Source organism: Pseudomonas sp. D1-36 (assembly GCF_051132205.1).
Classification (GTDB): domain Bacteria; phylum Pseudomonadota; class Gammaproteobacteria; order Pseudomonadales; family Pseudomonadaceae; genus Aquipseudomonas.
The window spans coordinates 2229169-2459854 of sequence record NZ_CP071674.1; the positions used below are offsets into that span (position 1 = coordinate 2229169).

Annotated in this window: 197 protein-coding genes and 10 pseudogenes (2 of these 207 running past the window's edge); 95 read left to right on the plus strand and 112 right to left on the minus strand. The window is 57.1% G+C overall.

Annotated features, from left to right (window positions below; genetic code table 11):
• The 6 genes from J3P76_RS10115 to J3P76_RS10140 all read left to right on the plus strand — a co-directional run.
• A protein-coding gene (locus J3P76_RS10115; protein WP_434701808.1) for a hypothetical protein crosses the window boundary here: on the plus strand, positions 1-1094 show its 3' portion. It extends 79 nt beyond the left edge of the window; the window shows 1094 of its 1173 coding nt (coding positions 80-1173); its start codon lies off the left edge, out of view; it ends in the stop codon at positions 1092-1094.
• A complete protein-coding gene (locus J3P76_RS10120) occupies positions 1091-1777 on the plus strand; it encodes a hypothetical protein (RefSeq protein ID WP_434701809.1) in 687 nt (228 codons plus the stop codon). The genes J3P76_RS10115 and J3P76_RS10120 overlap by 4 nt, the downstream gene beginning before the upstream one ends.
• Positions 1778-2602: 825 nt before the next feature.
• Positions 2603-3229 carry a hypothetical protein gene (locus J3P76_RS10125; RefSeq protein ID WP_434701810.1) on the plus strand — a complete coding sequence of 209 codons (627 nt, stop codon included), beginning with the start codon at positions 2603-2605 and terminating at the stop codon, positions 3227-3229.
• A gap of 124 nt (positions 3230-3353) precedes the next feature.
• Positions 3354-4325 (plus strand): hypothetical protein, encoded by a 972-nt coding sequence (locus J3P76_RS10130; RefSeq protein WP_434701811.1) that lies wholly within the window; start codon positions 3354-3356, stop codon positions 4323-4325.
• A 343-nt stretch (positions 4326-4668) separates the two neighbouring features.
• Positions 4669-8676 (plus strand): AAA family ATPase, encoded by a 4008-nt coding sequence (locus J3P76_RS10135; RefSeq protein WP_434701812.1) that lies wholly within the window; start codon positions 4669-4671, stop codon positions 8674-8676.
• Positions 8677-9007: 331 nt separating this feature from the next.
• Positions 9008-9331 carry a hypothetical protein gene (locus J3P76_RS10140; RefSeq protein ID WP_434701813.1) on the plus strand — a complete coding sequence of 108 codons (324 nt, stop codon included), beginning with the start codon at positions 9008-9010 and terminating at the stop codon, positions 9329-9331.
• 229 nt (positions 9332-9560) lie between these two features.
• Here the strand turns inward: J3P76_RS10140 and mobH are convergent, their stop codons facing one another.
• Positions 9561-11285, minus strand: coding sequence for a MobH family relaxase (gene mobH, locus J3P76_RS10145; RefSeq protein ID WP_434701814.1), 1725 nt, complete (start codon positions 11283-11285; stop codon positions 9561-9563).
• A 231-nt stretch (positions 11286-11516) separates the two neighbouring features.
• Between mobH and J3P76_RS10150 the strand changes: the two genes are divergently transcribed.
• Positions 11517-11711 carry a DUF7740 domain-containing protein gene (locus J3P76_RS10150; protein WP_027912535.1) on the plus strand — a complete coding sequence of 65 codons (195 nt, stop codon included), beginning with the start codon at positions 11517-11519 and terminating at the stop codon, positions 11709-11711.
• A 134-nt stretch (positions 11712-11845) separates the two neighbouring features.
• Here J3P76_RS10150 and J3P76_RS10155 read toward each other — a convergent pair whose 3' ends face one another.
• Together J3P76_RS10155 and J3P76_RS10160 are read right to left on the minus strand one after the other, a co-directional pair.
• Entirely contained in the window at positions 11846-12808 is a 963-nt protein-coding gene (locus tag J3P76_RS10155) for an ArdC family protein (protein ID WP_434701815.1), read from the minus strand.
• 133 nt (positions 12809-12941) lie between these two features.
• Entirely contained in the window at positions 12942-13271 is a 330-nt protein-coding gene (locus tag J3P76_RS10160) for a hypothetical protein (protein WP_434701816.1), read from the minus strand.
• A gap of 452 nt (positions 13272-13723) precedes the next feature.
• Between J3P76_RS10160 and J3P76_RS10165 the strand changes: the two genes are divergently transcribed.
• The gene (locus tag J3P76_RS10165) at positions 13724-14107 is read left to right on the plus strand and encodes a DUF3742 family protein (RefSeq protein WP_054070013.1); all 384 of its coding nucleotides are present in this window, start codon (positions 13724-13726) and stop codon (positions 14105-14107) included.
• A 16-nt stretch (positions 14108-14123) separates the two neighbouring features.
• Here the strand turns inward: J3P76_RS10165 and J3P76_RS10170 are convergent, their stop codons facing one another.
• The 5 genes from J3P76_RS10170 to J3P76_RS10190 form a co-directional block, all read right to left on the minus strand.
• On the minus strand, positions 14124-15662 hold the full coding sequence (locus tag J3P76_RS10170) for a conjugal transfer protein TraG N-terminal domain-containing protein (RefSeq protein WP_434701817.1): 1539 nt from the start codon (positions 15660-15662) through the stop codon (positions 14124-14126).
• 10 nt (positions 15663-15672) lie between these two features.
• Positions 15673-15981, minus strand: a complete 309-nt coding sequence (locus tag J3P76_RS10175; RefSeq protein ID WP_434701818.1) for a hypothetical protein — start codon at positions 15979-15981, stop codon at positions 15673-15675.
• Positions 15982-15984: 3 nt separating this feature from the next.
• Complete coding sequence (locus J3P76_RS10180) at positions 15985-17367, minus strand: integrating conjugative element protein (protein ID WP_434701819.1); 1383 nt, start codon at positions 17365-17367, stop codon at positions 15985-15987.
• Positions 17364-18320, minus strand: a complete 957-nt coding sequence (locus tag J3P76_RS10185) for a TIGR03756 family integrating conjugative element protein (protein WP_434701820.1) — start codon at positions 18318-18320, stop codon at positions 17364-17366. Before J3P76_RS10185 ends, J3P76_RS10180 begins: the two co-directional genes overlap by 4 nt.
• Positions 18321-18435: 115 nt before the next feature.
• Positions 18436-18690: a helix-turn-helix domain-containing protein gene (locus J3P76_RS10190; protein ID WP_047703579.1), complete on the minus strand. Its 255-nt coding sequence runs from the start codon at positions 18688-18690 to the stop codon at positions 18436-18438.
• Between the two features lie 160 nt (positions 18691-18850).
• Between J3P76_RS10190 and J3P76_RS10195 the strand changes: the two genes are divergently transcribed.
• From J3P76_RS10195 to J3P76_RS10205, 3 genes are all read left to right on the plus strand, one after another.
• Positions 18851-19108, plus strand: a complete 258-nt coding sequence (locus J3P76_RS10195) for a LasR-specific antiactivator QslA (RefSeq protein ID WP_434701821.1) — start codon at positions 18851-18853, stop codon at positions 19106-19108.
• Positions 19109-19294: 186 nt separating this feature from the next.
• Positions 19295-19543 carry a hypothetical protein gene (locus tag J3P76_RS10200; RefSeq protein WP_434701822.1) on the plus strand — a complete coding sequence of 83 codons (249 nt, stop codon included), beginning with the start codon at positions 19295-19297 and terminating at the stop codon, positions 19541-19543.
• The gene (locus J3P76_RS10205; RefSeq protein ID WP_434701823.1) at positions 19540-20286 is read left to right on the plus strand and encodes a zeta toxin family protein; all 747 of its coding nucleotides are present in this window, start codon (positions 19540-19542) and stop codon (positions 20284-20286) included. Before J3P76_RS10200 ends, J3P76_RS10205 begins: the two co-directional genes overlap by 4 nt.
• A 24-nt stretch (positions 20287-20310) precedes the next feature.
• On the opposite strand, the gene J3P76_RS10210 is transcribed toward J3P76_RS10205, so the two are convergent.
• From J3P76_RS10210 to J3P76_RS10250, 9 genes are read right to left on the minus strand one after another with little or no spacing between them, the layout of a single operon-like run.
• Entirely contained in the window at positions 20311-23058 is a 2748-nt protein-coding gene (locus J3P76_RS10210) for a conjugative transfer ATPase (RefSeq protein WP_434701824.1), read from the minus strand.
• A complete protein-coding gene (locus J3P76_RS10215; protein WP_434701825.1) occupies positions 23058-23474 on the minus strand; it encodes a TIGR03751 family conjugal transfer lipoprotein in 417 nt (138 codons plus the stop codon). Before J3P76_RS10215 ends, J3P76_RS10210 begins: the two co-directional genes overlap by 1 nt.
• The gene (locus J3P76_RS10220; RefSeq protein ID WP_434701826.1) at positions 23437-24951 is read right to left on the minus strand and encodes a TIGR03752 family integrating conjugative element protein; all 1515 of its coding nucleotides are present in this window, start codon (positions 24949-24951) and stop codon (positions 23437-23439) included. The genes J3P76_RS10215 and J3P76_RS10220 overlap by 38 nt, the downstream gene beginning before the upstream one ends.
• On the minus strand, positions 24941-25753 hold the full coding sequence (locus J3P76_RS10225; RefSeq protein WP_434701827.1) for a TIGR03749 family integrating conjugative element protein: 813 nt from the start codon (positions 25751-25753) through the stop codon (positions 24941-24943). The genes J3P76_RS10220 and J3P76_RS10225 overlap by 11 nt, the downstream gene beginning before the upstream one ends.
• On the minus strand, positions 25750-26391 hold the full coding sequence (locus J3P76_RS10230; protein ID WP_434701828.1) for a PFL_4703 family integrating conjugative element protein: 642 nt from the start codon (positions 26389-26391) through the stop codon (positions 25750-25752). Before J3P76_RS10230 ends, J3P76_RS10225 begins: the two co-directional genes overlap by 4 nt.
• The gene (locus tag J3P76_RS10235; protein ID WP_434701829.1) at positions 26388-26801 is read right to left on the minus strand and encodes a TIGR03750 family conjugal transfer protein; all 414 of its coding nucleotides are present in this window, start codon (positions 26799-26801) and stop codon (positions 26388-26390) included. Before J3P76_RS10235 ends, J3P76_RS10230 begins: the two co-directional genes overlap by 4 nt.
• A gap of 7 nt (positions 26802-26808) precedes the next feature.
• Positions 26809-27180: a TIGR03745 family integrating conjugative element membrane protein gene (locus J3P76_RS10240; protein ID WP_039011261.1), complete on the minus strand. Its 372-nt coding sequence runs from the start codon at positions 27178-27180 to the stop codon at positions 26809-26811.
• Positions 27181-27197: 17 nt separating this feature from the next.
• Positions 27198-27437, minus strand: coding sequence for a TIGR03758 family integrating conjugative element protein (locus J3P76_RS10245; RefSeq protein WP_434701830.1), 240 nt, complete (start codon positions 27435-27437; stop codon positions 27198-27200).
• Positions 27434-27802, minus strand: coding sequence for an RAQPRD family integrative conjugative element protein (locus J3P76_RS10250; RefSeq protein ID WP_434701831.1), 369 nt, complete (start codon positions 27800-27802; stop codon positions 27434-27436). The genes J3P76_RS10245 and J3P76_RS10250 overlap by 4 nt, the downstream gene beginning before the upstream one ends.
• A gap of 236 nt (positions 27803-28038) precedes the next feature.
• Between J3P76_RS10250 and J3P76_RS10255 the strand changes: the two genes are divergently transcribed.
• Positions 28039-28905 (plus strand): restriction endonuclease, encoded by an 867-nt coding sequence (locus J3P76_RS10255; protein ID WP_434701832.1) that lies wholly within the window; start codon positions 28039-28041, stop codon positions 28903-28905.
• Positions 28906-29066: 161 nt separating this feature from the next.
• Complete coding sequence (locus J3P76_RS10260) at positions 29067-29897, plus strand: hypothetical protein (RefSeq protein WP_434701833.1); 831 nt, start codon at positions 29067-29069, stop codon at positions 29895-29897.
• A 143-nt stretch (positions 29898-30040) separates the two neighbouring features.
• On the opposite strand, the gene J3P76_RS10265 is transcribed toward J3P76_RS10260, so the two are convergent.
• From J3P76_RS10265 to J3P76_RS10320, 12 genes are all read right to left on the minus strand, one after another.
• A complete protein-coding gene (locus J3P76_RS10265; RefSeq protein ID WP_434701834.1) occupies positions 30041-30772 on the minus strand; it encodes a TIGR03747 family integrating conjugative element membrane protein in 732 nt (243 codons plus the stop codon).
• An 89-nt stretch (positions 30773-30861) separates the two neighbouring features.
• Entirely contained in the window at positions 30862-32967 is a 2106-nt protein-coding gene (gene traD, locus J3P76_RS10270; protein WP_434701835.1) for a type IV conjugative transfer system coupling protein TraD, read from the minus strand.
• Between the two features lie 9 nt (positions 32968-32976).
• Entirely contained in the window at positions 32977-33492 is a 516-nt protein-coding gene (locus J3P76_RS10275; RefSeq protein ID WP_434701836.1) for an integrating conjugative element protein, read from the minus strand.
• Positions 33489-34031: a lytic transglycosylase gene (locus tag J3P76_RS10280; RefSeq protein WP_434701837.1), complete on the minus strand. Its 543-nt coding sequence runs from the start codon at positions 34029-34031 to the stop codon at positions 33489-33491. The genes J3P76_RS10275 and J3P76_RS10280 overlap by 4 nt, the downstream gene beginning before the upstream one ends.
• Positions 34013-34732: a TIGR03759 family integrating conjugative element protein gene (locus J3P76_RS10285; RefSeq protein WP_434701838.1), complete on the minus strand. Its 720-nt coding sequence runs from the start codon at positions 34730-34732 to the stop codon at positions 34013-34015. Before J3P76_RS10285 ends, J3P76_RS10280 begins: the two co-directional genes overlap by 19 nt.
• 9 nt (positions 34733-34741) lie before the next feature.
• Positions 34742-35413, minus strand: a complete 672-nt coding sequence (locus tag J3P76_RS10290; protein WP_434701839.1) for a chemotaxis protein — start codon at positions 35411-35413, stop codon at positions 34742-34744.
• The gene (locus tag J3P76_RS10295; protein WP_434701840.1) at positions 35410-35952 is read right to left on the minus strand and encodes a PilL N-terminal domain-containing protein; all 543 of its coding nucleotides are present in this window, start codon (positions 35950-35952) and stop codon (positions 35410-35412) included. Before J3P76_RS10295 ends, J3P76_RS10290 begins: the two co-directional genes overlap by 4 nt.
• Positions 35953-36058: 106 nt before the next feature.
• Positions 36059-36805 (minus strand): ABC transporter substrate-binding protein, encoded by a 747-nt coding sequence (locus J3P76_RS10300; RefSeq protein WP_434701841.1) that lies wholly within the window; start codon positions 36803-36805, stop codon positions 36059-36061.
• A gap of 53 nt (positions 36806-36858) precedes the next feature.
• Positions 36859-37353, minus strand: coding sequence for a RadC family protein (gene radC, locus J3P76_RS10305; RefSeq protein ID WP_434701842.1), 495 nt, complete (start codon positions 37351-37353; stop codon positions 36859-36861).
• Positions 37354-37454: 101 nt separating this feature from the next.
• Entirely contained in the window at positions 37455-37712 is a 258-nt protein-coding gene (locus tag J3P76_RS10310) for a hypothetical protein (protein ID WP_434701843.1), read from the minus strand.
• 71 nt (positions 37713-37783) lie between these two features.
• Positions 37784-38365 (minus strand): STY4534 family ICE replication protein, encoded by a 582-nt coding sequence (locus J3P76_RS10315; protein ID WP_434701844.1) that lies wholly within the window; start codon positions 38363-38365, stop codon positions 37784-37786.
• Positions 38366-39234: 869 nt separating this feature from the next.
• On the minus strand, positions 39235-39576 hold the full coding sequence (locus tag J3P76_RS10320) for a helix-turn-helix domain-containing protein (RefSeq protein ID WP_163854356.1): 342 nt from the start codon (positions 39574-39576) through the stop codon (positions 39235-39237).
• Between the two features lie 209 nt (positions 39577-39785).
• Here J3P76_RS10320 and J3P76_RS10325 point away from each other — a divergent pair, with 209 nt between their 5' ends.
• Positions 39786-40043, plus strand: coding sequence for a hypothetical protein (locus tag J3P76_RS10325; protein ID WP_434562896.1), 258 nt, complete (start codon positions 39786-39788; stop codon positions 40041-40043).
• Between the two features lie 37 nt (positions 40044-40080).
• Here J3P76_RS10325 and J3P76_RS10330 read toward each other — a convergent pair whose 3' ends face one another.
• The 12 genes from J3P76_RS10330 to J3P76_RS10385 form a co-directional block, all read right to left on the minus strand.
• Positions 40081-42048, minus strand: coding sequence for a DNA topoisomerase III (locus J3P76_RS10330; protein WP_434701845.1), 1968 nt, complete (start codon positions 42046-42048; stop codon positions 40081-40083).
• A 224-nt stretch (positions 42049-42272) separates the two neighbouring features.
• The gene (locus J3P76_RS10335; protein WP_434701846.1) at positions 42273-42743 is read right to left on the minus strand and encodes a single-stranded DNA-binding protein; all 471 of its coding nucleotides are present in this window, start codon (positions 42741-42743) and stop codon (positions 42273-42275) included.
• Entirely contained in the window at positions 42740-43258 is a 519-nt protein-coding gene (locus tag J3P76_RS10340; RefSeq protein WP_434701847.1) for a DUF3158 family protein, read from the minus strand. Before J3P76_RS10340 ends, J3P76_RS10335 begins: the two co-directional genes overlap by 4 nt.
• The gene (locus J3P76_RS10345; RefSeq protein ID WP_434701848.1) at positions 43255-44010 is read right to left on the minus strand and encodes a PFL_4669 family integrating conjugative element protein; all 756 of its coding nucleotides are present in this window, start codon (positions 44008-44010) and stop codon (positions 43255-43257) included. Before J3P76_RS10345 ends, J3P76_RS10340 begins: the two co-directional genes overlap by 4 nt.
• 144 nt (positions 44011-44154) lie before the next feature.
• The gene (locus tag J3P76_RS10350) at positions 44155-45342 is read right to left on the minus strand and encodes an STY4528 family pathogenicity island replication protein (protein WP_434701849.1); all 1188 of its coding nucleotides are present in this window, start codon (positions 45340-45342) and stop codon (positions 44155-44157) included.
• Entirely contained in the window at positions 45339-45887 is a 549-nt protein-coding gene (locus J3P76_RS10355; RefSeq protein WP_434701850.1) for a DUF2857 domain-containing protein, read from the minus strand. The genes J3P76_RS10350 and J3P76_RS10355 overlap by 4 nt, the downstream gene beginning before the upstream one ends.
• Positions 45884-47467, minus strand: coding sequence for a ParB family protein (locus tag J3P76_RS10360; RefSeq protein ID WP_434701851.1), 1584 nt, complete (start codon positions 47465-47467; stop codon positions 45884-45886). The genes J3P76_RS10355 and J3P76_RS10360 overlap by 4 nt, the downstream gene beginning before the upstream one ends.
• 307 nt (positions 47468-47774) lie before the next feature.
• A complete protein-coding gene (locus J3P76_RS10365) occupies positions 47775-48617 on the minus strand; it encodes a ParA family protein (RefSeq protein ID WP_434701852.1) in 843 nt (280 codons plus the stop codon).
• Positions 48618-48621: 4 nt separating this feature from the next.
• Positions 48622-48852, minus strand: a complete 231-nt coding sequence (locus tag J3P76_RS10370) for an AlpA family transcriptional regulator (RefSeq protein WP_434701853.1) — start codon at positions 48850-48852, stop codon at positions 48622-48624.
• Positions 48853-48960: 108 nt separating this feature from the next.
• Entirely contained in the window at positions 48961-49632 is a 672-nt protein-coding gene (locus tag J3P76_RS10375) for a hypothetical protein (RefSeq protein WP_434701854.1), read from the minus strand.
• A gap of 1284 nt (positions 49633-50916) precedes the next feature.
• Positions 50917-52116 (minus strand): formaldehyde dehydrogenase, glutathione-independent, encoded by a 1200-nt coding sequence (fdhA, locus tag J3P76_RS10380; RefSeq protein ID WP_434701855.1) that lies wholly within the window; start codon positions 52114-52116, stop codon positions 50917-50919.
• Between the two features lie 74 nt (positions 52117-52190).
• A complete protein-coding gene (locus tag J3P76_RS10385) occupies positions 52191-53258 on the minus strand; it encodes a Rieske 2Fe-2S domain-containing protein (protein WP_434701856.1) in 1068 nt (355 codons plus the stop codon).
• 112 nt (positions 53259-53370) lie between these two features.
• On the opposite strand from J3P76_RS10385, the gene J3P76_RS10390 reads away from it, so the two are divergent.
• Positions 53371-54318, plus strand: coding sequence for a cupin domain-containing protein (locus tag J3P76_RS10390; RefSeq protein WP_434701857.1), 948 nt, complete (start codon positions 53371-53373; stop codon positions 54316-54318).
• Positions 54319-54448: 130 nt separating this feature from the next.
• Here the strand turns inward: J3P76_RS10390 and J3P76_RS10395 are convergent, their stop codons facing one another.
• Positions 54449-55330, minus strand: a complete 882-nt coding sequence (locus tag J3P76_RS10395) for an SDR family NAD(P)-dependent oxidoreductase (protein ID WP_434701858.1) — start codon at positions 55328-55330, stop codon at positions 54449-54451.
• A gap of 386 nt (positions 55331-55716) precedes the next feature.
• Here J3P76_RS10395 and J3P76_RS10400 point away from each other — a divergent pair, with 386 nt between their 5' ends.
• From J3P76_RS10400 to J3P76_RS10415, 4 genes are all read left to right on the plus strand, one after another.
• Positions 55717-57330 carry a DUF1302 domain-containing protein gene (locus tag J3P76_RS10400; RefSeq protein ID WP_434701859.1) on the plus strand — a complete coding sequence of 538 codons (1614 nt, stop codon included), beginning with the start codon at positions 55717-55719 and terminating at the stop codon, positions 57328-57330.
• Between the two features lie 21 nt (positions 57331-57351).
• On the plus strand, positions 57352-58701 hold the full coding sequence (locus J3P76_RS10405; protein ID WP_434701860.1) for a DUF1329 domain-containing protein: 1350 nt from the start codon (positions 57352-57354) through the stop codon (positions 58699-58701).
• Between the two features lie 71 nt (positions 58702-58772).
• Positions 58773-59843 (plus strand): YCF48-related protein, encoded by a 1071-nt coding sequence (locus J3P76_RS10410; protein ID WP_434701861.1) that lies wholly within the window; start codon positions 58773-58775, stop codon positions 59841-59843.
• Positions 59844-59853: 10 nt separating this feature from the next.
• On the plus strand, positions 59854-62331 hold the full coding sequence (locus J3P76_RS10415) for an efflux RND transporter permease subunit (RefSeq protein ID WP_434701862.1): 2478 nt from the start codon (positions 59854-59856) through the stop codon (positions 62329-62331).
• Between the two features lie 160 nt (positions 62332-62491).
• Here J3P76_RS10415 and J3P76_RS10420 read toward each other — a convergent pair whose 3' ends face one another.
• A complete protein-coding gene (locus J3P76_RS10420; protein ID WP_434701863.1) occupies positions 62492-63301 on the minus strand; it encodes an alpha/beta fold hydrolase in 810 nt (269 codons plus the stop codon).
• 596 nt (positions 63302-63897) lie between these two features.
• Between J3P76_RS10420 and J3P76_RS10425 the strand changes: the two genes are divergently transcribed.
• The gene (locus tag J3P76_RS10425) at positions 63898-64986 is read left to right on the plus strand and encodes a methyl-accepting chemotaxis protein (protein WP_434702026.1); all 1089 of its coding nucleotides are present in this window, start codon (positions 63898-63900) and stop codon (positions 64984-64986) included.
• Positions 64987-65151: 165 nt separating this feature from the next.
• On the opposite strand, the gene J3P76_RS10430 is transcribed toward J3P76_RS10425, so the two are convergent.
• From J3P76_RS10430 to J3P76_RS10440, 3 genes are read right to left on the minus strand one after another with little or no spacing between them, the layout of a single operon-like run.
• Positions 65152-65502, minus strand: a complete 351-nt coding sequence (locus J3P76_RS10430) for a c-type cytochrome (RefSeq protein WP_434701864.1) — start codon at positions 65500-65502, stop codon at positions 65152-65154.
• Positions 65499-67157, minus strand: coding sequence for an FAD-binding oxidoreductase (locus J3P76_RS10435; protein ID WP_434701865.1), 1659 nt, complete (start codon positions 67155-67157; stop codon positions 65499-65501). Before J3P76_RS10435 ends, J3P76_RS10430 begins: the two co-directional genes overlap by 4 nt.
• Positions 67158-67188: 31 nt before the next feature.
• Complete coding sequence (locus J3P76_RS10440) at positions 67189-67782, minus strand: hypothetical protein (RefSeq protein ID WP_434562942.1); 594 nt, start codon at positions 67780-67782, stop codon at positions 67189-67191.
• A 417-nt stretch (positions 67783-68199) separates the two neighbouring features.
• On the opposite strand from J3P76_RS10440, the gene J3P76_RS10445 reads away from it, so the two are divergent.
• Positions 68200-69480: an FAD-dependent oxidoreductase gene (locus tag J3P76_RS10445; protein ID WP_434701866.1), complete on the plus strand. Its 1281-nt coding sequence runs from the start codon at positions 68200-68202 to the stop codon at positions 69478-69480.
• Between the two features lie 111 nt (positions 69481-69591).
• Here the strand turns inward: J3P76_RS10445 and J3P76_RS10450 are convergent, their stop codons facing one another.
• The 7 genes from J3P76_RS10450 to J3P76_RS10480 all read right to left on the minus strand — a co-directional run bounded on the left by J3P76_RS10450 (position 69592) and on the right by J3P76_RS10480 (position 77670).
• A complete protein-coding gene (locus tag J3P76_RS10450; RefSeq protein ID WP_434701867.1) occupies positions 69592-72228 on the minus strand; it encodes a LuxR C-terminal-related transcriptional regulator in 2637 nt (878 codons plus the stop codon).
• Between the two features lie 252 nt (positions 72229-72480).
• A complete protein-coding gene (locus tag J3P76_RS10455; RefSeq protein WP_434701868.1) occupies positions 72481-73290 on the minus strand; it encodes an N-acyl homoserine lactonase family protein in 810 nt (269 codons plus the stop codon).
• Between the two features lie 198 nt (positions 73291-73488).
• Positions 73489-73875 (minus strand): carboxymuconolactone decarboxylase family protein, encoded by a 387-nt coding sequence (locus J3P76_RS10460; RefSeq protein WP_105755704.1) that lies wholly within the window; start codon positions 73873-73875, stop codon positions 73489-73491.
• 18 nt (positions 73876-73893) lie between these two features.
• Complete coding sequence (locus J3P76_RS10465) at positions 73894-74790, minus strand: NAD(P)-dependent oxidoreductase (protein ID WP_434701869.1); 897 nt, start codon at positions 74788-74790, stop codon at positions 73894-73896.
• Between the two features lie 106 nt (positions 74791-74896).
• A complete protein-coding gene (locus J3P76_RS10470; RefSeq protein ID WP_434562954.1) occupies positions 74897-75592 on the minus strand; it encodes an alpha/beta hydrolase in 696 nt (231 codons plus the stop codon).
• A 14-nt stretch (positions 75593-75606) separates the two neighbouring features.
• On the minus strand, positions 75607-76563 hold the full coding sequence (locus J3P76_RS10475; RefSeq protein ID WP_434701870.1) for a VOC family protein: 957 nt from the start codon (positions 76561-76563) through the stop codon (positions 75607-75609).
• Positions 76564-76614: 51 nt separating this feature from the next.
• Positions 76615-77670, minus strand: coding sequence for a maleylacetate reductase (locus tag J3P76_RS10480; protein ID WP_434701871.1), 1056 nt, complete (start codon positions 77668-77670; stop codon positions 76615-76617).
• 427 nt (positions 77671-78097) lie between these two features.
• Between J3P76_RS10480 and J3P76_RS10485 the strand changes: the two genes are divergently transcribed.
• From J3P76_RS10485 to J3P76_RS10515, 7 genes are all read left to right on the plus strand, one after another.
• Positions 78098-78715: a TetR/AcrR family transcriptional regulator gene (locus J3P76_RS10485; RefSeq protein WP_434701872.1), complete on the plus strand. Its 618-nt coding sequence runs from the start codon at positions 78098-78100 to the stop codon at positions 78713-78715.
• Between the two features lie 157 nt (positions 78716-78872).
• Positions 78873-79901, plus strand: a complete 1029-nt coding sequence (locus J3P76_RS10490) for a Rieske 2Fe-2S domain-containing protein (RefSeq protein WP_434701873.1) — start codon at positions 78873-78875, stop codon at positions 79899-79901.
• Positions 79902-79991: 90 nt separating this feature from the next.
• Entirely contained in the window at positions 79992-80939 is a 948-nt protein-coding gene (locus J3P76_RS10495; RefSeq protein ID WP_434701874.1) for a PDR/VanB family oxidoreductase, read from the plus strand.
• A 141-nt stretch (positions 80940-81080) separates the two neighbouring features.
• The gene (locus J3P76_RS10500; RefSeq protein ID WP_434701875.1) at positions 81081-81887 is read left to right on the plus strand and encodes an SDR family NAD(P)-dependent oxidoreductase; all 807 of its coding nucleotides are present in this window, start codon (positions 81081-81083) and stop codon (positions 81885-81887) included.
• 26 nt (positions 81888-81913) lie between these two features.
• A complete protein-coding gene (locus J3P76_RS10505) occupies positions 81914-83080 on the plus strand; it encodes a serine hydrolase domain-containing protein (RefSeq protein ID WP_434701876.1) in 1167 nt (388 codons plus the stop codon).
• A gap of 38 nt (positions 83081-83118) precedes the next feature.
• Entirely contained in the window at positions 83119-84378 is a 1260-nt protein-coding gene (locus tag J3P76_RS10510) for a cytochrome P450 (protein ID WP_434701877.1), read from the plus strand.
• A gap of 117 nt (positions 84379-84495) precedes the next feature.
• Positions 84496-85455 (plus strand): SphA family protein, encoded by a 960-nt coding sequence (locus J3P76_RS10515; protein WP_434701878.1) that lies wholly within the window; start codon positions 84496-84498, stop codon positions 85453-85455.
• A 190-nt stretch (positions 85456-85645) separates the two neighbouring features.
• Here J3P76_RS10515 and J3P76_RS10520 read toward each other — a convergent pair.
• A pseudogene (locus J3P76_RS10520) lies at positions 85646-85843 on the minus strand (TolC family protein); the annotation flags it as partial.
• 39 nt (positions 85844-85882) lie between these two features.
• Here J3P76_RS10520 and J3P76_RS10525 point away from each other — a divergent pair.
• The 3 genes and pseudogenes from J3P76_RS10525 to J3P76_RS10535 form a co-directional block, all read left to right on the plus strand.
• Positions 85883-86050, plus strand: a complete 168-nt coding sequence (locus J3P76_RS10525) for a hypothetical protein (RefSeq protein ID WP_434702027.1) — start codon at positions 85883-85885, stop codon at positions 86048-86050.
• Positions 86051-86107: 57 nt separating this feature from the next.
• Positions 86108-86530, plus strand: coding sequence for a calcium-binding protein (locus J3P76_RS10530; protein ID WP_434701879.1), 423 nt, complete (start codon positions 86108-86110; stop codon positions 86528-86530).
• Between the two features lie 659 nt (positions 86531-87189).
• Positions 87190-87514: pseudogene (locus tag J3P76_RS10535) on the plus strand (2,4-dienoyl-CoA reductase); the annotation flags it as partial.
• A 144-nt stretch (positions 87515-87658) separates the two neighbouring features.
• Here the strand turns inward: J3P76_RS10535 and J3P76_RS10540 are convergent.
• The 5 genes and pseudogenes from J3P76_RS10540 to J3P76_RS10560 all read right to left on the minus strand — a co-directional run.
• Entirely contained in the window at positions 87659-88555 is an 897-nt protein-coding gene (locus tag J3P76_RS10540) for a LysR family transcriptional regulator (protein WP_434701880.1), read from the minus strand.
• Positions 88556-88713: 158 nt separating this feature from the next.
• Entirely contained in the window at positions 88714-89706 is a 993-nt protein-coding gene (locus J3P76_RS10545; RefSeq protein ID WP_434701881.1) for a zinc-dependent alcohol dehydrogenase family protein, read from the minus strand.
• A gap of 176 nt (positions 89707-89882) precedes the next feature.
• Positions 89883-90869, minus strand: a complete 987-nt coding sequence (locus tag J3P76_RS10550; protein ID WP_434701882.1) for an MBL fold metallo-hydrolase — start codon at positions 90867-90869, stop codon at positions 89883-89885.
• Between the two features lie 1267 nt (positions 90870-92136).
• Complete coding sequence (locus tag J3P76_RS10555; RefSeq protein ID WP_434702028.1) at positions 92137-92751, minus strand: endonuclease/exonuclease/phosphatase family protein; 615 nt, start codon at positions 92749-92751, stop codon at positions 92137-92139.
• Positions 92752-93409: 658 nt separating this feature from the next.
• A pseudogene (locus J3P76_RS10560) lies at positions 93410-93559 on the minus strand (zincin-like metallopeptidase domain-containing protein); the annotation flags it as partial.
• A 135-nt stretch (positions 93560-93694) separates the two neighbouring features.
• On the opposite strand from J3P76_RS10560, the gene J3P76_RS10565 reads away from it, so the two are divergent.
• The 12 genes and pseudogenes from J3P76_RS10565 to J3P76_RS10620 all read left to right on the plus strand — a co-directional run bounded on the left by J3P76_RS10565 (position 93695) and on the right by J3P76_RS10620 (position 113103).
• The gene (locus tag J3P76_RS10565) at positions 93695-95398 is read left to right on the plus strand and encodes a ShlB/FhaC/HecB family hemolysin secretion/activation protein (protein WP_434702029.1); all 1704 of its coding nucleotides are present in this window, start codon (positions 93695-93697) and stop codon (positions 95396-95398) included.
• Positions 95399-95422: 24 nt separating this feature from the next.
• Complete coding sequence (locus tag J3P76_RS10570) at positions 95423-107350, plus strand: filamentous hemagglutinin N-terminal domain-containing protein (RefSeq protein WP_434701883.1); 11928 nt, start codon at positions 95423-95425, stop codon at positions 107348-107350.
• Positions 107347-107700 (plus strand): DUF596 domain-containing protein, encoded by a 354-nt coding sequence (locus tag J3P76_RS10575; RefSeq protein WP_434701884.1) that lies wholly within the window; start codon positions 107347-107349, stop codon positions 107698-107700. The genes J3P76_RS10570 and J3P76_RS10575 overlap by 4 nt, the downstream gene beginning before the upstream one ends.
• Positions 107701-107886: 186 nt before the next feature.
• Entirely contained in the window at positions 107887-108069 is a 183-nt protein-coding gene (locus J3P76_RS10580; RefSeq protein ID WP_434702030.1) for a deaminase domain-containing protein, read from the plus strand.
• A 2-nt stretch (positions 108070-108071) separates the two neighbouring features.
• Positions 108072-108446: a hypothetical protein gene (locus J3P76_RS10585; RefSeq protein ID WP_434701885.1), complete on the plus strand. Its 375-nt coding sequence runs from the start codon at positions 108072-108074 to the stop codon at positions 108444-108446.
• Between the two features lie 149 nt (positions 108447-108595).
• Positions 108596-108892 carry a hypothetical protein gene (locus J3P76_RS10590; RefSeq protein ID WP_434701886.1) on the plus strand — a complete coding sequence of 99 codons (297 nt, stop codon included), beginning with the start codon at positions 108596-108598 and terminating at the stop codon, positions 108890-108892.
• A gap of 166 nt (positions 108893-109058) precedes the next feature.
• Positions 109059-109517 (plus strand): hypothetical protein, encoded by a 459-nt coding sequence (locus J3P76_RS10595; RefSeq protein WP_434701887.1) that lies wholly within the window; start codon positions 109059-109061, stop codon positions 109515-109517.
• 88 nt (positions 109518-109605) lie between these two features.
• Positions 109606-110166 carry a hypothetical protein gene (locus J3P76_RS10600; RefSeq protein WP_434701888.1) on the plus strand — a complete coding sequence of 187 codons (561 nt, stop codon included), beginning with the start codon at positions 109606-109608 and terminating at the stop codon, positions 110164-110166.
• 460 nt (positions 110167-110626) lie between these two features.
• Positions 110627-110914 (plus strand): annotated as a pseudogene (locus J3P76_RS10605) (Arm DNA-binding domain-containing protein); the annotation flags it as partial.
• 313 nt (positions 110915-111227) lie between these two features.
• A complete protein-coding gene (locus J3P76_RS10610; RefSeq protein WP_434701889.1) occupies positions 111228-111899 on the plus strand; it encodes a hypothetical protein in 672 nt (223 codons plus the stop codon).
• Entirely contained in the window at positions 111892-112599 is a 708-nt protein-coding gene (locus J3P76_RS10615) for an RES family NAD+ phosphorylase (RefSeq protein ID WP_434701890.1), read from the plus strand. Before J3P76_RS10610 ends, J3P76_RS10615 begins: the two co-directional genes overlap by 8 nt.
• A 255-nt stretch (positions 112600-112854) precedes the next feature.
• Entirely contained in the window at positions 112855-113103 is a 249-nt protein-coding gene (locus J3P76_RS10620) for a hypothetical protein (protein WP_434701891.1), read from the plus strand.
• A 130-nt stretch (positions 113104-113233) separates the two neighbouring features.
• Here the strand turns inward: J3P76_RS10620 and J3P76_RS10625 are convergent, their stop codons facing one another.
• The 4 genes from J3P76_RS10625 to J3P76_RS10640 all read right to left on the minus strand — a co-directional run bounded on the left by J3P76_RS10625 (position 113234) and on the right by J3P76_RS10640 (position 116233).
• The gene (locus J3P76_RS10625) at positions 113234-113446 is read right to left on the minus strand and encodes a hypothetical protein (protein ID WP_434701892.1); all 213 of its coding nucleotides are present in this window, start codon (positions 113444-113446) and stop codon (positions 113234-113236) included.
• A 169-nt stretch (positions 113447-113615) separates the two neighbouring features.
• Positions 113616-114479, minus strand: a complete 864-nt coding sequence (locus J3P76_RS10630; protein ID WP_434701893.1) for an alpha/beta fold hydrolase — start codon at positions 114477-114479, stop codon at positions 113616-113618.
• A gap of 395 nt (positions 114480-114874) precedes the next feature.
• Positions 114875-115888 carry a chemotaxis protein CheB gene (locus tag J3P76_RS10635; protein ID WP_434701894.1) on the minus strand — a complete coding sequence of 338 codons (1014 nt, stop codon included), beginning with the start codon at positions 115886-115888 and terminating at the stop codon, positions 114875-114877.
• 111 nt (positions 115889-115999) lie between these two features.
• Complete coding sequence (locus tag J3P76_RS10640; protein ID WP_434575618.1) at positions 116000-116233, minus strand: hypothetical protein; 234 nt, start codon at positions 116231-116233, stop codon at positions 116000-116002.
• A 113-nt stretch (positions 116234-116346) separates the two neighbouring features.
• Between J3P76_RS10640 and J3P76_RS10645 the strand changes: the two genes are divergently transcribed.
• Complete coding sequence (locus J3P76_RS10645; protein ID WP_434701895.1) at positions 116347-116628, plus strand: hypothetical protein; 282 nt, start codon at positions 116347-116349, stop codon at positions 116626-116628.
• Positions 116629-117087: 459 nt separating this feature from the next.
• Here the strand turns inward: J3P76_RS10645 and J3P76_RS10650 are convergent.
• Positions 117088-117861, minus strand: a pseudogene (locus tag J3P76_RS10650) (MFS transporter); the annotation flags it as partial.
• A gap of 20 nt (positions 117862-117881) precedes the next feature.
• On the opposite strand from J3P76_RS10650, the pseudogene J3P76_RS10655 reads away from it, so the two are divergent.
• The 3 genes and pseudogenes from J3P76_RS10655 to J3P76_RS10665 all read left to right on the plus strand — a co-directional run bounded on the left by J3P76_RS10655 (position 117882) and on the right by J3P76_RS10665 (position 123252).
• A pseudogene (locus J3P76_RS10655) lies at positions 117882-118817 on the plus strand (LysR substrate-binding domain-containing protein).
• A 494-nt stretch (positions 118818-119311) separates the two neighbouring features.
• Positions 119312-121018 carry a sensor domain-containing diguanylate cyclase gene (locus J3P76_RS10660; RefSeq protein WP_434701896.1) on the plus strand — a complete coding sequence of 569 codons (1707 nt, stop codon included), beginning with the start codon at positions 119312-119314 and terminating at the stop codon, positions 121016-121018.
• Positions 121019-121930: 912 nt separating this feature from the next.
• Positions 121931-123252, plus strand: a pseudogene (locus J3P76_RS10665) (APC family permease).
• A 445-nt stretch (positions 123253-123697) separates the two neighbouring features.
• Here J3P76_RS10665 and J3P76_RS10670 read toward each other — a convergent pair.
• Positions 123698-123967, minus strand: coding sequence for a DUF6555 family protein (locus J3P76_RS10670; protein ID WP_434559407.1), 270 nt, complete (start codon positions 123965-123967; stop codon positions 123698-123700).
• A gap of 376 nt (positions 123968-124343) precedes the next feature.
• Between J3P76_RS10670 and J3P76_RS10675 the strand changes: the two genes are divergently transcribed.
• From J3P76_RS10675 to J3P76_RS10685, 3 genes are all read left to right on the plus strand, one after another.
• The gene (locus J3P76_RS10675) at positions 124344-125021 is read left to right on the plus strand and encodes a ferritin-like domain-containing protein (protein ID WP_434701897.1); all 678 of its coding nucleotides are present in this window, start codon (positions 124344-124346) and stop codon (positions 125019-125021) included.
• 70 nt (positions 125022-125091) lie between these two features.
• Positions 125092-125421 (plus strand): hypothetical protein, encoded by a 330-nt coding sequence (locus J3P76_RS10680; RefSeq protein ID WP_434701898.1) that lies wholly within the window; start codon positions 125092-125094, stop codon positions 125419-125421.
• A gap of 573 nt (positions 125422-125994) precedes the next feature.
• The gene (locus tag J3P76_RS10685) at positions 125995-126294 is read left to right on the plus strand and encodes an Arm DNA-binding domain-containing protein (RefSeq protein ID WP_434627645.1); all 300 of its coding nucleotides are present in this window, start codon (positions 125995-125997) and stop codon (positions 126292-126294) included.
• Positions 126295-126502: 208 nt separating this feature from the next.
• Here the strand turns inward: J3P76_RS10685 and J3P76_RS10690 are convergent, their stop codons facing one another.
• From J3P76_RS10690 to J3P76_RS10775, 18 genes are all read right to left on the minus strand, one after another.
• The gene (locus J3P76_RS10690) at positions 126503-126859 is read right to left on the minus strand and encodes a type II toxin-antitoxin system RelE/ParE family toxin (protein WP_434627642.1); all 357 of its coding nucleotides are present in this window, start codon (positions 126857-126859) and stop codon (positions 126503-126505) included.
• 2 nt (positions 126860-126861) lie between these two features.
• A complete protein-coding gene (locus tag J3P76_RS10695) occupies positions 126862-127152 on the minus strand; it encodes a type II toxin-antitoxin system ParD family antitoxin (RefSeq protein ID WP_434627639.1) in 291 nt (96 codons plus the stop codon).
• A 398-nt stretch (positions 127153-127550) separates the two neighbouring features.
• On the minus strand, positions 127551-128420 hold the full coding sequence (locus J3P76_RS10700) for a DUF6282 family protein (RefSeq protein WP_434627636.1): 870 nt from the start codon (positions 128418-128420) through the stop codon (positions 127551-127553).
• Entirely contained in the window at positions 128417-129193 is a 777-nt protein-coding gene (locus tag J3P76_RS10705; RefSeq protein WP_434627633.1) for an alpha/beta fold hydrolase, read from the minus strand. The genes J3P76_RS10700 and J3P76_RS10705 overlap by 4 nt, the downstream gene beginning before the upstream one ends.
• Before the next feature lie 20 nt (positions 129194-129213).
• Entirely contained in the window at positions 129214-130203 is a 990-nt protein-coding gene (locus tag J3P76_RS10710) for an NAD(P)H-dependent flavin oxidoreductase (protein WP_434627630.1), read from the minus strand.
• A gap of 62 nt (positions 130204-130265) precedes the next feature.
• Positions 130266-130634, minus strand: coding sequence for an antibiotic biosynthesis monooxygenase family protein (locus J3P76_RS10715; RefSeq protein ID WP_434627627.1), 369 nt, complete (start codon positions 130632-130634; stop codon positions 130266-130268).
• A 29-nt stretch (positions 130635-130663) separates the two neighbouring features.
• Positions 130664-131224, minus strand: coding sequence for a flavin reductase family protein (locus J3P76_RS10720; protein ID WP_434627625.1), 561 nt, complete (start codon positions 131222-131224; stop codon positions 130664-130666).
• Entirely contained in the window at positions 131221-132390 is a 1170-nt protein-coding gene (locus tag J3P76_RS10725; protein ID WP_434627622.1) for an LLM class flavin-dependent oxidoreductase, read from the minus strand. Before J3P76_RS10725 ends, J3P76_RS10720 begins: the two co-directional genes overlap by 4 nt.
• 40 nt (positions 132391-132430) lie before the next feature.
• Positions 132431-133138 carry an RraA family protein gene (locus J3P76_RS10730; RefSeq protein WP_434627618.1) on the minus strand — a complete coding sequence of 236 codons (708 nt, stop codon included), beginning with the start codon at positions 133136-133138 and terminating at the stop codon, positions 132431-132433.
• A complete protein-coding gene (locus J3P76_RS10735) occupies positions 133135-134325 on the minus strand; it encodes an isocitrate/isopropylmalate dehydrogenase family protein (protein WP_434701899.1) in 1191 nt (396 codons plus the stop codon). The genes J3P76_RS10730 and J3P76_RS10735 overlap by 4 nt, the downstream gene beginning before the upstream one ends.
• Positions 134325-135347, minus strand: coding sequence for an aldolase catalytic domain-containing protein (locus J3P76_RS10740; RefSeq protein ID WP_434701900.1), 1023 nt, complete (start codon positions 135345-135347; stop codon positions 134325-134327). Before J3P76_RS10740 ends, J3P76_RS10735 begins: the two co-directional genes overlap by 1 nt.
• Before the next feature lie 322 nt (positions 135348-135669).
• Positions 135670-136590 carry a LysR family transcriptional regulator gene (locus J3P76_RS10745; RefSeq protein ID WP_434606399.1) on the minus strand — a complete coding sequence of 307 codons (921 nt, stop codon included), beginning with the start codon at positions 136588-136590 and terminating at the stop codon, positions 135670-135672.
• Between the two features lie 90 nt (positions 136591-136680).
• Positions 136681-137871 (minus strand): MFS transporter, encoded by a 1191-nt coding sequence (locus J3P76_RS10750; RefSeq protein WP_434701901.1) that lies wholly within the window; start codon positions 137869-137871, stop codon positions 136681-136683.
• Positions 137868-138869: a zinc-dependent alcohol dehydrogenase family protein gene (locus J3P76_RS10755; RefSeq protein WP_434701902.1), complete on the minus strand. Its 1002-nt coding sequence runs from the start codon at positions 138867-138869 to the stop codon at positions 137868-137870. Before J3P76_RS10755 ends, J3P76_RS10750 begins: the two co-directional genes overlap by 4 nt.
• Positions 138870-138947: 78 nt before the next feature.
• Entirely contained in the window at positions 138948-142121 is a 3174-nt protein-coding gene (locus J3P76_RS10760) for an efflux RND transporter permease subunit (RefSeq protein ID WP_434702031.1), read from the minus strand.
• Positions 142121-143287, minus strand: coding sequence for an efflux RND transporter periplasmic adaptor subunit (locus J3P76_RS10765; RefSeq protein ID WP_434701903.1), 1167 nt, complete (start codon positions 143285-143287; stop codon positions 142121-142123). The genes J3P76_RS10760 and J3P76_RS10765 overlap by 1 nt, the downstream gene beginning before the upstream one ends.
• Before the next feature lie 26 nt (positions 143288-143313).
• Positions 143314-144462 carry an acyltransferase family protein gene (locus J3P76_RS10770; RefSeq protein ID WP_434701904.1) on the minus strand — a complete coding sequence of 383 codons (1149 nt, stop codon included), beginning with the start codon at positions 144460-144462 and terminating at the stop codon, positions 143314-143316.
• 179 nt (positions 144463-144641) lie between these two features.
• Positions 144642-145772: a serine hydrolase domain-containing protein gene (locus tag J3P76_RS10775; protein ID WP_434702032.1), complete on the minus strand. Its 1131-nt coding sequence runs from the start codon at positions 145770-145772 to the stop codon at positions 144642-144644.
• 184 nt (positions 145773-145956) lie between these two features.
• Here J3P76_RS10775 and J3P76_RS10780 point away from each other — a divergent pair, with 184 nt between their 5' ends.
• The 3 genes from J3P76_RS10780 (at position 145957) to J3P76_RS10790 (ending at position 148304) form a co-directional block, all read left to right on the plus strand.
• Entirely contained in the window at positions 145957-146835 is an 879-nt protein-coding gene (locus tag J3P76_RS10780) for a LysR family transcriptional regulator (protein ID WP_420763604.1), read from the plus strand.
• A gap of 20 nt (positions 146836-146855) precedes the next feature.
• Positions 146856-147128 carry a hypothetical protein gene (locus tag J3P76_RS10785; RefSeq protein ID WP_434627603.1) on the plus strand — a complete coding sequence of 91 codons (273 nt, stop codon included), beginning with the start codon at positions 146856-146858 and terminating at the stop codon, positions 147126-147128.
• A 513-nt stretch (positions 147129-147641) separates the two neighbouring features.
• Positions 147642-148304, plus strand: coding sequence for a hypothetical protein (locus J3P76_RS10790; protein WP_411387294.1), 663 nt, complete (start codon positions 147642-147644; stop codon positions 148302-148304).
• A 161-nt stretch (positions 148305-148465) separates the two neighbouring features.
• Here the strand turns inward: J3P76_RS10790 and J3P76_RS10795 are convergent, their stop codons facing one another.
• Complete coding sequence (locus J3P76_RS10795; protein WP_411387293.1) at positions 148466-148852, minus strand: hypothetical protein; 387 nt, start codon at positions 148850-148852, stop codon at positions 148466-148468.
• 427 nt (positions 148853-149279) lie between these two features.
• Here J3P76_RS10795 and J3P76_RS10800 point away from each other — a divergent pair, with 427 nt between their 5' ends.
• Entirely contained in the window at positions 149280-150185 is a 906-nt protein-coding gene (locus tag J3P76_RS10800) for a LysR family transcriptional regulator (protein WP_434701905.1), read from the plus strand.
• A gap of 151 nt (positions 150186-150336) precedes the next feature.
• On the opposite strand, the gene J3P76_RS10805 is transcribed toward J3P76_RS10800, so the two are convergent.
• Complete coding sequence (locus tag J3P76_RS10805) at positions 150337-151005, minus strand: glutathione S-transferase family protein (RefSeq protein WP_434701906.1); 669 nt, start codon at positions 151003-151005, stop codon at positions 150337-150339.
• A 682-nt stretch (positions 151006-151687) separates the two neighbouring features.
• Between J3P76_RS10805 and J3P76_RS10810 the strand changes: the two genes are divergently transcribed.
• Both J3P76_RS10810 and J3P76_RS10815 read left to right on the plus strand, forming a co-directional pair.
• Positions 151688-152170 (plus strand): HIT family protein, encoded by a 483-nt coding sequence (locus J3P76_RS10810; RefSeq protein WP_434606231.1) that lies wholly within the window; start codon positions 151688-151690, stop codon positions 152168-152170.
• Between the two features lie 401 nt (positions 152171-152571).
• Positions 152572-153192 carry a hypothetical protein gene (locus J3P76_RS10815; protein WP_434606229.1) on the plus strand — a complete coding sequence of 207 codons (621 nt, stop codon included), beginning with the start codon at positions 152572-152574 and terminating at the stop codon, positions 153190-153192.
• Positions 153193-153623: 431 nt separating this feature from the next.
• On the opposite strand, the gene J3P76_RS10820 is transcribed toward J3P76_RS10815, so the two are convergent.
• The 4 genes and pseudogenes from J3P76_RS10820 to J3P76_RS10835 form a co-directional block, all read right to left on the minus strand.
• A complete protein-coding gene (locus J3P76_RS10820) occupies positions 153624-154619 on the minus strand; it encodes a hypothetical protein (RefSeq protein ID WP_434606227.1) in 996 nt (331 codons plus the stop codon).
• A 213-nt stretch (positions 154620-154832) separates the two neighbouring features.
• Positions 154833-155076, minus strand: a pseudogene (locus J3P76_RS10825) (LysE family translocator); the annotation flags it as partial.
• Between the two features lie 189 nt (positions 155077-155265).
• Positions 155266-156546 carry a translesion error-prone DNA polymerase V subunit UmuC gene (gene umuC / locus J3P76_RS10830; RefSeq protein ID WP_434606225.1) on the minus strand — a complete coding sequence of 427 codons (1281 nt, stop codon included), beginning with the start codon at positions 156544-156546 and terminating at the stop codon, positions 155266-155268.
• Entirely contained in the window at positions 156533-156964 is a 432-nt protein-coding gene (locus J3P76_RS10835; RefSeq protein ID WP_420763597.1) for a LexA family protein, read from the minus strand. The genes umuC and J3P76_RS10835 overlap by 14 nt, the downstream gene beginning before the upstream one ends.
• Positions 156965-157484: 520 nt before the next feature.
• On the opposite strand from J3P76_RS10835, the gene J3P76_RS10840 reads away from it, so the two are divergent.
• On the plus strand, positions 157485-157730 hold the full coding sequence (locus tag J3P76_RS10840; RefSeq protein WP_434559351.1) for an EAL domain-containing protein: 246 nt from the start codon (positions 157485-157487) through the stop codon (positions 157728-157730).
• Here J3P76_RS10840 and J3P76_RS10845 read toward each other — a convergent pair.
• Positions 157702-159807 carry a TonB-dependent siderophore receptor gene (locus J3P76_RS10845; protein ID WP_434701907.1) on the minus strand — a complete coding sequence of 702 codons (2106 nt, stop codon included), beginning with the start codon at positions 159805-159807 and terminating at the stop codon, positions 157702-157704. The two genes, J3P76_RS10840 and J3P76_RS10845, sit on opposite strands and share 29 nt — an antisense overlap.
• Before the next feature lie 235 nt (positions 159808-160042).
• Here J3P76_RS10845 and J3P76_RS10850 point away from each other — a divergent pair, with 235 nt between their 5' ends.
• From J3P76_RS10850 to J3P76_RS10860, 3 genes are all read left to right on the plus strand, one after another.
• Positions 160043-160558 carry a sigma-70 family RNA polymerase sigma factor gene (locus J3P76_RS10850; RefSeq protein ID WP_434564115.1) on the plus strand — a complete coding sequence of 172 codons (516 nt, stop codon included), beginning with the start codon at positions 160043-160045 and terminating at the stop codon, positions 160556-160558.
• Positions 160545-161525, plus strand: a complete 981-nt coding sequence (locus J3P76_RS10855; protein ID WP_434606218.1) for a FecR domain-containing protein — start codon at positions 160545-160547, stop codon at positions 161523-161525. Before J3P76_RS10850 ends, J3P76_RS10855 begins: the two co-directional genes overlap by 14 nt.
• A 119-nt stretch (positions 161526-161644) precedes the next feature.
• On the plus strand, positions 161645-164035 hold the full coding sequence (locus J3P76_RS10860) for a TonB-dependent siderophore receptor (RefSeq protein ID WP_434701908.1): 2391 nt from the start codon (positions 161645-161647) through the stop codon (positions 164033-164035).
• A gap of 288 nt (positions 164036-164323) precedes the next feature.
• On the opposite strand, the gene J3P76_RS10865 is transcribed toward J3P76_RS10860, so the two are convergent.
• The gene (locus J3P76_RS10865; protein ID WP_434701909.1) at positions 164324-164797 is read right to left on the minus strand and encodes a LysR substrate-binding domain-containing protein; all 474 of its coding nucleotides are present in this window, start codon (positions 164795-164797) and stop codon (positions 164324-164326) included.
• Positions 164784-165284, minus strand: a complete 501-nt coding sequence (locus tag J3P76_RS10870) for a MaoC/PaaZ C-terminal domain-containing protein (RefSeq protein WP_434559341.1) — start codon at positions 165282-165284, stop codon at positions 164784-164786. The genes J3P76_RS10865 and J3P76_RS10870 overlap by 14 nt, the downstream gene beginning before the upstream one ends.
• Positions 165285-165605: 321 nt before the next feature.
• Between J3P76_RS10870 and J3P76_RS10875 the strand changes: the two genes are divergently transcribed.
• The 6 genes from J3P76_RS10875 to J3P76_RS10900 all read left to right on the plus strand — a co-directional run bounded on the left by J3P76_RS10875 (position 165606) and on the right by J3P76_RS10900 (position 172716).
• Entirely contained in the window at positions 165606-166631 is a 1026-nt protein-coding gene (locus J3P76_RS10875) for an AraC family transcriptional regulator (protein WP_434701910.1), read from the plus strand.
• A 284-nt stretch (positions 166632-166915) separates the two neighbouring features.
• On the plus strand, positions 166916-168259 hold the full coding sequence (locus tag J3P76_RS10880) for an MFS transporter (RefSeq protein ID WP_420763607.1): 1344 nt from the start codon (positions 166916-166918) through the stop codon (positions 168257-168259).
• A gap of 41 nt (positions 168260-168300) precedes the next feature.
• The gene (locus J3P76_RS10885; protein ID WP_434647958.1) at positions 168301-169047 is read left to right on the plus strand and encodes a nitroreductase; all 747 of its coding nucleotides are present in this window, start codon (positions 168301-168303) and stop codon (positions 169045-169047) included.
• The gene (locus tag J3P76_RS10890; protein WP_434701911.1) at positions 169044-170696 is read left to right on the plus strand and encodes an AMP-binding protein; all 1653 of its coding nucleotides are present in this window, start codon (positions 169044-169046) and stop codon (positions 170694-170696) included. The genes J3P76_RS10885 and J3P76_RS10890 overlap by 4 nt, the downstream gene beginning before the upstream one ends.
• A gap of 50 nt (positions 170697-170746) precedes the next feature.
• Positions 170747-172054, plus strand: a complete 1308-nt coding sequence (locus J3P76_RS10895; RefSeq protein WP_434701912.1) for an OprD family porin — start codon at positions 170747-170749, stop codon at positions 172052-172054.
• A 161-nt stretch (positions 172055-172215) separates the two neighbouring features.
• Positions 172216-172716 (plus strand): hypothetical protein, encoded by a 501-nt coding sequence (locus J3P76_RS10900; protein WP_434606203.1) that lies wholly within the window; start codon positions 172216-172218, stop codon positions 172714-172716.
• A 3-nt stretch (positions 172717-172719) separates the two neighbouring features.
• Here J3P76_RS10900 and J3P76_RS10905 read toward each other — a convergent pair whose 3' ends face one another.
• Complete coding sequence (locus J3P76_RS10905; RefSeq protein ID WP_434701913.1) at positions 172720-173637, minus strand: polyprenyl synthetase family protein; 918 nt, start codon at positions 173635-173637, stop codon at positions 172720-172722.
• A 217-nt stretch (positions 173638-173854) separates the two neighbouring features.
• Here J3P76_RS10905 and fni point away from each other — a divergent pair, with 217 nt between their 5' ends.
• Genes fni through J3P76_RS10930 form a run of 5 tightly spaced genes read left to right on the plus strand, consistent with a single transcriptional unit; the run spans position 173855 to position 179865 of the window.
• On the plus strand, positions 173855-174910 hold the full coding sequence (gene fni, locus J3P76_RS10910) for a type 2 isopentenyl-diphosphate Delta-isomerase (RefSeq protein WP_434701914.1): 1056 nt from the start codon (positions 173855-173857) through the stop codon (positions 174908-174910).
• Entirely contained in the window at positions 174907-176205 is a 1299-nt protein-coding gene (locus J3P76_RS10915) for a glycosyltransferase (RefSeq protein ID WP_434701915.1), read from the plus strand. Before fni ends, J3P76_RS10915 begins: the two co-directional genes overlap by 4 nt.
• On the plus strand, positions 176202-177380 hold the full coding sequence (gene crtY, locus J3P76_RS10920; RefSeq protein ID WP_434701916.1) for a lycopene beta-cyclase CrtY: 1179 nt from the start codon (positions 176202-176204) through the stop codon (positions 177378-177380). Before J3P76_RS10915 ends, crtY begins: the two co-directional genes overlap by 4 nt.
• Positions 177377-178867 carry a phytoene desaturase gene (locus tag J3P76_RS10925; RefSeq protein WP_434606193.1) on the plus strand — a complete coding sequence of 497 codons (1491 nt, stop codon included), beginning with the start codon at positions 177377-177379 and terminating at the stop codon, positions 178865-178867. Before crtY ends, J3P76_RS10925 begins: the two co-directional genes overlap by 4 nt.
• Positions 178864-179865, plus strand: a complete 1002-nt coding sequence (locus tag J3P76_RS10930) for a phytoene/squalene synthase family protein (RefSeq protein WP_434701917.1) — start codon at positions 178864-178866, stop codon at positions 179863-179865. Before J3P76_RS10925 ends, J3P76_RS10930 begins: the two co-directional genes overlap by 4 nt.
• Here the strand turns inward: J3P76_RS10930 and J3P76_RS10935 are convergent.
• Complete coding sequence (locus J3P76_RS10935) at positions 179747-180280, minus strand: sterol desaturase family protein (protein WP_434676373.1); 534 nt, start codon at positions 180278-180280, stop codon at positions 179747-179749. The genes J3P76_RS10930 and J3P76_RS10935 overlap by 119 nt on opposite strands.
• A 280-nt stretch (positions 180281-180560) precedes the next feature.
• Here J3P76_RS10935 and J3P76_RS10940 point away from each other — a divergent pair, with 280 nt between their 5' ends.
• Positions 180561-181811 (plus strand): serine hydrolase domain-containing protein, encoded by a 1251-nt coding sequence (locus tag J3P76_RS10940; RefSeq protein ID WP_434701918.1) that lies wholly within the window; start codon positions 180561-180563, stop codon positions 181809-181811.
• A gap of 105 nt (positions 181812-181916) precedes the next feature.
• On the opposite strand, the gene J3P76_RS10945 is transcribed toward J3P76_RS10940, so the two are convergent.
• Positions 181917-182912, minus strand: coding sequence for an MBL fold metallo-hydrolase (locus tag J3P76_RS10945; RefSeq protein WP_434701919.1), 996 nt, complete (start codon positions 182910-182912; stop codon positions 181917-181919).
• Between the two features lie 235 nt (positions 182913-183147).
• Between J3P76_RS10945 and J3P76_RS10950 the strand changes: the two genes are divergently transcribed.
• On the plus strand, positions 183148-183651 hold the full coding sequence (locus J3P76_RS10950) for a YkgB family protein (protein WP_434701920.1): 504 nt from the start codon (positions 183148-183150) through the stop codon (positions 183649-183651).
• Positions 183652-183811: 160 nt separating this feature from the next.
• Here J3P76_RS10950 and J3P76_RS10955 read toward each other — a convergent pair whose 3' ends face one another.
• A complete protein-coding gene (locus J3P76_RS10955) occupies positions 183812-184324 on the minus strand; it encodes a MarR family winged helix-turn-helix transcriptional regulator (RefSeq protein WP_434606185.1) in 513 nt (170 codons plus the stop codon).
• A gap of 188 nt (positions 184325-184512) precedes the next feature.
• Here J3P76_RS10955 and J3P76_RS10960 point away from each other — a divergent pair, with 188 nt between their 5' ends.
• Together J3P76_RS10960 and J3P76_RS10965 are read left to right on the plus strand one after the other, a co-directional pair.
• Positions 184513-185325 (plus strand): DUF1206 domain-containing protein, encoded by an 813-nt coding sequence (locus tag J3P76_RS10960; RefSeq protein ID WP_434701921.1) that lies wholly within the window; start codon positions 184513-184515, stop codon positions 185323-185325.
• Between the two features lie 28 nt (positions 185326-185353).
• Positions 185354-186598, plus strand: a complete 1245-nt coding sequence (locus J3P76_RS10965) for a cation:proton antiporter (RefSeq protein ID WP_434606181.1) — start codon at positions 185354-185356, stop codon at positions 186596-186598.
• A gap of 143 nt (positions 186599-186741) precedes the next feature.
• Here the strand turns inward: J3P76_RS10965 and J3P76_RS10970 are convergent, their stop codons facing one another.
• Positions 186742-187737, minus strand: a complete 996-nt coding sequence (locus J3P76_RS10970) for a lipase family protein (RefSeq protein WP_434647926.1) — start codon at positions 187735-187737, stop codon at positions 186742-186744.
• A gap of 367 nt (positions 187738-188104) precedes the next feature.
• On the opposite strand from J3P76_RS10970, the gene J3P76_RS10975 reads away from it, so the two are divergent.
• The 4 genes and pseudogenes from J3P76_RS10975 to qhpG all read left to right on the plus strand — a co-directional run bounded on the left by J3P76_RS10975 (position 188105) and on the right by qhpG (position 193685).
• On the plus strand, positions 188105-190009 hold the full coding sequence (locus J3P76_RS10975; protein ID WP_434611597.1) for a sigma-54-dependent Fis family transcriptional regulator: 1905 nt from the start codon (positions 188105-188107) through the stop codon (positions 190007-190009).
• Positions 190009-191727 carry an ABC transporter ATP-binding protein gene (locus J3P76_RS10980; protein WP_434606178.1) on the plus strand — a complete coding sequence of 573 codons (1719 nt, stop codon included), beginning with the start codon at positions 190009-190011 and terminating at the stop codon, positions 191725-191727. Before J3P76_RS10975 ends, J3P76_RS10980 begins: the two co-directional genes overlap by 1 nt.
• Positions 191717-192394: a subtilisin-like serine protease QhpE gene (gene qhpE, locus J3P76_RS10985; RefSeq protein WP_420763624.1), complete on the plus strand. Its 678-nt coding sequence runs from the start codon at positions 191717-191719 to the stop codon at positions 192392-192394. Before J3P76_RS10980 ends, qhpE begins: the two co-directional genes overlap by 11 nt.
• Positions 192391-193685 (plus strand): annotated as a pseudogene (gene qhpG, locus J3P76_RS10990) (flavin-dependent monooxygenase QhpG). The gene qhpE and the pseudogene qhpG overlap by 4 nt, the downstream one beginning before the upstream one ends.
• A 121-nt stretch (positions 193686-193806) precedes the next feature.
• On the opposite strand, the gene J3P76_RS10995 reads toward qhpG, so the two are convergent.
• Positions 193807-195297, minus strand: coding sequence for an aldehyde dehydrogenase family protein (locus J3P76_RS10995; protein WP_420763626.1), 1491 nt, complete (start codon positions 195295-195297; stop codon positions 193807-193809).
• Positions 195298-195773: 476 nt separating this feature from the next.
• Between J3P76_RS10995 and peaA the strand changes: the two genes are divergently transcribed.
• The 9 genes from peaA to J3P76_RS11040 all read left to right on the plus strand — a co-directional run bounded on the left by peaA (position 195774) and on the right by J3P76_RS11040 (position 206746).
• Entirely contained in the window at positions 195774-197354 is a 1581-nt protein-coding gene (peaA, locus tag J3P76_RS11000) for a quinohemoprotein amine dehydrogenase subunit alpha (protein WP_434606172.1), read from the plus strand.
• An 81-nt stretch (positions 197355-197435) separates the two neighbouring features.
• Positions 197436-198866, plus strand: coding sequence for a quinohemoprotein amine dehydrogenase maturation protein (peaB, locus tag J3P76_RS11005; RefSeq protein WP_434606170.1), 1431 nt, complete (start codon positions 197436-197438; stop codon positions 198864-198866).
• Position 198867: 1 nt separating this feature from the next.
• Complete coding sequence (qhpC, locus tag J3P76_RS11010; protein ID WP_007933151.1) at positions 198868-199191, plus strand: quinohemoprotein amine dehydrogenase subunit gamma; 324 nt, start codon at positions 198868-198870, stop codon at positions 199189-199191.
• 24 nt (positions 199192-199215) lie between these two features.
• Complete coding sequence (gene peaD / locus J3P76_RS11015; protein ID WP_434701922.1) at positions 199216-200334, plus strand: quinohemoprotein amine dehydrogenase subunit beta; 1119 nt, start codon at positions 199216-199218, stop codon at positions 200332-200334.
• 80 nt (positions 200335-200414) lie between these two features.
• Positions 200415-202115, plus strand: coding sequence for an AMP-binding protein (locus J3P76_RS11020; protein WP_434701923.1), 1701 nt, complete (start codon positions 200415-200417; stop codon positions 202113-202115).
• A gap of 73 nt (positions 202116-202188) precedes the next feature.
• A complete protein-coding gene (locus tag J3P76_RS11025) occupies positions 202189-204174 on the plus strand; it encodes a M10 family metallopeptidase C-terminal domain-containing protein (protein WP_434701924.1) in 1986 nt (661 codons plus the stop codon).
• Between the two features lie 164 nt (positions 204175-204338).
• Positions 204339-204707 carry a RidA family protein gene (locus J3P76_RS11030; RefSeq protein ID WP_420764028.1) on the plus strand — a complete coding sequence of 123 codons (369 nt, stop codon included), beginning with the start codon at positions 204339-204341 and terminating at the stop codon, positions 204705-204707.
• A gap of 45 nt (positions 204708-204752) precedes the next feature.
• Positions 204753-205631, plus strand: coding sequence for a LysR substrate-binding domain-containing protein (locus tag J3P76_RS11035; RefSeq protein ID WP_434647901.1), 879 nt, complete (start codon positions 204753-204755; stop codon positions 205629-205631).
• Positions 205632-205819: 188 nt separating this feature from the next.
• Positions 205820-206746 carry an AEC family transporter gene (locus J3P76_RS11040; protein ID WP_434701925.1) on the plus strand — a complete coding sequence of 309 codons (927 nt, stop codon included), beginning with the start codon at positions 205820-205822 and terminating at the stop codon, positions 206744-206746.
• Between the two features lie 111 nt (positions 206747-206857).
• Here the strand turns inward: J3P76_RS11040 and J3P76_RS11045 are convergent, their stop codons facing one another.
• From J3P76_RS11045 to J3P76_RS11055, 3 genes are all read right to left on the minus strand, one after another.
• Complete coding sequence (locus J3P76_RS11045) at positions 206858-209008, minus strand: TonB-dependent receptor (RefSeq protein ID WP_434701926.1); 2151 nt, start codon at positions 209006-209008, stop codon at positions 206858-206860.
• 71 nt (positions 209009-209079) lie between these two features.
• Positions 209080-209469, minus strand: coding sequence for a DUF2946 family protein (locus J3P76_RS11050; RefSeq protein WP_434701927.1), 390 nt, complete (start codon positions 209467-209469; stop codon positions 209080-209082).
• A 73-nt stretch (positions 209470-209542) separates the two neighbouring features.
• The gene (locus tag J3P76_RS11055) at positions 209543-210250 is read right to left on the minus strand and encodes a TetR/AcrR family transcriptional regulator (RefSeq protein WP_420763636.1); all 708 of its coding nucleotides are present in this window, start codon (positions 210248-210250) and stop codon (positions 209543-209545) included.
• Between the two features lie 198 nt (positions 210251-210448).
• On the opposite strand from J3P76_RS11055, the gene J3P76_RS11060 reads away from it, so the two are divergent.
• The 3 genes from J3P76_RS11060 to J3P76_RS11070 all read left to right on the plus strand — a co-directional run bounded on the left by J3P76_RS11060 (position 210449) and on the right by J3P76_RS11070 (position 213419).
• Positions 210449-211267 carry a DMT family transporter gene (locus tag J3P76_RS11060; protein ID WP_434701928.1) on the plus strand — a complete coding sequence of 273 codons (819 nt, stop codon included), beginning with the start codon at positions 210449-210451 and terminating at the stop codon, positions 211265-211267.
• Between the two features lie 153 nt (positions 211268-211420).
• Complete coding sequence (locus tag J3P76_RS11065; protein ID WP_434559279.1) at positions 211421-212743, plus strand: APC family permease; 1323 nt, start codon at positions 211421-211423, stop codon at positions 212741-212743.
• 130 nt (positions 212744-212873) lie between these two features.
• On the plus strand, positions 212874-213419 hold the full coding sequence (locus J3P76_RS11070) for a cytochrome b (protein ID WP_420763639.1): 546 nt from the start codon (positions 212874-212876) through the stop codon (positions 213417-213419).
• 25 nt (positions 213420-213444) lie between these two features.
• On the opposite strand, the gene J3P76_RS11075 is transcribed toward J3P76_RS11070, so the two are convergent.
• The gene (locus tag J3P76_RS11075) at positions 213445-214338 is read right to left on the minus strand and encodes a LysR family transcriptional regulator (RefSeq protein ID WP_420763640.1); all 894 of its coding nucleotides are present in this window, start codon (positions 214336-214338) and stop codon (positions 213445-213447) included.
• 94 nt (positions 214339-214432) lie between these two features.
• On the opposite strand from J3P76_RS11075, the gene J3P76_RS11080 reads away from it, so the two are divergent.
• Positions 214433-215599: an MFS transporter gene (locus J3P76_RS11080; RefSeq protein WP_434676385.1), complete on the plus strand. Its 1167-nt coding sequence runs from the start codon at positions 214433-214435 to the stop codon at positions 215597-215599.
• Positions 215600-215651: 52 nt separating this feature from the next.
• Here the strand turns inward: J3P76_RS11080 and glcF are convergent, their stop codons facing one another.
• The 3 genes from glcF to glcD are packed head-to-tail and all read right to left on the minus strand — an operon-like array spanning position 215652 to position 219436.
• Positions 215652-216869 carry a glycolate oxidase subunit GlcF gene (gene glcF, locus J3P76_RS11085; RefSeq protein WP_434701929.1) on the minus strand — a complete coding sequence of 406 codons (1218 nt, stop codon included), beginning with the start codon at positions 216867-216869 and terminating at the stop codon, positions 215652-215654.
• A gap of 3 nt (positions 216870-216872) precedes the next feature.
• A complete protein-coding gene (gene glcE / locus J3P76_RS11090; RefSeq protein WP_434559271.1) occupies positions 216873-217937 on the minus strand; it encodes a glycolate oxidase subunit GlcE in 1065 nt (354 codons plus the stop codon).
• Positions 217937-219436, minus strand: coding sequence for a glycolate oxidase subunit GlcD (glcD, locus tag J3P76_RS11095; RefSeq protein ID WP_434701930.1), 1500 nt, complete (start codon positions 219434-219436; stop codon positions 217937-217939). The genes glcE and glcD overlap by 1 nt, the downstream gene beginning before the upstream one ends.
• A gap of 232 nt (positions 219437-219668) precedes the next feature.
• Between glcD and glcC the strand changes: the two genes are divergently transcribed.
• A complete protein-coding gene (gene glcC, locus J3P76_RS11100) occupies positions 219669-220436 on the plus strand; it encodes a transcriptional regulator GlcC (RefSeq protein WP_434676387.1) in 768 nt (255 codons plus the stop codon).
• Between the two features lie 57 nt (positions 220437-220493).
• Here the strand turns inward: glcC and J3P76_RS11105 are convergent.
• Together J3P76_RS11105 and J3P76_RS11110 are read right to left on the minus strand one after the other, a co-directional pair.
• A pseudogene (locus J3P76_RS11105) lies at positions 220494-220610 on the minus strand (ACT domain-containing protein); the annotation flags it as partial.
• 67 nt (positions 220611-220677) lie between these two features.
• The gene (locus J3P76_RS11110) at positions 220678-221574 is read right to left on the minus strand and encodes an alpha/beta fold hydrolase (RefSeq protein ID WP_434676388.1); all 897 of its coding nucleotides are present in this window, start codon (positions 221572-221574) and stop codon (positions 220678-220680) included.
• A 290-nt stretch (positions 221575-221864) separates the two neighbouring features.
• On the opposite strand from J3P76_RS11110, the gene J3P76_RS11115 reads away from it, so the two are divergent.
• Positions 221865-224042: a PQQ-dependent dehydrogenase, methanol/ethanol family gene (locus J3P76_RS11115; protein ID WP_434701931.1), complete on the plus strand. Its 2178-nt coding sequence runs from the start codon at positions 221865-221867 to the stop codon at positions 224040-224042.
• Positions 224043-224084: 42 nt separating this feature from the next.
• Positions 224085-225521, plus strand: coding sequence for an aldehyde dehydrogenase (gene aldA / locus J3P76_RS11120; RefSeq protein ID WP_434559261.1), 1437 nt, complete (start codon positions 224085-224087; stop codon positions 225519-225521).
• A 55-nt stretch (positions 225522-225576) separates the two neighbouring features.
• On the opposite strand, the gene J3P76_RS11125 is transcribed toward aldA, so the two are convergent.
• From J3P76_RS11125 to J3P76_RS11145, 5 genes are all read right to left on the minus strand, one after another.
• Positions 225577-227520: a sigma-54-dependent Fis family transcriptional regulator gene (locus tag J3P76_RS11125; RefSeq protein WP_434701932.1), complete on the minus strand. Its 1944-nt coding sequence runs from the start codon at positions 227518-227520 to the stop codon at positions 225577-225579.
• A gap of 138 nt (positions 227521-227658) precedes the next feature.
• Positions 227659-228600, minus strand: coding sequence for an alpha/beta hydrolase (locus J3P76_RS11130; protein WP_434701933.1), 942 nt, complete (start codon positions 228598-228600; stop codon positions 227659-227661).
• A 64-nt stretch (positions 228601-228664) separates the two neighbouring features.
• Positions 228665-229687: a transketolase family protein gene (locus J3P76_RS11135; RefSeq protein WP_434647864.1), complete on the minus strand. Its 1023-nt coding sequence runs from the start codon at positions 229685-229687 to the stop codon at positions 228665-228667.
• Positions 229684-230532, minus strand: a complete 849-nt coding sequence (locus J3P76_RS11140) for a transketolase (RefSeq protein ID WP_434701934.1) — start codon at positions 230530-230532, stop codon at positions 229684-229686. The genes J3P76_RS11135 and J3P76_RS11140 overlap by 4 nt, the downstream gene beginning before the upstream one ends.
• A gap of 17 nt (positions 230533-230549) precedes the next feature.
• Positions 230550-230686, minus strand: the final stretch of a protein-coding gene (locus tag J3P76_RS11145) for an MFS transporter (RefSeq protein ID WP_434701935.1). 1162 nt of this gene lie beyond the right edge of the window; only the last 137 of its 1299 coding nucleotides appear in the window; its start codon lies beyond the right edge, outside the window; its stop codon occupies positions 230550-230552.

The window sequence follows — 230686 nt, forward strand, 5'->3', positions numbered from 1 at the left end:
GAAAAGTCTTCCTCTCCAGAGGGATCGTGATCTCCAACGAGTCGGACAAAAAATTCCTAGCCAATCGATTCAGTGCCCTATTCCATGACTACTACGATTATCGGAATCTGTCGCTCTTGGTGGGTGGCCGTGACAGTCGTGAGAAAACCACCAACGTGGTCGTCACGACAGCGGTTACTAAAGACCAACTGACCGACGCTCTCACCTCCGTCAAGGAATGGCTGGTGGATGACCAGCACGAGCAGGCTGAGGTGGCCGTCCACGGTGATCAGCTCAAGCTCACCGTCAAATACCAGAAGCTCGATCTGAGTCAGGCAGAGTTCCGTCAGGTGGTTGAGAAGACGGCGGAGGTGATCCTCGAGAAGCAGGGCAGTGGCTGGAAGATCACTGGCCCCATGAACGACAAGTTCAAGGACATCACAGATCAGTTGTATTCCCAAATCGAGATCGTCACTGATCAGGACGTGGCGACCCGAACCATTTCCTTGGAGGCGGTCCCTGATGCGGGCATCAGGACGAACTTTCTTCGCAGCTTGATCCGCAATCTCAAGGACATGGAGGTGGTCGATGTGGTCGACGTCTCCACGTTCAACCCTAAAGACCAAGAAGATGATGATCTGGATCTCAGTGACGATGCGCTGGTGATCGAGGATTCGATTGAGGTTGAGTCAGAAGATGAGGGGGAGGAAGTGGGGGATGGCGACCCTGAAGCTGAACTGGCCAGGCCGCAGCCAGAAGCCAGGATTCACAAGATCATCCGCATCGACAAGGCGTCCCTGAAGGGTAAGGGTGTCCTGGAGTCGAAGCAGTTGCTTGAGCTTGAAGGCCACGGGTTCTATATGTGGAAGATTCGATGGAAAGCTCGTGAGAAGCTCGTTGGATCTGAGCTAGTCCTGTTTGAGGCTCAGTTTGGTAACCAGACCAAGTACTGCGATTTCTCCTACATCGTCAAAGGTGTCTATAACTACCACAACGGGAAATACGCTAAAAACCTGGTACGTGCCGAGCCGGTGTTCGAGCAGAAGCTTAAGATCCGCCTGGAGGAGGCGGCGCAGAACACCCTGAATGACATCGAAAGGAGTCTGACGACATGAAGTCAAAGCGGCTGAAACTCTGGGTTCTGACCGCTCGCATTGACTTTCAGACCCTTGTGCATGGACTTCGACAACAGCCGTTCAACGACCAGAATCGCGTTGGTGTCGAGGCTATCGAGATCCTGGATGGCAAGGCAACCTTTCGGTACCACGAGCAGCGGGAGATCACCCAGTCGTTCACGAACCCTCTGGGCGAAACCGTCGAATCGAGTTACTCGACGCTCATCAGCTTCGACATGGTTTTCGAAATGCTTGGGCCGGATCGGTATTCGATCTGCATGGGTTCGCCACCGAAGGATTTGAAGCCGTTCGTGGAGCTCATGCGAGCGGCAGCCGGGACGAACTTCGCACTGGAGATCGTGAAGCCGGACATCTCTTCGATTTATCAGCAGCTCAAGGATGACAAGCGCTTCGCAAGAGTTATGGCCAAGCGGATCGTTTCTGGAGCGGTGCCGTTCGACATCGAAAGCAGCTACCGGGTCGATATTGCATCGACGGGGAACGCGATGTCGAAGCTGTTGGAGATCACGGGCGGCCGCGCGGCACCGATCGACAAGATCAAAATCGTCTATACGTACGACTCAAGGCCTGTTCAGATTGAACTCTCGCGCTCAGGTTCGATTGCAGTGTCGTGGGATGATGAGGAGCACCTGCACCTGCTGACAGGCCTCTTGATCCGGTAAATGAGCAGAGACTACGAGAGGTCGAGCGGGATGTGCCAAGCCTGTCTCGGCTGTCTCGGCGCTTGGGGCGTTCAAAAAACTCAGCTCCACCCATCAGACCTTTGACTGCCAGTAACCGGAAAGGGGACGACTTTATATTCTCTAATGTCCCCTTTTGGCCGCTCTCTGCCAATCATGGTGACAAAGCGTGTTGGTCAAATCCGATGCAATCGTTGGTCAGAACGAATGCAAATGACCGGTCAGGTTGAATGCAAGCGGGTGGTCAAGTGGCGTAATTTCGTAGCTATGGGGGCGAACCTATGCACGGTGCATAGGTCACCAATAGTACCTCGCATGACGACTCTCCTCGTTTGATTGAACTTCGCCGCCGGGAGTCTCCACACCACGGACTCAAGGCACTCGTTTGCCTATAGTTCTGGCCGAGAAAACCATCCTCGCGTGACGCACCTTTATGTACGGCAAATCACGCATTTGTGATCTTCCGTGAACGTGATGGCAGCACCAAAGCAAGCGTTGGCGTTTTCGAGGGCTACCTGAATTCGACGGTGGAAAGTGCCCAGAATCATGTGACCGAGCCACTTGGCACAGAAAGGATAAACGCCCAAGCGTGTGACGGCGGGGACGGTAACCGTTCAAGAAGTTCAAAAGGCAGTCCTTAGCGAACAAGGTCGTGGAGCCATACTCCGCAGGACGGCAGTCCGAGGGTTCTCGCACTATCCAGTCCACTGTTGCAGGGGGCTAGGATTCTCCAGTCACATGATGGCATAGTGCCTTATCTGTAGAGACACATAGCACGCACGGGCTGAATTTGAATAGGGCAATTGGATGCGCAACGCGATCAAAGCAAACCTCGAAGCATGGGTCGAGAAACTGGAATCACAACAAAGCGTCGACGGGGATTATCTAGATCACGACTTTTTCCTGGACTACAAATTGCTGGGCGTAGCGACCTTTCTTAAGCAGATCGCCTTTGAAGGGGACGACATGGAGCTGCTGGCCATTGCATCAAAAGCAGAAATGCTGGTCACGAGGAAGATTCAAGCGGACGAGGAGGCAGAGGAGGAAGAGGATCTGCTACTGCAGCAGCGCTACGAGGCGGACGAACGAATTAAGGCAGCTTGTTATCGCTACTTCTACACTGAACCTGCTTTCGCCGTGGACATGTCTAAATACGAGGCGCTGATCGAAGCATCTGCTAAAAACTTCTCTGACCTCTATAAGCTGTCGAGCCTGCGCCGCTATGTTGAGCAGAGCCAAGTGCTAGCAAAGCTGTACGACAAAGTGAAAGCTCGCCTGCGTCGCGGTTGCGACGGGCAAGCGACGCCGACATTTGAAGACGTTGCGCGAGCATTCGACGCGGAGCTCCCGGTAATCTATCGCCGCGCCGATGCTCATGTCGAGAGAACGATTGCTCGGTACGCGGCGGCACCTGCGCCAGCAAGCCTGGCCTGACGTCTTCTCACCTGGGCTAATTGCATCGCTTCATGTCAACTCAGATCCGTTGCCGGGCTTGCATGAACCCATGCGGAAAATACGTTTCACGTCCAACGTTTACTTTAGCGATAGTCTTTAGAATATGAGCGAAAAAATCGAAAAACACCTCGAAAGCATTCATCGTGAGCTGCGAGGGACTGAGCAGGACCTGTCTCGGGAACGTCAGAAGTCTTTGAAGTATTACGTTCGCGACATCCACCACCGCTTAGGGGAATGGCTGAGCGCCCAAGGGCATGAGAAAGCCAGGCAGCGATATGAGCTCAGTTGGGCCCTTGGCTTGATTGGCATTGTGGGTGTCTTGTTGGCAATCATTCGATCAGCTAGCAGCGATATGGACTGGGTGCGCGAGCATACCTTGGCATTTCGCTTATGGGCTGTGGTCCTGTGCACGATCTTCATTGGGGTGTCTTTGGAGCGCTCGGCGGTGGTGAGATCGCTATGGAGCTTCGCCATTACCAAGTTTCTGGTTTCAATCCTCCTCTCGGTTGTAGTTCTCTGCGCCCGTGGTAAAGCTGCGAGTTACCTCAATGGGGTTTTCCACATTGATGCTTCCGCCTTACCCATTACCTTGGTCCTCACCACTGGTCTGTTGGTGCTCAAGTGGCTGGTGCCGTTCATACTCACCGTGGCAGTGACGCTGTCATTGGTTCACGGCCTAATTGGCGCCGGCTGGATCAAAGGTAAGCTTGATGGCTCATCCGTTGATGAGCCACCCCTGTACTCGTTACTGTCCTTCTTGGTGTCCGGTGTGATTCTCTATTTCGGATGGGGCTGGTCCAGTGATCAGATAGCTGATTCCCGCGTGCCGGAGAAAGTCTATCTGATGGCACATGCATTGGACTTTAACTACTCCCACGAGTGCGCCAACGTCGCGGCGAACCAACCGGTGGTTTTCCTAGGAAACTCCCAAGAATCCGTGCTTGTCGCCCCATATAGGCTGGCCGATTTTGACTTCGAGGAGTTCTTTGAGGCGTTCGTAACAGTACCGACTGACTTCGTGCGGCAACGGTGCGAATACAAACCATCGCCGGCGGTGGAGGATGGGTGGGGTTGATTTGATTTGCTCAAGACGGCCCCAGTTTCCTGCCTTATTAAGCTACCGAATGGTTAGAACATCCTACATGACGATTGTTTGTGACTATTGGGCTGGGTGAGTCAGTCATGCGAAATTGCACACCACCTGACCACCTGACCACCTGACCACCTGACCACCTGATTGAACCGGTAACCGGGGCATGATTTTGGGCGGTTTCCATTGGAAAGACTATGTTGTCACAAATCTAGCGATAACCGGAAACCCGGCCCAGACGCGACAAATATGTTGTCAGGTCCCAGAACCGGGTGACAGAGGCGGGCGCCGTTCAGTAGCATCCCAACTCTCTCAAGGAGGAAAAAACATGGCAGTGGAGCAGTCGCCCCTGGAACTGGAATCCAGCACTCTCGAAGAAGTTGTCGAGGCGCTGTCGTTGGGTCGATCCATTACGCTGCCTGAGGACGCTGGGAGCTTTCTTTTCGGCACCGAAGACGCCCGAATAGCATTTCGCTTCTACGCGTCTAGACGAGAACTTTGGGCCCAACAAAAGCAACTCTCCAGTACCGAGATAGACCAGTTGCTCCAAGCGCTGGAAACGCCTAAGGCAGCCGTGCCTAAAGTACAGGTTGCAGCCTCCGCGTTGAAGCGTCCTCGGTGGCGCATCACGCAGATCAGAGCCCATAGGTTTGCGGGCTTACACCGACATTGCGGTGCAGATGGTCAGGCACCGGACCCTGTTTCGCTGGAACTCGACCGTGATGTCACCTGCGTATGGGGATTCAATGGCGCCGGAAAGACGGCCTTTCAAAGCGCGATCATGTGGTGTCTGACTGGTCAGGCACATCGCTCCCAGCACAAACCGTCGTTTGTGCATCAGCCGATAACCCTTGAACTGATGCAGGCGTCGGACGAGGAGAATCCTGCACCGGATGAGGTCGCGAACTCCATCGCTCTGCCCCCCATAGTCCCACTTCCTTCTGCCGAAGATTTAACTGCGCTGCAGGATAAGCCTGCAGTTGATACCTGGGTTGAGCTGACCCTAAGGGAGCACTCCGGGCAAGAGGTCGTGGTGCGACGAGAGCTCAAGCTAGGTGCCAGAGGAACTGTCACCACCCCAGTGAGCGGCATCGAACAGCTCGGCCTCCCTCAATGGGCAATTGAAGCGGGTACCTTGATGCCCGCGATCGCGACCACCATGCGCTTTGACGAGAAAACCACGTTTGCGGATGCGATTGCTCAGTTGACTGGACTGAGGCCATTGCAAGATCTTGGAAAGCGCTCCGAACGACTGGCCAAGCGCTTAACGGGTGAAGAAAGCGACAAGGCCAAAGAGGATGAGAGTGCCGCGCTTCTGCGATTTTTGACCAGCAAACGCACATTGGGTGAAGCATGGACAATGCAGGCGGAGGCGCTTGGTGATGTGCCCGACCTCATATCCCCCGATCAGGAAAGTGAAGAAAAAAGCTGTAAAGCCTCAATCGAATCGTCGATAAACCACCTAGAGGAACTTCGCCAGCAAGGACAGAATGACATAGATGAGATTCTCGCGAGCGCGGTCCGGTTGGAAACGAAGGAGCAAGTGGAGGCTTTCGTAAACACCCTCGCGACGGCGAAGGAGCGTCTCGCGACTGTGGCACTTGGATCTCTGCCATCTATCGAAACACTCAAACGGCTAGGCGAAATCCAAGACGCCGATAAAGCCGTTGTGATCGCGAAGCTCGAAGAAATTAGGGGAAGAGCACTTGAGCAGGTTGCACGACAGAAGAAAAAGGAGGAAACCGCACGGTGGCAGCTGTACGCCATAGTTTCCCAGTGGCATCGCCGTCATCACCCTGAAGAGCCGCTCAGCGATTGCCCGGTATGCGGTTCAGATCTTACCCAAGTACCTCCCGATGCATTGCTGGACAAGGCGGTGCTCGATGCGCTGGAAGCGAGCGCGCTCGCGCATACGGACGCCACGAAGACACTTCAGGACTGGCAGCAAGCCGCTGCAAGCGAGCTGCTGGAGGCGCTTCCTAACTCGCTTCGCCCGTTCGTTGACGTTAGATCCCGTGCAACGTTGTTGGAGATCTATCGGGATGCGTACCTAAGTGAGCTGTTGAAGGATCCGGCCTTTAGCACCCAGTTGCGCTCGCTGAAACGAAATGCCGAGAAGGTTTGGAACCATTCAGTGCAGGCGCATCCTCTACCCGCGTTGCCCGAGTCCCAGACAATAGAGTTACCGCAAGAACTTCGATCGACCTCTCTTGCTACCAGGTTTGCCAATCTGCAGGCCGCGCTATTGCTCGCGCTTCATCGACAGCTCAGTGAGGATCAGATCAAGCTGGTCACGCAGCGCTATTTTGGTAGCGGCTCGTTCAGCCGAGCCAAGGCCTCTGACGATCAGCTCGAAATGGCCATGTGCCCATTAAGGCACCAGGTGATTGCACTGCAGCAAGCCGTTACATCCGCCGACCCCATCATTGCGCTTCTGCGCCAGATGAATGAGATCGAAGTGATTCGGCAAAGCTGGGTGAAAGCTCGCAAGCGACATCGATTGGTACGTCGAGCCGCCGCCGCGATCAAGGAGTTCGCACGACTGCCTGGACTCGTTCATCACCAGGTAGAGGGCCTGATAACGGTACTAGATGAAAGGACGACGGCGTGGTTGAAGGTCATTTACAGACCGCACTACGTCGGAGGGCCAGCCTATATCGGTCTGGATCCCGCTAGGGCCCAAGGTGTTGGGCTGTACGCTGGCCTCGGATCTGTTCGAGTGCACGCTCATGATGTGATGAATTCCTCGCATCTTCGCGCTTGCGTCTGGGCGTTTGTCTTCAGTCTGTGGGAGCGTATTCGTGATCGTGCCGGGGTACTTGAGGTGCTTCAGTTGGACGATCCGCAGACCTATTTCGATCCAATCAATACCGAGAACCTGGCTGCCGCTATACCGAAACTCGTCGAGGCTGGCATGGCTCCGATCATCACCTCGAATGACAGCCGGTTTATCGCGGCCGTAAAGAGCCGATTGCCAAAAACTTCTTTGGCTTCTCCATCCTGGACGATGCTGCAAATCAGCCCCATCTCTTCCTCTCGGTATACGGCTGCGTTCACCCCAGCCGTCGAGGAGGTGTTGGAGCGGCGCGCCGTATGGCTTGAAGACGAATCGGACGTTGCCAAGGCGCAGGAGTTCGTCGAGCGAGTACGCCTTCATATTGAGAACCGGTTGTGGGATTTGCTGGCTTCAGATCCGATCCTCATCTACAAGCCTACTCTTGCGGACCTGATCGCCCACATCAGTAGTGCTCGCAACGGCGGTGAGCAGCCCTTCAATGAAGTACCGTTCGAACGTCTGCTGAACTGCAAATCACTGCGCCCAGGTTCAACGTTCTATTCAATCATCAATAACGCGCATCACCACCTGCGCGACGTCACCCCTTTTGATGCCGGAGAAGTGAGCGGCGCTTTTGATGAAGTCGACCGATTTATCCGCAGTTGCAGTGCGTCATATGCCCGGTTCATGGGGCGACTCACCCGTGAGGACGAAGACTTCTTTTTTGCGGCTTCGCCCCCTGCGCCTGCACCGATCCCTCTCAACGAGAGTCCGATTCGAGTTCTCGGCGACTTTAGCGCTCGCACACATTCGGATGCGGTTGCCGTAGAGGGTGAGCTCACCACGGTCTCACTCTCCGACTTGGGTGAGATTGCCCTTTATGTCATCCGAAGTTCCAGCCTTGGAGCACTTGCATTGCCGGGCCAGACGGTAGCTGTTTCGCTGAGCGAAGAAGCCAAAAACGGTGACCCTGTTATTGCTCTCTATGGGAGCACCGTCTTGGCCCGTCGATATCACTCCGACCAGAGAGATCCTTCTAAACTGACTTTGGCGTGCGACCAGTCCGGCACAGAGCGCGTGGCGCCTGCCATGACGTTGTCAAAAAATAAGGTTCGTATACTTCCTATAGTCGGCATTTTCTACGGCAGCACATCGCGAGAGGGAGATCAGGAAGCTCGCTGCGTCGATGCCTGTTCGATACTGGACAAGCCGCTCCTCGCCGCACGCATCATCGAGGACAGCGGCTACCCGGTCGTCAGAAACGGCGATCTCGTGTTGCTGGAGTCTGTTGAGTTATCGAGTGAGTCACTTCTGGATCCGATGAAGGGTGACGTCGTAGCACTCGTGGCCGAGAAACACGGCGAGCAATTCGCCTATCTGAAAAGGGTCGGGTTTTCCATCCAGGGCACTGGCCTACGCATTTTCGAGAACGTGGGTACCTTCGGCGACTCACTGGCGGTGTCCTGTTCTGAGGGGAACCACAGCGCTATTGACTGTTTACAGCTGCAGAGCATGTGGCGCGTTCACGGGGTTATCAGAGCAAGGCTGCCAGAGCACTAGATCTATTGCCGCCGCGCAATGACTGTCCGCTTTTGGCCGAGAGTGGCCGTTGAGGTTTTATAAAATCATGATCGATTCGATAGCTTCATAAAAACTGAGGTAGACACGATGCCGGTAGCCAGATCTAAAAATCACCTGCGGCGGTTGGCTGGCCACAGTCACAGTCCGGAAACCTTGCTACTGAGCTGAGACCTTATTAAGTCAGCCAAAAGCCGTTCAACCGATCACTAGGGGTGAAAAAAGGATAAGAATGATAGTAGCACTTTGATAAAAGGCATAGTAGCCTTATGTCATCACGACTTGTGATAACCGAGTAAGGTATAAGCTCCCTATGCCACAAACAGACCCAATAAAAAAATTCTATAAAAATGCACCATCTGGCCAGAAATTATTTATTCACGCCGGGTTAGCAGTACTGATATCGATTGCTTTAGGTTTCATATATGCAATTTACTTTATGGCTGTTCCAGCAGACTTGGCAAAAGAAAATGAGGCTGCTTTCAGGCAAGGTATTGGCCTAGGTTTTGGCATTGTGTACTTATCTCCCATTCCTGTGGGTATATTAATAGTAAAATTTGTCTTTCAGTTATTCAAGGCAAAAAAACTAGCGATGGAAGAGTACACAAAAGAACTGAACGACAAATATAAAAAGTAGAACTAAAGCGCGTTCCTATCTAAAAATGGAATACGATCTTGTGTCTTGCTCTTCCGAAATGACTGCTATTGGCCGATTGTAGCCTGTTGCGAAGGGCTGCGTTCGTCTCAGGGGGGCTGTTGACGAAAAGACGGCGAGCGTCTCGGGATGAATAACAGAGGGGTAAAGCAGCGAGTGTGCATTTCAGAATAAACTTGAGTTTCGATTCCTAGCCACGGGGCCGTAAAAGTTAATCTCTTTCGATTTTAAGAAACGGATTGTCGAGTGGCATCACTTCAAAAAAGAGTTTGGGATCCTCAATCAAGTAGCCCTTCAAAGTTGTTTTCTTCCTAGGGCCTTGCACTTGGCATGCCCAGATATTCAGGCCGTTGTCTCGCTTCTTGTGAACCTTCAGCTTCTCGAACTGCTTTTGCACCCAGCGCCATTCCTCAACCTCCTGATCTGAACCCTGCGAAACGCCTGGAAACTCCTGCGCATAGCGTTGGAAGAGACCAGGCGTGACCAGAAATACGCTGCCACCCACCGTGTGGATTTTGGCCTTGCTGTCATTGATGATCAGCTTGTGGCTCAGAATGCCTTCCTTGACCCAATTCAGGAATGCCTGGCCTGGGTTATCCAATTGAAGCGTTGAAGTATCGTCAGCATTTTCTGACGGTGCATCGTTCGTCCCATGCTCACCCAACTCGAACAGGTCCAGCAGCGTGCCGAGGTAATCGGCATTCTCTAGCGCCATGAGATCAGGCTGCGGTTGGCTTTGACCTGACCTTGTACTAGCTGTTTCGGGCGTTGGTGTTGGTACCGGGGTGTCAGTTGAACGGTCATGGACTGCAATGCTCACCGTTCCACTGAAAGCCTCAGGCCGGTCTTCGCTCCCCCAGATCAACGCCGGTTGAAGGCGCAGAAAAGTGAAACTCTGCTGCCAGGTTCCCTGTGTCACAAGCGCGGTCCAGATGGCTTTGCCTTCCGGAGTGGACTCAACCAATCCATGTGACTGCAGCTCGTCAAACACCGCGAGGTTGGACGAGGGAATGCCTTCAATCGATTGCGACAGCAGGTAGGCTCGCAGCTTGTCTGTGACAACCTTGCTGACTAGCCATAGTGCGTCGTGCGTCAGCCATCCTGCGGCACCTGGCTGGTTGAGTTTCAGTTCGTGCTGAACCAGATGACGCAGTCCGCTGATTAAGTGATGTTGCAGTGAATGAATGGGTGCTTGCAGCGCCTTGCTTGGGTTGCCACCGATGTTCTGCGCAGTGGAAAAGCGGTCGGCCTGCATCACCAATTCACCGAGCACGCCAGCACGTTCGTACTGGCCGGCCAGGACATACAGCAGGCTGGCCCACATCGTAGGAAATCCACTGAGCCAATCGAGGATTGAGCGGCCGAGAATCTGGGTGTAGAGCAAGCCTGCGGCCGCGCCGTGCAGGTGGTAGTCGCGATCTTTGAGGTAGCGAAAACGGTAGGGCTGATCCAGCGATCCCTGCCAAGGATGCCAGACACGGCCATCCTGGCGTTCGACCAGCAGGTCCACGGCGATCTTGCCGATGTCATGGAGCAACGCGCCATAGGCGATGCCAGCAGACCAAGCGTCGGTCTGGGCGGCTTGGTCTTCGGGTGCGACGCCGGTGGGAAGCAGATACGACTGACGCAATTTCAAACTGCAAGCAACCAGCTCGAGGCCATGGTCGAGCATGCCGCCGAGATAAGCATGATGGTGCGTCTCGCTGGCCGGAAGCTGCTGGACCAGTTCGGCGTAGCGATGGATCGGATTTAAATAGAGCTGGCTGAATTGGGAATGGGAGAGGGCGGTGTACTGCCAAATGCGATCAAGCAACTGCCGGCGATGCTCGGCTGCTAACAAGTTCTGGGACGATTCGATGGGCAGGTACCCATCGGCGACGTTTACGGTTGGTGACGGAGGAGGCTTTTGCCTTTTGTGCCGAAACAGACTGAGCATTATTGTCCTCCCGAGAACTGGCAGAGTCAGTGGCCTTTTAGCCTTTTCGGATAGGGCTCTTACCCTTGACCCCCCATTCCCTTCCAACCCTTACCGGTCCTTTTGACGCGTTTCCCTTTGTGCGGCAATCGGAATATCGATTTGTCCTGGTGCCGTTTTGTTGGATGCGCATGCTGGTACGAAAAAGGAAAGTGTCGGTACACTGCGGTGCGAATTTTATCGGGTCTTGCCATGAACCTCACTGACGCCACGCTCATATTGCTGCTCGCGGCACGTATCCATGGAACAGACGAAGCCGTCAGGGCCTCGGCGAAAAGCGTGGTCAAGAAGCTTCCGCGCAGCAAGCGTGATCTGATCTACAAGGTGATCGACAGCCGAAGTCCGCTTGAGCTGGTGGATTACCTGGCGGAGAATCTGGATACGTAACGGCGTATTGCGGTTACGGGATTACCTCATGTTCTTTGCGTCAGAACACCGCAGTGTGGGGATTTTTCTGGGCATAGAAAAAGGGTCCAACTCGTGTTGGACCCTATGAAGCGTGAACAGCGGTGAGGTGACGATCAAGCTCCATCGTCCATGCATCGCGAGCCATCCATTCCCGACTGCTTCCGTTGCTGTTCCAGGTTGAGGACATACTCCGACGCGCATCGGGCCTGGCCACTGGCGCGGAAAATCGCGCGGTTGTCAGCCTTCAGCAGGCCGAGCCAGGAGTCGATATAGCCCTCGTGCCGAAGCTCTCCCCGTATACCGGCGTAGGCACATAAAAAAGCGGCGCCCATTTCGGCGATCAACTCTTCAAATGCATAGTCTGGCGAGCCGAATGGGCGAGGTGTGGCCACACCTTCACGCTGCAATCGAGTGTGGTGTCCGGTCCAGTGCGTCAGCTCGTGAAGTGCAGTGGCGTAGTATCCACCTTGATCGTGGAATTGCGCTTTTGTCGGCAGTTGGATGAGATCCCTGACCGGGTGGTAAAAGGCTTCGTCGGCAAATCGATGAATGATGTTTGCGCCCGAACTTAGCAGCAGATCTTCCGCAGCGCTGTTGGGGAAGAAGGGATCGCTCGGTTCTGTTTCGAGCACGGTTTCGTTGAGCGTTTCGAGCCCCTCCGTTTGCTCGATGTTGAACAGAAAATGCGTCCTGAGAATGCCAAAGTGAGCGACCTTGGGTTGACCGTTCTCATCAAGAACGGGTTGGCCTGATTCGGTCTGTTCCTCGCGCTCCATCGGCTTATAGAGCACGGCCAGAGTGCTGTGCTCACCCTTACGGATGTGCCCGCCGGCTTTTTTGGCTTGGTTGAAGGTCAGCCAACGATCTTGAGTGAACCCCTGCAATCTGGCCTCGGCCCAGAGCAACGGTAAATTGATGCCTGAATAGGGACGCTGCGTAATGGCGTTGATGGGGTAGGGTTGGTGGTGGGCAATGTCAGCTGAGCCATTTGAGGACCAGGGTTTGATCCAGGGCGCTACGCCTTGGTCCAACGCGGTAACGATCTTGTCAGTCACGTCTTGGTAGATATTGCGCATGGCATTTTCCTCGAGAGAAAACGGAGGAACGCCTTGCCCGTGGGGAAGAGTTCCCCGGTGGGTGTTGGTTGGATTGGTGCAATACCGCGCACCGTTTGAGTGTGAATGAACGGCCGTGTATGGCCGTTTGCGTTCAGCGTTGCTGCTCTTCCGCAAGCGCTATCAGTAAGGCGTTAGGCTGGTCTGATACCTGAAGTAGGCTGAGGCTCAGTCGCAGCAATGGTTCATGTTCTGCATCACTCACTGACCCGAACTTGGCTACCTCAAACACCACGTAGGGTGCGTTTGGATCGGCCAGGTGAGCTTTGAAGGCTGCGCGTACGACGTTGCTCAGCCTATCGAGCTGCAGTTTTTCAGGATGATTTGAACCATCGAGCAATACCGCGTGTTGCCACGCGTCTGGAGTGAACACAACGGGCAAGCGCAGAGTGTTCAGTGCTTCGCTTGTGAGTGAGTCGGACATGGTGTGCCTCCGTTGAAAGCGCGAAGAAACCTGTCCCATAGGGGAAAGAATTTCCCCGCAGTGGGTTGAAGAAAAGCAAGAGGGTTTGGGACGAGCCGAGCTCGAAAGACGCTCGGGAGAGCAATAGGCGTTCATCACCCGTGAAACGTGACCGTGCGAGCCACCGAACGCTAATCGCACTTGGGGCGAACCATCACCGGAGTGACGTAGCTTTGAAGGCTCTGGCTACCTGGGAAGGTGCTGTCGATAACAGCGATCCGTACCCTCTATGTAGCTGGATGATATGGATGGGTCAACGGCCATGGAGGCGCAGGTGCACGAGCTGCGTCTTCTGTCTTCCAGTGAAGAGTTTTCGGCTAGGTAAACTGATAAACGGTCAGGCATGGGCGGTTTTCGGTAGTAGGCTATTACTCCTCTCTCAACCATGAAGACGCTCAGAAGAGGGCGAGACCATGCCGACTCAAAACCGTGTTGAGGTTTCCCGCGTCCACCACTGGGCATATACCTGTGGCATGTCGATAAAACGCGGGTATCGCAAGTTGAAAGCATTTGAGTCCCGCACGGCTGAGCGTGCGGTGACGGCAGGTATGCCCGCAGGCAAGCTGCTTGTTCGCGGGAGTTTTTTAATCTTCAAGTTGGCAGTTGCTGCAGGACTGCTTCTAGTTAGCTTATGGCTCACAGTGTCGGTGATAATCCTTATCGCCTTGTGTTGGGCCATCGCGAATGGAACACCTATCAAACCTAAGGATGCTCTCCGTTACAAAGCATATGGCGATCCATATGGTGAGTATGAGTATGGTCGCGCACCCGGTCAGCCTGATTTAAAAGACCTTTAGTCGAGCTCTTCGGTCCCTACTTTAAGGCCTTTCCGGCAGACATCAGAGCTCCAGTGCCCCTTGCACCAGCGTCCTGCGCTTGAGCTGCTCCTTTGCTAAGCATGCCGTCGGCGATTGAGCCAACGCTATATCCTGCCCAGCTCATTGCAGCCAAAAACAACATCGGAAGCACGACGAACATCGCCCCCATCACATACTCAATCACCTGTGCCGTGACGGTTCCATCCATAAATCCGGATGTCGGCAGCGACAACAGCACCTGATTGGACGCCGACACTTGGTTGTACAAGGTATCGAGCATGCTGGAGTCGACCCAGCGGGCCAACTCCCACCAGAAGGTCAGCATGTGTAGCGTGAACAGCGCGAACGTCGCCGTCATGACGGTCTTCAATTGGTAGGTACTGACCAGCAGGATCAGCGGCAGGCTGATGATGACGCCCATGATCAGGAAAGCCTGCACCATCGGCAGGGCAGCGCGTAGTGCATTCATTGCCGGGAAGTTGCTGAAGGAGCCGAGGGCCAGCCCAGTGTTGGTGGCTAAGTTGTTGAGCCCCTGATTGATCGACCCGCCGCGAGCACTGGAGCCGTAGTCCTGGTACACCTGTCCGGGCGACATGGACATCGATTGCTGGCGCGGGCTGACCAGTTCGCGCAGGGTGGCATCCTCGATCTCGTTGCTTGAGCGGCCAGTCAACCAGCCGTTCAGCTGAGTCAGCAGCGAAGGGTCAACTTGCTCGATCAATCGTGCTCGCAACCCGACACCGCCATCATTCCACCACTGTTTGCAAGTGGGGTAGCCAGCGCCATTCTCCAGCCGTGGCAAAGAAATATCGCGTGTTTCATCATAGGGCCAACTGACTCGCGGTGTCCGTGAGCGATCGGTGTCGTAGTAGCCCGGAGTGTCGAGAAAATAGCTTGAGCCGATCCAGGACGCATCATGACTTTGCGCCTTGTCCAGCTGCGGACGATTGGTGAACAGCCGAGAGCGGGAATAGCCGTAGCAGTCGCGAGTGAAGTCGGCGACTTCCTGTAGCAGTACCTGGTTATCGATGCGAGAACTGTCGATCTCCATGCGCATCTGCCGGATGTCCGGTGCGCAGGGAATGGAGGCGGTGGCCGCTGCGGTCACTCCTTTACTCAAGGCGTGCACCAGAAACCACCAGATCGGCACATTGGCAGAGCGTTCGCCGATGGTGTTGAAAGTGATTCCCCAGGCGGTTTCCGATGGCTTGGCCACACTGACACCGCACCGTTGGCTCGCTGCATCATCGAAGGCCATTGAGGCGAGGTTTAGCGGGAAGACCGGCGCGCAGCCGAACAATACGACGATGTAAGCCAACCAAAGCCGGTTTTCGATTCGAGGCACCGAGAGCAATCCCTTGTTGCCTTCATCCGCGCCTTGCTGACGGGCCGACAACCATTCTTGCAAGATGATTGCACCAAAGGGCGCGGCGAACAGTCCAGTATCGGACAGGACGTTCCAGATACCGTTGTTAATGATCCATGCCAGCAGGGAGAGGTAAAACTCCAGGTAGCTGTTGGTGCTCATGAGCATGGTCGTGACCTCACAATCGAGTGAGCTCGACGCAGGTAAAGAGCAACAGCCCTAATATCCCGGCGCGTTTCACGCGCAGTCGGTCCTGCGGTCGATATCGGTAGTGCCTCAGCAGGTCCCACCAGAGCGCAAAGAGGACGCCATAGAGCAGGGCGCGCCACCACCGCAGATAAGGCCGTATCGATTCCAAGGTTTGCTGCCAGACCTCGAAACTGCCCAGCGCAGTGCGGCCGATCCAGGCGACCATTGCGGCGGTCAGGATCATCACTGCTGCAACCCAGAGACTTGAAAGCAAAGTGAATAGCAGTGAGCGTTTCATGGCTCACTTGCGCCTGGCATCAGCGTCGTCGAGTCGGCCAGGTTCAGGGTCGCCTTGTTCGACGGTGCGCGACGCATCAGCACCTCCGGCATGTCGATCGAGCACCAGACTGGCGGTATTAGTGGTGAGCATCTGCCGGACCTGCAGCTCGGTCTGCAACAGGCGGATTTCGCGCTCCAGCGTGTCGATGTTTTTCGTCAAGGCTGTTTGGGCCGGTTCGGCGGAAGCGATGTTAGGTTCGTGGCTGCCTGCCAGCAGCGTGCGCAATAGCAGGAGCGCTTTGTCGAGCACGCTGGATAGGGCCGTCTCACTGGCCAGGCGCCGTGCCAGAAGTTCCTGATCAGGATCGTCGCGCAGGGCTTCGATCACACCTCGGGTCACTGGCAGCATCGGGCTGGAGGCGTTGCTCAGATTGTCAGGGGTAGGCGGCAATGAGCCGGACAACAGCCCTTGCAGGGTCTTGAGGTGTTCACTGTAGGCCTCCTGGATCAGCGGCGTCAGTCCGCTGCCAGCGGTAGCCCGCAGAGTCTCGCAGGTGTCGCAGGTGGCGACTTCGGTCTCGCCCAACACTCGAACAGCCCATTCGGATTCCTCTTGGGGTGAGGTCCATGCCTGGCAAATAGCGCCGCCCAGGCAATCACTGCTACTGATCGAGGCGCTGTCATCCACGGACCGGTTATGCAGCAGGTTGTAGCCCGCGCGCACTACGTCGGAGGTTGCCCGGATGGGTGTTTGTCCGCTACCTCCAGCCTTCTGCCCGCCGACCCATGACACCCCATTGTTGCCGTTACGGGCCTCGGTGTTTTTCACTGCGGCCACCGCATCACCGCCGGTTTGTTCGAGGTTGCCCTGCATCTCCTGGTTCTTGGCCAATGCGCCCCAGCCGGCTTGACCGACCTTGTCCGCCATCTTCTCAGCCATGGCCTGGCAGGTCAGTTTGGAGCGGTCGAAGTCGATACGCCCCTGCATCACCCCGTTACTGAGCAACTCATAGAGTCCGGGATTAGCGCGCTGAATAATCAGCGCCGGCAGCGACATGACTGCTTGGGTCGCGTTTCGCACGATGCTGCCCATGATCTGCTGGAAACCTTCGGTGACGCCGTTCAACTGGTTTTGCAAGGTGTTGGTGAGGCTCATGTTTCCGCACATCATGTTCGCCTGCCAGGATCCGCCGACACCGAGCCCGTTGGGGCGATAGAGCGAGCTCGGCGAGCCCGCTGCCGAGCCACCACCGATGGTGTACATCACCCGGTCGTCGAGCACTTCGCCTTGAGTGCCTAGACGGTAATCGTCCTCGGCGGCATGGGCATGGGTGGCCACGGCGAGCAGCCCGCTGAGCAATAAAATCATCGAGCCCAACCATGATCCTGCGAGAAGTCGACTCATGACGTTCCACCTTCGAAGTCGATGCTGAACAGGAAGGTCTGTCCCTCACGCTTGCAGCAGCTATAGGGGCGCCACAGCGACCAGGCGTAGCCGCCATCCGCGCTCTGCACCGGATCGCTGGGGAAGATGGCGCATGTGGGATGAACCCGGGGGTAGAGCAATTGCCATTTGTGGGTCGAAGCGTCGTTTTCAACGATCGGGCCAGGCGGCCAATAACCATCGCGTGGTACGGGTGTGAGCGGGACATACACGTGCGGTTGCCAGTTGCGGGTAATGACGTCACCCGCTCGCTGCGCCATCACCGCAGCGGCTTTGAAGTCGTCGGGTTGCACCAAAAATCCTTGCCGGGGATAGACGTTGCCCCACATGTTTCCCGCGAGCTGACGACCGATTTCACGGATCCCGGGCGCGAGCGACTCGGGGTAAAAGCTTTCCGGGATGCCATGACGCCAGGCCAGTGAGTCCCAAGTGCTCAGGTAGTAGGGCATGAACGCAGTGGCGCCGCTGGTGCAGGCGTAGCCGGTTTGCAAGGCAAGTTGCGTGGCGGCCCAGCCACCGGGATGGCCGATGCCATCAACATTTTTGAAACGAGGCAGGTTATCGCGCTGGGTGTTCGGCGTGATTAGGTTACCGCCACCTTCCGCACCGCTGGTGGGAGATGAGAGAGCGGCCATCTCGGTCCACGGATTGCTACCGGTGGTGGCATAGCTGGAGACCACCAGTTCAGGAATGAAATGACGAACCCTGGTTGAGGTTTTAACCGTGCAGCCAAAAGGGGTGCAGAGCAACCAGAAGCAGATGCCGACGACCCTGTACTCGATGCAGTCTGGAGAAAGCACGGAGGCGGTAATGCTGCCGGTATCCAGCGCTACGCTTGACCCGGATGCCAGCAGAATGCTCAGCACCAAAGGATGTAACTTCTGGGGCGAAATATGCGGGCAGGCAGCAGACATGATCCAGACTCTGGGTGTATGGCCTGGACAGGTTCAATAATCGAGAGAGGGGTGTCAGTGAGAAAGCCGAGCGCGGGATCGTCGGTTTACAGCGACCTTCTAAATCGGCAGATGGTCATTCAGCGCTCAGTGTACGAGCAAGCACGTCAGACTCAATGAGCAGCTGATCCGTTTTGATCTCGAAAATGTTGGCGAGTTTGCAGAGGACCAATAACGACGGATTGCCTACCCCTCGTTCGATTTGACTCACGTAGGTACGATCCACCTCGGCCATGAGCGCCAATTGCTCCTGGGTAAGGTTCTTCACGCGTCGCATCGAGCGGATGTTTTCCGCGAGTTGCAGACGGAGCTGTTCGTAGTCTTGAGTCATGCGCGCAAACTGCGCCTTGAGGGACTCTCAATCCACGGGATATAGTCTACATAGGCCTGATTCGAGATCTTTTTTGGCGCTTAAGCGAAGTGCCAGTTTTGTTTCTATGCTGCTTTGAACAGACCCAGCATTAATAAATAAATCGAAAGCTAAGGTGTCTATGGACGAAAACTACGTTTCAATTCCTGCAGCGGACGGTTGCCCGAGTCTGCTGACACCGTGGGGCAGCGAATTTGCGCCCATGATCGAACGTGGCGTGCAATGCGCCCAGGCCTGGCTTAATACACCCGGTGACGTACCGCTGTGGTGGGAACTGGCGCAGGCACGTAAGACTTTTCCGGCAGGAGACTCTCAGGACGCTTTTGAAGCAGGATTTTTATTGAGAATTCAGCAACGGCTTCAGGGCGTTCCACCTTAGCCGTGCGGCTCCAAACCTGCCGATATGGCTTGTAGACGAAACTTTACTGGGAGGTATGGTTCCAGACACCATTCCTCTAGAATGAAGATCTGACGGAAGTAGCGTTGTGCTGTTACAGATAGACTTACGCAGCTAGGATTCTGGTAAGTGCAGATCTCTGCACGCTCTGAGAACGTGGAGCTCGATATGAAAGCCGAACAAGTGTTGAGTGATGATCTGGTGAGCCGACTGGAGGGTAAAATCCCAGCTATGGCTGAAGGTGCGATCAATACGGCCTATATCAACGCGCTGGCGGCCGGACGCAGCGTGATGGAAGTCATGGACGGCATGCTCGTTGAGACGACTGCTGATGGTAAGCACAAGGTTATTCGAGTGGCCAAGCCCAAGCATAAAGTGACCTTGGGCGGCATTATCAAGGTGCGTCACTGCTCATGACGGTTCCTCGGCTGAGGATGTTTGCCGGTCCTAACGGTTCTGGCAAAAGCACGATGAAAAGTGCCGTTCCTTCCCATCTGATTGGTATCTACATCAATCCGGATGAAATCGAAAAGGCTGCCAAAGAGGGTGGACGCCTGGAGTTCAGCGATTTTCAACTGGAAGTCGAAGGTGACGAGGTTCTCGGCTTTATCAAGGCGCATCGACTGATTCGGTCGACCCAGCTCGTTGAAGAGGCATCCAAAATAGGCTTCAGCAATAACGGGCTGAATTTCCAGTCCGTCGCGATGAACTCCTATTTTGCTTCCGTGCTCTCTGATTTCATGCGGCACAAGCTCCTTGAAGCGCAGTTGTCTTTCACCTTCGAAACGGTGATGTCTAGCGAGGACAAAGTCGCTTTTATGCTTAAGGCAAAAGCGTCGGGATATCGAACCTACCTCTACTTTGTCGCCACTGAAGATCCTGACATCAATATCAACAGGGTCAAGAACCGTGTCGCGGCAGGTGGGCACCCAGTCCCCACGGAAAAAATTGTGCAGCGCTACGGTCGTTGCCTGAACCTATTGCCAGCAGCCCTCGCAGCCTCGAACCGGGCTTATATCTTTGATAACTCAGGCGCTGATCTTGTGCTGCTCGCTGAAGTAACAGACGGGACCGACCTTGAATTCAGGGCTGATGAGATTCCTGACTGGTTCATGCAAGCCTACGTGGAGAAGGTGTTCAAGGATTTGCTGCCGGGTTGATCGAAACCTAGGATCAGCCCCGTTTCACTTAATTCCTCGCATCCTATCGATCCGTTCAGCTACCCGGTAAGCCGCCTCCAATTCCGAGCAGCCGGTGCTCTGCATCAGTGTCCAGCGTTCGGCTTTTTCCTCGGGCTCCGTCATGGCCAGGGCGAGATAAAGACTGGGCGGCACGGCCCGAAACAGCGTTTCGAGCTTCTTCGATAGCACCACTCCTTCGGTGTATTTCCCCGGCTCCTTACTGGCGGAGAGCAGCAAGGCTTTCTGTGCCGGCGTGAGTTTCTTGAACCGTGCGATTTCTTCGATTTCCGCGGGCGGCATGTTCAAGCAAATCCACCATTCGATCATGTTGAGCATGGTCTGCGCGGCGGTGGGGAAGTCGGCAAGGTTTTGCGTCGCCAGCCAGAACCAGGCACCGAGCTTGCGCCACATCTTCGTGCCCTTGACCACGAAGGGCGCCAGCAGCGGGTTCTTGGTGATGATATGGCCCTCGTCGGTGACCATGATGATCGGTCGGCCTAGGTACTGGTCGCGCTCGGCAAGGTTGTTCACGGTGTTCATCAGGCTGATGTAGCTGATGGACATCTGTGCCTCGTAGCCTTCGCGAGCGTAAGTGGCGAGATCGACAATGGTCACATCGCTCTCGGGCCAAGGTGTGCCTTCGCGATCAAACAGTTCACCTTCGAAACCCTGGCAAAACAGGTCGATAGACTCGCCCATTTCTTGGGCACGCTCACGACGCTTCTCCGGCAAGTGCGTATCGGCGGCGACTCGCAGCAACGCGTCGCGCACGTCGCGGGTCAGTACCTGGCGAATCGCCGCCGCACAGGTCTGCGCCGCATCGAGAATGCACTCGCGGATTAAGCTGCGATCGGCCCGACTCAGGCGGGCTTCTTCCTTGGCCTCGCCGCCAGTGATCATCAGCCGGGCGGTGATCTCCAGTTCGCCAAGAACATCGCGCTGGTCTTCTCTGCTGGCTGCCGTCTCATCGTCCCACTCATCTATGGAAAGACTCGCCACCTGATCTGGCTGCTCGACTAGACGGTAAGCATCAGCGAAAGGCGCGAGGCTGACCGAGGCGCCAGGTTTCAATTGGACCTTATTGACTGATAGGCCTTGCGTTGCGAAGTAGTCGCCCTGCAAGCCGAATGAGTTACCGGCCTCAATGATAAACAGGCGAGGGCGGTACACCGCCATGACCTGCATCAGCAGGGTGACCAGGGTGGCCGACTTACCGGCGCCGGTCGGACCGAACAACAGCAGATGGCCGTTCATGGCCCGGTCTAGGCGTGACAACGGATCAAAGCTCAACGGCGAGCCACTACGATTGAACAAGGTGATGCCCGGGTGACCGGTACCGGTACTGCGCCCCCACACCGGGATCAGATTCGCCAGGTGCTGGGCGAACATCAGCCGCGTGTACCAGTTGCGCGTGTCGCGGGCCGGGTTGTAAGACATCGGTAGCCAACGCAGGTAACTGTTGCACGCGGCGACCTCATCGCCTTCACGTACCGGTTGCAGCCCCGCACCCAGCAGCGCGTTGGCCAGGCTGACCGATCGCTGGTGCAATTGCTGTTCATCGTGACCGCGCACGTAAAATGCCAGGGTGCCCCGGTATAGCTTGTGCTGACAGCCGATGATCGCGCGAGCCTCTTCAACATCCTGGCGGGTCTGGGTCGAGGCCAGGTTTTCACCGATGGCTTTGCGCGCCAGCCGGTTTAACTGATCCTCGAGCACGTCCTGCGGCTTGACCACTAGGGTCAGGCTCATCACCGTGCCTTCGGGTAACTGGTCGAACAGCGCATTGACTGCATCGCCCTTGCGGGTTTCTCCGGTGAGTTGGCCAATCGACGGTGCCCGCCGCAGTTTGTCCACCACCATCACCCGATGGGGTTGTCCATCGAAAAACCAGAGTCCCTGTTGCACATCCGAACGCGGTTCGTTGAAAAACAGCCGTTCGGCGAAGTCGTGATCGAAGGGCAGTTCCAGCGACTCGCCATCACCTGACTCCGGATAGGCCACGCGTTGGTAAAAATCCTCGGACGCTTCATCGGTGAGCCTGGGCGCCGGATTGAACCAGGGCAACAACCAAGCATACAGACCGTGGCCATCGACTCGCGCCGATTGCACCCCGCATGCTTGCAACGAAGCCACGATACGTTCGCAAGCCTGTTGCAGGGATTGCACCGGGGTAAGTCCCGTCTCCTCAATGCCATCCTCAAGCCAGCGATAGATCACCAGGCGCCCCCGTCGATTATTGCCGCGCCAGGGTAGGCGCGTGACGGCCTTGTCCTCGAACAGACCTCCCGGCTTGGCGATGGCCTTCAGATGACGACGACTGAGTTCCAAAAACGTTTCGGTGAAGACCGTGCCTCGCGCGCTGTTATGAATATAATCGGTGAGCCGCGTCAGGTAGGGGGTGAAATCGTTATCGTCCTGGCAGAAAAACTGCGCCACCCACGGCGCTTGGTCCAGCTCATCGAAGCTATCCTGCAGGGCATCCTCGAGGGCATCGCGGGCGGCCATCAACCAATCGGGTTCGCGCCCTTCAGTACCAATGGGCAGCAACTCGAACACGGCACCCACCGAGCGGTTGTCATCCAGTAGAAAACACTGCTGGGTGTCGAGGTATTCGACCCATGGCAGGTGATCGGTGAAGCTGGGGTTATGCGCATAGAGTGCAGCTTCATCGGCCAAGGTGGCCCGAGGGCGCAATGGGTGGCGCCAGGCTTTCCATGCAGAAGTTCGGTTGCCCGCATCGCTGGTACGCACTACAAGTCTTCCTGACGTTCACCGGGTAATGCGTACTGCACCCGTTGGTAGAACGGAAAGACGGTCGAGTAACCAGGAACCGGTGCTTGCTCGGTACCACTCAAATGCGGATACACGTACAGCACCAGATCGGGATTGGGCAGGCGCGGGAACAGGTTGCGGATCTCGTTCGCCGCTGTGCGCGTGTACGGTTCCTGGAGAGCCGCGGAGACATCTGCCTGAGCCAGCGGACGGCGTAACTGCTGCCTTGCATCCAACAGTTGCTGCTGAGTGCCTTGCGACCCGGCGTTGTTCCAGATGTCCAGCATGGTTTGCTCGCCATGGGGCAGCAGCGTCTCCTTATCAGTGGAACACCCCGTCAGGACCAAGGAAAACACGCTAATCCAGGTCAGGCAGAGAAACGTGGTCTTTTTCATGGCGAACGCTCCGGCCCTTGGGCTCGTAGTCGATAGTAATTTCATGGTCGAGGTGCAGCGCGACTTGGGCGGCCGGTGGCACGTACACGGCAGCAAAGGTCTCGCCATACAGTTTGTTGATCCACTCGCGAATGTCGCTGACCCCACCACTGAGAATTGAATTCAGCGCGCTATTGCCACTGCTGCTGGTGACCCCAAGCGTACTGCCGCCCGAACTGATCAAGCTGCTGTTGTTCTGCTCATCCCCAAGCAAGGCGGCGACACCGGCGCCGGCGGCGGTGATCAAGCTCTGGCTGCCAAGGTACTGTTGAGCGTTTGAGCGGCGTTCGCCGGCAATGCACGGGATGCCATATGGATCGGATAGGTAACCGAGTCCGCCACGAATCTTGTCGGTGTTCGAGCTCTGGGCGGTGGATGCATTGCGGCTGGCGACTGCCTTCGGCTGAGGCACCGTGCGAATACTGCCGTCGGTAAACACAAAGGTAATTGACTCGACCTGTCCGCGTACGCACGACAGGGTCCAGTCGCCGGAGGCCGTGCCGCTCATAACGGCCCCCGCGACGTCCGGCAGATCGATGCCGTTGGCGGTCAGGTTCTCAGGGCCGACCAGCACTTTGAAGGGATAAGGATCATTCACGGTGCCGTCGACTGGGACTCGGCCGATCAGCGCGGTCATGGCGACCGAACCCATCAATGTTGCGTTTTCGGGAATGGTGTAGACCGGCTTCGCGCCTTCGGTACGATCAGCGGAGCGTGTCAAGTCACGTTCACCCTTGGAGACCTCGCGTAACTGCTTCTGGCTGCGGTCGATGGCATTGTCCTTCAAACCCTTCAGTGAGTTGAAAGCAGTAGGCAGACTCATGGCGGCCCCGGTCTTGGTATTGCCCTGGGCGTCAGTGGGCATAGCATCCAAGGGCTCAATCCACTGCAGTGCATCATTGGCAGAATGCTGCCCTTCGAACTGAGCACCGTCGCCCGGTTCAAGCCCCAGTCCGATCGGCATATCCTTGCCTTTGCCGGTCAACCCCGACAACTGTTCCTGCAATTGCGTCAGCAGACCGCGAGCCTGACGACTGTCTTGTTCTGCTTTGAGTCGGGCTTCGTTGGCTTGTCGGCGGCCTTCGTCGACCTGCTGGGTCACACTGCCAAGCGCCGTTTGGATTCGCGAATCAACACTGTTTTCCCTGTCCCGCAGGCGATTGTTTTCCGCCTGCAGCGAATCGTTGTGTTTCTTCAAACCGAGCATGTCGCTACGCATGGCCTTCACTTGGCCGATCAAGGTGGCGACCGTATCGCGTGGAGTGTCGCCCGCAACACCGAGCGACTTGGCTTGCTCGGCGGATAACTGAATATTGTCCTGGCCAACTGGGTGCTCTGGAGGGGAGGTACTACCCGCTATCCAGGTTTTCAAGATGATGAAAGCCACGCCCAGCAGCACAGCTGGTACTAGCCATTTAAGTAAGGCGTTAGCTTTCATCGTCGGCACCTTCCGAAACAGGCAGGAGCAGCGCGGCGTGTTCAAGACCGGCGCCGCGGGTGACGAGGTAGGCAACCGTAGTGTCTTCGGCGCTGCCGACAGGTCCGAGGAAGGTGTGCTGGAATGCCGCGGCGAATAGCTTGGCCTGTAGCCAACGCGGATCGAGTTGCACCGTCGCTGAGCCACGGTTGCGCAACTTCACTGCTGTAACCCAGTAGTCTCCGAGTTGCCAGGCGGCGACGGGCGTGCTGGACACGTTTTCGGTCGGCAGCAGGGTTGGCAGTTCTGTGCGCAGCTTTAGCGGGACGCGACGTACGCCGGGCAGGGACTCCACGGTGCGTAGCGGTGCGTACAGGCTTTGCGCGGCGTAGCGCGTCAAAGCGACTGGGATTGGCGTACGTTCTGGAGCAGGGACGGTGCTGGATTCAGCCTCGCTAGGCTGCTCCTGAGCATTCTCGAGAATACGCACGGGTTCCAGCGGTTGATCGCCAGGCTTGGCTGCAATGTCCAACAGGATGATCTCGCCCGTCGCGACCGATTGCAGCTGTAGGCGGGTCGGGGCGATGGCCTCCGACGCGCGCAGGTACAGCGTGCCGCCAGTTGATTGCACACGCAGCTTGCCCGTCAGGGTTGAGGGCACTCCGACGCGAACAGCCTCATCGACAAAGACCACCCGCTCCTGATTGATCACCAGCGGTACCGCGAGGGGGAGGCGTTCCCAACGCATCAACTCAACTGCCTGCGCTGCAGCTCCCCATAGCATCAGTGCGATGGTGAGCGCCGGGGTAGACATCCGCTTCATGAATCACCTCCAGGCAGAGCGATTTTTTGTGGCGTGCCTTGATAACAATCCAGTGCCAGTCCCCACTTGTTGCGTTCGGGATCGAGGTCGAACCGCACCACGCGTAGTGGATAGCGCACCACCACCCGTTTCACCGGTTCCGCGGCGTAATATTCATCAGCGTTGAGGTCGAGGGTGACCAGCCAGCTATCGCGGTCGAGTTGCTTGACCCTGAGTTCCGGATCTTCGCTGTAACCGCGGCCCAGAATTTCGTAGACGCCACGCACCCGCTGGCGGAGTTCACCGGCGGCCTTGCGGTATTCGTAGTCGCCGTCGAGGAAGGCCTTGCAGGCAGGTGTCAGGTAGGACTGCAAGCCATAGATGGCGCGGCGATAATCCTGCTCGCCATCCGAGGGCCAGCGGTTGAGCTGACCAAAGATATACAGGGCAAAGGCATAGATATTTTCTGAAGGGATATCCCACCACTTGCGAGTGCTGCCCGAGCGCAGATCTGGTGGTACATGCACGGTCAGATCGGTCGGTGCCGAGCGCCAGCCGTACCAGAGTCCGGCACAGACCAGGACAAGGATCACTACTGCCAGGCGCAGGCTGAAAATATGGGCCTGTTGGGCATCCACCTTGTTCCGAAAGCGGCTCATCGCTGCCACCGGCACAGAGCAGGGCGCAGCCGACGCGAACGGCGAACCGTCCAGGCGCCGGAGTGAAGGATCAAACTTCCGCGACCCAGGCGCCAACGGCTGGCGAGGACCCATTCGAGTTTGCGGTACAACCAGGTCTCGGGGCGGGCTCGTTTGGCCCGACGCAGTAGCGCCCCACCGGCCAATAACACTACCGCCATGCCTGCGATCATGCTGGTTGGCGCCACGGCAATAGAGGCGGTGGCAATCGCCAAAGGAACTCCCAGCACCAGCCCAATGATTGCGCCGGTACCGAGCGCTACCCACATCTCATCATTAGTCAAACCGCGCAACACGGCAGGATCACGATTGAGTCGCTCAGGCAGAAACACTAAGGTGCCGTCGGCAAGGCGTTCGATAGTGTCGTTCATGTCGGCCTCACAGGATTGCGGCAGCCTTGGTTAAGAACCAGATAATGATCACCACCAGCAAGGCGCCGATGCCTACCACTGCGCCGAGGTCCTTCCAGGTCTTGCGCTGGTTCTGCACGTCGGCATAAACGGTCAGGGAGTGCCAGGCCACGCCGAGAAACGCGAGCAGAGCGATCAGCAGACCGAGCAGGATGCCGCCGTCATAGGCGTAGTTTTTGATCGTCTCGATCAACCCGGATCCTTCGCCGCGAGAAGGGGCTTCCATAGTGGGGAGCTCGGCGAAAGCTAGGCTTGGGCCGAGCACCAGCAGCAGACCGATCAAGCGTTGGCTCGTACGATCACGCAGATTGTTTTTCAGAGGGGCAAGGCACTTGAGCATGGCGGCGATCTCCTGGATTAGGACAGGGTGAAGAACATCAGTACGAGCAAGGCGAGCAAGACGCGCACGGCGCTGCCCCCGAAGGCTCCAAAGCGCAAACTGCCGGCGGCCCAACCCCGGTAGGCCGTCCACATCACCCAGGCGCACCAAAGCAAAGCCAGAACGAGAACCAGGGAAAGCCACAGCGTCGAACTGCTCTGTGCCGAGAAACCGGAGGCGTTTTGGAACGCTGCGGTTTGGGCGTCAGTCATGCTCATGGCGACAGTTCCTCAGGCGGAGTGTCGAGCCGGTAGTCGCCGACCAGTTCAGCGGGGTCGCGGGGCTGAGCTCGGGAGGGGGACAGATAGCCCTGCACGCCCTGGCGAATACGTTGGATGTCCTGAGACAGGCGCAAGTAGTCGAAGCAATAGCGGTCGTTGGGTTCAGCCGTACTGACCGTCTTCGCACGAGTCGCAAGGCGTTCGATAGTTTCGAGTTGCTGCAAAATTAGGCTCAACTGATCCTGTTCAGGAGCAGATGCGGCATAGCTGCCACTATTGAACGTGATCAGTACGAGCAGGCAGCAGATTTGGCAAAATACAGTTGGCACGTGGAAAGCCCATTTGGTTATTGGGGCTAGCATCCAACTGACGCCTAGGGCTCAGCAGTAAAAAACACGAAACACGCTGCGTCATTTTATTTCGATACGGGCGCTGACCGTGTAGCAAGCTCGGTGCCTGAAGCATCCAGGCGATTCATCTGATAGAAGCATTCTTCTGAATTAATGCTGAGCGTAATGTGACTCATATAAGATACAGGCCTGCACTCCGGCGTGATTGCGTCGGTTTCCAATGGCATCCAACTCGAACCTTCCCCTCCATGTCTAAGACAATCCAACGGTCGATGCTAGGCCTGATAGAAAACCTCGAACAGCAACGTACTGAAACTTCCAACTCTCTGAATTGGAAGGATTTTGAGGATCACGTTCTATATGTTTATCAGACGCTTCTGAGGCTCGGCGGCCACAACATCTTGGTCGCGAAGGATGCTTGTTTAATGGGCCGAGAAGGCGCCGAGTATCAGATTGACGTCTATTACGAGTTTGAATTGGCTGGGATACGGCATCGAGTTGCTATTGAGTGTAAAAATACAAAAAGACGCCTAGAACGCAACGACGTGTTGGCGTTCAAAGCCAAGATTGATGAGTTTTCTGATGTAATAGGCGTCATCGTTTCTGCCAGCGGTTTTCAATCTGGAGCTAAGGATTTCGCTGAGCGGAACCGAATTTCAGCTTTGAGTATCGAAGAAATCCCCTCAATTGGACAGCTGTTGGGAATGCGGCTTCGTCATAATGCAATACCAACCGAACTCAGCGTAGGAACCCCTTTCTGGACTTTCTTTGACTTGGAAACCGGAGCACCGTTTGGGTTGGGCCATGATAATGGTGTCCATGCATTACTATTTTGGTCAAAAAATCAAGCCGCGAAATACCATGCTCGAAATCAAGTTGCGCCGAACTGGCAGATTCGCGGCCTGGAAGGGCGCCATCTCTTTTCTTATATCCTCGTCGTTGATGCAATGAATGGAATTTTTGCGACGGCCCCACCGCCCAATCACGAATTTGCTGACGAAAGCAACATGTTCAGCGATATGCCCAGGCAGATTCTCATCGATGAATATTGTGAGCAATACAAAGAGCAGCTCCGAGTTCGACGCGTGATGCCAGGCGCAACCAAAGGGGGATAAATCAACAAAGACGTGGTACGGGAGAGAACGAGAGCGGTCGTCTTTCGCCGACCGCGACAGACGGCAGGTGGTAAGCGTCTGGCGAAGTCACCTCCATTTTCAGCGGATAAAGAATTCTTAGGAGTGGGCGATATAGAGCTATCCATTTCTGGGGAAGCTCAATGTCCTTTCTCTGGCGTCTCGAATCACTCATAGAAGATTGGCTCGACAGCATCAGCCGGTTTTACCAATCAACTCGCAATCGCATGTCTGGCTCGAGTGTAATCGCCGTACTTTCATTGGCGGCGACGATTGGATCTACCGCCGCTGCCTTTCTGGCATGGGACGCTGCGCGTAACGCCAACCAAGTTTCAGCTGCCTCACAAGCACTGACGCTAAAGTTCTACAGTGATCAGATCGCGCTCGGACACCCTTCGATTTCAGTGTTGTCTGGTCAGACCACAGTCTCGGCCGTTCGCCAAAGTGGATATCGGAAAGGTGTCCATGATTATGTGGCAACCTTAATTCTGAGAAACTCAGGGCAGCGCGATTCGCCGCGAGCTTGGGTTGCGCTCTACGCCGATGCTTTTAGCTCAAGTAATCCTCATGCATCGCTCGTAACGCTTCCTAAGGAAACCGACGTTGGTGTTCGATTTCCTATAGGTACATTGTTTGGAGTCGATGAGGACGAAAGTTCATGGCTTATCGCTGTCCTCTACCAGGACGAAGTGCCATCACCAGTTCTCAGTAGTACCTCTGAGCTATCTTCCCCGCAGCCGCTGCGCATGCTCTGTGCACCGCCCATTGTCTTTCGAATGACGTCATGGCCTAAGGAGCCGGATAAAGATCCCGCAATCAGGGTGTTCTCCTCTGGGGCACCCGTGACGGCTGAACAATTGTCGCATGAATGGGACGGTGGGGAGAAAGCGGCGCAGCGAGTTAAGACAGTAAGGGGTGAGGTGATCCGGGCTGCTCATAGCGCAAATGCTTGCATGGATCTGCCTAGTTCCTAACGAACACCCAGAATACTGAGCAGTCGGGTACCAGCAATCAATGCCGCCATCTCCTACCATTGATTGGTTGTGGCGGCCTTTGGTTTGGTCTCCGTGTTGCGCAGATCGACCTGAATGGTTTAGCACTCCAGCAGTACGTTCCATCAAATGTATTTTTTAAACGTCGCCGCGGTGATAGCGGTCGTTATTCCGAGCATCATCGCGCAAGGCAAAAAGACGGTCATTGGATTGAGCGAAAAGGGCAGGGACAGATACATGATCCAGGGCACGAGCAGCAGGGGTATCACTGCTCGTTTAGCGCGGTGGTAGACAAAACTGCTTTCTCGCCCGGCTCCAAACTTGCGAAGGTCGCGGCGCATCAAACCATCGACAAAACCGGTGAACGAAGCTAACAAAAATAATGGTATGGACAGGACTAGAATGGTCAGGCGAACCACGAAGGTGAAGGTGACATACACCGCCGCCAGCGCGAAATCCTCAATGCTTAGGTAAAGCTGATTGATCCAACTCCTGAAACCACTGCCCTGGTTTGACACCCGCGCCTGCTGGGCAAAATCCGCCAAGCCAGTCCTGACTAGCAGCCACTGATTGAGAACGTCCAGCCACTGGACAATCGTCTGTCCGGGTTGTTGGATGATGAGTGAAGCTTTGAAGTGCTCGCTGAGCCAACCCAATTCACTAGTCAGCATGGCCTGGCTGTGTCGCCAACCCTGATCGCTCCAGAACAGCAGCAAACCAGCGAATTCGATCAGGATCGAGAACAGCAACGAGGCGATCACCAAGCCGATGATGCGCAGCACCACGCTGATCGCCGAGATGACCAATCCCGGACGCTGGATCGGCTGTGGCGGCGTGCTCTGTACGGAAGTCGCCATCCTTTACTCCATTGCGCACCGTTAAGCTGATGCTGCCACGGCGCCTGCCGAATACGTGTTTGCTGAATCAAAACCTGTAGCGGGGCGGGCTACCCCACCTGATCCAGATCGAAGTTGGTTGTTGGGCTGCCACCGCTCGCACTCCACCATTGACCCGCCTGTTCGTTGTAAGTGGCCCGCATCCGCTGGGTAAGCTCCTGCAGGTCCTTGGGCATGGCATCGTCGTTGGAAGGCTTAGGCAATGGCATGCGGACTTTCCAAAGCTGCCCACCGGCCTGGAAGGAGAACATTTGCCCCTTGGGCAAGCTGACGATGTGAGCGGGCTCGATCAATGGCACGTTGGTGCTGCTGACGCGATCCTGCGAAGACGAAGTGAAATCGGTGTTGGCCTCAGGATCGGAGGTGTCTGTGGCTCCGGATACCAGCGTCTTTGTCAGTACATTCACCATAGGCAACTGCTTGGTGAGTAACTCTGCGGTAGCGGTTTCGCGCACTCGGAGCATCTGCAGGGTGTTGAAGTTGCCAATCACTTGACCGGCTTTGGCCCGGTTGCCAATTCGCGCCTCGATATCGCTGAGGGTCTGGGTGTAGGCGGTTACCTGGATGCCGGCACCGCCACCCTTGTTAATCAGCGGGATGAATTCATCGCCCATCAACTCGTTGAATTCATCGGCGTGCAGGTTGATCGGCAGCTTGTCACCGGTGCCGCCCGATTGGGGTAGGCCATGGTCAATGCCATGTTTGTAGATGTGGCCCGCGACTGAGACCAAGTCGGCGAACATGGAATTGCCCACAGCGGCGGCCACCTCGGCGTCGGTCAGCGCATCCAGGCCGATGTAGACGATGCCGCGTTTACGTATGATCTGCATCCAGTCGAAGATTGTCCGCGGGTCATCTAAATCGGTGTAGTTGGGAGCCAGTAACTGAGCGGTCTTACCGGTGGTAAGTTTCTCCAGCAGCGGTAGTAGCGAGGCAACGATTTTGTCGAAGTAAGTACGGTCGTAGCGCACTGCCGAACGCAGTCCGTCCATTACCGGATCAAATACCCGCTTCACCGCCAGGTACTGCTCGATGGCCACCACTCGCTTTTCGCGTCCGATCATATGCCGGGGGATGTTCTTCTCGGTGAGCTTGCCCTCAAGCTGTACGATCACCTCCCACGCCTTCGGGTCGGTCTTGGCGAAAAACTGCTGGGCGTATTCGATGAACAGCGCATCGATGTTGACCACATGTCGCTGGATCTGCAGGTAGTCTGGGCGCCGGCCCAACTCAATCAGAGCTCGGGCGATGATGTTGACGAAACGCCAAGCGAATTCACGGAAGGCTGCCGAGTTGCCTTCACCGCTGAGCTGTCCGGCGATGCGTGAGGCCACCTCAGAAATGCGTCCAAAACGTCCCACGGCGTTGTAGCGAGCAGATATCTCCGGCCAGCCTAGATGGAAAACATAGAACTCCTTATCCCGACCGGCCCGCTTGGCTTCAACATACATCCGTTTGAGCAAGTCGGCATCGCCCTTCGGATCGAAGACGATGACTACTTCGTGTTCAACGCGGTGTATGTCCTGGGTGATGTACACCTCGGCGAGTCGCGTCTTGCCGACACGGGTCGTGCCCAACACCAGGGTATGTCCGACCCGTTCGCCCAGCGGCAGGCTGACTTCCGTTTCGTCGGGCTCGACCCCATGCAGCAATGGTGAGCCGCCTACGGGGGGCAAAGGGCGCAGCGGATTGAAGGCACTGTCCCAAGCCGTGACACGAGCCAGAGCCGAGAGTGGAAATGGTGCATGTTCCAGACGGCGTTCAAGTTCTCGGGCCAGACGGTAACAGGCCGGTTGCTCGACATAGTGAGCTACCGTCGGGTCTTGGGCTTCGACCAAGCGCTGTGTGTGCAGACGGGTCCAGCGAAAGCCGCGGCCCATGAACAGACGTTTGCGGCTCACCGGAATCTGTCGACTGGTCAGCTCATAGCGGGGCAGCCGGCGGATATTGCGCCGATAGCGCAGCACCTCCCAGGCTTGCCGCAGGCGGATAAGGCCGAACAAGGTGTAAGCCAGCGCCGTAACCAGCCCGATCTCGGGTGAAAGGGCCACCGCCCAGGGTGAGTACACGCACAGCACCGCGGCCGCGATGCAGATCGCTACGGTGTACAGCTCCACTGCTGGCCGGAGCTTGGACTCCATCGGATGCTCGGCCATGACCAGGACTCACTGTTCCAGTGAGGTGGCAGTGATCAAGACGGGGTAGTGCTCAATCCGCAGGCGGGTGGCAATGTCATTGCCGTTGACCGGCAGGATTGTGATACCGGGCGCGGCTGCGCGAATTCGGGCTAAAGCTTCGGTATCGGTTACTTCAACCGCCAGCCCGGCTGCACCCATTTCTTGCAGTTCAGTCGCACGCTGATGCAGCCAAGCCAACGATTGGGGATCCTCCCCGACCAGGAAAAATGGCTGCAAGCCCGGCATGTCCAAGGTGCGGGTTGTGATTTGGCCTGGGCTCAAGTGAGAGCTGCGCACGGGCAGTATCCAGGTCTCATCGGCAAATGCAGATAGGTCCGCATGTCTGGCCCGAGCAGGCTGGGTCTTGTTGTTTATTGGCGGCCTGACAGCTTCAAACTGGGGGCGGGTGAAACCGCCAGGCTGAACTTCTGCAAACGATAGTTCCGGCTGGGCGAGCGCAGCCAAGAGCACCGCGAAGTGATACGCACTGATAAGTCGCTTCATGGTGGTGTGCCCTGTTTGAAGGAAAGCTTGTCGAGTTGGCGGGTAAAGCCGGCGCGGTAACGCGCGGCCGGCGTTCCTCCTGCCGGGCGGTGATACCGGCCAGCAGCTAACACCCAATCACCGGTAGCGGCGTGATGCTCCTGCAACAGTGCGGCAGTCACGGCGAGATTTCGGTAAGGATCAAGGGCTTCGCAAGGGCTGGAAAAACGTTGTCCGTAGTAACCCAGATTGGTTTGTCCAAGACCGATATCAACCCGCTTGGCGGCATGTCGAACGAGTGCTTGAAGCAAGGCGTGACAGGCGGCCGCTCGGGTGGTGAATCGGTAAGGTATTCCGGCGATGTTCAGGGTCCAGGGCCAGGGCAGCAGTTGATCACGGACGCGGATACCACTCTCCTGCAGCGCAATCGCGAACAACACCGTTGAAGGGATGCCAGCGTCATGCGCCGCTAGTTGATAGGCAGGCGGCGGAAGCTCGTCAGCCTGGGCTGCGAGCATCGTCAGCATGAGCGCAAGTCCACTCAGTCTAGGCGTTGCCATTGTTCACTCACCTGCTGAAATTTGACGGGTAGCGGTCTCGGGGCACCTAGGCTGAACCAGCGACCACGATCATGGTTCAGGGTGATTTGCCGGCGTTGGACCTTGCTCGGATCAATGCCTGCTTGCCGGGCCCAGCCACGGACATGTTCATCCTCACCTTGGCTACCCACCAGGTAGATATCGAAGGCCGTATTACTGCTTTGCAGACGCTGTGCTTCGGCGGTGCATGCTGGGCAATGGTCCTCGACAAACAGCGCTTGGCGCGGCTCTAGCGATGAGCTGGCAGGATGCGGGGATGCCATACCCTGAATCGGCAAAAGTCCAGGAAATAGCTTGGCCCAAGCCGCGGTGTAAGCATTTTGGTAAGACAACTCGCGCTCGGCGCGTTTGGCTTCCAGCGCTACCTGCAATTCGGCATAGCGCTGGCGCTCTTGGTCGGTCGCTGCCTCGACGCCAAGCGCAGTCAGCGGATCGAGGGTCGGACTCCAGAAACCACGCGGGCCAGCTTGGATCTGTTCGAAGCGTGTCCACTCTTGCTCCGTTAGACCCCAGCTTGCCGCCTGTTCGGAGTGCGAGCGCCCCAGCGAAGTGGGCTGTGTGTCCTGGACCCGTGACGGTGTCGTGACAGGGTTAGCCATCGTAGCGGCTGTGCTAAGCAGTGAAGCGAGACAGACGACGGGGGACAGTAGCGCTCGGTTCATGATCGTTTCTCAAGGGAGTTGCACGGTCTGGTCTGGCTGAGTGGTCACCGCGAAGACGGCCGCGTTCGGCTCCAGCGCCTTCAGCTGCCATGCGCCGAGCTGCTCGCCGTTGTGCAGCAACTGGATATCCTTGAGTGAGCGACTGTCAGGAGGTGCGACCGCCAGAAAGCGCTCGCCACCGCGGGATTCAACACCCAGCACTGAGAATGGCGGCGAGAGCGGGGCAGGCTTGGGGCGAGCGGCTTTTTTCGGCTTGGCTGAGGAAGGCGTCGGTGATGGGAGTGATGACTGGGGCTTGAGGTCCAGGAGTCGCTGCTCAACGTGCTCAAGCCGTGCGCGTAGCGCGATCATATCGGCTACGGTGGCACGGTCTGCCAGACCGTCGCGTAGCTCCTGAATCTCTTGCGCCCATTGATCCAACATCGGATCGAGGGTATTGGCCTGTTGCTCACCGGTATCGACCATCTGCTTCAGGTCTTTCAGTGCGTACTGCAGCTTTTGCTGGGCATTCAAGAGGGTGCTTGAATCACGTTGCAGGGTATCCAGGGTCTGAAGGCGTTGGGCGTTCGCATTTTCCAGCTCGGTCACGCGTTGATACTGGTTATACAAACCACCACTCAGTCCGGAGACCGCCAGGCAAAGTGAGCCGACAATGAGGGTTTGAAATGTCGAGGCTTTCATAGGCGTGCCTCCGACTGACGGGACGAGGTTGGTGTGACCCGCACCTTGCCACTATCACTTTTCTCCCGTTCGAAGCAGACCGAACGGCTGACCTCATCGGTCGTGAGTTGCCATGCGGGGCCAGCCAGCACTTGTAGCGCGTTGCGCAGTGAGATCGGGCCGAGCCGGTAATGGGCGGCGGGCAGAGGCCGGGTAAACAGTATCTTTACGGGTTCGGCAGCAGGGCAGAGCGAATAACCTGAGCGCTGCAGCACGTAGTGCATCGCCTCCTGTACCGAAGAATTCAGGTGGGACGGAATGCTCACGTCAATGATTTGAGCGAGAAGATCGCGTTGTTCCGTGGTGGGCTCGGTGCTGACCAGCGTGTAGCGGCCATAACGAAGCTCTGCCGGATGGCTTTCTTCGGCTATGCCCTTCGAGTGCTGGGCCCGATTGTAGCCACTGTCGATCTCAGGATTGGCGGGCAAAGGGTTGGGGATTTGCGCAGTGCAGGCGCTCAACAAACCCAGCAGGCAGACAGGCGTGAAAAAACGCTCCATGGAAAAAACCTCATGTCAGATTCAGTGCAGAACCTGACATGAGGTGAAGGAGCGATTCAGTGAGGAAGTTGATTCAAGGTGGATCGTGTTAACGCTGAACTCGTTGCTATTTATCAAAAATGGCGAGCCCATCCAAGACGGCAGCGTCGGGGTCGAAGATCAACAACCTTACATCCGCCAATGCCGCGAGATACAGCACATTGACCAAGGCCTCCGGCGTACCGGCGTCGAGCTGCTCTTGCCTCAGCGACGAGTAAGGGGCGCCTTCGATCTTCACCAAGTTATCGTCGGTCCAGGGCGTGCCGATCAGCTTACACCCGACGCCATTGCAGTCTGGCAGGGCAAAGGGTTCAAACAGCAGTCCGGTTGGCTTGGAGTCGAAATTGCCAACCCGGACTTCCAAGTGGCGCAGTGCTTCGTCAGTGAGGTGTGCGGTGCTGATCTCCCAGGCTCGACTGTAATGCCCTGTGTCGAAGCTCAAACGATGGACCATGGCCTGGGCTTCTTCCAGAGAGTACAGGTCACCGACGTGACGTCGATCGTTTAGCATTTCACCAGTCACGGCATAGATCACTTGCCGTACTAGTCCGGTAGACGGGAAGCGTTCATCCAATTCATCCGGGATGGACTGACCCTCGCTAATCAGAGTGAAATCGTCATTGAACAGGCACGGGTACAGTTCTAACGCATCATCGGGCAGATGGACTTGTGAGTCATGGACGGGGCGAAAGCAGGGAGGGCAGTCATTTGCGTAGGTGATCTGTAGCAGTCGTTCGATATGAAAGTTGTCGTAGCCGCGAGCAAATGGGTTTGAGGTTTCCGGCAGAGCTGGGGGTTGGGATGAGTGGGTCATGAGGGTCTCCAGAAGGGAATAAACAAGGCGTCCGAAGACGCCTATTTGGGGGGCTAAAGCCAGCCATGCTCGGCAAGGGAGAGAGGACGACCCTCACCGACGATGAAGTGATCCAGTACACGAACTTCGATCAAGTCCAAGGCCTCTTTCAACCGTGCGGTCAACGCGCGATCCGCCAGGCTGGGTTCCGTGCAACCGGAGGGGTGGTTGTGAACGACAATGGCAGCTGCTGCGTTATGTGCTAAGGAGCGCTTGATGACTTGGCGCGGGTAGACACTGGCGCCATCGATGCTCCCGTGAAAGAGGATCTCGAACGCAAGAACGCGATGGCGGGCATCGAGAAAAATCACACCGAAGACTTCATGCTCTTGTGGTGCAAGATGCAGTTTTAGGTATGAGGCCACGGCGTCAGGTGACGTCAGGTTAGGGCCGCGGGTGAACAGCCGACGATCCAGAATACGCAGCGCTTCATCAATCAACTGGTTTTCTTGAGCGATACGATCCGTCTCGACATCCGAGGTTTCAATCAGGGTAAGTTGGGTGCTCATGGGGTACCTCCGAAGGAAAATAATCCGGGGGTACACACCCGAGGGGAGTGGTGTCCCCGAGGTGGATATAGAGTCACAGGCATTGCCCGATGACGCGCTGTTTACAGCCGAGTGAATCGGTGGCGTTGTCCGTGCAGGTGTGAATCGCAACCGTCGCAGGGCAATGGAGAGGCAGGTCTTATACCCTGGCCAGTTTCGGGGTCGAAGTCGGCACTGATGGGCATTAGCCGAACCAGCCCAAGATCGAGGCCGGCGATGCGTTTCTCGATCTCATCCGTCATGTAGTAGAGCGATAACGTGCTGTAGTCCTCGTAAGCCGTAGCGAAGAGGCAGTCGTCGCAAAGCCAGAAGGATTCCATGTGGGTTCTCCTGTGCGGTTTGAAGGAAAGGCGCTCGATTGAGCGCCTTGATGTAAAACAACGTGGACTGTTCAGGCGGGCTGAACAGTACGTGTGGCGACACGGCGGGCCGTGCGGGGAGTGGATGGAGATTCAGGTTCAATCCTGGATTCCTTTGGGTTGTCGGTATCTTCAGCGTCGGCATCAGCTGACGTGGAGGATGGCTCACTGGTTGGCGCGGGCTCAGCAGGTGCTGTTGCCTCCTGCCTGGCAGGCGCTTTGTATTCGAACGTGCCGTTGACCTTGATCCAGTCGATGTACAGCAGACGGCCTTTCAGGCTGGCACCCGGCTGGCCTTGTTTATCGCCTTTCTCATAAAGAAATGGGTCGATCCACAGGTCGCCGATACGGAACGACAGCAAGACCTTTTCCTCGGCTTTGACGGCGTCCATATAGAGACGAATCAAGCGTTCAGCTTCGCCTCCAGCGACTTTGCAGTCGAAGCGGGTGTACTCGACTGCATCGGTGGCACCGTGCAGGGCTGCGATATCGCAGGCCATGAACGGCTGGCCGCGGCGGACTTGTACTTCACGAACACGGTTGAGGTAGCCGATACCGACGGTGTGCAGATTGAAGTAAGTGGTCGCTTCTTGGGATTGGTTGGTGTGGGCCATGGTGGTTCTCCTGTTTCAAGGGAAAACGGCGACGCACAGCCCCCTGAGGGGGAAGTGAGCCCCCGTCAGGGTGGGTAAGGTGAAGGCGAGCGATGAACGACTCGTCACCGGCAAGTCGATGACCATCAGTTCGATGCGCCTGGAGAATAGAGGTGCAGCAGAGGAGAAATCCGCAGCAGGTCTGCGGACCTAGGGTAGTGGGCATTCATCACCGCTGACGCGGTAATCGTGCGAGCCTCCGAATGCTGATCGCACTAGGGTAAACCACCACGAGCGTGGCGTAGCCTTGAAGGTTCAAGCTACCTGGGCTGGGCTGTCAACGACAGCGAACCACACCTTTTGTATAAGCCTGTCATAGGGGCGCGTCAAGATACCCCAAGCCGTTTTTTTATGGCCGGAATACAGGGGAAATTACTGGACTGAAGAAAGCGAAGAATGGGCCTGGCTAGGGGCCAGGCGAGGAATAGAAAAGCCACCTTAGGCGGTCTGACGCAGTCGACAAGCTCCTCGCAAAACTTGATTTAACTGGGCCATGATTCGCCAACCGACCCTTATCGTGGCCTGGGTCGGAATACGCTGGCACGCATCCGCGCACAAAGGGTGCCCAGTATTTCCCCGGCGGGCTCCGGGACTGAATGCGATCGCGGTAGCGGATGACCGCTGCTGCCTGGCAGAAGCAACAGTGGTCATCCGCCACATTAATCCGGTCGAGCACAAAGCGGGAATGAAATTCCGCAGAAGAGAAGGCTCCGAACTCAGGGAGTCCGACCGAGCTACCCGGAGCGAATCGGTCTTGGGTCGCCGTAGCGATGATCCTGAGGCACTACAGCAGAGCGGGTGTGACGACGTCAAGCCAGTGGGCGAAGCGGTTATTTGCTACTGAGATGAGCGGCCAGCTGTTCGACGGTCGTCAGGATAAAGGCACGGTCGCGTTCTTGAAGGCCGCTCAGCAGGCCCGCGATCATCTGGCCCTGGTCGTTGGGGCGATTGCTTGACTCCGTCAACAGTTCATCCATCCGGCAGTCGAAGATGTCCGCCAATTGCATCAGCTTGATCACGGAAAGCTCCACCACACCCCGCTCAAGGCGCGAAATGGCTTCGCTGCCGATCCCTAGGCGTTCAGCGACCTCTTCCTGGGTCAGATTACGCTGAGTGCGGTGCTTCGCGATCATGCGTCCGATTTGGGCTTGGGTTGGATGTTTATGTGCCAAGTGATGAGTTCTCCAATTCAACCCGAATGGTTGAGCAAAGACCCGTTGACATGAACATCCTTAGCGGTTGAGTATCGACTTATAGGGTTGTTATATTGACTGAAATAGCTGTTTGTCGCGACGTGACATCTATTCCTCCAGGAATCAGAGGCCGAAGTGACCAGCGGGACTGAGTGGCCTGATAGGGCCAAACGGAGGAAAGGTTGAGCATGGATGAGCCGCGCGAGAACGACATGGACCTGATCTGGGATCGAACACTGGAGCTGTTCATCAAGATCCATGACTGCCCTAATAGCCCCGAACATCTCGACAGCCTTGTTCATTGGCTAAACGAAGATCCTGCTCACCTGAAAGCGTTCAACGAACTGGGGCAGATATGGATCGCGACAGGCATCGCCTTGGCCCGTGAAATCGGACGACCGCTAGACGAGTTGGAGAAGGATCAGGCGCCGTTGATGATGCACTGACAACACTCCCGGGGTTCATGTGAACGCCAATGGCGCCTCATGGACGACGCGTACCTTTGCTGATCGGCACAGTGCCTTTGCAGTCCGGGTACTGGGAGCATGACCAGAACGGCCCTGATTTTCCCTTACGCCTGAGCATTGAGGCATTGCAATTGGGGCAAGCCGGCCCGGCTTCGACCGGTACCGACAAAGTGAGCGCTCCGCAGTTTGCGATCAGCTGCGTAATCCAGTGCGCCTGCTTGGCAACGAATGCATCCAAGGTCAGACGTCCCGCTTCGATTTCATCCAGAGCCTGCTCCCAGATTGCTGTCATACCCGGATCCGCGACTGCAGCGGGCACCGCCTCGATCAGGGTATGGGCCGCTGCGGAGGCCATCAAAGCTCTTTTTTTCTTCAACAAATAACCGCGATCAATCAACCCCTTAATGATACCGGCACGTGTGGCTTCGGTGCCGATACCGGTTGTGTCCCGAAGTTTCTGTTTCAGGCGTGGATCGTTGACCAGCTTGGCCACATTTTTCATTGCCTTAATTAGATCGCCCTCGGTGAGCGGTTTGGGCGCAGCGGTGCGCATGGATTTGAGTTCGACGTTGTCCACTGTGCACTTCACACCCTGTTGTAGAGCGGGCAACACCTGGGATTTTTGACTGGGTTCATCGTCTTCGGTGCTGTCGGAGAGCAAGCCTTTCCAGCCTTGGACGAGGATCCGTTTGCCAACAGCAGTCAAACGCTCGGCGCCGCACTCCAGTTCGACCTCGGTTCGATCAAACTCGTGATGCGGCAGAAATTGCGCTAGGTAGTGGCTACGAATCAATTCGTAGACTTGGCGCTCTTGTTCAGACATCCGCTCAAGGTTCGCCGGCTCGGTGGTGGGGATAATGGCGTGGTGCGCGGTGATCTTGGCATCGTTCCACGCTCGTGAGCGCAATGATCGATCGACGCTTCCGAGCGCTGGGCGTAACGCGGCATCCATTCTGAGCAGGGCATCGAATACTGCGGCTACCTCGTTGAACATGCTCTCTGGCAAATAGCGGCAATCGCTGCGCGGATAGCTGGTGGCTTTGTGGGTTTCATACAAGGCTTGGGCGATGTTCAGTGTTTCCTGAGCGCCGAGTCCCAACTTGCGTGAACAGACTTCTTGCAGTGTGCTCAGGTCGAAGGGCAGGGGTGGCGCTTCGCGCAAATGCTCAGTCTGCAGCGAGACTACGGTGGCGGTCTTGCTGCCAGAAAGCGCTTGGACGGTCTGACTGGCAAGCGCCTGCTGCAGGCAGCGACCGGCTTCGTCACGTCCTGAGCCTGGTGGTATCCACGACGCGATGAAGGGTTGCTCCATTGAAGACAGGTGCACAACCACCACCCAGTACGGCACAGAGACGAAGCTGGCAATCGCGCGGTCTCGTTCAACCACCAAGCGCAAAGTGGGTGTTTGGACGCGTCCAACCGACAGGACGCCGTCATAGCCCGCCCGCCGTCCTAGGAGGGTAAACAAACGACTGAGGTTCATGCCAATCAGCCAGTCAGCGCGGCTGCGGGCGAGGGCTGAATGATAGAGCTGAAAGGTCTCCTGACCAGACTTCAGCGAGGACAAAGCTTTGCGAATCGACGCCTCATTGAGTGCCGACAACCAGAGGCGCTCAACAGAGCCACGATAGTTGCAGAGCTCCAGTAACTCGCGGGCAATCATTTCACCTTCGCGATCGGCGTCGGTGGCGATGACGACGGTGGTAGCTTCGCTGAGCAGCTGTTTGATGATTTTGAACCGCGCGACAGTCTTGGGTTTGACCTCAACCCTCCACTGCGCGGGAATGATCGGTAGATGATCCAGCGACCAGATTTTGTACTGATCGCCATAGGCTTCAGGTGGGGCCGTTTCCAGCAGGTGACCGATACACCAGGTGACGGTTGTCTCGCGTCCGATCAAGCAACCATCGCCACGTCGGCTGGCTCCGAGAACCTTGGCGATGTCACGACCTTGGGAGGGTTTCTCGCAGAGAAAGAGACGCATAGAACTGCTCCGGGTTGAGTTCGGAGCAGCGTTGTTGGAAACAGCAGTGGCAAGCTATGAGAAACCTGAATGGCAGGTTCCTCATATTAGTCGGTGAGGGCGACCTTGAATGGGGGCGAGGCGGCTACCTTGTAGTCACATGGACGACAGTGCTTCACGAGCAGCGAGTAACGACAGTCCGGGGGGACTTCGCGCAAAGGCGCAATTTTTATGCCTCAAGTCCGTCATGCCGATGGTGGCTGCCCTCTGCGCTTTTTGGACTTCGACGCAGGCGAGCTGGTCTGGTCTGTAGCCTGCCCGACGTGAGCCGCAGATTGGGCTGGATCATTGGAGCGCTCCCGCATTGCCACGTTCTGCACGCGATGAGGCAGGATGCCGACACGACGCGCCTCGATCTTGAAGGTGACCCGCGCATTGTCTTCACTGTCCTCCCACTCATCGCGCACGGTGCGGCCTTCGACCAACACGCGCATGCCTTTCTGGTACAGCGTGCTCCAGTGTTCAGCCTCGCGGTGCCAAAGCTCAACCGGCGCCCAATAGCCGCCTCGATCCTCATAGTTGCCATCGCGTGGCACGGGGTTGTCGAAGTATACATTCAGGCGCAGCAAACGCCGTGGCTCGTCATTGCCTGACGGGAACTCCTGAAATTCTGGCGCACTACCGATGTTGCCTTCGCCGACGAAAAAAGTACTCATTGTGATATCTCCGCTGCTGGTGTGAACTGGCGCAGCAACCGTTCGGCGCTGGCCATTTTGATCGCGCAGGTTGAAGCCTGACGGTAGAGCGAATGCACCACGCTCATCTGCAAGTTCAGTGCGATACGCTCGCATTCGAAACGATGCAGCTCCTCGCGTACGGACTGCGGCAGGGCCTTGTTGGAGGCCTGACGTTCCCAAACCGCAACCCCCATACGGCCGAAGTCTCGGGTACGCCAACGCAAAAATGTGCTGCCTGCACTGGTGTTCTGCAGCACCAATCGAATATCCAGCAGCGAGTAAGGCGGTTGTCCGGCCTGCTGCGCCACAGCCTCCATCAGGTGACATAATTGCGCCTCGATTTCCCTCGCCATCTGCGCCAGGAGTTCCAACTCCCCCTTACCCTTAAAAGGTTTTAAAAGGCCTTTTAGGGAGGTAGCGTGTTCGAGGTGTCGATAGGCATCCGGCGTGAGTGTTTCGAGGGGGATTGGTTGAGTCGGGATCAGGGGCTTCATACTTCATCCTCCGGCTCATCTACTGTCGCAGATGGCTCTGCCGCGTTCTCCGCCAACGCGTCAGCGTCATCCACTGCCACAGCACCACGACGAACGATGGGCGGCGCGAACTGAGAGCGGCGATGCCCCTCAAGGATGTCCGTAGGGGGCAAACCCATTCTCTCGATTGCCGCCAGAGCACGAGCGTTGTTCGCCGCCATGTCATCACGGGTGACGCCAGCATGCCGATAGCGCTGGGCCTGGCCGAACAGGCTGCGCAGCAGATGGGCGCCGTCGTCTATCCAGGCTTCCATGTCTCGGCGGCCGATCAAGGCGGTGTGATGGGCCAACAAGGTATGGCGCACCAAGGTGTCGTAGTCAGTCAGCAGGTAGACGGCGAGGAAGCCCAGCTGGCTGCCGATGTACAACGGCAAGGTGACGGGATGGATGTTGAGGTTGTCGCCCATGTCGATCTGTGTCGGCAAGTCCTGTCTGATCCGGCCCAACTGCTGGGTCAGTTCCAGCATCCCAGCCTTTGCCTGCATCAATTTTTCTTCGAGCTGCATGATCGCCCAGTCGGCATAAGGATCGTCCTGCGCTGCGGCTTGTTTGATCAGGTTAGTGACGCTGATGTAGCCCGCCATGCCCATGATCGAGTGGACGCCTTCGCGTGCGGTTCGACCTTGCCAGATTCGGGCGGCGTGGTGGGTGTGCAGTGTCAGGGTGATGCTGCTGCGCAATGAGCCAAGGTTGAGCTGATAGTGATCGGCCACGGTGTCGTCCTCGCATAGGCTTGGACGGGAACGTTGCGACAGACGAAGGTAAAGGACATCCGAAAAGCTGAATGCTGTCTGTTCGATTTGGTTCGAGACGGTTGATTTTCGAGACGCTCGCTAGTGATGCCAGTGGCATCAAATCTACTGACGTCCAGGGCGTTTGCTACGCAGCTGGCGTAGTTCATCCAGGCACGCTTGGGCGAGGGCAGAGGCGGGTTCGCCCTTTTTCCTAAGCTGGCGCGGGGAAGCGGGTGGCGGTTCTGCAACGGGTAACGATTCAGCCTGACCTGCCCAAGGGCGGAAATCGCCTTTCAGCGCCCGCTGGATCAGGCCCATCAGATACGCCGCCGGTTTGCGGACGCTACCTGCCGCACACCGCGCGGCCGCTTCGTTGAGCACCGCCTGCCGGTCTGCTGGTTTCAGCTTGTTCAGCGTCACGGTGACGGCCTGCCGCTCGCTCGGACTCAGGTACAGCGGATCAGGCCAGTGCAGGTTGTCCACCGCTGGGGTCGCGCGCGGTACCGTACAAATACTTTCTTTAAATACAGTACAGGCAGTGTTCGGATTCCGAACGCTGCCGGAAACCTTGGCGTTCAGACCCGGTTCGGAATCCGAACGAGGTTCCACACGATTCCGAACGAGGTGGTCGCCACCCAATTCGGAATCGTGTGACGCTTCATTGGGCGCCTTATCCAATCCTTGTTTTGTCCAATGGTCGCCCCAACTGTCGAGCCGGGTGGGGAGTTGACCCAAATCGATATCGGTGTCCTGACGAATTTCTTCCAACACATGCCGAGCGACAATTCGCACAGCCTTGGTCGCGTGAGAGAGGGCATGGCCGACCAGCTCCAGATAATCCTGATCCAGCTCCATGGCTTCGGCGGGGGTTAACGGTTCATCGTGCAGGACGTAAAGAGAACCTTGTAGGCGTCCGCTGAGCTGATCGCGACCACGGCTTACCAAACTAAGCCAGCGCGTCAACCTGAGCATCGTCAAGACGCGAGCGATGGTTTCACGGGATGCAGATACACCATAGGGTACGCTCGACAGGTAAGGTTGCAGATCTTCATAACGCGGCGTGACCACGCCATGGCCTTGCAGCATGAGTCGAAAGACTTGCCATGCATTACGTTCCAACGGCGTTAGCCGACAATCCAGGAGCAGACGACGCGGTACGACTTCGTGTGATTGGCCACTGAACAGAAAGCCAGCTTGGAGAGCTTGGTTGGAAGGTGGTTCGGTGGTCGGGTGTGCAGGCCAGCGTTCACTTAGTTGTTGGGTGCATTGCTGCAGGACGCGTTGCCAGCGACCGGACGGGACAGTGCTCATGTTCCGTTGTTGTAATGGTCGATTTGCTGCCAAACGATGGTCAGGCTGATCTGTTGCTCCTCGGCCAACATCATCATGGCGTCGAGCTGATCCTCAGCACCGTCCTCAGCGCGTAGCTGGCACCAACGATGCCAGAGCGCATGTTCCTGCGCTTCGCTCAAGTTTTGGGGGCGGCCTTTACGGGTTTCTATCTTGAGCAGCCGTCGGCGCAGGGCGGTCTCCGAATGCGCCAAGCCGAAGCACTGATACATGATGGTGCTGCTGGCACCGAGCTTTAGCGCTCGGTTGATTAAGCGCTCATTCTGTTCGTCGCGTTCGGCCTGGTCGATCAATCGATGCAGCACCGGCGAATCAATCCTGATCTCAACCCAGGGGACGGTGGCGTGGGCCAGGCGTGACAGCGTGGTGGGCGGTAAGGACTGCAATAGGTAAATGTCCTCTTCATCCAGCCCGAGTGCTTTGCAGCGTTGCAGGTTACCCAGGCGCAACTCGTGAAGGACCTGAGTCAGCATGGCCTGGTTGAGCACATTGAAGGACAGGTTCATGGCTCCTCCCTTGGTGAGTCGACTTCAACGGAAATCGATAAGTCGATCAAGCGCCGGGCTAAGCGAATGAGACGATACAGTTTGATTAACAGACTGTCGGGCAGTCGCTCCAGCCCTACGTCCATGGCGGGACGATCTGCCAGCGGGAGTTGATAAACTCCCAATAGCAGTTGCCCGAACAGGGCTGAGGGCAATTGCTTGCGATCCGCCCAGTTTACTTCGTCTTGGGCACGCAGCAGGGCCAGGAGCATCAAGTGAATGCTGGTTGCACGAGGTGCTGCAAGATCTAGTTGCTCCATGTTGAGGGCGAAGCCCAAACCACATTTCTGATCGATGATGCTCTCGGGATGTCCGGCGTAGGCCGCCATTTCCCTAGCCAGGCCGGCAATGGCTAAACGCAGTTGTTCAGGGGTATCCAGTGTTGGTGCGATGATCCAGATGTCGTCGATCGGGCAGGTTTCGACGATCTGTGATGGTTCGGTGGCAGTGGCGCGATCAATCTGTTCGCGGATCTGCTGGACACGTGACGGAGGGCTGATTGCTGATGCGACATTCGTTTCGGGCAGCGTGAACTGCTCCTCTCGCTCTGTTTCGGTCTGCGCCCCGGTTTCAGCTGATTTGGGATGCGGCTCGGGTGGAGGAGGTTCGGCCGCGGGCTCATCAACGCTCGGCAGTAGGTTGTTCTGCGGGGGCGTGACGATTACGCCGGGCGTCTGGATAACCCGATGGGTGTCGCCCAGCTCCAGGGCCAACATGCGGTAGGACTGTCCGACTAAGCGACTCATGCGTTCGAGCAGTTCATCCTGGATTTGCTCAAGGTCGAAAGACTCTGGATCGGCATCGAATTGCTCTAGGGTGTCGAGCCAAAACTCGGGAAAAGCGATGGCGTCGGTTGGATAACGATTCCAGGTTCGTTCAGCCTGTCTGCGCAGACCAATCAGGCGTTCAATTTTTGGTTTTCCCAACCCGGCATACAGGGTTTGTGGAATGGCGGGCAGAAGATGTTCAAGGGTGTCCAGCATCCGGCTGATGTGCGACTGCGAAATCGGATAGCCTCCAGCGGCAAGACGTTGTGCCAGCTCACGTTGCGAGAGTGTTGCGTCATCTGATTCAAGCATGGTCTTGAGTTTGGCCACTGCCTGAGCACGTTCGATGAAGGTGAGTTGACCGTGCAGATCGCTTTCGGCCAGATGGCCGAGTAGGGCGCTGATTTCATCGGTCCAGGGTCGGAACAAGCAATGGATGCGGAAGAAACGCTCGTCGCGGGTTTCCTGCCACAGCTCGCCCAGAATCGCCAAGCGTGTATTACCGCCGTTGCGGATGATGAAGTGGGTTTCACCCGGGCGGCGGGTAATCGGTGGAGGTTGGTCCAGCCCGCGTTCACGGATGGAGGCCTTGAGATCGTCATACAGCGGGTTACGGATGAATCGCGGGTTGTGTTCGTAGGGCCGCAACTGCTCCAGCGTGACCAGCATAGGCGTATCAGTGAGTGGATCGGACAACCGCCCCAGTTCTGGACCGCAAGGGAAGTAGTTCTGGTGCAATTTTCCTGTGATTTCCTCCTGAGTGAGCTTCTTCATTGGAGCAACCTCAGTTAACGTCGAGGGCGCAAATGGTCACCGATCTCGAACTTGACGATTTCGGCAGTGCCCGAGCCTTCGAAATAACGAGACAGTTCCGCGAGGAACGACCCCATGGCTGAGCGCCCTTCTTGTAGACGAAAGACCACTGTGCAGTAGTCCTCGCTAGGTGGGCGGCAGGGGTGGATGGATGGTTGAACAATGATAGGAAGCTGGTCCAACATCAAAAGACTCCTTGCCAAACGCAGTTGGCCTCAACGTCGATCAGACAAATTTCGTTTCGAGAACTACAGCTTGGCAATTCACTTCATCGAACCTCCTCGCACTTGCTCAAAGTAGCTATCGCTGTGCGCCATTCCGGGAACAATTCGATGGCCAGTGCTTGCATGGTTTCCAGTGCCGATGGCGAGCGTCTTTTATGGGACCGGCGCGTCTCGATCCGGTGGACTGGCAGACCGAGGGAGGCAGCATTGAGATACGCCACTGCATCTGGAACTACAGTGTCTAACACGGAGATGCTGGTGGCCCCAGCGAAGGTCTCACGCAAACTACAGACGATCATCCGGGTGTCGATCCTAATGGCGTTCACCTGGTTCAGTAGCAGTCGCAAGGGTGGTGGTGGAATGCCCAGGTGGCGGAACGGTTCGAGTTCGCTGAGCAGCTTCAAGGTGCCACGGCGCAGCTCGCGGGCGGCGAGCATCTCCGGCGTAATGGGAGAGAGGGCGAGATCGGAGGCCAGGATGGCCATTTCCAGCAGCACGCTACGTGCGCCTTGGGTGTCGATTAATAAAAGGTCGTAACAGGGGCGGAAATGGTCGAGCAAATTGCGCAGCCGTAATCGCCCGTCAGGGGCGTGCAGCAGCAAAGTGCTCAGTCGGCCTTGATCATCGTTGGAGAGGATCAGGTCGAGACCGACGACCACAGTCGTGGAAATTATCTGCGCAGGATCTGTCTGGTTGAGCGCGATGAGTTCGTAAGCACCGGCGATGGCCTCGTGTTTCAAGGCGTAGTAGCTGGAGAGGGTGGGTTGGCTATCCAGATCGAGCAGCAGGACGCGTAGGCCAGCATCCGCCAGCAGACCGCCGAGATTGGCAGCCACTGTTGTTTTGCCTACTCCACCTTTGGTGGACACCACTGATACCACAACCATGGCATCAGGCCTGCTGCGCCAAACGCTCATTGATCCACTGTTCGATCTCCAGCGAGTCCCAGCCGACGGCGCGCAGTCCAATGCGTTTGGAATGAGGGAATTTACCCTCCTTCATCAAATTGTAGATGTGCGCACGCTTGAAGCCGGTTTTTCGCTCCACTTCGTCACGCCGCATGATGTGACGTTCGGCCGGTGGTTGAGGGCTGTCAGTGAGCGAGACGGATGAGCTGGACATGCTGGTCACTCCTGGCGCCGCTTGGCGCGTGGTGGGAAGTGACCTGCAGTGAATAGCAGAAAATGAGATTAGTCATTGCAATGCAATTGACGATATTGCAATACAACCTTACCGCCTAGCTTGGGCAAGACTCCGACGAGCCGCCGCAAATTTTTCATCCAGTGAACGCTTACCTAGCCCAGGAACGTCGCCGTAATGTGCGGTTATGGAGTCGACGATTGAGGCTTGGCTGTTGAATATCGAATGACGTCTTCCTGCTTCGGAGGAGCCGAGCATCGTTTCGAGTAGCGCTCCAATGATGTTGAGAAAGCTGGCTTTGCTATGCTCGCTCACATCTTTTTTATCCTCAGCAAGCGCGCTAAGACTTTCGCGTTCCAGTCCCGCAGCGGTCAGTTCGTCCATTAACTCCTGCAGTCTCGCTTCGGTTACTTTCAACCGTACCTGAAGGGCTTCCCTATCTGCCTGCAGAATAAGGTAGGTGTCATAGCGGACAGCCTCGTCAGTAGCGGTTGGATGAAAAAGAAAGGACGGTCGCTGATCTGGATATTGATGGGTTATCCATGACTTTAGGTCCGAATGTCGGATGGTCAGCAATTTGAAGTCGACAGGTGTGCCTGGCGTAACGGTGGTGCCTAAAGCACCGTAGCGCAACTCCTGATTTCGTATGGCATCCAGGATTATCTCTAATTTCTTGTAAAGGCATGGCCATTGCGGGAAGGCTGTGATAACACGCTCAGGGCTATCCCAAACTAACCCGAGAATTTTTGCCTCGTAATCCATCAAGTCACACCAGCGTATGGCCGCCTCGATGGGTCTGTAAAAGAGCTTTTCGTAGGGGTTAAAACTGCTAGGTCCGTGCATTAGGGGTAGCTTCCTATTAAAGGGCAGCCCCGCTAGGTAATGTCGAAAGATCTAAACATCGTGCCCTAGGCTTCCGTGCGGTTGCTGTCCTGTATTGCTCTGATTATTTGCAAGTTTTTTATATCCTGGCTTGTTGATACGTCGAAGTTGTAGGAGCGTCGCCGCGGAATATGTGTTGTTAGGCTCAGGCTCCCGCGGGGTTTACCTATCAGGTTGAGCGGCTTGCTTCGACATGACGTTCATTTCAATGTCGCATAAACGGATGCGACACTGCATCCTTGAACCATCTAGTTCTCCTTGGGACCTGAGCAATCTGAACCAGAAAACGGCCGATTAAGGCCGTAGGTAGGATGAACAGAGGTGTGTCCGTATCGTGCGTTGATGATTACTTTTGGCTGCGTTCAACTCTCCATAGCCTGAATGTCGTCATAGCTGGTTTCTTTGGTGCTAGCATAGTGCACGTCGTGTAGCGAAACGGGGGAGATGCCGCGAATCTCGCTTGCTGAGCAGCGTTTCCAAGGACGGGGCGACAGCCGAGTCACGCGCCTGGATAGCACAAATCAACTGGTGTGTTGCTTCCTTGCTAAAACGAATTTGCTGAGCGCGCTTTTGGTTGCCTGGATGCGTGGGGACGTATGTCACGAGCAGCTCTCGGTCCTCATCTCCAAATCGCACCTCGGAAAGTATTTGTATATGAGCAATAGTAAAAATCATCTATTAGTTAACGATCCCAGGCGAACGTGACGCCGCTAACCTGAGGCCGACCTCCCAGTCATGTGGATAGATGCCGTCGCCCCTAGGGGATCGAGGGCCATCCGCGAAAGCCTGGCGGCAGATTGCAGGGTGCATTCGCTATCTGACAGGCACTAGGCACTTGGACGACTTCCCTGCGGGGTGCAGGTGAAACCAATAAAATAGCCATTGCTCCGAATAGACAAGCCAACAACGTGATTGTTTTTATTCTTGTTTTCATTTCTTCGTCTCTTGAGGGCACAAATTAGCTACAGGCTGCGATGTCTGCAGTTGAATTAGTCCTATCTTTCGGTAGTGCGGATAGTTTTTTGACGAACGGTGCGACATGGCCGGACCACAGGTTTGGAACCCCGAATACAGGCTAGGGAGTGCGCGGTTCAAGGAAGTGAATAACTCGTTACGATCAAGGCGCAGCGGTAGTTGGCCGCTACGCATTGAGGCCTGTTGGTGCTAAGCCGCACTGAAGGTTCTGTGGGGATCAATTACAAATTTCTTTGGCACACCGGCATCGAACTCGCCGTAACCCTCTGAAGCCTGGTCCAGACCGATGACCTGCACTCCCACCACTTCTGCGATATTGATGCGGTCCCACATGATCGCCTGCATCAGTTGGCGGTTGTACTTCATCACCGGCGTCTGGCCTGTGTGAAAGCTGTGGGATTTGGCCCAGCCCAAGCCGAAGCGAATGCTTAGGCTGCCCATTTTAGCCGCAGCATCCACAGCGCCCGGGTCTTCGGTGACGTACAGGCCGGGAATGCCGATTTTTCCTGCCACGCGCACGACCCCCATCAGCGAGTTGAGCACAGTGGCCGGTGCCTCGCGTTTCGCACCGTCATGGCCGTGGCCGCGGGCTTCGAAGCCCACACAATCAACCGCACAATCCACTTCCGGTTCGCCTAATAGTGCGGCGATTTGCTCGTGCAACGGTGTGTCTTTCGACAGGTCGACAATTTCAAAACCCTGGGCTTTGGCATGCGCCAAGCGGATTGTGTTGATATCACCGACGATCACCACCGCAGCACCGAGCAAACGTGCCGACGCAGCTGCTGCCAGACCGACCGGACCGGCCCCTGCGATGTACACAGTACTTCCCGGACCGACTCCTGCGGTAATGGCGCCGTGGTAACCGGTGGGCAGGATGTCGGACAGGCAGGTGAGGTCGAGAATTTTCTCCATGGCCTTGTCGCGGTCCGGCAATTTGAGTAAGTTGAAATCGGCGTATGGCACCAGAACATATTCGGCCTGTCCGCCAGTCCAGTCGCCCATGTCGACGTAACCGTAGGCGCCACCGGCACGGGCGGGGTTGACGGTTAAACAAACGCCAGTGTGTTGCTCTTTGCAGGAACGACAGCGACCGCAGGCTACGTTGAAAGGTACCGACACCAGGTCGCCAATCTTCAGACTTTCAACGTCGCTGCCTTTTTCGATGACTTCACCTGTGATTTCGTGGCCCAGAACCAGACCAACCTGAGCAGTGGTACGGCCTCGCACCATGTGCTGGTCGGAGCCGCAGATGTTGGTAGAAATCACTTTGAGAATAACTGCGTGCTCGATCTTTCGACCCCGAGGATCTTGCATCTTCGGGTAGTCGATTTTTTGCACTTGCACTTTTCCCGCGCCCAGATAAACCACACCACGATTATCAGACATATCCTGTTCTCCTTTATTGTGAGTTGGCCGACGTTTAATGCTTCGTTAGGGCTTGCACAGTGCGTGCGTCAGGCTTATTCGGGCATTGCGATCAGCTCAGCCTGGGCCTGTTCATCTTTCTTCAACTTATTCAAAACCCACCGCATTTGGGACAAGGCATTGTCAAAAGCGATGGGGACTTGCGTTGGATTCGGGGTGTGTTGGAGGACGCGGGCTTGAGCCTCAATCATGATCCGATCTTCTTCGAAGGCCATGCGGGCAATAGCGATCATGTCATCGGCAAGTTTCTCGCTGCATCCGGCAAGCGCATGGCGATTAGGCGCCCAAGAGAAAAAGTATCTTGAGTTAGTGTCATCAGTTGGCGTGATGGCCTGGCATGTCACGTCGTGAGTAATGGGCGCTACGTCCTGCGGTTTTTCACCATTGAATTGCTCCAGGGTTCCACGCGGAAAACTGTACGAATTCATCACCATTACGCCCGGTGCCAAATAATCGTAGGCCGTAAAAATATCAACCGTGTCGGAATTCACGACTCCTTTGATGTGATTCGGTGTGGGTTGGGCAGGTAACCAACGTTCTACACGTACTCCGCGATCGAGCCGGCTAACCTTCGGTCGAACGTGTGCCCAATCTATGCCCATGCCGAAGCTTTCTGGATGGAGGAAATAGAGGTGCGAAAAGTCCAGCAGGTTGTCGTTAACCAACTGATAATTGGCTTGATACTCGATGCTGCCTGATCGGAAAATCCAATCTGGATGATCATGACCTACAGCTGGAGGGATAAGCGTGGGATCTGCCTGCTGTGGGTCGCCGAGCCAGACCCATACCCAACTGTCTTGTTCAATGACAGGGAAGCTACGGACGCATGTCTGCGCAGGGATGATGTCTTGACCAGGTATTTCGGTGCATTTGCCTGAACTGTCAAACTTCAGGCCGTGGTACATGCAGCGAACGGAGTCGCCTTCTTTTCTCCCGATAGATAACGGCGCCGAGCGATGGCAGCAGCGGTCCTGGAGAGCGGCGATGGCACCATTCTCCATGCGATAGAGCACGATTGGCTCATTGATAATGGTTCGAGCAACCAGCCCGTCAGTCACCTCATAGTTCCACGCTGCCACATACCAGCAGTTGTGCAAATACATAGATCCTCCGGTGGCTTGTTGTATTTGTATCGCCAGCTTATGGATGCGAGGATTAGTCTTCTATGCCGTATAGCATCGTTTTTCGGCTGAATTCATCACATTGGGGGAGCGCGTGGATCTTCTAGGCGAAGTACTTTTATCTCTTAAGGTAGAGGTGAACTCGGGGGGCATCTATGCGCTGGGGGATCCGTGGGGGCTAAGGGTTCCCGGCTTTTCTGCCGCCAGCGCCTTCACGTTGTGTTGCCTTGATGCCCCGCTGTGGTTGACGGTTTCGGGACAAGCCCCGGTTCGGCTCGAGCCGGGCGACTCGGTTCTGATATTGCACGGAGCTGCGTATACGGTGGCCTCGAGCCCTGACGCGGACTGCATCGATTTGATGGACTACTGGTATGCGAGAGGATTACCGCTGCTGGTCGCCGGAGAACGACAGTCGGCTCCTATTTCCGGACTGGAATTGGGACAGGGCGAAAAGAAGGGGCGGATGATGATTCTCGCCTTTTTACTTCAGGCCGCGGACAGCAATCCGTTGTTACGGTCATTGCCCCGGATGATTCACCTGCACGGAAGTGCCAGTGGCATGTTCCCCTGGATGAATTCAATGCTGGAGTTTCTCGTCAGCGAAGATACGGCCAACCGCGCCGGTTACGTGGCGACTGCTGCACATCTTTCAAACGTGATTTTTACAAGTTTTATCCGAGCGCATGCGCTGTCAGTTCCAAGGGAGAGTAGCGGCTGGCTGCAGGGGCTGGCGGATCGACGCATTCGCCAGGCTCTGGTTTCCATGCATGCGCGCCCCGGTGAGCACTGGACCACCGAGTCACTGGCGGAAGAGGCGGGAATGTCTCGTCATACCTTCGGTCGCCGCTTCACTCGTCTGGTGGGTCAGTCGCCCATCGATTATTTGATAGATCTTCGGATGCTGGTGGCGGCGGAGCATCTGCGCGCCGGCAATCCGGTTGCCCGGGTGGCTGAAGCCGTGGGGTATCAATCGGAGCGTGCCTTTCGCGAGGTGTTTCGCAGGCGATTTGGAGTACCTCCGTTGCGCTATAGCAAGGCGTAGTCATCGGTGTTGAGCAGAGGGCCAACCCTTGCGCAACGATTCGATCAAGTGTGTTGGATCATCGTTCTGAATCAGCAGCGCCAACATCAGGTTGGCACTGCGGATAAGGGCGTTTGCTCTGCGGCTCTGGTTAGTCTGCCTGGCCTAACAGGCCGCCACCGTCGATAACGATTTCGGTACCGGTGATGTAGGAAGACGCTGCAGAGGCGAGGAGGAGCGCAACCCCCTTGATTTCTGCGGGCTCCGCAACGCGATGCTGCGGGTTTCCCGCCTCCAGCAACCGCCGCATTTCGGGATCGTTGACATGGCCATCTGCGATATTGGTAGCGAATGCACCCGGGGCAATGGCATTCACCTGAATGTTGTACTTGGCCAGCTCCAAAGCGGCTTGACGCATCAAATGGGAGGCGCCGGCCTTTGCCGGGAAGTAAGACGTGCCTACCCAGGCGGCATTGAGACAGCTTGCAATCGACGTGGTCACCACGATCTTGCCGGAACCCTGGGGCTTCATATGTCTGGCTGACTCCTGCAGACAGTACAGCACGCCATTCAGATTGATCGCCATGACTCGCTCCCAATTGCTGAGGTCGAGGTTTTCCAGGCTACCTTGCAAAAGTCGCTGCCCCTCGCGCCCAAGAAAACCAGGACCCGAATCGATCCCTGCATTCGCGAACACCACGTCCAGTCTGCCGTAATGATTGACTGTGTTTTGAAATGCATTGGCGACGGACGCCCGGTCGCTGACGTCCACGAGTTCACCACGTACGTCAAAGCCGCGGCGAGTGAGCGAAGAGACCGCGTCATCGAGGAAATGGGCATTGATATCCATCAGGGTGATTTTTGCACCATTTTCTGCAAGCGCTTCTGCGCAGGCCAATCCGATACCGCTTGCTCCACCAGTGACTACACAAACTCGACCGGATACGTCGAATAAACGTGAGGCTGTACTCATCTCAAATCTCGCTGTTTTTGTATTGGACGGATAGTTGTTATTACCGAGAGGCGGGGTCATGCAGCACCTATCGGATGGCGGTTGGATCGACGCGCTAGCCGTTTTGCCTTGGGCCACGTGAACTGGGGTGTCTGCTTGCACCGACATGACAACCTGCCTTACTGCGGCGCTGGAAGGCCGAACAGGAGAGCGCAAGAGCTCTAGCCTGGAGAAATAAGAAAAGGTGGCGGACGTGAACAGATGTTGGCGGGCTAGCCGCACGCCTTGGCAAGAATTGGGGGAGATTCAAGCAAAGGCGGGTCTATCTTTGGATAGGTGTTCCCGGTTGTGCCGACTCCGTACGTTCGGCTCACAGCGGCTAACTAGCAGCTGGATAGGACTCAAAAGTCAGGCTTCACCTGCCTGGTCAAAATATGAGCCTTACCGATAATCGGAGAACAATAATAATGGCGATTAATAAAGACCGTATCTGTTTCAACACTGGAAAAAAGGGAGAGTTTACGTCGAGGTCGTTGCTCACCGCTGCGCTTCTGGGCTTCGCGTTAGCAACGCTCAGTACCAGTTCAGCTGTTCGCGCAGCACAGTTCGAAGTGGGTGAAGTCGACGTTAACTGGACCAACACCCTCAAGTACTCCCTGGGTTCCCGCCTCGGTGAACCTAATGATAAAAACCTGGCCAATCCGAACGTCGATGATCCTGATCGAAATTTCGATAAAGGATCATTGATGATGAATCGGTTTGACTGGTTGAGCGAATTCAATGCGCGTTGGAAAAACTTTGGACTGAGTTTGAGTGGTGCGGCCTGGTACGACAACGTCTACAACCGCAACAACGATAACAACTCGCCATCGACGTTTAACCCGTACTCAGTCAGCAACGATCATTTTGCCGACCAGACAGAGAAATGGGCGGGTAAGAAAATCGAGCTGATGAACGCCTTTATATCCGGTCAGTTTACGCCGATGGATGTACCGGTCAGCATGCGATTAGGGCAACACACGCTTATTTGGGGCGAAAGTCTATTTTTTACCGATAACGGCATTGCTGCCGGTATGGCACCCGTGGATGCTTACAAAGCGTTAAGCGTTCCTAATATTAAAGCGCAGGAAGTGTTCCTTCCGACCAACCAGCTTTCAATGAGTGTGCTGTTATCTGATAGCTGGGTAGTCGAAGGCTACTACCAGTTTGAATGGGAAAAAACCCGTATTCCCCCGGCGGGCAGTTATTTATCCTCAGTTGACCTTTTGGACGAAGGGGGTGAACGAATCATCGCGGGCTCTGGTACCTATTTTTATCGTGCTTCTGATAAAGAACCGGACGCTGCGCAATATGGGGTGTCGGTGCGCTGGCGACCAGTCGACTTGAACCTCGATATCGGCGCTTATGCACTTCGCTATAATGACAAAACTCCCCGTGTCAATACCGTCCCTTCAGGCGGCTTTGATCCGGCAACGGGTTCAATTGGACAGTACTTTCTCGATTATAAGGAGAAGATTGGACTGTATGGTTTGAGCGCCAACATGTCGTACGGCTCGCTGAACCTTGGAGGGGAGGTATCTTATCGCGATGGTGTGCCGCTTCGGGCAAACGGCAATGTACTTGTCCCGGATGTCCTGGGTAACACGCTGCACGCCCAGGTATCGGCAATCTGGGTCGGAAACGCCGGGCCCGCGTGGGATGGTGTCAGTATCGCCGCAGAGTTGGCAGGACATAAACTCCTTGAGGTCACCAAAAACAAGGAGCAACGTGATACCAGTTTAGATGATTCGGTTTACGATATTCGCGGCGTCACCACCTTTCAATACTTCCAGGTGATGCCAAGTCTGGATATCGAACTTCCAATTGGTCTTGGCTACAACTTTAAAGGTAAGTCTCCGATTTCCGCGGCCTTTAATAATTATGGTAGTAACGAAGGGGGCGATCTCACTGTCGGCGTGGTCGGTACTTACCAACAAGACTGGAAGTTGGGCCTTAATGCGACCCACTTCTTTGGTAGTGAGTCGGGTAATTACTACTCGGGGCGTGATTTCCTGATGGCGTCTGTCAGTCGATCCTTCTAAATGTAATCAGGTATTTTTTTCATGAATAATTACAGTGTGAAATTTCTGCTATCGGCTGCGTTTTTCGTAGCGCTTATCAATACTCCTGTTCGAGCCGCTGTAACCCCAGTGGAGGCGGCGAAACTGAACAGCGAGCTTACGCCGCTTGGTGCCGAGCGATCGGGCAACGCATCAGGTAGTATTCCTGCGTGGTCGGGTGGTTACAAAGGCATGCCTACTGGCCACAAGCCGGGCAGTATGAACAGTGACCCGTTTCCAGACGAAAAACCAGTTTTGGTTATTAACAGCAAGAACGCCGCAGCCTACAAGGATCAACTATCTCAAACGGTGCAGTTACTGTTACAGCAAAATCCCGAGTGGCGCCTTGATGTATATCCAACGCATCGCACCGCGTCGGCTCCAGAGGCTTTTTATAACTACACGAAAACCAATGCTACTACGGCGCAGCTCAGTGGCGACGGTGTGGGTGTCACCCATGCCTACGGTGGTATCCCGTTCCCTTTACCGAAGAATGGTTCAGAAGTTCTTTGGAATCACTTCCTTTCCTGGAAAGGAGTCGGAGTGGAAATGGAGGGTGGAATGTATATGGTCGATAGCAAGGGGCGTTCTTCGTTGACGGCTGCGTTAAAAATGGACGGCTTCTATCGATATGCGTTACCTGGTGGCGAAAAGGATTTTGATGGGTTCTTTCAATGGCATCGATCGTTAACCACCGCTCCGGGTCGCAGTGCAGGTGAGGCATTGATCGGCATTTGGCCGCAAGACTTCACCAGCCAGCAGCCAGGCTCATGGCAATATATGCCGGGTCAGCGCCGGGTTAGAAAACTACCTAATGTACAGTTTGATACGCCAAACTTTCTGATGTCCGGCTTGACTCAGTTCGATGAGGCCTATGGGTTCTTCGGTTCCCCAGAGCAATACGATTGGAAGTTGGTCGGAAAGAAGGAGATGTATATTCCTTATAATACCAACAAGCTTTTTTCCGTTATTCCGGAGGAGTTGTTGACTCCAAAAGTGCTTAATCCGAATGTCATTCGTTGGGAGCTGCATCGGGTTTGGGAGGTTGAGGCGACGCTTAAGCCTGGCGTTCGAAACGTTGTGCCTAAGCGCCGTGTCTATATGGACGAGGATACATGGGCCATCGTTATGGCAGACCTTTGGGACTCTCAAAACAAGCTCTATCGCGGTGCGATCAACTACCCGGTTGTGAACTATGATCTGCCTGGTGTGGTGATGCGACCTTTTATGTCAATAGACTTTCAACAACAGGCTTATACCTTGGGCGAGTTGGACACCAAGTACCTTCCGGTCACCCCGAAGCCTCGTTCCTTTTATTCCGCTGAAGCATTGGTACAAGACGCCCTGCGTTAAAACCATGGTCCGGGCGGCCCATGGTCGCTCGGACATTACTGAGCGGAGCTATTGCTCAAAGGGGTCATAAGATGGTTTATACGATCGCGCGCGCAGCTCATTGGTTGAGCGCATTGTATCTGGTTGTCGCTGCATATGGCGCGAGTGCCGAGGAAGGGCGACCCGCTGTGTTGGACCGTCCTGCCCGTGAAGTACTGCAGCCAGCTTCAACGTTTCTTCTGGGCGTGACCAAAGCAGGCGAGCGCCTGGTAGCTGTCGGCGAGTCGGGCCGTATCGTCCTGTCGGATGATCAGGGTCAGAGTTGGCGCCAAGCCAAGGTGCCGACCAGTGTACTGCTTACGGCTGTCGAGTTCGCGGATGCGAAAGTTGGCTGGGCAATCGGTCATTCAGGGGTGGTGCTTCGCACTGAGGACGCTGGTGAAACCTGGAGCCGCCAACTGGATGGTGTTCAAGTCGCTCAATTTATCCATGACGCCGCCTCCCGATCAGCTACGGGTGCCCCAGGGATCGCCAAGGGTATTAGCGTCGATCAAGCTGAGCGGTTGATGAGCGATGGCCCGGACAAGCCTTTTCTCGCCCTCCATGTTGAGGACAGGCAAAAGGTCACCATCGTAGGCGCCTTTGGCTATGCGCTGAGCACCCTGGATGGTGGTAAACACTGGGTATCTCTGGACAGACAACTCGATAACCCGATGGGCCTGCATTACTACGGAATAGCTAAAACGGACGAGGGCCTGGTGCTGGTGGGCGAACAAGGCATTGTTCAGCGTCAGATCAGGGCCGAAGAGTTTCACCGTGAGACCCCGTTCGAAGGAACACTGTTTGGCATTCTGTCTCCTGGCAATCACGTCTTTGTGGCTTATGGATTGCGCGGGAAAGTGTTACGCAGCCTGGACGACGGAAAGACCTGGAATAAAGTCAGCAGTGGTATTGAGGCCTCCATTCAAGCGGGGGCGGTACTTCAAGATGGCACCCTTCTGTTAGTGGCGGAAAATGGTCAAATGATCTCCAGCCAGGACCGTGGAAGCACTTTCAATTTGCTGTCGGTTCGAGGCTTGCCCACTGCTTACGTTCTTCCTGTTTCCGCCAAAAGTTTGATTGCGGTGGGGCCTCTCGGGCCACAAACCGTCCCTGCGCCGTGAGATTCCAGACATGAAAATTGAGACGACCTCGGCGACAAAGGTCGAAGATTTTGATCCTGCTGCCGGTACGCTTCTTGAGCGGGTTTTATTTAACAATCGCTTGTTTGTCGTGATGTTCTGCGCGTTAGTAACGGTTTGCCTGGGATGGAGTGCTCAGCATATTGACCTGAATGCAAGCTTCAAGGCAGTGATTCCTAATGATCACCCGTATATCCAAAACTATTTCGCTAATGAGGCCGATCTGCAAGGCCTGGGAAATACCCTAAGAGTGGTGGTTGCTACCCAGGGCGATAGCATTCTGAACGCTGATTATTTAGAGACCTTGCGAAAAATAAACGATGAAATTGTCACCATTCCCGGCGTTGAACGACCCTTTCTGCAGTCCTTGTGGACTCGAAGCACCCGTTGGTTGATGGTGACCGAAGTGGGTATCGATGGCGGCCCGGTCATGCCGGATACGTTCGATGGCAGTTCTTCCAGCCTGGAGCAGTTGAGGCTTAACATTCTTCGTTCGGGAGAAGTCGGAAAATTGGTGGCTGCCGACTTTCGGTCGAGCGCTATCGTTGTTCCCTTGTTGGATTATGACGCTCAAGCGCAGAAGGCGCTTCACTATGGTGAGCTATCCAAACAACTGGAAAACATCAGGAGGAAGTACGAAGGTCAGGGTGTCAGTATTCATATCGTCGGCTTTGCAAAAGTCGTCGGCGATCTGATTGATGGCTTGAATCAAATATTAATATTCTTTGCAATTGCCGTCGCCATTGCGGCTGCGATGGTTTTTTGGTTCACCCATTGTATGCGAAGTACTTTGTTGGTTGTGGCCTGTTCCCTTGTCGCTGTGGTTTGGCAGTTGGGAATCTTACCGTTGATTGGCTTTCGCCTGGACCCCTATTCGATTCTGGTTCCGTTCCTCATCTTTGCCATTGGGATGAGTCACGGTGCGCAAAAAATGAATGGTGTGATGCAGGATATCGGCCGCGGCATGCATCGTCTTCATGCGGCACGCAATACCTTCCGGCGTTTGTTTATGGCAGGCTTTACAGCGTTGGTTTGCGATGCGGTCGGCTTTGCGGTGCTGTTCATGGTCAATATTCAGGCGATCCGCGAGTTAGCCATCGCTGCGAGTATCGGCGTGGCCATTCTGATCTTCACCAATCTAATCCTGCTGCCCGTCCTGTTAACCTATACAGGGGTCAACGATCGTGCGGCCAAACGGGCTCTTGTCCAAGAGCAAAATTCCCTGGACGCGTCTCATGAAAGGCTTTCCCTGTGGCGAGTGCTGACACTCTTCACCCAGCGGCGCTGGGCTATTGGCGCGATTGCCTGCGCAGTGATATTGGCGGTAGCCGGTTTAGTGGTGGCGTCGCGGTTGCAGGTGGGGGATCTGGATGCCGGGGCTCCGGAATTACGTGCCGATTCTCGATATAATCTGGATAACGCCTACTTGACCGGCCATTACGCGACCAGCAGTGATGTCATGGCAATTATGGTCAAGACCCCTCCTGATCAATGTGTTAACTACGAAACGCTGGTGAAGGTCCGCGATCTGCAAATCCTTTTGGGGCAATTACCCGGCGTCGAAGCCACCAACTCCTTTGCCAACCTGGCCAGGCAAATGACTTCTGCTTACAGCGAAGGCAGCTTCAAATGGGCAGAAATTCTGCCCAATCAAGCGGCGTTGAACTCGCTGATCGGTCAAACGCCTCGGGGGCTGCTTAACACCAATTGTGATCTCCTTACCGTGTACGCCTACCTGAAAGACCACAAGGCGCAGACACTCCAGCAAACGGTGGAAGTTGTTGAGGCTTTTGCCAAGGAGAACGACACCGCAAACGTGAAGTTCTTGCTCGCTGCGGGGAACGCAGGCATTGAGGCGGCGACCAATCAAGTGGTCAAGCACCACAACTACTTGATGCTGGTCGGGGTCTATCTCGTCGTCATTGTGCTTGCACTGGTTGCATTTCGCTCCTGGCAAGCGGTGGTGGTCGCAGTGGTACCGCTCGTATTGACAAGTATTCTTGCCGAAGCGCTGATGGTTTGGGTGGGCGTCGGGCTGAAGGTCGCTACGCTACCCGTAACGGCTTTGGGAGTAGGAATCGGGATCGACTATGCGCTGTATATCTTAAGTGTGACGTTAGCCTGGATGCGTATGGGGGCATCACTCAGTGAAGCGTACTACCGTTCACTGCTGTTCGTAGGGCGAGTGGTGATGCTCACGGGCGCGACATTGGCGGCGGGCGTTGCGACTTGGGTGTTCTCACCCATCAAGTTTCAAGCCGATATGGGTATGCTGTTGGCCTTTATGTTCCTTGTAAACATGTTCGGTGCGCTGATCTTGCTGCCCGCGTTGGCCAGTTTCCTGCTGAAACCACAGCTTCAGGCTCGCGAGAGTCAACATGTCGCCGTTGAGTCTTGCGAGTTCGACGAGCTACAAGAGCCTCAGAGTCGGACATGTAGTCGTGCGACGCTGGAAGTGAGAGGCGTCTAAGCAAGCATCGTTCAATCAACGCCGCACTGAGTGCGGCGTTCTTTTTGAATACTGCGTGTGGGTGATGCCGCACTTGTTTACGGCTCTCGGCGGTGGATAGCCCGAGGTTTTGTCGAAACGCTGGAAGTCGGACATTGCGATGGTGTTGCGCGCTTATTGATTAATCGCGCAGCAGGAATTCACGAACGGCATGGCGAGCGGTTTCGGATTCGTCCAGTACCAGGTGCCCTGCATTTCCCACTATGTTCACTTCGCAGTGGGGAAGGGCTTGTTGCCAGTGTCCGGCTTGGCCGACCGGAAGAATTCTGTCTTCTTTACCCCAGACAACCAGGGTAGGCGTTTGAATTTTCTGCAGGGTCGAAGGCATCGCGGTATTTATCATTTTCCCGTTGAGTAATAACCGGCAGGCTGAATCTCCTTCCTTCTTGCGCATGGCATTGAATTCTTCATCTGGCCCTTCAGGGAGGTAGGGCGCCAGGCTGCTGACATTGTGTACCAGGTAGTTGGGGATCTGCTCTGGCGGAACTTTACTCAGGTCAGTGGGCGGATGCTCCTTCACATCAAGGCCGGCGGGACACGCGAGCACTAACCGATTTACGCGCGAGCCATGCTGCGCCGCAAACTCGGCAGCGAGGTATCCCCCAAGCGAGGTTCCGACCAGGTGAACGCGATCCAGGCCCAACACGTCAAATAGCTTGGCGTAGTGATCGACATAACCTTGAATTGAATCAATTCGAGGGTTGATTGCCGACGCGCCGAAACCCGGATGATAGGGCAGATACGTCGTAAAGTACTTGTCCCACTGATCGGAAAACCCTATTCCATGCCAGGTTCCGGCTCCATGGAAATACACCAACGACTCACCCGTTCCGTTTTGATATACGACAGTTCCAGTGTTATCAATGTTTAATTTTTTTCGGATGTAAGTGCGGTGATCACCCCTGCGGTCGCCGAATGGAAAGCTGCTCATAAAATGCACTCCTGATGGTAGGTCCGCTGAATAAATACGAAGAATGGAGGCGTAGCGTTATGGAAAAACGCACCTTCGCTTCATATTTCGTCCACGCCGCGTCGACGCCATAGGCATCCAGTTCAGTATCGAGATCAGACTTTCTTCCCCTCACCTATCTTCCGGCAGGCGTTGTCGAAAAATGCTTGATGGGATTCTAGGAATGAGCAATGACAATGGGCTCATTCACCTAAACAAACGGATCAGCCTGGATCTGCAGCAGATAACCATTCGCGCTGCACAGGACCTCCGCAGTATTCCACTACCGAGAAAATAAGGCTGCAAGGCAAGCGCAACAGTTGATCAGTGAACTCAAGCACGAACTTGATCGCCTGCGGGTCAGCCAACCGGGACATTCCTCTGCGGATGTTCTGGGTGAAATGGCGTCGTCAGCGGGACACTATGCTCAAAACCTGGATGATTTGGTCCGCCTGACCGATTCCGTCGGCCTATTTGCTGGGCGTGAGGAAATCGAGGCGCTTAACACTGGCCTGGACAAAGATGCTGGGCGGCTTCTCGAGTTAGGAAAGGAGGTCTACTCCGCACAAAGCCATGAAATGCTTGCTTTGAAAGCACACATATTCCAGTCGCTCGGCGCCAGCGTGCTTCTGCTCCTCTTCGTCGCGGCAGGCTCTACCTTCGTGCTTCAGGCCCAAATAGTGGGTCCTTTACGAAAGGCGGTAGGGGTACTGCAAGAAGTTGCAAAAGGAAATCTGGCGGTTCGGATGGACAGCCATCGTCGTGACGAAATAGGTCAGTTGTATGCTTCCATGCAGCGAATGTGTGACGGATTGCGGGGGCTGGTGACTGGAATCGGCGATGGCATCCATCAACTTGGGCAGGTTGCGCAGGCGTTTTCTGAATATGGCATTGCCAGTCAAAATACAGCCCATGTTCAGGCGCAAGAGTCTGAGCAAGCTGCCTCGGCGATGACGCAGATGGTCGCGAGCGTTCAGGAAGTGGCTTATAACACGCAGCAGGCCCGAGAGGCCGCAGAGTTGGCGGAACGTCAGGCAACAGCCGGAGTGGACGTTGTCGGTGAGACGGTACGGCAGATTGATCGACTGGCGCTCGGCGTTGAGCGCTCTACCGAGTCGGTGGTTCGCCTGGAGACGGAAAGCAATCGAATCAGTGGCGTGCTTGACGTCATTCGATCAGTGGCAGAACAGACCAACCTGCTTGCCCTCAATGCGGCAATCGAAGCTGCGCGAGCCGGTGATCAGGGACGCGGCTTTGCCGTCGTGGCGACGGAAGTGCGAGCCCTGGCCAGGCGGACTCAGGAGTGCACTGTGGAAATCGACCTGCTTACACATAGCTTGCAGAGCATTGCTGGCGAAGCCGTTGCGCAAAGTCGGGAAAGTCTCACGCTCACCCGGCAAACCGTAGAACTCGCAGGCAAGGCAAGCACAGCGCTTGGAGAAATCAGTATCGCAGTCTCGCTGATTGAGCAGATGAATCAGCAAATCGCTGCCGCGGCAGTACAACAGCACGCAGTGGCAGAAGATGTCGGGCGCAGTGTTACACGGGTGCGGGATTTGGCGGACAGCACTGCTTCGAATGTGAAAGGCAGCGCCCAATGCGGTCTCACCCTCACGCAATTGAGTGGCGAACTACAACAATGGGTTGGCAGCTTTAGTGTGAATTGAAAGCCGGGGTTGGCCCTGGCGCGTAATGCCAGTGCGCAAAGGAAGTTTGGTGGCGCAACAAAAAGAGGAGCTTGGTAGCTGGTCAGCCATGAATTTGCTGACGCTATCGCGCTCCTAAAGTCCTGAAGTGGACGATTTGTCGAACGGCTATGGGCACAATTCCCGTTAATTGCCAGTCTGCTTTTTGTTTGCAGGCTCGGCGAGGTAGCGCGCCAGGGAGTCCAACTCAATATCGTTAATTTCTGTTTTGCGGAAAAATGGCATCACCGAAATGCCATTGCGAACGAAGTACTTGACCAGTTCTGGCGAAAGGTCCGAGCGGTCCTCGAGGCTTGCTGGAACGGCTCCTTTATATCGCGCATCCAAGGCCGTAGTGCCGGGATAGACCTCCCCTCGAGAGTGGCAAGGAGCACACCACTTCTCATACACCAACTTGCCTTGGCTTTCTGCGGCGTCTGCGGTTATGGCCCAGCTTAGCGGCGCACTTGCGAGGAGGGCCAGGAGTGACGGCTTCATGGTTTTTTCTCCTGCCGTAGATTCTTCGGCCAAATTCCATAGCGCCCCGGAGAGATGATGCCATTAGGGTCAACGGCATCCTTCAGCGTTTCATGGAAGCGCAATAGAATATTGCTGTTGAAGGAGTAGGTGTCCATGACATCGCCCTGGAAGGCGGTGGCGGTTCGGTACTCACCCCAGCCATTTTCCGCGGCGATTTTGATCAATGCGCGAAACGCTGCCCGCGTCTGTTTGTTCTTTGCAGGATCTTTTGAGATCCAGAACGGGATGATGAAAACAAAGCACCGTTCCCAGCAGGGGACGGGGACGTTGAGGGCGAAAGCAAATGGCACGCCGAGTTTCCGAGCGGCTGTTCCGAGCACTTCATTGATTTTAAGAATGGCTTCACCGTCTCGGGGAATTATCGGGGAAAACCACGCATGACCTTCGGAAGGTGGTGCGGGATTCCAGTGAGAGCGTGCACCGATCGAAAAGGCGCGCATGTTGGGAATGCCAAACTGAGCGGGATATTGCACCTGCTTTTGCTGCTCTGGCGACAGGGGCAGATCGTAATACTCACTTTCCTCAAATTTGGCGTCAGGAATTGCTTTGCGAAAGCGTTCCTGGACATATTTCCATTGAGCGCGAATGATTTTTTCGGGACCGTAGAAAGTGAAGGCGCCATTCCAAAAAGGGATGCCATGTTGCTTGCCGTAGCCTTCATACTCTTGCGGTTTCGCGCCGCGGTCCGCCAGTGCTTTGTACTCGGCATCGCGCGCCACCGGCCCGTGAAGCAGGAAGTCGTGCAGGCCGGCCAGACTTGGCGATCCCAGCAGAGGGCTGTTGATGTCCGGAAAGCCGGTAAAGATCTTTTGATTCTCCATCTCGGTCATGATGTCCACCAACGGTATGAGGTCCCGATAGTTGGACAGGTGCACTGTGCCTTTTAGAAATGCCTCTGGTTCAGGCATCAACCAAAATCCCATCTTGGTCACAATGCCAAAGTTTGACTGGCTGAAAATGCCGTCAACCCAAGGACCAAAGCCGGTCTTGTAGAGCTGCCAGGTCTCTGCGCCAGGCATCGCTCCCATACCCGTTCTCATTACCTCGCCATTGGCCAGCACCACTTCCATTCCACAATGAGCATCGAAGTGGTTGCGAAACTGTGCAGCCGTATAACCTGCTCCGCGATCTACAGCGTTCCCTAACATGCTCCCCCAGCCTGGGTCAGGAACATCCATCCACAACTTGATGTTTTTTTCCTGCAGATAACGGTAAAGGTCGAAGTAGCTGACCCCTGGCTCTACGACGCAGTAGGCCTGCTTCTCGTTAACCTCCAGGATCCGGTTCATTCGCTTCAGATCCAGTACCACCGAACCTGAACAGGTGGGTGCTGACCCTCCATAGCCCAGGTTTTTCCCTGTGGAGATCGGATACATCGGGATTTTGAACTGGTTGGCGATGCGCATCAGTTGCTGAACTTCTTCAGTACTTGATGGAGCCACTGCCGCCGATGCGAGAATTTCTTCGGCCTCTCCCCAATAGGGCGAGTAAGAGTCGCGATACAGATGCAGGTCTTCCTGGCTGGTAAAGACCCATTCGTCTCCTACCACTTGCCTGAATTTACTGAGTGCCTGGGCGAAGTCTTCGGCGCTGACGCCGGGCGGGGTTTGCATATCTATACCTCGTAAATCGAACTGTGATGTGTCAGCTGATCAGCGGAGCGATAACCCAGCTGACGAGTGGACTGACAAGCAGGCTGGCGTCAGCAGTCCCTGAAATGATGCGATGCGAGCTGCACGAACCCGGAGTACCACGCCACGAGCAGACACCGGCCAGCCTGGCCATGCGCTCGCTCCAATCCGGGCCCTCCAGAAGCTGGCTCAATGGCTGAAGCAAATGCTCTGTCGTTTCAATCTGATGGCTTAGCTGATTGTTCGGCAAAGCTTCATGAGTGATGCGCAGGACTACTCTCATGCCGCGGTCCTGAGCAAGGCGCTCAAGGCAAAAGAGCGGTTGCGGGGCTGTCATGCCTGCAATGATTGTGGGATGCCGGCGCCACTGTGGGTCCAGTGTTTCAAACCACAGGTCGGTGATATCTCCGTCGATCATGTGGTGGGGCAGACCATTGCGTGCTGCCTCACTACCAAAGCGTTGGCTCGCCTCGAACCGGTTATCAGCGATGACTAAGTCGGGTTGGCGCAGCGCAGCAGCGTCGAGGCTTGCGGCAATCACGTTGGAGTTGAAACCGGCAACCACACCGCAGGTGAGCCCAACTTTCAAAAAGTCACGGCGGTTCATTCGGATTGCCATTTAGCGATGATTACAGCGCGGATTCGCTCAGGCAGAAGTACCTGAGGTCCGTCGCCGCCATTTGAATTGAGTGGGCAACAAAAAAAATCGGAATGGGTCATGAGGTCCTGCGCTTCTGATTGTTGTTATCCCCGCTGCATTGCTGCAACTGGGCAGATCCATGCAGTAGTCCGCAAGCACTGATTTTGATGAAGACCGCGTGAGCTGCACCTATCGAAGGATAGCGACGTGCACCTGTCGCGAATCTCGCAAGGTCCTGGTGAGCCAACGCTATCTTTGGGTAGGTCATCCCCTAAGCCGTTCAGGAGTAAATGCAGACTGCGTCGCGCGAACAGTCTCGGATTTGCGGTCTTGCTCGCAGACTGCTCTGCGCTGTCCACAAGGAACAACGAACCGGAGTTTTAGATGGCCACAGGTAAACGAGTCATTATCGTCGGCGCAGGACCGACAGGTTTAATCACGGCGCTGGGGCTGGCCCGTCAGGGCGCGCAAGTCACCGTTATCGACCGAGAGCGAGATATCCTGCGTTGGCCCCGGGCGATGGTGTATCTGTCATCTACGTTGAAGGTGCTGGATGAGCTTGGTTTGCTTGAATCCGCTCAGAAAGTCGCGGCGTGGGGTTATGAATACAACCTGCGTTTTATGATGTCGGGCACTGTTGGTCGCCTCAATTTTCGCGATATTGAAGACCTCACTCCTTATGCCTATAACCTGCATTTTGGGCAGGATCTGCTGGCCGAGATTGTGTTGGAAGCATTCCTGAAACTGCCTGGCACTGCCCTTTTATGGGATACCGTTTTCGATACTGTGCTGGAAAGCGATGAGCAGGTTATGGTTTCCGTGCTGACTGCCGAAGGGCCGCGCACGCTTGAAGCAGACTGGTTAATTGGCGCCGATGGTGCCCGCTCGAGTGTCCGGAAAGAATTGGATATCGCATTTGAGGGGTTCACCTGGGACGAAGTCTTCATGGCAACCAATGTCATCTATGACTTTGACAAGCACGGCTACGCACCCTCCACAATGCTTGCGAACGGTGATAACTGGGCGGTGATTGCCAAGATCGACAATAACCATCAGTGGCGAATTGCATATGGCGAAGCTGGCGAATTGTCCGAGGAGGAACGTCTTGCTCGAATCCCCGAGCGTATCCAACAATTTTTCCCGGACCCGGAGCAACCGTACGAACTACTAATGGCTAATTCGTACCGAGTCCACCAGCGCTCCGCCAGTACCTATCGCCAAGGTCGTGTGTTGCTTGCAGGTGATGCTGCCCATGCGACTAACCCTATAGGTGGCCTGGGGTTCACCAGTGGCATTCAAGACGCCGACATGTTGAGCAAGTGCCTGGGTGGGGTCATCAATGAAAAGTATGCCGATGACGCGCTGGATTGGTACGCCTATGAGCGTCGCCGCTGTTTCCTCGAGATCGCCAACCCTACAGCGATTGAGATGAAACGCCGCACGCAGGAAAAGAATCCAGTCAAACGTCAGGAGGATGAGGACAACTTTTTCACGCTGGTGAACGATCGCGACCTGCGACGCCAAGCGTTGACCTCGGTCTTCAACCTTGCTGGTCGTGATTATCGCGCCGATTGGAACGAGGTATATCTGAAAGCCGATGAAACCGGGACTACCCCAAAGCTCGGCGCTCATGGTGGGATTGTCTTCTCGCAAGAGACACACTGACTTCACCTGACCTATCCGGGCTGTCCCCTGCGCAGCAGGTGGAGGGGACTGCTCGATATCCGTCCAGGACGGGCAGGATGTTTGATAACCGATCGTTAATCTTCACCGTTATCAGCGCAATATGCCGAGTTGGCGCGCCCGATCAGCGGCCTGCGTGCGACGACGGACGCCGATCTTGTCGTATATCTGTTGGAGGTACCATTTCACCGAGCCTTCGGTCATCCCTAATTTGCCGCCGATCTCCCGATTGAGCAGGCCCATGGCGACCATTTCCAGAATATCGATCTCGCGGCTATTCAGCGCTCCAAGGATGGGCGAGGGGTCGCTCGTGTCGAGGCTTGGCTTGAGGGTGACGCCCTCGGATCCTTGCATACGACTCAGCAAGTCAGTCGCAAAGGCATCGGCAGGTTCCTTACTCAGGACCGCATTTTTCAGTTGTTCTCGAAGCAGGCTTTCCAGCCACGGTCCTTCATCAAGGAATACGCGGATGAAACCGCAAGGGGCTGCTTGCAATATCGTTCTGCGTAACATGCGCTGAGCTGCCCTATGGTCTCCGGACAGCACCGAAAGGTGGGTGATCAGTAAACCCCAGCGAATCATGTTTCGTATCGCGTCGACATTTTCAAGATACCGGTGCCAAAGCTTTGCCAGGTTCAATGCCTCTGGTAAGCGATCTTCGGCCTGCGCAATTCTGATCCACGCTATGGCGCGCGCTTCATCACGAGTATTTGCTCGTGTGCTGGGCGAGACGTCATTGATCGGGCATCGTAGTCCATTGCGCCGACCCAGGCGGATGACTTCGTCGGTATCTCCCCGGCGCAGTAACCACTTCAGGCGCTCGGCCAAGGTGAACAGTCGCAGGCGTTCGAAGTTATGCTCAGTCGCAAACACATCCGCCTCATCCAGCGTGGAGAATGCAGCGGCTTGATTGCCTTCAATCATCAAAAGACGAGCGCGGGTCAACCAACCGGCAATTGCCTGATCGACGTAGCCGATAAATGTTGCTTGAGGAAGGTAGTGGTCCAGCAAACTTGCTGACTGTTCCAATTCATCGCGCTCGTAGTGAACTTTGGCCAGCAGCACAGCGACCATCGCCGCCAGGGGTGAGCTCTTGCCGGCAAGGTGTTCTGCGGTTCTGAGAGCGTTATTGAGTGCCTGGATCGCTGCGTGTGTTCGGCCAACCATCAGTCTTGAGGGGCCGACAACCGCGTTGTGAAATACTTGGCCCAGGTCGTTGGGCAAGCGCTTCAGGTGCTCCGTAGCCAAAGCATTTAAGCGCTCCACATCGCCCAGTTTGTAATGTTCGCGCTGAGCACTGATCAGCGCCGTGTAAAGGCTGGCCCGTACTACGGGATGGGCGTCGTCGTAAGACTCAAGCAGGGCCTGGGCACGCACTTGCACAGTGGACAGGTCGTCACTCATCAGTGCCCGCATCAACTCACGGTGTTGAAGTAAGTAATTGAGCGAACGCAGCTTCTCTTCCGGTAGCAATTTATCGCGTTCTAACTGATTGATGCGCTGACGAGCCTTCTCCATCAGTTCTGCGCAGGTCTCAAATTGCCAGAGCATTTCAAGCTGCCAAACCTGCGCGAGAAGGATGTAGGGGAAGCGCCCGATGATCTCTCTCGGCAGTTTATCCACCATTTGCCAGGCATACTCCTGGGTCGCAAAAATGTCCTGACAATGGGTGTCCATGATTTCTGCTGCACGGTGCATTTCTCTCGCAGCGAAGGCTTGGTTGAAGGCCTCCAGGTAATCGCCTTGCTCGGAAAACCAGTCGCTGGCGCGGGCGTGCAGGGACAGGAGCAGTCCGCCGTCCTGTTCGCGTAATTCCCTCCTCAGGAACTCAGCGAACAGTGGGTGATAGCGATACCAGGATTGCTGGTCGTCTATGGGGGTCAGGAACAAGCCAAGACCTTCGCATTCGCGCAGCAATTCTTGACTGTGCTCAATTTCTGTCAGTAGATGGCATAGCGGGGCGCACAATCGCTCCACCACAGAGGTGCGCAAGAGAAACGTTCGAATGACTGCAGACTGTCGATTGAATACGTCCTGAAGAAAAAACTCGGCGAACTGTCGTCTGTCGCCGGAGAAGTGGGTGAGGTTGTGGATCAACTCCGGATCGCGACGGAGTTGGATGGCGCTCAAAACCAGGCCGCCGGTCCATCCTTCGAGGCGCCTGCCCAGCGTATGAAGCTGGCGTTGATCGATTCCTTGAACGCCATGCAATTCCAGTAGTGCACTGGTTTCCATGTCTGTCAGATAGAGATCGCGTACGCCTAGGTCGAATACCTTGCCGTGCATTCGAAGTCGCGCTACCGACAGGCAGGGTTCACCGCGGAAACTGAGAGCAAAATGGAGGTTGGCGGGAGCTCGCTCAATTAGCATGGAAAGGACCCGGACGGAATCGCTGCCCGCGAGTTGATGAACGTCATCAAAAATCAGATAGAGAGGCGTCGCCAGGTGCCCATCCAATAAGGCGAGCAAAGCGTTGAGAGCATCCATCAACCCCGTGTCGCCAACTCGGGTCAACTGCCCTGATCGTGCTCGGGGTTGGCCTGCCAGTTCAATCATCGCCTTGAGATACGCGGTGAAAACCGAGAGTTCGCGCTCGGAGCTGTCGATAGCTAACCAGGCAACGCGTTTACCCTGCGCGAGTAAACTCTCGCAGTACTGCGCAAGTACGCAAGTCTTGCCATAACCTGGTGGGGATTGCAGCAGGATCAGCGGGGTGTCGATCGCCTCCATCAGACGGTTCTGGAGGTGTGGCCGCGGGATAAGTTGAGCGAAGCTGGGAGGGTACAACTTCGAACTGAGCAGAGCGATGTTTAAAGCATCCTGCGGTTCCCGAAGGAACTTATGGTTATCACCGCGCATACGCAGCAAGCCTCCAAAAAGTACGGGTCGATGTGTTCGACCTCTTGTAGAATGGTCTGTATACGGAGGCCAAGGGGCAGGGTAGCGCCTCGATACTATCACGCAGACATTGTCCTGCGACCCTCAGCGTCGCTCGATTTGGGGGGCTTTGTGTAAAGCAACAATGTCGTTGATCGGGTCGCCCTCAAAGGGGAAGTACCTGCGCACCATTGGATCGTGTCCTGGGATCACGTGATCCGGCGAGTCGGCCAGGGAGAGTATTTTTTGATATCCATCGAGCATGTCCCCTACGTGGAACACCAAAGGGAATGGCGATTCTTCGATCATATTGTCGTAGTAGTGACTCGCATCCGAGGCCAGGACCACCCAGCCGCGCGACGTATGGACCCGCACGGCCTGCAGTCCCTGGGTATGACCACCAATGTGGATCAGCTCAACGCCCGGAGTGAGTATTGTGCTGCCCTGATGAAAGACGACACGTTGTTGGTAGACGCCCCGTACGATATTGATCACATCATTCACATTGAAAGGGTGACGTAGGGGGGAGTAGCGCATGTAACGGCCTGTCGCGTAGTGCAGCTCCGATTCCTGGAGATGGAACCGGGCGTTCGGTAGCAAATCCACGTTGCCGGCATGATCGTAATGCATGTGGGTAAGGATGACTTCGCGTATGTCTTCGGGAGTTAAACCCAGTAGCTGTAATGCCTGAATTGGACAGCGCAGCAGCGTTCGCCCGCGAGCATCAGCCGCAGCCTGATTAAAGCCGGTGTCCACCAGGTAGTGATTGGACGAGCCGCGAATTACCCAGACGAAATAGTCCATGGGCATCGGACCATCGTGTGGATCTGGAGCTATAAAGTTGTCGCGGCGCGAGCGATCGAGATGTGCATAGCGCACGGCAAATATTTCGTACTCAGGCAGTGGGCGCATCATTTTGACCTCGGCTGCAGAGCAGATGGTTTGCTCCGCGTTTTGGCGATAGTGTTCTGCGTTTCGCGGAGGCCTGCTTCAGCCGGATAATGGTTATGGTGAGAGTCGCGAGCACGCAGTGGAAGTGCTCGCTGAGTGCTGCAATGTTGAGGAGTCGAAATCCCGTCAGGCAATGCATGGCTTCGACGGGAGTATCAGCTGTCAGGAGTTTTGTGCTTCCCACGCGGCGATCGCTTCGCTGGCTACACGAAAGGCGGCCAAAGCCAGTGGCACGCCACAATAGATGGCAGCCTGCATTAGCACTGCACGAATTTCTTCTTTGGTCACGCCATTGGTCAAAGCACCTTTGACGTGTACGGACAGCTCGTGGTGTTGGCTCATCGCAGTCAACGCTGCAAGGTTTACGATGCTTCGAGTCTTGAACGACAGCGTGTCGTCGCCCCATACTTCGCCCCAGCAATACCTGGTTACCAGTTCCTGCATCGGCTTGTTGAATTCGTCAGCGCTGGCCCACGACTTTTCAACGTGTGCAGCACCCAGTACCGCCTTGCGATTGGCAAAGCCTTTCTCGAACGTTTCGTTACTCATCGTCATCTCTCCGTATAGTCAGACTGCAGGAACCTTAGGCACTTCGATCCCGGCCCATTGCTCGAGCACGCAGACCATTCGGGTAAAGTCGGAACTGTCACCGTAGGCAGCGCGAGTCATATTGAGCATCTGGCGAACGGCACTGCCGACCGGCATTGGAATACCCATCGCTTCAGCTTCATCCAGGCACAAACGTGTGTCTTTCAAAGACAGAGCAGTCGTGAAACCGAAGTCGAAGGTGCGCGGCAGCACCGCTCGAGGAAGCTTGTCGACAGTGGCGCTATTACGACCACTGCCAGCATTGAAGACATCCAGCATTACTTGAGGGGCTAACCCGGCTTTGACGCCCATCACCAGTGCTTCGGAAGAAACCGCCAGCGCAGTGACCGAAACCAGATTGTTGACGAGTTTCATCGTCTGCCCCAAACCCGCACCTTCTCCGCAGTAAATCGCTTTACCGAGCAGATGGAGCGTCTGGGCGATTTCATCAAATGCCGCGCCGGGGCCGGAGACCATTAGAGCCAGCGTGCCCTTTGCCGCACCCGCAGCGCCGCCACTGACAGGGCAATCAAGGGCGATGATTTTGTGCGCTGCAAGTTGATTGGCTACCACCTTGGCGACCCGTGGGCCAGTGGTCGACAAGTCGATATAGACACGTACTTTTTTGCCTTCGACTACGCCATTTTCACCCAATGCGACTTTCTCAACGATTTCGGGGGTGGGCAGGCTTACAAATACGATTTCGGTCTTACTCGCCACATCCGCCGCTGACTCGGCACGCTGCGCTCCGAGTGTGGTCAGGCGATTTACCGCGTCGTTATTCAGGTCAAACACCGTCAAGGCTAATCCGGCTTGGACAAGACGCGTGGCCATGGGCTCACCCATGGTTCCGAGTCCGATAAAACCTATGTTCATAGTTGATGCTCTCTTTACCAGTGGTGAAGCAACTGTTCAGGGGATGAGTCGCCTGTGTGCTCCTGTTCCGGTTTGCCACACGGCAACGGACACGGAGTAAGCGAGGTCATGGCCAGGGCATGCGATCTGGCGACTGGGCTGATTCAGGCTGTTTCGTTGCAAGTCGCATCGCACTTCTCAGCAATGTCCTGCTGATCATGATTTCGTCGTCGCAGACTTCATGACTTCGCCCGGGGTAAACCTTCAGTTCGGCGTTGGCGCCCATGGCATTGAAGACTGCCAACGTTTGCCTGGTGCGGTCTAAAGGGACCCAGGGATCTTGATCTCCATTGCTGAGCAATACAGGCATTCCTTCAAGGCAACCGGTTGTTTCCCAACGGGTTTCCTCCGGTCCGATCAGTCCGCCGGTGTACGCCACCAATGCGGCGAAGCGTTGCTGTTTCCTGAAGACGTACTCGCACGCGAGACAGGCGCCTTGCGAGAAGCCGACGATCGCGATGTTTTCGTTTGCAATCCCGCGTTCATTGAACTCGCTCAGCAACTGATCGAGTCGCTCCAGAGCGAAGTCCAGACGTGGTTGGTTATTCGCCAGCGGCTCCATGAACGGGTTGGGGTACCAGGAATTATCCGCGGCATCCAGCGCGATACATGGCATTTCCGAAAGGTTCAGTCGACTGGCGATAGTCAGCATGTCGCTGGATGACTGCGTTCTGCCGTGGATGAATATCGCCACCCAGCCAACGCTCTCAGGCGCTGGACCTGAGCAATGGACGGGTAATGCCAAGTGTGGGTTTGCGCTCATGTCTCCCACCTCTATCAATATTTCAGTGGTTCGAGGTAAGCGATTATTTCTTGTGCCCTGGCCCCTAGTTGGGGAGGGATCTGGATGGATTTACCGAGCGACTCGAAGGGCTCGTCAACGGTGAATCCGGCGGGCTTGGAAACAGTCGCTTCGAACAATGCTCCGCTGGGTGTGCGGACATAGACGGAGTCGAAGTAACCACGGTCTTTGCGGTCAGAGACATCGGTGTAGCCGAGGCCTTCCAGATGCAACTTAACGTTGCGTTGCACGTCGAGGTCCGCCACCTCGAACGCGCAGTGGTGAACAGTACCTTCCCCGTATGCCCATGAACCTTGGGGCAGGTCCGGTTCAAGTTGATAATCGATGACCGCACCGCTGCCGCCGTTGCCTACTTCAAAGCGGGTGAACCGTCCGTCCGTATTGGTCCTGGTGCCGTTCCATCCGTAGTGCATGAATTCCGAAGAGTTCTCCAGGTCTCGCACAGACACCGTAATGCCGTGCGTTCCACGGATGCCGAACCCGGAAGGCACAACACCATTTGAATAGGGCTTGCGATCATCATCTGCAATACCTACCAGCTCGTAACAAATTCCACAGGGGTGGGCGAAATGAAGAAGTTTCTCGCCGAAACGCTCCTGATACTCGGGTTTGAAACCGTGGCTTTCCAGGTGTTTTGCCCAAAACACAAGTGATGACACCGGAACGGAAAGCGCGAGGGTCTTGATTTGTCCACTTCCCGGGCGTCCCTTTCGACCGGATTGGCGCATCGGAAAGCATGTCACCAACGTACTCTCTTCGCCGATATCGTTTCCGTAGTAGAAGTGGTAGATCGGATCGTTACCGTCGTAGAGGCCGGTTTTCTTGACGCTCTTCAAACCCAACACTTTTGTATGAAAGTCGTAGTCATCCTGAGCACTACCCACGTTCAGGGTGATGTGATGATGGCGCAAAATATGGGGATTGAGTTCCATGTCGTCTCCTTTTTCGTTCTTCACGAGCGAGTTGAATTATCGAGTTGCCGATTACGGCCGAGTACCGGCCCAGGCGTTGGCCAGCAATTCGCCAATTGCTTTCGGCTCAATTGCACGCGGATTCCAATAGGGCGACGCGCAGGCAATATCGGTCGCTTTTGCAAGGTCCGATTGCTTCAATCCCAGCTCGGCAAGGCTGGTGGGAACTCCAAGGCTTTTGGCTAAATCGAATAATCCGCGAGGTGCGTTATCGACACCCAGTGCTGCTGCAATTCGAGCCATGGCCGCCGGCGCGGCGTCGAAGTTGTAGGCGGTTGCATGGGGCAGCACTGCTGTGTGAGTTTGGGCATGCGGAAGGTTGAAGGTACCGCCCAGCGTATGGCACAACTTGTGGTGAATGGACATTCCGACCGCACCAAGACATACGCCGCACGCCCACGCGCCATACAAAGCGTCCGAGCGCGCCTCTCGGTCTTGCGGATTCTTGATGATGCGCGGCAGAGCCCGGGCAATCGCTGCAATGCCCTGTTCTGCAAGCATTGAGATCAGCGGATTGGCGTCTTTCGCGTACAGCGCTTCCACAGCATGGGCGATTGCGTTGAGCCCACTGGTGACGGTCATCTCAGCCGGTAGTCCGAGGGTTAGATCGACGTCATACACGATGACTTCAGGTAGGACTTTCAGGGTCTTCTGAGTGGTTTTAATACCGTTTTCAGTTTGACCAATAATAGGCGTGGCTTCTGATCCGGCGTAGGTTGTCGGAATTACGATTTGCGGCACATCAGTGTGCAGCGCAATGGCTTTTGCAAGTCCGATTGTGGAGCCGCCACCCAGCGCTACGACGCAATCCGCCTCGGCCTCTCGAAAAATTTGCAGGGCGTGGAGTGTGACATCAGTAGGCGTGTGCATCGTCGCATTCGCATAGACACCAACAGCCAGATCACCCAACTGCGCGGCAAAGTGTTCGGCTTGCGTCTGTTGCTCAGGCGTACTGAGCAACAGCGCGCGAGCACATCCCAGGCCCCGGATCTCGTCCCCAACCTGGCTCAAAGTGCCTGATCCAAAAATCACTCGCCCGGGCAGGGCATTGAAAACAAATGGTTGCATCCATCTCTCCGCAAAAAAGGTATTCACCTCGGATTTTGAGGTGTTACGCGTCGATGCTGGGTGGACCGGAGCATGGAGATGGCGGGGCGACCTCCAGCCAAACTGGGGTCAGCTGAGGACATCGCCTGACTGTTGTAAAGTCTGCACTCCGGTCCGTGTCCAGTGTTTCTCTTATCCAGACTGGAGATTCATGCAGCAGGGCCAGGCAATCACCTATCAAAAGATAGTGTGGTGAATCATGAGTTAGCGCAGTGTTGTTTAGGATGCCATCAGGGGCAGTCCTACGGATTTCAGATGGCTTGGAGCAGGCCATCGGGTTGGCAAGTTTTCCGGGCTGTGGCGCCAGGTGATACGCTGGCCAGTAATACCAATCGTTAGAGCAGACGATAGATGAGGTCTGCATGTGCTACGACCTGAGGAGGCTGAGTTGAAAGATCGTAAAGATGCCACGGTGGTTTCGCCCATTCGAGAAGCGCAGGCGAGAATGACCAGGGATCGAATTGTAGAAGCGGCCTTTCAGGCATTCTCGGTCAAAGGGTATCAGGCGACATCCGCTACGGAGATCGCTTCTGCCGCAGGAGCCAGCAGAGCGACCTTTTATCTGCATTTTGCTACGAAGGCGGAAATCATCGTTGATGTGATCGAGCGAAACCAGACTGAGCTGTTCCAGCGCTATACCCTTTTTGCCAGAGAGTGCTGCGGCACGGAGAGAGATATCTGTGTTTGGCTGATGGGCAACATCGAGAGTTGGAAGGGGGAAAGCCTTCACTACCAGGCCATGGAGCAGGCTGTTGCCACTGAGCCCAAGGTCGCGCAGCGATGGATCGATAGCATCAGTGAAGCCGCCACTCGATTCACACGCGAGCTTGATCCAGCGTCCAACGCGGACCATTTCAACGATAATCATCGCGCAGTATTGGCCTTGATGATTCAGTTCGAGAGGGTGATGTTTTTTTCGGTTGTCGGCAATCTGCTCGACGTAGAGCCTTTCTGTCGCGTCCTGGCCGCCCAGTGGTGGGCCGTCCTTTCCCGCATCCGCGGATAATTTTCTAACGCATCCTTAGCTCGGAGACACCGTTTGTCATCGGGGAGAAAATTTCGCCTAAAATAGACAACTGTCTACTCAGTTGTCTATTGACAAGTTGCGTTGCCTGAAACAACATGAATTCAATCCCAAAACAACTCCAATCAGAGGATTAATCATGTTTCAACTGAACGCGTGGTACGTCGCCTGTACCCCTGATGAGTTGGTCGAGAAACCCCTTGGCAGGCAAATCTGCGGCAAGAAGATGGTGTTCTTCCGTGGCGCTGATGACCTTGTATGTGCCTTGGAAGATTTTTGCCCGCATCGCGGGGCACCACTCTCTCTGGGGTATGTCGAAAACGGTAATCTGGTCTGCGGCTATCACGGTCTCGCTATGGGCTGCGATGGGCATACCGCCTCCATGCCCGGGCAGCGAGTCGGTGGTTTCCCCTGCATTCAAAAGTTCGCTGCGGTTGAGCGATACGGTTTCATCTGGGTCTGGCCAGGTGATCAATCGTTGGCCAACGCCGACGAAATTCATCATCTTGAATGGGCGCAAAATCCAGAGTGGGCTTACGGCGGCGGTCTGTATCACATCGCCTGTGACTATAAACTCATGATTGATAACCTCATGGATTTGACCCATGAGACTTATGTTCACGCCTCCAGCATCGGACAGAAAGAGATTGATGAGGTCCCTTGCAAAACGTCCGTCAATGACAATGAAGTGGTGACCGAGCGGCACATGCACAGCATCATCGCGCCGCCATTTTGGAAGATGGCGCTTCGGGGTAACGATCTGGATGAAAATGCCCTGGTCGATCGCTGGCAGATCTGCCGATTTACTCCCCCGAGTCACGTGCTCATCGAAGTGGGTGTTGCCCTTGAAGGAAAGGGTGGTGTTCATGCGTTACCTGAACACAAAGCCTCTTCCATCGTGGTGGACTTTATCACTCCGGAAACCGAGACTTCTATTTGGTACTTCTGGGGCATGGCTCGCAATTTCAAACCAGGCGATAATGAGCTGACGGATACAATCCGTGAAGGTCAGGGGAAAATTTTCTCGGAAGATCTGGATATGCTCGAACAACAGCAGAAGAATCTGCTGCTGTATCCGGAGCGTGCGCTGCTTAAACTTAATATTGACTCGGGCGGTGTTCAATCGCGGCGAGTGATAGATCGCCTTATTTCCGCAGAAGTCAGTTAATTAAATAAAACCCTTCAGTGACGTTATTCGCGTATTTGCCTACTGTCTGTGGGTGGGTGTCACCTTTTTGAAATAGCAGGAGATCTGACCGTGATAAGTGTCAGGATTGCCGACCGTAAGTGCGAAGCCCATAATATTTTCAGTTTTGAACTGGTGTCTGCCAGTGGAGAGGCGTTGCCACCTTTCAGCGCAGGCTCCCATATTGACATCCATCTTCCCAATGGGTTGATTCGACAATACTCGTTGTACAATAGCTCGCAAGCTGACCACAGCTACAAAATTGCCGTCTTGCTGGCCCCCGAGGGGCGCGGTGGCTCTAGCGCGATGCACCAGTTACAAACTGGCCAGGAATTAAAGATTAGCCAGCCTCGAAACTTGTTTCCTTTAAGCCATGAGGCGAAAAGGACGCTGTTGTTTGCTGGAGGCATAGGTATCACGCCGATACTTAGCATGGCTGAGAGACTGTCTCAGATAGATGCCGAATTCGAATTACATTACTACAGTCGATCCTCGGAACATGCCGCATTTGCTGAAAAACTAAAAAATTGCAGTTTCTCTGATCGGGTCAACCTGTATTTCGACTCGGAACCGGATACCAAACCGGACCTGGCCTCGATGCTGGCAAACCGAACCCTTGATGAACATCTCTTCGTCTGCGGACCCACCGGTTTCATGAACTTCGTCCTGGATACCGCCCGCACTGTAGGCTGGGGAGAGGCCCGGCTGCATAGAGAGTATTTTGCCAACGAGGCCGCTGATACTAATTCAGATCAAAGTTTTGAAATCACTATTGCCAGTACCCAACAGGTATTGAATGTACCTGCCGAGCGCAGCATCCTGCAGGTGCTGATGGAGAACGATATTGAAATCCCTTACTCCTGTGAGCAGGGTGTATGTGGAACCTGTCTTGTGCGGGTGCTGGAAGGCACGCCGGATCATCGTGACCTTTATCTGTCGGCTAGCGAGAGAAGTGCGAATGATCAGATTCTGACATGTTGTTCCCGAGCGCTTGGGAAAAAGCTCGTGCTGGATATTTGATCGCGCCCCCGTATCTATTGTTGGCTGTCGCCGGCAACGCAAGATTTTTGAAAGTTTAATAAAGTTACGCTGGATCGTGATTGAGATGCGTAATTCAGGCCTGTGCGCACCTGCGTTATTAAAATAACTATAGAGGTTCCTATGAAACTTGAAGGAAAAGTCGCTTTTGTTACCGGTGCCGCATCGGGTATTGGCGCCGCAACGGTTGAACTTTTTGTATCAGAGGGTGCTACTGTAATTGCCACAGATCTGTCCCTGGCAAAGTTGATCGACAAGTTTCAAGATCCACGGATCGAGTGCGTGGAGTTGGATGTGAGTAATAGTAAACTGGTAAGTACAGTGTTTTCCAGCGTCAATAAAAAATATGGCAAGCTCGATATTCTCATTAACGCTGCCGGCATCAATGCACCGACCAAGGAAGCTAACGATAAGTTGGTGAAGGCCAATATCAGCGCTTTTGAAGCAGCTGCTCGAGGTGAGCGATTTCTCCCTGCGTTTCTCGAAGATACGACAGATGAAGAGTTCGCTAAAGTCCTGGCTGTCAACCTGGCCGGTACTTTTTATTGCCTGAGGGCAGCCGCGCCACTCCTGAAAAAAGCCGGCGGCGGGTCGGTAGTCAATATCTCGAGCGTGGCCGCTTTGGTCGGCGTGCCCATGCCTCTTTATTACCCTGCTTCAAAGGCCGCTGTCCTTGGCATGACCCGTTCAGCTGCCGGCGAGTTGGCGCCTCACAACATTCGTGTCAATGCGGTAGCCCCCGGGGCCGTCGATACCCCGCTGCTGAGTTCACAGCCTCCCGAAATCATGGAGAAAATCATCGCAATGCAACCTATCCCAAGAGCCGCACAGCCATCGGAAATTGCCCAAACATTGCTGTTCCTCGCCAGCGACGATGGAGCGTATTACACGGGGCAAACGCTCTGCCCATCCGGCGGCATTTACATGTAATCAAACCCTTGGGTAGGAATAGTCACATGCCAAACAACAATAAATGTTTTGACCCTGCTGCTTTGCAACGCCTGGACGATGCCATCAAGAATGATATCGAGTCGGGGCTGTACGACGGCGCCAATATAATCCTGGCACGCCATGGTCAGATTGGCTATGAAGCCTCGATTGGCTGGGCCGATAAAGAGAGCGGTCGACATTCCGCGCCGGATGATATTTATCGGGTGTTTTCTCTCACCAAGGCGTTTACCAATGTCATGGTGCTTCAGGCCATCGACAGGGGCATCTTGTCACTGACCACCAAGGTCGTAGACTTGATTCCCGAGTTCTATGGCCGGGATCGATTCCGCAGCGGGCGCAAAGACAGAATCAACCTGGGGCATCTGCTCACTCATCGTGCTGGCCTGGTTCCGACGCCTTGCCCGCTTCCCTACGACCAACTGGGCGATATGAATGCCGTGGTTGATGCAATCTGTCAGCTGGATGTGACAGGCGAGCCCGGGATGACACTCAATTATTCCCCGACGCTGAACCACGTACTGATGGCTGAAATGGTTCGGCGCGCCAGTGGCGTAAATCGGTTCAAAGATCTACTGCAGAGCAATCTCTTCGATTCCCTGGGAATGTCCAGTACCGCTTTGGGGGCTCCTGATGCGTGGAGCGATCGGTATGTCCCGATCAGAGCCAGGTTTCCTGATGGTGGCTGGCTCTCGGTGGCAGATATCGAGGTGATGAACGACATCATCAACAGTGAGGCTGAGATGCCTTGGGTTGGGGCGGTATCAACAGCCAGAGATGTGTTCAAGTTTGCCGAAATGCTGCGCTCTGCCGTCAAAGGCGCTGAGGGCACGATCATAAGCTCGGCGATGATGGACGTCGCAACGACCAATCAGACGGGTGACCAGCCAAGCGACCTCTATAAAGCGCTGGCGGAAGCACGGGGTTGGGAAGTTCCTCCTGCCAACTTCGGCTTGGGGTTTGCACTTTCAGGATCCGGTCTCTATCCGTCCTATTTTGGACCAACTACCAGCCCCCGGACATTCGGAAACTACGGGGCTGGCTCCACGCTTTTCTGGGTTGAACCGGCACGGCAAGTCACATTCGTATGCCTGACCGCCGGGATCATGGAGGAAAGTGAAAACCTTTTGAGATTTCAGCGCCTTTCAACCTTGGCTATCGCTGCAGCCATCTAATACCTCTCTCCAGTTTTCCTCAAGGCAGGAGCCCCACCATGATTCGTTGCCCTTTTAATCACTCCGCACCGGCAGAGTTCGACCTCTTCAGCAATTTCTATTTGAATGATCCTGCAGCTGTATTCCAGGGCGCCAGGGAAAATACCCCGGTATTTTGGTATGAGCCCATAGGTGCATGGATCATTACTCGCCGCGCGGATGTTGACGCAGCTCTGATGGATTGGGAGCTGTGGTCATGCCAGTCTAACGGCGCGTTCATTGAAATCCCGGCTGAGTACTCTTCGATCGTGAGTACCGAGCTCATGAGCGAGATTATGATCGGTATGGACCCGCCTAAGCATACGGCTGCTCGCAAAGTCGCTCAGAAGGGTTTTCTCAAGCCCAATATCGCCAAACTCGCACCGGAAATTGAGGCTCGTGCCAACAAAATTCTCGACAAGCTGGCGCCTGCCGGCGCAGCAGAGTTCATGGAGAGCTATTGTCTGGAATTGACCACTCAAACCTTGATGGCGCTCTTGGCGCTCCCTCCAGAAGATGAAGGTTTCATCCGCCAACTGCGAGACGATCATTTCCGTGTTCTCGCCAGTGGTCGTGAACCGATACCTGAACCGGAACGTTCAACCGTCTGGCAGCGGTACGCAGCGGCACAAATTCATCTGCGCAAACTTGTTGACGAGCGACGGGAAAGTGAAGAGAGCGATATCATTTCCATTATGGCGCGCGCGCGCGAGCCTGATGGGTCGCATGCGCTTTCCAAAGAGCGAATCTCAATGCACCTGACGGAGTTTGCTGCGGCGGGAACAGACACCACTGCCCAAGCGATGGCAAACGGGATCACGTTTTTATCTCAGCACCCTGATCAACTGGCAGATGCACTTGGTGATCCCTCCCTGTGGCCGAAGGTCTTCGAAGAAACGGTTCGACGCAGGCCATCCGCTCCGTTCTCTTCGCGTGTTGCGACCAGGGACACTGAGGTGGCTGGGGTAAAAATCAAAAAAGGAGACTTCGTGTGGCTTGCATTGGTGAGTGCAAACACCGATCCGGCCGGTGTAGTCGACCCGATGGTTTTCAATATCCATCGCGAAGTGTTGGATGAGCAGAGTCACTACGCCTTCACCAAAGGACGCCACACTTGCCTGGGTGCACCTCTAGGACGCCTCCAGGGAACGATTGGTCTGCGCGTTGCCTATGAACGTCTGAAGTCGCTCCAAACCAAGCCTGATCAGGCACCGGACTTTCTGCCGCTGGCACTGCTGCCGATTCGTCGTTCCCTCCAAGTCCAATGGGATGCCACATAAAAGATCTATTGGTAAAGAATGCTCTCGCAGGCCCGAATACCAGGATAGCCTCGCGGTTCGGTGACCTGCGCGATCAAGACTACGTATACATCTAATAATAATAGTCCGGAGTCACTTATGTACTGCGCCAAGCGAATTTCAGAAATTACTTCCACCGCTGCGATATTGATTATTTCATTAAATGTGAATGCCGCAGAATCAATCTCCCCCGCAGGGCCTATCGGAGGAACCGATATACGATCCGCATTACTTCCTCCGCCGGGTAACTACGGCGCTGCTGTCACGGGCGGTATGAATATTGATAAGTGGTATTCGTCCGGCGGGGAATCAATGGATGCGGATGGGCATGTCTACTTTGCTGGTACAGGATTGCTGCACGTCTATAACCAGACCTTTCTGTCTGGAACTATCGCTTCCAGTCTCTACCTGGGGGCGTTAGAAACTTGCTTCGGTATTTCCAAAGTGTCCTGTGACTCAGGTATTCAAGACATCTACTCTGATGTGTTCGCCTGGAGTCTGTTTAACCCGTCGAAAAATTTCTCACCTGATAGCCCCATACCCTATGGCACAGCGTATTGGGTCGGACTTGGCTTGAATATTCCAACCGGAGATTTCAAGAAGGACCGAGTGCCCAACGTAGGTTCTAATTTTTACACTCTTTCGCCAAACGTAGGCATCACACATACCATGCCCAGCATTTTACCCAAAGGGGCAGGGGACGCTACAGAGCTAAGTGCGAGGCTCTTCTTTAATTACTATACTGAAAACCCTAATACTGATTACCAGTCGGGCTATGTCGTAAGCCTGGATTTTGCGGGCACTCAACGTAGTGGATCATGGCAGTACGGTATTACGGGGACCGCCTATAAGCAGCTTAGTGATGACACGCTCAATGGCGAGCATTTGGGCAATGGCGGCAATCGCGCTGCGTTACTCAGCGTGGGTCCATTGCTGGCCTATGATTTCAAAATTGATGGTAAACCATACAATTTGATGGCCAAGTTCCTCACCTCGGCTTGGGGGGAAAATACTACCGGGGTAAGTGGTCTGACACTTCGTTTGGTAACCGAATTTTAAAGCGTTATCCAGTTATTGAATTTCACGCGACGTTTAAATGGACCTGCTGAAAATTTTTCTGAGTGATGCAGGCTCTTACGCAGGCGGCGGTACATTGCCGCCGAAAAATCGTTCCTGAACGTATTGGTCTTCCTTTCTACGGTATAGGGATATGAGTTTCAGGCAGCTATCCCATCGTCCGACGGCGATATCATTCTTGCAGAGTCCTTGACCCGATACGCCCACCTGATGCTTCCCGCTGCCAGCCACCACCCAGTGCCTTGAACGTGGCCGCGGCCGCTTGAGCCGACTAGGTTTGCGCCTGGGCCCTGGCATCGGAGGCCACCAGAAGATATTCATCCGCATCCAGCACTTCGATCAGGCTGACCACGCCTTTTTCATAGGCGATACCAGCGCAGGTGTGGTTACCCACAACGCCCTTGAGCGTGTGGAGTTTGCTGATGGCACATTCTGGACTTCTGCGGATATTGCCGCGACGGGGTTGAGCCAAGTCGGCACAGCAACTGTAGAGACCCTAACCGGTTGGTCCGGCAATGACATCATTCATGGTGGGGACGGCAACGACACCCTGTCAGGCGGCGCAGGCGCCAACTAGCTTTACGGCGATCCCGGGGACGACATCATCACGGTTGCTACCGCCTCAAAGGGAAACATGGTTGGCGGTACCGGTAATGACACCATGATCGGTGGTTACTACGCCGACACCTACGTGTTCAACCTGGGAGATGGTAAAGACGTTGTTACAGACGACGATGGTGGCTACGTCGCGACTGATACTGTTGCATTCGGAGCAGACCTAAATCCTCAGGATTTGTGGTTTAGCCGTAGCGGTTCGAACATGGAAATCCGAGTCACTGGGGCTACTGATCAAGTGACAGTCAACAATTGGTACCAAGGCACGGCTAACCAGATTGAGGTCTTCGAAATGGCCGACGGCAAAGGTCTTTTGAACAGTCAGGTTCAGAACCTTGTCGACAAGATGGCATCGTTCGGAGTGCCACCGGGAGCTGAAACGAGTCTTACTATAGATCAACCTGCACAACTAGATTTGGTACTGGCTGTGAACTGGAAATAGCGTTCTCGAGGTGTTTAAGTAGTTCTTCCAACAGTCGTTCTGAACTAGCTCTCCTGCGTGGGTTTACTCTCAGCGGGCGAGGAACAGCCGCTGTGATACGTTAAAAAATAGGCTTCAGCCTCTTTTTTAATCCGTTTCCCTGCCCTTTCAAACAACCCCCAGATTTCTAGCCTCTAGCCCGCGCTGTCGGCGTGCCTGCTGATCGCCGTAATTCTATACTGAATCTGAGCAACTGATGTCTGACCTGGGCTGAGTAGGGCAAAACATGCCGGATGGAAGCGGCTAACAATGGCTTTTACACACTCTGGCCGCTCTGCCACTCATGGTGACAAGCCGTGTTGGTCAAAACCGAATGCATTCGTTGGTCAGAACGAATGCAAATGACCGGTCAGGTTAAATGCAAACAGGTGGTCAAGTGGAGCGTAATTTCGCAGTTATGGGGGCGAAATGCAGGCTCAGGCGTATCAGCTTATCGAGGATTGGTTGAGCTCTGCGGATGAGCTAGATGTGGATCTGATTTTCACTGCTCCATAAAATCGTTTTCAGATGCGCTTGTCAGGCGTGAGACCACAGTTTTGAATTTAGGAGCGCCCTCTAACGCATCGTTAAGGCTTGGGTATTTTCCATCGACCTCGACCCGCACCATATGGTACCCATACGTGATGGCCACTGGCGGCATACGTCGATGTCCGGTTGCCGAGAGCGTCGTGCAGAGCGGTGTCGACATGGTGGGCATCGGAACCGCGTTGGCCATCGATCCTTACCTGCCGCGTGACTGGCTACAGGGCAAAGAACGCCCCGCAATTGCCGCCGATCACTTGGAAAAACAAGACCCTTGCGGCCTTGGCGAACATGGCGGTCGTGAAGTTTCAGTTGCACAAACTGAGGCGGGCTAAAAAGCCCGATCCGAGCGTGTCGCCGTTGCGCGCGCTGATCCTGCAACAGCTCGCCCTGGCATTTCGCACGCGTCAGTATCGGCGTTAGGTGGAGATGCGTTCGATGTGAGTTGATGTTTATTCAAAGCTTGATGAGCCAAGGGGGAGGCCACTTTTGATGTTGAACTGCAATGGGATACGATTCAATTGGAAATGACTGCTTCCTAGCAGCCAACACCGATGGGGCCGCGCGCTAAGGCAGTTTTTCTTGGAACAACGCACTTACCCACTCGACGAATACCCGCACATTGGGTGAGAGATGACGGCGATCTGGAAACAACACGGAAACGGTCTTCGGCTCGACTGGAACATCCGGCAGAACCTCCACCAGACGTCCGCTATCGATGTATCGCTGCAACGCCGGGCGCAGCCCTTGCACCATCCCAATCCCCGCCAATGCGCAGTAAAGCAAAGCCTCAGCGTTATCGACGACAATGCCGCTGCGCATCTTCACATTAATAGCGTTACCGTTGGCCCTGAAGCGCCAGGGCATGATCTGGCGGCGCTGTTCAACCATGAAATTGACTGCCAAGTGCGCCTGCAAATCATCCAGCGTATCTGGTAAACCATGTTTCTTTATGTAGGCGGGAGCCGCGCAGGTCACCAAAGTTACCTCGCCGATACGTTTGGCAATCAGGCTCGAATCATCCAGATCACCTAGCCGCACGGAACAATCGATGCCTTCTGCGATAAGGTCGTTCAGGTTGTCAGTGGCTCCCAAAGATATTTCCAGGCCAGGGTAACGCTCCAGGAACTCGGGCAGTCGCGGGATTATGACCGCGTGACCGAGTACGGTCTGCATGTCGATCCTGAGCTTGCCTCGCGGCGGACGAGTCGGCGAAAACGAGTCCAGTGTGTCTGCTAGTTCAGCGAGTAATTTCCGGCTGCGGTCATAGAATTCATCGCCAGCTGGCGTGGTGTTCACTCTACGCGTGGTGCGGTGTAACAGCTGCACGCCCAATTCGCGCTCAAGATTCTGGATGTTCTTAGAGAGCGCCGGGCGATGAACATTGAGCGCCTCGGCCGCTTTGGTGTAGCTGCCATGCTCAACCACTGCCACGAACATTTGCATGGCTTCAATCAGGTTCATCGTCAATCTCCATCTACCTGCGCATCGGGCCAGACCTACTCTGCATGATGATAGCGAAGCCGGGCTGCCTCTCTCTTAGGCACCAAAAAAAGCCCTCATGGCTTGAGGGTAGGCAGCGATGGCGTACGGCAGCCAAACTGACTGCCGCAGCATTTTACTCAGTCGACCACTACGACGATTTTGCCGATTTGCGCATTCGATTCCATTCGGCGGTGTGCTGCCGCGATGTCAGTAAGCGGGAAGACCTGGTCGATGACGGGCTTGAGTTGGCCGCCTGCCAAGCCTTTGGTAACGAACGCCTTGGCATTGGCCAGCTTTTGCATATCCATGGTGATTTCGAATAGCTCGTAGCCGCGCACGGTCAGATGCTTGCCAAGAATGTCAAAGACTGGAACCGGGATATCGCGATGATCCAGGGCGCCGTATTGGAAGAAGATTCCCGTGTTGGCCATAGACTTAATCAGTTTGGTTGCCTCGGGGCCACCAACGGGGTCGAAAACAATACGCGCACCTTTGCCACGAGTGATCGCTGCCACCTCGGCAATCAGATCTTCTTCCTGAGTGGCGATGACATGTTTTGCACCCGCATTCAGCAATGCCTGACGTTTGGCACTTGTGCGGGTAAGGGCCACCGGGATGGCTCCTTGCATATTGGCGATCTGGATCGCTGCCAGCCCGACACTGCTCGATGCAGCCGGAATCAGCACGGTTTCACCAGCCTGTAGATTTCCGTACTCAATCAACGCGCCGTACGCAGTGACAAACATCATCCAGCTGGCCGCTGCCTCCACGAAGCTGAGATTGGACGGATGCTTGACGACAGCATGCGCAGGCGCATTGACCACCTCACCATACATGCCGTAATCAGCGAAGGAGAACGCCGGCACGACACTTACTACGTCACCAGGAACAACGTCGCGGACGTCACTGCCAACCGCGCGGACAATCCCGGCCGCTTCATAGCCCAGCTTCGCCGGGAACTGGGGCTCGATCACATACTGCCCCGTGCGGTACATGATTTCAGCACGGTTCAGGCCGATGGCTTTGACTTCGATCTGAACCTCGCCGCTTTTCGGCTCCGGTACTGCGACTTCATCGAGGGTCAGAACATCAGCGTCACCAGTACGGTGAAATTGGACAACCTTGGACATGGCACACCTCATTAACGGCTACTTCTGAAAAGATATGCTAATGCTACTGACCTTCTTGCCTGTGAAAGAGCGCTGATGGCTCATAGATTGGTACTCAAAAAGAACCAATACCAGGCCGGTAGGCAATAAAAAGGCCACGGAGATACCATGGCCTTTTTCACTCCGCGGGCGCCTATTCAGGGTTCAAAGGTAACAGGGTTTCGGTACTCAACGGGCACCCAGCTGTAGCCTTTTTCTTCTTTACGCAGATGCCCAATACCAGGAAAAGGCAAGTGAGCCGCGGCCACAAACCAGCGCTCCCTGGCAGCCTCAGCGAACAGCCGTGTGCGAGATGCAACGGCGGCTTTGGGATCGACGTCCACCGCGATGGTTACTTCCGGATGCGGCAATTGCACAGAATGCACATGCACAATGTCGCCCCAAAGCAGCAGCTTTTCGTCTCCCGAACTGAGCAGGTACGACGTGTGGCCAGGGGTGTGACCATTTGACGGCACGACCTGAATTCCTGGGGTGATGGAGTCTCCCTCATTAAAGGTTTTGAATTTTCCTACATCTGAATAAGGTGAAATTGCATCGCGCGCCATCTTGAAGAACGGGCGCTGCTCCTCAGGCAACGAGCCCTCCTGCTTTACGTCGAGCCAGTACTTCGCATCTCGGTCTGCGGCCCAGACGGTTGCGTTAGTAAAGGCTCGTTTGCCGCCTGGCAGCGTCACCCCGCAGGCATGATCAGGATGCATATGCGTCAGCAGCACTGCATCAACCTCTTCGGGCCTATAACCGGCAGCACGGATGTTGTCGACCATCCGCCCCATGGTGGGGCCGAAGCAATCAGACGAACCCGAGTCGATAAGCACCAGCTGTTTCCCGTCATCGACAAGAAAGGCATTGACCGCCGTCTGTACGAACGGAGCCGCCTTCTGATACTCACGCAGGATGTGCTCGTGGATCTTTTCCTGCGACATGCCCGCGAGATGCTTCGGGTTCAGATCGATATAGCCGTCGTATACAGCAGTCACAGTGGTGTTGCCGACCATCTGTCGGTAAAAGCCGACTGACTGCTGATGTTGGTTGGCTGGAGCTGCGAGTGCAGCCTGCGATGCGACAGTCATAACCGCTATGATGCCGAGCGTTTTCAGACGCGGCGGTAGATTCAGTGTACCCATGACGAACTCCACAATCAGGCACTATTGCCTGATGCGAAATCGTATGGGCGCGCAAAGTACAGACCCATAGCGTCAACGGAATCAGATTGGTAAGCAAAACCGACACATTCGAACGAAGGAAGGCTATGAAGAGGCATGACATATTGTCTTCAGTGAGGCGGCAAGATGTGTCGCGCTCTACTTGATTGTTCAGGGCCAGAAATTCTTCCAGACGCGCTTTTAGCACTTCTGTGGGTCGCTTTCCGGTATTCAAGCGGCAGGTCATGGCAAACCGGGCAGCATGTTGGAGGCGGCTAAACGGTCGGCCGTGAATCACACCAAGGCAAGACGATGGTTTGCAGGAGCATCTGGGGCAGGTGAGGTGGTGACAGGGAGCGACATGAGCATGGCGACGTCCTGCAATCTTCGGTGCTGCAAGATTGCTTTACGGGGGCGACAGCATATGTCGCTGGACTTCGATGTCTCCTACAGCCCTACGACAGAGATCGTGTCTCTGTGGCGGATGTCAGAAATTTTTACTAGGTCGGCGTGTATGGGCGGTGTGAGATTGTTTGCCGTCCGATCTGGCTGTGGGTCGAATCAAATAGCGTAGCCCGAAGCACCCCCTGTTTGGACCATGATACCCTTCAAGAACAAGTCCAGAATTAAGTCTTTTCCTGCCCCGGCAAGAAAAGAAACCCCTTTAAATTTAAAAGGGTCAGAAGCCAGGTGCGAGTCTCGTTTCCCGCTCCAATTATTTTTCTATAGGCTTCCACTGAAGTATGTAGAAAGCAAAAAAAGAGGCTTCGGCCTCTTTTTTCGTTCCAGTAAAGTCCATTCTGATACATAAATAGCCACGTTTTTTCAGTACATTATTTAGTACATCAATTCGACACTTTGATAATTCAGTTTTTAGAGCTGCTTGGCGCTCTGAAAACCGTACAACACTTCTTCATTCATATGAAATAGACGATCCGCGTCGCCTTGAGCGCAATGCCAAACTGTTGCCCTCGGAAAGCACTCTCTTAGCGCTCTTTTAGCGTGGATGTGATGCAATTCCTCGGTCCAAGGGGAGCTGCCTGAGGATCTGACGTTGTGGTGCGCTGGCAGCGTCAATCAATGTCGAGCTGGGTTATATCACTCGAACCATCGCTCAGGGCAGGTGCATGCGCTCCATCGTCACATTGATCTCCTTTATATTTGAATGTCTGGAGCGGAACCGAGACCAAGTCGCAACGGCTAGGGGCCGCGAAGGCTAACCGATAGCTAGCAATTAGCTCCAAAGCGCTCAAATATCTAGATCTACCCACACAGCAGCATGGTCGGACCCCGCATTTTCTTTCTTGATGATTTCCGGGTAGGTCTCCCAGCGTACCGGTCTTGAACCTGGCCACATTCCCTTGCGGTAAACCCCACCAGCTTTTACCTTCAGAAAGAGTTCCGGCGACAGCAGTAGATAGTCAATTTTGTTGGTTGCTGTGCACGAGCCGTATGTTCCCGGATAACCGCCGTCATCGAAACGCTTGTGAGTGAATGCATCCTTCAGCGTCGTATCTCCAAGGAGCGGCTTCAATGCGTCGCTGTCCGGCGTGTCGTTCAAGTCACCTACAACGGCGACATATTGTTCGCCTTGCTCAATCAAAGAGTTATAGATTTCCTTCACTCGACTGGCTTGGGCAAGTCTTCTTTTGGCCGAGTCAGAGAGGCTGCCGTAGCCTTTGCTTTTGAAGTGATTGACTAACAACACCAATCGGAGACCGGATGGCATTGCCAGATAAAACTCTGGGCAATCTCTCGAAAAAATCAGGGGACCGGCGTCCACGATCATCCACATGGCTGCGCATGGTTCCAATTGGAAAGCCTGCGCACGCGGCCACACCGACATCAATGCCGCGCTCGTCATTGCCGTCAATCAGCATCACGTGGCTGAACGGGTCACCGCCTAGCCCACCGATGATCTCAGTGTTGAAGTCGCGTAGCGCTGGTCTGCTTTCTGCTTCTACCACCGCCAGTACATCGGCTTTCAAATCAATCATGACCCTGGCGGTGTTACGCATGGCTTCCTCGTCAACAGGCGCCTGAACCAATTCCAGCGAGCCGACCCAATCGGATCGCCCATTGGCAACAATTGTTATTTCCCCGTTGCGGGATCGTTTGACCAAGCTGCCGCGATTTTGTCGAAGCAAGGTGAAAGGTCCTTGGTCTGAGCGGCTAAGTCCTAGCTCGCCTAGTAAACGCACCATGAGTCGCTTATCCGCTGCTGAATAGGTTTCTTGACTCAGCAATCCATTGAGTTTTGCGAAGCGCTCCAATGTCGGTTTACCTTCTGCCCATCCGTCAAGGTTCATTATTGCGGCGCGGTTGAAGAGGTTTTCGACGTTGTACGTGGCAAGTCTCATTGGCAGTCCTTGGGCGTACGCAGTGCCCTGGCATTTTTAGGTTGAGACCAGCTTTACATCGAGTGGTGACGTTGAGATGAATGCGCCTGACGCTTATTCACGCATGACGGTGAAACGAACGCCTTGTTGATGACTTCCCTGGAGTAGTCGGTTTGAACCCACGGAATATCTTGCGCCTTCACGCTTCCCCCGAGCCTGGTGTCCGGTCCAGTGCCTCAGCTTGTGAAGTGTGGTGGCGTAGTATCCACCTTGATCGTGAAGTTGCGCTTTTGTTGGTAGTTGGATGAGATCCCTGATTGGGTGGTAAAGGCTTCGTTGGAGCACAGATTGGCTTTTTTTCGGCTAGAACCGAAATAAATATTTCACGCAACTGTAATTGAAGTTATCAGGCAAATGCCTAGCATGCCTTTCCGTCGTGATATCAAAAAGCCACGACCAGGGATGATCATGTGTTTACTTGTCGTAGCTAGGTTGTGTCTAGCGCTGCTGTGCCTTTCTCCACTCTCGCTGGCTCACGCCGCCCCCACGCCAGGCGACACGGACTTGATCCGCGAACGCCAGAATCGCTTGCTTGAAGAGCAGCGCCGTCGCCTGGAGGAACTCAAGGACCTGCCCGGCAAGGAGGCCAAGCCGACACAGCCGACAGCACCTGCCGATACCCGTTGCTTCCCCATCAAGACCATCGAACTCAAGGGAGCCGACAGTCTTTCCGCCGGCGAACGTGAGCACCTGCTCAAGCCTTACATCGACCAATGCCTGGGCGTGCCGCAGCTCAACGAGTTGCTTAAGGTCATCACCGACCACTACATCGAAAAAGGCCTGGTCACCAGCCGCGCTTATCTGCCGCAACAAGACCTGTCCAGCGGGCATTTGAGCGTGTTGGTGGTGGAAGGGCGGCTCGAAGGCCTCAAGGGCGCCGAGAACAGCAAACTGTCGGACCGCGAGTTGGCGATGGCCTTTCCCGGCAAGGCCGGTGACTGGGTCAACCTGCGGGAGATCGAGCAGATGGTCGATCAGCTCAATCGCCTGCCGTCGAATCAGGCAAAGATGGAGCTGACTCCCGGCCAGAACGTCGGCGGCAGTGAGGTGCGCGTTACCAACGAACCGAAAAAGCCTTGGCGCGCCGGACTGTCGCGCAGCAACGACGGCCAGCGCAGCACCGGCGAGCAGCAGTGGGGCAGCAGTTTCGAGTGGGACAGCCCGTTGGGCCTGGCCGATCAGTTGATGTTGCGCGGCGGTCACGACGCGATGACCGACCACCAGCACACCTCCCGCAACGCCATGCTCTATTACAACCTGCCGTTTGGCTGGTGGAACGTCAGTTACACCTACAGCCAGAGCGAGTACCGCTCGCAGATCCCGGCCAACGGATTCAACTTCAAGCAGACCGGCGACAGCCAGAACCATCAGTTGCGGGTCGAGCGGGTGATCCATCGCGACGCCCTGAGCAAGACCTCCCTCAACACGGGCCTGGCGTACCTGCGCACCAACAACTTCATCGAAGACAGCAAGCTGGCGGTGAGCAGCAATCGGCTCAGCGAAGCCCAGTTCGGCATCAACCATGGCCGGCGGGTTGGCAATGCTTTCGTCAACCTGGACCTGGGCATGCAAGAGGGTATCGGCGCCTTCGATGCCCAGGGCGACAACGATCCGGGCCCCGGCCAGGCTGATGCCCGTTACCGCAAATACACCGCCACCGCCAGTTACCTGCAACCGTTCCAGGTGTGGGGCGAATCCTTCAGCTTCAGCAGCCTGATGACCGGCCAGAGCAGTGAAGACGTGCTGTTCAGCCCGCAGCGCATGAGTCTGGGCGGGCAATCGTCGATTCGTGGCTACAAGGATCAGTCGCTGTCCGGCGACAGCGGCGGCTATTGGCGCAACGACCTACGCTGGAGCCGCCCGGTGACGCTGGAGTGGCTGCGCCCGGTGTTCGCCGAATACGGCACCAGCCTAGGTTATGACCAGGGCGTGATTCGTGGCGATCGCTACAACGGCGATCAGCATGGGCGCATGTCGAGCAACTCGCTGGAACTGTTCGCCCGTGGTGAGCACCTGAGCGCCAGCGTCATCTTCGCCCACTCCCTGGAACGCCCGGATGCCCTGACCGAGCGCGAGGCGCCGATCTACTTCCGCGTGGATGTATCCATCTAATTTTTGCTGCAACGAGACCTGATCATGGACGACCGCCAATACGCCTTCCTGGCCCGCCAACCTTCCGCTGCCCTGAAAAACCGCGAGCGGTTTCTCGGCATGCCCAAGCGCGGCCTGGCGTTCCTGTTGGCCAACGTCATGTTCTGGCAGCCCATGTGGGCCCAGGCCGACGGCATCGTCGTCAGCGCGCCGGGCACCGGCCTGGACCGGGCGGGCAACGGCGTGCCCATCGTCAATATCGCCAAGCCCAACGGCAGCGGCCTGTCCCATAACCAATTCCAGGATTACAACGTCGGCAGCAACGGCGTGATCCTCAACAACGCCACCGCCCGCACGCAGTCCACGCAACTGGGCGGAATCATCCTTGGCAACCCGAACCTCCAGGGTTCAGCCGCCACCACCATCCTCAACGAAGTCAACGGCGGCAACCCCAGCCAGTTGCGCGGCTACACCGAAGTGGCGGGGCAGTCGGCCCACGTCATCGTTGCCAACCCTTACGGCATCACCTGCAACGGTTGCGGCTTTATCAACAGTCCGAAAGTGACCTTGAGCACCGGCAAACCGGTGGTGGAAAACGGCCAGTTGAGTCGCTATCAGGTGGACCAGGGCAGCGTCACGATTGAAGGCGCGGGCCTGAACGCCAATAACGTCGATCACTTCGAAATCATCACCCGCAGCGCCAAGATCAACGCCGAGATCCAGGCCAAGAACCTGACCATCGTCGCCGGGCGCAATGACGTTAATGCCAATACCCTCGACGCCACCGCCCGCGCGGATGACGGCAGCACCAAACCGCAACTAGCCATCGACTCCTCGGCCCTAGGCGGCATGTACGCCGGGGCCATCAAACTGGTGGGCACCGAGGCCGGCGTCGGTGTGAAGCTGGACGGTAAGTTGATTGCCAGCGGCGGGGATATTCAGCTCGATGCCAATGGTCATTTGAGCCTGGCCGAGACCTCGGCCAGCGGGGCGGTCAATGTCAAAGCCGCGAGCCTTGATGCCCAGGGACCGGTCTATGCTGGCACGACCCTGAACGCCCAGACCCAGGGCAAGCTGACTAACCAACAAACCCTTGCGGCGCGGGACAGCATTGTCCTGAACGCGGGTGGGCAGTTGAGCAACAACGGCATCATTGAAGCCGGGGTCAACGCCGATAACGCCCGCAATGCTTCGGGGGACGTGAGCGTCACGGCGCAGACGCTCAATAACAACGGCAAGAGCATCATTGCCAGCCGCAACCTGACGGCCAATGTTGCGCAGACATTGAACAACCAGGGCGGGACCCTGAGCGCCGGGCAAACCGCTACGCTCAACGCCGGGACGCTGGATAACCAGAACAAAGGCCGCGTGTTGAGCAGCGGTGCGCTGAACATCACCGCCGATAAGCTGCTCAACACCCAGGGCGTGGTCAGCAGCAATGGCAACCTGACGGCCAATGTCGGGCAGTTGAATAACCACGACGGCGAAGTCTCCAGCGCCGCTGCCACTCAAGTCACCGGCACTGCGCTGGACAACAGTGACGGCTTGCTCACCGGCGATGTGGCGCTGAATATCGGTTTGATCGGCGCCCTGAATAACCAGAACGGCGCGTTGGGTTCTGGCAAGAGCTTGGCGATCACCGCCGCCAGCCTGGATAACACCCTCGTGGGCAGCCTGGTCAGCGATGGCAACCTGACCACGCGCATCAGCGGCCTGTTCGACAACCGCCAAGGCAGCCTTGGTGCCAAGGGTATGGCTGATGTCCAGGCAGACAGCCTGGACAATCGCGCAGGCAAGGTCCAGTCCGTGAAGGATCTGCAGCTGACTGTCGCCAAGCTCGACAATCGTCAGCAAGGTTTGCTCAGCAGTCAGGCAGCGTTGCGTGTCGATGGCACGCAGTTGGATAACCGCGGCGGCCTGCTCAGCGCCGTTGGCCCGGTGCACCTGCAGACGACGGGCGTTGATAACAGTGGCGGACGAATCTCCAGCAAAACCGACCTCACCGCCAACGTCGCGCAACTGACCAACCAGGGCGGCGAGTTGGTTGCCCAGGGCCTGCTCACCGTCAGCGGCCAGAATCTGGATAACCGCAACGGCGGATTGGTGGGCGCGACCAAAGCGCTAAAACTCAATGTCAATGCGCTGGACAACCGGGGCGGGGAGATCTCCAGCACTGCCGGCATCAACATCACCGGCCAGCGCCTGGACAACAGCGATAACGGCAAAGTCCTCGCCGGCACCGACCTGGGCCTGAAAGTCGCCGCCATCATCAACCAGACCAAGGGCCTGCTGTTCAGCACGGGCATTACCACTGTTGAAGGTCAAAGCCTGGACAACAGCGGCGCCAGTCTTGTCGCTCGCCAGGGTTTGGACATTCGCCTGGACAACGCCTTGAGCAACGTCGCGGGCCTGATCAGCAGCGACGGCACCCTGAGCGCCAACGTCGGCACACTCGACAACACCGACGGCAACCTCACCAGCGTTGGTGCGCTGGCACTCACCACCTCGGGCGCGTTGGTCAACCGTGGCGGCGCCATCACCACCGATGCCGGCCTGAGCGTCAAGAGCCAAAGCCTGGACAACCATGGCGCAGGCCTGCTCAGCGCCAAAGGCGCCACCGGGGTTACCACCGGTACGTTCGACAACACCTCAGGCGGCTATCTGGTCAGTGGCGACACCCTTGATCTCACCGCCACCCAGGTCAACAACGGCACTGCCAGTCGCATCGCTAGCGACAAGGCCCTGACCGCCAGCGTCACCGGTTTCGATCAGCAGGGCGGTGAGCTGTTCAGCAAGACTGCCTTGAGCCTGGACCTGAATCACGGCCAGTTGAACAACCTCAAGGGGGTGATCAACGCGCCGGTCCTGGTGCTGAAAAACCTCCAGGACGTGGACAACCGCGGCGGCGAGATTTCCAGTGCCCAGGCCTTCACCTTGGCCGCGCAAAGCCTGAACAACGGCGATGGCAAGCTGATCAGTAACCAGGCGCTGACCCTGCGTATCGACCGGGCGCTCAACAACATCAAAGGGCTGGTTTCCGGCCAGTCCATCGACACCCACAGCGCGAGCCTGGACAACACCGATGGTCTGATCAGCAGCCGTGGCACGCTGGTCATGACCGTGGACGGTCAGTTGATCAATCGCAATGCTGCGATGATCGCCGACGGTGACTTGCATATCGAAGTGGCGAACCTGGACAACAGTGCAGGGCAGATCGCCGGCAAAACCGATGTCACCGCCGACATTACGACCGTGAACAACCAGGGCGGCCAGTTGATCGCCCTCGGCGCACTGACGCTGACTGGCACCTCGCTGGACAACCGCAATGCGGGCCTGGTCGGGGCGACCGACACGCTGACACTGAACGCTGATTCGATCGACAACCGTGGCGGCGAGTTATCCGGCCACGCCGATGTAGCGTTGACGGGCGACGCGCTGGACAACAGCGACGGCGGCCAAGTGCTCGCCAACGGCGCATTGGCCCTGACGGTGACGCAGGTGCTCAACCGGACCAAGGGCCTGCTGTCCGGCAAGACCGGCCTGACCCTGACTGGCGAGACGCTGGATAACAGCGGCGGCGCGCTGCTGACCCAGCAGAACCTCACCGCTCACCTCGACGGGGGCCTGAACAACGCCGAGGGCGCATTGAGTGCCGAAGGCGCGCTTGAAGTCACTGCCGCCAGCCTCACCAACACCCTGGGCAGCGTTTCCAGCGCCGGGACGCTGGCACTCACCCTCGACAACGCCCTGCTGAACCAGGGCGGCGAAATCGTCACCGACGCCGGCCTCACTCTCAAAAGCGCCAGCCTGGACAACCGCAACAAAGGCAGCATCAGCGCCAAGCAGGTGGTGGTCGTTGAGACCGGTGCGTTCGACAACAGCCAGGCCGGACGCCTGAGCAGCGGCGCCAACCTCGACCTGACCACGAAAAAACTGACCAACCAGGACGGCGGCCGCATCGCCAGCAGCGGTGCGCTGACCGCCAGCGTCACCGGCCTCGATCAGCAGGGCGGCCAGCTTTTCAGCAACACGTCGCTAAGCCTTGATCTGAACCAAGGGCTACTGAACAACCAGAACGGCTTGATCAACGCACTGTTGCTGATGCTGAAAAACCTCAAGGGCGTCAACAACGACGGCGGCGAAATCTCCAGCGCCCAGGCGTTCATCCTGGCTGCGCAAACCCTGAACAACGACAACGGCAAATTGCTGAGCAACCAGGCCCTTACCCTGCGCATCGATAACGCGCTGACCAACCTCAAGGGCCTGATCGCTGCCGCCGCCTTGGATGTCGAGGCTGCCAGCCTGGACAACAGCGCCGGCACCCTGACCAGCCGCGCCAACCTGGACCTGAAACTCACCGGTCAACTGACCAACCGGAACCAGGGCTTGATCAATGCCACCGACGCTTTGAACATCACCTCCAGCGGCCTGAACAACCAGCAAGGTTCGTTGCTGGGCAGCGCCATCGCTATTGACTTCGGCGCGGCCACCGGAGACCTGAACAACAGCGCCGGCCTGATCACCACCACCGGCGTGCTCAGCCTTAAAAACCTGCGGGACCTGAACAACCAGGGCGGTGAATTGTCCAGCAGCCAGAACCTGGACTTGGTCGCCCGCGATCTCAATAACAGCGCTGGCAAACTCATCAGCAACGGTTCGCTGACGGTGAACGCCCGCGACGTCATCAACCAGGGCGGCCTGATCTCGGGCTTCAAGGGGCTGGACCTGAGCGCCGCGAGCCTGGACAACCGCAACAGCGGCACCCTGTCGAGCCGCGACGAAGACCTTAGCGTCACCTTGAGCGGCGCGCTGCTTAATAGCGCTGACGGTGCGTTGGCGAGCAAGAAAAAGCTGACCGTCAGCACCGCCAGTGTGGACAACCGCGGCGGTATTCTGTCCAGCGGTGGCGATCAGACCGTGACCGTCATTGGTGGTTTGCTGAATAACGCCCAAGGCGGTTTGATCGACAGCGGCGCCACCCTGGTCATGAACGCCATGACCCTGGGCAACGTCGGCGGCACGGTCAACGCGCAAAACGCACTGAGCTTCACCGGCACCACGCTGGACAACAGCGGTGGCAAGCTGATCGGCAACGCCGCCGTGACCTTGGACCTGCTCGGTGCCTTGACCAACACCAACGGTAAACTCGCCAGCGCCGGCCCGCTGCGGGTCGAGCGCGCCACACAGATCAACAACCAGGGCGGCCAGATCGCCAGCCAGGGCTTGTTGACCTTGCGCACCGATGGCCTGGACAACCGCAATCGCGGCACCGTCGCGGCCAATGATCAACTCGTTCTGACCACCGCTGGCGCGGTGCAGAACAACGCCGATGGTTTGATCTACAGCCAGAATGGCGGCGTAAATATCGACGCGGACAGCCTCGCCAATGGCAAGGGCACCGTACAGAGCCAGGGCGACCTGATCCTGACCATTGATCAAGACATCGATAACCAGAGCGGCCGCCTTCTAGCCAAGGCTGGGGATGTGACCGTAGCGGGGCGCCATCTCGATAACCGTGGCGGCGTGATCGCTAGCCTGCAAGGTTTGCTCACCACGCAATTGACCGGCGTGCTGAAAAACGGCTATGACCTGAACAACAACCGCCAGGGCGGCATCACCCAGGCCCAGCGCCTGAACCTGAGCGCACTGGGCGGTCTCGACAACTATGGCGGGCGCGTTTCCGCACAAACCGGCGATGCCGTCATCACCACCGGCAACTTCGACAACCGTAACGGCGGCCTCTACGCCAAAGGCAAGGTCAACGTCACCGCCAACAACTTCGATAACAGCGGTGACAAGGACGGCCAGATCGCCGGCAGCCAGATCGACCTGAACCTGACCGGTGCGTTGAACAACCGGTTGGGTATCATCGAAAGCGACAGCACGCTGATGATCAAGGCCAAGAGCCTGGATAACCAGACGGGGCAGATCCGCGCATTGGGTACCGACGGCAAGACCAATTTCCAGATTGATGGGTTGTTCGATAACCGCAGCGGTGTCCTGGAAAGTGCAAACACCGATTTGAGTTTGGGTGTGGGCAACCTGCTCAACGCGGGTGGCAGCATCCTGCACGTCGGGAGCGGCAATTTTGGTGTCGCCATCACCGATGTCATCAATGCAGGCGGCAGTTTCGTCACGCGTGGTGCCTTGACACTCAGCGCTGATAGCTGGACCAACACCAGCGTCCTGCAAGCCGGCACGCTGAACGTCAATGTCAATAACTTCACCCAGACCGCGACCGGACAATTGCTCGCGTCAACAGCTTTGGTGGGCACCGGTGGCAACTGGCGCAATGATGGGGTGATTGCCAGTGACGGCAGCCTGAGCCTGAACTTGGGCGGTACCTATTCTGGCAATGGCCGGGTCAGCAGTTTGGGCACGCTAGGTCTAGCCGTTGGGCAACTGAGCCTGGCCAGCTTGGGCAGCATTGCAGGTGGCGGGACCACCTCGGTAAGTGCCTCGGGCCAGTTGAACAACTATGGACGGATCAGTTCCAGCGTGGCACTGACAGCCAATGCCGGTGTTTTGAATAACTATGGGACGCTGGGTAGTGGGCAGAACCTGACGGTCAATGCGGCTTCATTGCTGAACGATCATGGCTTGATCTTCAGCGGTGGGGACATGGCATTGCGGGTGACCGACTTCAACAACCTGTATGCCGATGTCTACAGTCTGGGTGGGATCGATATCGCTGCTGACAGCGCAGGGGGCCGGGCGCGACTGGTTTCCAATCGATCTTCGACCATGGAGTCGGCTGGGGATTTCTCGCTTTCGGCTACGACTTTTGAAAATACCAAGGATCGTTTTGCTTTCACGTCCAACAAGGTATCGGGTGCATTAGATGCTATCTGTCTCCGTGATTGCTGGAGCGAAGACACCAGATACAAGACGTTTCGCGGGTCAGGGACGTACGTATTGACTGAGCATTTCGAAGCTATCACCAGTGAGGACAGTGCCAGTTCGCTGATGACTGCGGGGGGAAGCATCCGGATCGCGGGAAGCAAAATATCAAATCTTTACAGTACGATTTCAGCGTCGGGAAATATTTCGATTATTGCGGATGACTTTCAGAATCAGGCTGCCCAAGTAGGATCGTATTCGGTAAAGAGCACCTATGAATCCCAGGGAGATATGGCCGCTGCGATTACCGATGAGTTTCTCTATTACAACCAACGCAACAACCCTGATTTCCCAACCGTTAAATACGAGTGGCATGGGGACGTTTACGGAAACAGCCCCCCCGGTGTCATCCAGTATGAAATGGTTCCTGTAGCTCATCACGTGCCGTGGGTGGATGGTGCTGGCGACTATAATGAGGTTTTCTGGTTCGATAAAAACTATGAGGTTTCGACCGATCTGCCTTTGGCAAGTCAACCGTACCTGATGTACAGCCGCATACATCTGAACGATGAGAATGCGTATTTCAGTTCCAGTTCGACGTATAACAAAAACAACTTGTTGGAAACGCCGTCCTGGCTGAACTCCCTGCCTCTGCTCAGTCGCGAAGTCACCGGCGCCCTAAGCAGCACGCCCGCCGTCATCCAAGCCGGTGGACAAGTCTCGATCAACGCCACATCTTCCATCAACAACAGCCTCATCACTCCATTCACCGCAGTAACAAAAGGTGGTGACAAGACATCCAGTACCGCTGTCTCTCCAGCGTCCCAAGCGGTGTTTATCCCTGTCAGCCTGCTTCCCCCCGAGTTACGCCAATCCCAGGTCAACCCATTGGCCTTGCCGGGCTTCAGCTTGCCCTCCGGTCAGAACGGAATGTTCCGCCTGAGCGGGCAGGGCGGTAGCACTCCCGTGGCCAGTGGCCCGAACAACTGGACAATGGCCGACACCAGCGTTACCTCGGCCCAGCGTCAACTAGCGCTACCCAACGCCGTGGCGCGGGATCTTCAATTTGGCAGCAACGCCCAGCCCAATGCTCGCGTGGTAGACCTGAGCATTGGCGACCGGCAGGCAGCCACTGTAAACAATCAGGTCAGCACGTTTGACACCTCTACATCGGGAGACGCGGTGTCAGGCGTCATGCCGGCTCGCTCCTCCGGGTTCACGCTCAACCGTGTTCAGGGACTTCCAAGTAGCACCGCAACAAGTATTTCGCACAAATACCTGATCGAAACCAACCCGGTGCTGACCGAACTCAAGCAGTTCATGAGCTCGGATTATTTGCTGGCGAACCTTGGCTACAACCCGGACGACAGCGCCAAACGCTTGGGGGACGGACTATATGAACAAAGACTGATCCAGCAGGCCGTCCTGGCTCGCACCGGTCAGCGTTACATCGATGGTCAGACGACAGACGAAGGCTTGTTCAAATACCTGATGAACAACGCCGTAGCCAGTAAGGACGCGTTGAACCTGAGCCTGGGCGTAACGCTGACCGCCGAGCAGGTCGCGGCGCTGACCCATGACATCGTCTGGCTTGAGGAGCATGAGGTCAATGGCGAGAAGGTGCTGGTGCCAGTGCTCTACCTGGCGAACGCCAATCAACGCCTGGCCGCTAACGGCGCCCTGATCCAGGGCAAGGATGTTTCGCTGATCGCCGGCAAGGATCTGACCAACTCAGGCACCTTGCGTGCGACCGAAAATCTGGCCGCTATTGCCGGCACCGATCTGGTCAACAGCGGTTTGATCGAGGCGGGCAATCGCCTTGACCTCTTGGCTGGCAATGATCTGGTGAACAAGGCGGGAGGGATTATTTCCGGGCGCGATGTCAGCCTCACTGCATTGAAGGGCGACGTCATCAATGAACGCAGCGTCCATACCTATGACTCTGAGGTGGGCCGCTGGGATCAGCATCAGGAGTTCCTCGACAGCGCGGGTCGGATCGAAGCTGCGAACGACCTGACAATCAAGGCAGGGCGCGATGTCGCCAACATCGGCAGTACCTTGCAAGCCGGTCGAGATATGTCTATCAGCGCCGGTCGGGATGTCATCATTACCTCGGCCACCGAGCACAACACCGAGGAAAAAGGCAAAAACGACACCAAGGAGCAAATCACCCAATTTGAGTCACGCCTCATCGCGGGTCGCGACATATCGATCGACACCGGGCGTAACCTTGCCATCGTCGCCAGCCAGCTAGAGGCCAAGCGTGACATCGCCATGGCGGCTATCGAAAACGTCACAGTGAGTTCGGCGGCGGACGAAGAGCACTCGTTCTACAAAACTAAAAGAGTCACCGATCAGAAAGATCATGTCAGTCAGGTGCAAAGCTCAATCACTGCTGGGGGAGATGTAGGTATCTCTGCTGGTAAGGACATGGCGTTGATCTCGAGTCGGATTACGGCGGGTGACGAGGCTTATCTGGTTGCTGGTGGCGATTTGGAGTTACTGGCGGCGCAGGACCGCGATTACTCGCTCTACAGTCGGAAGAACAAAACTAGTTTCGGTACACGCACTCAACGAGACGAAGTTACCAAAGTCACCCACGTTGGAAGCGAAATCAATACTTGGGGCGATCTCACGATCGTCAGCAATGGAGATCAGACCTACCAAGTGGCCAAGCTCGAGAGCGGTAATGACCTGGTGCTGAACAGCGGCGGGTCAATCATCTTCGAGGGCGTGAAGGATCTCGTTCAAGAGAGCCACGAAAAGAGCAGCACCAGCCTTGCTTGGAATTCCATGAAAGGCAAAGGGCACACCGACGAGACGCTGCGTCAAAGTCAGCTGATTGCTAATGGCGACGTGGTCATCAAAGCCGTCGATGGCTTGAACATCGATATCAAAGACATTGACCGGAACACCGTCAGCCAGACCATCGATGCCATGGTCAAGGCCGATCCTCAATTGGCCTGGCTCAAGGACGCCGAACAGCGTGGCGACGTGGATTGGCGGCTGGTCAAGGAAACTCATGAATCGTTCAAATACAGCAGCTCAAGCCTGGGGCAGGGCGCCATGCTGGCGATCGTCATTATCGTGACCGTTCTAACAGCCGGAGCCGCGAGTGCCGCTGTGGGTAGTGCGGCCGGTGCCACGGCGGGCTCAGGTACCGCCATGGCGGCAGGAGGTGTGGCATCCGCCTCAGCGGTAGCTGGTGGAGCAGCAGTTGGTTCAACAGTGGGGGCGGGCCTGGGGAATATGATGGCTTCCGCCGTGCTGACCTCCATGGCCAGCAACGCAGCGGTGAGTGTTATCAATAACCAGGGCAATTTAGGGGCGACGTTCAAGGACATAACCTCTTCGGAAGCGATGAAGGGCTATCTGACGTCCGCCGCTATGATCGGGGTGTCTCCAGGGTATAACCCGGCAGCACTTGGTTTTAACCTGCCAAGTCTTCAAGCCGTGCTGCTCAAATCAGCTTCTGATGCGTTCGTGAATACAGTCATCAACGGGGGAAGCTACACCGATAACCTAGGCAACGCTTTAGCGAGTCAAGCCAGCAATGTGGGGATGGCTGTTGGCTTCAAGATGGTTGGCGACTATTCCTTAGGAAAATACGAGGATGGAAGCATTCAGAAGGTCTTGGCCCATGCGTTGATGGGTGGACTTCTGGCTGAAGCCACGGGCAGCGATTTCAAAACGGGGGCCATGGCAGCAGGCGCGAACGAAGCGCTTATCAATGTGCTCAGCACCATGGTGGGCGGAAATAAACAACTGGAATCAATGGCTTCGCAGTTGACAGGTCTTGTCGCAGCCGCCGCGGTGGGTGGAGATCTGTCGAAGGGCGCAGAAATTGCGCAGTACGCGACTGCTTACAACCGACAGCTGCATTACGACGAGCAGAAATGGCTCGAGGAGAACGCCAAAACGTTCGCGCAAACGCAGGGCATCACTGAACAAGTGGCGATGGAACGCCTTAGCCAGCAGGCGCTGAAGAACACCGACTACCTTTGGCGTTCCGTTTTGAGCGATGGCGATGACAGTGCTGCATTGGCGTTCCTGTCGGGGGCCGGGAAAACATTCGTTAACGACCTGGGGGAAAAACAGGCACTGTTTACCGCCTCAGGACAACAGCTCTTCCGTCCGGAAATGTTCGCCGATACGGCGGATCCGGCTTTTTACAAGAAATTTGTACAGAGCGGCATCAGTCGAGAGCTGAGCGCAGGCCTTACCAAGGAGCTCAAGGACTCGGGTATCGCGATCAAGGACGGTGCCATCAACCTCTATGATGCTGTTAGAGAACATCCTGCGGCTGTAATGGGGGGGCTTTGGGAGGGCGTGAAAGGTCTGCCCCAAAGCGTAGTCGACAGTTTTCGCGAGGGCGGTAATGCAATTGGAGAAGGTGCAGCCGTTGCGTTAGAACCGGAACTGAAGGCCAAACTTAACGCGATCTATGGACAGGACGTATCGACTGCACAGCAGGCGCTTCTGCTCATTCGAACAATTAGTGCTGTTTCGCTGGCGGGTACAGGTGGCAAGGTTGGAGGGAAGCTAACGGGGGCGGCAGCTGAGGCTGCGGGTAAGAAGCTGGATGAGATTCTTGCTGAGGCGACTGAAAAGGGACTGGTAAAAAGTGGTAAGGAAGAACCTCGTTCGATAGTTGATGAGGAGAAAGATGCACTAGATCGTATAGCGCAGAACCCCAAAGGTCCTGATTTGACGGATAAGCAACCTGGGACGATTCTGCAGCAGCAATCGGATAATCGGATTAGCGAGCTTGTATCGCAGTACAATAGCCCAAGCCTTCAACCAAGGGATTTTAATCTAACTATAGGTGGGAAGACGTTCCTAGCTGATCCTCAGCTTAGTGTTGGTGCCCCTGTTTACTCTGGCACTACGACATCAGATGTAATGAACTATTTTAGACAGTTGACAGGTGTTGTCAGTATGCCCGTTGTAAAGTCGATTCCGGGGAAGGGCGATGTTTATGCTGCGATGATAACCACTGGAGCTAATGCAGGCAGTAAAATTACTTTGAGAAATTTTTCTAAGTCTACTCAGCAATCAGGTGCTACTTGGACTATAGATGTAATAAATCCATCAATTAATGCTGGCAAGCGAATCGAGATCAAATTTAAATGAATATCGAAAAGTTGTGTCCCGTTGTTCTAAGTAGTTCCTTCGGTCTATCGATGGGCTCCATCTGGCAGCACCTAGGTGTGGAGCTTTCGAAGTTGGCTATGAGTAATGAGGAAAGAGCAGAAGTTTTTCTCGAAGTGCTGAGGCGTCTAATGCTAGATGGTAATTTAAAACTTGCTTCGAATGGTAAGTGTCTCTCTGGTGATGTTAATGAGCAGATCGACGTTCTCAAGCACGCATGGCCTATTTGCCCGGAGGAAGATGACCTTGATGGTTTCGGGTTTTGGTTTTTAACTGGCGCTCCGGCGGGTGTAGTATGGCTCACCTCTGACGGTCAGGAGATATGGACATAACTAATTTAGGTGGAAAAGGTTCCGTCCTAAGCGGATTTATACCTGGGCGTTAAGCCTTGTAGTCAGTTTGATGATAGGGTCGAGGAGTTTTTGCCGAAGCCTGATGGTGATTTGAATTCGTGGATATTGAAGCCTCAAGTTTCTACGTCGAAATATGTCGGAACGCCTGAGAGGTATCTGCCAGATATGTATATAGAATTTAAAATTCTGGAGACTTTAGCTCAGCGCCTAGGTCCGAGCTCGCAGACCTCGGGACGTATAAATTTGATTTCAGAGAAAATGGTTTGTCGAAGTTGTAGCGATGTTGTTACTCAGTTTCGCGAGCGATATCCTAATATTCAATTGAATGTATTTGCCGTGGAGAAGTAATAGTGGCGTCCGATTTGGCTGTGGAAGAAATTTATTCGATAGTCTCTAGGCTTTATGAAAAGGCTATGTCTCAGGTTCGTCTTCGGCCAGAGCAAGCCTTTGCATATGTTCAAGATGAAGCAGACTCTCTTTGCACGTCTGCTGATGTGGGTTTATTTGCAGTTCTGCAAACTGCGATATTTAGGGAGGGTATGAAATATGGGGTAGAGCTGTCTAGAGAAAGTCCTTATGCGGAGGATATGTTAGAGGGTTTGGCTAGTGCCTATGAAAAATGCGGCCTCGATGATTTGGCAGAGGTTGGGCTTAAAGGGGAGCCGCTGGCAGAAATAATCGATTGTATGGAGCAGGTTAGGAAAAAATATCTTCTGCCTGGCTAAGATGGTGCAAAAGATACAGCAAATTTTTTTGAATTTGCTAATGCAGATGATTTGGCGTTAGCTGGAGCAAAGTATAATTTGCCAGAGGGGAACACAATAGCTGAGGGAGGATAGAGCAGTGGAGGATGAGAGATTTAAGGAGGTTTGGGGTGGTTGCTCGGTTTATAAGCAATAGCGTTGTTCTCCTATCTATTTCTTACTGCGCCAATACGCATGAGATCAGCTACGCTTTTTTGATTGATGACATTGAGTTTAGGCTGGGAGGAGAGTTGTATGAGGCTGTTGGTATAAAAGGCATTAAATGTAGCGTCGAGTTGGAGCAGTTTTTGTTGGCGTTGATGCCGTTTGATCGAAGCGTGTCGAAAAAACTTTGTTCAATGTCTTGGGCTTACGCCGAAGGTGATAGAGTTGATCTTCCAGCCCCTCTGTTATTATTAGAGCTTTAAGTCTGACGTGTCCGTTGGTGAGGTGAGTTATTGTTCTTCAATATGTTTTCGTTGACTAGGTGGAGGATCCAGTCTGCCCTGGTGATCGATTAATTAATTGTTGCAACTGAAAGGGTTGCGCTTCTTGCGAAAGCGTATTTTTTTTGTCCGAAGGCGGAAATATAGCATGCAGAAAAAATGTGACTTGTATCTATGTTCTGAGGTGGATGTATCTCAAATTGCGATGCTGAGCCTATTTGATAAGAGTCTCCTTTTAAAGGAAGGCACGGTGCGCAGTGGCTATCTCTCTGTAAATATTGATAGGGTTAAGCTCGTTGCGATAGTGTCCGATTTGCGTCGGCAAAATATATCCTGTTTTAGCGATCCTATTGAGTATAGAGATAGCAATCTTTCGTTTGAGGCTGCATTTGAAGTTGCAAAAAAATCTGCGATAGAACAAAACGCGATTGCCGGGCGTCTGGATCAGACGCGGGCTCCGCCCCTATTTTGGTCTTTTAGCTTGGCGTCTGTATCTTCCTCAGAGAAGAAAGCAGGCGGGGTGCTCATGATCGATCGCTTGGACGGCCATATTTGGAGTCCGGAGGAGTATGAAGAATATATGTATGACTACAATAAAGTATTTTAGTAGGAGCTTAGAGTTAGCGAGCTTTGTCAAACTAACGATGTGTGCTGGGCGAATTTTTCTTTTGTTAATCATGAGGTCTAGGTGTCGTATGCGATTTTTTTTCTTAGGGGTGTCGCTGGGCTCGGCATTGATTTTGTCAGGTTGCAATACAACTCCATACGATAGGTCCACTATCTATTACGAGCGAGAGCAATTTGCGGCGCAGCTCTCCAAGGATTTAGGAGTGGCTGATCCCGTTCTTCAGCACGGTCGCTGCTCTCTGATCGTTTCAACCCCGGATTCGAACACTGGCACCTACTATTTTTGCACCTATGCGCTGACAGCCAATAGGCTTTACGTACAGGGGTGGGATGCTAAAACGTTGAAATATGTTGAACTCGTTCAGATAGACGTAACGAATCTTAAGAAAATGTCTCTCTACACTTTTTTACGGACCAAGCAGCTTCAGCTGACCGAAGAGAGACGACAGATCGCGCTCAGCGCATCTATAGACGATGGCGGGTACGTAGATGCGGAGGCTACGGAGCATTTGTTCGATGCGATTAAAGCGAAAGGTGTGCCGGTCGCGAAAAGCGAAGGCCTGATAACGCCACCTGCTGCACCGGCGCCGATGATTATTCCTATCGTCATGCCCAAGTCATATCGGTAAAAAGGGCGGTCTCGCTGATGAAGGGAGCGCTGTTGAGTTAAGAAGGAGACCATTTGAGCGGGAATACTCCGCGGGATATCAATGGTTCTTGATCACCTCGTACGGGATCACTCTCTCGCTCTTGATACCTACCGGGAACAAGTCCAAAATTAAGTCTTTTCCTGCCTCGGCAAGAAAAGAAACCCCTTAGATTTCAAAGGGTAGGACGCTAGATACGAGTCTCGTTTCCCGCTCCAATTATTTTTCTATAGACTTCCATTGAAGTATGTAGAAACCAAAGAAAGAGGCTTCGGCCTCTTTTTTTGTTCCAGTAAAGTCTATTTTGGTACATCAATATCCACGAATTTTTAGTACATTTTTTAATACATAAATTCGACGCTTGATAAATCAGTTTTTAGAGCTGCTTGGCACTCCGAAAACGGTACAACCCTCCTTCATCCATATGAGTGGAGTTAGTACAATGGTCCTTACCAATACGGCGGTCCGACACGCCAGGCCTCGCGCCAAAAACTACACCCTTCCTGACTTTGATGGCCTTGCGCTTTTCGTGAATACGAAAGGCACCAAGAGCTGGCACTTCCGTTTTTCTTGGGCGGGCAAACAGCCTCGTATTTCGCTCGGTACTTATCCTGAAATAGGTCTACGCGATGCTCGCGCTCTGCGCGATATCGCCAGGGCGCTGGTCGCGAAGGGTCTCGATCCCCGCGATCAGCGACGCCTTGAGCGCAATGCCAAACTGTTGGCCGAGAGAACACATTCTTAGGTCGATGCGGTACAAATTTTCGGCCCTTAGGGGAGCGGGACCGCCCGGGAATTCAAGCGGTGCTGAACTGGGTTGTCAACTCTTTCGGTCTGTTGCTGGTCTTTAGCTCGCCCGCACACCTGAAAGCTAAGATCGTAATCCTTAGACTTTCAGTCCCAGAGTCACCGTGCGGATCGACGGCATGGCGCGCTCCCTCAAACCTATCTATGTATCCAGATGAATGGAGGCTAGGCTAGGGCTGGGGTTATCAAAGATATGCTAGGATTGGATAGCGTAGATAACTGATGAGGAGATTTCCATGAGCGTTACAGAGCAGTCGGGCGTCTCCACCTTGGTCGGTACGCCTAAGGAGGCTCGGGCGAGCTTAAGCCGCTCGCATGCGGACCGAGTACTGGTCGTGTCTTTTGATCAGGTCAACCTCAGCGTATTTGAGGCGTTGGCGGAAAACTTCGCCAATGTGGCTTCTTCGATGTACGAGGTGCTGCAGGAGCGTCAGGACCCGAAGTCGCTGGAGCGACTGGCCGAGGTGTTTGTGACGCGTAAGCCGCCTTCGCCTCGCCTGCTCAAGGAAGCGGCAATGCTGGTCCAAGCCCGCAAAGCGGTGTTGGAAAGCGGTGATTGGCTGACCGCCGCAGACATCGCCCAGGTGGCCCAGTTGAGTACTAGAAACCCGAGTGCCCAGCCCAACAAATGGAAAAAGCAGGGGCAGATCTTTGCCATCAGCCACGGCGGGGTCGACTATTTCCCTGGCTACGGCTTGGACCCGGACGCGGGCTATCGGCCGTTCAAGGCACTGGCCAAAATCATTGAGGCTTTCGCTGGCCACAAGGACAGCTGGGGGATGGCTTACTGGTTTCGCTCAGATAACAGTTTTCTGGGCGGCAAAAGGCCTCAGGACCTGTTGGCATTGGCGCCTGATCGGGTGATTGCTGCAGCACTGGATGAAATCCAAGGCATTGTCCATGGCTAAGCAACGTACCGAGTCCAGTGAGGGTAGGGCGACGCCTCCCACGGATTTGGCGGCGTCCGTTACCCCAGTGCCTGCGGCTACGTTGCACGTCACTTTCACCGTGATCGCCAAAGGCGATATGCTTCACCGTGTGCACCAGGATAAGTATCAGCCTGATCAATTCAATCCTGGAGTGCACGGCAACGCACGCTTCAGCCCGATCCAGGATGATCAGGGGCGGGCGATTCCCACCTTGTATGGAGGCACGACAGTCGATTGCGCCTTGATGGAGACCGTCTTCCACGACGTTCCCCATACGGCTGGGTTTAAGAGCTTCGACAAAGGCAAGCTAACTGGACAGGTGCATTCTGCCGTCCAGGTTAGCCAACCGCTGCACCTGGTTGATCTGTCCAGCGTGCCCCTGCGGAAACTGGGCATCACGCGCAAACAATTGATCGACACCGAGAAAGATCAATATCCTGCGACACGCAAATGGGCCGAGGCAATACACCGTCAGTGTCCAGATGCCCAAGGGCTGTCTTGGGTGTCGCGACAAGATGATTCGGCACGTGCGGTGGTGCTCTTTGGTGACCGGATTCCTGACGGCGCACTTCATCCGCAGGGGGCATCACGCAGCTTGACCGGCGACTCGACTGTGTTCGACACGGTGCTCAATCTGGCAGAGCGGATTGGGGTCGTTATCATCGCGGGAAAAAGCTGAATCAAAATGACCGAACAGTCGCCCCTGAAAGCCGCTCTCTGAGGCTAGAATTGCCATTCCTCAGTCATTAGATCTTGCTGAAGACGGCGGGCTTTGATGGGGGCATTGATGGATTCTTCCGTACAGGCCTGCGTAGCATCGACGGTCAACAAATAGGTCTTCGGTGCGTTCTAGGAGCGGGCGGTGCTTGTCCCGGAACACGCAGCAATAACATGATGGCTGGCTCCGTGCTGGCCTAGAAATGCGGAGCTTGTTATGGACGTCAACCCGATGTTAAGTGATGAACTGGTGAGCCGGCTGGAACAGAAAATTCCAGACATGGCGAAAGGCGCGATTAAGGCTGCCTATATCAATACGCTGGCGGCCGGACTCAATGTGATGGAAATCAGGGATGGCATGCTCGTTCAAACAACGGCCGATGGTCAGCACAAGGTTATTCGAGCGGCCAAGCCCAAGCATAAGGTAGCTTCGGACATGATTATCAAGGTGCGCCGCTTTTCATAACCAAAGATTGAGGGCGCCCGTATCTTCACGATGTCGCCGCGCAGCGCGCGGGAGTTCTGACACTTCGGCGAGTCCAGCCTTTATGCTGTGCAGGATAACCGCCAAGCTCGCCATCGCGTGGGCCGTTAAATCAGTGACCCTGGGTTCTCAGCTTAGCCAAGCCCTGCTTGATGTGTCCGGCATTCTCTCCGATGGTCTGAAGTGCACCTCGGACGTTGGCACCAATCTCCGCTGCACCTTGGTCTTCTACCTTCAAGGTCAGCTCCATCACCGCGGCCTCCAAGGCGAGCTGATTTTGGTAAAGCCGCTCAAGAACATCAGAAAGGGAATATTCGGTGGGCATTATCTCGACTCCAATCAAGGAGTCGAAAGCGTAGCAGCGTAAGGGACAGAAACCAAAGGTCGGTGCGCGCTAGCGAGTATTGCAGGATCTAGAGACAGCGATCGGCCAAATGCAACATTCACCCGGAGCTGTTTCCAGACCGAAGCGGTCATTAACGGCGTCGCGATGGTCATCGCTCGGTGAAGAACGCCTTCAGTGCACGAGCCAACTCGACCGGAGCTTCTTCAGCAATGTGGTGACCGCAGTCGATACCTTCTCCGGTGACTTTCAGCTCTGCCCATGGCTCCCAAACCGCAACCACATCGCCGTACAGGTCCTCTAGGTCATCCCTTAACGACCAAATAACATGGAGCGGACATTGAAGTTTTCGACCAGCCTCACGGTCTTCCCGATCATGCAGGTAGTCCAGCTCGATACCCGCGCGATAGTCACCGAGCATTCCAATAATAGTTTCATGATCGTGAATCGCAGCCTGAAAATCCTCGTAATTTTCCCGTCCCATCGTTTCTGAGCAACCCCCATACCAACCCTTTGGATCCGCGAGGATTGCCCTCTCTGGCTTGTCGGGCTGAGCATAGAAGAACCAGTGCCACCATTTGGATGCGAACCGCGCGTCACATCGCTCAAGAGCCTCCAAGATAGGCACACCGTCTAGGATTGCCAGTTTTAGCACGCGTGACGGATGGTCTAACGCTGAGCGGAAAGCAGCGTAGCTACCTCGATCATGACCCGCTAGGTAAAACTTATCGAACCCAAGGCTATCCATGAGGGCAACGCAGTCTCGTCCTTTCGCTCTCTTTGAATGAGCTTCGTGATCATTGGGGGTCGCAGGCCGGCTGGACTTGCCGAACCCTCTCAAATCGGGACAGACCACCGTAAAAGAACTGGCGAGCAGCGGTGCAACCCTATGCCAAGTCGTGTGCGTACGCGGGTGCCCATGAAGTAACAATAACGGCGGGCCCGAGCCACCATAGCGAACGCGTAATGTCGCCTCAGGCAAGTCAATCATTTTTAGCTGGAAACCTTCGAACATCGTCACTCCTAAGAGGCTTTCCACTCCAAACAATAGATCACGGATACGGTAGCTAGGTCAGACGAGCGGCCGAATCCTCCGCAGGATGCACTCATACGATGTTGGCTCCAGCGTAAGGGTAGGGCAGGCAATCGTTCAAGCTTGAGTGGCCGCTACGGTTCTTAATCTTCAGGAAAAATTTTATTTAGTGTAAAGCGTCAACTCTCTGAGCCTGCTCTCTGTTGCGTGTTCAAACCGACTCAGAATCACATCGGCTTGTTCCTCTGTGATGGCTCCAGCACACCTTAGGCCAATCACAAACCCATGAGCTTTTGCGCCGTTTTTCACCGCTAGGATCATCATCCGGCAGTCTCGATCTCTTTAAGTATTTTTTCGGCAGGGCGTGATTAGGTCACTCAGCTGGTGCGAAAAAAGTCTGGGTCCAGTACAAGTTCGCGGAGCGGCTTCAAGCGGTCTTCTGCGTCCTTGGCTTGTGAACGGGAACGCTCGGCATCTTTCTTAGAACCTTGCGCTTCTGCCAGGTCGCCCATTTGACGAAGCAGCAGAATTCTTTCTTCAACCGCCCTGAGCGCATCCCAGAGCCCAGTATCAATCGCGGCGTTAATTTCAGCGATTAGGGTCTTGATCGAAAACGCATGGCCCGTATGGCAGCGAAACCTGACAATCGATCCTTCTTCTATCTGCACCAGAATTCCATGACAATCGGGGCATGTATAGCTTGAAATATTCCCTATACTCATGACGCCAGCTTCCAAGCCGTTGCCATTTTCACTGATGCTCGTCTCGATCAGATGGCGCTCGTTTAAGGATCTTGTGGCCAGTTGCTTGATCGGCAATCTAACCCGCGTTGCTATCTGATTCGCCAGCTCAGTGAGTGTGCCTACAAAGTCTGTTTCGACGTGCTCTATTGCACTACGGGGCATGGAATCATAAGTAGCTTCAGAAGGATCCTGCACGAGTGCCGTACCGTTTTTGTCCTTTATCGCCCAAAGTCCCGCTGTTCCGTCGTCCAGCGCTCCGGTCAGTATCACTCCGATCACCCTGGAGTCATAAGCCACCGACGCTGAGCGAAAGAGTACATCGATAGCCGGACGAACTCTGCATTCCTTCGGTCCGCGAGTAAGGCGGACCCCCTCCTTCGTCACAAGCAGATGGTGATCAGCGCTGGCGACGTAGACGGTTGAGGTCTTGAGCGGTTGATTGGCTTGGACCGAAATGACCTTCATGCTGGTTTCACGAGCAAGTATCCTGCCTAGCTCACTCGGCGAGTGCGGAGGAATATGTAGCACTACCAAAAAAGCCGCTGGCAAGTCAGAGGGTAAGGAGCGAAATAGACTCCTTAATGCTTCGACTCCACCGGCGGAAGCCCCAATAACGATAATATTCCGACAGTGGCTATCGAGTTGCATAGATACACACCTCCCTCTCTAAAAGCGAAACGCAAGATTACGAGCCGCACCATGATCAAAGGTTTAGCTCCTAACAAATGGGTGAGCGTTCGATTGACGCGCGACTAGCGATCAGTGTTTCTTCCGAAATACGGCCCTCGCCTGGTCCCAGGCTTTTTTGCCTTCAAGGCATTTCGCATCAGCTGCTGCGCGCGCGTTTTGAAACGCGATCATGGCTTCAGGCGAATCTGTGGCATGGGTTAGCAGTTCATAAGCGATCGCGTTGAGACGATCAGCCTCTCGAAACAGCTCGTTGGTGCGGTCGGTGGCTTCATGCCAAGCGGAAATAATGGCGTTATTTCTCATGATCGTCCTCGCGTGTCATCCGGTCTTTAAATAGTAAGAGAGGAGCGCCTTTTAGTTTTTTGGAGCTTACGTTTATGGACGCAATTTTTGCTTAATGCAAATGGATTCGGATGGTGGCGGGCGTCAAGGTCGTGGGCGTGCTGCAAGTATTGACCGCCCCACGCACGGCCGTGTCCCAATCGATGAGCGCGATCCCGACAATCGAGCTAGAGGACAACGCCGCTTGGGAGTTGCTGATCGAACTGGTTCAGAAGGGGGCCCATCCACTGATTGCCAAGCGCTTCGGCCATGCCCTGGAACAGGAGGAAACGCACCTGGCCGGTGCGCAACTTCATCAAGCAAGATCTTCTTGCGTAAGTGAGCTGAGCCTTGCTTACCACCTGGCGCCACCCTAGTTTATCCGGGGTGGGACCACTGGCTCGAACTTTAAAGGACAACCGCCCGTGAGTGAAACCTACTTGAAAATGAACTGAAAGCCTGGCGGCTGTTGCTCGAAGACGCCTATCGCCCGGAGTTTCCCTAGGATTACCCCGCCACATGATTCGACGCGCCGATGAACGGGTGTTGCAGGAGTTCATCAGGCTGGAGCGCTGTATCGAGTTGCTCGCGGACATGACAGCGAAGGGGTGCGGGCGACACGACTTTGACGTCCGCGGCATTGCTCATCAGGAATAATCTCAGCTCCTGAGTGTCGGGCAATTCACACCGCAGCAACCATCTGTTTGTGTGTCGGTCATGGCCTTTCCCCTGGAGAGGACCCAGCATGAGGCCAACGGGCACAATACGCTCCGCCAGTCTTGCTCTCTTTAGCGCCCCGTCCGGTCGTTATTTACCGGCCCGTGACAAGCCGTGCGTTACGTCTTGGCCGGCGAGTCGACCAGCCTCCAAGCCCCCAGGAAATAAAACACGCCACCGGCAGCAATGAAGAGGGCGAGCATGTAGAAGATGCAGTGAGGCGGTTGTCGCCAATACCAGGGCACACAGCACCGGTCCGAAGGCGGCGCCGAGGTTGCCAAGATTTTGCGCAGCGTAGTACATGCCTCGCAAGTGGTCGGGCGCGATGTTGTCGATGAACATGTATTCAGCGGGGAAGACGATGATCTCTCCGAGCGTGAACACCGCCATGGCAATCACCCAGAGCACGAGAGTATCGGCCAGGGCAAAGCCGGCCAACCCAAGGATGAACAGACTCAGCCCAGCCGCCAGCCACAGGTTCAGATGATGTTGAGAGACTCTTCGGCCAATGGCGTATTGCAGGCTGATCACCATCAGGGCATTGGTCGTGACAATGGCGCTGATGGTGCGATAGGTGAACTCTGCTGTGTCGTGACCACCAGGTACTGTGAGAGATAGGCCGTGAACTGGCCGAAGACCACCGCGCTGAGCAGACCGCCGAGGGTGAAGCACACTAAGCGGTTATCCCGGAGCAAAAGCTTGCCTACGGCCAGGAAAGGCACAGGTTTGTGGCTCGCATCAACGACCGTCAGGCCTCTGTCGCCCCAGACGAAATAGACCAGACAGAATCCGGCACCCAGCATGCCGGATAACAGGAATGGCAAGCTGATGTCCAGCTTGGCCATGCCCGCCCCCAGAAACGGCCCAACGGTATAACCGATGTTGGTCACCGTGTCATGAATCAAGGATGTCCATGTTTTCCTCCGAACGATTGAAGGGCATCGATGTATTCGTCTGCGTCGCTGAATCCGGCAGCTTCAAGGCTGCTGCTGAACGGGTGAGCCTCACGGGTTCTGCCATCAGTAAAAGCGTTGCTCGCCTGGAAAGCCGGCTCGGCGTCCGACTGCTCGACCGTACGACCCGACGTGTTTCGCTTACCGATGCAGAGGGGCCCCTTTTTCGCACATGCACAAGCGTGCTTGCCGACCTCGAAGAAGCCGAGCTGTCGCTACAGGCTGAAAACGCCGAGCCCCGTGGCAGGGGCCGGATCGACCTTCCCGGTGCTTTCGGCCGTTCCCAGGTACTGCCTGTCGTCTTGCGCTGCCTGGAGCGATACCCGCAATTGGTCCCGCACATTTCGTTCTCCGACAGTTTCATCGACGCCGTACAGGAAGATGTGGACATCGCTATCCGTTTGGGCGGCGCAGAGGTATGGCCGGACACGGTGGGGGCATCGGTACCTGGGTAGCGAATGGCATATTTTCTGCGCATCACCTGCGCATCTCGCCAGGCATGGCACGCCCCTGACGGACCTTGATCTGGAACAGCACCGGTGCATCGCCTACGGATGGCGGGATGGAAATGTCAGCCCTTGGAATTTCGCCGGGCGCCACAGGGGCGAAACGGCCAGGATGCTGGTGGCTCCAACGCTGGTGGTGGGCGATGCCGAGGGCTTGGTGGTTGCGGTGTTGGCGGGCTGCGGTATCGTCCAGTTGCCGTCCTGGTTGGTCCAACGGCAATTGGACGAAGGAACATTAGTCGAAGTACTGCCCCAGTCGGCAACTGATGGGATAGCGATCAATCTTGCCTGCAACAAAGCCGTGAGGCGCTGCCCAAGGTCGCTGTTTTATCGGACTTACTGACGGCCAATTTGACTCAGGTGGTAGGAGGGCGGGCGCAACGGTTATAAAGGCTTTTGCCCGTGGTGCCACGAACCAGTCGGCAACGAGTCATGACAGCAGACGCACAGCATGTTGCCATCGAGATCTCGAAAGTAGGCACCGCGATAATTGGGGTGGTGGTGGGATCTCAAGCCGGGTTCCCCCTCACATGTCCCGCCCAATGCCACAGATTTCTCTCGTTCATTTGCCTATAATCCGTTTTGTCTGCGAGAAGGTAGTTCGGGATTGTGCCGTGCGGGGCGCCCCTTGGGTGGAACAGCGCATGCTGGCCCCGGCCCTTTAACCTCGTAGCGAGGCAGTATCTCGTCCAGCGTCTAAATCTGATGAGTGGTGCCTCAAGGATTCAATGGGAGCTTCTTAGCGCAATCTCCTAGCTTCACCGACACCTGGCGATAGCGGTTAGTTGCCTTATTATTGGGTGCCATAACCTATTAACTGCCTCTGCCTCCTGCCGTTTTCTCTAGCATGTCGACATCATTGGTCCCCAAGAGCGTAATCGTTAATGCCTGATCGTAAAGCAAGCCTTCTCATCGCTACCGCTGCCGCGAGTATTGTTATGGCCGTCACCGCGGCCGTGAGTCCCACCACGTTGTTCTGGACAAATGAGACGCGCCTGGAGCGTAACGTTGTCGAGGCCCAGATAGATCGTATTCGCAACGTTCAGAGCTTGTTGGTGGATGCTGAGACCGGTGAGCGCGGTTACGTGTTGACGGAAAAGGAAGTCTTTCTACAACCATACTATATCGCCATATCCCAACTGCCTCCGGCCCTCAAGAGCCTGCGCGAATCCTATCAAGGCGATCCAGCGGAAGAGGTTGGGCGCGTTGAAGAATTCATCCGCCACGCTGAAATGAAAATGGCGCATTTGGATCGTGTGGTGAAGCTGGTAAGCCCCCACGGAAATGACGCGGCAGTGACGGAGATTGCTGCTGGCGGTGGTAAAGCCCTGATGGACACGGTGCGCACCATCAGTGCGGAACTAATCAGTGACGAAGCAGAGGAACTGGCAGCGCTCGAACGTCAACTTTTGAGCAACATCCGCTGGGCCGTCGCGGTTTCCATCATAAGTTTTATCGTGACCTTGGGCTTGGGTCGCTTTATCTATACATCCATGCGACGTAGCATCCGACGTCAATCGGAGTCCGCCGCAGCGGCCATCCTTGTCAGCGATCAACTCAGCCAGAGCCTGGAGCGGTTGGAGCGGCGCAACGGGGAGATAGGCCTTCTCGCTGAGATGGCGAGGTTGGCGCAGACGGAGTTGACTCAAACGGAAACGCTCCAACTAGCGAGCACGTACTGTCAGCAATTAATACCTGCGAGTGAAGGGGAGTTTTTTCTCTATCGCAATTCGGCGGATGTCCTTCAGCAAGCGGCGTCGTGGGGCCAAGCTGAAGGGAAGAATGCTGATGTCATGCTCAGCCCAAAGGATTGTTGGGCAATCAGGCGAGGGCGATGGCATTTGACCGAGCATCACCACGATCTTTCCTGTCGCCATTACCCAGCGGCGTTGGGCACCGACCAAGTGACCGATTGCTGTTTGCCCTTAATGGCTTATGGCGAGATTCTGGGTCTGTTGCATATCCGTCAGGTTGGACTGCAGGACCTGTCCGAAGAGCGGTTACAGATTGCTGAGGCTGTGGCGGAACAAACGGCTCTGGCGTTGGCGAATGGCCGGATGCGCCAAGTATTGGAGACTCAGTCCATCAAGGATCCGCTGACAGGGCTGTATAATCGGCGGTTCATGGACGAGGCGCTAAAGCGCGAGCTGGCGCGCTCTGAGCGCAACGGGTCAGCCCTGAGTGTCGTCATGCTAGACCTCGATAACTTCAAACATCTGAATGACTCCTATGGCCATCCAGCAGGCGACGCTGTGCTTCGTGCGGTTTCCGCTTTGCTTTTGCGATCGTTGAGGTCGTCAGACATCGCATGTCGATTTGGCGGAGAGGAACTGATTGTGATTCTTCCAGAATGTCCCTCAGAGAGCGCTACGTCACGTGCTGAGCTCATACGAGCATCTCTTGAAGGGTTGAGTCTTACGGATCACGGTCAGACATTCACAGTGACTGCTTCGTTCGGGGTCGCTTCTACAGAAACCAGCGGGTTGGACCAAGGCTCTCTTTTGAAGGCGGCTGACTCAGCGCTTTACGCAGCCAAGCGGTTGGGGAAAAACAGAGTTGAATGCTGGCCTCTGGTGAAGCATGAGCGCTAGAAGTTTCGATGGGATGCAGCAGGCTGATCGCTGCTCGTCGCCCGATCAGAAGCACCAGCGATGACTGGTTGGCTGCCGCAGACACCGCAAAGGTGTCGCAGTTCAGTACCCGCAACCCGAGCGTCCTGTCAAACAAATGGAAAGCAAAGTTGGCGTTAGGGCAAAATACAGTAACCGTCCAGCCATCTCATCTTGCATGGGAGATATTTACGTTTTTTACTCATCTTAGCGATCTGATGAGTCTCATGGTTCCTGCAAAAATGACGGTTTCTTCCACTATTGCGATGGGCCTATGCTAAATTTAGATCAGTTATGAATGGATTGTTCGGTTATGGAGAACGCATCATGCTCCCAATAGGCATCTCGCTACTTGCCGTAGGCTTAGGCACCGGCAATCCTGGCTTTTGGATACCAGGCTGCGTCTTCGCGGCTATAGGGTGTTCTCAAAGAGCTAAACGTCGAGACTGACCGTAAGCAGTCAGCCTACGCATCGCTCACATCACGCACATCAAGTTGGCATCCACTTATGTGGCAGTAATTGCCCGACTCGTCCTTAAATGGATTCGAGTGCAAACGGACAAAGCCATGGCGCTACCACCTGCTTTCATTACGCTTACTTTGCAGTAGTCGGAGCGCATTCCGAGGCTTCTTTATCGAGCATTTGCGTTTAAATCCCGTACCCGCGTGGCACCGTCAAAGTGACTGGCCGACCGAAAGCGCTGCCGCTTGTGCCACTTGAGGATTTGAGAACTTTGAGACTGGCGGTTCGCGAGCTAATCCACTCTTGTGTCCCACCTCCATCGGCGATTAAGTGAACCTTTACCCTGCGAATTTTTCCGCTCCTCAGAGGTTATGCGAGGGCATGACGCTCGGATGAATCTTGCGAAAAAAATCCCCCTGGCAGAGCCTCAAATGACAGTGAGCCGGTCACAACCCAAACCCTCTTTGCGCCGCGCCGTGACGGGGCCGATGCTGTTTCTGTTCATCCTTGGCGATGTACTGGGCGCTGCCGTTTATGCGCTGGCGGGTACCATCGCCGGAGAGGTAGGCGGGGCGATCTGGGTGCCGTTGTTGATCGTGTTGTTTTTCGCCATGTTGACGGCAGGTTCGTATGCCGAACTGGTCTCGAAATATCCTCACGCGGGCGCGGCGTCGGTGTTTGCCGAAAAGGCTTTCAAGTCACCGCTGATATCGTTCCTGGTCGGTTTTTGCATGCTCGCCGCGGCGGTGACCAGCGCTGCCGGTCTCTCGCTGGCTTTTGCAGGGGACTATCTTGGCGCATTTATCGAGGTATCACCCCACGTTGCTGCGCTGATCTTCCTGCTGGTCATCGCCCTTTTGAATGCGCGAGGGATCAAGGAGTCTCTGGGGGCGAACCTGGTGATGACCGTGATCGAGCTGTCAGGCCTGATGTTGGTCATCGTTGCTGCGGGTTACTTTTCAGTTCTGGCGAAGCTGAACTGGCAAGGGCGCTAAAATTAAAGCCTGGGGTCAGTCCGATGCTGGCGGTGTTGGGCGCGGCGTTGCTCGCGTTCTATTCGTTCGTGGGTTTTGAGACGTCCGCCAATCTCGCGGAAGAGATCAAGGATGTTCGCAAGGTATACCCACGGGCGTTGTTCGCGGCGCTGATTACCGCAGGGGTGGTTTACATGGCTGTTGGGGTCGCCGCGTCCTCAGTATTGCCAACGGAGAAACTGCTCGCGACCTCAGCTCCATTACTCGAGGTGGTTCGGGCTTCCGGGCTCGACATTTCGCCTCGCCTGTTCGCCTTTATCGCGCTCATCGCGGTGGCCAACGGAGCGCTGCTGACCATGATCATGGCCAGTCGACTCACCTATGGGATGGCAAATCTGGGGCTGTTGCCAGATGTCCTGGGACGGGTCCTGCCGCACAGGCGCACACCATGGGCGGCCATTATTGCCACGACGCTCGTCGCCATCGCACTGACGCTGACAGGAACGTTGGCGACCTTGGCGCAAACCGTGGTGCTGCTTTTACTGTTCGAGTTCCTCAGCACCAACGTGGCCGTGCTGGTGTTACGCAAGGACAAGGTTGCAGAAGAACATTTTCAGGTTCCCACCTGGGTACCCTGGCTGGCGATCCTGTCTTGCCTCGTATTGCTGAGTCAGCAAAACATGGGCACTTGGCTGCGAGGCGGGGCACTTGTTTCAGTGGGTGTGCTGCTGTATGTGTTTACCCGGCTTACCGTGCCTACCGTTGTTAAGCTTAACTAGCCGAGCAAATTGCACGATTAAAGCGTAGATTTTGAGTGGACCGCCTGTTTTGGGGACCAGGAGGAGTACTCTTCCTGCCTGACTCGCTGAGTTCGTTAACTTGAAAAAGCACCAATCGAGTAGCTCAAGCATTTGTTTAGGGGCTTGGGCGGGTAGGGGAAGTGCTTCTGCCCGCATCGAGACGATGCTGACAATTAAACAGTGTTTTGTATGCACCGCTAAGTCAGAGACCCTTAGCTCTGAATGATGTAATACGAGACTAGGATCATCATGGCAGATCATCGTCATGAAGCCGCTCAGCATCGACCATTTATGCGGCCGCAATCCTTCGGTATCCCCCTTCCGTTGCGTCGACAAAGGAGTCAGAAGGTCTTTCAGATACCGGACGCTTTATGGTGGAGGGCGGTCGCGAATCAGCTTAAGGACCACCCTCTTCATGAAGGAGCTAATACCTTGGTGGGACGTAGGCCGCGGGCTTGAAAGGTTCTGCGCCCGACAAGCGCCAGCGAACATTGGAAATGCCTAAACGCTCCGCGAGGGGCTTACTGACACGCCTGACCTTTTCTCGACCGAACTTCGGAATCCGGCCCACGCCCGCATCGCAACTCGCCCAATGCCATGCCTCAGCGTTATTCATGATGTCTAAGCGAATGATGAAAGACTTCGGCACTCCATGTATTTCGTAATCGATGATGTACAGCATGGCTGAGGGCATCGTTATTTCTCCCGGTGAGGAGTTACTGAGTACTTGGAGGGCTTTTAATTCAATCCGTCTGACGAGGCTGGACGTAGGCGCCGAGGTGCATACCTAATCCAGCCTTGGCGATGAACAACAGGCCTACAAACCCGGCAAAGCTATCGATGGTCGGCGCGGTAGCCAACGGAAAATTGAGTCATCGTTGATTCCGTGGCCGGAGCGGCAATGGATTGCTAGGGCTGCCGACGGCGGTGACTTTTTCCTGCGTTCCAGAATTGTTGCGGTGGCGGTTGCGGTATGTGACGACGGCTCGAACGCGATGCAGTGGACCGTCAGAAATTTGTAAACAATTTCGGATAAAAGTCCTTCCTTATAGAGATGTACCGGCGCCCAGATGTCTCCCGAAGACACTATTCGCCAACTGGAAGCCACCCGCCTGTTTCCGGCGGATGTGCCGGGCGACATGAGCGACTACACCGCAGAGCGCGAGCGCGCCATTCGCGAGGCCGATCTGATCGGCTCGGTACCGGCACCGGGTTCGGTCAAAGGCATGGTCAAGACCGCACTGGACAAAACCATCGGCAAGGCGCCGGAAGTGCTGCTGGACAAGCTCGGCGAACGCCTGGCCTTCGAACGCACCGGCGTGCGGTTGTATGAAGCGATGGTCGCCAAGGCGACGTCCGCCCCCGGCGCCGATCCGGCGTTGGTCGAGACCTTGCGGCAGATCCAGGCCGAGGAACTCGAGCACATGAACATCGTGCGCGAAGCCATCGAAACCCTCGGCGGCGACCCGACGGCCATGACGCCTTGCGCGGACGTGGCGGGCGTTAAGGCGATGGGCGTGCTGCAGGTATTGACCGACCCACGCACGACCGTGTCCCAATCCATGAGCGCGATCCTGACCATCGAACTGGAAGACAACGCGGCTTGGGAGTTGCTGATCGAACTGGCGAAGAAAGGCGGTCATCCGCTGATCGCCAAGCGCTTCGGCCATGCCCTGGAACAGGAGGAAACGCACCTGGCCACGGTGCGCAACTTCATCAGGCAAGATCTGCTCGCGCAAGTAAGCTGAGCTTGCTTCTACCTAGCTCCACCCCGTCTGGGGTGGACCGCCGGTTCGAACTTTAAAAGGACAACAGCCCATGAGTGAGACCGACCTTGAGATGGAATTGAAAGCCTGGCGGCTTTTGCTCGAGGACGATGCGTATCGCCTGGACTTTCCCGAGGATTATCGCAACACGCTGATTCGGCGCGCCGATGAGTTGGTGTTGCAACAATTTATCAGCCTGGAAGATTGGCAACTGCTCAAGGATGCGGCCGACCAGGCTTATCAACTGACGGTGGAAATGCTGGCGCGCAATCAGCGTGATTGTCTCAACCTAGCCTCGTTTTGCCTGCTTGGGAAGGGAGGGACGGGGGAGCGCAAGGAGTGCGTAGGGTCGTCTATCCTCGTTCAACGTATGAAAAAGTGAGCGGCTAAGGCTCGGTGTGAGGGGGCGTCGTGGGCGCCAATCAGACGCAAATGTAACTGCTGATATGCATGGCATTCGCGGCGCGGACGATGCACTCGTGACCTCCGAGCTGGCCGGATTTCGCCGATGGGTTCTGGATCATTTGACAGGATGATTGTCCAGAGCCAAGGCACCCGTCCTATTGGCTATGGGTCTCATGAGTTGGCGCAGCCCGGCATCACTCCTCTTGTCCTTGATACTCCCCAAAAACAAGTCCAGAATTGAGTCTTTTCCTGCTTCGGCAAGAAAGGAAACCCCTTAGATTTCAATGGGTCGGACATCAGATGCGAGTCTCGTTTCCCGCTCCAGTTATTTTTCTATAGGCTTCCATTGAAGTCTGTAGAAACCAAAAAAAAGAGACTTCGGTCTCTTTTTTCGTTCCAGTAAAGTCCATTCTGATACATCAATAGCCACGATTATTTAGTACGTTTTTTAGTACATCAATTCGGCATTTGATAAATCGCTTTTTCGTGGTACTCACCTTACTGGAAACCGTACAAATCTCCTCTGTTCAAACGAGACGGAGATTGTAAGATGGCTCTCACCGCCACTGCAGTCCGGCATGCCAAACCCCGTGCAAAGGACTACACCCTCCCTGACTACAACGGCCTTGCCCTTTTCGTAAATACCAAAGGCGCCAAGTGCTGGCACTTCCGCTTTTCCTGGGCGGATAAGCAACCCCGTATTTCGCTCGGTACCTATCCTGAAGTCAGCTTGCGAAATGCTCGGGCGCTGCGTGATGTTGCGCGGGCACAGGTCGCCAGGGGCATTGATCCGCGTGTCCATCGGCAGTTGGAGCGTAATGCCAGGCGCCTGGCCACGGAAAACGCCTAAGAAACGGTTGTTCAGCATTGAAAGTGGTACACATAGTTGAACATCGTGTTTGTGGTCGTGGGTCTCGACAGGCCGGTCGGACCCAGAACCTTCCACTTCAATTGGCCGCCGAATCGGCTGACATCGAGGGCGCTCAGGTTGAGGTGTAGAGAGCGACACCTTACCTTCGTCGTTTATGGTCAGTTAAACCATTGGGCCAGGTCGGTGATCAGTCGTTGGGCAGGTGCAACTGGACCTCCATGGCGTCATGAAGGAGTCGGACGACCTCGATCACGTCGTCGTTTCCCACGCGATAGAACATGATATGGCGTGGGCTTTTGACCGTCCCATGGGGGTGTTTGGCCTGCTGGCGTGAATAGATGAGGTGATAGCTGCGAAGGCCCGGTGCAAGCTCATCGCGGTCGTGGCTGCCAATGCGATAAGGCGTGTCGGCAATCGCTTGCAGCGCCGCGAGGATCAGTGCCTGGTAGCGCTGGCGTGCTTGATCGCCGAACTGCATCCGGGAGAGTTTGAGGATGTCGATAATGTCGGCGCGCGCCGCGTTGGAAATCCGATATTGCGGCACGCTCAGTGTTTCTCGCGTGCGGGGAGGGTGACCTCCTGGCTCAAGCCCTCGAGGTAGTGCTCCAGATCCCCTTCGTTCAACTGAGTGAAGCGCCCGTGCTCAAGGTCCATGATGCCGATCGAGGTCGCCTGACGCAGGGCCTCAATTTTGGCGGTGTCTTCGGCGACGCGCTGCTCCAACAGCCGTAAGCCTTCTCGCATCACTTCGCTGGCATTCTGATAACGGCCGGACTGCACCAGGTCCTGGATAACCTGTTCCTGGTGAGGAGTGAGCACAACATTTCGCGTCGCCATTATTAGCTCCAACTCTGGGTAAACAGATTCTTTAGATCATTGGCATATTATGCCATTTTGCCCGGGAGCACATAGCTTAAGAGCAGTATCTGACGAACTGTGTCTTACGGGGTCATCCTTCGTGCCGGACAGCGCGTGAAAGCTTTGACCGCAATAGCGCCACGCCCGAACCTCAGTGCGCAGCCTTGCAATCCGAAACAGGATTATTGTTGTTTAAACGCGACATCATGGAAGCCCGTATTCGCGACCCTTCTAGGTGTAAACTTTATTCAGGACGGGACAGTGCACAGAAAAAAAAGCGGACCCTTTAGCTGAAGGCACTCAGCACTTGCATAGAGCGTGCTCTAACAAATATTGACTCCGTAAGACCGCTCGGAACAAGTCCCGACCCATTCGCATTACGGTTCGAGTCGCAACAGTTCCCGCGCATTCCCCTGGCTGATCTGCTGCACTCGCTCGCTGCCTAATCCCATCCGTTCGAACCACAGCAGACTGTCCACCTGCCATTGTTCGATATCAGGCTGGGAGGTCTGGCCCAGGTCGGAGCTGTAGAGCGCCCTGGGCACGTCGCGCAGGACCTGGCTGAAGTCGTCCCACGGCTGGTAGCCGAGCAGGTAGGTCAGGGCGGTTTGTTCGGTGTAAACCATGGGCGCTTGAGCCAATTCCAGCAGGGCACTGGCGTCCAATCCGGTCAAGGGGTTGGCCGGCTGGTTTAGCATCAATCGGGGTACATCCAACCGCACCGCCGCGTCTATCAACAGACGCACCTCCTGAGCGTCGGCATGACCGGTAGAAATGACGATCGGGTAGTCCCGGGCCATCCGCAGCACATCCAGTGTTTGCTCGTTCAGTTTCCCCTCATGGCTGATGGTCAGTGGCCGGATGGGGTATTTATCCAAGATCCAATGAGCGCTGTTGCGCTTGAGTCGGGATTGGTGGGAGCGGCCTGTGACGGTGGGAAGGTGCACGATCAGCCGGGCTTCGCTGTCTCCGTGGTGGCACAGCGAACGCTGTACCACCCTGAAATCGATACCGCCGGCGATTTCGTTGAGGACCACTGAACCAGAGACGGGAAGCCCCTCCTGCCGGGCCTCCCAAGCTTGGGACGCGCTGCAGCCCAGGTGATTCTTCAACACCACCCACCCGTTCAGCGAGCTGTAGCGCCGACCGGCCTCCATCACCCCATGGCGCCGCAGATAGGCGTCGGGACCGGCGTGGTAATGCACATCGATGAAGCCAGCCTCGTGCAAACGCCGTGGGTGGTTCATGCGGCCACCTCTAGGTCGATACCCAAATGGTCGCGCACAGTGCGCATGACCAACGCCGGGGCATCGAGCAATGGGCGCATGCCGCCGTCGGGGATGGATAACCGGTAATGGCGCGCCTGTTCGCTGACATGCACGTTGATACCGCGCACCAGCTGTGACTGTTCGCCATAGACCGTCAATAACTCACCGGGAAAACTGTGGCTGGCCTGCCGCAGGTCGAGGCGATTGAGCAGCCGGAAACCCAAGTGCAGGCGCCTGGCCTGGAATGCGGCACTGGCCTGGTCGATGTCGATGGGCCCGCTGGGGCGTATACGGGTCGCCGGTTGTACGAGTTGATCGAGTAGTTGGAGCGCTTGTTCGAGATCGCCGAGCAGGGCCAGGTCAGCCATTTTCCCCAGTCGACCGTCGAGAATCCCATCCGCCAGGGCAGGGGAGGACAGCAACAGCACTTTGCTGATGTGCGGGGCAAGATGGGTGCCGAGTAGCGCCTGGACGACGGCGCCACCCAGGGCCGAGCCTACCAGCAGGTCAATCTGGCCCAGCGTTGACAACACGTGCAGCCAACGGCGCGAAAATGCCTCGAGCGATTCGTGCCCGTCGACCAGTAGGGATAACGTGTCGAATACCACCACCCGGTAGCCCGCTTTTACCAGCGGGGCGATCATCGGTTGGAAGAACTGGCCTTCATCCCAGGCGGGCATGACCGGCGACATGACCACCGCCAGTTGATGGCCGTTGCCCCATTGGCTGCTTACTGCATTGGACGTTTGCATGATCCTTGTCTCCCGGGTGCTCAGGCGATTTTGTCGAGCGCCAACAGTTGTTGGCTGTTGCGCAAGATGCGCGTGGTTTCGCTCAACAGGTCGTGGACGATCTGGCGTGCCGGCTTGATGTCGCCAACCAGATCCAGAACCTCACCCGCCCAGATTGCCCGGTTGTCGAGATCGTCAGCGAGGACCGCATTGGCGTAGTCCTGGCGGATCGAATCCGGCGCCTCTCGCAGTGCCTCGTCGCGGCCCAGCCACGCTTGCGAAAACCGGTTGGCGATGGCCCGGCCGCTGTAGTGTTCAGGCCATTCGATGCCGCGCACCAGATCGAAGATCCGTGTACGCACCGTGTCCGATGTACCAGACTCGATCAGGCGTTTCTTGAACGCGGCCGAGGGCAGGGCCTCCTCGGAAGCGAGGAAACGTGTGCCCAGCATGACCCCATCAGCCCCCAGCATCAGCGCTGCGGCCATGCCACGCCCATCTGCGATACCTCCGGCGGCTATCAGCGGGATCTTGTCGCCGACTTGATCCTGCACGGCGGGCAACAGTGGCATCAGGCCGCGGCGCAAGCTGTGCCCGCCGGCCTCGGCACCTTGGACGATCAATGCATCGGCTCCGGCGTCCAGGGCCGCACGGGCCTGGTCCAGCTCATGGATCTGGACGATGGCTTTCGCGCCGGCCCGATGGATGATCGGGACGAATACCCCAGGATCGCCAAATGACAAGGCGACGGCGTTGGGTCCGTATTCCAGTGCCAGGTCCAGCAGCGCCATATTCCGGGCCACAGTGAACATCACCAGGCCGACGCCCCATGGCTGCTTCAATTCCCGCATGGGCGCCAGCTCGGTGCGCATCCACTGCTCGTCGCCATAGCTGGCGCCGACCAGCCCGAGCCCACCGGCCTTGGAGACCGCAGTGGCCAGTTTCGACCCCGAAGCCCCTCCCATGGGTGCGAGGACGATGGGATGGGAGATATTGAAGCGTTGTGTAAGGCGCGTGTTGAGGTCAGCCATATCGATACTCCTGTTCTCGTGCGGGCAAGCCCGTCCGGGCTTGCCCGTTTCGGCTTTTGGATTCACTCAGCGATGAGTGCCGCGGTCAGCGCCTGGGGGATGAAATCGCTTACCTGGTAAAGGTGGAATTCCCAGGTCCCGGTGTCCTTGAGCCCTGAATAACGGGACATGAATGACTCGTCCTGGAACAACGAGTCAAAGGCGTCCTTGCTGGTCCATTGCGCCTGGTTGATGACGGTCTTCCCATCGAGGCTCTTGTACAGTCGGCTCCATTGGAAGGCTGGGTAGGTTTGCGCCACGTACTGGACGGTGTCGCGCAGGACGGCGAGGGCTGCATCTTGCTGGCCTGGATTCACATGGACCACGTTCACCAGAAAAATGGCCTGGTCTTCGCCCGGTTGTGGTGTCTGGAATTGTTCGATCTGAGTCATGAGTCATTCTCCTGGGGGATTAGGGCGGGTTATTGCGCCAGCCGGGCGGATATCGCCGGGCTGCCGTTTTCCCAAAGCAGTGGATGGATAGGCTCGGCGAACTGGACTGCGTCGACGCGGCCGATGATCACGTCGTGGGTGCCGTAGCTGAGGCGTTTGTCCACGGTGCAGATGAGGCTCGATTGCGCATCCGCCAGGCAGGGCAGGCCTTGGATGTCTTCCCATTGCCCGTGGGCGAAACGGTCGGGTCCCTTGACCTGGCCGGCGAACACCGGCACCAGGGCGCTATGGGCCGCGCTCAGCAGGTTGACGCTAAAGCGTCCAGCCAGCATGAGTGGGCTGTGGAGGCTGGCCGAGCGGTTGACGCAGATCAGTAGCGCAGGGGGCGTGGTGCTCACTGAGATCACTGCCGTGGCGACCATACCTACCGGGTCATTGCCGTCGCGGCTGGCAATGATTGCCACGCTGGACGTCAGCCTGCGCATGGCGTTCTTGAACTGATCCGCCAATTCGTCAGCGTCGACATCCGTGGCGATGGGCAAGACCGTGACGTTGCCCGAAGCATTGCGGGCCTGGGAGAGTCTGGTCATGCCACGGCCTCCATGATCCTGCCCGGTTTGTGCGGCGCACGTTGGCCGGCTTGTTCCATCAACGGCAGCACTTCCTTGACGAAGCGCCGGAGTCCGCTCTGGTAGTCCAGCCAGGTCAGGTTGATGCCGTCCACGCCCAGGTCGGACCAGCGCTGCATCTGGTCGACGATCATCTCGGAGGTACCCACCAACGGCACGCCAGCGAACCCCGCCTTGAAATGAAAGCGGAAACGCTCGGCATCGGCGGCGTCCTTGAACATGCCGCTTTGCACGCCGATCTCGCGGGTCACGTTATCCAGCGCGGCGTCGTCGCCATGCTGGGTCACGTAGTAGTCGAGCTGCTGGTTCGCCTGGTCCAGCGTGTCATCGTGAACGACGTAGGCGTACACCCAGATTTGCAGTTCCTTGCCATGCTCCAGGCGCGCCAGGTCGCGGTAGGCCTTGATCTGCGCGCGGATGGTGTCGTCGTCATCTTCGTGCTTGAGGATCAGGAACGCCGCATCGCAATGCTTGGCACAGAATTGGCGGCCCCTTGGCGAGCCACCGGCGTTCATCAGGAAAGGCCGGTTGATCGGCTTGGGTTCGGCGTAGCCTTGCTCGACGTTGAAGAACTCGCCCTCATAGTCGAAATACCCGTTGGCTTCCCACGCTTTTCTAGCGATCTCTATCCACTCATCGGCGTGGTCGTAGCGTTTGTCGTGGTCACGCTGGTGACCATTGAACATGCCCATTTCCTGGCCGAACCAACCGCAGATCATGTTCAACCCGAAACGGCCACCGCTGATGTGATCGATGGTCACCGCCTGCTTGGCGGCAAACAAAGGATGGACTGTGGACAGGTGGGATGTGGTGAACAACGCGATCTGCTCGGTGACCGATGCCAGACCGGCGGCCCAGGTATAGGTTTCGTAGGAAACACCCATCGGGTTGCTGGCGCCTTCCCAGCCGCGCCAACGGCCGACGGGCAGCAAAAGCTCCAGGCCTGCGCGATCGGCCAGGGTGGCGATCGCCAGGTTGCTTTGCCAATCGGCCGCCCGGTGGCGCTCCGGGGCGCTAGTCAGCGTGCAGCCGCCCTCGATGTTGAAACCGAACACGCCGAGTTTGATTTTGTTCTGGCTGTCGCGCACCGGGTTAGGCTTGCGAATGGACACGTTTGCAGTGGTCATGTCGTCAATACTCTTTCAAATGAACGGAATAAGTCGCAACTCAGACGTTGGCCTGCTTTTCCCTGGATGACAGCCAGGGCTGGTCGTAGCGGTGCAGGGCGCGTGCCTGTTCCAGGGTGTAGCCATCGCTCACGCTCTGGATGATCTCCTTCTCGGTTTGTTCGACGGACTGGGCGCGTTGGATGACTTGTTCCGCCTTGTCGGCAGGTATTGCCAGGCAGCCGCTGCTGTCACAGATCACCAGATCACCCGGATTGACCGTTACCCCGGATATCTGCACGGGCACCTGGGTCGCCTTGAGCTGCACTCGGTTTTTCGCCGATTGCATGAAGCGGGCGCGACTGAACAGCGGGTAGTTCAGGCGTTGGACCGTATCGATGTCCCGCGCGGCACCGTCGATCAGCGTGCCGCGAATGCCCTTGCTTATCGCGACGTGGGTCAGGATGTCGCCCCAGGTCGTGCAGTCGGTGCGCCCAGGGTTGCTGGACACGATGACCGCGTCGGACGGCACCTCATCGATGTAGTTGGCGGCGGTCCTGAAGCCGCTGCGTTCTAGCAGGGGCTCGTACAGCACTGTGTAGGCGAAACCCACGCAGCGGGTTCCCGGTACCTGCTGGTTGAGGCCTGCCAGGCCGCCGGCCAGCCCCAGGCTGTCCAGTGCATCCGACAGGCTGGCGGTGTCGAGCGCCTCGCAGGCTTTGAGCAGTGCATCGTTGTTCTGCACGGCGGGGGAAATGATCGCGTTCATGCGTGGGCTCCTTTTTTCAGGGCATGCTTGTCCTGGTTTCCGGTCTGCCGGGAGGTCGGCCCATCAAGCCGCGCCGCCCATTCGAGGGTTTGCTTGACGATGGCTGCCGCGACCTCGAAAGTGCCGGCCGTACCGCCCAGGTCGTAGGTGCGGCAATCACTGCGAGCCACCTGGGCAACGGCGTTGCGCGTCGCTTGGGCGGGGTGGGCATGTCCCAGGTGCTCAAGCATCAGCGCGACCGACAGGAACATCGCGCTCGGGTTGGCCCGATGCTGGCCTGCATAGGTGGGCGCGCTGCCATGCACAGGTTCGAAGTAGGCACCCTGGGCCCCGATGTTTGCGCTGGGCGCCAGGCCCAGGCCACCCATCACCCCGGCCCCCAGGTCGGAAAGAATGTCGCCGAACATGTTTTCGGCCACGATCACCCCGAAGCGCTCGGGGCGTCGGACCATCCACAACGCCACGGCGTCGACGTTATCGATGTTGCATTGGATGTCGGGAAAATCAGCGGCAACCGACTCCAGGATCTCTCGGGCGAACGCGCCGCTGTACCGCAGGACGTTGGGTTTATCCGCCAGCGTGACGCGGTCATAGCCTTGCTGGCGCGCGTGCTCGAAGGCAAAGCGGAACAGTCGCAAGAGCCCTGCGCGGGTTTGCAGGCGCACCGTCATCGTGGCATCGCGGCAGCTCTCTCGCGTCCATGGCGCTCCATTGCGTTCGCGCTCAGCCAGGATCGGCTCGAAGGCTTGCGGAATGCTGGCGAAATCCAGCCCTGCATAGAGGCCCTCGGTGTTCTCTCGAATCACCGAAAAACGATAACGGTTGTCGCCCAGTACATCGGTAACAGGCCGCACGTTGGCAAATAACCCGAGCTTTTGGCGAAGCTGGATAACCGGCGAAACATAAACTCGCCCAGTCCCCCTGAGTGTCGATGAAAGTTCTGCTTCCGCCTCACGAAGAGGCTTGCTGGTAATAGCGCCCAACAGCGTTGCCTGACTTTCGTTGATCAGGTCCCACGTTTTATCGGGAATGCAATTTCCCTCTTTCTGCCAACAGCTCCAACCGATATCTCCAAATTTTAAATCGATGGGAAGTTCAAGGGCTTCAAATAACGGCAGCACCGCCTCAGTAACTTCGATGCCAATGCCGTCACCGGCCAATACACACACTTGTTGGCGCTGGCTCATTAGCGGATACCTCCACTTGCCAGCGAGGGCGACAGCGTTGCCGGCAATGGCTTGATGGACTTTTCCGGTTTGCGGCTACCTTGTTCATGCAAGATCTGCAAGGCATGGAAAGTTGAAGCGGGGCTGTGCGCCTTTATCACTTCGTCCAAACGTTGCTGAACATCGAAGGGCATGTTGTAAGTGCCCATCATGACATCCGTCAGCGACAGGGGGAGGCTGCTGGCTGGCACCGTGTCAGCGGTGAGCTGGGATAAATGCAGGGCACTCACCAGGTCATAGTCGTTGCGTATGCCCGCACGATGCAGATAGGCGACAAACACGCCCAGGTGCAGGTTGCCAGCCCCCTTGCCCATGCCGCAAATGGACGCATCGATGTATTCGGCCCCGGCATCCATGGCGGCGATGGAATTGGAAAGCGCCAGGGACAGGTTGTTGTGGGCATGAAAGCCCAAGGGAATCAGGACCCGGCTGGAAATCCGCGTGATCAGCCGGTCGACATCGGCCGGAATCATGTTGCCGTTGGAGTCCGCGAACACCAGCAAGTCTGCCCCGGCGTTTTCCGCGCGAAGGCTCATATCGGAAATTTCCCCAGGCCCCAGGGTCGTGACGTGGGTGATGTTGGCGCTGACCTGGAAGCCGTAGGCCTTGGCCAGCCGCAAGGTGGCCAAGCCATCTTCCAGGCGGTCGCGGCGCAGGCAAACCCTGATCATGGACACGCCATGTTCCTGAAGCAGCTGGAAATCACTGGCATCGACATTGTGCGGATGCACCATGACGCACAAATCGATCCGACCCGCGGCGGCGGCCTGGACCGCGCTCAGGTACTGGGCATCGACAGCGCTGGTCAGCCCATGCTCGTGTTTGCGTACGAACGAACCGTTGCGGTACCCGATTTCGCAATAAGGAATGCCGGCTTCGATCATTTGAGAAATTGCAGACTGGGCGTAATCAACGGTGAAGTTGAAATCATTACGGTACCCACCGTCTCGCAGCGTGACATCGATAATCTTTATCTGGCTCATGAATACAGTCCCTTTATCATGTTTCGAAGGCACGCAAGTGTGCCGTTTTTACTTCGAATAAACAGAGGCAACCAGGAGTAGCAATGTCTTGCGCAGCCGAGTACGCATAACGATATGCCAGCAAAGGCAGCGTTATTTGTCGTACGGGCAGGGGGATTTATTATTATAGGGGTCAAGCAGGTTTGGCGTTATATGAGGTCATGGTTCAAGCGAAAGTTCGTTTGCCTGACCTGATTCGATACTGGACAATCTCCTACAGGTTGTAAACAGGTTGTTTTTAACAGTGACTGTTAAAAAAATCCCAGTCGTGCCGAATCCTTGATTAACGATGTTGCCGGGCAAAACAATGAATGACGAAATCCATCATTGCCCGTATTCCAGGAGCAGTTCGCATGTCGCGATGGACCACCAGCCAGAGTTCGGCATGTAACGGCTGCTCTTCGATGGGGACCCTTTGCAAGCCGCCCGGAGCATCGGCCATGAAGACCGGTAGCAACGCGATACCAGCTCCCGCCCTGGCCGCTTCGGCCTGCACGTCGAAGGACTTGACCCTTAACACCACGGGCCTTTGGCCTGCGGCATTCTCCAGCCAGATGCGCTGAGGAGAGGGCTCCTGCTCATCGTCATGGGCAATGAATTCATAGGCTGAGGGCGCGCGTTCCTGGAGATAGGCTTGTGCAGCGAAGAAACCGAAGTCCAGGGTGCCGATCTTGCGCACGACCAGATCCGTCTCGGTCGGTCGTCCGACGCTGATTGCGATATCCGCTTCGCGCCTGGCCATGGAAGCCATGCGCGGATTGGACAGGATCCGCACGTTGATGTCAGGGCATTGTTCCCTTAACCGCCCAAGATGGGGGGCAATGAAATGCGTCGTCAAGTGCGGAGGCGAGCTAAGGGTGACATCTGCGACCTTGTCGGTTCGAATCGCGCAGACTGCTCGACTCAGGGCACAAGCGGTTTCTTGCATGCGGTTGCCCAGCTGGGCGATTCGCTCGCCGTTTTCGGTCAACTCGTACCGGTGACTTCGTCGGTCCACCAGACGCACTTTCAGTGCGGTTTCGAGGGCTGCTATCCGCCGTGAGACGGTAGCGTGCTCGACGTTCAGCGATCGCGCTGCGGCGGCCAGGGAGCGTATTCGCGCGAAGGCGATGAAGTACCGAAGGTTTTCCCAATCGAACTGGGTGCTGTCCACAGGGAAATCGACGGCCTGGGTGGCTGTGAGTGAGGTGCTGCTAACATCCATATCGTGACTCCGTCCGAGTGGTTCTGACCGATAGAAACTCCGCTGAGTTCGAGAAAGACCGTGGCTTGCCACGGTCTCCGATGAATGACTTTAGTGCAAAACCGCTTGGGTTTCCGGCGCAAGGCTTGGCTGTCGTGCCCCATACACCAACACCTTGGTCGCGATGGTCGCGGCGGCCAGCGCGCAGAAAACCAGGCCGCTGACAATGGTGCCTTCCATGCCCATGCGTGCGAGGAACCAGCCACCGGCAGTCGCACCGAGCGTCACGCCCAGATTGATGAACGAGATGTAGAGACCCGTAACGAACTCAGGCGCCTCCGGGGCTTCGGAGGTCAGCCAGACCTGGGTCACGATCAGGCCACTGGTGTGGGTGGCTCCCCACAGCACGACGATCAAAATCATCGGCATGATGTCCGGACTGGCAAAGAAATGCAGGATCAGATACGACGCCCCCAGCATGATCGGATGCATTAGCGTGGTACCCACTTTATTTTTGGATAATAAACGGCCTGCCAGCAGATTACCGGCCACACCGCCCACGCCGAACAGAATCAACATGGCGCTGATCACCTCACCGCTCATTCCGGCTTCCCGAGACAGATACTCGGCGCTGTAGGAATACACCGAAAACATTGCTCCGAAGATCAGTGTCGAGGCCAGGATATTGAGCCACAACGTCGGTTTGCGCAGGATAGCCAACTGTTCCCCATAAGGCGTCCGCTGCCCGGCAAAGGTATCGGGTAACCGGGCGATGATGCCCAGCCCGGCGATCACGTTGACTGTGGTGCAGAACAGGAAGGCCGCTTCGTAGGAAAAGCGTGCAGCGATCCAGGTGGTGATAGGCACGCCGAGCACCATGCCCATGCTGGTGCCGACAAACGCCTTGGCCGTCGCCTGAGTTGCCTGCTCCTTGGGATATAGAGAGACCACCGCGACAAATGCCAGCGAGAAATACACCGGATGAAAGAACGCCGGAATGATCCTCAGGATTGCGAGGGTTCCATAATTGGGCGCATAGGCCGACAAGGCGCTTGCACCGGCGAAAATAAACAGCGACAGGGTCAGGACCCGCTTGCGGTTGTAACGCGAAAACCACAACACCATGAAGGGACCGAACACCGCAATGATCAGGGCGAACAGTCCCACCAGATAGCCCGCCTCGGATGCGCTGACGCTGTAGCGCTCGATGATCACCGGCAAGATACCGACCACGCCGAATTCGATGGTGTAGACACCGAACAAACCCAGGGCAATGAAGAACAACGGGTTGAACATTTTCATGGCCGGTCCTCCAGCGTCACGATGACTTTGCCGAACTGCTCGCCGGCTTCCAGGTAGCGATGGGCCTCGACGATTTCATCGAAGGCAAAGGTCTTGGCGATCACAGGGGACAGGCTGCCATCGACCAGGCCGCTGGAGACGAACGCCTTGCCTTGGGCGAACAGGGCGGGGTCGTTGATGATTTCGTGTAGCAGATAGCCCCGCAGCGTGAGGCTTTTACCCAACACGGTGAACAGCGGAAAAGGCGAGGGTTCGCTGCTCAGCGCACCGTATTCGATGATGATGCCGCCGCGACGGGTGGCGTCCGCCAACTGCTCGATAGCCGGCCCGCCGACAGGATCGAAGACAACCCGCACGCCATTGCCAGCGGTGATGTGCTCGACGCGCGCTACCAGGTCTTCTTGGTCGCTGACGATCACATGGACCGCACCGGCCGCCAGCAGTTTGCGCACCTTTTCTTCACCACGGGTCACTGCGATAGGAATCGCCCCTACGCGGTTGGCGATCTGGATGGCGGCCAGGCCTACGCTGCTCGAAGCCGCGGTGATGAGTACGTAGTCACCCGCGACCAGCCCGGCCACGGGCAGCAACGCGCCCCAGGCTGTGAGGTATTGCATCCAGATACCAGCAGCTTGTTCCATGCTGAGGTTGTCCGGATGACGAACCAGCATCGCCGCCGGCACTACCGCCTGCTCGGCGTAGGTGCCCCATTGGGCGATGCTCGAAGGTGGGACCAGGCTGACTGGATCACCTATTTCGAAGCCGTCTACGGCGTCGCCCACGGCTTCGACAAAACCGGCTGCTTCATAACCCAGTCGGCTGGGAAACGTCGCCTGTTCAAGATACTGGCCGCGCCTGAACATCGATTCGGCGCGGTTGAGACCGATGGCTTTCACGCGGATGCGGACCTCATCGGGGCCCGCCTGGGCGACCGGCAAGTCCTCTATCCGCAGCACTTCTGGATCACCATACTCATAAAATCGAACGACACGTGTCATGGCATTTCTCGCAAGGATTGGGAACGTTTGCAGTCTAGAGGCGCGTCCAATGCAGAAAAACGCGCTGGCGTTCCGGTGTTAACGGATATATGTGTCCGCAATGGCAATGGACTGGCCCTGGGGTAGCCGGCGGCCGACGCTGCGAACCAGCACGTAGAAGAGCGGCGTGAAAATCAGTCCGAATGCGGTCACACCCAACATGCCGAAGAACACCGCGACACCCATTGCTTGGCGCATTTCCGCCCCGGCACCGGTGGAGATCACCAGAGGAACGACGCCCATGACGAAGGCAATCGAGGTCATCAGGATCGGTCGAAGCCTCAGCTTGCTGGCCTCCCAGGCGGCGCTCAGCGGGGTTCGCCCCTGGCGCTCCAGGTCCCTGGCAAATTCGACGATCAAGATGGCGTTCTTCGACGCCAGACCCACCAGTACCATCAGGCCGATCTGAGTAAAGATATTGTTATCACCTCCGGTCAGCCAGACGCCCGCCAAGGCCGAGAACACACCCATAGGCACGATCAGAATCACCGCCAGCGGCAGCAGAAGGCTTTCGTACAGCGCCGCCAGCACCAGGAAAACCAGCAGCGTGCTTACCGCCAATACCCAGCCGGTCGCGTTACCGGCCAGCCGCTGCTGGTAGGTCAGGTCGGTCCATTCCATGCGTATGCCCTGGGGCAGGGTTTGCCGGGCGATGCGCTCGATGGCCGCTTCGGCCTGGCCCGAGGAGTAACCGGGGGCGGACGCGCCGTTGACATCCGCCGCGGTAAAGGCGTTGTAGTGCACGACCATTTCTGGTCCGTAGCTGGGGTCCACCGACAGCAGCGTCGACAGGGGCACCATGTCGCCATAGGCATTGCGCACCTTCAAGCGGGTAATGTCTTCCGGGTTGGCCCTGAACGGCGCATCGGCCTGTGCCCGCACTTGGTAGACCCGCCCGAACAGATTGAAATCGTTGACGTATAAAGACCCCAGGTAAATCTGCAGGGTCTCGAATACGTCGGTCACCGAGACGCCGAGCTGCTTGGCTTTGACCCGGTCGAGATCGACGTCCAGTTGGGGCACGTTTATCTGGTAGCTGGAAAACAGCGGTCCCAATTCAGGCGCTTTGGCAGCCTCGGCCATGAAGGCTTTGACCGCGCTGTCCAAGGCGACATAGCCCAGGCTCGCCCGGTCCTCGATCTGCAGTTTGAAACCACCAAGCGTTCCCAGGCCCAGTACGGGCGGCGGCGGGAAGACAGCCGTGAACGACTGCGCGATCCTGCTGAACTCGCCATTGAGATCCGCCGCTATCTGGTTCGCCCCCAGCGCCTCGCTGGAGCGTTCGGCGAAGGGTTTGAGGATCACGAAAATGATCCCTGAGCTGGAGGAGTTCATCAGGCCGTTGACGGACATGCCGGGGAATTCGAGGGTATGGGCAACGCCGGGATGCTTGAGCGCGATGTCGTTCATTTGCTGGATGACCTGCTCGGTGCGATCCAGCGAGGCACCAGCGGGCAATTGGGCGAAACCCACCAGGAACTCCTTGTCCTGGGCCGGGACGAAGCCCGTCGGCAGCGTGTGACTGAGCCATGCGCAGGCGCACAGCAGAACGCCGAATAACGCGAACGTCCTGCCTTTGTGCGCCAGGACACCGCGCACGCCGGCGCCATAACGGTCCTCGGCCTGCTTGAACCGACGATTGAAACCCTTGAAAAAGCGCCCCATGACTTTGTCGATGCAGCGCTCCAGTGGATCCTTCGGCGCGCCGTGTGGTTTGAGCAGCAGTGCGCAGAGGGCCGGGGAAAGGGTCAGCGAATTGAACGCCGAAATCACCGTGGAAATAGCAATGGTCAAGGCGAACTGGCGGTAGAACCCGCCGGAGAGACCGGGCATGAACGCCAACGGAATGAACACGCAAACCAGCGTCAGGGTGATGGCAACGATGGGTTTGCTGACTTCCGCCATCGCTCGGTGAGTCGCCTGGTGAGGTGACAATCCCTGGCTGATATTGCGTTCGACGTTTTCCACCACCACGATCGCGTCGTCCACGACGATGCCGATCGCCAATACCAGGCCGAACAGTGACAAGGCGTTGATGGAAAAACCGAACGCCAGCAAGAACGCCAGCGTGCCGACAATGGAGATTGGCACAGCGAGCAGTGGAATGACTGAGGCGCGCCAGGTTTGCAGGAACACGATGACCACCAGCACGACCAGCACGATGGCTTCGAACAGGGTGCTGATGACCGCATCGATGCTGGAACGAACGAACTGGGTCGGGTCGAAGACGATTTTGTAATCGACGCCTGCCGGCATATCGGCCTTGGCTTCAGCCATGATCTGTCTGGCACGGGCAGAGATGTCCAGCGCATTGCCGCCTGCCATCTGGAAGACGCCGAAGCCCACCGCCGGCTGCCCGTCCACCAGCGAGCGAAGCGCGTAGGTAGAAGCTGCCAATTCGATCCGGGCCACATCGCGCAAATACGTCACGCCCCCGTCCGGCACCGTCTTGACGACGATGTTGCCGAATTCCTCTTCGGTTTTCAGCCGCCCCTGGGCATTGACCGAGAGCTGCAGCGGGACGCCGGCGCGCATAGGTGAAGCGCCTATGACGCCGGCCGCGACCTGGATGTTTTGCTCCCGGATGGCCTGAACCACCTCGCCGGCGGTGAGACCTCGCTGCACCACGCTGTCGGGGTCGATCCAGATACGCATGGCGTAATCGCCGCCGCCCCAGATTCGCACTTCGCCGACGCCCGGGATGCGTTCGAGCTGGCTCTTGATGTTCAGGATGCCGTAGTTGCGCAGGTAGTTGGCGTCGTATTCGTTGTTGGGTGACACTAGGTGAATCGCCAGGGTCTGGGTCGATGACGACTTGCTGGTGGTCACCCCCAGATTCAACACGTCGGCCGGCAGGCGCGGGAGCGCTTCGGAGACGCGGTTCTGCACCAGTTGCTGAGCCTTGTCGGGGTCGGTGCCCAAGGCGAACGTCACGTTGATCGCCAAGGTGCCATCGCTGTTGGCCTGGGATTGCATGTACAGCATGCCTTCCACGCCGTTGATGCGCTCTTCAAGCGGCGCGGCGACGCTTTCCGCCACCACCTTGGGGTTGGCGCCCGGGTATTGGGCGTTCACCAAGATCAACGGCGGCACGACATCGGGGTACTCCGACACCGGCAGTCGCGCCAGCGAGAGCATGCCGGCCAACAGTACAAGGGCGCTGAGGACACCGGAAAAAATCGGACGGTCGATGAAGAATCCGGAAATGTTCATCATTGTTGCGCCTGTGGTTGTGACGGCGCGAGTACCGGAGCAACCTGGCTGCCCGGCGTCGCCAGGTGCAAGGAACTCACGACAACCTGCTCCTCGGGCGCGATGCCCTGGTCAATGACACGTAGCGCACCCTGGCGTATCCCGGGCTTGACCTGGCGATACTGGACGCGACCCTCGGCATCGACCACCAGCACGTACTTTTTGTCCTGGTCGGTGCCGATGGCGCTGTCTTCCACCAAGGTCGCGGAGCGGCTGGCACTGCCTGGCAGCAGGACCCTGGCAAACAGGCCCGGGCGCAGCTCCCCGTTGCTGTTGTCGAAAGTGGCCCTTACCCGAATAGTGGCCGACCGGGTATCCAGCCGGTTGTCCAGGTAACTCAGGTTGCCTTTGCGTGGGTATCCCTCTTCGTGGGCCAATCCGAGCATGACCGGGACCGGGTCGCCCGCCGGACGGTTGCCCAGGTAGCGCAGGAAGGTTTGCTCATCCACGTCGAAGTCGGCATAGATCGGCGAGATCGACACTAGGTTTGTCAGCGCCGTAGAGCGTTCCCCCACATCGACGATGTTGCCCGGTGTCACCTCTACCCGTGAAGCCCGGCCGTCAAATGGCGCGAGGATGCGGGTATGCTCGAGATCGAGCCGGGCCAGCTCGACCCTGGCCAGGGCTTCGTTCACCCTGGCCTGGGCTTCGTTGGCGCTTTGTATGCGCTTGTCCAGGTCGGTTTTCGCGATGGCATTGCTGGTGATCAAATGCTCGTAGCGCTGCAGCTCTTTTTGCGCAAACAGGCTCATCGACCGGGCAGCCACCAACGCGGCTTGGGCTTGTTGCAGCGTGGCGGCATAAGGGCGGGGGTCGATCTCGAACATCAGGTCGCCTTTGCGCAGCAGCGCGCCGTCCTTGAAATGCACGCTGACGAGGGTGCCCGCCACCAGGGGCTTGATCACCACGGTGTCGGTGGCGACCAGGCGGCCGGTGTAGCTCTGCCAGTCGATAACATCACGCGTGACGGCAGTCATCACTTGCACCTGGGGCAGCGGCGCGGGGGCGGTTTTTGCCTGGGCAACCGGGGCCCGCATGCTGATAGCAAAGCCGGCAAGTCCCGCTAGCACCAATACACCCAGCGCCCAAACGGGCACGCTGGTCAACCTGCGAATTAACGATGACATGGCAAGCATCCTTTCTATGTAAAAAATCAGACTTGAGGGACACTCAATGGCCGTTCCATCGGCTTGGCCTTGCCCCAACGTTGCATGGCGGGCCGCTCAACAAAGGCGAAGAGCAGCCAGCCGCCTAGTAGCGACAGGCAGAACGTGGCGGCAAGAATGAAAGAGGCCGGCACAACGGAAAAACGTTGGCCGTCCAACAGCGAGGTCAGGCCCATCATGATCAGCAAATGGATCATGTAAAACCCGAACGAAATCTCCCCCAGCCACACCATCAGCGGATGACGAAACCAGGACTTTCGTTGCGCCATATCCGCGGCGGCCAGGCTGGTAATCAGGAGGGCAATCAGGATGACGGTAGTGAGGGACAGGCTATAGATGAAGGGCACTTCTCCTGCGAGGAAGTAAGCCGCTGCCGCCAACATCAAGGTCGGAGCGACCGGGATAGCAACCCAGCGTCCCGTCATCAGGATCCGCGCCATCAGCATGCCGAGAACGAATTCGAACAACCGTAGCGGCGGAAAATAATAAGCCAGCCACCACTGGTTCAGTGATATTGGGTACTCGGCGATCTGGGGCGTACCGTTGACAAACTTGGCGATGAGCCAGTGGGTCGCAGCCATTGCGCAGACTGTCAGGCCGGCAGTCAGCCAGAGTCGGTCCTCTGCAACCTTCCACAACGCGCGCAAGAGAAACGGGAACGCCAAGTAGAAAACCAATTCACAACACAGCGACCAGGATGGCCCGTTGACGCTTAGGAACACTGATATGTCCGGCACCCACGCATGGACCAGCAGCAAGTTGGGCAACCAGGCGCTGACGACCGTCAGTGGTACGGCGAACAAGATCATCGCCAGGACGAAGGTGACCAGATGGTTGGGGTAGATCTTCACCAGGCGTCGGCGCCAGAACGCCCCTAGCGTATCGTTCCTGCGAGCGGACCAGGTGATGACGAAACCACTGAGCACGAAAAAAAACGAGACCCCAAGCCAGCCACCCACACTGAATAAGCGCTGGAAACCGGCGACAATCTGTGGGTCTGCATACGGATTGAATCCGATGATTTTCGTCAGTGAGGCGTGAAAGAAAAACACCAAGGTCGCGGCGACAAATCGAAACCCCGTCAGGGAGTCCAGGCGTACGTTGGCGTAGTTGTGGTAGAGGCGTGAATGCGTCATGAGTCGATACCTTTCAATAAAGATCCGCAGCACTGTCGGGAGCCGAAGTGCCTGGTCAATTCCGTGGGGCAGGTAGCCAAGACAAAGCTGAACAACTCAAACTGCATTCGCATGAAGGCCGGCTCTCAAGCCGGTCTTCTCATGATGGACTCCTTATCGCGGCAACAGATTTGCCTCATTCAAGCGCCGTATACGGCGTTGCACAGATCGACCGTAAACTGTCCGAACATCCCCTCGAAGGCGGTGTTGGTAAACGCCACCACGGAGATCTGCTGCGCCGGATCGACAAACCAGGAATGACCAAAAGCCCCACCCAGGCGCCAGGTCCCGACGGACTCCGGCGCTTGTGCCGCTTGCGGGTCAGTCATCACCGTGAATCCGAGGCCGAAGCCACGGCCAGGCCAGTTGGCGAGTTCCAGGTTGCCGGTCTGGACGGTTCCCATTTCTTTTGCCAGGCTCGCCGGCATGAGCGGGCCACCACCCTGGCGCAAGGTTTCGAGCAAGGTCAGGAATTCTTCGGCGGAGCCGATCATCCCTGAGCCTCCCGAATGGTAGGCATTGCTGTCGAGGGCCCGATCCGCGTCCATCCGGATGCCGGCGGTGTTCTCGAAAACCTCGATCACTTCGATACCATTCATACGACGTGGCGCGGGGTCGGCATTGAGATAGGCGGCCGTCAGGCGGGAAGTGTCGACGACATTGAAACGGGTATCGGACAGACCGAGTGGCTCGCACACAAGTTGATTGACTGCATCGGCCAGACTGGTCCCGCATACCTTGGCGATAAGCGCGCCCAACACATCAGTGGCAATTGAATACCCCCAATCGGTGCCAGGACGATAGAGCAGCGGCGCCGTCGCCAGTCGCCGAATGTTTTCCTCCAGGGTCACCGGCGCATTTTCCAGCCCGTCACACACTCCGGCCTGTGCATAGGCGCCGCCGCCCGTGCCTTCGAGAAAACCGTAACCAAGGCCCGCTGTATGGCTAAGCAACTGGCGCACGCTGATGGATACGCCAGTGCCGTCCGCCAAGGTTGGTTGAAACCCCGGTAGCCAGCGAGCGATAGGATCATCCAGGCCAATGCGGCCTTGGGCGACCAAGGCCAGGGCGGCGGCCGAGGTGATAGGTTTGGTCACCGAGGAGAGCCGGAACAAGGCGTCGGTGCGCATCGGCAGGCCAGCCTCTCGGTCGGCCAGGCCCACGGCCTTGCGATAAGTGATTTCGCCGCGACGAGCAACCAGCGCCACGGCCCCCACCAGGCGTTTTTCTTCGATGGCGCTGTTCAGGGCAGCGTCGATTCGCACCTGCATGGGGTCGGTGGCGATAGCGCTGGAGAGTAGGATGGTTTCTTTGGCGGTCATGTTCGCGATTCCCCTGCTGTAATGGACGTCGCCATGCTAGGTCGCAGACGGCAGGGGAAACAGAGGCTAGAATTCCGGACACACCGGACGTTTCGTTCCGCAATTCAAGGCGCAAGAAACTCAAGGAGAGAGCGTGGACAACCTCAGCGGAATCTCGGTTTTCGTCCAGGTCGCCGAAACGCGCAGTTTTGTCGCGGCCGGACGGCTATTAGGCGTGTCTTCATCGGCGATCGGCAAAAGCGTCGCGCGCCTGGAACAGCGCCTGGGCGTCAGGCTGTTTCATCGCAGCACCCGCAGCATCAACCTGACGGCGGAGGGCATGCTTTTCCTGAACCGCTGCCAGCGCGTGCTCAATGAGCTGGAAGCAGCAGAACTGGAACTGTCGAGCACCAGCAGCGAACCGCGCGGCAAGCTGCGGGTGAGCCTGCCCTTGGCCGGGCAGTTCCTGTTCACATTGTTGTCCAGCTTTGCCAAGCGATACCCGGACATTCATCTGGAATTGGATTTCAGCGATCGCCTGGTGGATGTCGTGGAGGAGGGCTTCGATGCGGTGGTCAGGACCGGTGAGTTGAATGACTCTCGCCTGGTGGCGCGGCGATTGGGCGCTTTCCGTTTCCTGCTGGTGGGCGCCCCGGCCTATTTCCAGGCCCAGGGGACGCCGGTGGACGCCAGCGACTTGAGCAACCATGACTGCCTGTTATACCGGGTGCCTTCCACCGGAAAGCTTGAGCGCTGGCCGCTACCGGATAAGTCCCACAACGGCACGCAGGACCTGCGGGCCGTGCTGGTCTGCAACAACATCGACATGCTTTTCAACGCCGCCATGGAAGGGCGGGGCATTGCCTGCCTGCCGGAATTTGCCGTCAAGGAGGCCCTCGAGTCCGGGGCGCTGCAGGCCGTGCTGACCCAAGAGGTGACCCGCACCATTCACTTCAGTGTGCTGTGGCCGCCGAATCGCTTTATCACGCCCAAGCTGCGCTGTTTCGTGGATTTCATTTCTTTGCATATGTGAGGGGAGGGCGGCGCGGGGCAATGGATGTACAGAATCTGCGCCAGGCGCCGGGAGCCTTTCCGGTGGATATCAGCACGTGTACTGCGATAGCGCTGTTTCGAGTTGCTCGCGGACATGACAGCGAAGGTGCGCGGGCGACACCACTTGCAGATAACCTGCTTTCTGCCGTACGCGCCATTGCTAATACAAGTGACGGCAACATCAAAGACTTAGCGGGTCTGGTTGTGGAGAAATGGCGGGCGCGGCTTGCGCTACACCTCCGCGTTCAATTCGCGCTGACTCAGTATCCCTAGTGGGAACTGAGCTGCTGCTATAGGCAAACATCATCTACTGATAATCTTGCCCATTGATGCCATCAGTTTGATGAACGCTTGTCCGGCTGGCTACGAAAGAAGCTCAATCGCTTGGTTTGGAACCGCTCCAATTGCCTCTTGATACGCTGTGAAACAAGTCCAGAATCAAGTCTTTTCCTGCTCCGGCAAGAAAAGAAACCCCTTAGATTTCAAAGGGTCGGAAGCCAGGTGCGAGTCTCGTTTCCCGCTCCAAGATTCACAAAAAAGCCACTCAGAAATGAGTGGCTTTTTTGTGCCTGAGAAGTTTTGGTATTCATGGCGACAGGCAGCTTTCGGCCAGAAGCGGTCAGTGGATTTAGGGTGCTTGCGCCTCTAGCTGTAGCTTTGTAGGATCCTGCGAGCGCCCGACAATAGCGGTTCACATGAACAGCAGGTCAAGCCTGGAAATCGAGGGCGTTGCTTTAAAATCCAGACTTCGATTGCGGTGCTATCAGATATGGAGATTCTCCTATTTTGAATTATGGACAAGCTGTTGCAGTCGTCGAAGCCTTTCAAGATCTTGCACACAGAATTGACATTGAATTTCCAGAACGCCTCGCAGCACTCATGCGAATAGCGCATACCCCCCCTTCAAAGGCTGCACTGAGTAGCCTTGTAGATTTTCACTGGCTCGATGCCGAAGAAGCAGAACGAGAAATCAATGAGTGGCTTAACCCTGATGACCAGCAAGGTCGAACCTTTCTTCCCTTTGCGGCTACAGGCGGCGGTGAGCCTTACTGCCTGGTTCGATTGGAAAACGGGACTTCGGGGATTGCTCAGGTACTTCATTTTGCTCAGCCATCTCCACTTGCCCATGCAGATATCTCATCGTTCGTGACAAGGGAATACGTACGCGTCGCTACGGACTTATCTTGGCTACCGCCTCGAATGGACTTCAATATCGCACTGAAAAGTGAAGTGGCATTGATCGAAACGGCTTTACTACCCGCAGACTACGCGCTTCTTGAGACCTTGTTTAGTCGACAGTGTGTCGCTATGAATTACCAGGCTGGCCCTCAAGGCATCTCGAAAATTGTCAAAGCCTTCATCTCTCAAGAAGAAGAGGAATCGTTAGCCGCCCGACTACGCCATCCGAACCCAACCGAGTTCGAAGCTCTTCGTGCTTGGATGCGCTAAATGTGTTTCCACTAGGAACCGAGCCATTGCCGGCCAACACTCACCACTTGCCAATATCCGCTTTGGGTTGTTGCCCGTCCCAATAGACAGCAATCGACCAAAAGCATCGTTCGATCCACTACCTTCCAGCCGAAAAGCGAAAACCTCTCGATCTGTGAAAGCTAGTCTCTAAGGGTACGCATTATTTCCTCGACCACCGGCTTCGTGTATTTCTCACTGGGATCAGTTTCCGGTGGGTCGTTACTGCGGAACCATTCACCTTGATCGAATGCCTGGTAAAGCGAGAAAGCGGGCTGAGGCATGTCGTTAGTCATACCTACTTCAACCACAGCATTTATGATCCCGTTCATTACGCCGTTGCAAAAATCATAGAGCAGAGATCCTTGTAGATAGCCTTCCGCAACCGCGACGGATAGCTCGTTCAGCACATCATGCGGTGCAACGGCGAACCTTTCGCAAATGGGGACAAGATCACTCAGCGTTAAACCGTCTGCTTCCGCTTTCACCGACAGTTCCTTAAGTTCGATCTTCGGTATGGCCATGATCATGAGCTTCTTCCGGCTAGGTGCGATAGCGCTTACAGAGTGGCCGCGCTGCCACACGTCAGTTCCATGCTGCAATACGGATTCATGGTCGGTCAACTTCAGCTACAGGCAATGTCCACTTTGGGTCGAAAGCAGTCACTCGCGACCGGCAGATTCCGACCCGAAGCGGTCGTAACGCAGCTTCCAAATCAGGGCGTGAATGGATCAATCCAGCCAGGCCGAAGTCCTGCCTCATATTCTTTGCGTACGTAGGCGAGCGACTCTGCGCATCCCATTTCCGCCTCGATAGCGGCTATGCAGCCCCAGCAATCTCCGCCGCAATTGCCTGATAGCGGATCTGCTGGGTTGTCGAGTACGCGTCTGCAATTGTTTCCCTCAATAGGCGTATCCTAGCGCTACCTTTCCCATATATGCAGAACTCGAATAGCCGATGGACTTGATTCATGTGATGCGATCGTTCGTGCGAGTCTACGAAACGCAGTCTTTCAGCGCTGCTTCTAAAGACTTGAGCCTGAGCCAGCCCTCGGTATCCAAGGCAGTTGCGCAGCTCGAGCAAGCGCTGGGGACACAGCTTTTTCTGCGCTCGACACGCGGCCTGACGCCGACCGATGCGGGACAGAAATTCTATGAGCATTCGATCCGTACGTTGGATGAGGCCGACCGGGCCGTAAGAGCGGTCAAAGGTGAGAACGCGCCGTTGACCGGTAGGTTGCGGGTAAGCGGCACCATCACGTTCATGAGCCAGCACATTATCCCAAGACTGCCCATATTTTTGGAGCGACACCCTGACCTGACCATCGACATGCTCCTGGATGATGGAAACATTGGCCTTGTGGAAGAGGGAGCAGAGGTCGCACTACGTATGGGTAAGTTGGCCAGTTCTAACCTGACAGCGCGCAGAATAGGCCAATGTCGTCGTGTCGTCATTGCGTCTCCCAGCTATCTGGAAAAGCATGGCAGGCCTAAAAAGCCGAGCGACCTCGAGACGCATGCAGCCATCGTCTTGTCTCGGGGCGAAGGAGGCGAACATATTGCATTTTCCAAGGATGACCTTTCGATTGAGGTGGTGCTCCAGCCCAGGATGCGCGTTAGTGCGCTGGAGGGGCTGAGGGCTGCGGTACTGGCCGGTATGGGCTTGGCAGTGGCAAGTGAATGGATCGTTCAGGATGAGCTGGAGAGCGGACAGGTTGTTGAAGTAGTTAGCGACTGGACTATGCAGAGCCTCGATTTGTGGATGGTGCTGCCAAACGGGGCTCGCCACGCGAGCTCCAACGCCCGCGCTTTCATTGCCTTCGTCGAAGATCAACTTGCAGCTACGCGATACGGCGTGAGTTGAAGGTGTTACTCCCGCAGGCACTCTATGTCCTTAAAACGTTCTTCGATCACAACCATATACGCTAGCGAAGTCCTGCATATACGCAGGAACGTTTCATTAGCCGGTAAGGGATGCGAGAGAGGACTGATCCCCTCCCGCCTCCAGATTCAAATCAAAACGTAAGGCCAACGGCGCTGAAGAATGCATCCATTCGGCCGTCTAGCTCCCCCTTGGTTTCCGCCCACGCCGGTACCGTATCCAGAAGGCGCTGTTGCCATGCATAAAGGTTAGGGAACTCCTCAAGTGGCGGCTTGGATCGGTTGATCTGGGAGAACGGCGCGGCGATATCGATGTCAGCCAAGGTGAGTTCATCGCCGACAATGAACTGCCGATTTGCGAGGTGCGTATCAAGAACCCAAGCCGCCGCGCGAATCTTGCTCAAGGCAAGATCGATCACAGCAGTGTTCTGGGGTTTGCCCATCGCTCGGGCACCTACACGCTCATCAAAGAGCAGCACGAAGAAGACACGCCACTGCTCGCCTGACCAAAACATCCACTGCAAGACTTCCGAGCGCTCTTTCGCCGTTTTCCCAAGCAGGGGGGAGTTGGCCTTTTCAGCGAGGTAGATATTAATTGCCGAAGACTCCCAGAGGATCGTTTCGCCCTCCTGAAGAACTGGAGTCAGACCATGCGGGTTGAGCTTCAGAAACTCAGGTGTATGGCTTTCGCCTTTGAAGAGGTCGACATTGATTCGCTCGATCTCGATACCCATGAGCTTTGCCGCAGTCGTGACACGACGAAGACTGCCCGAGCCCAAGTCGCCGTGGATTTTAATCGTCATAGTATTTTCGCAGGTAGGTTATTAAACGGGATTGACGTCACCGTGCGTCACTCGCAACTAAAGGTACGTCTGAGTGTTTTGCGGCAGAAGTGGCGGCCAATGCATGACATTTATTCGAAGATCGAATATTTCATGTCAGTCAACGTTCGAATGACCGTTTTTGGCCGAAAGAAGCCCTTTGAGCGGTCGCCCAGGCGTGAGATGGCAACGCCAACTGATGGTGTGCGGCTTTGATTGAAGCAGTTCCAAGACAAGGGGTCATTGAGCTCATCGGGAGGCGCTACAGCGTGAGCAGCTCGACGACCCATCTGGTATCCAAGAAGCAGTGAGTAATTTTCCAGTCGCCAGGACGATTCCAGTTTGGTTAGCTATGGGTCGAAGGAAATGGCACAGCCCGAAATCCCGCTTTCTTGGTCCTTGATACTCCTCAAAAACAAGTCCAGAATTAAGTCTTTTCCTGCCCGGGCAAGAAAAGAAACCCATTAAATTTCAATGAGTCGGACGCTAGATACGAGTCTCGTTTCCCGCTCCAAGATTCACAAAAAAGCCACTCAGAAATGAGTGGCTTTTTTGTGCCTGAGAAGTTTTGGTATTCATGGCGACAGGCAGCTTTCGGCCAGGAGCGGACATAGCGAAATGACGTTGCTATTCTGCTACGTCAGTTCATCAGGACATACTGCATATGGAAATTGCGCCGCATTTTATTATTCATCAAACCGATCATTGGATTATCAACCATCACCTCGTGAGCACGCTTCCCGGCTACTTGATGCTGGGAACAAAAATGCAGACCACGTCGTTGACTGACCTGTCATCAGATGCGCTTACAGAGTTGGGAGGGTTGCTCGCCAATACTCAAAATATAATTGAGCAGCGACTCCGGCCCAAGCGGCTATATATCGGTCGCTTCGGTCATGAACCAGGTTTACCAATTCACTTCCATTTCATACCGGTCTACCACTGGGTCGAAGACATGTTCTGGAGTGATGCTCGTTATCGGGTCCTTGAAAATTTCTCCTACGCTGAACATGGCCCCTCTTCAACTGACGGCGCAGAGCTGACCTTGTTCATATGGAGAGAGTTTGGGGAAAATCCTACCCCACCAAAAATTCCAGATCTCACGGTAGGCGGTGTGATTAAAGATCTACGTGACGCCTTTCTGTAGAATGATCAGTCTGATCATCCGCAAAATTGGACATCCGATATCAGCCGATTGCTGCACTTCACCACAGGCAGCATTCGACCCATAGCAGTCTCTGAACCGCATTGATCGAAAGAAATGTCCACCGCCAATCCTAAAAACGTGATGGTGGCTCTTTTCCGGCCTTGATATGCGAAAAGACCTGATCTGGATCTGCCTGGCACCAATATCTGAACAGAAGGCGAGGTTCGGCATTTCCTGAATATTGATCCACGATTTCGCCACCGTAATGTAAGCGTCCAGTCAAGTCATCTACCGATGCAGCTATAAGCACGAGGATGACTGGTAGCCGCCCATGCCGTAAGGTTCGCTACCAAAATCGCCACAGCCTTCCAGTGGTGGTAATACAGCAAGGGGAGCGAACGATGAACACCTTCAAATCGTCAGTTCAAAACGTAGCTGCGGCCATAGGCCTTATCGCAGCAGTGACAGTCGGTGGATGCGTGATGATCCCTTACGACACGCCGGAATCAAAAGCCCAAATCCAGCGCGATCTGAAAATTGCACCATCGGATATTCAAGCCGTGTCGGAAACGAACTGGTGCTTGTTCCCATATGGAAGCGAAGGCAGCTGCAGAGCCACTCAAGGCCTGGGAGTGTTGACCAACAAAGGCCTGATCCTCAGCCGCTACAACAACCACACCTACACTGAAACCGCACGCATCCTCCCAGAACAAGTGCAGTGCGTGAAGACGGTTGGTGGCCGCCCTGGAGTCGAACCGTTCGTTGTATTCACCAAAGACCGAGCGATCATGCTCGCCGTCATTACGCCGGGTGGGCAAATGAATGTGCCTGTGAAAGTCAGTTTCTTTGATTATCTGACGAAGCCAGGGCAGCACGTCTTCACTGGGACGGATGGCGGATATGTGCGCAAGTCGGGTCGACAGCAAACCGTAGGCGGAATGGTGTCAGGCACTGCCGTCCCGTGGCATACAACACTCGACGTAACCGAGGTGTTTAACCCTTGCCCGCGGGTTACAGATTAACGAGAGGAAACGGGGACAGACCACGATATGAGACAGTCCGATTACAGGTGAGCCAAAATCGTGGTCTGTCCCCGGTTTCCCTTAGCGGTGAACACGCGGGGTTTCATTTGATTCTCTGGCTGACTGCAGACCAGAACGAAAACCAGCTAGTCGAAGCAGCGAAACAGGTCGGGCTGCAGCTGCAACCGCTTCGCCATTCTTGTCACAACCTTCAACCAGGACCAGCGTTTGTCTTGGGCTTTGCCGCGCTCACCCGCGCCCAGGTAAAAAGCGCTGCGGGAAAACTGGCGCACCTGCTCAGGGCCAACCAGCCCTCGCAGTGAAGAAGGACCAAGTGGTTTGCACCTGTTGCTGTCGGCTCTGCCTTTCGGCACCCCCGGCAAGGTGACCGGCACATGCTGGGCCAACCATTCACTCAAACGATCGCGCGTTTAGTCAGTAAGTGTGGCCAACACCTTTCCGTCTCTGCGCTGCACGATGGTCTTAGGCGCTACCGGCTGTGAGCCGTCGGCGCCCGGCGGTGGGGTTATCAACCAGGCACCCGCATAGTCTTCCCGGATATGGAGCGGATTGAAGCGGATAGCGCTTGCCGCCGCATAACGGCGCCCTGCGAGTGTGGCAACGCTCGAAAGCACCGCACTTCTGACTTCATAGAGCCTTCGCTCTGCGTCGAGCGCAATACTGGCATCCGCAAGCTCGAAATTATCGATACGCACGGGTACGCCTTCCGGCATATCGAGAACCCACCGGTCAGAGTCTACAAACCCATCGGCATAGACATTGCCGGTCGAAGCCCGGAGCGAGGTGCCTTCGGGCAAGGTGATGCCATCGACTACATTGCCATCAGCAAGCGTACAGGTGCTGAACCTCGATACGCCGCCATCTGGCTTGAGCTCAAACTCCACCGGTTGCAGCGCATTGCACCGCCAGCCGATCTGCATCGTCGTGCCGTGGCCGGTTAGCCGCATGTTCTCTGGCGTGAAGCCCACCGTTTCGTATTTTTCGTTGGTTTGAATCGCGATGTAGCGGGCTACTTCGACGGCATCCATATCGAGCATACGCACAGGGCTTGGAAATACGGCTCGTTTGAAGGATTCCCGATGATCCGCAACGGCTAATTCGAGTTTTGTGCCTTTGGGCATGTCGATCTGGCCAAGGCGCATCGGCTCTACTAGTTCCGGGCGATAACTTGCCTCTCTATCCCGTTCATAGCTGCGCATCTGCACATAAAAAGCCGCGGACTGCCACAGGGTAAAAAGCGCACACGCGGTGACAAGCATGTAAGGCAGGAGGAGAGGGCGGCGCCAGCGACCTTTGATATATCGAACCCCCAGCCTTATCGTCCACCCGAACCAGAAAAGCGTCGCGGCGACGAAAAAGGCAAGGTAAAGCAGTAGTTCGGCGGAGGGCAGTGCAACGGGGATCATGCGAGCCAAACTTCCTGAACGGGTGATGGGGTTTGCACGCACCTACGACACAAAAAGGGCGAGCCGTTACGTTGAGTCAATTTTACTCCGATGCCGCGTAAGGTCGATCTTCGTTGCTCCCGCAGTTGTCGTCGTTCCGCGCCGCGAAGACTAACGTCATCCGGGGCGCGGATTTACTCCAACGCAGCTACCACGGCATCGAAGAATACCAGTCATCGAAACCACCACTACGACTGCCAGCATCGACAAAAACGTGCTGGGTGAAACGTGGGTGACCATGGATTTAGGATTGCCAATGTTCGTAACGACCCCTTGGATGAATGACTGCCAAGGCCAAAACTCCTGACCGCGTAGCAACTACCGCTTTGTGGACTACTGCAACGAAATTTGGCCCTGAAATAACGACACCGGCCAGGTAAACCAAAAAGACTGTCAAAACGGCGGGAACATCGATCATCTGCATTCCTTTGCGAATGTTGAGGCAGGGGACGGTCATCATTCAGTTCAAAGCCGTCCGCGGCTTCAACGTACAACGAAAAATTCGATACAGGGCTTTTGAGCGTAGTTGTGTTTTTACACACTCTGGCCGTAAGTAGTCGGCATAGAAGGCGCATTTTTTAAGCTGCAGATGCCGAACGCGTCCTCGCTAGCGGGCTTTCACCGTCCACAACTGATCAAAGTTCGTCGTATAGCTCTGACTCATCAGCTCTCGACGCATTGCCCAACCAGGCGCTGCAGGCACACTCGCTATCCGAATAACCCCCTTTCCCCATCGACCATTGATTTCATCCAAAACACTCATCACCTTATCAGCCATGACGGGTTGAGAATGAGCGAACAGATCATCAGTGAATTCGCCAGGCTGGCGCAGATCCATCAGCAAAACTTCTGCTTTGCTGTACTTGAAGCCGGGCCGGAATAGACGGTTTACCGCTTCGGTTGCGGCCTTGGTCATGAGCCGCACGTCGTTGGTCGGGTAAGGTAATTCGACCAACGCCCCGTTCGCATACTTCGCTTCCTGAGGGTTGAACATGCCGGTTCTAATGCTCACGCGGATTTTCTTGCACAGTGAGCTTTGAGCTCGGAGCTTTTCCGCCGCGCGTTGTGTGTAGGTAGCGATAGCTTCCTTGATTGGCTCAATCTCGGTGAGCCGCGTGCCGAACATCCTGCTACAACAAATCTCCTGCTTGGGTGGATCAGCCTCACTCAACTCCAAACATGGGGTGCCGGCAAGTTCGCGAGCGGTTTTCTCGATCACCACGCTGAATTTTTGACGAAGCATCCACGGGTCGGCTTTGGCCAAATCCATCGCGGTCTGGATCCCCATTGTTTCCAGATGCGCCTTCATGCGCCTGCCGATGCCCCAGACCTCGCCGACATCAGTGTTGCGCAGCGTCCAATCCCGTTTGAAGGGATCACAGAGATCCACTACGCCGCCCGTGATATCCAGCAGCCGCTTGGCGGTATGGTTGGCAAGCTTGGCCAGCGTCTTGGTGTGCGCGATTCCAACCCCGACAGGAATGCCAGTGCGTTTGAGAAGGGTAGAACGCATGTGCCGGCCAAACGCAGATAAGTCACCTGGGATACCGGTGAGGTCGGCGAACGCCTCATCAATGCTGTAGACCTCAAGCGTCGGTACTAACGATTCAATGATCGTCATGACACGCTCGCTCATGTCGCCGTACAGAGCGTAATTACTGCTGAACGCCACAACCCCATGCCGACGTAGATGATCTTTGATTTGGAAGTACGGCTGGCCCATCCTTACGAAAGGTTTTGCGTCGTAGCTACGCGCAATTACACAGCCGTCGTTGTTGGACAGCACCACTATAGGTGTCTTCGCGAGGTCCGGTCTGAAGACGCGCTCGCAGCTGGCGTAAAACGAGTTGCAGTCAATCAGGGCGAAGACAGGTTCACGTGTTGTCATGATCGCGGACGCTGTATTTCACTACACCCCAAATCATGAGTTCGTCGCCTTCCATCACGTGCCTTGCCGGATACTTGGGATTTTCCGACAGAAGTATTACGGCGTTGTCGCGCAAATGCAGACGCTTGAGCAGTGGCTCGGAGTTAAGCGCAGCTATAACGATGTCCCCACTGATCGGATCTATGCTTCGATCAACCACCACCATATCCCCCGAATAGATCCCCGCGCCCTGCATGCTGTCGCCATCGATCCTCACGAGATAGACGTGGGGAGCTCGTACATCGAAGAGCTCATCCAGGGAAATGTGCTTTTCGATGTGGTCAGCAGCGGGCGAAGGGAAGCCTGCAGGCACCTTGAATGAATAAAGAGGCAGCTTCTCGCCGCCGGTAGCCAACAGGCCCAGGATGGTGATGCTCATGATGCAAGCCTTAAAGGGATTAACTGTACGTATATACAGTTAACGATTTGCATCGTTTGCGGTCAATGTCATAAGCAGCACTATTCGACGGGTGACAGCATGTGCGGACGCATGGCGCCTGAGCATGCTCGTGAATGGATTGATCCCGACACGCCACCTGACCGAGCGCGCGAATTAGCGATGGAGCATTGTCGACCAGCAACAGACTTTCATTGGTACAAGGTTGGTAAGGATGTCGGAAATGTTCGCAATCAGGGCTCGCACCTGATTCAGCCGCTTTCCTTTGCCTCTGATGCCGATGATTGAGCGGAGACGGACACCGTAGCCCTGCAGAGGCCTCACGTTCTGTGTAGGCATATGGACAGCTACCTCATTAGCCCAGCCGCTTTCCTTTGGCAACGGTACCCGTCTGCGCTGATCCACAGCTATCGGTGGAACATCCGACGGAAGAATTCACGGTGGAACTGAAGCTGGTTGATGTTTTGGCACCGGCTATTCGGCCCTCAGCTACTTGAGTCGCTTGCCCATCGAAACGCTCAAGATCCACCGCTCGTTTATCAACGACATCGAACACAACCGCGACAGCGCGGAACTGGTCAAGGCGATTATCTCCATGGCTCATAGCCTTCGGTTGACCCTGGTTGCCGAAGGTGTCGAGGAGGCCTCTCAGCAGGCGCTCCTGAAAATCGATTCCTGGCGCTCGAGCGGTGAATGCATTGCGACCTTGGCGATCACTGTCAGAGGTCGAGGCTCAGACTCACACTGAGGTTACGCGGCTCTCCGGGCAGGACCCAGGCACTGTTATAGGATCGTTCGTAGTACTTGCGATCGAACAGATTGTTCAGGTTCAGCCCGAGCGTAACGTCTTCGCTGGCTTTGTAGTGCGCGAGCAGATCGACAGTGCTATACGACGGCAGTTTGAAGCTACTGCCAGCCTGGCCTGAGCGTTCGCCGACATAGTTGAAGGCTGCGCCCATGTCCGATCCACGCAAGGCGCCGTCCTGAAACTCATAAACACCCATCAGGCTACCGCTGTTGCGGGCGATGCCTAACAGGTCGCTGCCTTTGGGTAGCGCGGAGTCGCCTTTGGTCACCTCGGCGTCGATGTAGGCATAAGCACCGATAACACGCAGGGCATCGGTGATCTGGCCGCTGAACTGCAGATCCAGGCCCTGGCTGCGAGCCTCACCGGCTGCGACACTTTCACCGAGCGCGTCGGTTGTCACGACGTTTTCCTTGTCGATGTGAAACAGAGCGATGGTCGCGCCAATACGGCTGTCGAACAGGTCCAGTTTTAAACCGGTTTCATAACCCAGGCCTTTTTCCGGTTTATAGACCTGGCCTTGCGTGCCGATGGTATTGGGCTTGAAAGACGTGGACGCGTTGGCGAATACGCCGACCTGTGGTGCCAATTGGTAAAGCAGCCCAACGCGTGGAGTGGCGACGTCTTTTTCCTGGCTGTTGCTGACAGCTGTCGTGCGATTCAGCGAAGTCTGCTCGATGCGCTCCAGGCGCACGCCGATCAATCCGCGCAGACGATCGGTAAAGGCGATCTGGTCCTGCAAATTGAGCGCGTAGCTCTCGGTGTGCTCGTGGAAATCGTTGGCGCGGGTCAGGGCCGGCTTGGGCTGACCATAAACGGGGTTGTAGATATCCAAGCCATAGCTTGCAAGCGTGGCGCTCTGGGGGTACTTCTGGCTGTTGCGGTAGTTTTCATACTCCAGTCCCGCCAGCGTCTGATGCTGCCAGCCGGCCAGTTCGAAGTTGCCATGTAGCTCGGCCTGGGTGATGTTGTCGTTCCATTCAAAGTCACGCTCGCGATAGAAACGCGTGATGGTGGTGCCGACCAATGCTTGAGGTTCCGAGCTCGCGCCATTGAGCGTGCCCTGCGTGTAGTGATTGGCCAGGCGAACCTTCCAGTTGTCGTTCAAATAATGTTCCAGCGCCAGATCAATGGTCTGGTTGTCGTTGCGTATCTGGCCATCGTTGGGCTCACCCATGAAGGTCGACCGCTTGACCGAGCCAAGCTCACCATTGACTGCCGGAATGCCGCGGTCGAACACCGATTCGGTACGGGAGAACTCGGTGTCGAACATCAGGCGGGTGTCTGGTGAAATCTGCCAGCTCAACGACGGGCTGATGATCCGTCGTTGACTGTCAACGTGATCGCGAAAACTGCCATTGTCTTCGATGGCCATGTTTACTCGTGCCAGCAGGTTGCCCTCGCTGTCGAGTGGCGAGTTGACGTCGAGGCTGCTGCGGTAACGGTCCCAGGTGCCGGCGCTGATGTTCAGGTTGCTGAACGCCTCAGCCTGCGGACGCTTGGTCACGATATTGACCAGGCCGCCGGGATCGCCTCGACCGTAGAGACTTGCAGCCGGGCCTTTGAGCACTTCGATACGTTCGATATTGGAAGTGTCCGGCGCGCTGTAGCTGCCACGGTTGATGGCAAAGCCGTTCTTATAGAGTTCGCCGGTGGTAAAACCACGGACGCTGTAGTTGAGAAAAGTTAGTCCGCCAAAGTTGTTCTGTCGTGAGACACCGCCTGCGAAATCCAGGGCGCGGTCGATTCGCGTGGTGTTGAGGTCCTTGATCACCTGGGCGGGTATTACATCGATGCTTTGCGGGGTATCGCGAATGTCTGAATCGGTGCGAGTAGCTGTGCTCGAACGCGTTGCTCGATAACCTTGCACTGGACCATCGGCACGCTCCTCCACGGTGGATCCGGTGATAGTCAACGCGTTCAGCGTCAGAGGTTGTGCGGCTGAAATAGGTTGTCCAAGTAGCCCGAGGGTGAATCCTGTCAGCAGCGGAACGTGATGTTTCAAAATGAACTCTCCCATAAAGATGTAATAACATAACATTTATGGGGCCAGTCACACCACAACCTATAGATCGCCACTTGCTTGTTGACTGGGCACCGTCCTGATGATCATCTGCGTGCCTGGCGTTCCTTCGCAGCCTCTACAGAATGATAGCGTTCGCCCAAAGCAGACACTAAGCACCACGTATTTGCCTCAGGCCTACCGCATGAGTAGAATGCGATTAATTATCAATCATGTATTTGCCGGGATTCCGATGCGCAGCGATGAACCACTAGGTACTGCAGATCTAGGGCTGCTCTATCGAACCCACCACTCGTGGTTGCACGGCTGGCTAATCCGACGCATTGGATGTCGCGATAACGCAGCAGATTTGGCGCAGGACACCTTCGTACGCCTGCTCAAATCCCGTCAGCCCAGCCCCTTGCGTGAACCACGCGCCTATTTGAGCAGTATCGCCCGCGGGTTGATGATTGATCAGTATCGCCGTCGCGAACTCGAACGTGCCTACCTGGAGAGCGTCGCATTACTGCCTCAACACGAGGTTCCCTCGGAAGAAAGCCGACTGCTGATTCTCGATACGCTCGAGCGGATAGATCGCATGCTCGATATGCTTAAACCGAGAGTTCGCCAGGCGTTTTTATTTGCCCGGCTCGACGGCTTGACCTGCGCGCAAATAGCCGAAAAGTTGGGTGTTTCCCGTGCGACGGTGGAACGCGATCTGGCCACCGCCCTGCAACACTGTTATCGCTTGCGTTATGTCGAGGCGTGAGTCCCAGACGCTGGATCCGGCCGTTGTCGACCAGGCGATCTACTGGCAGGTGCGCCTGCGCTTCGATCAGCCAGATGAGCAAACACAGCGCACATTTGAGCACTGGCTGCAGCAGTGCCCGGAGCACGTGTTGGCGTGGCAGCGCGTGGAAGCGCTTGGGGATGAATTCGCAGGCGTGCCAGCTCAACTGGCCCGGCAAACCCTTAATGGGACCAATCATGGAATGCGGCGGCGGGAAAGCCTGAAACTCCTGGGCATATTGGCGACTGTTGGCACTGCAGCCTGGCTCGGCCGGGACTACACACCCGTACCCGCCATGCTTGCGCAGCAGCGCAGCAGTACCGGCGAGCAACGGCGCTTCCAACTCGATGATGGCAGCCTAATCCAGCTCAATAGCGATAGCGCCGTCGACAGCGATTTCGACGCCCAGCGACGTCTGATAATCCTGCGACGTGGTGAAATCATCGTGAATGTCGGCGCGGATCAACACTCGCCTCGAGCGCGACCGTTCTGGGTGCAATCACGTGACGGGATCATGCGCGCTCAGAGTTCCCGCTTTCTGGCACGCGAGTTCGACGATGGCACGCTGGTCGCGGCTCAGGAAGGATCAGTCACGGTTTTCCCCGGCTCCAGTCAAACGCCTGCCAGCCGCAGTGTTCAGGCAGGAAATCAGCTGCTGTTCACATCAAGTGGGGCCCGAATGTTCAAAGGCAACGGCCTTGATCTATGGAGCTGGGGTGACGGGGTGATCAGTGCGCGCAATATGCGCCTCGATGATTTCATCGTGGAGTTGTCGCGCTATCGCCCCGGGGTACTGCGCTGCGCCGACGAGGTCGCGGATCGTCGCGTTTCCGGCACCTTCCAACTCGCCGACAACGATCAGGTCCTGGCATTGATCGCGCAGTCACTGCATTTGCACGTTGATTATCGGACCCGTTATTGGGTGACCGTGACCGCTGCCACCTAAGCCCATCAGAACTTTGTGCCACCTGAAAAAATAATGAGGTGTATTCTCATTCTCGTTCGACCTCTTAGAAAGGCCGGAATACAGGCCTGTCTGCCGATGTCCTTTCTTGGAGCGAGAATATGAGTTCGTCCCCTGTTTCCCAGCGCCATCCATTAAGTCGTGCCTTGCACGGTGCGATTTTGGGGCTGATCGTAAGCAGCTACGCCTTGCCATCGCTGGCGCAAACGCCGAGCGCTGACCACAGCAATCAGGTCAGGCAGTGGAACATCGCTGCCGGCCCGCTGGCGCCGGCGCTTGACCGCTTTGCGCGCGAGGCTGGCATCAGCCTTTCCTTCGACGCGTCGAGTGTAGCGAACCGTACCACTGCTGGCGTGAATGGCACGCTCGATACGTCGGCAGCGCTGTCATCCTTGCTACAGGGAAGCGAATTGCAAATCCAACAGCAAGGCCCGAATGCCTATCTACTGTTCCCTCAGCCTACGCCCGCCGGCCCGCTGGAACTCGACACAACGTCCGTCGAGGACTATCGCCTTGCGCCCCTCATCATCAATGCCAAGGTCAGGGTCAGTGCCGACGACGACGCCAACTCGGTTGTCGCCAAGGAACTCTGGGTGGGCGGCAAGGTGGCAACCAGCATTCTCAATACACCGGCATCGGTGTCGGTTGTTACCAACAAGGAAATGGAACAACGCAGCGTCAGCACCACGGAAGAGGCGCTGCAATACACCCCCGGTGTGGTCAGTGACTTCTATGGTACGGATGACCGCAACGACTATTTCCAGATCCGGGGCTTCCAGGCCACCACCTACCGTGACGGCTTGACCCTGAGTTCGATGCGCGGCGTACGCGAAGATCCATTCGCTTACGAACGCATAGAGATTTTGCGTGGCGCCAACTCCACGCTGTTTGGCCCAGCGGACCCGGGCGGTTCGGTGAATTTCGTGACCAAACAGCCGCGCTTTGAGCAGTTTGGCCAAGGCTATGTGACCTACGGTTCGTTTGACCATGTCGAGACAGGCATCGATGTGGGGGATGCGCTGAACGACGAGAAAACCTTGGCTGGCCGCTTTACTGCCAAAGGCCAAAACAGCGACCGCGAGTACGATCACTCACAGGACGACAACCAGTTGCTGATGGGTGGCCTCACCTGGGCGCCCACGGATTACACGTCAGCCACCGTGATTCTGGACTATCTGAAAACCGAAAGTTCGCCCAACAGTGGCGGCTATCCGCTGGACAAGGAATACGACCGCAGCAAGTTTTATGGTGAGCCGAGCTACAACTTTCACGATGTCGAGCGCACCAGCCTCAGCGGTAACGTCACCCATGACTTCGACAACGGCTTCGTATTGCGCAGCAATCTGCGTTACAGCAAATTGACCGATGATTTTGGCTACGTTTACATCAGCGACAGCGCCGCGCGTGTCGGTACTACCGTTGACCGGTACTTGTTTGGAACGGACAGTGAGGCCGACCAGTTCAACGGCAACCTGATGCTGCAATACGATGCCCGCTTCGAGAACATCGACAGCAGCAGCCTGGTGGGCGTGGAATACCTCGATTCGACTACCAAGGAAAGCTCGGTCTACGCCCTGACGACCCCGATTGACGTTGCAAATCCCGTGTTTACTGGCGTTTCACGCTCTATCACCCCGTATGCGGTCAACAAGCGAGACGCGACCACCAAGGCCGTATTTCTTCAGCAGAACCTATCGTTCTACCAGCGTTTCATCGTCACCGCCGGTATGCGCAACGATTCGATGGACCTTACCAGCAAAGGCTTGCAATCGTCCGAAAAAGACAACTTCTCCGAAACCTCCTACCGAGGTGCGTTGACCTATATCGTCAACGATGAGGTGTCCACCTATGTGAGCATGGTGGAGTCCGTCTCGCCGCCTCAGGTTGGCGTAACACCGCAGACCGGCAGGCAGTACGAAGTGGGCGTGAAGTATGCGCCGATGGGGATGGACGCACTGTTCTCCGCGGCCGTTTATGACTTGACCCAGGAAAACGTCACCATCGCCGTGGTGCTGCCGAGCGGCATCATCGAGCAACAGACGGTGGGCGAATCGCGGGCGCGTGGCCTCGACCTGGAGGCCAAGGCGCAGGTGACGCAGAACCTCAGCCTGATTGGTGGCTACTCCTATATGGAGTCCGAGGTACTGCGCGGTTCGTTGTACGACGGCAGCTCCCTGAAGGGTAATGAGTTCACCACGGCACCCAAGCATTCCGCTTCGCTCTGGAGTTATTACGACGTGCCCGGCACTGATGTCAGCGTTGGCTTGGGCGCGCGCTACGTCGGCTCTTATTACTTCGATGCAGCCAACTCCGGCAAAAGCGATGGCGCCACGCTGTTCGACGCCGCGTTCAACTACGAGATCGCCAAGGGCACCGACCTTGCGGTGAACGTCAGCAACCTGCTGGATGAGCAGCACGTGGTCGGTTCCGGCACAGCGAACTTCTACAACCCGGGTCGCGAGATTACCGCCAAAGTGAGTTACAGCTGGTAAGCAGGCGTGTAAGCCTTTGTTCCCTATGGGAAGCGGTGCCCGCTATACGCGGGTACCGTCAACTTGGCCATCAATGTGCGGGACGAAAAGCAAGGGCGTTCGATTTTCATCGTTACGCGCCAGCGGTTGACTACGCGCGAAATCCAACGATGCTCACCGGAAAAAATCGCCTGATGTTCGTCCGGTTGTGGCACCTGAAAATGTTCGGTCCGAGCCGCGAGTCATTCGCCTTGGGGGCGGGCAGAGGAAGGTGGGACTGTTAATCAGGCCAACACCAATGAGGCCGCGCTAATGCCTCTTCTCTTGGAACAACGCACTCACCCATTCGACAAATACCCGCACATTGGGTGATAGATGACGGCGATCCGGAAACAACACGGAAACGGTTTTCGGCTCGACTGGAACATCCGGCAGAACTTCCACCAGACGCCCGCTATCGATGTATCGCTGCAGCGCCGGGCGCAGCCCCTGCACCATCCCAATCCCCGCCAATGCGCAGTAAAGCAATGCCTCTGCGTTGTCGACGACGATGCCGCTGCGCATCTTCACACTGATAATTTTACCGTTGCCCCTGAACCGCCAGGGCATGATCTGGCGGCGCTGTTCAACCATGAAGTTGACAGCCAGGTGCGCCTGCAGATCATCCAGCGTGGCTGGTAAACCATGTTTCTTTACGTAGGCGGGAGCCGCGCAGGTCACCAAAGCAACCTCGCCGATACGTTTGGCAACCAGGCTCGAATCATCCAGATCACCGAGCCGCACGGAACAATCGATGCCTTCTGCAATAAGGTCGGTCGCCCCTTCGCAATATCAATACGGCCACCTCATAAACAAGCACTGTTTTTCCGGAATGGGTGGTGACATCGACCTTAAACACGACCCAGCCCCGTTGATGATTTGACGCATGAATGAATGATCGAACGACTTGAACGGATAGCTTGAGCGTGTCTCCGGGCACCACCGGAGCAACCATCCTGAAACCATCGATCTTGCCACCCGCCACGACATTGGTTTGAAGCAGCAAGGCGTCGCACATCAGCCGCTGCGAAATACCGAAGGTTTGCACTGCACTGGCACAGTGCACGCCAAGCGGACTCGAACGGGCAAGGTCAGGATCTATGTGAATATCGAGAGGATCGTACTCTGCGGCAAAGGCAATGATCGCCTGCGTTGTAATAGGCGCAGATTGCTTGGCCGTCCAGAGGCTACCTGGCGTGAAGTCTTCCCAGTACAGCTCTTTCTCTGTCACGGTAACTCCTGGATTCTGTAGCGTCAGACTCAACGTAACCGAAGGTTGCCGGCCGATAGTGTCGGTGGGCGACGGCCTGGACAATGTCCAAAAGCCTCGGCGTGGTTGAATGTTTTGGACAACTATCAAGACCCGCCATCAAAGCCTGGGAAGAGGGCCCATGCGCTTGTTGATAACAAAACCTTCGGGTTGACAGGTCATGTCGAGAAGTCGGAACGTAGAAAGCGTTCAGGCTCGTCAGGTTGCCCAAGGCGGGACTGCCGAAGAGATTCAAAAGTCAGCATCAAGTCAGCAGGCAACCACCGGCAGAGGGGAAAGGGCGTGCTCATCCAGGATAAAGGAACGACTTCAATCGGATTGGTGCATGAGGCCCTGGAGGGCGCGTTGCGTCGCCAGCTGGACACCTCCCTTGCACTGCAGCAAGCACGTATCGACCCTGTACTCCTCACTTCCCCCCAAGCCAGGGTTTCGGCTGCAGCATTTTCTCGGCTGTGGGTCGCGCTCTCGGATCTGCTCGACGATGAGTTTTTCGCAATCGATAGCCATCCCATGCGACGGGGCAGCTTCCGATTGATGTGCCAGTCGTCGATTGACTGCGAGTCGTTAGAGCAAGCGTTGCGACGGATTCTGAAATTTTTGCGTCTCGTACTGGACGATATTCACGGTGAGCTGAGTTTTGATGGCGACTTCGCCGTTATCGTTATCCATGACAACGCCATTGAACGTCGTCTCTTTAGTTATGGAACATGGCTGATCCTTGTCCATGGACTGCTCTGCTGGTTGGGTAACAGACGCATTCCCATTAAAGAGCTCTGCTTCAGGCCGAATCGACCACTCGACGATAGCGACTATCGGATGCGCTTCTGTGAAGACATTCAGTTTGGTGCGCCAGTGACGATGATTCGTTTCGAGCGCAGTTTTCTAAGCCTCAAAGTCGCGCAAAACAAAGCCAGTCTATCGGCGTTCTTGAAGGAGTCGCCTGCCAGTCTGCTGGTGAAATATCGTAACGAGGACAGCATCAGCGCCCAGATCCGCCTCAGATTGAGAGGCCTCGATCCGGAGCAATGGCCAGAGCTGGACAAGATGGCAAGCACGCTGTGCATGTCTTATTCGACGCTCCAGCGAAGACTGCAGGCCGAGGGGGTCAGTTATCAGCGTTTGAAAGACAATCTGCGCCGTGACATGGCGATCAATCTGTTGTGCCAGCCGAATATGACCGTGACTGAAGTGGCTGCCCTCACGGGTTTCCAGGAAAGCAGTGCCTTTCATCGTGCATTCAAAAAGTGGACGGGCGTGAGTCCCGGCGCTTACCGCCGCTCCAATGCTGACGAATCGGGCGAGATTTAAAAGCGTTTCTTGCGCTTATACAAAAGCACTGCGTCCCCGCCAGATTACCTCCTGTGATCTGCAACTCGTTTCATCCACCAAAACCTCAACAAACCAGGGTCATCCCGGGCCCGGCGGGTAAGTCACGAGTGTCCAAAACGGTCACGTACAACGATGCCGTCGGGCATAGGCCGCCGCAAAGGCAACTCCTACGATGCGCTGCAGGTAGCCCTGGCATCGCCTGTCAAGCGAGCCAGTAACTCTTCGCACCTCACAAACAAAAACAAGATCGAAGGAGACGCGATATGCAGCCGGTAAACGTCTATACACTCGCGGTTGAATCAAAGTTCAACCGCTTCCATGGGCTCATCCTGTTTTGGTGTGTGCTCATTCTGATCATCGATGGTTATGACCTTGCGGTCGTCGGTGCAGCCCTTCCGGCGATCATGAAGGACATGAACGTCGATCCAACCAGCGCCGGCGTCATGGCGGGCTCTGCGCTCTTCGGAACGATGCTGGGGGCCATTTTTCTTGGCACGCTAGCCGATCGTATCGGGCGTCCCAGGATGATCGCCATCTGCGTGGCCTTGTTCAGTATTTTCACGGCGGCGGCAGGCCTCACCAGTGACCCGATCAGCTTCAGCGTAGCCCGCTTCATCGCCGGCCTTGGCATCGGCGGCGTACTGCCTATCTGCACCGCTCAGATGGGTGAATTTTCTCCACTCAAACTGCGTACTCGGCTGGTCACCCTGGTTTTCGCGGGGTACTCCGTGGGCGGAATCCTGGTCGCGCTGACGGGTAAGCAACTGATCGAGAGTCATGGATGGCAATGGGTGTTTTATGTGGCGTTGCTGCCCGTGGTGCTTATTCCCCTGATCCTGAAGACCATGCCTGAATCCATCGGCTACCTGCTCAAGACCGGACGTCAGGACGAACTGCGAGCGATCGCTCGTAAACTGGACCCTGCTCTCGTTATCGACGAAAACACGCTGATGACTGGGAACGCCACGGTCCTGGATAAGCAGCAAGCACCGGTTCGTAACTTATTCAGGGAGGGGCGGGGCTTCAGCACTTTAATGATCTGGGCCGCGTTCATGACGGGCCTGTTCATGGTCTACGCCCTTAACTCCTGGCTAACCAAGCTGATGGCGATGGCTGGATTCAGCCTGGGTTCTGCGTTGAATTTTGTGATTGTTTTCAACTTGGGAGCCATCGCCGGTGCAATAGGCGGAGGGTGGTTGAGCGACAAGCTGAACATCAAGCACGTATTGGTCTGCTTCTATATCGTCGGTGCGATTGCACTCACCGTTTTGGGTTATACGCGTTCAACGTCGTTGCTGTTTCCAGTGGTGTTCATCGTCGGCGCATCGACCCTGGGAACTCAATTGCTGGCGTATGCGTACGCCGGCGATTTCTACCCGTCATCGATTCGTTCAACCGGCGTGGGTTTCGCGTCTGGTGTGGGACGAATAGGCGCAATCGTCGCCCCTGTCCTGATTGGCTGGCTGGTGTCGTTGAACCTTGCGCTCGAGAAAAACTTCATGGCCATCAGCCTGGCTGGCCTCATTGGCGCTGTCGCCGTAACCCTGATCAATCAGTCACGCGCCGACTCTACCCAAGTCAGAAAATCCCCGGCCCTGTCGAACTGATGGATGTCCCCGTCTGTAGCTGAATCCGTGGAATTGAATGCATGAAAATGAATCGCTTATCCAAACCGCCCATACCGCCTGAACCGCTTGCTCAAACGGTTGATTGGGCGATCGCTTCGCGCCGCAGTATTCGGGCTTTCTTGCCCACTCCTGTACCGCGCGAAGACATTGAGGCGATCCTTGATGTCGCTCGGTTCTGCGCTACGGGGGTGAACATGCAGCCTTGGCGCGTGCATGTCGTCACTGGAGAAGCAAAGGCTCGTCTTTCATGCGCCATCGCGGAAATTGACAACGATCCATCACAGAGCAACGACCTTGAAGATGCCTATGACTATTACCCACGCGAGTGGACTTCACCCTACGTGGATCGGAGAAGGCAGGTCGGGTGGGAGCTCTATGGGCTGCTGGGCATTGAAAAGGGAGACAAGCAGCGGATGCATGCGCAACACGGCCGCAATTACCAGTTCTTCGACGCCCCAGTCGGCCTGATCTTCACCATGGATCGGGTGTTGAAGGAAGGCAGCCTTCTTGACTACGGCATGTTTCTACAGGCCGTGATGGTCGCTGCGCGTGGAAGGCATCTGCACACCTGCCCACAAGCCGCTTTTTTGAAATATCACCAGGTCATTTCGCAAGCCCTTGCGATTCCCTCGGATCAAATGCTGGTTTGCGGAATGAGCCTTGGATACGCCGACGAGAGCAGCATCGAGAACACCTTGGTCACTGATCGGGAGCCGGTGAGCGCGTTCTGCACTTTTCATCACAATAATAAGGAAACAACATCATGACCCCTGGTGCTTATGAAAGTGGGCTTGATCGCTGCAAGGCCAACTATCTGCCCCTGACGCCACTTGGTTTTCTGGATCGGGCAGCCCTTGTGCACCCGGATCGGGTAGCGGTGGTGCATGGCGAACTGCAACGAACCTGGCGTGAAACCCGCGAACGCTGCTATCGACTTGCCTCGGCACTTTGCGAAAAAGGCCTGGGAGCAGGGGACACCGTTTCAATTCTGTCTCCTAATACTCCTGCCATGCTCGAAGCGCATTTCGGGGTCCCCCTCAGCGGCGCGGTACTCAATGCGGTCAACTACCGCCTCGATGCCGAAGGTGTGGCATTCATTCTGCGTCATGGCGAATGCAAGTTGCTGCTGGTGGATCGAGAGTTTGCTGCGCTTGCGAAGGCTGCATTGGCACTCCTCGAACATCCCCCGATGGTGATTGATATCAATGATCACCTGGCGCCACTTTGCGCGAGTGTCGCAGACATTGACTACGAAACCTTCATCCGCAGCGGCAGCCCTGATTTCGAAGGCGTCTGGCCGGATGATGAGTGGCAGCCGATAGCACTCAACTACACCTCCGGTACAACCGGTGATCCAAAGGGCGTCGTCGCGAGCCATCGTGGCACCTACCTCATGAGTCTGCTGCAGATGACCAACTGGCCGCTCACGCGGGCGCCTCGTTACCTGTGGACATTGCCGATGTTCCACGCCAACGGATGGTGTTTTACCTGGGCGATCACGGCTGTGGCCGGCACGCACGTCTGCCTGAGAAAAGTGTGCGCAGAGACGGTGTTCGATGCGATCGATAACCACGGTGTCGATCACTTCTGTGCGGCGCCGATTGTCATGGCCATGATTGCCAACGCCGAAGACCGCCCCGCGCTCAAGACGCCGGTTCGAGTGTTGACTGCTGGTTCTCCACCTCCGGCCAGCATACTCAACGCAGTTGTTTCACGAGGCTTCGACGTGGACCACGTGTACGGAATTACCGAAGTGTCCGGTACGCCGATCAGCTGCGTCTGGCAAGACGGTTGGGACGATTTAACGCCCGGTGAGCAAGGCGCTTTGCGAGTACGCCAAGGGGCTCGTGCAGCCGCCTTCGAAGGTTTGATGGTGGCTGACGCCGATACGATGCGGCCAGTCGCAAAAGATGGCCAGACAACGGGTGAGCTGCTGCTCAGGGGCAACACCGTAATGATGGGTTATCTGAAGAATGACATTGCAACCCGAAAAGCATTCGAAGGCGGTTGGTTTCATACGGGTGATGTCGCCGTCGTGCACCCTGACGGCTACGTCCAGATTACCGACCGGTGCAAAGACGTGATTATCTCCGGTGGGGAAAATATTTCGTCTGTAGAGATCGAGGAGGCGATCCACTGTCACCCGTCTGTTCTGTATGCCGCGGTAGTCGCTCAGCCGGATGACAAATGGGGTGAAGTACCGTGCGCGTTTGTCGAGCTGAAAACGGGCGTCGAGCCTCCCACCGAAGCAGAAATAATGGAGTTCTGCCAAGCACGTCTGGCTCGATTCAAATGTCCGCGCAGGGTGGTCTTTACGGTGTTGCCGAAAACCGCAACCGGGAAAATCCAAAAGTTTGTACTTCGTGAGCAGGCAGGCAGTCGCGATGCCATTGTCCGTTTGGCTTCGAATGGCTAGGTCGTAGTCGCTTCCATCACCTACTAAAAATAAGAATCGGAGCGTTATAAGTGAGCCTGAAAAAAATAACTGCAACGTTGGTGTCTGGCAGCATCGCCCTCAGTGGCCAGGCCTTTGCCGACTTTCTAAGTGATAGCAAAGCCACCTTGGGCATGAGGAGCTTCTACTTCAATAACGACAACCGCGATGGTGTCGCTGCCCCTTCAAAAACCGAAGAGTGGGCGCAGGGCTTCATGCTGGACTTCAAGTCGGGTTATACCGAGGGCGCCGTTGGTTTTGGTGTTGATGCCCTTGGGTTGCTGGGCGTCACCCTGGACAGTGGCAAGGGACGTCACGTTGGCAGTTCGATGATTCCCTCGGACAGTGACAACCGCGCCGTCGACGAGTGGAGCCGGCTGGGACTGACCGCGAAGGTCAAAATGTCCAGGACCGAACTGCGCTACGGCACCTTGATTCCGAAACTTCCGATTCTGGTCGCCAACGATGGACGGGTGCTTCCACAAACCTTCGAGGGCGGCCAAATGACTTCGAGCGAGTTCAAGGACTTGACCCTGACGGGTGGGCGAATTGAACGGGCAACCGGTCGTGCCTCAACGGATCAGACGGGGCTCGCCGCTATGGGCGGTACGCGTCAAAGCAACCAGTTCGCCTTCGCCGGGGGTGACTGGAAAGTCACCAAGGACCTGACGGCTCAGTACTACTATGCCCAGCTCGAAAACTACTACAACCAACAGTTTTTCGGACTGACGCACACCCTCGCGTTCTCGGACAGTCAATCGTTGAAAACCGACCTGCGTTACTTCAGGACTGACGCGTCAGGTGAAAACAGTTCCGGTACATCGGGCTACCGAATCAGCGGTTACACCAAAAACGGAGATGGCGTTATCGACAATCGTCTCTGGAGTGCTGCATTGATCTACAGCATCGGCGCTCATGCGATGACGGCGGGTTACCAAAGCGTCTCGGACGGTAGCAGCTTCACCCAGCTCAATCAGGGTGGCCTGATAGATAAAGGCGCAGCAGGCAGCTCCTTATACCTGCACACAGATCGTCTGATCCAGAGTTTCACCCGTGCAGGGGAGCGCACAGTATTCGGTCAGTATGTCTATGACTTCGCCGCCCTGGGTGTCCCGGGCCTGAAAGCCTCGGTCATGTACCTCTCCGGTGACAACATCAAGACGAGATCCGGTGACGATCAGAAAGAATGGGAGAGGGATATCTTTCTGGACTACGTCATTCAGTCGGGAGCGCTCAAAGGGGTTGGCTTCGGCTGGCGTAACGGTAAATCCAATAGCGAAGCCGCCCGTGACCAGGACCATAACCGGGTGTTTGTCAGCTACAGCATTGCGCTGCTCTAAGGGCGCAGCATCGCCATCCTCGGCCCGGCGCCCCCGTGGCAACGCGCTTGCGAGCAGGTCAGGCAACAAAAGCATTAATGCGCTAGAGCGCGACAGCCAGGCTGACGTAGGATGGCGTCAGCGCTTCACTCCGTGACTTTCCTCGAATAAGGTACGAAACCATGCGGCTTATGATCCTGCTGATCGGTGCACTACTGAACTTCCACGTGTTGGCGCAGGAGTCAGCCCAATCAAAAGCTCTGGATCAACCTAAAGATCTAAACCAGCCGGCGATGAAGTGGACCCTGCTGGATCAGAACGAGAAGGCGTATACCTTGAACGACAGCGCTCAGGTGCTGTTGATAGCGCGCAGTATGTCGGCCGCCAAGTTAGTGGATGCGGCGATGGACGGTCACCCGGAGGGCTATCTGGAAGCGCGCCACATTGTGTACCTGGCGGATATCGAGAAGATGCCTTCCATGATCAAGCTGGTGGCAGTACCGGCCATGCGTTCGGCCAAATACAGAATTATGCTCGACCAGGACGGCAGGGTTGCCACCCGCTATGGCGGCGACCGGGACACCGTTCAGTGGCTCGCCTTGAACAATGGCGCGGTCGTCAATGAGCAGCGTTTTGCCGACGCCGAAAAGTTGAAACAAGCAATCGCCGAGCAGGCCAAGTAGGCCCTACAGCCTTGCGCCACGTTGTCGCACCGCTTTCTCGAAGATCATCCGCACATACCAGGTGATCATTCGCGAGGGCCCGAAAACTTCTCGCAAATGGCTTTCGGCGCTCATTAGATGAGCCTCTAGCTGTTCGCGGACTTTTTGCTCGCCGTAAAGCGCAATGAACGTCGACTTGCCCTCGTCCTTGCCCTGGTCCTTATTGCTGTCCGGACAACGATCCAAAAGGTCATCATGCATTTGGAACGCCTGACCCAGCTCAACGGCGAAGTCCTGCAAGATCGGGCGTGTGTGAGCTTTGGCACCACTGATCAGCCAGGCCATGTCCATGATCGCGCTAAACAGTACCCCCGTCTTGAGGTTGTTGGTCAGTGCAATTTCCTCGGGGGGGCGGTTTTTCTGGCCGTCACGCAGATCCTTGAACTGACCCTTGACCAGACCCTGCATGCCAACGGTATTGGCCATGACCTCCACCAATTGCATGCGGATTGCGGGTGCCAGATCGGTAATCCCGGCGGCCACCCCGAATGCGCGGCTGAGGAGGGCAACGGCGGCAAGAATCGCCACGTCTTCGCCAAACTTCAGGTGCACGGTCGGCTGCCCACGGCGCAATCGGGCGTTGTCCATGCACGGCATGTCGTCCAGAACCAGTGACGCTGCGTGGATCAATTCCACGGCGCAGCCCAATTCCAGTGCCTGATCACCACCGTGCCCCAAGCCTTGTGCAGCCAGTATCAACAGAATCGGCCGCATCCGCTTGCCGGGCGCCAGCGTGGAGTCACGCATGGCCAGCGCGACAAGGTCGCGCTCGTCGCTGCTGCTCGGCAGCAGTTGGTCCAGACGCTGCTCAATAGCCGCGCGCACATCTTCCAAACGTTCGCTAAACCCATATTCGACGGTTGCGTCAGGCTCGATGGTCATCGGTCTTGACCTTTGCTTTAAGGGCAGTTGTGAAGGGTGATCTGCTTTCTGGTGGTTCACGTGATGGGCCTCAAACTCTGAACCACTTTGAATAACCAGTGCCTCAATTATCAGTCAGCGTTGCACACAAGTTGTACGATCGGCCTAAGCTTGTATAACGCCACTCAACAAAATGACCACGCGCGCCGCGAAATGATTCAACCGAATTGGAGCTTTCATGACCGAGCATCCCTTAAGTCGGAGAAAGGATGATCATCTCAATATCGTGCTGGACGGCCGTGGTGTGAGCCATAACCCACGACAGGGTGGCGGCAACGGGCTGGATGCCTTTCAGTTCGAGCATTGCGCGTTGCCCGAGCTGAATCTGAACGACATTGACCTTGCCAGCGCGCTGGTTGGGATCCCCCTCAGAGCGCCCTTGCTGATCAGTTCCATGACCGGCGGGGCGCAGCGTTCTTCGGCCATTAACCGCCATCTGGCTGAGGCCGCCCAGGAGCTTGGCATCGCCATGGGCGTAGGTTCGCAGCGCGTCGGTCTGCGCAGTGGCAACGATCAGGGCTTGACCCGTGAGCTGCGGCGGCTGGCGCCCGACATCCCGTTACTGGGAAATATCGGCGCGGCACAGTTATTGGAAAAGGATGGCCAGGAGTTGGCGCGCCGCGCCGTGGAGACTTTGCAGGCCAACGCTTTGATCATTCATCTGAACCCGTTGCAGGAAGCCGTTCAGGCCGAAGGTGATCGGGATTGGCGAGGCGTGCTGGATGCCATCGGGCTGACGGTGCAAAGTCTCGGCGTGCCGGTGATCGTCAAGGAAGTCGGGGCGGGTATATCGGCATCGGTGGCGGTGGCCCTGGCTGGAGTCGGGGTCAGCGTGATCGATGTGGCAGGCAGCGGCGGCACCAGTTGGGCAGCGGTAGAGGCTGAACGCGCCAGCAGCCCCGCCGATCGCGAGGTGGCAATGGCGTTTGCCGATTGGGGTATAACGACGTCCACCAGCCTGATCGGCGTGCGTGAGGCATTGCCCGGCATGACGCTGATTGCATCCGGCGGCATTCGCAACGGCGTGGATGCGGCCAAGGCGCTGTGTCTGGGGGCCGACCTGGTAGGGCAGGCGGCCGGAGTGCTGCGCGATGCGACGGTGTCGACAGCGTCGGTCATCGAGCATTTCGACATCGTCATCAAGCAGCTGCGCATTGCCTGTTTCTGCACCGGTTCCGGAGATCTGGCGGCATTGCGTCAAGCCAGATTACTGCCACCGGTTCATCGCCCATGAGCCATTTCGGCGTGGTGACCCCGGCGTTCCATAGCCACTTCCAGGCCTTTCAGGCGCTGGCGGTAGAGCTGTTGAATCGTGGGCATCAGGTCACGTTCTTCCAGCAGGCCGACGCGCGCCGTTGGCTGGGTGATTCGCGCATCGGTTTTCATGCGATGGCTGCTAGCAGCCATCCACCGGGGAGCCTGGACGCTGTGCTGCAGCGCGCGGCCAGCTCTAATAACCCGCTGACCTTGCGGCGGGTTATTGCCGATATGTGTGCAACCACAAACATGCTGTGTAATGAATTACCCGCGGCGCTGGCTTACGAGCAGGTCGATGCACTGCTCTGCGATCAGATGGAAGCTGCCGGTGGGCTGGTCGCCGAGGCCTTGGGGCTACCTTATGTCTCGGTGGCTTGCGCGTTGCCGGTCAACCGCGAGCCAGGCTTGCCGCTGCCGGTGATGCCGTTTGCCTACGGTCGCGACGAACGTAGCCTACGCATGTACGCCGGTAGCCAGCAGGTCTACGATTGGCTGATGCGACCGCTCAGAGACGTATTGCGGGGTGCATGTCGACGGCTTGCCATCGTGCCTCGCGATGCGCTGCATGAATGCCTTTCTCCGCTTGCCCACATCAGTCAGACCCTTGCGGGATTTGATTTTCCCCGTTTGCAGCAGCCCGCGCATTTCCACGCAGTCGGACCGTTGCGCCTGCCTTTTTCGGGTACGGGGCAACCTTCGCTAGGCAATGAAACCTTCGAGTGGCAGATTGATAAAAATCGACCCTTTGTCTTCGCCAGCCTGGGTACCTTGCAGGGCGGGCGCCTGGGTATGTTCCGGCAGATTGCAAAGGCTTGCCGTCGCCTGGATGCGCAATTGTTGGTCGCCCATTGCGGCAGGCTTGATTCGGTTCAGGAACGCATGCTTCTCGACAGTGGCGCGACCTGGGTCACTGCGTTCGCCCCCCAGCAAGCGGTGCTTGAACACGCCGATGTAGTCGTGACCCATGGAGGACTCAACACCGTGATGGATGCCATAGCCACCACTACGCCGATGCTCGTCATGCCCATCGGTTTTGACCAGCCGGGGGTGGCTGCGCGTGTCAGCTACCGAGACCTGGGCCTGAAGTTGAACCGCCGGGCGAGCGCCGCCACCATTGCTGATGGGCTGGCCCGGCTGCTTGTTCTGCCACGAGAGCCCTTACAGCGGATGGCGGCTGAGTTGCAGCGCGCCGGTGGCGCCAGCAAAGCGGCGGACATCGTTGAGGCGGCGGTGCGTAGCGGCGAACCCGTGCTGACGCAGGCGGTGGCATGAACTATGACCTGATCCTCGCCGGTGGTGGGCTGGCCAATGGGCTGATCGCCTGGCGGCTCAAGCAGTTGCGCCCTGAGTTACAGGTGCTGTGCGTTGAAGAGCAGGCCCGGATCGGTGGTAACCATACCTGGTCCTTTCACGACTCGGACTTGACGGCCGAGCAACATCAGTGGATCAGGCCCTTGGTGGTTCAAACCTGGCCTGCCTACGAGGTGCATTTCCCGGGGCGTTCGCGACGGCTGAACAGCGGTTATGCCAGCATCACCTCCGAACGCTTTGCCCAAGTGATCGAACCGGCGCTCAGTGACGAGGGGCGGGCAGGGTTGCGTGTGTCACAGCGGATCGAACAGATCACCCCGACTTCGCTGTTGCTGGAGGACGGCGAACAGCTGTGGGCCAAAGCCGTCATCGACGGGCGTGGCGTCCAGCACAGCGAACATCTGGTGCTGGGCCAACAGGCGTTCCTGGGTCAGGTGCTGCAGCTACAGGCCCCTCATGGGCTGGACGTGCCCATCATCATGGACGCCCGGGTGGCTCAAGGACAGGGCTATCGTTTCGTCTACGTCTTGCCGTTTTCAGCCGACACGGTGCTGGTGGAGGACACCCACTACGTTGACCGCCAGAGCTTTTCTTCAGAACAACTGCGCCAGCATGTCCGTGATTATGTGCAAGATCGCGGATGGATCATTGCCCGCTGCCTTCGCGAAGAGCAAGGCGTGTTGCCGATCACCCTGGCAGGCGACTTTTCCGGCTTCTGGCGCGAGGCGCCCGGCCAGCCGCGTTCCGGTTTGCGGGCCGGTCTTTGCCATTGCACAACAGGTTATTCGTTGCCCCAGGCGGTGCAACTGGCGGACTGGGTCGCCCGCCAGCAGAACCTGCAGGCGGACGCCTTATACCTTGGCATTCGCGCATTCGCTGAACAGGCGTGGCGGCGCCAGGGGTTTTACCGTTTGCTTAATCGCATGCTGTTCCTGGCAGGCAAACCCCAGGACCGCTGGCGGGTGATGCAACGTTTTTATGGTCTGCCCGAGGGGCTGATCAGGCGTTTCTATTCGGGCGACAGCACGCTGCAGGACAAGCTTAGAGTGCTGATCGGCAAGCCGCCTGTTCCCATCAATGAGGCCCTGCACGCGGCACGTCGCTGCCTGCCTCGGCATTACAAGGATCAAGCATGACCCAGGGGAAAAGCGCGATTGTGATTGGCGCAGGCTTTGGTGGCCTGGCACTGGCGATCCGGCTGCAGGCGGCGGGCGTGCAAACCACCTTGCTGGAAAAACGCGACAAGCCCGGCGGCCGCGCCTATGTGTATCACGACGAGGGATTCACTTTCGATGCCGGGCCGACGGTGATTACCGATCCCACCGCCATCGAGGAATTGTTCACAGCGGCCGGCAGATCCATGCGTGACTACGTCGAGATGCTGCCGGTCTCGCCGTTCTATCGCTTGTGCTGGGAGGACGGTACGCAGTTTGACTATGCCAACGATCAGGCCGAGCTGGACCGCAATATCTCCAGGCTCAACCCCAAGGATGTTGAAGGCTACCAGCGGTTTCTGGCGTACTCCAAGGCGGTTTTTCGCGAGGGTTATCTCAAGCTGGGCGCCGTGCCGTTTTTGTCGTTTCGGGACATGGTCAAGGCCGGGCCGCAGCTAGCTCGGCTGCAGGCGTGGCGCAGTGTCTACTCGATGGTTTCTGAATTTATCGAAGACGAAAAACTGCGCCAGGCGTTTTCGTTTCACTCCCTGCTGGTGGGCGGCAATCCGTTTTCCACCTCATCGATCTACACCTTGATCCATGCACTGGAGCGCGAATGGGGCGTGTGGTTTCCCAAGGGAGGGACGGGGGCGCTAGTGCAGGGGCTGGTGAGGTTTTTCGAAGACCTCGGCGGGCGTTTCGAGCTCAATGCCGACGTCGCCAGCATCGAGGTGCAAGCGGGCAGGGCCAGCGGCGTGCGCTTGAAAAACGGTCGCTTGCTGAATGCCGACTGCGTCGCTTCCAATGCGGACGTGGTGCATACCTATGAGCAACTTCTGGGCGGCCATGCCCGTGGCATCAAGGAAAGCGCGCGCCTCAAAGGCAAGCGTTTCAGCAACTCGCTGTTCGTCATCCATTTCGGCCTCAAGCGGCCGCAACCTCAGCTTCGACACCACACGGTCTGCTTCGGGCCGCGCTACCGGTCATTGATTCAAGAAATATTCAATGGCGCTGAGCTGGCTGAGGATTTCTCGCTCTACCTGCATGCGCCCTGCATCACGGATCCGAGTCTCGCCCCGCCGGGCTGCTCCAGCCACTACGTGCTCTCGCCGGTTCCTCATCTGGGTAACGCGCCTATCGACTGGGAGGTAGAGGGGCCACGCTACCGTGATCGGATTTTCGCGTATCTGGAAAAACACTACATGCCTGGCCTGCGGGAAGATTTGGTGACCAGTCGGATTTTCAACCCGGATGATTTTCGCAGTGAGTTGAACGCACATTTGGGTTCGGCGTTTTCACTTGAACCTGTCCTTTGGCAGAGTGCCTGGTTCCGGCCCCATAACCGCGACGCGAGCCTTGGCAACGTTTACCTGGTGGGCGCGGGCACTCACCCCGGTGCGGGCGTCCCCGGTGTCATCGGCTCGGCCAAGGCCACGGCAGGTTTGATGCTGGAGGATCTGCACTCATGAATCGCGATGCTAACCAGGACCAAGTCCTGCTGGAGCATGCCGAACGCAGCATTGCTGTGGGCTCGAAGAGCTTTGCCGCGGCCTCGCGCTTGTTCGACCCCTCGACCCGGGCCAGCGCCATGATGCTCTATGCGTGGTGCCGGCATTGCGATGACGTGATAGATGGTCAGGAGGCGGGGCATTCGGCGACCGTGTTGAACCAGTTCGACATTGAACGGCGCCTTGCCGACCTTACCGCTCAGACTTGGGCGGTGTACGCCGGGTTGCCTGTGCAGCACGAAGCCTTCGCTGCTTTCAGAGAGGTGGTGGTCAAACATCGCATTCAGGAGCGTTATGCCCTGGAGCACCTGGCGGGTTTTGCGATGGATGTACACCAGCGCCGCTATCAGAGCGTAAACGACACCTTGGACTACTGCTACCACGTGGCCGGGGTCGTCGGGCTGATGATGGCTCAGGTCATGGGCGTCAGCGACCAAAAGACATTGGACCGCGCCTGCGACCTGGGCATGGCGTTTCAATTGACCAACATTGCCCGGGATATCGTCGAAGACGCTGCCGTCGGCCGGTGCTATCTGCCACGAGACTGGCTGGATGAGCTTTCGATCCCCGAGGCGTCACTTGCCGACGATCAGCATCGGCCCGGTCTGGCCATCCTCGCGCAACGGCTGGTGCAGCTGGCCGAGCCTTTTTACGCCAGTGCCGAGGCGGGATTAAGGGCATTGCCGTGGCGCTCCGCGTGGGCGGTGGCGACTGCGTCGGGTGTCTATCGGCAAATTGGCATCAAGGTCTCAAGGCGGGGCGAGCATGCCTGGGATACGCGGGTGTCGACCTCGAAGGTCGACAAGTTGCGGCATGTGCTCGGCGGCCTGTGCCGCGCCGTCACTGCTCGCGGGCGTCACTGGCCTGAGCGTCTGCCGAGCCTGTGGCAGCGCCCGGATCATTCTTGCGAAGAGGTCCGCCATGCAGATCGCGCAACTGAACCCGAAGCACCGCGGTAGGTGGGGCATAGAGAAAACCGAATGAGACACAGCGGTCCTTGCCCGACACGGCATGGTGCATCAAATGCGCTTGATACAGACGCTTGAGATAGCCGGTGCGGGGGACGTACTTCAATGGCCAGCGTTTGTGGACTAGCCCATCATGGGCCAGAAAGTACAGGAAACCGTAAGCCGTCATCCCGGCCCCTATCCATTCCAGCGGGTGCATGCCCTGGGTGCCAAGCGCGATCAGTACGATGGCGATCAGCGCAAACGCGATCGCGTACAGGTCGTTTTTCTCGAACCAGCCGGTGCGGGGCTCATGATGGGAGCGGTGCCAGCCCCAGCCCCAGCCGTGCATCACATATTTGTGGGCGAGAAACGCAAAACCCTCCATACCGATAAGGGTCGCGAAAAAAACCAGTGCGTTCGTCATGAGGCGGGTCATCCGAGCAAAGACACAGCATCGGACTGCGCCGAGGCGGTGAACGTTCTAACATCTAACAATGCGATCTTGGCCCCGTTGAGCTGCTCAATCACCTCATTGGCGGTCATTCTCGACATATTCACCGTTCAGTGGCGCGCAGTTGTTTATACCTGACGAGAAGCGATGAGTGTCGTCCTTCAGCTTGGGCGCGATTCCAATGAGTAGACTATGGTTCAAGCGGCCGCGTTTTTTAACATGCGTGAATAGCAAAACAAAAAAAGGATCGGTTATGCACTCATCCGCGATTTTTCGTGCGACTGCGACTGCGTCTGGTCGCTCGCTGCTTCTCTCACTGGGTCTGCTCGCTGCGGGTATCACCTCGGGCGCATGGGCTGAGGATTATCCCCACGCCAAGGAACCGATTGGCACGGTGGAGCAGATCTATGACGGCGCCATGCTCCCGGATCTGGCGGTCAGTACCTACCGCAACATCGACCGGCTTTTCCCCACCCACAGGATCAAGGCCGGCGATCACCCGTATGCACTGCCCAAATCAGACAAACAGTTGCCCAACGTTCGGTTCACTGTCGGGGACAAAAAGTACGACCTGTATGACTTTGTCGCACTGGACAGCATTACGGCGATGCTCGTGCTCAAGGACGGCAAGATCGTGTTCGAGACCTATCAGCGTGGCAACACGGAGAAAACCCGATGGATGTCGATGTCGATAGCCAAATCCATCACCTCCACGCTGGCGGCTGCAGCGATCAAAGACGGCCTTATCAAGAGCCTTGACGCGCAAGTGGTGGATTACGTTCCCGAGCTCAAGGGCAGCGCCTACGAAGGCGTGACCGTGCGCGACGTGCTGATGATGTCTTCGGGCGTGAAGTGGAACGAAACCTACACCGATCCGGCGTCTGATCGTCGCGCGCTACTCAAAGCGCAGATTTCGCAGAAACCGCGTTCTGCCATGGCCTTGATGGCAAGTTTGCCGCGAGCGGCCGAGCCCGGCACGGCCAACACGTACAGCACTGGCGAAACGCAGGTACTCGGCGAGATCGTCCGTGGCGCTGTGAAGATGCCACTGGCCGATTATCTATCGCAGAAGATCTGGCAGCCGTTCGGTATGGAAAGTGATGCCCGGTGGTGGCTCGATTCGCCTGACGGCGTGGAAATCGGTGGCAGCGGTATCAGCGCCACGCTGCGTGATTATGGACGCTTCGGGCTGTTTTTCATGAACGGCGGCAAGATCAATGGCACCTCGATTCTGCCCGAAGGTTGGGTCAAGGAGGCGACGCTGCCGACCACCCTCAAAGGCGGTAAGACCCTGGACTACGGCTACATGTGGTGGACGGCGTGGACCGAGCCGTCGGTGAAAGACGGCGCCTATGCGGCGGTCGGTATCCAGGGCCAGAACATCTACCTCAACCCTGCCAATAACGTGGTGATTGTCACCTTCGGTGCCCAACCCAAGCCGGTTGACAAAGAGCCGATCGACCCGATGGTGTTCTTCGATGCCGTGGTAGCTGCGTTGAAGTAAATTCGCGCGTTGATGACATCAACCTAGTCGTCGCGAGCCTATGGCCCCGCGTAGCGGGGAGCCATGTATTTCGTTCTGGATCAATTGCGATCCAGGCCTACGGTATTAGTCGCGATTGCGGTATTGGACGGGTACCCACTCATACCTGCCGGCTTCGCGCCTGATGTGGCCGATACCCGGAAATGGCAAGTGAGCGACTGCTGACAACCGTCGTTCACTCGCGGCTGTCTCGAATTGTTCTAGCCGCTGGGCGCGAGCAGCGTTCTGATTGACGTCGAAGGTTATTGTCACTTCTGGCCTCGAGAATTGAATGAGGCCGACATGCATGATGTCGCCCCAGAAATCGATGCTCTCGCCTTCGCTTGTGACCCGGAAAAAGCTGTGGCCCGGGGTATGTCCCGGCGTGGGTATGGCAGTGATACCCGGGAGGATTTCGGATTCGGCAGAGAATGGCTTCAGCTTACCTGCGCGCTGATACGGGCCAATGGTCTTCAACGCTTCCTCCAGATATGCCGGCTTTAACCCCTTGTCCAGATTGGCGCGGTCCAGGAAAAAGTCGACGTCGGCCTGGCCGACGTGGATGGTCGCATTGGGAAACATCATCTGGCCGCCGCGTGTCAGGCCGCCAGAGTGATCGGTGTGGATGTGGGTAATCAGCACATCGCTGACCTGCGCCGGCTGGTAACCCGCAGCCGCCAGGCTTTCGGGTAGCTTGCCGCCAACGCTTGCGAACAATTCACCGGCACCGGTATCGACCAGTACGACACGTGAGCCAGTGTCGATAACGTAGGCATTGATAGACGTCTCCAGCGGGTTGCGAGCAAATCCGCGTTGCAGCATTGCGTCGATCTGCTTTGGACTGATGCCTCTAAGCAGCGGATGTAGATCGAGGGGCAGCGTCCCGTCGCTCAGTGCGGTGATGCGGAACTTGCCCAGGTTGAAGGCATAGACGCCTGCGTGTGCGGGCTTATGGGTCGAGGCAGTCGTTGCGGTCGATGTCTGTGAGGCTTGCGCTGCGGTGGACGACAGTGAGTAGGTTGCGCCCGTGACCAGGGCGGCTGTCAGAAGGGCCGCGAGTTGGAACCGCGCGTGGTTATGCATGATGAGTACCTTTGTGAGTGCGACCATTGGTGATCGCTGGGATAAAGGTAGATAAAGCGCGGTCGGTGTGAGGCACCGCGTACGCCTTGGCCGTTCAATGGTCCGTACCGGCTTGTAGCCGCAATAAGACCTACAACACGTGCAGAGTCCATAGCGAAATATTATATGCACGGCGCATGCAATTCGCCATTCGATAATATATGCTTCGAGCACATATCAGCAATCGGAGGATGTCATGCAGCACATCACGAGCGTCACCAGCAGCCAGGCTGCTTCCATTTCCAGTGTTTCGAAACTCCAGAAGGTAAGCCGCGCGATTGTCTTATCGGGTGTTGTTCTTCCCCTGCTAATGATTGGTCTGCTTAAGTCCACACAGATTGAGGTGCAGGCACTCATACCCCTTATCAGCGGCACTCCTTGGCTAGCCTGGCTTTATCCAGTTTTTGGCGAAGCCGGTACCTCTTACTTACTGGGTGTAGTCGAGATATTGACTGCACTGCTGCTTATCGCTTCACCCTGGTCTGCTCGAACAGCTATCGCGGGTGGCTTGTTAGCCTCGCTGATCTTCTTCACGACCATTTCCATGCTGTTTGTATTGCCAATCTGGGAGGCGGGATCGGGAGGTTTTCCATGGCTGAACTTCCTAGGCACGTTCCTGATAAAAGACGTTGCGTTGTTAGGCGTGAGCCTGGTGATCCTCACCGAGGGCCTGCAGCGACTGCGCCCAAACTTGGGATAAGCCAGGAGTAGTTGAAGGACTGAGGCGAAGAGGGCGGCAGGAAGATGGATGACGGCAAGACTTGTCGAAGTTCTGATAAATGATTTGCTGCCTTTTTTCTTGAGTAGCGCAGTCAGCAAAAGGGCCTACAAAGGTTGTTCAACCTGCTGGAAAACTGAATTCAGTGATCTTCATCCAGCGCATGTGCGACTGGGCAATTCTTGCAAGCCGTGGGGTCGCACAGTCGGCAAACTGAATAGGCTTGATCGAGATCATGCACCAAGCCGTTAAGTAGTTTTTCGGTTATCCGTTCAAGCACTTCACGCTCATCGGGATCAAGAACTTCCAAAGCACGCGCTATACGTTCATGGCGGACCGCTAGCACCGCAGCACAGTTCGTACTTCCAGCGGCAGTAAGGTGGAGCGCAACGGAGCGACGATCAGCTTCTGCTTGTCTGCGTTCCACTACACCCTGAGTGACAAGCCTATCAACCAGGCGCACAGCTCCAGGATGAGATAACCCTAAGGCTCGCCTCAAACGTTCTATAGACAGGCCTGGCTCGTGACCGAGTAGGGCGATGGCCGCTGCCGCCGGACCCACTTCTGGAGCTTCGTCTTGAGTGCCTTGGTGGATAGAGTCAGAAATCGCCAGCGACAGCGCCCCAACTATGTTTTCTAGTTTCATGTCTTTCATGGGCTAAATATGTGTGCATCGCGCATAGAATGCAAGGTGTTTAGAAGAGGGCCAATGAGGGAGCTACCTGTCGCCCCCGGGGTTAGCGAATGACGCTGCGTAGGTCAGGGCTGCGGTTTTGAATTTAACGATAGAACCCCTTCCAGCCAGACGAGTCTGTTCCTGTACTACTTTCGGGAAAGCAGCCAATGTCAGCGCACCAAAGCCTTATTGTCCTAGCACGCGGAGGGTACGCCGCGCGAGGTGTGATTTACCTCATCATCGGTATCTTCGCATTGCTTGCGGCACAAGATTCGACAAAACCGAAAGATAGCCAGAAAAGCCTGGAAGCCTTATTGGGCCAGCCGTTTGGCTATTTTTTAGTTGGGATCGTCGTGGCGGGTTTGCTCGCATTTTCGGCTTGGCGTGTTCTGCAAGCTACCCGTGATGTCGACCACCACGGCAAAAATCTCAAGGGACTGGTAATTCGCACCGGTCTTTTTGCGGGGGGGGTGGTCAATGGTGCTCTGGCATTTTTTGCGTTAGGCCTACTTGTAAGCGGAGTGGGTAGCTCTGGCAACTCAGGAGAACAGAACACAGATTGGCTGGCGCATCTATTGTCCTGGAAGCATTCCAACCTATTGGTGTATCTGCTTGCTCTCATTCCGCTTGGCGTTGGAATTGCTCACATTTACAAGGGATGGAAGGCATCGTTTGAAAAGTATTTCGAGGCTGACGAAGACGTCATGCGGTACGTCCGCCCGGTGTCTCGGTTTGGCCTGATCGCACGTGGCGTCGTCTTTATAGAGATTGCATTGCTGTTGGCCTTTAGCGGCTCGGCCTATCAAGCCATGGATCCACCCGGTATGAAGGAAGCCCTCGACGCACTTCAGGGTTTGCCCGCTGGATGGTTGGTTTTGATGGTGATGGCCTTCGGATTGATTGCTTTCTCGGCATACAGCTTCTCTGAAGCCTTTTGGCGCAAGATAAATATGGAAGTACCCGGATTGTCGAAAGCGTAGTGCACCGCATCAACAGGGCCATTATCGAATGCTGGATATCGTTGCTGTCTTTGTGAGTATCACGGCGGTTCTTGCCTTCCTCAATCGCCGTTATGTTGGGCTGCCGCCAGCGATTGGTGTCATGGGCATTGCGCTGGGCCTCTCTGTGCTGAATATGGCGTTGGATGCGATGGGTTTTCATGCACTCCACACGCTTGAGCAATCGTTGGTGGAATCGATCGATTTTTCCGAACTGCTCATGCAGGGGATGCTTTCCTTACTACTGTTCGCTGGAGCGTTGCACGTCGATCTTTCGCAGCTGCGTTCTTACCGGTGGCAGGTGGCTTCTCTGGCACTAGTAGGTACAACAGCCTCCACATTGTTGATTGGCTATGGGCTGTGGCTACTTCTGTCACTAACGTCTCTGGAACTTCCCCTTGCCTACTGCCTGGTATTCGGTGCCCTGATTTCTCCCACGGATCCCATAGCGGTCATGGGTATCCTGAAGTCCGCCGGGGCTCCCAAAAGCGTCGAACTGGTGATAGCGGGCGAATCACTGTTCAACGACGGAGTCAGTGTTGTGCTGTTTTCACTCATTGTGGCGATGATAGCCAGTGGCGAAGCACCGTCGGCGTTGGGCGCATCGAAGTTGCTTCTGACAGAGGCCGGTGGCGGCGTGCTTCTAGGCGCAGCCATTGGATATCTAGCCTATTTGATGCTGAAAAGCATCGACAGCTACCAGGAAGAAATCTTGATCACATTGGCTGCGGTGCTAGGTGGGTACGCGCTGGCGAACCATCTTCATGTGTCCGGCCCCCTGGCGATGGTAGTCATCGGGCTTATCGTCGGAAACCAGGGACGATCCTACGCAATGTCCGAGCAGACTGAAAAACATGTGGACATGTTCTGGGAGCTGATAGACGAGATCTTGAACGCCGTTTTGTTCGTACTGATCGGCCTGGAGGTGGTTCTCATCCAGTTCTCGAACTCCCTGATCGTCACCGGGCTGGCGGTAATAGCACTTACCTTGCTGTCTCGATTGCTTACGGTAGGCGTTCCTATTGCTGCGCTTGGAAGACGCTTTCGTTTACCCAGCGGTTCATGGCGCGTTTTGACCTGGGGAGGTTTGCGAGGGGGCATATCGGTAGCCTTGGCGCTGTCACTGCCAGCCGGAGGCGCGCGGGATATTGTCGTTTCACTCACCTACATGGTGGTGATATTTTCAATTTTGATCCAAGGCATGTCTATCGCAAGCGTGGTTAAACGAGTCATCCCATGCGCGGACACTCAGTAACGTTAGTGGGTGCCGTCCGCCTAGGTTCGTGAGTGTTTGCGGGTTGAAAAAAAGCGGGCGACAAAAAGGCGAATTGCAATTCTGTGATTTGCCGAACAGGTGCCGACAATTGCAAGTCGACACCTGATCGTCGAGGCTGCGCGCTAGCTGCCAGACGGCGCCGGCATCGGAATATCACCCAGCTGCAGCCCCAGCAGCGTCATGTATTCGTAGATGTGCTGGTAGCCCGATTGCGCTTCATAGCTAGGGCACGGGGATTGAAGTTCTCCACAGAGCCGCAGCTCCATGTTTGCGCCGCCCATGCCCCATTGCGTGTAGTTGGAGTTATTACGGGTGACGGTATCGATATTGGAGCAAACCAGTCCCTTCATTTTTTCATCGATGACATTGGTCGGCTCATAAAGCGTCAAGGAGAAGTCGAGAGAGGTTGCGCACCAGGCCATCGGAACGACATCCAGCGTGTTGTAGATGCGTAGCGCATTGCCGGCCATTTGCTTATTGAAATAGCTTGCAAAAACACCGTCGCCGGCCGTTGGTGCAGCAATTGTTTCGCAACGGAAATTAAAGTTCGAGAATTTATCTTTCAAATAAAGCGCAAGAACCGACATCAAGGCACCGCCGAGGCTATGCCCGACCAACCGGATCGTTGCCCCACTGCGCTGTTCCGCCAGAAAATCGCAAAGTGTGCCCTGGAAACCGATTGTCGATTCCTGACCCAATATCGCCTTTACACCTTCCGCAGTTCCCTGCGCCAGGTGTGCCGGCACCGGGCAGTTCTTGATGAGGCTCTGCAGCGGCACCATTGAAGAAATATCAAGATCATCTATCTGATCCTTGACCGAATCGGCGAGGGTTCCACTCGTCACCACCACAATGTCGTTTTTGTCCTGCCCGCCGACCAACACCACCGTGATGTGGGCCACATGCTCGCCATCCGGGACCAGGGCGGGTCCCCAGGCTACGTCATAGCCGCCACCAAACTTGGAGCCGTTAAGGCGCGTAAGAATGTTGTCTTTGACCTGGGTCGGCGAAGGTTTCTTCATGTTTTGCCAATCCGGCGAGGCCAACGCCGCATTGTTCACCACGTACGCGTGGGTAAGATTGATTTGTCTTTGCTCAATTGAGTCTAGCGAAGTCATGACTGCTCCTTGTCTCAGATAATTCAACGGGACCAACGAAAACTCACGCTGCCGTCGATCCTTCTTGGCCAGCAAGACCGAGTGTAGTCGCAGTTTTGGAAGCGACAACTTAATGCGCAGCCTTAGCAGTTCGAACGGTCCTTGATCCGCAAATCCGGAACCGAGGATGAGGTGCAGCTGGTCTTGATATCACCGAACCAGTGCCCTGCGTATTCAATGCGAGGAGGAGCGACCGAGAAGCGAGCACCCCGCCTAGGATCAAGCACAAACGCCGTAAGGCACTTGCCAATGCCCTGACGTTAACGTAAAGATGGCAACAAAGCGCTGAACTCAGAAGGGCGCAGGGCGGACCGATCCGGAGCGCTTGCTGATGCTGATAAAAACAACTCATCCCAAACTTCATCGCGAAGCACGGCTGGCCCGGGAAAAGCTGCACCTCGAAGGCACCGTCCCCGATGGCGTATTGCGTGCGGAAATCGATGCGTCGTGGCGGCGCAGCCTCAGCCATGGCGTGCATTTCAATGCCAAGCAAGAACTGGCGTTGGAGTCGAACGCCAGCCTTGATGTGCTGCTGGAGAGCAATCGCTTGTTGATCGATGCGGCGATGCCGGCCATCGATTATCTGGCCGAACGCCAGGGCAAGGAAGGGCTCATCATCCTCGCCAATTCCGACGCCACCATCCTTGCAGCCGAAGGGCACGCCGACCGTTTCAAAGGCAGTGGCCTGCAAGACATCACGCTGGGGGCTTGCTGGAGCGAAGCGGTGCGCGGCACCAACGCCCTGGGTACCGCACTGGTGGAAGCCCGACCGACGATGATCGATTGCGGCGAACATTACCTTGACCGTCTGACTGATTTTTCCTGCACCTCGGTGCCTATCCATTGCCCGCAGGGCGACATCCTCGGCGTCCTTGACCTGACCCGCGAAGGCCCGCTCGGCCGTGTTCACGACAGCACCGCGTTGCTGACCATGGCCGTCAGCCAGATCGAAAGTCGCGTGTTCAATGCCTGTTACCCGGACCAGATCGTTCTCGCCTTCCACAGCCGTCGGCAGTACCTCGAATCCCCTTGGCAGGGCTTGCTCGCGGTGAGTCTCGGGGGGCAGATTCTCGCGGTCAGCGCCCAGGCGTGTCAGTTGCTTCACGCCGAGCGTTCGGCGCTCGTGGGGCGGCGCTGTGAAGATTTCCTGGGTGTCGATGGCCTGCAGCTGTTATCGCGTCTGCATCAGGGCGGCGTCGGCAGCCTGCAAACCGCCAAGGGTGAATTTTTCTACAAAGCCCTGCGGGCACCGCAGCGCTCGATTAACGTCAGCACGGTATCGCGCACCCCAGCTAAAAGCGCTAAACCACAACCCGATCTAGAATCCCTGGCCGGCAACAATGCCCGTTATGCCCGGGCGCTGCGCATGGCTCGCCAGGGTCTGGCCAATGAATTACCGGTGTTGCTGCAGGGCGAAACGGGCACCGGTAAGGAAGTCATCGCCCGAGCGTTGCATACGGCTGGAGCGCGCTGCGACAAACCTTTCGTGGCGGTGAACTGCGCGGCAATCCCTGAAGGCCTGATCGAGTCGGAGCTGTTTGGCTATCGCGAGGGTGCCTTTACCGGGTCGCGCCGGGGCGGCATGGTCGGGCGTCTGCAGCAGGCCCATGGCGGCACGTTGTTTCTGGATGAAATCGGCGACATGCCGCTGGCCTTGCAGGCCCGTTTACTCAGGGTATTGCAAGACCGCAAAGTCGCGCCGCTGGGCGCTGGCGAAGAGCAAGACATCGACATCGCGCTGATCTGCGCCACGCATCGCGACCTCAAGCGTCTGGTGGAAGACAAACACTTTCGCGAGGATCTGTTCTACCGAATCAACGGCATCAGCGTGATGCTCCCGGCCCTGCGCGAGCGCGACGACTTCACTGGCCTGGTCGACCGTTTGCTGGCCAAGCTCGATGCGCCGACGGTAGTCCTGCATGACGATTTGAACCGGTTGCTCGGCGGCTATCACTGGCCGGGCAACATCCGCCAGCTGGAAATGGTCTTGCGCACCGCGCTGGCCATGCGTGAACCGGGGGAGACTGTGTTAACCCTCGACCATTTGCCCGACAGCACGCTCGATGAGCTCACCGCCGGCGAGCGCCCTCCAAGTGGCAGTATTCGAGAGCATGAACTGGAATTGATTCGTCAGTCCCTGGACACGCACCAAGGTAATGTCTCGGCCGCCGCCGAAGCCCTGGGCATCAGCCGCGCGACCCTGTATCGCAAGCTTAAACAGCTGCGCTCGTGATGCTGCGTTTGATCGTTCGGCTGATCGACAGCCAGAACCCTGCGGCCCAGCAAGCGGCGTTGCGCTGGCTCTACGGCTTCGTGCGTCCGCACCGGCTGGCGATTGCCGGGCTGCTCGGGCTGTCGGCCTGCGCCTCGGCGTTGGTATTGGTGCAACCTTGGCTGACCAAGCTGCTGATCGACGATGGTCTGTTGGCGCGCAACTTTACGATGCTGGTGCTGATCGCCGGGTTGATGATGGCCGCCGGGTTGCTGGGCACGGCACTGTCGGGCGTGAATCGATATCTGCACACGCGATTGTCCGGACGGATTCTGTTTGCCCTGCGCGATGACCTTTATCGGCATTTGCAGACGCTCTCGCCGGGTTTCTACGGCCAGCGGCGAATCGGCGATCTGATGTCGCGCCTCGATGGTGATGTCGCGGAGATCCAGCGTTTCGCCGTGGACTCGCTGTTCTCCGCGGTGTCGAGCGTGATCGGTCTGGTGGTCGCCGTGGCGATGCTGGTGACCTTGTCGTGGAAACTCTCGTTGTTGGCCCTGGTACTGATTCCGATCGACGTGCTCTGGCTACGCTGGATGCGCCGTAAGGTCGAGCGCGATGTCCGGCAGTTGCGCGAGCGTTCGGCGGACATGTCCTCATTCATGGTCGAGACCTTGCCGGTGATGAAGTTCATCCAGTCCGCCGGCCAGCAACGGCGCGAAGCACGGCGCCTGGAAACGTTGGGCCAGGGGTACATGAGCCAGCTCTTGCGCTTGCAAGTGACCGAGTTCTTCACACAGGCGGTGCCCGGCACCCTGACGTCGTTGTCGCGGGCCTGTGTATTTTTGATTGGCGGTTACTGGGTGGTGCAAGGGACTTGGCAGTTGGGCGCGCTGATCGCGTTTTCGACCTATCTGGGAATGGCGGTGGGCCCGGTCCAGAGCCTGCTCGGGCTCTATGTCGCGGTTCAGCGGATGACCGTGAGCCTTGGGCGGGTCATGGAACTGCGCGGTGAAGAGCCAACCGTCCTCACTCCGGTTACACCCCAACCGATGCCGGTTTCTGGCGATTTGCGTTTCGATAACGTGCACTTCAGCCATCCCGGTCGCGCGACGACCCTGCGTGGCGTTGAAGCGCAAATTCCCTACGGTTTGAAAGTCGCCTTGAGCGGCGGCTCCGGTGTCGGTAAATCAACCCTGATCGATCTGCTGCAACGGCACCATGATCCGCAATCCGGCCGGGTTTTGCTGGGGGAGGTCGATCTGCGGGAACTGGACCTGTTCCAGCTGCGTCGGCGCATTGCCGTGGTCAGTCAGGACATCGTGCTGTTTCGCGGCAGCCTTGCGGACAACCTGGCCTATGCCGTCCCGGACGCCAGCCGCCAGGCCATCGCCGAGGTGGCGCGGCTGGCTCAGCTCGATAGCCTCATCGAGTCACTGCCCGAAGGTCTCGACAGCCCTTTGGGCGAGCGTGGCCAACAGTTGTCCGGCGGACAGAAACAGCGCATCGCCATCGCCAGGGCGCTGTTGCAGGATCCGTTGATCCTGGTGCTGGACGAAGCGACGTCGGCGGTCGACGAAGCCACCGAGCGCGAAGTGATCGAGGCCATCGACCGGCTGTTCGCCGGGCGCACGCGAATTCTGATCAGCCATCGTCCGTCGACCCTGGCCGATGCCGATCTGCGCTTTGAACTGCTGGATGGCGTGCTCACGTCAAAATCGGTGCAGCATGAAACCTGAGCTGCGGATTGGGGTGGTGGACAGCGGTCATTCAGCCGCGCAACGAGTGCGGGTGATTGCCGGTCGACGGTTCTCGCTGCTGGAGGATGGACTGGCCGAAAGCGATTTACGCGACGATCCGCTGGGTCATGGCAGCGCGGTAATCGAGGCCATCGGCCGACGAGCGCCGGCGGCGGTTTTTTGCATCGCCCAGGTGTTCGACCAGCGAGGCATCACCAGCGCCTTGCAGATCGCTGCCGCTATCGATTGGCTGGTGGCGCAGGACGTGCGGGTGATCAACCTGAGCCTCGGTCTTCGGCAGGATCGCAGCCTGTTGCGTGAGGCCTGTGCCGCGGCGGTGGCGCGGGGTGTTTTGCTGTGTGCGTCCAGCCCGGCCCAAGGCGAAGGGGTGTTCCCAGCGAATTATCCGCAAGTGCTACGGGTGACCGGCGATGCGCGTTGTACCGAACAGCAATGGTCGTGGCTCGACAGCGCCCAGGCAGATTTCGCCGCGTGTGTTCACGGCACCCACCCGGGGCAGTCGGGTGCAAGCCTGGGCTGTGCGGCATTGAGCGGACACATTGCGAGTTTTCTCGTTGAAAATCCCGAGGCGAGCAACGCGCAAATTGTCGAATGGCTGCAAAGAAACGCCTGTTATCACGGCCCTGAACGGCGCGTCGGCCCATGAAGCCGATTGTGATTCTCGGCGCGGGGCCTGCGGGGGCTGCGGTGGCCCTGGGGCTGCGGCGGCTCGGCTACCCGTAACGCTGGTCAGCGAGTGGCGGCGCTTCGCGGCGCTGGAAGGGGTTTCGGCACGGGTGCTGGATGCGTTGCGGGGCGCGGGGCTGCATCAGGCGTTGACGGACGCGGCGCAGCCTTCCCAACGGCAGGTGTCCTGGAACGGTCAGCGGCATGCGCAGAACATTGAGTTTTTGCTGGACCGTCCGAGCTTCGATCGAGGCTTGCGCGAGGATTTGCGGCTGGCCGGCGTCGAGTTGATCGAAGGCCGAGTGCTGACGGTGCAGTCGCACGCTTCGGGGCATCGAATCGAACTGCAAGGGCGCGAAGCGCTGCTCGCGGATTTTCTGGTGGACGCTCGCGGACGTCAGGCACCGGCCCTTGGCAAAGGGCTGCGGGGGCCGGAGACGGTCAGTTTGCTCAATCGCTGGCGAGGCGCGTCGGGTATCACCGCCAGTGCCGTGGAAAGCCTTGGGGACGGCTGGGCCTGGATGGCGCGTCGGGCTGACGGTCAGTGTTACTGGCAATGGACGGTGGACGTGGCCAGTGCCGAGTTGCCGGGTAAGGCGCTGCTGCTCGATCACTGCCGGCAGCGCCGCCAGGATTCGCCATTGGCCCGGGAGTTTTTCGGGAGTGAACCGGAAACCGGACTGCATTTGCATGCCCGCAGCAGCACGGCGATTTTGTGTCCCCACGTCTGTGGCGATAACTGGATTCGGGTAGGGGACGCGGCCATGGCGGTCGATCCACTGTCGGGTAATGGCATTTTTCAGTCGTTGTCTTCGGCGTTGCAGGCGCCTGCGGTGGTCAACACGCTGTTGCGCAAACCTGAGCGGGCGTTGCTGGCGCAGCGTTTTCATCAGCGGCGGGTCGAGCAGCTGTTTTTGCGTTTTGCGCGCATCGGGCGGGATTTTTATGCCGATGAGCAGCGTTGGCCGGACCAGCCGTTCTGGCTGGCGCGGCGTCAGTGGCCGGATGCTGAAGTCGCCCACGCCGAGGGGGATTACGCCACGTTGAGGGTTGAGCGGGCACCGGTATTGCGCGATGGCTTCGTGGAGGAGGCCGAGGTGGTGATCACGGCGGATCAGCCGCTCGGTATCTGGCATCTGCAAGGCGTGGAGTTGGCACCCTTGGTGCGACGGTTGCGCAGCGAGCCAGCCGAGCGTGTGTTGGAGGGGTTGACGGTGGAGCAGGGGAGGATGGTTCGGAGCTGGTTGTCGGGGCAGGGGTTCAAGCCCTGACATTGGGCTGCCTGGGCTGGCCTATCGCGAGCAAGCTCGCTCCCACAATGGTTTTGCGTCGACCGAATATCCACTGTGGGAGCGAGCCTGCTCGCGATAGCGGTCTAAAGAACGCCGCCAATCACAACTTGATCAACACCGACTTCAACTCGGTGTAATGCTCGATCGCCGCATACCCCATTTCACGCCCGACCCCCGACATCTTGTAGCCGCCAAACGGCAATGCCGGGTCCAGGGCGCTGTGGCAGTTGACCCACACCGAGCCCGACTTGATCCGCGGAATCATCCGGTGCACCGCCGCCAAGTCATTCGACCAGATACTCGCCCCAAGGCCATAAGGGCTGTCATTGGCCAGGCGCAGCGCATCGGCTTCGTCATCGAACGGAATCGCCACCAGCACCGGGCCGAAGATTTCCTCTTGTACCAATGAATGCCGCTGATCGACATCCACAATCACCGTGGGCTTGACGAAGAAGCCTGGGCCGAATTGCTCACCGCCGCAAGCGATGGTCGCGCCGCTTTCCCGACCTTTTTCGATGTAACCATAAACCCGCTCCTGTTGACGTGCGGAAATGAGCGGGCCCATTGCGACACTGGGGTCCAGGCCATTGCCCAGTTTCATCGCATTGGCGATGTCGGCGATGTCCGCCACCACATTGTCGAAATGCTTGCGTTGCACATACAGCCGGGACCCGGCGCAGCAGACCTGGCCCTGGTTGAAGAAGATCGCGCTGGCGGCGCCCGCTGCGGCGGTCTTCAGGTCGGCGTCGGCCATCACAATGGTTGGGGATTTGCCGCCCAGCTCCAAGGTGACCCGGGTCATGGATTCCATGGCGATCTTGCCGATCTGCTTGCCCACGGCGGTGGAGCCGGTGAACGTCAGCTTGTCCACCAACGGGTTATGAGTCAGGGCGGAGCCCGCCGTGACACCGGTGCCGGTGACCACATTGAACACGCCTTCGGGGTAACCGGCTTCCAGCACCAGTTCGGCGAGCTTCAGCGCGGTCAACGGTGTTTCGTCGGCAGGTTTGAGCACGACGGTGCAACCGGTGGCCAGGGCCGGACCGAGTTTCCAGCAAGCCAGCAGCAGCGGGAAATTCCAGGCGACGATGGCCCCGACCACGCCCACCGCTTCGCGACGAATGAAACTGTGAAATTGATCGTTGGGCATCAGCGGCAGCGACACGTCAACGCTGGAACCTTCGATCTTGGTGGCCCAACCGGCCATGTAGCGCAGGAAATCGATAGACAGCTGCACGTCCATCACTTGCGCCACCGCCGCGCTCTTACCGTTGTTCAGGCATTCGAGTTGCGCCAGCAGTTCGGCGTCGCGCTGCATCAGATCGGCGAGTTTCCACAGCAGGTTCTGCCGTTCCCGAGGGCGGGTGCGGGTCCAGGCCGAATCGTCGAACGCCTGACGGGCGGCGAGCACTGCACGGTCGACATCCTCGGGCGTGGCCCGTGGCACCACGCATAACACTTCGCCCGTGGCCGGGTTGTGCAGGGGCATGGTCTGGCCGTCCGCGGCCTCGACCCAGTCGCCGCCGATGAGCATGCGTGGGGCGCGTTGGACGAAGGCCGAGGTGGCGGGAAGCAGATTAGGCAGGGGCATGATGAGACCTCTTGTTGTGCGTGAGAACGTGGATCTCTCCAAGGTTGGCAATGGCTGTGCCAAGTACCGGGAACGGGCCAAGGCCCCTTGTTGGCGGGGGTTGAGCGATAAAAGGAGAAAATGGCACCCAGTGGTTTTGTCGCAAATCGCGACATCGGTGAGACGGCGAGCCATTGCGTGTGTACTTGAACATTGCCGCTGGCCATGAAGTATTCCAGCCGGGGGCACCTATGCTTGTCTCAGACTGCAACGGCTGTCGCGATATAAGACGCAGGTCATCTCGTTCTGATGCGTAGAAAAGCCAAGATATTCCTATAACTCATTGATTTAAATGCTGTTCGTTAAGCTGGCACGCTCCGTGTATTGCTCATCGCAGACGTTTCTCTTGCCTCCGTCAGCGGCTTGTCGCCGACGGCAGAAACCATAAAAACGATAAGCCACAAAAATAAGAAAGCACCGTGGGAGGTTCGACGTTGATGAAGAGAAAACTCCGATCAGGCCTGAGCGCCAGTCTGTTGACCGTGGCGGCCTGTGTAGCGCTGCATTCGCCTTACAGCCTGGCAGCTCGCGACGCCCAGACCATCCTCAGGGAAACCTGTCAGGGCTGTCACATCCCCGAAGCCGATAACGCCCTGAGCCGTATCAGCCACCAGCGCAAAACGCCGGAAGGCTGGCTGATGAGTATTGCCCGGATGCAGGTCATGCATGGTGTGCAGATCAGCGATGACGATCGCCGGACCCTCGTCAAATACCTGGCTGACACCCAAGGCCTGGCGCCCAGTGAGACCGATGGTGTGCGTTATGCCTTGGAGCGACGGCTCAATACCGTCGAGAAGTTCGACGACCAGACCAGCCAGATGTGTGGCCGCTGTCACTCCGGTGCGCGGGTTGCCCTGCAGCGTCGACCTGCCCAGGAATGGGAGCGCCTGGTGAACTTCCACCTCGGCCAATGGCCGTCCCTCGAATACCAGGCCCTGTCCCGCGACCGCGATTGGTTCGATCTGGCCCGCAAAGAGATGGTGCCGCTGCTGGCCAAGCGTTATTCGCTGGACAACCCGGCCTGGAAGAAATGGGTGGAAAGCGCGCCGAAAGCCGAGGCGCTGGTCGGCGACTGGAGCTTCAGCGGGCACCTGCCGGGTAAAGGCGAACTGGCTGGCGTCATGAGCGTGACTGCCGATGGCAGCGACACGTTCAAGGTCAACGTCAAAGGTCAGTATGCCGACGGCAGCCCGTTCAACGGCGATGGCAGTGCGATTCTCTACACCGGTTACGAATGGCGCGGCAACGTGACCATCGATGGCGTAGTCATGCGTCAGGTGTTCGCCGCCCAGGGCAACGCCATGCAGGGTCGGATGTTCGAGGCCGAGCACGACGAGCGGGGCCTGGACTTTGTCGCCGCCAAACAGGGCTCCAAGCGTTTGCTGGCCGTGCAGCCGGGGTATCTGAAGGCGGGCAGCGAAACCGAAGTTACCCTGATCGGCAGCGGCCTGACCGGCAAACCGGATTTTGGTAAAGGCGTGGAAGTGGTTCAGGTGCTTGAGCAAAGTCCGGAGCGCCTGCGAGTCAAGATCAAGGCCGCTGCCAATGCGCAACCGGGCCTGCGCAACGTCGCGCTCGGCACGCTGAAAGGCCCGACACTGTCGGTCTATAGCAAGATCGCTGAAGTCAAAGTCGTGCCCGAATTTTCAGTGGCGCGGATCGGCGAGGGCGGTGGTTCGACGCCAAAAGTCCAGGGCCGTTTCGATGCCGAAGCCTGGGGCAAGGGCGCTGACGGCAAGCCCTATCGCATCGGCGTATTCCCTGCGCAATGGAAGGTCGAGGCTTTCGATGACCGTGCCAAAGAGGATGAAGACGTCAAGTTTGCCGGCACCATGCAGGCCGATACCGGTGTGTTCACCCCAGGCGATGCCGGGCCGAACCCGCAGCGCAAGATGTCCACCAACAATGCCGGCAATCTCAAGGTGATCGCCGCCGTCGACGACGCAGGGAAATCCCTGACCGGCGAAGGCCACATGATCGTCACCGTGCAACGCTGGAACAATCCACCCATTCCATAAGTTGGCTGTTTGTAGCGGTTCCAGACACTTTTCGGAATGACCGCAGGCCTCGTGAATCGGGGCTTGCACAGGAGGTTTGCAATGGGCGCTATTTTGAATCTGGTCGAACGCAATCTGCACGAAGTGCATGTCGACGCCGACCGCATGCTGTTCCACATTCCCAGCAGCTCGCTGTTCGCCAGCGATGAGCTGACGGGCACCATCATCGACACCTTGCGCGGTCCCGGCTGTTCATCGGACGACCTGATCCAACGCTTGGCCGCACGCTTCAACGGCGAAGAAATCACCGAAACCCTGCGTGAGCTGATCTCCCTGGAACTGGTCAGCGACGGCTCACCGCTGTCGCCGGACATCGGTACCAAACGGGTGGAGCGCACCGCAATCAATACCGTGGTGCTCAACGTCAACACGGGCTGCAATCTGAGCTGCACCTACTGCTACAAAGAAGACCTCGACAAGCCCTCGGCGGGCAAGAAGATGGACGTCGAAACGGCGGTCGCTTCGGTAGAAATGCTGCTGCGCGAATCCCCCGATGAAGAGCGTTTTACTGTGGTGTTCTTCGGGGGAGAGCCGCTGAGCAACCGCAAGCTGATCGAGTACATGGTCGACTACTGTGAAAAGCGGTTTGCCGAGGCGGGCAAGTTCGTCGAGTTCGTCATGACCACCAACGCCACGTTGCTCACCGAAGACACCGTGGACTACCTCAACGCCCATCGCTTCGGGCTCTCGGTGAGTATCGACGGGCCGAAGACCGTGCATGATCGCAATCGCATCACGGTGGGTGGGCAGGGCACGTATGACGTGGTGCGGCGCAAGGCCGAGATGCTGTTGTCGCGTTACAACAGCCGTCCAGTGGGCGCGCGGGTGACCCTGACCACTGGCGTTACCGATGTAGAGACCATCTGGGACCACCTGTTCAACGAACTGGGATTTGCCGAGGTCGGTTTTGCTCCGGTGACGTCCGGTGATATCAGCAGCTTCAACCTTTCCAGCGACGAACTGATCGAGGTCTTCGCCAACATGAAAAAGCTCGGTCGTCGTTACCTGGAAGCGGCACTGGAGCACCGCAACATCGGGTTCTCCAACCTGCACCAGTTGATCACCGACATCCATGAGGGCCACAAGAAAGCCCTGCCGTGCGGCGCGGGCCTGAAGATGCTGGCGGTGGATCACAAGGGCGAATTGAACCTGTGCCACCGCTTTACCGGTTCGAGCCTGCCGACGTTCGGCAACGTTCACAGCGGGGTGAAACAGGTCGAGTTGAATGACTTCCTGTCCCAGCGGCTCGACCGTACCAATACTGGCTGTGAAGACTGCCAGATCCGCAATCTCTGCTCCGGCGGCTGCTACCACGAGAGCTACGCCCGATACGGCGACCCGACTCATCCGACCTACCACTACTGCGAACTGATGCGTGACTGGGTCGACTTCGGCATCGAGGTCTACACCCGGATCATGGCTCACAACCCTGCGTTTATCAGCAGTTACATCACTCCGCGCAAGGCTCACTGATATGAAACATCTCAAGGCAATCAACAACAAAGCCCAGAAACTCGATCAGGCCGCGGCCGAGAACCGAATCGAAGAAGTGGTGGCGATGAGCTCCGTCGCCGGCTGCGCCTCGACCACCGATCCTGGTTGGGAAATCGACGCGTTCGGCGGCGTGTCGTCGCTGTGCCAGCCGATGGAAGCCGACCTGTATGGTTGCTCCGACCCCTGCTGGTGGCCGGCCCAGGTGCCGGACATGATGAGCACCTATCCGGACTGGAACAAGGATGCCCAGGCGTCCAACGAAAACTGGCGCAACCTCGGCACCGTTTTTCCTAAAGACAAGTGATCGGTCATGAAGAAGGATTCCAGCATGCAATGCATCAAAGCCTGCGGCTTGGCCGCGTTCGGTGTCCTGGGCGTTATCTCATTCGATGTCCTGGCCGATGAAAACACCGCACTGCAAAGCGGTCACGAGTACATGGTGACCACCAATTATCCGAACAACCTGCACGTGATCGACCTGGCCACCGACAGCCTGTTCAAGACCTGCAAGATGCCGGACGCCTTCGGTCCCGGCACCGTGCAACTGTCGCCGGATCGCAAGACCGCGTACGTGTTGAACAACCATTACGCGGATATTTACGGTGTTGAGCTGGACAGCTGTAAACAGGTCTTTCACGCCAGCATCACCCAGAAACCGGGGGAGAAAGCGAAATCCATGTTCGCTTTTACTGTTGGCCACGACGGCAAGGAACTCTTTGCCATCGCCAACCCGACGTTGATGCTCAACGACCGTTACGAAGTACAGCAACCCCGGCTCGATGTGTACGCCACCGATGCCGGCATGAACGCCAAACCTGTTCGCAGTTTTCCGGCACCGCGGCAGCTGACCATCATGCAAAGCGGTGACGATGGCACGCTGTATGTGGCGGGAGCGGATGTCTACAAGGTCAACGTGAACACCGGCAAATTCGACGTGCTGATCCCCAGTCGTCATTGGAAGCGTGAAAACTACAGCGCGCCGGACGTGCTTTATGTGTGGAACCAGCAAACGTACCGCCATGATTTTTCGCTGCTCTATACCGCCGCGAAATTCAAGGACAAGCAGCAGGACCCGGCCACCGCCGAATACCTCTATGGGTTGTTCAGCATCGACCTGAAAACCGGCAAGACCGAAACCACCGACTTCGGCCCTCTGACGGAGATCTATTTCAGTGGCATGCGTTCGCCCAAGGACCCGAACTTGATGTTCGGTGTACTCAACCGTCTGGCCAAGTACGACATGAAGCAGAAAAAACTGCTTCAGGCCGCCACGCTGGACCATTCCTTTTACTGCATTTCGTTCAACAAGGCCGGCAGCAAGATTTACCTGGCGGGTACCTTCAACGACGTAGCGGTGTTCGACGCCGACAGTTTGAAGCAGATCGGCAACATCAAATTGCCCGGCGGTGATATGGCGATTACCACGGCGCAGATATTCACGCGTTAAAAACAAAGAGGGCAAGCCATTCAACAAAGCGCCGTGGTTGAAACCCCGGACCACATTTGGATCGTACAGAGAGAACAGATATGAGTGTCCCCAGTTACACCCGTGGACCGCAAACCACACCCTTGCTGGCGATGACCATTGGCGCGGCGTTCGACCTAGCGGTGGAACGGTTCTGCGATCGCGAAGCGTTGGTCGTACGGCATCAAGGGCTGCGCTACACCTGGGCACAGTTGGCCGAGGAGGTGGACTGTTGCGCACGAGGATTGCTCGCGCTGGGCCTCAAGGCCGGTGAACGGGTCGGCATCTGGTCGCCGAACTGCGCGCAATGGTGCATTGCCCAATTCGCAACCGCCAAGGTGGGAGCGGTGTTGGTGAACATCAATCCGGCCTACCGCCTGACCGAGCTTGAATACACCCTCAAGCAGTCGGGGTGCCGCTGGCTGATTTGTGCCGATTCGTTCAAGACCTCCAACTACCACGCGATGCTTCATGATCTGCTGCCCGAACTCCAACGCTGCGCCGTAGGCGCACTGCAAAGTGGCCGGTTGCCTGAGTTGCGGGGCGTGATCAGCCTTGGCGATGCGCCAGCCGCCGGTATGTTGTCATGGGAGGGGTTGCGAGACCTGACGGAACGAGTGGCTCCGGAGCAATTGCGCGAACGCGGCGAACAATTGCAGTTCGACGATCCGGTCAACATCCAGTACACCTCGGGGACCACCGGATTCCCTAAAGGCGCCACCCTCAGCCATTACAACATCCTGAATAACGGCTTTATGGTCGGTGAAAGCCTGAAGCTCAGCGAGCAAGACCGGCTGGTAATACCGGTGCCGTTGTATCACTGCTTCGGCATGGTCATGGGTAACCTGGGTTGTGTCACCCACGGAACGACAATGATCTACCCCAGTGCGGCGTTCGATCCTCTGGAGACCTTGCGGGCCGCCGCACAGGAGAAAGCGACCGGCGTGTATGGCGTGCCGACCATGTTCATCGCGATGCTCGACCACCCGCAGCGCCAGTCATTGGATTTGAGTCATCTGCGAACGGGCATCATGGCCGGCTCCACCTGCCCGATCGAAGTCATGAAGCGGGTGATCGAAGACCTGCACCTCAAGGAGATGCAGATCGCCTACGGCATGACCGAAACCAGCCCGGTCTCCACCCAGACCGGGCCGGAGGACGATATCGAACACCGAGTCACCCGTGTCGGCCGCACCCAGCCGCACTTGGAAAGCAAGGTCATCGACGAACAGAACCGGGTCGTTCCTCGCGGTCAGATTGGCGAACTGTGTACTCGCGGCTACAGCGTGATGCTGGGCTACTGGAACAACCCGCAGGCGACCGCGCAGGCCATCGACGATGCGGGCTGGATGCACACCGGCGACCTGGCAATCATGGACGACGAGGGTTATCTGAAGATCATCGGGCGCAATAAGGACATGATCATTCGAGGGGGCGAGAACGTCTACCCGCGCGAAATAGAGGAGTTCTTCTTCAGCCACCCTTCGGTGGCAGACGTTCAGGTCATCGGTGTTCCGGACAAGGTTTATGGGGAAGAGATCGTTGCTTGGATCAGGCTGCACGAGGGACACCAGGCAAGCGCTGAAGAGCTGCGCGATTATTGCAAGGGCCGGATCGCTCATTTCAAGACGCCACGCCACTTCAAGTTCGTTGACAACTTTCCGATGACCGTCAGCGGTAAGGTGCAGAAGTTCCGCATGCGTGAAATCAGCGTAGAGGAACTGGGAACGCCCGGTTCGCCGATGCCCTTGATAGGCGGTTGAGGGATGAAAAGTGGCAACCTGACTGACCCATGTCTATAGTTTTTGGCGCCTAATAGCTACAGGAGACATGGACATGAGTCAGGACATTTCGCCCGCCGCTGCAGCGGCGCGGAACACAGGCATGGTTGCCACCACCTTATGGGGCTCGGACACTGTCGCAGGTATCACGGTCGATCCGGACGGTGCTATCTGGCTGGGCGCTTACAGTCGCCTGGGATTGGGAGGCGAAGAGGACTCGGGCTTCACCGGTAGCCTGGTCCGGTTCAATGCCGACGGTAGCCTGGACCGCAGCTTCAGTGGAGACGGTAAATCGCTTCTTCCTGTGTCGCTCGATATCGAGGACGGCGGTAATGCCGCGGTGCAGCCGGGAGGCGGTTACCTGGTGGCGCAGTACGTGCAAGTCGGCGACGCCTGGGTATCGGGGATAAGTCGCACCTTGGCGGACGGCAGCCTGGATACGAGTTTCGGGAATGGCGGCACCGCGATCGTGCCTTTTTACTGGAATGACAATTTAGGCCAGCAAGCGTCGTTCTCCGTGCAACGCGACGGAAGCTTTTTCGCAAGCGCGGGGTATCCCTCCGGGGAGATCTATATCGCCCGCTTCGACGCGACGGGGGCCTTGATCCCGTCTTTCGCAGAGGCAGGGGTCTTGCACCTGCCAGCCTCCGTCGGCATTCACCCCGGCGGCACGATCGACGTTTCGCTGCAGGAAGACGGGAAAGTATTGGTCACAGGGCAAGATACCCTGACCCGCCTCAACCCGGACGGTACCCTGGATAGCGGCTTCGCGAACGGGGGCAGCCTGGCCCTGGATGTCCATGCGGATGCCCTCGTCATCCAGGATGACGGCAAAATCCTGCTGGCGGGCGCCTCGGGGGGCGTGGCGACCGTCACCCGACTCAACGCCGACGGCTCGCTCGACAGCAGCTTCGGTGACCAGGGTAAGGTGAGTTGGGGCTCGCAAAACGCTCCTTTTGCGATCGCCGACATGATTGTGCTGGCCAACGGCAAGGTATTGATTGGCGCAAGCCAAGGTACAAGCGCGGACGGCTACCTGGCCTCCCTGGTTCAGTTGAACCCCGACGGTAGCCTGGACCACAGCTTTGGCAATCCCGACGACGGCTATCACCACGTCGACGGTGGCCGCGATGATGATTTCTTGCCCGGTACCGCGTCATTCGACGATGCGATCTCTGGCGGGGCCGGTAACGATCTGCTCGATGGCCAGGAAGGTCGTGACCTGCTGACGGGCGGGGCCGGTGCCGATACGTTCCGTTACGAGTCAGTCGCAGACAGTTACCGAACCGCAACCACCGCCCATAGCGACCGAATCACCGACTTCGACCCCAGCACCGATACCCTCGATCTCTCATCCCTGGGCTTCCTCGGGCTAGGCAATGGCTATGACGGAACGCTGGCGATACGCGTCAATGAAAGCGGGACGCGGACCTACCTCAAGAGTTTCGAGGCCAACGCGGATGGGGAACGCTTCGAAGTGGTCTTCGAGGGTAATCTGGGCCAAACGCTGGATGAAACCAACGTCCTGTTCCAGCAAGCCAGGTTGGTGGGCACCGAAGGGGACGATCGTTTACAAGGCAACGCCCGAGGCGAAATCATCGAAGGGCACGCGGGCGATGATCGCCTCTATGGAGCGTTAGGCAATGACGTATTGATTGGCGCAGAAGGCCGGGACCAATTGGTCGGTGGCGGCAACAACGACGTGTTCCGCTTCGACCTGCTGAGCGACAGCTACCGTACCGCCACCGAAAACCACACTGACCGCCTGATGGACTACACCACGGGTGAAGACACGATCGATGTGTCCGCCTTGGGCTTCACCCGACTCGGCAATGGGTACAACGGCACCTTGGATGTGGTTGTCAATCAAGCCAAGAACCTGACTTACTTGAAGAGCTACGAAGCCGACGCATCAGGGGCTCGATTCGAGTTGAGCCTGGTCGGGGATCACTCCGGTTACCGTGACTTGAACATCATCTTCGCCGAGCCCCCGCAAGAGGAGGTCTTTCAACTGATCGGAGTGGCTGACTCGCTGGCGTGAAACGCAAACCTGGCTGTTCCGGGCCTAAGGCGTTGGCATGAAAGGCCCGCTTGGATGTAAATCCAGCTGCGCTGGGCATAACCTTGGCATTTGGTGGTGCCCAGCGTATGGTTCGGCTGGTTGACGGCCCGACCTTAATATTCCCAGTTCATGGATTAAAACCGATGGCAACGATTGAACGTTTTCAGAGCAACGCGCGAATGTCCGGTGTGGTTAGTCACGGCGATCTGCTTTACCTCTCCGGCCAGGTACCTACCGATCTACAGGCCGGCATCGAAGAGCAGACGCAGCAGGTGCTGGCCAAAATCGAAGCCTTGTTGGCGTTGGCGGGCAGCGACAAGGGCCAGCTTTTGAGCGCACAGATCTGGCTTAAAGACATTGATCGTGATTTCGCGGCGATGAACTCAGTGTGGGATGCTTGGCTTCCAACCGACTGCGCTCCTGCACGGGCCACTGTTCAGGCAAATCTGGCGCGACCCGAGGTGCTGGTTGAGATCATGGTAATAGCAGCGAAACCTGCCCTTGATGCTTGATCCCTTTATGACAAGCTCGGCCATCAATCTGCAGGATTAATGGCTATGTCTCTACGCGCACTTCGAACACTGCTTGCCATTGCCCAATACGGTTCTTTTGTTAGGGCCGCGGACGCCGTGCATTTGACCCAGTCAGCGATCAGCCTTCACGTCCGGTCTTTGGAGGAAGATTTCAATACACTTCTGTTTGATCGCTCACGGCGGTTGCCGGTGCTGACGGATGCTGGGCATATTGCCGTTGAGCGCGCGCGAGAAATTCTAGCCTTATACGACGGCATCTCGTCCGAGATTGGAGGCGACACTGAGTTGCGCGGCAGGCTTAGAATCGGTGCCATTCATACAGCGCTGGCGAGCGTGTTGCCTCTCGCGCTGTCGGCATTGCGTGCCGAACATCCTCACCTGCGCATCACTGTTGCGTCGGGAATGTCCGCCGAATTGGCCACGCGCGTAGAGGCGGGCGAGCTTGACGTTGCGATCACCACCGAACCGGTAAAACCACACCCTTACGGCCTGGCAAGCACAGTCCTTTACGAGGAAGGGTTCTGGATCATCGCGCCGGTATCACGTGCCCACGAGGACTTGAAGCTTCTACTCAAAAGCCAGCCGTTCATTCGATTCGATCGTCGCGCCTGGGCAGGTCGAACCATTGAGCGAGAGCTTCGCGCTATGCGGCTGCGTGTGGAGACCAGCATGGAGCTGGATAGCCAGGATGCGATTATCAAGATGGTCTCAAGCGGGTTGGGCGTATCGATCGTTCCGCTCTCCCGGCATCAAGTCATAAGCTTGAAAACACTGGCCGTTCAACCGTTCGGCATCCCTCAAAAAACCAGGCGTGTGGTATTGCTGGAGCGCGAAGATCGTCCGCTTGCGCGACTGGCGGCAGCGCTGGCGAACGCGGTGAAAGCCCATGTCTTGCCCGATTAACCATGAGTAATACTTGTTGATCGCTGAAGTTTAAAACGTTTTTATTTTGGAGTTCGACCTCTTATCGTGGACCTCAGTCATTGAGTTTTTGGGGGCACCATGATCAGTAGACCTACCGTAGACATGCCGCTGATGAGCCGACGAATTGCGGAATGCGAACCGTTGGCACAGAAAATCAAGGCACGCGCATGACCCTCTCCTTGATGACTGCCTTGTTGCCCATCGCGCTATTGATCGTGCTGGGCGCGTGGCTCAAGCATTGTCAGTTTCTGGCGGATACTTTTTGGGCGCAGGCAGAGCGCTTGGCGTATTACGTGTTGTTGCCTTCTCTTTTCTTTCACGGACTGGCGACCGCCAACCTTGATGGCGTGCCGTTTCAAAGCATGGTTTCGGTGCTCGTATTCTCGACTGTTGTGGTATCGCTAATGTTGTTGAGCGCCAGATCGCTGATCACCGCGGACGATGCTGCGTTCACTTCGGTTTTTCAGGGGGGGATACGTTTCAATAATTACGTGGGCGTGTCGGCAGCTGCGGGCTTGTTCGGTGTGCAGGGTATAGCCCTGGCCGCGGTCGCGAACGCGGCCATCGTGCCCAGTGTGAACATTTTGTGTGTATTGGTCTTCGCAAAGTACGGCTCAGGCGGCAGGATGTCATTGGGCAAAGTCCTCAAACAGTTGGCATTGAACCCGCTGATACTTGCGTGCTTCGCCGGCGGATTGATCCAATTCTCGGGCTGGGGATTACCTGTGGGCATTGAGCCGATGCTCAAAGCCTTGGGGCAAATGTCACTACCGCTCGGATTGCTCTGCGTGGGTGCTGCGCTTGAGTTCGCAAGCATCAGGCAATGGTGGCGTCCGGTTGGTTACTCGTCGCTGACCAAGTTTTTAATCATGCCGCTGGTGACACTTTGGGCGTGCCACCTATTCGGACTTGAAGGAAAGGCCGCGGTTGCAGCACTTCTGTTCCAAGCACTGCCCACGGCCTCGTCCTCCTACATCATGGCAAGGCAGTTAGGAGGGGATGCCCCTCTTATGGCTGGGATCATCGCTTGCCAGACCATGCTGGCAGGACTGGCACTTCCAGCTGTCATCCTCGTGATGACCCAGTGGATTTGAGCGCGCTCTCAGCCATGCTACCAGGCTAGCCAACGCGGGACGGCCTGCGCTCCGACTCATAATCAGACACGTCAGGCCGTCAGACGACTTGTTGCAGTGCGTTCAGGCTTGTCAGTACTTCCACTGCATGGCGACTTCCAGACTGCGCGGTTCCCCCACGTAATATTGAGTGTTGCTCTGGTGGATGAAACGGGCATAGACCTCGTCGGTCAGGTTGCGCAGGCGCGCGCTGACTTGCAGGTGTTTGTCCAGGTCGTGGGTCATGGACAGGCCGTACAGGGTGTAGGAAGGCACCCACATCGTATTGGCGGTGTTGGCGTAAACCGACGACACGTAGCGCGCGTCGGCCCCGAGTTGCCAGCCAGGAGCCACGTCATAGGTCAGCCATAGATTGGCTACCCGATCTGGAATGTTCACCGGATTATTGCCTTTGCGTGAGTGCACGACGCCTGCGATGGTTTCATTGAACTCGTCGTACTCGGCCCTGACCCAAGTGACGTTGCCGGCCGCCAATAGCTTGGGCGTGACCTTGAACGACGCTGCCAGCTCAATGCCGGTGGAGGTTTGCTGACCCGCTTGCTCGGTGGTGTTGGGCACCGTCGAGGAGGGGACGGAGATGTTCTTGCGCACGATGCGGTAGGCCGCGGCGGTGGCCGAGCCGCGACCGTCAAGAAAATCGAACTTGCTGCCCACCTCGACTTGGCGACCGGTGCTCAAGTCAAAATCGCCCACCTGGGCAATGGAGGCGCTGGTCAGCGTGCCTCCCGGCGGCTCGGCCGACGTACTGTATTGGGTATAAAGGCTGACATTGGACGTCAGGTCGTACACCAGGCCCACGCGACCCGTGACTGCATCCCAACGCTTGTCGAGCCTGGCCTGGGCCATATGATCGACGACCTCGAAGTCGATGTGGTCATAGCGCAGCGCAGTGATCAGCGCCAGCTGTTCGGTCAGGCGCGTACGGTTCTCGACGAAAGCCGAGGAGGTATCGGTCCAGGTGCTGCGACCTTTAGCGCGGGGTGCGTCCATCCCCGGAATGTCCAAAAACTGGCCCGGCTCAAAGCCATTTGGGTCGATGGTATCGAAGGCACCTTTGGACAGTGGGTAGTTGGTTTGCTGGTTGGTGTTGTAATCCACGCCCAGGGCCCAATCGCTGGCCAGGCCGAACAGCTGAGCCTGGTGAGTCAGCTCGATACGGTCACCGTTGACCTCCTGGTCGTGCCGCTGGCGGTAACCGCCGGAGCGGGCGATGGCACTGTTGTCGCTGTTGTAGCGGTAGACCTCAAGGTTGCGGTAATCGCGCTGGCCGTCGTAGTGATAGAAGGTGTTGCGCAATTGAGTGTTGTCGTCCAGATGGTAGTCGGTGATTGAACGTATCCAGCGGGTGCGCTGCTCGTAACGACCGTCCTCGACGTTGTAGTTGTTGAAGCGGTTTTGCTTGTCGATGTGCAACTTGCCGGACAGCGGTTGCAATACCGGCGTGCCCCAGTAGGGACTGTCTTCCTTCTCCTCCAGGTATTCGATCGCCAGCGTATGGGAGAGTCGGTCGTTGATGTCGCTGAGCAGGGAGAAGGCCAGGTTGCCCGCACCATTCTCCTGGCGATCGATGTAGCCGTTGCTGCTGGTGCGGCTGTAGTCGAGCCGCGCATAGTGACGTGGACCGTCACCGCTGTTGAGCGCCTTATTGAAGCCGACCGCGGTTTCCCAAGTGTCGTAGCGACCGTAGCTCATCCGGCCCTCGAAGGTATCTTCCTCGCGGTTGGCGAGCTTGGTGATCACGTTCAGGCTGCCACCCACGGCACCGCTGCCGTTGAGGAACGAGGAGGGGCCGCCGAGCAATTCCACCCGGTCATAAATCCATGCGCCGACCGGACGTGCTGCGCCGCCGTATTGCAGGTTGATTCCGTTGAACAACTGGCTGATCTGGGCACCGTTGAAACCACGATACGACACATAGCCGCCCCAGCCGGGCGGTGCAGAAGCGTTTACGCCTGGCAGAGCGTTCGCCGCATCCTGAAAGTTGCGCGCGCCGATGCGTTCCATTGTCTTGCGATCGGCCACGCTCACAGAGGCCGGGTTTTCCCGGGCACTGAGGTTCAGACGCGAGCCGCTTTCGATGGGGGTGTCCAGGCCCAGGCTGGTCGCCGGTTTCGGCTGGTCGGCCGAGGCGTTGATATAGCTGGTGGGTAAATTCAGGGTTGTGTCTTGCGCCCACGCGCAGGTGCTGCCCGCGAGCAGCGCCAAAGTAGTCAAGCGAAACATGAATAGCTTCCTGGCTTAATTCGATGAGCACACACCGTCCGCGCGTCAGGCAGCGGCTAGTGGTGATGATGTCAAGGCGAGGGAAGCAGGGCGGGGGAGGCGCGAGGATTGATCAGGGGCCAGCGCTGCCTGGGTAAGCAACGGGTAGGTTGTGCGGGCAAGGGCCAGGCTGGTTCGCCGGCAAGCAAGGCGAGCAGCCCGAAGAACGCCGCGAGCAGGATCGCACCGAACAGGCTGGCAATGACGCAATCAGACTCGACGGGCAGTGACGGGGCGGGCGCATCATGCAGGCTTTCGAAGACTGCACCGCCGCCTGTGGAGCAAAGCAGTCCGCCGTCCAAACCGCTCAATCGCAAGCCGGCCATTTGCCCGTGGCCCATCGCGCACAGCAACGATGCGAACAGGACGCTGAAATACAGCACCCAGGCAATCATCGATTTTTTGCGGCTGGCCAGCTTCATCAGCAAAGCTCGTTGAGAAGGAACGGTTTTTTGGCGAGCGGATTCTACATTTTTTGATCCGTCAGTGGGCTTTTCAACAGTCCGACCTACAGGGACTGCCTTGCTCAACCTTCAGTCCGGGCAGGAGGGTGTCGCAGAAAAACGTCGCGATGGATTCCGGCGAGCGCGGGCCGCCGGGCTTGATCCACAAGTAGCTGTAATGGTGTATGCCAAGGATAGCCTTGACGGCCAACGCGTCAGCTGTACGGAAGGTCCCCTCGTTCACGCCGGCCTTGAGGATTTGCGACCAGAGCTTTTCATACTGCCGGTGCAGGTCGAGCAACTCGGTCTGGCGCTCGCCAATGACGGAATACACCTCCCGGAAACATACCGTCATTTCGGCCAGGTGAGTGACGATCGTGCGCATCACAATGGCCGAGAACTGGCGAAATTTATCCTCCGCGGGCAGGTCACTCTCGCACAGAGGCGTGCCCTCAGCGATGAGCACCCGCAAGTACCGGCTGGTGATCTCGAACAGGAGCTCTTCCTTGCTGCCGATGTGGTAATACAGCGCGCCTCGAGCCAGGCCGGTGGCTTTTTCCAACTCAGCCATGCCGGTCGCGTGAAACCCGCGCGTCGAAAACAATTGCGCAGCGACTTTCAGTATCCGCTCCTTGGTGCTGGTTTCAGCAGGTTCGGCAGCGACGACGGCGTTCTTTTTTCCCATGGGCCATTTCCAACCGGTTGAGCGGCAATCATACCCATGCGTGCGCGTTGAAGGATACAAATGGGAGAAGCTCATCCGAGGGTCGTAGGAAGATAGTCGTATTGACCGATCGGTACAGGGACGACTATAAGCCCAACGTAGTTGAACGTGTTTCAACGGGCGCGGTGGCGTCGAACGTTCTAAGAGCCTGCCTGGGCATTGGGATCGACCATGACAATAAGCAAACACCCCACACTGGCGTCCAACTCGTCAGCATCGGCCAGATTGATAGCGATGACCTGTTTCGCCCTGTTCGCCTTCGCCGCTAACTCATTGCTGTGCCGCCTGGCGCTTAAGCACACTGATATCGATGCCGCGAGCTTCAGCGTTGTCCGGCTGGTCAGCGGGGCCTTGGTGTTAGGGCTGATGTGCCTCATGAGGCGGTCCTCAACCCAAACCAAAGGCAGTTGGAAGGGCGCCGCAGCCTTGTTCGTTTACGTCTTTGCTTTTTCCTTCGCGTACCGTCATTTGGAGACCGGGACGGGGGCGCTGTTGTTGTTTGGCGCGGTTCAACTGAGCATGGTTCTGTTCGGCTTGTTCAAAGGCGAACGGATGCATACGCGGGCAATCGTTGGGTTTGTGTTGGCGATGGCTGGCCTGGTCAGTCTGCTGCTGCCAGGCGCAGCCGCTCCCGACCCCGCTAGCGCGCTTACGATGCTGTTATCGGGGCTGGCATGGGGAATCTACTCGCTGCTTGGCAAAACTGTCGCCGATCCGCTGGCGACCACAACCGGCAATTTCCTGAGGTCGATTCCCCTGGTCCTGGTGGCAAGCTTGCCGTTTCTCTCAACGCTGCGTTGGGATGCGCTGGGTATGTTTTATGCGGTTCTTTCCGGCGCGCTGGCGTCAGGCGTCGGCTACGCGGTCTGGTATGTCGCGGTGCGTCATCTTGCGGCGTTTCAAGCCGCGACGGTGCAGTTGAGCGTGCCCATCCTGGCTTCGCTGGCGGGTATCGTATTTCTGGGTGAAAGCCTGAGCGTAAGGATGGTGTTGGCATCCGTCGCCGTGCTGGGGGGTGTTGCTTTGGTGCTGGGTAGCAAACGGCACGGCTAGTTGGCATTGGATGGATAACCGTTCGTTTGGCTATGGGCTAAGTAGGGCACGGGTGATTTAGTGAACTTTTACCCTACGAATCCATTCCACTGGTGCAGACGTTGTGCGCAGGCATGACGCTTTCGCGCATTCACATCTGTGACAGAGCCTTCAATGAAAGTAAACACGTCCCAATCCAAGACCTCTTTGCGTCGCGCTGTCACGGGGCCGATGCTGTTTCTGTTCATACTTGGCGATGTGCTGGGCGCTGGCGTTTATGCGCTGGCGGGTACCATCGCAGGGGAAGTCGGCGGCGCGATCTGGGTGCCGTTGTTGATCGCGTTATTGTTCGCAATGCTGACGGCGGGTTCGTATGCCGAACTGGTCTCGAAATACCCTCACGCGGGCGCAGCGTCGGTGTTTGCCGAAAAGGCTTTCAAGTCACCGTTGATATCGTTCCTGGTTGGTTTTTGCATGCTCGCCGCGGCGGTGACAAGCGCTGCCGGTCTCTCGCTGGCTTTTGCGGGGGACTACCTTGCAGCGTTCATTGAAGTACCCGCCCATGTCGCAGCCTTGATTTTCTTGTTGGTCATCGCGCTGTTGAATGCCAGAGGGATCAAGGAATCCCTCGGGGCGAATATGGTGATGACCGTGATCGAGCTGTCGGGGCTGATCCTGGTCATCGTCGCGGCGGGGAGTTTCTTCAGTTCTGGCGAAGCGCAACTCGCAAGGTCGCTGGAATTCAAGCCTGGAGTCAGCCCGATGCTCGCCGTCCTGGGCGCTGCGTTGCTCGCGTTCTATTCGTTCGTGGGTTTTGAGACTTCCGCCAACCTCGCGGAAGAGATCAAGGACGTCCGCAAGGTATACCCCCGCGCCTTGTTTGCGGCGCTGATAACCGCGGGCGTCGTTTACATGGCCGTTGGGGTCGCAGCCTCGTCAGTACTGTCCACGGAGAAACTGCTCGCGACCTCGGCGCCGTTACTTGAGGTGGTCCGTGCGTCCGGGCTAGATATTCCGCCTCGCCTGTTCGCGTTCATCGCGCTCATCGCAGTGGCCAACGGGGCGCTGCTGACCATGATCATGGCCAGTCGTCTCACGTATGGGATGGCAAATCTAGGCCTCTTGCCAGACTTCCTGGAAAAGGTACTGCCCCACCGGCGCACGCCGTGGGCGGCCATTGTCGCAACGACCCTCGTAGCAATCGCACTGACGCTCACGGGGACCTTGGCTACCCTGGCGCAAACCGTGGTTCTGCTCTTACTGTTCGTTTTCCTCAGCACCAACATAGCGGTGCTGGTGTTACGCAAGGACAAGGTCGCAGAAGAGCATTATCAGACGCCTACGTGGGTACCCGTGCTAGCCATCCTGTCTTGTCTCGTATTGCTGAGTCAGCAAGACATGGGCACTTGGCTGCGCGGCGGGGCACTCATCCTGGTGGGCATGCTGCTGTATGTCTTTGCTCGGATGACCGTGCCTACCGTTGCGAAGCCAAACTAGCCGGGGCAGTCCAGGCAGGAACGCGAGGCTACAGCCAAGCAGCTTGATTGCGGCAGGGTACGGCCGTACGACGGCCCGTCACCCGACAGCATGATCTATCATTGGGCTGATCACTCCCTGGGCTTGCACGATGACTTCATCAAACTGGCAACTACACGACAGCCATGTTCGCTACGGAACAGTCAGTCGTTTCCTGCACTGGTCAATGGCCGCCTTGCTTGCGTGGCAATTTGCTACGGCGTTTTCCCATCTTCTACTGGAGGACACGGCCGTCGAGAAATTTTTGTGGGGCACCCACAAGACACTCGGGTTCGTATTGATACTTCTGGTGATACTGCGGGCGTGCTGGTCCTTGCACAATCGCGGCCATAGGCCCGCGTCCCTGAGCATCGCAGCGACACTGGGTCACCTGGCGATGTATGCCCTGGTCATCATCATTCCGCTGATCGCACTGGTCCGGCAATACGGCTCCGGGCGGGCTTTTTCGCCGTTGGGCATTCCGTTGATGCCGGGTTTCGATGAAAAAGTCGAATGGATGATGTTGCCCGCGAACCTCCTGCATAGCTGGTTGGGTTGGTTGCTGCTGCTACTGATCATCGGCCACGTCGCCATGGTGCTGATCCATCGGCGGCGTGGCGGGGAAGGCGACGTTCTGGTGCGAATGTTCGGACGCTAGGCCGCCTGGTCCCCCCGGGCTACGCTCACAGTCGATGATGCTCCAGCAGAAAATCGACGAATACCCGCACCCGCGCTGGCATTGCCGTCCCGCCAACAAAAACTGCGTGGATCGGTTCCCGGTCCCCGGGGTTCCAGGCACCTAGTAGCGGTACCAGATCGCCGCGCCGCAAATCCTCGGCCACGGTGAACTCGCCGATACGGGCGATGCCGGCGCCCACACGCGCGAGTTGTGCCAGCGCCTCGCCGCTGCTGCATTCGATGTTGCCGGTGACTTTCAGGGAAAATTCTTCGCCGTCGCGGATGAACGGCCAGTTGGGTTCGGCGCGACGGAAATTGAAGCGTAGGCAGTTGTGTTGCAGCAGGTCTTCCGGTTCCTGGGGTGTGCCATGGCGCTCAAGATAGGCGGGCGAAGCCACCACCACCTGGCCGGTGTCGCCGATCCGGCGCGCGGTCAGTGGGCTGTCGGGCAAGTGGCCAAACCGCACCGCGACGTCGGCCTGGCCGCCGAGGATGTCGACCACTTCGTCGCCGAGGGTGAGGTCGACGACGATGTTCGGGTAGCGGGCGCTGAAGGCCGCCACCAAGGGAACGATGGCTTGCCGCCCATGGCCGAGGGCGGCACTGACGCGCAAGCGGCCCCGGGGCACGCCCTGGTCGGCGACGGCTTCTTCGACCTCGGCCATGTCGGCCAGGATCCGCCGAGCGCCGCGCAGGTAAGCCTCGCCTTCGGCCGTGAAGGTGATAGCCCGCGTGGTGCGCAACAGCAGGCGGGTGCCCAGACGCTGTTCGGTCCGCGCGATGGTCCGGCTGACCGCCGAGGGCGTCAGCCCCAATACGCGCGCGGCGGCCGACAGGCTGCCTTCCTGCGCCACCGTGGCGAACACAGCCATTTCCCCTGATCTGCCGTTGAAGTCCATTTATGCTCCGCACGCAAAGGTGTATGCCAGAAAGGCTATCTACTGCCTTGAAAGTCCGCATCGTAGCATTTGCGACATAGATGAGGAGACTTCCATGCGTATCAATCCACCGCTTGTTGCACTCGCCATTGGTGCCTTTGGCATCGGCGTTACCGAGTTCGCGCCGATGGGCATGTTGCCGGGCATCGCTGCGGATCTTGGCGTTTCCATTCCCTCCGCCGGCCTGCTGGTCAGTGCTTACGCCCTCGGCGTACTGCTCGGCGCGCCGTTGATGACCCTGACCACCGGCAGGATTCCCCGACGTTATCTGCTGATCGGGCTCATGGCGATTTTCACCCTCGGAAACCTGATGTCAGCGCTGGCGACCGACTACTACAGCCTCATGATCGCCCGGGTGGTGACCTCACTGAATCACGGAGCGTTCTTTGGCGTTGGCTCTATTGTCGCTGCCAGCGTGGTCGCGCCGCAGAAACGTGCCGGAGCGGTCGCGGCCATGTTCATGGGCCTGACCCTGGCAACCATCGGCGGTGTGCCGCTGGCCGCCTGGTTTGGCGAACTGTTCGGCTGGCGCACGGCATTCTGGGGCATTACTGGCCTGGGCGTGGCGGCGATGGCCGCGCTGTGGTTCGCCCTGCCCAACGTGCCGACGCCGCAAAGCATCGGTGTGTTGGCGGAAATCCGGGTGCTGGGCCGTGGCCCGGTGTTGGGGGCATTGGCCCTGACCGTTGTCGGTTCAGGTGCGATGTTCACCGTCTTCACCTATATCGCCCCGATCCTGAGCAGCGAGACCCATGCTCGCACCCCTTTCATCACCGCGATGTTGGTGTTGTTCGGTGTCGGGCTGACGCTGGGCAATATGTGGGGCGGCAAGGCCGCCGATCGCTCGATAGACCGCACGCTGATCGTATCGCTGAGCATACTGATTGTTGTCCTGCTGACGTTTACCGTGCTGATGCGCTGGCCGCTGCCGGCCGCGGTAGCCATCCTGATCTGGGGCATCGCCAGCTTTGCCTTGGTGCCGCCTTTGCAGATGCGCGTGATGGAAGCCGCCAAGGACGCGCCTAACCTGGCGTCTGCGGTAAACATCGGTGCCTTCAACCTGGGCAACGCGATTGGCGCGGCGCTGGGAGGCGCGGTGATCAACGCGGGGTTGGGTTATCCGGCGATCTCCCTGGCCGGAGCAGCGATGGCGGCCCTGGGGTTGCTGATGGTGCTGGCTTTTGCCTGGCGTTCCAGGGTGGTTGCGGCTGCTGCAGTGTGACCGGGGGTTGAATACAAGCGGGCCGCGAAGCCTGTTGAATCCCAGTGCTCGGTCAAGGCATCGCGGCTTCGACCAATTCTATCCAGTGCCGGACCGAGGTTCGGCCAGCACCGTCGAGGTGGGACTGGCAGCCGATATTGGCGGTGGCGATGATCTCGGGGTGTCCGCTTTCCAGCGCATTGAGCTTGTTGTCCCGCAATTGCCGGGACAGTGCAGGTTGGGTCAGCGAATAGGTGCCCGCCGAGCCGCAGCACAAGTGACTGTCGGGCACCGGCGTGAGGTTGAATCCGAGCCTCTCGAGGATGGCTTCAACCGCTCCCCCAAGCTTTTGCGCGTGCTGCAAGGTGCAGGGGCAGTGGAAGGCCAGGCGCTGATCGCTGTGTACGCCGAGCTTTTCCAGTGGCTCGTCACGCAGTACTTCGACCAGGTCCTTGGACAACGCACTGATCCTTGCGGCCTTGTCGGCATACGCTGGGTCGGTGCTGAGCAGATGCCCGTAATCCTTGACGAAGGCGCCGCAGCCGCTGGCGGTTTGCACAATGGCCTCGGCACCGCTTTCGACGGCCGGCCACCACGCGTCGATGTTACGTCGGGCTCGATCGAGGCCGGCGGCCTGGGCATCCAGGTGGTAATCCAGCGCACCGCAGCAGCCGGCCTCGCGAATCGGGGTGACACTGATTCCCAGCCGGTCCAGTACCCGGGCGGCGGCGGCATTGGTATTGGGCGACAGGCTCGGTTGCACGCAGCCTTCGAGCATGAGCACTTGCCGATCATGGCGCAGGGTCGGTCGTGGCTTTGCCCGATGAGTGTTGCGAGGCAGTTTGGCTTGCAGCGCATTGGGCAGCACGGCACGGAAAACCTGGCCACTGCTCACCAGCCCTTTGAACAATCCTGGATTGGGCAGCACGCCGCGCAATCCCTCGCGCAACAGCCGTTGGCCGGGTGAGCGTGGGACTGCCGCATCCACCACCGCCCGACCGATGTCCAGCAAATTGTGATAGTCGACGCCGGAGGGGCAGGTGGTTTCGCAGTTGCGGCATGACAGGCAACGGTCCAGGTGTTCCTGGGTCTTGCGGGTCACTTCGTTGCCTTCGAGCACCTGCTTGATCAGGTAGATGCGCCCCCTCGGGCCGTCCAGTTCATCGCCCAGCAATTGGTAGGTCGGGCAGGTGGCATTGCAAAAGCCGCAGTGCACGCAACTTCGCAGAATCCGTTCGGCTTCTTCGGCGCGAGGCAGTTGGCGGGCGTTGTCGCTCAAGTTGGTCTGCATGGTTCAGAGCTCCGCATACAGGCGACCGGGGTTGAAGATGCCACGCGGGTCGAGTTGTTGCTTCAAGTTCCGGTGGTAGCGCATCAGCGCGTCGGGCAGCGGCTGGAAGGGGGTGTCGGTCACGCCAGGGGTGTAGCAGGTGGCATGCCCTCCGGCTTGTTCGACGAGCGAGCGGATAAAGGGCGCTTCGGCAGCGGATTTGAGCCAGCGCTGGGCGCCGCCCCAATCGATCAACTGAACGCCCGGCAAGGGCAGTCGAGGCGTGCCATTGGGCACGGCGAGGCGCCAAAGGGGGCGGTCCTCATCGAAGAAGCTCAACCGGTGTTCATTCAGATCCTGCCAGTACGAAGAGTCCAGCCACTCGCCGCCCAGACGGTCGCGGGCCGCGGCGACCGAGCCTTCGCCACCTTCGAGCCGCAGGTGCAGGCGCTCGCCATCGTGGCACGCCGCGCTGATGGGCAGGGGTTGCTGGCCCCATTCCGCGAGGCGCAGCAAGGCCCGGGCGGCGTCCATTTCCAGGCTGATGCTCAACGTTTGCCGCGGTTTTGGCAGGACCTTTAGGGACACTTCGGTCACCACGCCCAGCGCGCCGTAGCTGCCGGCCATCAAGCGCGACAGATCGTAGCCAGCGACGTTTTTCATGACTTCGCCACCGAAACGCAGGTGTTTACCGTGACCGGTGATGACCCGTGTGCCGAGAATGAAATCGCGCACCGACCCAGACCAGGGGCGCCGGGGCCCTGAGAGCCCGCAGGCAATCATGCCGCCCACGGTGGCGTTCTCGCCGAAGGAGGGCGGTTCGCAAGGCAGCATTTGCTGCGCCGCGTCCAGCACCTCGCAAAGATGAGCCAGTGGCGTACCGCAGCGAACGGTGATCACCAGTTCTGTCGGATCGTAGCTGACGATGCCTCGGTGCGAGCGCGTGTCGAGGACCTCACCGGCGACGCTGCGTCCAAGTGACGCTTTGCTGTTGGAGCCTTGGATGCGCAGCGCGGTGGCGCTTTCCAGCGCCTGGTTGACCTGCTGCAGCAGCGCTGCGCTGTCGTCGAAATCATGTTCGCTGCCCATCAGAAACGCTCCAGTTCAGGGAAGGGCATCTGACCCATGTGGACGTGCATGGCGCCAAACTCGGCGCAGCGATGCAGCGTGGGAATGTTCTTGCCAGGGTTGAGCAGTCCGCTCGGATCGAATGCGGCTTTGACGGCGTGAAACACGGTCAACTCGTCGCTGTTGAACTGCGCGCACATCTGGTTGATCTTTTCCCGGCCCACGCCGTGTTCCCCGGTGATGCTGCCACCGACTTTCACGCACAGTTCGAGGATCTTGCCGCCCAGGGCTTCGGCGCGATCGAGCTCACCCGGTTGATTGGCATCGAAGAGGATCAGCGGATGCATGTTGCCGTCGCCCGCGTGAAAAACGTTGGCCACCCGCAGGCCATGTTCGGCCGATAACGCCGCGATGGCGCGAAGCACTCCGGGCAGTTCCCGGCGCGGTATGGTCCCGTCCATGCAGTAGTAATCCGGCGAGAGGCGTCCCACCGCAGGAAACGCATTCTTGCGTCCAGCCCAGAAACGCACGCGCTCGGCCTCGTCGCGAGCCTGGCGCACTTCGGTGGCGCCGGCCTGCTGCAATACCTGGCGCACGCGATCGCAGTCGTCGTGGACGTCGGCCTCCACGCCGTCGAGCTCACACAACAGGATGGCTTGGGCGTCTACCGGATAGCCGGCGTGAATGAAGTCCTCGGCGGCGCGGATGGCCAGGTTGTCCATCATTTCCAGGCCGCCCGGGATGATGCCGGCGGCAATGATGTCACCCACGGCGCGGCCGGCCTTTTCAACCGAGTCGAAGGCCGCCAGCAGGACTTTGGCCGTTTGCGGTTTGGGCAGCAGTTTGACTGTGACCTCGGTGATCACCCCGAGCATGCCTTCGGAACCGGTGAACAACGCCAGCAGATCGAACCCGGGTGAGTCGAGGGTCTGCGACCCCAACGTCAGGTGTTCGCCGTCGACGGTGAGAATGTCCACCTTCAACAGGTTGTGGACGGTCAGCCCGTACTTGAGGCAATGCACGCCACCGGCGTTCTCCGCGACATTGCCACCGATCGAGCAGGCGATCTGGGAGGAGGGGTCCGGCGCGTAGTACAAGCCGAACGGCGCGGCCGCCTGGGAAATCGCCAGATTACGCACCCCCGGCTGGACCCGTGCGGTGCGGGCGGCAGGGTCGATGTGCAGGATGTTGTTGAAGCGCGCCATTACCAGCAACACGCCTTTTTCCAGCGGCAGCGCACCGCCGGACAAACCAGTGCCGGCGCCACGGGCAACGACGGGGACCTTGCGCTCATGACAGAGCCGCAGCACGCCCTGGACCTCTTCGATGTGGCGCGGCAGCACCACCAGCATGGGCGTGGTGCGGTAAGCGGAGAGCCCGTCGCATTCGTACGGCTTGAGCTCCTCGCGCTGATGCAGGATTTCCAAATCGGGCAATTGGGTTTGCAAGGCTTGCAGCAGCGCGTTTTTGTCGACGTCAGGCAGGGCGCCGTCGACGCGTTCGTCGTAGAGAATATTCATCGTTCGTAGGCGACACTCGGTTGTTTTTATTAGAGGTCTGTTCCGATACGGCTGACTTGCATCATTAGGCCGACGCGTTCTACTGTCTATGGGGTGTTCAGCTGGTCGAACCAGTTCTTTGAGCCGGTTCTCATGGGCTATAGGGTAAAAGCCTTATAGGGCAATGGCTTATCAGCATGTCCGAACGGACGATTACATTGGTCTGAATCTGGTAATACCAGTGGGAGATTCGATGGAAAGCGTGGAAACGAGCCGCAACCCGCAGGTCGCCGACGTCGTCTGTGAGCGCATCGAACGCCTGATTGTCGATGGCGTACTCAAGACCGGGCAATTGTTGCCTTCGGAGCGCCGGTTGACAGAAAAACTCGGCGTCTCCCGGACTGCGCTTCGCGAGGGCCTGAAGCTGTTGCGCGCCCGCGGAATCATCAAGACCGAGCAGGGCAAGGGGTCCTTCGTGGCCGACCTGGCTGGGCATGGCTTGGCGTCGCCGCTGATGCACCTGTTCAGCTCGCAGCCACGCACACTCTACGACTTGTTTGAAGTGCGCAGCCTGCTTGAGGGCGAATCGGCGCGCTTGGCGGCCCTGCGCGGGACCGAGGCTGACTTCGTACTGATTACCCGCAGCTACGAGGCCATGCTCGACGCCCATAGCCATCCCCTGGAGGCCAGCGCCCATGCCCGGCTCGACCATGCGTTTCACTTGGCGATCTGCGAGGCCTCACATAACCCGGTGCTGGTGCAGACCTTGCGTTCATTGACGGACTTGCTGCTCAGCTCGGTGTTCGCCTCGGTCAACAACCTCTACCACCGTGAACCACAGAAGCGCCAGATCGACCGGCAACACGCCCGGCTCTACAACGCCGTGACCGGACGCCTGCCGGAGCAGGCACGCAAGGCGGCCATCGCCCACATCCAGAGCATTTGCGAAAACCTCAAGGAAATCGAAAACGAAGAACAACGCCTGGTGCGCGCCACGTTGCGGCTTGAGGGGTGGGTGTAGAGGCAGTGGCTGGCGGGAGCGCGAATGGATGGCTTTTCATCTTCCCGCCCCACGAAAGTGGTCGTGGTAGTAAGCCGCGATGACGATGCAACTGATGCCCGCATTTCCCAACGCCGTTGCGAAGGCTGTGGTCAAGCCGACGGCGTCCAGGCCGGAATGCACGGTCGAGGTGATGATGGATTGGGCCCCAGTGTCCAGGAATTTGCCGGCAGGCGTTGTAGGAACGGTTGCCGCCTGTAAATTACCGGCCTCGGGGGATCGAAGGGAGCAAAAATCCAAGCACCTCGTCCAGCAAAAGCTTCGGCGCTTCTTCCGCTATGTAATGCCCCGAAGGTAACGCTTTCCCTCGCACATCGGTCGCGACTTTTTGCCATTCCTTCAGCGGATCGAAGCAACGGCCCACGACGCCGTCCGCTCCCCACAAGGCCAACAATGGCACTGAGACTTTTCGGCCGGCTTGTCGGTCGCTCTTGTCGTGCTCCAGATCGATGCTGGCGCTTGCCCGGTAGTCTTCACAAACACCATGAGCTGCGCCGGGGAGTGACAGGCAGCGCAGGTATTCGGCCAATGCTGAATCAGTGAAAGGCGCCATGCCAGCGCTGCGAGTGCCCATGACGCTGCGCAGATAGAGCTCCGGATCGGCCTCGATGAGCGTTTCGGGAAACGGAGCCGGGCGAATCAGGAAAAACCAGTGCCAATAGGCGCGGGCAAACGCTTCGTTGGTTTGCTCGTACATCGCCAGTGTCGGAGCGATGTCCAGCGTGATCAAGCGCTTCACTGCATCCGGGTGATCCATCGCCATGCGATGGGCCACGCGTGCGCCTCGGTCATGCGCCAATACGTCAAACTTCACGAACCCCAGCGCGCGCATGAGTTCGAGCCCGTCCAGGGCCATTTGCCGCTTGGAGTAGGCGACGTGTTCTGCGTCGCCTGCCGGTTTGTCGCTGTCACCGTAGCCGCGAAGATCCGCCGCGATCACGGTGAAATGCTCCGCCAGGGGTTCGGCGACTTTGTGCCACATGACGTGGGTCTGGGGATGCCCGTGGAGCAAGAGCAGACCTTGGCCGCTCCCACCTTTGCGGTAGTTGACGGTAATGCCGTTGACTTGGCATCGGCCCGATTCAAATGAGGCGAACATCGCTTGGCTCTCCTGCTGATGGTGGCTTTTATTCTAGGCCTCTCGCGCCAAGGTGCTAAGGCACAGCGTGTGACCGCTTTCTTCACGAATCGTGTGCAACCTGGCGCACGTCTGGCACAGCTGTCACGGTGAATGCGACAACTGTCGCACGTCTTCGCAACCCGCTACACCAAGCGCAGCCCCCGTAGAACGGGGCTTGCAGAGCATTTCCCGACGGTGGCATGGGGGTTGCTCCTGCCTGAGTGCGCAGCGCAATGGCTTCGCTACTAATAAGAATCAGGAGTCCTCCCATGACACAGATTGGCCTCGCCGTGCCTACTGCTTCTCGGAACGCGCCCCTTCGCGCTCCCCTCAAGGCGCTATATGTCGTGCTGGCGCTTACCCTCAATACTGCTCCGAGCTGGGCCCAGGACATGCCGGCGAATGTCGACGGCAAGCGCATCATCGCCGCCGACCAGGAGCCCGGTAACTGGATGAGCACCGGTCGCACCTACGACGAACAACGCTACAGCCCGTTGAAGAAGATCAGCGACCAGAACGTCGACCAGTTGGGGCTCGCCTGGAGCTACAAGCTGGACCTGGATCGCGGTGTCGAGGCCACGCCTATCGTGGTCGACGGCGTGATGTACACCACCGGCCCGTTCTCGGTGGTCTACGCCCTGGACGCCCGCGACGGCAGGTTGATCTGGAAGTACGACCCCAAGTCCGACCGCAACCGCGCCGGCGAGGCCTGTTGCGATGCGGTCAACCGGGGCGTCGCGGTGTGGAAGGGCAAGGTTTACGTGGGCGTGCTCGATGGTCGCCTGGAGGCCATCGACGCCAAGACCGGCCAGCGGGCGTGGTCGGTGGACACCCGTGCCGATCACTCGCGCAGCTACACCATCACCGGTGCGCCGCGCGTGGTCAACGGCAAAGTGGTGATCGGCAATGGCGGCGCCGAGTTCGGCGTACGCGGTTATGTCACCGCCTATGACGCCGAGACCGGCAAGCAGGCCTGGCGCTTCTTCACGGTGCCGGGTGACCCCAAGCTGCCGCCCGAAGACAAGGCCATGGAAATCGCCGCCAAGACCTGGCACGGCGACGCCTATGTGGCCCAAGGCGGTGGCGGCACGGCCTGGGACTCGTTTGCGTTCGACCCGGATCTGAACCTGCTGTACATCGGCGTGGGCAATGGTTCGTTGTGGGACCCGAAATGGCGGAGCCAGGCCAAGGGCGACAATCTGTTCCTGTCGTCCATCGTCGCGGTCAATGCCGATACGGGGGAATACGCCTGGCACTACCAGACCACGCCGGGTGACGCCTGGGACTACACCGCTACCCAGCACATGATCCTTGCGGAGCTGCCGATCGACGGAAAGCCGCGCAAGGTGCTGATGCAAGCGCCGAAGAACGGTTTTTTCTACGTGATCGACCGCGCCACGGGTGAGCTGCTGTCCGCCAAGGGCATCGTGCCCCAGAGCTGGACCAAGGGCATGGACATGAAGACGGGCCGGCCCATCGTCGATGACGAGAATGCCGCGTACTGGAAGGACGGCAAACGTAAACTGGTCACGCCCGCGTTCTGGGGCGCCCACGACTGGCAGCCGATGTCCTACAACCCGAACACCGGGCTTGTGTATATCCCCGCGCACATCATGTCCGCCTATTACGAGCACATCCCCGAGGCGCCGAAGCGCAACCCGTTCAAGAGTATGTACCAACTGGGCCTGCGTACCGGGATGATGCCGGAGGACGCCGATGGGCTGTTGGAAATGGCCAAGGGCTGGTCAGGCAAACTGATTGCCTGGGACCCGGTCAAGCAGCAACCGGCCTGGGAAGTGCCCTATGTGACGATCTTCAACGGCGGCACTTTGAGTACCGCCGGCAACCTGGTGTTCGAGGGCAGCGCCGACGGCCGTGTGATCGCCTACGCTGCCGACAGCGGCAAGAAACTCTGGGAGCAGCCGGCGGCCAGCGGTGTGATGGCGGCGCCGATTACCTACAGCGTGGACGGTGAACAGTACGTGACGTTCATGGCCGGTTGGGGCGGTGCCTTCTCGACATTCGCCGGAGCCTTGTCCCTACGCGCCGGGGTTCGGCCGTTCTCCCAGGTGTTGACCTATAAATTGGGCGGCACCGCGAAACTCAACGAGCCGGCACCGCTCGCCGACACCCCGAAACCGCCACCCCTGACCGGCGACCTGGCGGCAGTGGAGGCCGGCGGCAAGCTGTACGACGGCTACTGTTCTCAGTGCCACGGCATCCACGCGGTCAGCGGCGGTGTGCTGCCGGACCTGCGCAAGCTGACGGCGGAAAAACACCAGGTGTTCCTCGGCATTCTCTACGGCGGCCGGGTGCCGGACGGCATGCCGTCCTTTGCCGACGCCTTCACGCCGGAACAGGTGGAGCAGATCCACCAATACCTGATCAAGCGCGCCCACGACCTGCAGCAAGAAGGCGGGGTCTGGAAGACCTTCACCGCCAAATGAGCGCCCCCCGCATTATTTCGAACCTGACGCGAGAGCAAGCACATGACCGAGATCACCGATTACCAGAACTTCATCGCCAACGCTTTTGTTCCCAGCGACCCAAGCATCGAAGTGCGCAACCCGGCCAACGGCCGTTTGCTCGCACGGGTCCCCGAAGCCAGTGGCGAGCAAGTCGAAGCGGCCATTGCCGCAGCGCGCAAGGCGCAAAAAAGCTGGGCTGCCCGTCCGGCCATCGAGCGCGCCGGTTACTTGCGAAAAATCGCCACGAAAGTGCGCGACAACGCCGAACGCCTCGCCCATATCATCACCGCCGAGCAGGGCAAAGTGCTGGGATTGGCGCGGGTGGAAGTCAACTTCACCGCCGATTATCTGGACTACATGGCCGAGTGGGCGCGGCGCCTTGAGGGAGAGGTGCTGACCAGCGACCGTGCCGGCGAAAGCATCTTCCTGCTGCGCAAGCCCCTGGGCGTAGTGGCCGGGATTCTGCCGTGGAATTTCCCGTTCTTCCTGATTGCTCGCAAAATGGCCCCGGCGCTGGTGACCGGCAATACCATCGTGATCAAGCCCAGCGAAGAAACCCCCATCAATTGCTTCGAGTTTGCTCGCCTGGTGGCTGAGACCGACCTGCCGGCCGGTGTGTTCAACGTTGTCAGCGGCACGGGGGCGACCGTGGGGCATGACTTGACCCGTCATGCCGGCATCGACTTGATCAGCTTCACCGGCAGCGTCGGCACCGGCTCGCGAATCATGGCGGCGGCAGCGCCAAACATCACCAAACTCAACCTGGAGCTCGGTGGCAAGGCGCCGGCCATCGTGCTGGCGGACGCCGACCTGGACCTCGCGGTCAAGGCCATCACGGCTTCGCGGGTGATCAACACAGGGCAAGTCTGCAATTGCGCCGAACGGGTGTACGTCGAGCGCAAGGTCGCCGATCGGTTCATCGAGCAGATTGCCGCCTCGATGGCCGCGACCCGCTACGGCGACCCGCTGGCCGAGGACAATCTGGACATGGGGCCGCTGATCAACCAGGCGGCCCTGGACAAGGTTGCGCGAATGGTCACGGTCGCGAAGGGAGAGGGGGCCGAAGTGGTCACCGGCGGCGCGGTGGCCGACAAGGGCCAGGGTTTTCACTATCAGCCGACGGTGCTGGCCGGGTGCGGCGGCGAGATGGCGATCATGCGCCAGGAGATCTTCGGCCCGGTACTGCCGATCCAGATTGTCGACGACCTGGACGAAGCCATTGCCCTGGCCAATGACAGCGAATACGGCCTGACTTCATCGATCTACACCCGCAGCCTGAGCGCGGCCATGCGCGCCAGCAATGAGCTCGATTTCGGTGAGACCTACATCAATCGAGAAAACTTCGAAGCGATGCAGGGCTTCCATGCGGGGGCGCGCAAGTCTGGTATTGGCGGCGCGGACGGCAAGCACGGCTTGTATGAATACACCCATACCCATGTGGTTTACATCCAGGTCTGATCGGACGACAAAAAATGCCGGCACCCGCAAGGGCGCCGGCATTTTCATGGGCGTATCAGAACTGGTCGTTGGGCGCGACGACGCCGTGCTTTTTCATCTTGCGGTACAGCGTGGAGCGAGAGATGCCCAGTTCGGTAGCGGCGGCGCTGATGTTCCAACGATGCTGACGCAAGGTCGCCAGCAAGCGGCGGGCCTCTTCGTCGCCCAACTGTTCGCCCAGCTTGCCGGACAACGGTGTGGTGTTGTTGGGCAATGACAGCCACCGTGGCGCCAGCACTTCGCTGGGCAAGCAGTCCAAGTCGATGACCCCGTCTTCGGCCAGGGCTACCGCGTAACGCAGGGCGTTGAGTAATTGGCGGATATTGCCAGGCCACTGATAGTCGAGCAGGCATTGGCGGGCGTCCGCGTTCAGCCGTAGCCCACGAGTTTCGTCCTGAGCCGCGAGCAATTGATCGATCAGCGCGGCGCGATCACTGCGTTCGCGCAAGGCGGGCAGCGCCAGGTTCATGCCGGCGAGGCGATAGAACAGATCTTCGCGAAAGCGCTTCTCGCCGATCATCGTAGGCAGGTCCTGGTGAGTCGCCGAGATGACCTGGACGTCCAGCGTCACCGGCACTTCAGCCCCCAGCGGCGCGATTTCCCGCTCCGCCAGTACCCTCAGCAAGCGGGTTTGCAAATGGGCGGGCATGTCGCCAATCTCATCGAGAAACAGCGTGCCGCCGTTCGCCAGCTCCAGCTTGCCCTTCATGCCTTTTCGGTTGGCGCCGGTAAAACTGCCGGCGCGATAGCCGAACAGCTCGCTCTCGATGAGCGTCTCCGGGATGGCCGCGCAATTGAGCGCAACGAACGGGCCTGAGCGACGATGGCTGGCCTGGTGGATGGCTCGGGCAAAGGCTTCCTTGCCGGTGCCGGTTTCGCCGGTAATCAAAATAGGGATGCCTTTGTCGATCACCTTGCGCACCCGCCGCACGCTCTGTTGCAGTTGAGGGTCGAGGCCGGCAAGTTGTTGCAGCTCCGGGTGAGCGTCAAGGGTAGGGCGGGCGATGGGGCGCGGGCGGTGCTGTTGGGATGGAATCCGCAGGCCGACCTCCAGCAGCGCTTCATCGCGAAGGCCACGCAAACGCACGCCCTGGGCGCCGCCATTGGTGAGCTTCAGCAATTCGTCCATTGTGGTGGGAAGCAGGCGATCGATGGGCGTGCCCAGCAACTGCGGCCCCTGAGCCAGCTCCAGGGCAACAAATGCCGCACGGTTGGCCCCGATGACGCGGCCGTTTTCATCGAGCGCCAGCAATTGCTCGTTGGCCAGGTCGGCGATTTCATCCAGGGGCTTGAGGGACAAGGTCAAGCGGTCGCGGTAGCTCTGGCGAAAATGTGCGTTCTCGATCAGACGCGCATACATGATCACCAGTTGCAGCGTCAGGTATTGGCTTTCCCGGGGGCCTGCGCTGTTCATGCAGGTCGCATTGAGGCAACCGCGCAACAGGCCTTGGGCATCGAAAATGGGCGCCACCGAACAACTCAGGCTGAAATTGGACGCCAGGAAATGCTCCTCCCGATGAATGATCAACGGCTGCGCGGCTGCTAGCGTGGTGCCGATGCCATTGGTCCCCACCACCGATTCCTCCCACTGCGCACCCACCACCAGCCCGGACTGCGTATAGATGTCGTGCTGGTCGGGCAGTCGGGAATCCAGGGTAATGCCGCGCTCGTCGCTCAGCAGCACGGCAAAACCGGCGGGCACCACGCGCCGGGCCAGACCGCTGACGCCTTGGCTGGCGATGGAAAGATACTGCTGGTGCTGTTCCTGATGACGGCGGATGTCCTCGGCGCTGAGGATGTTCTTGCGGCTCGCCGCGCCAGGGTCGAGCCGGTGCTCCACGACGCTGCGGTACCAGGACTGGGCGATGAGGCCATCGGGCTTCAGGCCGCGTCCGGAAAAATGGTCGTTGACGAAGGCTGCCAGTTCGCTCGGGATAGGCTGCGCGCTATGCAGGGTCATGAAATGCTCCATCAGGCGTGAATCCGCGAAGGGGCTTCACGGCGATCTTGTTATTGGACGATGGCCGCCATTACAAGTATCTACCATAGACGCTGGCGCGTAAGTTTTCATCGTTGGATTGAAGGTCCGGATCCGATTTCACCCCCTCCTCAGAAAAACGCTCAGCGCCCGGACGATGTCGCGGGACGCTTGATCCGCGATGCGCCCTGGCACCTGGTCGAACATATGGGGCGCGCCGGGATAGACATGAAGTTCGGTGGCAACGCCTGCGCGAATCAGCCTCATTGCAAAATCGACGTCCTCCTCGAGGAACAAATCTTGAGAACCGACCGAAATGAACGTCGGTGGCAGGTTACGCAGGTCTGGTTGCAGCGCCGGTGAGAACAGACCGACACGATCATCGTCCAGGGGGGCGCCCCCGCGAAGGCACTGCCAGCAGAACTGATTGGGCTCCGGCAGCCAACTGAGTGTGTCTGTGTCGCGGCTCGGGTAGGGTGATTGCGTCGAGCCTGTGCGGTGATCGAGCATCGGATAGACGAGCACCTGGCCGACGATCGGATACCGCGCTTTGTCGCGAGCCATGATGGCCAATGCGGCGGCCAGCCCGCCACCGGCGCTATGACCCATGACCGCAATGCGCCGGGGATCCAGGCCCAGGTCCTGGCTGTTTTCGAACAGCCAGGCGAGGGCGCTGTAACAGTCGTCAAGGGGCGCTGGAAAGGGATATTCGGGCGCCAGTCGATAATCCACTGCAACGATGTACGCACCTGACTCGTCGGCCAGGTCGGCCAGAAAGTCATCGGCCATTTCGGGGCTTCCGAGTACGAAGCCACCACCATGGATAGACAGGATCGCCGGCAGGTTAGCATCAGGCTCGAGGCCTTCCGGCCGGTAGACGCACAGGCGCAGGCGTTCGTCATCGGTGCCTGGAATCCACCGCACTTCGCATCGCGCGCGGTGCTCGGGTTTGAAGGTCGAATGCACTCGGGCGCGGATGGCGGGTAGCGTGCCCACCGACCATTGTTCCGCACCCGAGGCCACAAGACCGCGGAATATGGGATCGAGCCATTCATCAGACATCAGGTTTCGCTCCCCTTTGCTTGGAGCCGCCGGGTACCCGTCGCCGATACCCGGCGGTTTGCTGTTAAAGCCAGGCTTTGATTTGCGCGCAAACGGCCTGGGTGGAAATGCCGTAGCGATCATGCAGTGTCGGCAGCGCGCCTGCGTCGAGGAAGGCGTCTGGCAATGCAATTTGTCTGAACGTCGGCGTCACCCCGTTGCGCAGCAGGACCCCGGCAACCGCTTCGCCCAGCCCGCCGATGATGGAGCTGTTTTCTGCGGTCACCACCAATCGTCCCGGCTTTCTGGCCTCGGCAAGCAGGGTATGTTCATCCAGCGGCTTGATGGTCGGCATGTGCAATACCGCGACATCGACGCCGTCTGCCTGCAGTTGCTTGGCTGCTTCCAACGCACGCATCGTCATCAACCCGGTGGAAATGATCAGGACATCATTGCCGGTGCGCAGGGTCTTGGCCTTGCCGATCTCGAACGTGTAGCCGTATTCGTCCAGCACCAAGGGTACGTTACCGCGCAACAAACGCATGTAGACCGGGCCTTGGTGGGCGGCGATGGCGGGCACGGCCTGTTCGATTTCCAGCGCGTCACAGGGATCGACAATCATCAGGTTGGGCATGGCGCGAAATATCGCCAGGTCGTCGGTGGCCTGGTGGCTCGGACCATAACCGGTGGTAAGACCCGGCAAGCCACAGACGATCTTGACGTTGAGGTTTTCCTCGGCAATTGCCATGCAGATGAAATCGTAGGCCCGACGGGAAGCGAACACCGCATAGGTCGTGGCAAACGGCACGAAACCTTCCCGGGCCATACCCGCCGCAGCGCTCATCAGCAATTGCTCAGCCATGCCCATCTGGTAGAAACGGTCCGGATGGGCCTTGGCGAAGATGTGCAGGTCGGTGTATTTGGACAAGTCGGCGGACAGCCCGACGATGTCCTGGCGCTGGTCCGCCAATGCGGCCAGTGCATGGCCGAATGGCGCAGGTTTCGTCGCTTGGCCCTCGGCCGCGATCGAGGCAATCATCGCCGAAGTGGTCAGGCGTTTTTTGCCCGGCTCGATTTTCGCGTTCGATGTATTGGCGGCGTTGCTCATGAGTGTCTTCCTTCTTCGAGGTTGTTCAGCGCCAGGTCCCACTCGTGTTCTTCGACGCGGATGAAATGGGTCTTTTCGCGGTTCTCCAGGAACGGCACACCTTTGCCCATGCGTGTATCGCAGATGATCACCCGAGGCACGCTGGAGGAGTGGTTGCGCGCGGCATCGAAGGCCGTCACCAAGGCGTCCAGGTCGTTGCCGTCGACGCGCTGGGTGAACCAGCCAAACGCTTGCCAGCGGTCAACGATCGGCTCGAACGAGAGGATCTCGCTGGAGTATCCATCGGCCTGCTGGTTGTTGACGTCGACGATTGCGATCAGGTTGTCGAGCTTCCAGTGCGAAGCGGACATCACCGCTTCCCAGGTCGAACCTTCGTTCAATTCACCGTCCGATAGCAGGTTGTAGACGAAAGCCGACGAGCCTTTGCGCTTGAGGCCCAGGCAGGCGCCTACCGCGATGCCCAGCCCTTGGCCGAGGGAGCCTCCGGTTATTTCCATGCCCGGCGTGTACGCCGCCATGCCCGACATGGGCAGCCGGCTGTCGTCCGCGCCGTAGGTTTCCAACTCATCGAGCGGAACGATCTGGGCCTCGATCAATGCCGCGTACAACGCAATCGCGTAGTGGCCGATGGAGAGATAGAAGCGGTCACGTTGCTCCCATTCAGGGTCTTGGGGTCGATAGCTCATGGCGTGGAAGTACGCGACCGCCAGCAGGTCGGCGGCGCCCAGGGCCTGGCCGACATAGCCTTGGCCTTGCACCTGCCCCATGCGCAGCGCGTGATGACGGATGTTGTGGGCACGGTCGGCCAGGGACAGGGGTGAAGCAGGTGAAAGCGAGCGAGTCATGGTGGAACTCCGGTGACTTAACGATTGACCAGGGCGGCAGGAATGCGCAGCACCAACGAGGCGCCGCCCAGCAGTACGCCGGTGATCAGGTACATGCCGATGGCGCTGGAGCCGGTTTGCGTGGTGATCCAGCCAATCAGGTAGGGCGAGCAGA

What these genes read in the sequence shown, in the direction of transcription:
- J3P76_RS10640 (WP_434575618.1), bottom strand. Translation starts at nt 116,233, where the DNA reads ATGAGAAATAACGCCATTATTTCCGCTTGGCATGAAGCCACCGACCGC.
- J3P76_RS11020 (WP_434701923.1), top strand. Translation starts at nt 200,415, where the DNA reads ATGAGTGTCCCCAGTTACACCCGTGGACCGCAAACCACACCCTTGCTG.
- J3P76_RS10810 (WP_434606231.1), top strand. Translation starts at nt 151,688, where the DNA reads ATGGAAATTGCGCCGCATTTTATTATTCATCAAACCGATCATTGGATT.
- J3P76_RS10475 (WP_434701870.1), bottom strand. Translation starts at nt 76,563, where the DNA reads ATGGAACTCAATCCCCATATTTTGCGCCATCATCACATCACCCTGAAC.
- J3P76_RS10950 (WP_434701920.1), top strand. Translation starts at nt 183,148, where the DNA reads ATGCAGCACATCACGAGCGTCACCAGCAGCCAGGCTGCTTCCATTTCC.
- J3P76_RS10285 (WP_434701838.1), bottom strand. Translation starts at nt 34,732, where the DNA reads ATGAACCGAGCGCTACTGTCCCCCGTCGTCTGTCTCGCTTCACTGCTT.
- J3P76_RS10230 (WP_434701828.1), bottom strand. Translation starts at nt 26,391, where the DNA reads ATGAGCCGCTTTCGGAACAAGGTGGATGCCCAACAGGCCCATATTTTC.
- J3P76_RS10940 (WP_434701918.1), top strand. Translation starts at nt 180,561, where the DNA reads ATGCACTCATCCGCGATTTTTCGTGCGACTGCGACTGCGTCTGGTCGC.
- peaD (WP_434701922.1), top strand. Translation starts at nt 199,216, where the DNA reads ATGCAATGCATCAAAGCCTGCGGCTTGGCCGCGTTCGGTGTCCTGGGC.
- J3P76_RS10945 (WP_434701919.1), bottom strand. Translation starts at nt 182,912, where the DNA reads ATGCATAACCACGCGCGGTTCCAACTCGCGGCCCTTCTGACAGCCGCC.
- J3P76_RS11060 (WP_434701928.1), top strand. Translation starts at nt 210,449, where the DNA reads ATGACCTGTTTCGCCCTGTTCGCCTTCGCCGCTAACTCATTGCTGTGC.
- J3P76_RS10745 (WP_434606399.1), bottom strand. Translation starts at nt 136,590, where the DNA reads ATGGATGTTAGCAGCACCTCACTCACAGCCACCCAGGCCGTCGATTTC.
- J3P76_RS10545 (WP_434701881.1), bottom strand. Translation starts at nt 89,706, where the DNA reads ATGTCCAAGGTTGTCCAATTTCACCGTACTGGTGACGCTGATGTTCTG.
- J3P76_RS10720 (WP_434627625.1), bottom strand. Translation starts at nt 131,224, where the DNA reads ATGACCAGACTCTCCCAGGCCCGCAATGCTTCGGGCAACGTCACGGTC.
- J3P76_RS10675 (WP_434701897.1), top strand. Translation starts at nt 124,344, where the DNA reads ATGTCTCCCGAAGACACTATTCGCCAACTGGAAGCCACCCGCCTGTTT.
- J3P76_RS10125 (WP_434701810.1), top strand. Translation starts at nt 2,603, where the DNA reads ATGCGCAACGCGATCAAAGCAAACCTCGAAGCATGGGTCGAGAAACTG.
- J3P76_RS10445 (WP_434701866.1), top strand. Translation starts at nt 68,200, where the DNA reads ATGGCCACAGGTAAACGAGTCATTATCGTCGGCGCAGGACCGACAGGT.
- J3P76_RS10835 (WP_420763597.1), bottom strand. Translation starts at nt 156,964, where the DNA reads ATGAGCATCACCATCCTGGGCCTGTTGGCTACCGGCGGCGAGAAGCTG.
- J3P76_RS10695 (WP_434627639.1), bottom strand. Translation starts at nt 127,152, where the DNA reads ATGGCGACGCGAAATGTTGTGCTCACTCCTCACCAGGAACAGGTTATC.
- J3P76_RS10730 (WP_434627618.1), bottom strand. Translation starts at nt 133,138, where the DNA reads ATGAACGCGATCATTTCCCCCGCCGTGCAGAACAACGATGCACTGCTC.
- J3P76_RS10615 (WP_434701890.1), top strand. Translation starts at nt 111,892, where the DNA reads ATGGCTAAGCAACGTACCGAGTCCAGTGAGGGTAGGGCGACGCCTCCC.
- J3P76_RS11135 (WP_434647864.1), bottom strand. Translation starts at nt 229,687, where the DNA reads ATGAGCAACGCCGCCAATACATCGAACGCGAAAATCGAGCCGGGCAAA.
- J3P76_RS10925 (WP_434606193.1), top strand. Translation starts at nt 177,377, where the DNA reads ATGACCCAGGGGAAAAGCGCGATTGTGATTGGCGCAGGCTTTGGTGGC.
- J3P76_RS10360 (WP_434701851.1), bottom strand. Translation starts at nt 47,467, where the DNA reads ATGAAGAAGCTCACTCAGGAGGAAATCACAGGAAAATTGCACCAGAAC.
- J3P76_RS10900 (WP_434606203.1), top strand. Translation starts at nt 172,216, where the DNA reads ATGCGGCTTATGATCCTGCTGATCGGTGCACTACTGAACTTCCACGTG.
- J3P76_RS11025 (WP_434701924.1), top strand. Translation starts at nt 202,189, where the DNA reads ATGAGTCAGGACATTTCGCCCGCCGCTGCAGCGGCGCGGAACACAGGC.
- J3P76_RS10330 (WP_434701845.1), bottom strand. Translation starts at nt 42,048, where the DNA reads ATGCGTCTCTTTCTCTGCGAGAAACCCTCCCAAGGTCGTGACATCGCC.
- J3P76_RS10205 (WP_434701823.1), top strand. Translation starts at nt 19,540, where the DNA reads ATGACGGTTCCTCGGCTGAGGATGTTTGCCGGTCCTAACGGTTCTGGC.
- J3P76_RS10410 (WP_434701861.1), top strand. Translation starts at nt 58,773, where the DNA reads ATGGTTTATACGATCGCGCGCGCAGCTCATTGGTTGAGCGCATTGTAT.
- J3P76_RS10620 (WP_434701891.1), top strand. Translation starts at nt 112,855, where the DNA reads ATGGACGTCAACCCGATGTTAAGTGATGAACTGGTGAGCCGGCTGGAA.
- J3P76_RS10980 (WP_434606178.1), top strand. Translation starts at nt 190,009, where the DNA reads ATGCTGCGTTTGATCGTTCGGCTGATCGACAGCCAGAACCCTGCGGCC.
- J3P76_RS10415 (WP_434701862.1), top strand. Translation starts at nt 59,854, where the DNA reads ATGAAAATTGAGACGACCTCGGCGACAAAGGTCGAAGATTTTGATCCT.
- J3P76_RS11055 (WP_420763636.1), bottom strand. Translation starts at nt 210,250, where the DNA reads ATGAGCTTCTCCCATTTGTATCCTTCAACGCGCACGCATGGGTATGAT.
- J3P76_RS10370 (WP_434701853.1), bottom strand. Translation starts at nt 48,852, where the DNA reads ATGTCCAGCTCATCCGTCTCGCTCACTGACAGCCCTCAACCACCGGCC.
- J3P76_RS10155 (WP_434701815.1), bottom strand. Translation starts at nt 12,808, where the DNA reads ATGCGCAATATCTACCAAGACGTGACTGACAAGATCGTTACCGCGTTG.
- J3P76_RS10195 (WP_434701821.1), top strand. Translation starts at nt 18,851, where the DNA reads ATGGACGAAAACTACGTTTCAATTCCTGCAGCGGACGGTTGCCCGAGT.
- J3P76_RS10610 (WP_434701889.1), top strand. Translation starts at nt 111,228, where the DNA reads ATGAGCGTTACAGAGCAGTCGGGCGTCTCCACCTTGGTCGGTACGCCT.
- J3P76_RS10260 (WP_434701833.1), top strand. Translation starts at nt 29,067, where the DNA reads ATGTCCTTTCTCTGGCGTCTCGAATCACTCATAGAAGATTGGCTCGAC.
- J3P76_RS10215 (WP_434701825.1), bottom strand. Translation starts at nt 23,474, where the DNA reads ATGAAAAAGACCACGTTTCTCTGCCTGACCTGGATTAGCGTGTTTTCC.
- J3P76_RS10970 (WP_434647926.1), bottom strand. Translation starts at nt 187,737, where the DNA reads ATGACTTCGCTAGACTCAATTGAGCAAAGACAAATCAATCTTACCCAC.
- J3P76_RS10960 (WP_434701921.1), top strand. Translation starts at nt 184,513, where the DNA reads ATGTCAGCGCACCAAAGCCTTATTGTCCTAGCACGCGGAGGGTACGCC.
- J3P76_RS10450 (WP_434701867.1), bottom strand. Translation starts at nt 72,228, where the DNA reads ATGGAGGCGATCGACACCCCGCTGATCCTGCTGCAATCCCCACCAGGT.
- glcD (WP_434701930.1), bottom strand. Translation starts at nt 219,436, where the DNA reads ATGAATATTCTCTACGACGAACGCGTCGACGGCGCCCTGCCTGACGTC.
- J3P76_RS10755 (WP_434701902.1), bottom strand. Translation starts at nt 138,869, where the DNA reads ATGACACGTGTCGTTCGATTTTATGAGTATGGTGATCCAGAAGTGCTG.
- J3P76_RS11075 (WP_420763640.1), bottom strand. Translation starts at nt 214,338, where the DNA reads ATGGACTTCAACGGCAGATCAGGGGAAATGGCTGTGTTCGCCACGGTG.
- J3P76_RS10190 (WP_047703579.1), bottom strand. Translation starts at nt 18,690, where the DNA reads ATGACTCAAGACTACGAACAGCTCCGTCTGCAACTCGCGGAAAACATC.
- J3P76_RS11130 (WP_434701933.1), bottom strand. Translation starts at nt 228,600, where the DNA reads ATGTCTGATGAATGGCTCGATCCCATATTCCGCGGTCTTGTGGCCTCG.
- fdhA (WP_434701855.1), bottom strand. Translation starts at nt 52,116, where the DNA reads ATGTCTGATAATCGTGGTGTGGTTTATCTGGGCGCGGGAAAAGTGCAA.
- J3P76_RS10235 (WP_434701829.1), bottom strand. Translation starts at nt 26,801, where the DNA reads ATGAACGACACTATCGAACGCCTTGCCGACGGCACCTTAGTGTTTCTG.
- J3P76_RS10420 (WP_434701863.1), bottom strand. Translation starts at nt 63,301, where the DNA reads ATGAGCAGCTTTCCATTCGGCGACCGCAGGGGTGATCACCGCACTTAC.
- J3P76_RS10225 (WP_434701827.1), bottom strand. Translation starts at nt 25,753, where the DNA reads ATGAAGCGGATGTCTACCCCGGCGCTCACCATCGCACTGATGCTATGG.
- J3P76_RS10140 (WP_434701813.1), top strand. Translation starts at nt 9,008, where the DNA reads ATGCCACAAACAGACCCAATAAAAAAATTCTATAAAAATGCACCATCT.
- J3P76_RS10890 (WP_434701911.1), top strand. Translation starts at nt 169,044, where the DNA reads ATGACCCCTGGTGCTTATGAAAGTGGGCTTGATCGCTGCAAGGCCAAC.
- J3P76_RS10350 (WP_434701849.1), bottom strand. Translation starts at nt 45,342, where the DNA reads ATGAGCACTGTCCCGTCCGGTCGCTGGCAACGCGTCCTGCAGCAATGC.
- J3P76_RS10995 (WP_420763626.1), bottom strand. Translation starts at nt 195,297, where the DNA reads ATGCCCCTGCCTAATCTGCTTCCCGCCACCTCGGCCTTCGTCCAACGC.
- J3P76_RS10550 (WP_434701882.1), bottom strand. Translation starts at nt 90,869, where the DNA reads ATGGGTACACTGAATCTACCGCCGCGTCTGAAAACGCTCGGCATCATA.
- J3P76_RS10575 (WP_434701884.1), top strand. Translation starts at nt 107,347, where the DNA reads ATGAATATCGAAAAGTTGTGTCCCGTTGTTCTAAGTAGTTCCTTCGGT.
- J3P76_RS10555 (WP_434702028.1), bottom strand. Translation starts at nt 92,751, where the DNA reads ATGACGAGCGCGGCATTGATGTCGGTGTGGCCGCGTGCGCAGGCTTTC.
- J3P76_RS10715 (WP_434627627.1), bottom strand. Translation starts at nt 130,634, where the DNA reads ATGACTCAGATCGAACAATTCCAGACACCACAACCGGGCGAAGACCAG.
- J3P76_RS11035 (WP_434647901.1), top strand. Translation starts at nt 204,753, where the DNA reads ATGTCTCTACGCGCACTTCGAACACTGCTTGCCATTGCCCAATACGGT.
- J3P76_RS10565 (WP_434702029.1), top strand. Translation starts at nt 93,695, where the DNA reads ATGTGTTTACTTGTCGTAGCTAGGTTGTGTCTAGCGCTGCTGTGCCTT.
- J3P76_RS10710 (WP_434627630.1), bottom strand. Translation starts at nt 130,203, where the DNA reads ATGGCTGACCTCAACACGCGCCTTACACAACGCTTCAATATCTCCCAT.
- J3P76_RS10670 (WP_434559407.1), bottom strand. Translation starts at nt 123,967, where the DNA reads ATGCCCTCAGCCATGCTGTACATCATCGATTACGAAATACATGGAGTG.
- J3P76_RS10850 (WP_434564115.1), top strand. Translation starts at nt 160,043, where the DNA reads ATGCGCAGCGATGAACCACTAGGTACTGCAGATCTAGGGCTGCTCTAT.
- J3P76_RS10800 (WP_434701905.1), top strand. Translation starts at nt 149,280, where the DNA reads ATGGACTTGATTCATGTGATGCGATCGTTCGTGCGAGTCTACGAAACG.
- J3P76_RS10905 (WP_434701913.1), bottom strand. Translation starts at nt 173,637, where the DNA reads ATGACCATCGAGCCTGACGCAACCGTCGAATATGGGTTTAGCGAACGT.
- J3P76_RS11125 (WP_434701932.1), bottom strand. Translation starts at nt 227,520, where the DNA reads ATGACCCTGCATAGCGCGCAGCCTATCCCGAGCGAACTGGCAGCCTTC.
- J3P76_RS10635 (WP_434701894.1), bottom strand. Translation starts at nt 115,888, where the DNA reads ATGCAACTCGATAGCCACTGTCGGAATATTATCGTTATTGGGGCTTCC.
- J3P76_RS10795 (WP_411387293.1), bottom strand. Translation starts at nt 148,852, where the DNA reads ATGATCATGGCCATACCGAAGATCGAACTTAAGGAACTGTCGGTGAAA.
- J3P76_RS10510 (WP_434701877.1), top strand. Translation starts at nt 83,119, where the DNA reads ATGATTCGTTGCCCTTTTAATCACTCCGCACCGGCAGAGTTCGACCTC.
- J3P76_RS11080 (WP_434676385.1), top strand. Translation starts at nt 214,433, where the DNA reads ATGCGTATCAATCCACCGCTTGTTGCACTCGCCATTGGTGCCTTTGGC.
- J3P76_RS10280 (WP_434701837.1), bottom strand. Translation starts at nt 34,031, where the DNA reads ATGGCAACGCCTAGACTGAGTGGACTTGCGCTCATGCTGACGATGCTC.
- J3P76_RS10405 (WP_434701860.1), top strand. Translation starts at nt 57,352, where the DNA reads ATGAATAATTACAGTGTGAAATTTCTGCTATCGGCTGCGTTTTTCGTA.
- J3P76_RS10500 (WP_434701875.1), top strand. Translation starts at nt 81,081, where the DNA reads ATGAAACTTGAAGGAAAAGTCGCTTTTGTTACCGGTGCCGCATCGGGT.
- J3P76_RS10325 (WP_434562896.1), top strand. Translation starts at nt 39,786, where the DNA reads ATGGATGAGCCGCGCGAGAACGACATGGACCTGATCTGGGATCGAACA.
- J3P76_RS10515 (WP_434701878.1), top strand. Translation starts at nt 84,496, where the DNA reads ATGTACTGCGCCAAGCGAATTTCAGAAATTACTTCCACCGCTGCGATA.
- J3P76_RS10705 (WP_434627633.1), bottom strand. Translation starts at nt 129,193, where the DNA reads ATGCAAACGTCCAATGCAGTAAGCAGCCAATGGGGCAACGGCCATCAA.
- J3P76_RS10275 (WP_434701836.1), bottom strand. Translation starts at nt 33,492, where the DNA reads ATGAAGCGACTTATCAGTGCGTATCACTTCGCGGTGCTCTTGGCTGCG.
- J3P76_RS10630 (WP_434701893.1), bottom strand. Translation starts at nt 114,479, where the DNA reads ATGTTCGAAGGTTTCCAGCTAAAAATGATTGACTTGCCTGAGGCGACA.
- J3P76_RS11030 (WP_420764028.1), top strand. Translation starts at nt 204,339, where the DNA reads ATGGCAACGATTGAACGTTTTCAGAGCAACGCGCGAATGTCCGGTGTG.
- J3P76_RS10185 (WP_434701820.1), bottom strand. Translation starts at nt 18,320, where the DNA reads ATGTCTGCTGCCTGCCCGCATATTTCGCCCCAGAAGTTACATCCTTTG.
- J3P76_RS10310 (WP_434701843.1), bottom strand. Translation starts at nt 37,712, where the DNA reads ATGGAATCCTTCTGGCTTTGCGACGACTGCCTCTTCGCTACGGCTTAC.
- mobH (WP_434701814.1), bottom strand. Translation starts at nt 11,285, where the DNA reads ATGCTCAGTCTGTTTCGGCACAAAAGGCAAAAGCCTCCTCCGTCACCA.
- J3P76_RS10805 (WP_434701906.1), bottom strand. Translation starts at nt 151,005, where the DNA reads ATGACGATTAAAATCCACGGCGACTTGGGCTCGGGCAGTCTTCGTCGT.
- J3P76_RS10930 (WP_434701917.1), top strand. Translation starts at nt 178,864, where the DNA reads ATGAATCGCGATGCTAACCAGGACCAAGTCCTGCTGGAGCATGCCGAA.
- J3P76_RS10160 (WP_434701816.1), bottom strand. Translation starts at nt 13,271, where the DNA reads ATGTCCGACTCACTCACAAGCGAAGCACTGAACACTCTGCGCTTGCCC.
- J3P76_RS10595 (WP_434701887.1), top strand. Translation starts at nt 109,059, where the DNA reads ATGCAGAAAAAATGTGACTTGTATCTATGTTCTGAGGTGGATGTATCT.
- J3P76_RS10935 (WP_434676373.1), bottom strand. Translation starts at nt 180,280, where the DNA reads ATGACGAACGCACTGGTTTTTTTCGCGACCCTTATCGGTATGGAGGGT.
- J3P76_RS10470 (WP_434562954.1), bottom strand. Translation starts at nt 75,592, where the DNA reads ATGAGCGCAAACCCACACTTGGCATTACCCGTCCATTGCTCAGGTCCA.
- J3P76_RS10600 (WP_434701888.1), top strand. Translation starts at nt 109,606, where the DNA reads ATGCGATTTTTTTTCTTAGGGGTGTCGCTGGGCTCGGCATTGATTTTG.
- aldA (WP_434559261.1), top strand. Translation starts at nt 224,085, where the DNA reads ATGACCGAGATCACCGATTACCAGAACTTCATCGCCAACGCTTTTGTT.
- J3P76_RS10170 (WP_434701817.1), bottom strand. Translation starts at nt 15,662, where the DNA reads ATGCTCATGAGCACCAACAGCTACCTGGAGTTTTACCTCTCCCTGCTG.
- J3P76_RS10660 (WP_434701896.1), top strand. Translation starts at nt 119,312, where the DNA reads ATGCCTGATCGTAAAGCAAGCCTTCTCATCGCTACCGCTGCCGCGAGT.
- qhpC (WP_007933151.1), top strand. Translation starts at nt 198,868, where the DNA reads ATGAAACATCTCAAGGCAATCAACAACAAAGCCCAGAAACTCGATCAG.
- J3P76_RS10885 (WP_434647958.1), top strand. Translation starts at nt 168,301, where the DNA reads ATGAAAATGAATCGCTTATCCAAACCGCCCATACCGCCTGAACCGCTT.
- J3P76_RS10760 (WP_434702031.1), bottom strand. Translation starts at nt 142,121, where the DNA reads ATGAACATTTCCGGATTCTTCATCGACCGTCCGATTTTTTCCGGTGTC.
- J3P76_RS10120 (WP_434701809.1), top strand. Translation starts at nt 1,091, where the DNA reads ATGAAGTCAAAGCGGCTGAAACTCTGGGTTCTGACCGCTCGCATTGAC.
- J3P76_RS10135 (WP_434701812.1), top strand. Translation starts at nt 4,669, where the DNA reads ATGGCAGTGGAGCAGTCGCCCCTGGAACTGGAATCCAGCACTCTCGAA.
- J3P76_RS10965 (WP_434606181.1), top strand. Translation starts at nt 185,354, where the DNA reads ATGCTGGATATCGTTGCTGTCTTTGTGAGTATCACGGCGGTTCTTGCC.
- J3P76_RS11110 (WP_434676388.1), bottom strand. Translation starts at nt 221,574, where the DNA reads ATGTTCGCCTCATTTGAATCGGGCCGATGCCAAGTCAACGGCATTACC.
- J3P76_RS10680 (WP_434701898.1), top strand. Translation starts at nt 125,092, where the DNA reads ATGAGTGAGACCGACCTTGAGATGGAATTGAAAGCCTGGCGGCTTTTG.
- J3P76_RS10845 (WP_434701907.1), bottom strand. Translation starts at nt 159,807, where the DNA reads ATGGGAGAGTTCATTTTGAAACATCACGTTCCGCTGCTGACAGGATTC.
- J3P76_RS11070 (WP_420763639.1), top strand. Translation starts at nt 212,874, where the DNA reads ATGACTTCATCAAACTGGCAACTACACGACAGCCATGTTCGCTACGGA.
- J3P76_RS10400 (WP_434701859.1), top strand. Translation starts at nt 55,717, where the DNA reads ATGGCGATTAATAAAGACCGTATCTGTTTCAACACTGGAAAAAAGGGA.
- peaA (WP_434606172.1), top strand. Translation starts at nt 195,774, where the DNA reads ATGAAGAGAAAACTCCGATCAGGCCTGAGCGCCAGTCTGTTGACCGTG.
- traD (WP_434701835.1), bottom strand. Translation starts at nt 32,967, where the DNA reads ATGGCCGAGCATCCGATGGAGTCCAAGCTCCGGCCAGCAGTGGAGCTG.
- glcC (WP_434676387.1), top strand. Translation starts at nt 219,669, where the DNA reads ATGGAAAGCGTGGAAACGAGCCGCAACCCGCAGGTCGCCGACGTCGTC.
- J3P76_RS10915 (WP_434701915.1), top strand. Translation starts at nt 174,907, where the DNA reads ATGAGCCATTTCGGCGTGGTGACCCCGGCGTTCCATAGCCACTTCCAG.
- crtY (WP_434701916.1), top strand. Translation starts at nt 176,202, where the DNA reads ATGAACTATGACCTGATCCTCGCCGGTGGTGGGCTGGCCAATGGGCTG.
- J3P76_RS10365 (WP_434701852.1), bottom strand. Translation starts at nt 48,617, where the DNA reads ATGGTTGTGGTATCAGTGGTGTCCACCAAAGGTGGAGTAGGCAAAACA.
- J3P76_RS10570 (WP_434701883.1), top strand. Translation starts at nt 95,423, where the DNA reads ATGGACGACCGCCAATACGCCTTCCTGGCCCGCCAACCTTCCGCTGCC.
- J3P76_RS10505 (WP_434701876.1), top strand. Translation starts at nt 81,914, where the DNA reads ATGCCAAACAACAATAAATGTTTTGACCCTGCTGCTTTGCAACGCCTG.
- J3P76_RS10855 (WP_434606218.1), top strand. Translation starts at nt 160,545, where the DNA reads ATGTCGAGGCGTGAGTCCCAGACGCTGGATCCGGCCGTTGTCGACCAG.
- J3P76_RS10770 (WP_434701904.1), bottom strand. Translation starts at nt 144,462, where the DNA reads ATGACGCATTCACGCCTCTACCACAACTACGCCAACGTACGCCTGGAC.
- J3P76_RS10175 (WP_434701818.1), bottom strand. Translation starts at nt 15,981, where the DNA reads ATGAAACGCTCACTGCTATTCACTTTGCTTTCAAGTCTCTGGGTTGCA.
- J3P76_RS10815 (WP_434606229.1), top strand. Translation starts at nt 152,572, where the DNA reads ATGAACACCTTCAAATCGTCAGTTCAAAACGTAGCTGCGGCCATAGGC.
- J3P76_RS11050 (WP_434701927.1), bottom strand. Translation starts at nt 209,469, where the DNA reads ATGAAGCTGGCCAGCCGCAAAAAATCGATGATTGCCTGGGTGCTGTAT.
- J3P76_RS10955 (WP_434606185.1), bottom strand. Translation starts at nt 184,324, where the DNA reads ATGAAAGACATGAAACTAGAAAACATAGTTGGGGCGCTGTCGCTGGCG.
- J3P76_RS11065 (WP_434559279.1), top strand. Translation starts at nt 211,421, where the DNA reads ATGAAAGTAAACACGTCCCAATCCAAGACCTCTTTGCGTCGCGCTGTC.
- J3P76_RS10375 (WP_434701854.1), bottom strand. Translation starts at nt 49,632, where the DNA reads ATGGATTACGAGGCAAAAATTCTCGGGTTAGTTTGGGATAGCCCTGAG.
- J3P76_RS10395 (WP_434701858.1), bottom strand. Translation starts at nt 55,330, where the DNA reads ATGACCCCGCCTCTCGGTAATAACAACTATCCGTCCAATACAAAAACA.
- J3P76_RS10250 (WP_434701831.1), bottom strand. Translation starts at nt 27,802, where the DNA reads ATGCTAGCCCCAATAACCAAATGGGCTTTCCACGTGCCAACTGTATTT.
- J3P76_RS10580 (WP_434702030.1), top strand. Translation starts at nt 107,887, where the DNA reads ATGTATATAGAATTTAAAATTCTGGAGACTTTAGCTCAGCGCCTAGGT.
- J3P76_RS10245 (WP_434701830.1), bottom strand. Translation starts at nt 27,437, where the DNA reads ATGAGCATGACTGACGCCCAAACCGCAGCGTTCCAAAACGCCTCCGGT.
- J3P76_RS10265 (WP_434701834.1), bottom strand. Translation starts at nt 30,772, where the DNA reads ATGGCGACTTCCGTACAGAGCACGCCGCCACAGCCGATCCAGCGTCCG.
- J3P76_RS10460 (WP_105755704.1), bottom strand. Translation starts at nt 73,875, where the DNA reads ATGAGTAACGAAACGTTCGAGAAAGGCTTTGCCAATCGCAAGGCGGTA.
- J3P76_RS10750 (WP_434701901.1), bottom strand. Translation starts at nt 137,871, where the DNA reads ATGAAAATGTTCAACCCGTTGTTCTTCATTGCCCTGGGTTTGTTCGGT.
- J3P76_RS11040 (WP_434701925.1), top strand. Translation starts at nt 205,820, where the DNA reads ATGACCCTCTCCTTGATGACTGCCTTGTTGCCCATCGCGCTATTGATC.
- J3P76_RS10440 (WP_434562942.1), bottom strand. Translation starts at nt 67,782, where the DNA reads ATGAACCGCCGTGACTTTTTGAAAGTTGGGCTCACCTGCGGTGTGGTT.
- J3P76_RS10220 (WP_434701826.1), bottom strand. Translation starts at nt 24,951, where the DNA reads ATGAAAGCTAACGCCTTACTTAAATGGCTAGTACCAGCTGTGCTGCTG.
- J3P76_RS11115 (WP_434701931.1), top strand. Translation starts at nt 221,865, where the DNA reads ATGACACAGATTGGCCTCGCCGTGCCTACTGCTTCTCGGAACGCGCCC.
- J3P76_RS10180 (WP_434701819.1), bottom strand. Translation starts at nt 17,367, where the DNA reads ATGAGTCGACTTCTCGCAGGATCATGGTTGGGCTCGATGATTTTATTG.
- J3P76_RS10530 (WP_434701879.1), top strand. Translation starts at nt 86,108, where the DNA reads ATGGTTGGCGGTACCGGTAATGACACCATGATCGGTGGTTACTACGCC.
- J3P76_RS10165 (WP_054070013.1), top strand. Translation starts at nt 13,724, where the DNA reads ATGCCGACTCAAAACCGTGTTGAGGTTTCCCGCGTCCACCACTGGGCA.
- J3P76_RS10435 (WP_434701865.1), bottom strand. Translation starts at nt 67,157, where the DNA reads ATGCAAACCCCGCCCGGCGTCAGCGCCGAAGACTTCGCCCAGGCACTC.
- J3P76_RS10455 (WP_434701868.1), bottom strand. Translation starts at nt 73,290, where the DNA reads ATGATGCGCCCACTGCCTGAGTACGAAATATTTGCCGTGCGCTATGCA.
- J3P76_RS10255 (WP_434701832.1), top strand. Translation starts at nt 28,039, where the DNA reads ATGTCTAAGACAATCCAACGGTCGATGCTAGGCCTGATAGAAAACCTC.
- J3P76_RS10335 (WP_434701846.1), bottom strand. Translation starts at nt 42,743, where the DNA reads ATGAGTACTTTTTTCGTCGGCGAAGGCAACATCGGTAGTGCGCCAGAA.
- J3P76_RS10385 (WP_434701856.1), bottom strand. Translation starts at nt 53,258, where the DNA reads ATGTATTTGCACAACTGCTGGTATGTGGCAGCGTGGAACTATGAGGTG.
- fni (WP_434701914.1), top strand. Translation starts at nt 173,855, where the DNA reads ATGACCGAGCATCCCTTAAGTCGGAGAAAGGATGATCATCTCAATATC.
- J3P76_RS10820 (WP_434606227.1), bottom strand. Translation starts at nt 154,619, where the DNA reads ATGATCCCCGTTGCACTGCCCTCCGCCGAACTACTGCTTTACCTTGCC.
- J3P76_RS10685 (WP_434627645.1), top strand. Translation starts at nt 125,995, where the DNA reads ATGGCTCTCACCGCCACTGCAGTCCGGCATGCCAAACCCCGTGCAAAG.
- J3P76_RS10295 (WP_434701840.1), bottom strand. Translation starts at nt 35,952, where the DNA reads ATGGAGCGTTTTTTCACGCCTGTCTGCCTGCTGGGTTTGTTGAGCGCC.
- J3P76_RS10540 (WP_434701880.1), bottom strand. Translation starts at nt 88,555, where the DNA reads ATGAACCTGATTGAAGCCATGCAAATGTTCGTGGCAGTGGTTGAGCAT.
- J3P76_RS10765 (WP_434701903.1), bottom strand. Translation starts at nt 143,287, where the DNA reads ATGTCATCGTTAATTCGCAGGTTGACCAGCGTGCCCGTTTGGGCGCTG.
- J3P76_RS10775 (WP_434702032.1), bottom strand. Translation starts at nt 145,772, where the DNA reads ATGCAGGTGCGAATCGACGCTGCCCTGAACAGCGCCATCGAAGAAAAA.
- J3P76_RS10300 (WP_434701841.1), bottom strand. Translation starts at nt 36,805, where the DNA reads ATGACCCACTCATCCCAACCCCCAGCTCTGCCGGAAACCTCAAACCCA.
- qhpE (WP_420763624.1), top strand. Translation starts at nt 191,717, where the DNA reads ATGAAACCTGAGCTGCGGATTGGGGTGGTGGACAGCGGTCATTCAGCC.
- J3P76_RS10740 (WP_434701900.1), bottom strand. Translation starts at nt 135,347, where the DNA reads ATGAGCCAGATAAAGATTATCGATGTCACGCTGCGAGACGGTGGGTAC.
- glcF (WP_434701929.1), bottom strand. Translation starts at nt 216,869, where the DNA reads ATGCAGACCAACTTGAGCGACAACGCCCGCCAACTGCCTCGCGCCGAA.
- J3P76_RS10465 (WP_434701869.1), bottom strand. Translation starts at nt 74,790, where the DNA reads ATGAACATAGGTTTTATCGGACTCGGAACCATGGGTGAGCCCATGGCC.
- J3P76_RS10860 (WP_434701908.1), top strand. Translation starts at nt 161,645, where the DNA reads ATGAGTTCGTCCCCTGTTTCCCAGCGCCATCCATTAAGTCGTGCCTTG.
- J3P76_RS10240 (WP_039011261.1), bottom strand. Translation starts at nt 27,180, where the DNA reads ATGCTCAAGTGCCTTGCCCCTCTGAAAAACAATCTGCGTGATCGTACG.
- peaB (WP_434606170.1), top strand. Translation starts at nt 197,436, where the DNA reads ATGGGCGCTATTTTGAATCTGGTCGAACGCAATCTGCACGAAGTGCAT.
- radC (WP_434701842.1), bottom strand. Translation starts at nt 37,353, where the DNA reads ATGAGCACCCAACTTACCCTGATTGAAACCTCGGATGTCGAGACGGAT.
- J3P76_RS10425 (WP_434702026.1), top strand. Translation starts at nt 63,898, where the DNA reads ATGCTTGCTTTGAAAGCACACATATTCCAGTCGCTCGGCGCCAGCGTG.
- J3P76_RS10625 (WP_434701892.1), bottom strand. Translation starts at nt 113,446, where the DNA reads ATGCCCACCGAATATTCCCTTTCTGATGTTCTTGAGCGGCTTTACCAA.
- J3P76_RS10355 (WP_434701850.1), bottom strand. Translation starts at nt 45,887, where the DNA reads ATGAACCTGTCCTTCAATGTGCTCAACCAGGCCATGCTGACTCAGGTC.
- glcE (WP_434559271.1), bottom strand. Translation starts at nt 217,937, where the DNA reads ATGGGCAGCGAACATGATTTCGACGACAGCGCAGCGCTGCTGCAGCAG.
- J3P76_RS10290 (WP_434701839.1), bottom strand. Translation starts at nt 35,413, where the DNA reads ATGAAAGCCTCGACATTTCAAACCCTCATTGTCGGCTCACTTTGCCTG.
- J3P76_RS10480 (WP_434701871.1), bottom strand. Translation starts at nt 77,670, where the DNA reads ATGCAACCATTTGTTTTCAATGCCCTGCCCGGGCGAGTGATTTTTGGA.
- J3P76_RS10130 (WP_434701811.1), top strand. Translation starts at nt 3,354, where the DNA reads ATGAGCGAAAAAATCGAAAAACACCTCGAAAGCATTCATCGTGAGCTG.
- J3P76_RS10200 (WP_434701822.1), top strand. Translation starts at nt 19,295, where the DNA reads ATGAAAGCCGAACAAGTGTTGAGTGATGATCTGGTGAGCCGACTGGAG.
- J3P76_RS10725 (WP_434627622.1), bottom strand. Translation starts at nt 132,390, where the DNA reads ATGACCACTGCAAACGTGTCCATTCGCAAGCCTAACCCGGTGCGCGAC.
- J3P76_RS11140 (WP_434701934.1), bottom strand. Translation starts at nt 230,532, where the DNA reads ATGACTCGCTCGCTTTCACCTGCTTCACCCCTGTCCCTGGCCGACCGT.
- J3P76_RS10785 (WP_434627603.1), top strand. Translation starts at nt 146,856, where the DNA reads ATGGATGTACAGAATCTGCGCCAGGCGCCGGGAGCCTTTCCGGTGGAT.
- J3P76_RS11045 (WP_434701926.1), bottom strand. Translation starts at nt 209,008, where the DNA reads ATGTTTCGCTTGACTACTTTGGCGCTGCTCGCGGGCAGCACCTGCGCG.
- J3P76_RS10700 (WP_434627636.1), bottom strand. Translation starts at nt 128,420, where the DNA reads ATGAACCACCCACGGCGTTTGCACGAGGCTGGCTTCATCGATGTGCAT.
- J3P76_RS10880 (WP_420763607.1), top strand. Translation starts at nt 166,916, where the DNA reads ATGCAGCCGGTAAACGTCTATACACTCGCGGTTGAATCAAAGTTCAAC.
- umuC (WP_434606225.1), bottom strand. Translation starts at nt 156,546, where the DNA reads ATGACAACACGTGAACCTGTCTTCGCCCTGATTGACTGCAACTCGTTT.
- J3P76_RS10340 (WP_434701847.1), bottom strand. Translation starts at nt 43,258, where the DNA reads ATGAAGCCCCTGATCCCGACTCAACCAATCCCCCTCGAAACACTCACG.
- J3P76_RS10735 (WP_434701899.1), bottom strand. Translation starts at nt 134,325, where the DNA reads ATGAGCCAGCGCCAACAAGTGTGTGTATTGGCCGGTGACGGCATTGGC.
- J3P76_RS10430 (WP_434701864.1), bottom strand. Translation starts at nt 65,502, where the DNA reads ATGAAGCCGTCACTCCTGGCCCTCCTCGCAAGTGCGCCGCTAAGCTGG.
- J3P76_RS10150 (WP_027912535.1), top strand. Translation starts at nt 11,517, where the DNA reads ATGAACCTCACTGACGCCACGCTCATATTGCTGCTCGCGGCACGTATC.
- J3P76_RS10490 (WP_434701873.1), top strand. Translation starts at nt 78,873, where the DNA reads ATGTTTCAACTGAACGCGTGGTACGTCGCCTGTACCCCTGATGAGTTG.
- J3P76_RS10315 (WP_434701844.1), bottom strand. Translation starts at nt 38,365, where the DNA reads ATGGCCCACACCAACCAATCCCAAGAAGCGACCACTTACTTCAATCTG.